This window comes from Streptomyces sp. NPDC104371 (genome assembly GCF_055583785.1).
Map to the genome: position 1 here is coordinate 27,653 of NZ_JBVJNF010000002.1, position 228,451 is coordinate 256,103.

General features: G+C 71.0%; 195 protein-coding genes, 5 tRNA genes, 3 pseudogenes and 2 riboswitches (1 of these 205 only partly in view). Of the genes and pseudogenes, 50 read left to right on the forward strand and 153 right to left on the reverse strand.

From position 1 onward, the window contains the following. Positions 1 to 140: 140 nt before the first annotated feature. The 5 genes from ACZ60T_RS05965 to ACZ60T_RS05985 all read right to left on the reverse strand — a co-directional run bounded on the left by ACZ60T_RS05965 (position 141) and on the right by ACZ60T_RS05985 (position 4,684). The gene (locus ACZ60T_RS05965; protein ID WP_469664814.1) at positions 141 to 1,841 is read right to left on the reverse strand and encodes a proline--tRNA ligase; all 1,701 of its coding nucleotides are present in this window, start codon (positions 1,839 to 1,841) and stop codon (positions 141 to 143) included. A 239-nt stretch (positions 1,842 to 2,080) separates the two neighbouring features. Next, a complete protein-coding gene (locus tag ACZ60T_RS05970) occupies positions 2,081 to 2,650 on the reverse strand; it encodes a GNAT family N-acetyltransferase (RefSeq protein WP_365622957.1) in 570 nt (189 codons plus the stop codon). Between the two features lie 51 nt (positions 2,651 to 2,701). After that, positions 2,702 to 3,550 (reverse strand): GNAT family N-acetyltransferase, encoded by an 849-nt coding sequence (locus ACZ60T_RS05975; protein WP_469664816.1) that lies wholly within the window; start codon positions 3,548 to 3,550, stop codon positions 2,702 to 2,704. Between the two features lie 91 nt (positions 3,551 to 3,641). Further along, on the reverse strand, positions 3,642 to 3,875 hold the full coding sequence (locus ACZ60T_RS05980) for a DUF397 domain-containing protein (RefSeq protein ID WP_469664818.1): 234 nt from the start codon (positions 3,873 to 3,875) through the stop codon (positions 3,642 to 3,644). Then, positions 3,872 to 4,684, reverse strand: coding sequence for a helix-turn-helix domain-containing protein (locus ACZ60T_RS05985; RefSeq protein WP_469664820.1), 813 nt, complete (start codon positions 4,682 to 4,684; stop codon positions 3,872 to 3,874). The genes ACZ60T_RS05980 and ACZ60T_RS05985 overlap by 4 nt, the downstream gene beginning before the upstream one ends. Before the next feature lie 201 nt (positions 4,685 to 4,885). Between ACZ60T_RS05985 and ACZ60T_RS05990 the strand changes: the two genes are divergently transcribed. Then, positions 4,886 to 5,290 (forward strand): ATP-binding protein, encoded by a 405-nt coding sequence (locus ACZ60T_RS05990; protein ID WP_469664822.1) that lies wholly within the window; start codon positions 4,886 to 4,888, stop codon positions 5,288 to 5,290. On the opposite strand, the gene ACZ60T_RS05995 is transcribed toward ACZ60T_RS05990, so the two are convergent. From ACZ60T_RS05995 to ACZ60T_RS06035, 9 genes are all read right to left on the reverse strand, one after another. Further along, the gene (locus ACZ60T_RS05995) at positions 5,276 to 6,508 is read right to left on the reverse strand and encodes an MFS transporter (protein ID WP_469664824.1); all 1,233 of its coding nucleotides are present in this window, start codon (positions 6,506 to 6,508) and stop codon (positions 5,276 to 5,278) included. The two genes, ACZ60T_RS05990 and ACZ60T_RS05995, sit on opposite strands and share 15 nt — an antisense overlap. A gap of 231 nt (positions 6,509 to 6,739) precedes the next feature. Next, positions 6,740 to 7,897, reverse strand: a complete 1,158-nt coding sequence (gene ispG, locus ACZ60T_RS06000; protein WP_469664825.1) for a flavodoxin-dependent (E)-4-hydroxy-3-methylbut-2-enyl-diphosphate synthase — start codon at positions 7,895 to 7,897, stop codon at positions 6,740 to 6,742. Between the two features lie 190 nt (positions 7,898 to 8,087). Beyond that, positions 8,088 to 9,380 (reverse strand): M50 family metallopeptidase, encoded by a 1,293-nt coding sequence (locus ACZ60T_RS06005; RefSeq protein WP_469665533.1) that lies wholly within the window; start codon positions 9,378 to 9,380, stop codon positions 8,088 to 8,090. Between the two features lie 8 nt (positions 9,381 to 9,388). After that, positions 9,389 to 10,642, reverse strand: coding sequence for a 1-deoxy-D-xylulose-5-phosphate reductoisomerase (gene dxr, locus ACZ60T_RS06010; protein ID WP_469664827.1), 1,254 nt, complete (start codon positions 10,640 to 10,642; stop codon positions 9,389 to 9,391). 186 nt (positions 10,643 to 10,828) lie between these two features. Beyond that, positions 10,829 to 12,769 (reverse strand): acyl-CoA dehydrogenase family protein, encoded by a 1,941-nt coding sequence (locus tag ACZ60T_RS06015; RefSeq protein WP_469664829.1) that lies wholly within the window; start codon positions 12,767 to 12,769, stop codon positions 10,829 to 10,831. Positions 12,770 to 13,048: 279 nt separating this feature from the next. Beyond that, the gene (locus ACZ60T_RS06020; RefSeq protein WP_469664831.1) at positions 13,049 to 13,573 is read right to left on the reverse strand and encodes a GNAT family N-acetyltransferase; all 525 of its coding nucleotides are present in this window, start codon (positions 13,571 to 13,573) and stop codon (positions 13,049 to 13,051) included. A 164-nt stretch (positions 13,574 to 13,737) separates the two neighbouring features. Next, on the reverse strand, positions 13,738 to 15,183 hold the full coding sequence (locus tag ACZ60T_RS06025) for an aldehyde dehydrogenase family protein (RefSeq protein ID WP_469664833.1): 1,446 nt from the start codon (positions 15,181 to 15,183) through the stop codon (positions 13,738 to 13,740). A gap of 153 nt (positions 15,184 to 15,336) precedes the next feature. Beyond that, positions 15,337 to 17,010, reverse strand: a complete 1,674-nt coding sequence (locus tag ACZ60T_RS06030) for a PucR family transcriptional regulator (RefSeq protein WP_469664835.1) — start codon at positions 17,008 to 17,010, stop codon at positions 15,337 to 15,339. Positions 17,011 to 17,203: 193 nt separating this feature from the next. Further along, positions 17,204 to 19,606, reverse strand: coding sequence for a type IV secretory system conjugative DNA transfer family protein (locus ACZ60T_RS06035; protein WP_469664837.1), 2,403 nt, complete (start codon positions 19,604 to 19,606; stop codon positions 17,204 to 17,206). A 336-nt stretch (positions 19,607 to 19,942) separates the two neighbouring features. Between ACZ60T_RS06035 and gabT the strand changes: the two genes are divergently transcribed. Together gabT and ACZ60T_RS06045 are read left to right on the forward strand one after the other, a co-directional pair. Next, positions 19,943 to 21,277, forward strand: coding sequence for a 4-aminobutyrate--2-oxoglutarate transaminase (gabT, locus tag ACZ60T_RS06040; protein WP_469664839.1), 1,335 nt, complete (start codon positions 19,943 to 19,945; stop codon positions 21,275 to 21,277). Between the two features lie 364 nt (positions 21,278 to 21,641). Further along, on the forward strand, positions 21,642 to 22,292 hold the full coding sequence (locus ACZ60T_RS06045) for a phosphatase PAP2 family protein (RefSeq protein ID WP_469664841.1): 651 nt from the start codon (positions 21,642 to 21,644) through the stop codon (positions 22,290 to 22,292). A gap of 54 nt (positions 22,293 to 22,346) precedes the next feature. Here ACZ60T_RS06045 and ACZ60T_RS06050 read toward each other — a convergent pair whose 3' ends face one another. The 6 genes from ACZ60T_RS06050 to ACZ60T_RS06075 are packed head-to-tail and all read right to left on the reverse strand — an operon-like array spanning position 22,347 to position 29,545. Then, positions 22,347 to 23,765 (reverse strand): NAD(P)/FAD-dependent oxidoreductase, encoded by a 1,419-nt coding sequence (locus ACZ60T_RS06050; RefSeq protein ID WP_469664843.1) that lies wholly within the window; start codon positions 23,763 to 23,765, stop codon positions 22,347 to 22,349. Positions 23,766 to 23,822: 57 nt separating this feature from the next. Beyond that, positions 23,823 to 24,623 carry an ABC transporter permease gene (locus tag ACZ60T_RS06055; protein ID WP_365622925.1) on the reverse strand — a complete coding sequence of 267 codons (801 nt, stop codon included), beginning with the start codon at positions 24,621 to 24,623 and terminating at the stop codon, positions 23,823 to 23,825. After that, a complete protein-coding gene (locus ACZ60T_RS06060; protein WP_365622923.1) occupies positions 24,624 to 25,550 on the reverse strand; it encodes an ABC transporter permease in 927 nt (308 codons plus the stop codon). Then, entirely contained in the window at positions 25,550 to 26,701 is a 1,152-nt protein-coding gene (locus ACZ60T_RS06065) for an ABC transporter ATP-binding protein (RefSeq protein ID WP_365622921.1), read from the reverse strand. The genes ACZ60T_RS06060 and ACZ60T_RS06065 overlap by 1 nt, the downstream gene beginning before the upstream one ends. A 5-nt stretch (positions 26,702 to 26,706) precedes the next feature. Continuing rightward, on the reverse strand, positions 26,707 to 27,942 hold the full coding sequence (locus tag ACZ60T_RS06070) for a polyamine ABC transporter substrate-binding protein (RefSeq protein ID WP_469664846.1): 1,236 nt from the start codon (positions 27,940 to 27,942) through the stop codon (positions 26,707 to 26,709). A 49-nt stretch (positions 27,943 to 27,991) separates the two neighbouring features. Beyond that, entirely contained in the window at positions 27,992 to 29,545 is a 1,554-nt protein-coding gene (locus ACZ60T_RS06075) for a gamma-aminobutyraldehyde dehydrogenase (protein WP_469664848.1), read from the reverse strand. Positions 29,546 to 29,755: 210 nt separating this feature from the next. On the opposite strand from ACZ60T_RS06075, the pseudogene ACZ60T_RS06080 reads away from it, so the two are divergent. Beyond that, positions 29,756 to 30,312 (forward strand): annotated as a pseudogene (locus tag ACZ60T_RS06080) (NADAR family protein). A 73-nt stretch (positions 30,313 to 30,385) separates the two neighbouring features. Here ACZ60T_RS06080 and ACZ60T_RS06085 read toward each other — a convergent pair. Both ACZ60T_RS06085 and ACZ60T_RS06090 read right to left on the reverse strand, forming a co-directional pair. Next, a complete protein-coding gene (locus ACZ60T_RS06085) occupies positions 30,386 to 30,904 on the reverse strand; it encodes a DUF4190 domain-containing protein (RefSeq protein ID WP_469664850.1) in 519 nt (172 codons plus the stop codon). A gap of 123 nt (positions 30,905 to 31,027) precedes the next feature. Then, the gene (locus tag ACZ60T_RS06090) at positions 31,028 to 31,630 is read right to left on the reverse strand and encodes a DUF4190 domain-containing protein (protein ID WP_469664852.1); all 603 of its coding nucleotides are present in this window, start codon (positions 31,628 to 31,630) and stop codon (positions 31,028 to 31,030) included. A gap of 202 nt (positions 31,631 to 31,832) precedes the next feature. Between ACZ60T_RS06090 and ACZ60T_RS06095 the strand changes: the two genes are divergently transcribed. The 3 genes from ACZ60T_RS06095 (at position 31,833) to ACZ60T_RS06105 (ending at position 34,898) form a co-directional block, all read left to right on the forward strand. Continuing rightward, on the forward strand, positions 31,833 to 32,891 hold the full coding sequence (locus tag ACZ60T_RS06095) for an adenosine deaminase (protein ID WP_469664854.1): 1,059 nt from the start codon (positions 31,833 to 31,835) through the stop codon (positions 32,889 to 32,891). Between the two features lie 44 nt (positions 32,892 to 32,935). Next, positions 32,936 to 33,619 carry a glycerophosphodiester phosphodiesterase gene (locus ACZ60T_RS06100; protein ID WP_469664856.1) on the forward strand — a complete coding sequence of 228 codons (684 nt, stop codon included), beginning with the start codon at positions 32,936 to 32,938 and terminating at the stop codon, positions 33,617 to 33,619. 121 nt (positions 33,620 to 33,740) lie between these two features. Next, the gene (locus tag ACZ60T_RS06105) at positions 33,741 to 34,898 is read left to right on the forward strand and encodes a serine hydrolase domain-containing protein (protein ID WP_469664858.1); all 1,158 of its coding nucleotides are present in this window, start codon (positions 33,741 to 33,743) and stop codon (positions 34,896 to 34,898) included. A 78-nt stretch (positions 34,899 to 34,976) separates the two neighbouring features. On the opposite strand, the gene ACZ60T_RS06110 is transcribed toward ACZ60T_RS06105, so the two are convergent. Together ACZ60T_RS06110 and ACZ60T_RS06115 are read right to left on the reverse strand one after the other, a co-directional pair. Further along, positions 34,977 to 36,182 (reverse strand): polyamine ABC transporter substrate-binding protein, encoded by a 1,206-nt coding sequence (locus tag ACZ60T_RS06110; protein WP_469664860.1) that lies wholly within the window; start codon positions 36,180 to 36,182, stop codon positions 34,977 to 34,979. Between the two features lie 173 nt (positions 36,183 to 36,355). Then, positions 36,356 to 37,795 (reverse strand): gamma-aminobutyraldehyde dehydrogenase, encoded by a 1,440-nt coding sequence (locus tag ACZ60T_RS06115; RefSeq protein WP_365622903.1) that lies wholly within the window; start codon positions 37,793 to 37,795, stop codon positions 36,356 to 36,358. 165 nt (positions 37,796 to 37,960) lie between these two features. Here ACZ60T_RS06115 and ACZ60T_RS06120 point away from each other — a divergent pair, with 165 nt between their 5' ends. The 5 genes from ACZ60T_RS06120 (at position 37,961) to ACZ60T_RS06140 (ending at position 42,545) form a co-directional block, all read left to right on the forward strand. Then, on the forward strand, positions 37,961 to 38,476 hold the full coding sequence (locus tag ACZ60T_RS06120; protein ID WP_252426087.1) for an Lrp/AsnC family transcriptional regulator: 516 nt from the start codon (positions 37,961 to 37,963) through the stop codon (positions 38,474 to 38,476). After that, positions 38,461 to 39,843, forward strand: a complete 1,383-nt coding sequence (locus ACZ60T_RS06125; protein ID WP_469664862.1) for an aspartate aminotransferase family protein — start codon at positions 38,461 to 38,463, stop codon at positions 39,841 to 39,843. The genes ACZ60T_RS06120 and ACZ60T_RS06125 overlap by 16 nt, the downstream gene beginning before the upstream one ends. Positions 39,844 to 40,074: 231 nt before the next feature. Continuing rightward, positions 40,075 to 40,812 (forward strand): ABC transporter ATP-binding protein, encoded by a 738-nt coding sequence (locus ACZ60T_RS06130; protein ID WP_365622899.1) that lies wholly within the window; start codon positions 40,075 to 40,077, stop codon positions 40,810 to 40,812. Further along, complete coding sequence (locus ACZ60T_RS06135) at positions 40,794 to 42,026, forward strand: hypothetical protein (RefSeq protein WP_469664864.1); 1,233 nt, start codon at positions 40,794 to 40,796, stop codon at positions 42,024 to 42,026. The genes ACZ60T_RS06130 and ACZ60T_RS06135 overlap by 19 nt, the downstream gene beginning before the upstream one ends. 111 nt (positions 42,027 to 42,137) lie before the next feature. Beyond that, positions 42,138 to 42,545 carry a VOC family protein gene (locus ACZ60T_RS06140; protein WP_365622895.1) on the forward strand — a complete coding sequence of 136 codons (408 nt, stop codon included), beginning with the start codon at positions 42,138 to 42,140 and terminating at the stop codon, positions 42,543 to 42,545. A gap of 80 nt (positions 42,546 to 42,625) precedes the next feature. Here the strand turns inward: ACZ60T_RS06140 and ACZ60T_RS06145 are convergent, their stop codons facing one another. The 9 genes from ACZ60T_RS06145 to rpsB all read right to left on the reverse strand — a co-directional run bounded on the left by ACZ60T_RS06145 (position 42,626) and on the right by rpsB (position 52,541). After that, positions 42,626 to 43,657: an ABC transporter ATP-binding protein gene (locus tag ACZ60T_RS06145; protein WP_469665534.1), complete on the reverse strand. Its 1,032-nt coding sequence runs from the start codon at positions 43,655 to 43,657 to the stop codon at positions 42,626 to 42,628. A gap of 2 nt (positions 43,658 to 43,659) precedes the next feature. Then, positions 43,660 to 45,324 carry an ABC transporter permease gene (locus ACZ60T_RS06150; protein ID WP_469664866.1) on the reverse strand — a complete coding sequence of 555 codons (1,665 nt, stop codon included), beginning with the start codon at positions 45,322 to 45,324 and terminating at the stop codon, positions 43,660 to 43,662. Then, entirely contained in the window at positions 45,300 to 46,355 is a 1,056-nt protein-coding gene (locus tag ACZ60T_RS06155; RefSeq protein ID WP_469665535.1) for a thiamine ABC transporter substrate-binding protein, read from the reverse strand. The genes ACZ60T_RS06150 and ACZ60T_RS06155 overlap by 25 nt, the downstream gene beginning before the upstream one ends. Before the next feature lie 238 nt (positions 46,356 to 46,593). Further along, the gene (gene rlmN / locus ACZ60T_RS06160; RefSeq protein WP_365622889.1) at positions 46,594 to 47,700 is read right to left on the reverse strand and encodes a dual-specificity RNA methyltransferase RlmN; all 1,107 of its coding nucleotides are present in this window, start codon (positions 47,698 to 47,700) and stop codon (positions 46,594 to 46,596) included. A gap of 132 nt (positions 47,701 to 47,832) precedes the next feature. Continuing rightward, positions 47,833 to 48,963, reverse strand: coding sequence for a phosphatidate cytidylyltransferase (locus tag ACZ60T_RS06165; protein ID WP_365622887.1), 1,131 nt, complete (start codon positions 48,961 to 48,963; stop codon positions 47,833 to 47,835). Further along, complete coding sequence (gene frr / locus ACZ60T_RS06170; RefSeq protein ID WP_252426096.1) at positions 48,963 to 49,520, reverse strand: ribosome recycling factor; 558 nt, start codon at positions 49,518 to 49,520, stop codon at positions 48,963 to 48,965. The genes ACZ60T_RS06165 and frr overlap by 1 nt, the downstream gene beginning before the upstream one ends. 171 nt (positions 49,521 to 49,691) lie before the next feature. Continuing rightward, entirely contained in the window at positions 49,692 to 50,450 is a 759-nt protein-coding gene (gene pyrH, locus ACZ60T_RS06175; protein ID WP_252426097.1) for a UMP kinase, read from the reverse strand. Positions 50,451 to 50,630: 180 nt separating this feature from the next. After that, positions 50,631 to 51,467 carry a translation elongation factor Ts gene (gene tsf / locus ACZ60T_RS06180; RefSeq protein WP_365622884.1) on the reverse strand — a complete coding sequence of 279 codons (837 nt, stop codon included), beginning with the start codon at positions 51,465 to 51,467 and terminating at the stop codon, positions 50,631 to 50,633. A 171-nt stretch (positions 51,468 to 51,638) separates the two neighbouring features. Next, positions 51,639 to 52,541, reverse strand: a complete 903-nt coding sequence (gene rpsB / locus ACZ60T_RS06185) for a 30S ribosomal protein S2 (RefSeq protein WP_469664869.1) — start codon at positions 52,539 to 52,541, stop codon at positions 51,639 to 51,641. A 270-nt stretch (positions 52,542 to 52,811) separates the two neighbouring features. On the opposite strand from rpsB, the gene ACZ60T_RS06190 reads away from it, so the two are divergent. Beyond that, entirely contained in the window at positions 52,812 to 53,402 is a 591-nt protein-coding gene (locus tag ACZ60T_RS06190) for a murein hydrolase activator EnvC family protein (protein WP_469664871.1), read from the forward strand. 211 nt (positions 53,403 to 53,613) lie between these two features. On the opposite strand, the gene ACZ60T_RS06195 is transcribed toward ACZ60T_RS06190, so the two are convergent. The 24 genes and pseudogenes from ACZ60T_RS06195 to nsdA all read right to left on the reverse strand — a co-directional run bounded on the left by ACZ60T_RS06195 (position 53,614) and on the right by nsdA (position 78,211). Further along, positions 53,614 to 54,171 (reverse strand): TetR/AcrR family transcriptional regulator, encoded by a 558-nt coding sequence (locus ACZ60T_RS06195; protein ID WP_365623092.1) that lies wholly within the window; start codon positions 54,169 to 54,171, stop codon positions 53,614 to 53,616. Between the two features lie 107 nt (positions 54,172 to 54,278). Next, positions 54,279 to 55,121: an RNA polymerase sigma factor WhiG gene (gene whiG, locus ACZ60T_RS06200; protein WP_365622878.1), complete on the reverse strand. Its 843-nt coding sequence runs from the start codon at positions 55,119 to 55,121 to the stop codon at positions 54,279 to 54,281. Between the two features lie 267 nt (positions 55,122 to 55,388). Continuing rightward, complete coding sequence (gene dprA / locus ACZ60T_RS06205) at positions 55,389 to 56,549, reverse strand: DNA-processing protein DprA (RefSeq protein WP_469664873.1); 1,161 nt, start codon at positions 56,547 to 56,549, stop codon at positions 55,389 to 55,391. Further along, positions 56,546 to 58,153 (reverse strand): YifB family Mg chelatase-like AAA ATPase, encoded by a 1,608-nt coding sequence (locus ACZ60T_RS06210; protein WP_469664875.1) that lies wholly within the window; start codon positions 58,151 to 58,153, stop codon positions 56,546 to 56,548. Before ACZ60T_RS06210 ends, dprA begins: the two co-directional genes overlap by 4 nt. After that, positions 58,153 to 58,554: a YraN family protein gene (locus ACZ60T_RS06215; RefSeq protein ID WP_469664877.1), complete on the reverse strand. Its 402-nt coding sequence runs from the start codon at positions 58,552 to 58,554 to the stop codon at positions 58,153 to 58,155. The genes ACZ60T_RS06210 and ACZ60T_RS06215 overlap by 1 nt, the downstream gene beginning before the upstream one ends. A gap of 135 nt (positions 58,555 to 58,689) precedes the next feature. Next, positions 58,690 to 58,998 carry a DUF2469 domain-containing protein gene (locus tag ACZ60T_RS06220; RefSeq protein WP_003993268.1) on the reverse strand — a complete coding sequence of 103 codons (309 nt, stop codon included), beginning with the start codon at positions 58,996 to 58,998 and terminating at the stop codon, positions 58,690 to 58,692. Between the two features lie 56 nt (positions 58,999 to 59,054). After that, on the reverse strand, positions 59,055 to 59,618 hold the full coding sequence (locus ACZ60T_RS06225; protein WP_469664879.1) for an NUDIX hydrolase: 564 nt from the start codon (positions 59,616 to 59,618) through the stop codon (positions 59,055 to 59,057). Continuing rightward, positions 59,608 to 60,357: a signal peptidase I gene (gene lepB / locus ACZ60T_RS06230; protein WP_469664881.1), complete on the reverse strand. Its 750-nt coding sequence runs from the start codon at positions 60,355 to 60,357 to the stop codon at positions 59,608 to 59,610. The genes ACZ60T_RS06225 and lepB (ACZ60T_RS06230) overlap by 11 nt, the downstream gene beginning before the upstream one ends. A 118-nt stretch (positions 60,358 to 60,475) precedes the next feature. Beyond that, complete coding sequence (gene lepB, locus ACZ60T_RS06235) at positions 60,476 to 61,456, reverse strand: signal peptidase I (protein ID WP_365622856.1); 981 nt, start codon at positions 61,454 to 61,456, stop codon at positions 60,476 to 60,478. Next, a pseudogene (lepB, locus tag ACZ60T_RS06240) lies at positions 61,350 to 62,387 on the reverse strand (signal peptidase I); the annotation flags it as partial. The pseudogene lepB (ACZ60T_RS06240) and the gene lepB (ACZ60T_RS06235), both read right to left, overlap by 107 nt. Further along, on the reverse strand, positions 62,380 to 63,096 hold the full coding sequence (gene lepB, locus ACZ60T_RS06245) for a signal peptidase I (protein ID WP_469664883.1): 717 nt from the start codon (positions 63,094 to 63,096) through the stop codon (positions 62,380 to 62,382). The pseudogene lepB (ACZ60T_RS06240) and the gene lepB (ACZ60T_RS06245), both read right to left, overlap by 8 nt. Before the next feature lie 66 nt (positions 63,097 to 63,162). Beyond that, positions 63,163 to 63,513: a 50S ribosomal protein L19 gene (rplS, locus tag ACZ60T_RS06250; RefSeq protein WP_365622852.1), complete on the reverse strand. Its 351-nt coding sequence runs from the start codon at positions 63,511 to 63,513 to the stop codon at positions 63,163 to 63,165. A gap of 134 nt (positions 63,514 to 63,647) precedes the next feature. Further along, complete coding sequence (gene trmD / locus ACZ60T_RS06255) at positions 63,648 to 64,481, reverse strand: tRNA (guanosine(37)-N1)-methyltransferase TrmD (protein ID WP_365622850.1); 834 nt, start codon at positions 64,479 to 64,481, stop codon at positions 63,648 to 63,650. Further along, positions 64,481 to 65,023 carry a ribosome maturation factor RimM gene (gene rimM, locus ACZ60T_RS06260; RefSeq protein WP_365622848.1) on the reverse strand — a complete coding sequence of 181 codons (543 nt, stop codon included), beginning with the start codon at positions 65,021 to 65,023 and terminating at the stop codon, positions 64,481 to 64,483. The genes trmD and rimM overlap by 1 nt, the downstream gene beginning before the upstream one ends. An 82-nt stretch (positions 65,024 to 65,105) precedes the next feature. Next, on the reverse strand, positions 65,106 to 65,345 hold the full coding sequence (locus ACZ60T_RS06265) for an RNA-binding protein (protein WP_252426112.1): 240 nt from the start codon (positions 65,343 to 65,345) through the stop codon (positions 65,106 to 65,108). Between the two features lie 2 nt (positions 65,346 to 65,347). Further along, on the reverse strand, positions 65,348 to 65,773 hold the full coding sequence (gene rpsP, locus ACZ60T_RS06270) for a 30S ribosomal protein S16 (protein ID WP_365622846.1): 426 nt from the start codon (positions 65,771 to 65,773) through the stop codon (positions 65,348 to 65,350). Between the two features lie 314 nt (positions 65,774 to 66,087). Further along, positions 66,088 to 66,684 carry a hypothetical protein gene (locus ACZ60T_RS06275; protein WP_252426114.1) on the reverse strand — a complete coding sequence of 199 codons (597 nt, stop codon included), beginning with the start codon at positions 66,682 to 66,684 and terminating at the stop codon, positions 66,088 to 66,090. 293 nt (positions 66,685 to 66,977) lie between these two features. Continuing rightward, positions 66,978 to 68,393: a proline--tRNA ligase gene (proS, locus tag ACZ60T_RS06280; RefSeq protein WP_469664887.1), complete on the reverse strand. Its 1,416-nt coding sequence runs from the start codon at positions 68,391 to 68,393 to the stop codon at positions 66,978 to 66,980. Between the two features lie 91 nt (positions 68,394 to 68,484). Then, on the reverse strand, positions 68,485 to 70,410 hold the full coding sequence (gene ftsH / locus ACZ60T_RS06285) for an ATP-dependent zinc metalloprotease FtsH (protein WP_469664889.1): 1,926 nt from the start codon (positions 70,408 to 70,410) through the stop codon (positions 68,485 to 68,487). Between the two features lie 123 nt (positions 70,411 to 70,533). Then, positions 70,534 to 72,084 carry a signal recognition particle protein gene (gene ffh, locus ACZ60T_RS06290; RefSeq protein ID WP_365622839.1) on the reverse strand — a complete coding sequence of 517 codons (1,551 nt, stop codon included), beginning with the start codon at positions 72,082 to 72,084 and terminating at the stop codon, positions 70,534 to 70,536. Between the two features lie 128 nt (positions 72,085 to 72,212). Continuing rightward, positions 72,213 to 74,696: a [protein-PII] uridylyltransferase gene (locus ACZ60T_RS06295; RefSeq protein ID WP_469664891.1), complete on the reverse strand. Its 2,484-nt coding sequence runs from the start codon at positions 74,694 to 74,696 to the stop codon at positions 72,213 to 72,215. 13 nt (positions 74,697 to 74,709) lie between these two features. Continuing rightward, positions 74,710 to 75,048, reverse strand: coding sequence for a P-II family nitrogen regulator (locus ACZ60T_RS06300; RefSeq protein ID WP_365622835.1), 339 nt, complete (start codon positions 75,046 to 75,048; stop codon positions 74,710 to 74,712). Next, positions 75,045 to 76,406 (reverse strand): ammonium transporter, encoded by a 1,362-nt coding sequence (locus tag ACZ60T_RS06305; RefSeq protein ID WP_469664893.1) that lies wholly within the window; start codon positions 76,404 to 76,406, stop codon positions 75,045 to 75,047. Before ACZ60T_RS06305 ends, ACZ60T_RS06300 begins: the two co-directional genes overlap by 4 nt. Before the next feature lie 329 nt (positions 76,407 to 76,735). Continuing rightward, on the reverse strand, positions 76,736 to 78,211 hold the full coding sequence (nsdA, locus tag ACZ60T_RS06310; protein ID WP_365622831.1) for a transcriptional repressor NsdA: 1,476 nt from the start codon (positions 78,209 to 78,211) through the stop codon (positions 76,736 to 76,738). Positions 78,212 to 78,659: 448 nt separating this feature from the next. Between nsdA and ACZ60T_RS06315 the strand changes: the two genes are divergently transcribed. After that, positions 78,660 to 79,322 carry a bifunctional DNA primase/polymerase gene (locus ACZ60T_RS06315; RefSeq protein WP_469664895.1) on the forward strand — a complete coding sequence of 221 codons (663 nt, stop codon included), beginning with the start codon at positions 78,660 to 78,662 and terminating at the stop codon, positions 79,320 to 79,322. A gap of 79 nt (positions 79,323 to 79,401) precedes the next feature. Here the strand turns inward: ACZ60T_RS06315 and ftsY are convergent, their stop codons facing one another. The 4 genes from ftsY to ACZ60T_RS06335 form a co-directional block, all read right to left on the reverse strand. Further along, positions 79,402 to 80,601 carry a signal recognition particle-docking protein FtsY gene (gene ftsY / locus ACZ60T_RS06320; protein WP_365622827.1) on the reverse strand — a complete coding sequence of 400 codons (1,200 nt, stop codon included), beginning with the start codon at positions 80,599 to 80,601 and terminating at the stop codon, positions 79,402 to 79,404. Positions 80,602 to 80,736: 135 nt separating this feature from the next. After that, positions 80,737 to 84,285, reverse strand: a complete 3,549-nt coding sequence (smc, locus tag ACZ60T_RS06325) for a chromosome segregation protein SMC (RefSeq protein WP_469664897.1) — start codon at positions 84,283 to 84,285, stop codon at positions 80,737 to 80,739. A gap of 220 nt (positions 84,286 to 84,505) precedes the next feature. Continuing rightward, positions 84,506 to 84,709, reverse strand: a complete 204-nt coding sequence (locus ACZ60T_RS06330; protein WP_043444185.1) for a hypothetical protein — start codon at positions 84,707 to 84,709, stop codon at positions 84,506 to 84,508. A gap of 368 nt (positions 84,710 to 85,077) precedes the next feature. After that, positions 85,078 to 85,359: an acylphosphatase gene (locus ACZ60T_RS06335; RefSeq protein ID WP_365622823.1), complete on the reverse strand. Its 282-nt coding sequence runs from the start codon at positions 85,357 to 85,359 to the stop codon at positions 85,078 to 85,080. 232 nt (positions 85,360 to 85,591) lie between these two features. On the opposite strand from ACZ60T_RS06335, the gene ACZ60T_RS06340 reads away from it, so the two are divergent. Beyond that, entirely contained in the window at positions 85,592 to 86,383 is a 792-nt protein-coding gene (locus tag ACZ60T_RS06340; RefSeq protein WP_469664899.1) for a CAP domain-containing protein, read from the forward strand. 40 nt (positions 86,384 to 86,423) lie between these two features. Here the strand turns inward: ACZ60T_RS06340 and mutM are convergent, their stop codons facing one another. The 9 genes from mutM to ACZ60T_RS06385 all read right to left on the reverse strand — a co-directional run bounded on the left by mutM (position 86,424) and on the right by ACZ60T_RS06385 (position 95,631). Beyond that, positions 86,424 to 87,284, reverse strand: a complete 861-nt coding sequence (mutM, locus tag ACZ60T_RS06345) for a bifunctional DNA-formamidopyrimidine glycosylase/DNA-(apurinic or apyrimidinic site) lyase (RefSeq protein WP_469664901.1) — start codon at positions 87,282 to 87,284, stop codon at positions 86,424 to 86,426. Positions 87,285 to 87,460: 176 nt separating this feature from the next. Then, positions 87,461 to 88,261, reverse strand: a complete 801-nt coding sequence (gene rnc, locus ACZ60T_RS06350; RefSeq protein ID WP_365622817.1) for a ribonuclease III — start codon at positions 88,259 to 88,261, stop codon at positions 87,461 to 87,463. A 19-nt stretch (positions 88,262 to 88,280) separates the two neighbouring features. Beyond that, positions 88,281 to 88,454 (reverse strand): 50S ribosomal protein L32, encoded by a 174-nt coding sequence (rpmF, locus tag ACZ60T_RS06355; protein ID WP_003951102.1) that lies wholly within the window; start codon positions 88,452 to 88,454, stop codon positions 88,281 to 88,283. Positions 88,455 to 88,456: 2 nt separating this feature from the next. Further along, positions 88,457 to 89,101, reverse strand: a complete 645-nt coding sequence (locus ACZ60T_RS06360; RefSeq protein WP_469664903.1) for a YceD family protein — start codon at positions 89,099 to 89,101, stop codon at positions 88,457 to 88,459. 165 nt (positions 89,102 to 89,266) lie between these two features. Further along, a complete protein-coding gene (locus tag ACZ60T_RS06365) occupies positions 89,267 to 90,349 on the reverse strand; it encodes an ATP synthase subunit B family protein (protein WP_469664905.1) in 1,083 nt (360 codons plus the stop codon). 122 nt (positions 90,350 to 90,471) lie between these two features. Continuing rightward, positions 90,472 to 90,981, reverse strand: a complete 510-nt coding sequence (gene coaD / locus ACZ60T_RS06370; RefSeq protein ID WP_365622811.1) for a pantetheine-phosphate adenylyltransferase — start codon at positions 90,979 to 90,981, stop codon at positions 90,472 to 90,474. Then, positions 90,978 to 91,565, reverse strand: a complete 588-nt coding sequence (rsmD, locus tag ACZ60T_RS06375) for a 16S rRNA (guanine(966)-N(2))-methyltransferase RsmD (protein WP_365622809.1) — start codon at positions 91,563 to 91,565, stop codon at positions 90,978 to 90,980. The genes coaD and rsmD overlap by 4 nt, the downstream gene beginning before the upstream one ends. 105 nt (positions 91,566 to 91,670) lie before the next feature. After that, positions 91,671 to 93,869, reverse strand: coding sequence for an ATP-dependent DNA helicase RecG (gene recG, locus ACZ60T_RS06380; protein WP_469664907.1), 2,199 nt, complete (start codon positions 93,867 to 93,869; stop codon positions 91,671 to 91,673). Between the two features lie 61 nt (positions 93,870 to 93,930). After that, positions 93,931 to 95,631 (reverse strand): DAK2 domain-containing protein, encoded by a 1,701-nt coding sequence (locus ACZ60T_RS06385; protein ID WP_469664909.1) that lies wholly within the window; start codon positions 95,629 to 95,631, stop codon positions 93,931 to 93,933. Between the two features lie 297 nt (positions 95,632 to 95,928). Between ACZ60T_RS06385 and rpmB the strand changes: the two genes are divergently transcribed. Further along, positions 95,929 to 96,114 carry a 50S ribosomal protein L28 gene (rpmB, locus tag ACZ60T_RS06390; RefSeq protein WP_004924906.1) on the forward strand — a complete coding sequence of 62 codons (186 nt, stop codon included), beginning with the start codon at positions 95,929 to 95,931 and terminating at the stop codon, positions 96,112 to 96,114. 142 nt (positions 96,115 to 96,256) lie between these two features. Here the strand turns inward: rpmB and ACZ60T_RS06395 are convergent, their stop codons facing one another. Then, the gene (locus ACZ60T_RS06395; RefSeq protein ID WP_252426133.1) at positions 96,257 to 97,222 is read right to left on the reverse strand and encodes a thiamine-phosphate kinase; all 966 of its coding nucleotides are present in this window, start codon (positions 97,220 to 97,222) and stop codon (positions 96,257 to 96,259) included. Positions 97,223 to 97,443: 221 nt separating this feature from the next. Here ACZ60T_RS06395 and ACZ60T_RS06400 point away from each other — a divergent pair, with 221 nt between their 5' ends. Then, positions 97,444 to 97,677 (forward strand): Lrp/AsnC family transcriptional regulator, encoded by a 234-nt coding sequence (locus tag ACZ60T_RS06400; protein WP_252426134.1) that lies wholly within the window; start codon positions 97,444 to 97,446, stop codon positions 97,675 to 97,677. Between the two features lie 20 nt (positions 97,678 to 97,697). Beyond that, positions 97,698 to 98,180 carry a DUF3515 domain-containing protein gene (locus ACZ60T_RS06405; RefSeq protein ID WP_365622801.1) on the forward strand — a complete coding sequence of 161 codons (483 nt, stop codon included), beginning with the start codon at positions 97,698 to 97,700 and terminating at the stop codon, positions 98,178 to 98,180. A gap of 27 nt (positions 98,181 to 98,207) precedes the next feature. Here the strand turns inward: ACZ60T_RS06405 and ACZ60T_RS06410 are convergent, their stop codons facing one another. The 3 genes from ACZ60T_RS06410 to ACZ60T_RS06420 form a co-directional block, all read right to left on the reverse strand. Further along, positions 98,208 to 99,365 (reverse strand): D-alanine--D-alanine ligase family protein, encoded by a 1,158-nt coding sequence (locus ACZ60T_RS06410; protein WP_469664912.1) that lies wholly within the window; start codon positions 99,363 to 99,365, stop codon positions 98,208 to 98,210. 130 nt (positions 99,366 to 99,495) lie between these two features. Then, positions 99,496 to 100,506 carry an NAD(P)H-dependent glycerol-3-phosphate dehydrogenase gene (locus tag ACZ60T_RS06415; protein ID WP_365622797.1) on the reverse strand — a complete coding sequence of 337 codons (1,011 nt, stop codon included), beginning with the start codon at positions 100,504 to 100,506 and terminating at the stop codon, positions 99,496 to 99,498. Further along, positions 100,503 to 101,273, reverse strand: coding sequence for a lysophospholipid acyltransferase family protein (locus ACZ60T_RS06420; RefSeq protein ID WP_365622795.1), 771 nt, complete (start codon positions 101,271 to 101,273; stop codon positions 100,503 to 100,505). Before ACZ60T_RS06420 ends, ACZ60T_RS06415 begins: the two co-directional genes overlap by 4 nt. 188 nt (positions 101,274 to 101,461) lie before the next feature. On the opposite strand from ACZ60T_RS06420, the gene cofC reads away from it, so the two are divergent. Continuing rightward, positions 101,462 to 102,109, forward strand: coding sequence for a 2-phospho-L-lactate guanylyltransferase (cofC, locus tag ACZ60T_RS06425; RefSeq protein WP_469664914.1), 648 nt, complete (start codon positions 101,462 to 101,464; stop codon positions 102,107 to 102,109). Between the two features lie 53 nt (positions 102,110 to 102,162). Continuing rightward, a complete protein-coding gene (locus ACZ60T_RS06430; RefSeq protein WP_469664915.1) occupies positions 102,163 to 102,366 on the forward strand; it encodes a hypothetical protein in 204 nt (67 codons plus the stop codon). Between the two features lie 112 nt (positions 102,367 to 102,478). On the opposite strand, the gene ACZ60T_RS06435 is transcribed toward ACZ60T_RS06430, so the two are convergent. From ACZ60T_RS06435 to leuC, 4 genes are all read right to left on the reverse strand, one after another. Beyond that, positions 102,479 to 103,096, reverse strand: coding sequence for an HU family DNA-binding protein (locus tag ACZ60T_RS06435; RefSeq protein WP_252426142.1), 618 nt, complete (start codon positions 103,094 to 103,096; stop codon positions 102,479 to 102,481). A 127-nt stretch (positions 103,097 to 103,223) separates the two neighbouring features. Further along, positions 103,224 to 103,454 carry an SCO5555 family protein gene (locus ACZ60T_RS06440; RefSeq protein WP_365622789.1) on the reverse strand — a complete coding sequence of 77 codons (231 nt, stop codon included), beginning with the start codon at positions 103,452 to 103,454 and terminating at the stop codon, positions 103,224 to 103,226. A 263-nt stretch (positions 103,455 to 103,717) separates the two neighbouring features. Continuing rightward, positions 103,718 to 104,311: a 3-isopropylmalate dehydratase small subunit gene (leuD, locus tag ACZ60T_RS06445; RefSeq protein WP_365622787.1), complete on the reverse strand. Its 594-nt coding sequence runs from the start codon at positions 104,309 to 104,311 to the stop codon at positions 103,718 to 103,720. Between the two features lie 14 nt (positions 104,312 to 104,325). Continuing rightward, positions 104,326 to 105,750 (reverse strand): 3-isopropylmalate dehydratase large subunit, encoded by a 1,425-nt coding sequence (gene leuC / locus ACZ60T_RS06450; RefSeq protein ID WP_469664917.1) that lies wholly within the window; start codon positions 105,748 to 105,750, stop codon positions 104,326 to 104,328. Positions 105,751 to 105,942: 192 nt separating this feature from the next. Between leuC and ndgR the strand changes: the two genes are divergently transcribed. Next, positions 105,943 to 106,659, forward strand: a complete 717-nt coding sequence (gene ndgR / locus ACZ60T_RS06455) for an IclR family transcriptional regulator NdgR (protein WP_252426147.1) — start codon at positions 105,943 to 105,945, stop codon at positions 106,657 to 106,659. Between the two features lie 37 nt (positions 106,660 to 106,696). Here ndgR and ACZ60T_RS06460 read toward each other — a convergent pair whose 3' ends face one another. After that, the gene (locus tag ACZ60T_RS06460) at positions 106,697 to 107,260 is read right to left on the reverse strand and encodes a DUF4188 domain-containing protein (RefSeq protein WP_469664919.1); all 564 of its coding nucleotides are present in this window, start codon (positions 107,258 to 107,260) and stop codon (positions 106,697 to 106,699) included. Positions 107,261 to 107,346: 86 nt separating this feature from the next. Here ACZ60T_RS06460 and ACZ60T_RS06465 point away from each other — a divergent pair, with 86 nt between their 5' ends. Then, on the forward strand, positions 107,347 to 107,991 hold the full coding sequence (locus ACZ60T_RS06465) for a MerR family transcriptional regulator (protein WP_365622780.1): 645 nt from the start codon (positions 107,347 to 107,349) through the stop codon (positions 107,989 to 107,991). A 65-nt stretch (positions 107,992 to 108,056) separates the two neighbouring features. Here ACZ60T_RS06465 and ACZ60T_RS06470 read toward each other — a convergent pair. The 9 genes from ACZ60T_RS06470 to ACZ60T_RS06510 form a co-directional block, all read right to left on the reverse strand. Beyond that, positions 108,057 to 108,129, reverse strand: a tRNA-Glu gene (locus ACZ60T_RS06470). Positions 108,130 to 108,157: 28 nt separating this feature from the next. Continuing rightward, positions 108,158 to 108,229: transfer RNA gene (locus ACZ60T_RS06475), tRNA-Gln, on the reverse strand. 19 nt (positions 108,230 to 108,248) lie between these two features. Further along, positions 108,249 to 108,321, reverse strand: a tRNA-Glu gene (locus ACZ60T_RS06480). A gap of 62 nt (positions 108,322 to 108,383) precedes the next feature. Then, positions 108,384 to 108,456: transfer RNA gene (locus ACZ60T_RS06485), tRNA-Glu, on the reverse strand. Between the two features lie 39 nt (positions 108,457 to 108,495). Continuing rightward, positions 108,496 to 108,567, reverse strand: a tRNA-Gln gene (locus tag ACZ60T_RS06490). Between the two features lie 90 nt (positions 108,568 to 108,657). Next, the gene (locus ACZ60T_RS06495; RefSeq protein WP_469664921.1) at positions 108,658 to 109,389 is read right to left on the reverse strand and encodes an HAD family hydrolase; all 732 of its coding nucleotides are present in this window, start codon (positions 109,387 to 109,389) and stop codon (positions 108,658 to 108,660) included. Between the two features lie 114 nt (positions 109,390 to 109,503). Further along, positions 109,504 to 110,979, reverse strand: a complete 1,476-nt coding sequence (gene gltX, locus ACZ60T_RS06500) for a glutamate--tRNA ligase (RefSeq protein ID WP_365622776.1) — start codon at positions 110,977 to 110,979, stop codon at positions 109,504 to 109,506. Further along, positions 110,972 to 111,748 carry a fumarylacetoacetate hydrolase family protein gene (locus ACZ60T_RS06505; RefSeq protein ID WP_365622774.1) on the reverse strand — a complete coding sequence of 259 codons (777 nt, stop codon included), beginning with the start codon at positions 111,746 to 111,748 and terminating at the stop codon, positions 110,972 to 110,974. The genes gltX and ACZ60T_RS06505 overlap by 8 nt, the downstream gene beginning before the upstream one ends. Before the next feature lie 99 nt (positions 111,749 to 111,847). After that, positions 111,848 to 112,036 carry a hypothetical protein gene (locus tag ACZ60T_RS06510; protein WP_469664924.1) on the reverse strand — a complete coding sequence of 63 codons (189 nt, stop codon included), beginning with the start codon at positions 112,034 to 112,036 and terminating at the stop codon, positions 111,848 to 111,850. 600 nt (positions 112,037 to 112,636) lie between these two features. On the opposite strand from ACZ60T_RS06510, the gene ACZ60T_RS06515 reads away from it, so the two are divergent. The 8 genes from ACZ60T_RS06515 (at position 112,637) to ACZ60T_RS06550 (ending at position 123,606) form a co-directional block, all read left to right on the forward strand. Continuing rightward, the gene (locus ACZ60T_RS06515; protein ID WP_469664926.1) at positions 112,637 to 116,965 is read left to right on the forward strand and encodes a sensor histidine kinase; all 4,329 of its coding nucleotides are present in this window, start codon (positions 112,637 to 112,639) and stop codon (positions 116,963 to 116,965) included. Positions 116,966 to 116,974: 9 nt separating this feature from the next. Then, positions 116,975 to 117,388, forward strand: coding sequence for a roadblock/LC7 domain-containing protein (locus tag ACZ60T_RS06520; RefSeq protein WP_252426177.1), 414 nt, complete (start codon positions 116,975 to 116,977; stop codon positions 117,386 to 117,388). Positions 117,389 to 117,503: 115 nt separating this feature from the next. Then, complete coding sequence (locus tag ACZ60T_RS06525) at positions 117,504 to 117,902, forward strand: DUF742 domain-containing protein (protein WP_365622768.1); 399 nt, start codon at positions 117,504 to 117,506, stop codon at positions 117,900 to 117,902. Next, the gene (locus ACZ60T_RS06530) at positions 117,883 to 118,458 is read left to right on the forward strand and encodes a GTP-binding protein (protein WP_365622766.1); all 576 of its coding nucleotides are present in this window, start codon (positions 117,883 to 117,885) and stop codon (positions 118,456 to 118,458) included. The genes ACZ60T_RS06525 and ACZ60T_RS06530 overlap by 20 nt, the downstream gene beginning before the upstream one ends. 368 nt (positions 118,459 to 118,826) lie before the next feature. Further along, positions 118,827 to 121,946 carry a sensor histidine kinase gene (locus ACZ60T_RS06535; protein WP_469664928.1) on the forward strand — a complete coding sequence of 1,040 codons (3,120 nt, stop codon included), beginning with the start codon at positions 118,827 to 118,829 and terminating at the stop codon, positions 121,944 to 121,946. A 10-nt stretch (positions 121,947 to 121,956) separates the two neighbouring features. Further along, on the forward strand, positions 121,957 to 122,370 hold the full coding sequence (locus ACZ60T_RS06540; protein WP_469664930.1) for a roadblock/LC7 domain-containing protein: 414 nt from the start codon (positions 121,957 to 121,959) through the stop codon (positions 122,368 to 122,370). A gap of 98 nt (positions 122,371 to 122,468) precedes the next feature. Further along, positions 122,469 to 123,044, forward strand: a complete 576-nt coding sequence (locus tag ACZ60T_RS06545; protein WP_365622762.1) for a DUF742 domain-containing protein — start codon at positions 122,469 to 122,471, stop codon at positions 123,042 to 123,044. Beyond that, positions 123,025 to 123,606, forward strand: a complete 582-nt coding sequence (locus ACZ60T_RS06550) for a GTP-binding protein (protein ID WP_190191055.1) — start codon at positions 123,025 to 123,027, stop codon at positions 123,604 to 123,606. The genes ACZ60T_RS06545 and ACZ60T_RS06550 overlap by 20 nt, the downstream gene beginning before the upstream one ends. Before the next feature lie 126 nt (positions 123,607 to 123,732). On the opposite strand, the gene ACZ60T_RS06555 is transcribed toward ACZ60T_RS06550, so the two are convergent. The 3 genes from ACZ60T_RS06555 to ACZ60T_RS06565 all read right to left on the reverse strand — a co-directional run bounded on the left by ACZ60T_RS06555 (position 123,733) and on the right by ACZ60T_RS06565 (position 128,026). Next, positions 123,733 to 123,930 carry an acyl-CoA carboxylase subunit epsilon gene (locus ACZ60T_RS06555; RefSeq protein WP_365622760.1) on the reverse strand — a complete coding sequence of 66 codons (198 nt, stop codon included), beginning with the start codon at positions 123,928 to 123,930 and terminating at the stop codon, positions 123,733 to 123,735. A gap of 30 nt (positions 123,931 to 123,960) precedes the next feature. Further along, positions 123,961 to 125,553: an acyl-CoA carboxylase subunit beta gene (locus ACZ60T_RS06560; protein WP_469664932.1), complete on the reverse strand. Its 1,593-nt coding sequence runs from the start codon at positions 125,551 to 125,553 to the stop codon at positions 123,961 to 123,963. 154 nt (positions 125,554 to 125,707) lie between these two features. After that, entirely contained in the window at positions 125,708 to 128,026 is a 2,319-nt protein-coding gene (locus ACZ60T_RS06565; RefSeq protein ID WP_469664934.1) for a polysaccharide lyase 8 family protein, read from the reverse strand. A gap of 179 nt (positions 128,027 to 128,205) precedes the next feature. On the opposite strand from ACZ60T_RS06565, the gene ACZ60T_RS06570 reads away from it, so the two are divergent. After that, positions 128,206 to 128,805: a YceI family protein gene (locus tag ACZ60T_RS06570; RefSeq protein WP_469664936.1), complete on the forward strand. Its 600-nt coding sequence runs from the start codon at positions 128,206 to 128,208 to the stop codon at positions 128,803 to 128,805. A 75-nt stretch (positions 128,806 to 128,880) separates the two neighbouring features. Here the strand turns inward: ACZ60T_RS06570 and ACZ60T_RS06575 are convergent, their stop codons facing one another. Next, positions 128,881 to 130,365, reverse strand: a complete 1,485-nt coding sequence (locus tag ACZ60T_RS06575) for an AAA family ATPase (RefSeq protein WP_365622752.1) — start codon at positions 130,363 to 130,365, stop codon at positions 128,881 to 128,883. Between the two features lie 266 nt (positions 130,366 to 130,631). Here ACZ60T_RS06575 and ACZ60T_RS06580 point away from each other — a divergent pair, with 266 nt between their 5' ends. The 3 genes from ACZ60T_RS06580 (at position 130,632) to ACZ60T_RS06590 (ending at position 134,807) form a co-directional block, all read left to right on the forward strand. After that, positions 130,632 to 130,922 carry a hypothetical protein gene (locus ACZ60T_RS06580; RefSeq protein WP_365622750.1) on the forward strand — a complete coding sequence of 97 codons (291 nt, stop codon included), beginning with the start codon at positions 130,632 to 130,634 and terminating at the stop codon, positions 130,920 to 130,922. A 148-nt stretch (positions 130,923 to 131,070) separates the two neighbouring features. Beyond that, complete coding sequence (locus ACZ60T_RS06585) at positions 131,071 to 131,922, forward strand: methyltransferase domain-containing protein (protein WP_469664938.1); 852 nt, start codon at positions 131,071 to 131,073, stop codon at positions 131,920 to 131,922. Between the two features lie 131 nt (positions 131,923 to 132,053). Continuing rightward, complete coding sequence (locus ACZ60T_RS06590; RefSeq protein WP_469664940.1) at positions 132,054 to 134,807, forward strand: AfsR/SARP family transcriptional regulator; 2,754 nt, start codon at positions 132,054 to 132,056, stop codon at positions 134,805 to 134,807. An 18-nt stretch (positions 134,808 to 134,825) separates the two neighbouring features. On the opposite strand, the gene ACZ60T_RS06595 is transcribed toward ACZ60T_RS06590, so the two are convergent. From ACZ60T_RS06595 to ACZ60T_RS06655, 13 genes are all read right to left on the reverse strand, one after another. Beyond that, positions 134,826 to 135,527: a DUF4232 domain-containing protein gene (locus ACZ60T_RS06595; protein ID WP_469664942.1), complete on the reverse strand. Its 702-nt coding sequence runs from the start codon at positions 135,525 to 135,527 to the stop codon at positions 134,826 to 134,828. Between the two features lie 81 nt (positions 135,528 to 135,608). Continuing rightward, positions 135,609 to 136,979 (reverse strand): hypothetical protein, encoded by a 1,371-nt coding sequence (locus tag ACZ60T_RS06600; RefSeq protein ID WP_469664944.1) that lies wholly within the window; start codon positions 136,977 to 136,979, stop codon positions 135,609 to 135,611. 93 nt (positions 136,980 to 137,072) lie between these two features. Further along, on the reverse strand, positions 137,073 to 138,686 hold the full coding sequence (gene cimA, locus ACZ60T_RS06605) for a citramalate synthase (RefSeq protein WP_469664946.1): 1,614 nt from the start codon (positions 138,684 to 138,686) through the stop codon (positions 137,073 to 137,075). Positions 138,687 to 138,989: 303 nt separating this feature from the next. Beyond that, complete coding sequence (locus ACZ60T_RS06610) at positions 138,990 to 140,309, reverse strand: MFS transporter (protein ID WP_469664948.1); 1,320 nt, start codon at positions 140,307 to 140,309, stop codon at positions 138,990 to 138,992. Positions 140,310 to 140,431: 122 nt separating this feature from the next. After that, complete coding sequence (locus ACZ60T_RS06615; protein WP_469664950.1) at positions 140,432 to 141,031, reverse strand: TetR/AcrR family transcriptional regulator; 600 nt, start codon at positions 141,029 to 141,031, stop codon at positions 140,432 to 140,434. Between the two features lie 9 nt (positions 141,032 to 141,040). After that, positions 141,041 to 142,078, reverse strand: coding sequence for an agmatine deiminase family protein (locus ACZ60T_RS06620; RefSeq protein WP_469664952.1), 1,038 nt, complete (start codon positions 142,076 to 142,078; stop codon positions 141,041 to 141,043). Between the two features lie 10 nt (positions 142,079 to 142,088). Further along, positions 142,089 to 143,771, reverse strand: coding sequence for an urease subunit alpha (locus ACZ60T_RS06625; protein ID WP_469664954.1), 1,683 nt, complete (start codon positions 143,769 to 143,771; stop codon positions 142,089 to 142,091). A 76-nt stretch (positions 143,772 to 143,847) separates the two neighbouring features. Continuing rightward, entirely contained in the window at positions 143,848 to 144,528 is a 681-nt protein-coding gene (gene ureA, locus ACZ60T_RS06630; RefSeq protein ID WP_365622730.1) for an urease subunit gamma, read from the reverse strand. A 212-nt stretch (positions 144,529 to 144,740) separates the two neighbouring features. Further along, positions 144,741 to 145,823, reverse strand: coding sequence for a branched-chain amino acid aminotransferase (locus ACZ60T_RS06635; RefSeq protein WP_469664956.1), 1,083 nt, complete (start codon positions 145,821 to 145,823; stop codon positions 144,741 to 144,743). Between the two features lie 290 nt (positions 145,824 to 146,113). Continuing rightward, positions 146,114 to 147,157 carry a 3-isopropylmalate dehydrogenase gene (locus ACZ60T_RS06640; RefSeq protein WP_469664958.1) on the reverse strand — a complete coding sequence of 348 codons (1,044 nt, stop codon included), beginning with the start codon at positions 147,155 to 147,157 and terminating at the stop codon, positions 146,114 to 146,116. A 163-nt stretch (positions 147,158 to 147,320) separates the two neighbouring features. Then, positions 147,321 to 147,452 carry a hypothetical protein gene (locus ACZ60T_RS06645; RefSeq protein WP_289734387.1) on the reverse strand — a complete coding sequence of 44 codons (132 nt, stop codon included), beginning with the start codon at positions 147,450 to 147,452 and terminating at the stop codon, positions 147,321 to 147,323. 323 nt (positions 147,453 to 147,775) lie between these two features. Next, positions 147,776 to 149,407 (reverse strand): L-glutamate gamma-semialdehyde dehydrogenase, encoded by a 1,632-nt coding sequence (gene pruA / locus ACZ60T_RS06650; RefSeq protein WP_469664960.1) that lies wholly within the window; start codon positions 149,405 to 149,407, stop codon positions 147,776 to 147,778. 38 nt (positions 149,408 to 149,445) lie between these two features. Beyond that, complete coding sequence (locus ACZ60T_RS06655; RefSeq protein ID WP_365622720.1) at positions 149,446 to 150,372, reverse strand: proline dehydrogenase family protein; 927 nt, start codon at positions 150,370 to 150,372, stop codon at positions 149,446 to 149,448. Between the two features lie 163 nt (positions 150,373 to 150,535). Here ACZ60T_RS06655 and ACZ60T_RS06660 point away from each other — a divergent pair, with 163 nt between their 5' ends. Continuing rightward, a complete protein-coding gene (locus ACZ60T_RS06660) occupies positions 150,536 to 151,735 on the forward strand; it encodes a PucR family transcriptional regulator (RefSeq protein ID WP_469664963.1) in 1,200 nt (399 codons plus the stop codon). Between the two features lie 4 nt (positions 151,736 to 151,739). On the opposite strand, the gene ACZ60T_RS06665 is transcribed toward ACZ60T_RS06660, so the two are convergent. Next, positions 151,740 to 152,351, reverse strand: a complete 612-nt coding sequence (locus ACZ60T_RS06665; protein WP_469664965.1) for a TetR/AcrR family transcriptional regulator — start codon at positions 152,349 to 152,351, stop codon at positions 151,740 to 151,742. Positions 152,352 to 152,460: 109 nt separating this feature from the next. Between ACZ60T_RS06665 and ACZ60T_RS06670 the strand changes: the two genes are divergently transcribed. Continuing rightward, the gene (locus tag ACZ60T_RS06670; protein WP_469664967.1) at positions 152,461 to 154,017 is read left to right on the forward strand and encodes an MFS transporter; all 1,557 of its coding nucleotides are present in this window, start codon (positions 152,461 to 152,463) and stop codon (positions 154,015 to 154,017) included. A gap of 78 nt (positions 154,018 to 154,095) precedes the next feature. Here the strand turns inward: ACZ60T_RS06670 and serA are convergent, their stop codons facing one another. The 6 genes from serA to ACZ60T_RS06700 form a co-directional block, all read right to left on the reverse strand. Continuing rightward, the gene (gene serA / locus ACZ60T_RS06675) at positions 154,096 to 155,697 is read right to left on the reverse strand and encodes a phosphoglycerate dehydrogenase (RefSeq protein WP_365622712.1); all 1,602 of its coding nucleotides are present in this window, start codon (positions 155,695 to 155,697) and stop codon (positions 154,096 to 154,098) included. 301 nt (positions 155,698 to 155,998) lie between these two features. After that, on the reverse strand, positions 155,999 to 156,997 hold the full coding sequence (gene ilvC / locus ACZ60T_RS06680) for a ketol-acid reductoisomerase (protein ID WP_365622710.1): 999 nt from the start codon (positions 156,995 to 156,997) through the stop codon (positions 155,999 to 156,001). A 125-nt stretch (positions 156,998 to 157,122) separates the two neighbouring features. Next, a complete protein-coding gene (ilvN, locus tag ACZ60T_RS06685) occupies positions 157,123 to 157,647 on the reverse strand; it encodes an acetolactate synthase small subunit (RefSeq protein ID WP_252422592.1) in 525 nt (174 codons plus the stop codon). Between the two features lie 21 nt (positions 157,648 to 157,668). Continuing rightward, a complete protein-coding gene (locus ACZ60T_RS06690) occupies positions 157,669 to 159,516 on the reverse strand; it encodes an acetolactate synthase large subunit (protein ID WP_469664970.1) in 1,848 nt (615 codons plus the stop codon). Positions 159,517 to 159,747: 231 nt separating this feature from the next. Then, complete coding sequence (locus tag ACZ60T_RS06695) at positions 159,748 to 162,828, reverse strand: EAL domain-containing protein (RefSeq protein WP_469664972.1); 3,081 nt, start codon at positions 162,826 to 162,828, stop codon at positions 159,748 to 159,750. 484 nt (positions 162,829 to 163,312) lie between these two features. Beyond that, positions 163,313 to 164,254 (reverse strand): 2-hydroxyacid dehydrogenase, encoded by a 942-nt coding sequence (locus tag ACZ60T_RS06700; RefSeq protein ID WP_469664974.1) that lies wholly within the window; start codon positions 164,252 to 164,254, stop codon positions 163,313 to 163,315. Positions 164,255 to 164,422: 168 nt separating this feature from the next. Between ACZ60T_RS06700 and ACZ60T_RS06705 the strand changes: the two genes are divergently transcribed. Together ACZ60T_RS06705 and ACZ60T_RS06710 are read left to right on the forward strand one after the other, a co-directional pair. Beyond that, complete coding sequence (locus tag ACZ60T_RS06705) at positions 164,423 to 165,421, forward strand: aldo/keto reductase (protein WP_365622701.1); 999 nt, start codon at positions 164,423 to 164,425, stop codon at positions 165,419 to 165,421. A 118-nt stretch (positions 165,422 to 165,539) separates the two neighbouring features. Further along, the gene (locus ACZ60T_RS06710) at positions 165,540 to 166,697 is read left to right on the forward strand and encodes a PQQ-dependent sugar dehydrogenase (RefSeq protein WP_469664976.1); all 1,158 of its coding nucleotides are present in this window, start codon (positions 165,540 to 165,542) and stop codon (positions 166,695 to 166,697) included. Between the two features lie 76 nt (positions 166,698 to 166,773). Here the strand turns inward: ACZ60T_RS06710 and ACZ60T_RS06715 are convergent, their stop codons facing one another. From ACZ60T_RS06715 to ACZ60T_RS06780, 14 genes are all read right to left on the reverse strand, one after another. Then, complete coding sequence (locus ACZ60T_RS06715) at positions 166,774 to 167,001, reverse strand: DUF6191 domain-containing protein (RefSeq protein ID WP_469664978.1); 228 nt, start codon at positions 166,999 to 167,001, stop codon at positions 166,774 to 166,776. A 64-nt stretch (positions 167,002 to 167,065) separates the two neighbouring features. After that, on the reverse strand, positions 167,066 to 170,092 hold the full coding sequence (locus ACZ60T_RS06720) for a helix-turn-helix transcriptional regulator (RefSeq protein ID WP_469664980.1): 3,027 nt from the start codon (positions 170,090 to 170,092) through the stop codon (positions 167,066 to 167,068). A 202-nt stretch (positions 170,093 to 170,294) separates the two neighbouring features. Further along, the gene (locus ACZ60T_RS06725; RefSeq protein ID WP_469664982.1) at positions 170,295 to 170,852 is read right to left on the reverse strand and encodes a hypothetical protein; all 558 of its coding nucleotides are present in this window, start codon (positions 170,850 to 170,852) and stop codon (positions 170,295 to 170,297) included. Positions 170,853 to 170,902: 50 nt separating this feature from the next. Continuing rightward, on the reverse strand, positions 170,903 to 171,472 hold the full coding sequence (locus tag ACZ60T_RS06730) for a GNAT family N-acetyltransferase (protein ID WP_469664984.1): 570 nt from the start codon (positions 171,470 to 171,472) through the stop codon (positions 170,903 to 170,905). Continuing rightward, on the reverse strand, positions 171,450 to 173,690 hold the full coding sequence (locus ACZ60T_RS06735; protein WP_469664986.1) for an MMPL family transporter: 2,241 nt from the start codon (positions 173,688 to 173,690) through the stop codon (positions 171,450 to 171,452). Before ACZ60T_RS06735 ends, ACZ60T_RS06730 begins: the two co-directional genes overlap by 23 nt. Positions 173,691 to 174,018: 328 nt before the next feature. After that, a complete protein-coding gene (gatB, locus tag ACZ60T_RS06740; protein WP_469664988.1) occupies positions 174,019 to 175,533 on the reverse strand; it encodes an Asp-tRNA(Asn)/Glu-tRNA(Gln) amidotransferase subunit GatB in 1,515 nt (504 codons plus the stop codon). A gap of 15 nt (positions 175,534 to 175,548) precedes the next feature. Next, positions 175,549 to 175,791: a hypothetical protein gene (locus ACZ60T_RS06745; RefSeq protein ID WP_252422571.1), complete on the reverse strand. Its 243-nt coding sequence runs from the start codon at positions 175,789 to 175,791 to the stop codon at positions 175,549 to 175,551. Beyond that, positions 175,788 to 177,290: an Asp-tRNA(Asn)/Glu-tRNA(Gln) amidotransferase subunit GatA gene (gene gatA, locus ACZ60T_RS06750; protein ID WP_365622685.1), complete on the reverse strand. Its 1,503-nt coding sequence runs from the start codon at positions 177,288 to 177,290 to the stop codon at positions 175,788 to 175,790. The genes ACZ60T_RS06745 and gatA overlap by 4 nt, the downstream gene beginning before the upstream one ends. Positions 177,291 to 177,296: 6 nt before the next feature. Next, a complete protein-coding gene (gene gatC, locus ACZ60T_RS06755) occupies positions 177,297 to 177,593 on the reverse strand; it encodes an Asp-tRNA(Asn)/Glu-tRNA(Gln) amidotransferase subunit GatC (RefSeq protein ID WP_070023066.1) in 297 nt (98 codons plus the stop codon). 134 nt (positions 177,594 to 177,727) lie between these two features. Continuing rightward, a complete protein-coding gene (locus ACZ60T_RS06760) occupies positions 177,728 to 180,001 on the reverse strand; it encodes a putative bifunctional diguanylate cyclase/phosphodiesterase (protein WP_469665536.1) in 2,274 nt (757 codons plus the stop codon). Between the two features lie 278 nt (positions 180,002 to 180,279). Then, positions 180,280 to 182,475, reverse strand: coding sequence for an NAD-dependent DNA ligase LigA (gene ligA / locus ACZ60T_RS06765; protein WP_469664990.1), 2,196 nt, complete (start codon positions 182,473 to 182,475; stop codon positions 180,280 to 180,282). 15 nt (positions 182,476 to 182,490) lie between these two features. Then, on the reverse strand, positions 182,491 to 183,498 hold the full coding sequence (locus tag ACZ60T_RS06770; protein ID WP_469664992.1) for a methionine synthase: 1,008 nt from the start codon (positions 183,496 to 183,498) through the stop codon (positions 182,491 to 182,493). Positions 183,499 to 183,567: 69 nt separating this feature from the next. Next, positions 183,568 to 184,266 (reverse strand): SDR family oxidoreductase, encoded by a 699-nt coding sequence (locus ACZ60T_RS06775; protein WP_469664994.1) that lies wholly within the window; start codon positions 184,264 to 184,266, stop codon positions 183,568 to 183,570. Between the two features lie 35 nt (positions 184,267 to 184,301). After that, complete coding sequence (locus ACZ60T_RS06780; protein ID WP_469664996.1) at positions 184,302 to 184,841, reverse strand: LOG family protein; 540 nt, start codon at positions 184,839 to 184,841, stop codon at positions 184,302 to 184,304. A gap of 52 nt (positions 184,842 to 184,893) precedes the next feature. Between ACZ60T_RS06780 and ACZ60T_RS06785 the strand changes: the two genes are divergently transcribed. Continuing rightward, the gene (locus tag ACZ60T_RS06785; RefSeq protein ID WP_365622674.1) at positions 184,894 to 185,229 is read left to right on the forward strand and encodes a DUF427 domain-containing protein; all 336 of its coding nucleotides are present in this window, start codon (positions 184,894 to 184,896) and stop codon (positions 185,227 to 185,229) included. 41 nt (positions 185,230 to 185,270) lie between these two features. Here ACZ60T_RS06785 and ACZ60T_RS06790 read toward each other — a convergent pair whose 3' ends face one another. The 5 genes from ACZ60T_RS06790 to ACZ60T_RS06810 form a co-directional block, all read right to left on the reverse strand. Beyond that, positions 185,271 to 186,668 (reverse strand): globin domain-containing protein, encoded by a 1,398-nt coding sequence (locus tag ACZ60T_RS06790; RefSeq protein WP_469664998.1) that lies wholly within the window; start codon positions 186,666 to 186,668, stop codon positions 185,271 to 185,273. An 818-nt stretch (positions 186,669 to 187,486) separates the two neighbouring features. After that, positions 187,487 to 188,614 (reverse strand): tRNA 2-thiouridine(34) synthase MnmA, encoded by a 1,128-nt coding sequence (mnmA, locus tag ACZ60T_RS06795; RefSeq protein ID WP_365622670.1) that lies wholly within the window; start codon positions 188,612 to 188,614, stop codon positions 187,487 to 187,489. A 63-nt stretch (positions 188,615 to 188,677) separates the two neighbouring features. Continuing rightward, a complete protein-coding gene (locus tag ACZ60T_RS06800) occupies positions 188,678 to 189,841 on the reverse strand; it encodes a cysteine desulfurase family protein (RefSeq protein WP_365622668.1) in 1,164 nt (387 codons plus the stop codon). Positions 189,842 to 189,901: 60 nt separating this feature from the next. Continuing rightward, on the reverse strand, positions 189,902 to 190,228 hold the full coding sequence (locus ACZ60T_RS06805) for a DUF4190 domain-containing protein (protein WP_469665537.1): 327 nt from the start codon (positions 190,226 to 190,228) through the stop codon (positions 189,902 to 189,904). A gap of 83 nt (positions 190,229 to 190,311) precedes the next feature. Continuing rightward, positions 190,312 to 190,479, reverse strand: coding sequence for a hypothetical protein (locus tag ACZ60T_RS06810; RefSeq protein ID WP_365622666.1), 168 nt, complete (start codon positions 190,477 to 190,479; stop codon positions 190,312 to 190,314). Between the two features lie 136 nt (positions 190,480 to 190,615). On the opposite strand from ACZ60T_RS06810, the gene ACZ60T_RS06815 reads away from it, so the two are divergent. After that, the gene (locus ACZ60T_RS06815) at positions 190,616 to 191,242 is read left to right on the forward strand and encodes a TetR family transcriptional regulator (protein WP_469665001.1); all 627 of its coding nucleotides are present in this window, start codon (positions 190,616 to 190,618) and stop codon (positions 191,240 to 191,242) included. A gap of 78 nt (positions 191,243 to 191,320) precedes the next feature. On the opposite strand, the gene ACZ60T_RS06820 is transcribed toward ACZ60T_RS06815, so the two are convergent. After that, a complete protein-coding gene (locus ACZ60T_RS06820) occupies positions 191,321 to 192,181 on the reverse strand; it encodes a thioesterase family protein (RefSeq protein ID WP_469665003.1) in 861 nt (286 codons plus the stop codon). A 539-nt stretch (positions 192,182 to 192,720) separates the two neighbouring features. Between ACZ60T_RS06820 and ACZ60T_RS06825 the strand changes: the two are divergent. Next, positions 192,721 to 193,173: pseudogene (locus ACZ60T_RS06825) on the forward strand (alpha/beta hydrolase); the annotation flags it as partial. Positions 193,174 to 193,480: 307 nt separating this feature from the next. Here ACZ60T_RS06825 and ACZ60T_RS06830 read toward each other — a convergent pair. From ACZ60T_RS06830 to ACZ60T_RS06870, 9 genes are all read right to left on the reverse strand, one after another. Beyond that, positions 193,481 to 194,167 carry a trimeric intracellular cation channel family protein gene (locus ACZ60T_RS06830; protein ID WP_365622660.1) on the reverse strand — a complete coding sequence of 229 codons (687 nt, stop codon included), beginning with the start codon at positions 194,165 to 194,167 and terminating at the stop codon, positions 193,481 to 193,483. Positions 194,168 to 194,345: 178 nt separating this feature from the next. Next, positions 194,346 to 195,692, reverse strand: coding sequence for an ABC transporter ATP-binding protein (locus ACZ60T_RS06835; RefSeq protein ID WP_469665005.1), 1,347 nt, complete (start codon positions 195,690 to 195,692; stop codon positions 194,346 to 194,348). Positions 195,693 to 195,703: 11 nt separating this feature from the next. Next, a complete protein-coding gene (locus ACZ60T_RS06840; protein ID WP_365622656.1) occupies positions 195,704 to 196,801 on the reverse strand; it encodes an ABC transporter ATP-binding protein in 1,098 nt (365 codons plus the stop codon). Continuing rightward, complete coding sequence (locus tag ACZ60T_RS06845; protein WP_469665007.1) at positions 196,798 to 197,796, reverse strand: ABC transporter permease; 999 nt, start codon at positions 197,794 to 197,796, stop codon at positions 196,798 to 196,800. The genes ACZ60T_RS06840 and ACZ60T_RS06845 overlap by 4 nt, the downstream gene beginning before the upstream one ends. Positions 197,797 to 197,906: 110 nt before the next feature. Continuing rightward, positions 197,907 to 199,697: an ABC transporter substrate-binding protein gene (locus tag ACZ60T_RS06850; protein ID WP_469665009.1), complete on the reverse strand. Its 1,791-nt coding sequence runs from the start codon at positions 199,695 to 199,697 to the stop codon at positions 197,907 to 197,909. Positions 199,698 to 199,767: 70 nt separating this feature from the next. Next, positions 199,768 to 200,775, reverse strand: coding sequence for an ABC transporter permease (locus ACZ60T_RS06855; protein ID WP_365622649.1), 1,008 nt, complete (start codon positions 200,773 to 200,775; stop codon positions 199,768 to 199,770). 358 nt (positions 200,776 to 201,133) lie between these two features. After that, complete coding sequence (locus tag ACZ60T_RS06860; RefSeq protein ID WP_469665011.1) at positions 201,134 to 201,934, reverse strand: enhanced serine sensitivity protein SseB C-terminal domain-containing protein; 801 nt, start codon at positions 201,932 to 201,934, stop codon at positions 201,134 to 201,136. A 263-nt stretch (positions 201,935 to 202,197) separates the two neighbouring features. Then, entirely contained in the window at positions 202,198 to 202,989 is a 792-nt protein-coding gene (locus ACZ60T_RS06865; protein ID WP_469665013.1) for an enhanced serine sensitivity protein SseB, read from the reverse strand. Between the two features lie 41 nt (positions 202,990 to 203,030). Next, positions 203,031 to 203,765, reverse strand: coding sequence for an AAA family ATPase (locus tag ACZ60T_RS06870; protein WP_469665538.1), 735 nt, complete (start codon positions 203,763 to 203,765; stop codon positions 203,031 to 203,033). Between the two features lie 166 nt (positions 203,766 to 203,931). Beyond that, positions 203,932 to 204,032: riboswitch (glycine riboswitch) on the forward strand. Continuing rightward, a riboswitch (glycine riboswitch) is annotated at positions 204,033 to 204,170 on the forward strand. Positions 204,171 to 204,239: 69 nt separating this feature from the next. Here ACZ60T_RS06870 and gcvT point away from each other — a divergent pair. From gcvT to ACZ60T_RS06890, 4 genes are all read left to right on the forward strand, one after another. Further along, positions 204,240 to 205,358: a glycine cleavage system aminomethyltransferase GcvT gene (gene gcvT / locus ACZ60T_RS06875; protein WP_365622643.1), complete on the forward strand. Its 1,119-nt coding sequence runs from the start codon at positions 204,240 to 204,242 to the stop codon at positions 205,356 to 205,358. A gap of 96 nt (positions 205,359 to 205,454) precedes the next feature. Then, positions 205,455 to 205,832: a glycine cleavage system protein GcvH gene (gene gcvH / locus ACZ60T_RS06880; protein ID WP_365622641.1), complete on the forward strand. Its 378-nt coding sequence runs from the start codon at positions 205,455 to 205,457 to the stop codon at positions 205,830 to 205,832. A 14-nt stretch (positions 205,833 to 205,846) separates the two neighbouring features. Further along, positions 205,847 to 207,109 (forward strand): serine hydroxymethyltransferase, encoded by a 1,263-nt coding sequence (glyA, locus tag ACZ60T_RS06885; protein ID WP_469665016.1) that lies wholly within the window; start codon positions 205,847 to 205,849, stop codon positions 207,107 to 207,109. Positions 207,110 to 207,219: 110 nt separating this feature from the next. Next, positions 207,220 to 208,587 carry an L-serine ammonia-lyase gene (locus ACZ60T_RS06890; protein ID WP_365622637.1) on the forward strand — a complete coding sequence of 456 codons (1,368 nt, stop codon included), beginning with the start codon at positions 207,220 to 207,222 and terminating at the stop codon, positions 208,585 to 208,587. Between the two features lie 35 nt (positions 208,588 to 208,622). Here ACZ60T_RS06890 and ACZ60T_RS06895 read toward each other — a convergent pair whose 3' ends face one another. After that, entirely contained in the window at positions 208,623 to 209,099 is a 477-nt protein-coding gene (locus tag ACZ60T_RS06895; RefSeq protein ID WP_469665018.1) for a hypothetical protein, read from the reverse strand. Between the two features lie 270 nt (positions 209,100 to 209,369). Between ACZ60T_RS06895 and ACZ60T_RS06900 the strand changes: the two genes are divergently transcribed. Continuing rightward, positions 209,370 to 211,004 carry a translation initiation factor 2 gene (locus tag ACZ60T_RS06900; RefSeq protein ID WP_469665539.1) on the forward strand — a complete coding sequence of 545 codons (1,635 nt, stop codon included), beginning with the start codon at positions 209,370 to 209,372 and terminating at the stop codon, positions 211,002 to 211,004. Positions 211,005 to 211,032: 28 nt separating this feature from the next. On the opposite strand, the gene ACZ60T_RS06905 is transcribed toward ACZ60T_RS06900, so the two are convergent. After that, positions 211,033 to 213,048 carry a tetratricopeptide repeat protein gene (locus tag ACZ60T_RS06905; protein ID WP_469665019.1) on the reverse strand — a complete coding sequence of 672 codons (2,016 nt, stop codon included), beginning with the start codon at positions 213,046 to 213,048 and terminating at the stop codon, positions 211,033 to 211,035. Between the two features lie 249 nt (positions 213,049 to 213,297). On the opposite strand from ACZ60T_RS06905, the gene ACZ60T_RS06910 reads away from it, so the two are divergent. Continuing rightward, the gene (locus ACZ60T_RS06910) at positions 213,298 to 215,064 is read left to right on the forward strand and encodes a hypothetical protein (RefSeq protein WP_469665021.1); all 1,767 of its coding nucleotides are present in this window, start codon (positions 213,298 to 213,300) and stop codon (positions 215,062 to 215,064) included. On the opposite strand, the gene ACZ60T_RS06915 is transcribed toward ACZ60T_RS06910, so the two are convergent. Continuing rightward, positions 215,041 to 217,560, reverse strand: coding sequence for a hypothetical protein (locus tag ACZ60T_RS06915; RefSeq protein ID WP_469665023.1), 2,520 nt, complete (start codon positions 217,558 to 217,560; stop codon positions 215,041 to 215,043). The genes ACZ60T_RS06910 and ACZ60T_RS06915 overlap by 24 nt on opposite strands. 302 nt (positions 217,561 to 217,862) lie before the next feature. Here ACZ60T_RS06915 and ACZ60T_RS06920 point away from each other — a divergent pair, with 302 nt between their 5' ends. Both ACZ60T_RS06920 and ACZ60T_RS06925 read left to right on the forward strand, forming a co-directional pair. Beyond that, positions 217,863 to 218,420, forward strand: coding sequence for a glycoside hydrolase family 25 protein (locus ACZ60T_RS06920; protein ID WP_469665025.1), 558 nt, complete (start codon positions 217,863 to 217,865; stop codon positions 218,418 to 218,420). A 66-nt stretch (positions 218,421 to 218,486) separates the two neighbouring features. After that, positions 218,487 to 219,029 (forward strand): MOSC domain-containing protein, encoded by a 543-nt coding sequence (locus ACZ60T_RS06925; protein ID WP_469665027.1) that lies wholly within the window; start codon positions 218,487 to 218,489, stop codon positions 219,027 to 219,029. 22 nt (positions 219,030 to 219,051) lie between these two features. Here ACZ60T_RS06925 and ACZ60T_RS06930 read toward each other — a convergent pair whose 3' ends face one another. Further along, the gene (locus ACZ60T_RS06930; RefSeq protein ID WP_469665029.1) at positions 219,052 to 219,957 is read right to left on the reverse strand and encodes a helix-turn-helix domain-containing protein; all 906 of its coding nucleotides are present in this window, start codon (positions 219,955 to 219,957) and stop codon (positions 219,052 to 219,054) included. A gap of 104 nt (positions 219,958 to 220,061) precedes the next feature. On the opposite strand from ACZ60T_RS06930, the gene ACZ60T_RS06935 reads away from it, so the two are divergent. Next, positions 220,062 to 220,697, forward strand: a complete 636-nt coding sequence (locus ACZ60T_RS06935; protein ID WP_469665031.1) for a GNAT family N-acetyltransferase — start codon at positions 220,062 to 220,064, stop codon at positions 220,695 to 220,697. 3 nt (positions 220,698 to 220,700) lie between these two features. Here the strand turns inward: ACZ60T_RS06935 and ACZ60T_RS06940 are convergent, their stop codons facing one another. From ACZ60T_RS06940 to ACZ60T_RS06975, 8 genes are all read right to left on the reverse strand, one after another. Next, on the reverse strand, positions 220,701 to 221,312 hold the full coding sequence (locus tag ACZ60T_RS06940; RefSeq protein ID WP_469665032.1) for an ADP-ribosyltransferase: 612 nt from the start codon (positions 221,310 to 221,312) through the stop codon (positions 220,701 to 220,703). Positions 221,313 to 221,390: 78 nt separating this feature from the next. Further along, the gene (locus ACZ60T_RS06945) at positions 221,391 to 222,563 is read right to left on the reverse strand and encodes a YncE family protein (RefSeq protein WP_469665034.1); all 1,173 of its coding nucleotides are present in this window, start codon (positions 222,561 to 222,563) and stop codon (positions 221,391 to 221,393) included. After that, a complete protein-coding gene (locus ACZ60T_RS06950; protein WP_469665540.1) occupies positions 222,563 to 223,345 on the reverse strand; it encodes a polysaccharide deacetylase family protein in 783 nt (260 codons plus the stop codon). The genes ACZ60T_RS06945 and ACZ60T_RS06950 overlap by 1 nt, the downstream gene beginning before the upstream one ends. Positions 223,346 to 223,544: 199 nt before the next feature. Further along, positions 223,545 to 224,153, reverse strand: coding sequence for an ATP-binding protein (locus tag ACZ60T_RS06955; protein WP_469665036.1), 609 nt, complete (start codon positions 224,151 to 224,153; stop codon positions 223,545 to 223,547). A 197-nt stretch (positions 224,154 to 224,350) separates the two neighbouring features. Next, the gene (locus ACZ60T_RS06960) at positions 224,351 to 225,118 is read right to left on the reverse strand and encodes an enoyl-CoA hydratase/isomerase family protein (protein WP_469665037.1); all 768 of its coding nucleotides are present in this window, start codon (positions 225,116 to 225,118) and stop codon (positions 224,351 to 224,353) included. 104 nt (positions 225,119 to 225,222) lie between these two features. Further along, positions 225,223 to 226,482 carry a L,D-transpeptidase gene (locus ACZ60T_RS06965; RefSeq protein WP_469665039.1) on the reverse strand — a complete coding sequence of 420 codons (1,260 nt, stop codon included), beginning with the start codon at positions 226,480 to 226,482 and terminating at the stop codon, positions 225,223 to 225,225. A gap of 231 nt (positions 226,483 to 226,713) precedes the next feature. After that, positions 226,714 to 227,391: a response regulator transcription factor gene (locus tag ACZ60T_RS06970; protein WP_365623082.1), complete on the reverse strand. Its 678-nt coding sequence runs from the start codon at positions 227,389 to 227,391 to the stop codon at positions 226,714 to 226,716. A 4-nt stretch (positions 227,392 to 227,395) separates the two neighbouring features. Continuing rightward, a protein-coding gene (locus ACZ60T_RS06975; RefSeq protein WP_469665041.1) for a sensor histidine kinase crosses the window boundary here: on the reverse strand, positions 227,396 to 228,451 show its 3' portion. It continues 195 nt past the right edge of the window; 1,056 of the gene's 1,251 nt are visible here — the last part of the coding sequence; its start codon lies beyond the right edge, outside the window; the stop codon is at positions 227,396 to 227,398.

A 228,451-nucleotide genomic window follows, 5' to 3' on the forward strand; every position in this document is an offset into this window, starting at 1 on the left:
CCGCGCCGCGGGGGGGCCGGGCGGGGGGCGCGCTACCGCCGTCTCGGCCCCCCCTGTAGCCGCGCGGGCGCGGCCCCCCCCCCCCGGGCGGGGGGGGGGGGGCCCCCCCCCCCCCCCCCCCGTCAGGGGGTTCTCGCGTGTCAGGCGGTGAGACGCGCGATCGCCTCGTCCACCGTCAGCTCCTCGCGCTCGCCGGTCCGGCGGTCCTTCAGCTCCAGGACGCCCTCGGCCGAGCGGCGGCCCGCCACCAGGATCTTCGGGACGCCGATCAGTTCGGCGTCCGTGAACTTCACGCCCGGCGAGACGCCCGCGCGGTCGTCCACCAGGACGCGGACGCCGGCCGCGGACAGCTTCTGGGAGACGTCGAGGGCCAGCTCGGTCTGGAGCGCCTTGCCCGCCGCCACGACGTGGACGTCCGCCGGGGCGACCTCCTTCGGCCAGCACAGGCCCTGCTCGTCGGCGTGCTGCTCGGCGAGCGCGGCCACGGCGCGCGAGACGCCGATGCCGTAGGAGCCCATGGTCACGCGGACCGGCTTGCCGTTCTGGCCGAGGACGTCCAGCTTGAGCGCGTCGGCGTACTTGCGGCCGAGCTGGAAGATGTGCCCGATCTCGATCGCGCGGTCCAGCTTCAGCCCGGCACCGCAGTTCGGGCACGGGTCGCCCTCCTGCACCACCACGACGTCCACGTACGCGTCCACCTCGAAGTCGCGCCCGGCGACCACGTTCTTCGCGTGCGTGTTCAGCTTGTTGGCGCCCGTGATCCACGCGGTGCCCGGAGCCACCCGCGGGTCCGCGAGGTACTGGACCTTCTCCAGCCCCTGCGGGCCGACATAGCCGCGGACCAGGTCCGGGCGCTCCGTGAAGTCCTCGGCGGTGACCAACTCGACGGCGGCCGGGGCGAAGTGGGCCTCGACCTTGTCCATGTCGACCTCGCGGTCACCGGGGACACCGATGGCGACGATCTCGCCGTCGACCTTGACGAGGAGGTTCTTCAGCGTGGCGGAGGCCGCGACGCCGAGCGAGGCCGCGAGGGTCTCGATGGTCGGGGTGTCGGGGGTCGGGATCTCCTCCAGCGCGGGCACGTCGGCCGCGTCGACCGGCTTCAGCTCGTACGAGATCGCCTCCGTGTTGGCCGCGAAGTCGCAGCTCGGGCAGTCCGCGAAGGTGTCCTCACCGGCACCGGCCGGAGCGAGGAACTCCTCGGACTTGGAGCCGCCCATCGCACCCGCGGTCGCCGCGCAGATCCGGTAGTCGAGGCCGAGGCGCTCGAAGATCCGCTGGTAGGCCTGGCGGTGCAGACCGTACGCCTCGCCCAGACCCTCGTCGGAGGTGTCGAAGGAGTACGAGTCCTTCATCAGGAACTCACGGCCGCGCAGGATGCCCGCGCGCGGACGGGCCTCGTCACGGAACTTGGTCTGGATCTGGTAGAGGATCACCGGCAGGTCCTTGTAGGACGACGCCTGGTCCTTCACGATCAGCGTGAAGATCTCCTCATGGGTCGGGCCGAGCAGGTAGTCGCCGCCCTTGCGGTCCTTCAGGCGGAACAGCTCCGGGCCGTACTCGTCCCAGCGGCCGGTCGCCTCGTAGGGCTCGCGCGGCAGCAGCGCGGGCAGCAGCACCTCCTGGCCGCCGATCGCGTCCATCTCCTCGCGGACGACCCGCTCCACGTTGGCGAGGACCTTCTTGCCGAGCGGCAGCCAGGTCCAGATCCCGGCGGCGGTACGACGCACATAGCCCGCGCGGACCAGGAGCTTGTGGCTGAGGACCTCGGCGTCCGCCGGGTCGTCACGCAGAGTCTTCGCCATCAACTGGGACATGCGCTGGACCGGTGCGTTGGCCATGGTTCTTGTACTCCTGCCGGGTAAGGGTGATGGCTAGTGCCGCGGCAGGCAACGTTTGCCCGTTAGGAGCGGCGTTCGGTGCGTGCTCTCGGCGTGCCGGACGGAAGCCCTCGTACTGGACGTACGTGGGCTTTCGTCCGGTGCGGCGAGAGTGCGTGCCGGGCGTTGCGACGGGGCGAACGTTGTCTGCCGCGGCACTAGGAGGTTAGCCCTGCGGCCAGTGCGGACGGTAATCGGTGTCAGCGCCTGCGCAGGGGCAGGGGCGCGCCCATCACGGCGTACGGCCTCGGGGCGCTCGGGAAGAACACCTGCCGCGCCAGGTCGATGTACCCCAGCGAGTGGTACAGGCCGCGGGCCGGGCTGTCGGTGTCGATCGCCGAGAGGATCGAGCGCGGCTCGGCGGCGCTGTCGGTGATCGTCGTGATCAGGGCGCGGCCGATGCCCCGGTTCTGGTGGCGCGGGTGGACGTGCAGTTCGGTGATCACGAAGGAGTCGTCGAGCCAGTCGTTGTTGCCCTGGGCGCGCAGATACGGTTCGACGACCGTCGACCACCAGTGGGACCGGTCGTTCGGCATGCCGTACACGAAGCCGACCAGCCGTCCGTCCGGGGTGGTGGCGCCGACGGCGCGGGCTCCGGGGTAGACCATGTGCCGCAGCACGATCTGGCGGCGTACGGCGATCTCCTCGGCGTCGAGCCCGAACGCGAGCGCCTGTACGGCGAGCGCCTCGTCCACCCGGGCGCACAGGTCGAGGGGGCCGATCACGACGTCGCCGGGGTCGCGGTGGCCACGACCGGGAAACCGAAGCATGGTGGCGAGCCTACCGGGGTGCGGGCGCGGGCCCCGCCGGGGCGGTCGTTCTCAGAACAGCACGCTCATGAACGCGCCGACCTCCTGGAAGCCGACCCTGCGGTACGTGCGCCGGGCGGCGGTGTTGAAGTCGTTCACGTAGAGGCTGACGACGGGGGCGAAGTCCGCGAGGGCGTAGCGCAGGACCGCCGCCATCCCGGGCGCCGCGAGGCCCTGGCCGCGGTACTCGGGGGCCACCCAGACGCCCTGGATCTGGCAGGCCTGCGGGGTCGCGGCGCCGATCTCCGCCTTGAAGACAACCTTGCCGTTCTGGTCCAGGCGGGCGAACGAGCGCCCCGCGCCCACGAGTTCGGCGACGCGGGCCTGGTAGATCAGTCCGCCGTCACCGGCGAGCGGGGAGATGCCGACCTCCTCGGTGAACATCGCCACGCACGCGGGCATGATCGTGTCCATCTCGTCCTTGCGGATGCGGCGGACGTACGGATCCGGGGCGATGTCGACGGGCATGCGGTCGGTGATCATGAGGGGCTGGTGGGACCGGACTTCACGCGCGGGGCCCCAGCTCGGCTCCAGCAGGCGCCACAGCAGGGCGGTGGCCTCGGCGGGGCCGACGATGGAGGAACAGCGGCGGCCCGTACGCCGGGCGCGGTCGGCGAAGGCGCGCACGGCGCGGGGGTTGGCGCACAGGGGGACGAGGTTGGCGCCCGCGTAGCACAGCGAGGTGAGCATGCCGTCCTCGTACCAGCCCCACATCTCGCCGCCGAGGCGCCACGGGTCGAGGCCGGCGACCTGGACCCGGGACGTCACGAAGGCGTTCGCGACCGGCTCGCGGTCGAGGACGGCGAGCGCGGCGTCCAGGTCACTCGGTTCGAGGACCCGGGTGGTGGTCTGCGTCAACAAGTGCGGGGGCCTCACCCTGGGGGTCGCTGGTCCCCGCACTGTACCTGTCGCACCTGAACCGCGCCGCCCGGTCGCGATGCGTGACCTGCGGTCACTGTACGGCGAACCCGAGGAACGCCTGCCAGGCGGTGGGAGGGAGGGCGAGGGTGGGCCCGTCGCCGGGGGTGTGCTTGGAGTCACGGATGTGGATGGCGGTGGGGCAAGGGGCGACCTCCACGCACTCGCCACCCTCGCCGTCGCTGTAGCTGGACTTGCGCCAGGCAAGGGCGACTTCGAGGCACTCGCCGCCGTCGCCCTGGCTGTAGCTGCTCTTGAACCAGTTCATGTCTCTCCTAGCAACTTCTCTACGAGGGCCAGTGATTCGCGTGGAGTCAGGGCTTGAGCACGCAGGAGGCCATAGCGCTCCTCCATCTCCCTGACTGTCTGGGTATCGGAGTAGAGGCGGCTACCCCTGTGCGCATCCACGTAGCCGATACTGCGCCCGTTTACCGTGTCGATCAAGCTGAATGTGCCGGAGAGCCCGGCATGCTCCTCACGGTCATTCGGCATGACCTGGATCTCTACGTTACGCCGCTGCCCGATGAGCAAGATCTGCTCCAACTGCCCCTGCATAACGGTCTGTCCACCCAATGGCCTGCGTAGGACTGTCTCCTCCATCACGAAGCTGATAGTGGGCATCGGCTTCCGCGTGAAGATCTTCTGCCGGGCCAGTCGCGCCGCCACACGCTGTTCGATCGTCTCCTCATCCAGAGTAGGCCGCCACATGTTGAACACCGCCCGCGCGTAGTCCTCCGTCTGCAACAGGCCGTTGATCACCAGCGCGTCGTACACACGCCGCCCAACTGCCTCCTTCTCGAACTTCGCCGCATCCCTGAAGAACGGCGGATACTGCGCCCTCTCCACCTCCTCCACCAGCTCCAGCAACACCCCGTGCGCGCCCAATACTTCGTCCGCCCGCGCGATGAACTCCCCCGGTGGAATCCGCCTCCCCTGCTCGAACGCCGCGATCGTCGACTCTGCGTACCCCGTACGGGCGCCGAGTTGGGCTCTAGTCATCCCCGCCGCCGTACGCAGCCTCTTCAACTGCCGCCCGAAGATGCCCAGTACCTCGCTTGCCTGCTCCTCGCTGCTCATACACCACTCACCGCTCTCACCCAGCCCTCAGTTACGGCTCCGCCCGTGTACAGATTGATCCCCAGCGCATACCACCCCAGCGGTCACGGCGAAGCTCCTGGTCAACGCTACGCACGGTGCGCGAGCGTAAGCGACATGAAGTCGACAACTCACCCGGACTGGCATATTCAGAAGTGCACTTCGCCCGCACACGAGTTCGCTATGCGCTTCACGTCCACACCCCGTGGCGCACGCCTCGCACGGCGACTCGTCTCGCATCGGCTCGACGAGTGGGGGCACCCCTACGACAGCCCCCTCAACGAGACCGTCACCCTCGTCGCCGCCGAACTGGTCGCCAACGCCGTACGGCATGGCCGCGTGCAGGGGCGGGACTTCCATCTCCGACTCGTCGGCGCGGCGGACGGCGTACGAGTCGAGGTCACCGACACCCGTACCGAGCGCCTGCCCGAGCCCCGGCCCCCGCAGGACCCGGCCGCCGACGAGTCCGGGCGCGGGCTGCTGCTCGTAGAAGCGCTGGCCGCCGACTGGGGCGTCGAGCCGCGCAACCCCGGCAAGTGCGTGTGGGCCGAGGTGCGACGGGACTCCGCCGCCTCAACTCCCGGCTGAGGCACGGCGGTTGATCCGGTAGACATCCGGCACGCAGAGGTTGAGCACGGTCGTGACCACGATCAGCCCGGCACACGCCATGAGCACGGTCCGGTTGTCCCAGGCGTCGGCCGCACACGCCGTGATGAGGTAGCCGAGAGGGATGGCGAGGCGTTCGCCGACACTGTTGAACGCGCTCATGCGTCCCATCTCGGCCTGGTCCACGTGCTGTTGGAACGCCGTGGTCCACGCGACGATCTCGATGTCGAGCCCGATCCCCGCGAGCACGGCGGCCAGCAGTACCCAGGGCAGCGGCAGACCGCATCCCAGGGCCGCCAGGGGCAGGGCGAGTCCCGAGCCGGTCGCGACCGCCACGGTCAGCAGACGGCGCGGCTTCCAGCGCAGGCACACCAACGTCCCGCCCAACAGCCCCGCCGCGAAGGCCGCTTGAGTCAGCCCCCAGTCGCGCGCGCCCCCGTACCGCTGGGCGGCGACGACCGGGCCGAGGAGCTGGAAGCCCGCCAGCCACGCGGCGACGAGGACGGTTCCGGCCGCCGTGTAGGTCCACAGCCAGGTGCGCGACCAGAACCCGGTCCACCCGGCCCGCAGGTCACTCAGGGCGCTGGTGACGGTGAGAGGTGCGTCGAGCCGGAGCCCGAGCAGCAGGAGCGCCGCGGCGGCGAAGGTGAGCGCGTCCCAGGCCAGGGCCCAGGCGGGGCCGCTGACCGCGACGACGAGTCCGCCGATCGCGGGGCCCAGCACCTTGACCGCGTTGCTCGGCAGCCGCAACAGCGCGTTGGCCCGTTGCAAGTGCTCGGCGGGGACGATCTGGCTCACGGCTCCCTGCGCGGCGGGCCCGGTGAGCGCCACCGCGGTTCCCGAAGCGAAGCCGCAGACGGCGATGGTGGTCGTCGTCGCGGCCCCGGTGGCGACGGTCACGGCCAGCGCACCCTGCGCGGCGGCGGCCAGCAGATTGCCGAGGAAGAGGATCCGGCTGCGCGAGAGGCGGTCCGCGAGCACCCCTCCCATGAGGAGGAAGGCGATGGTCGGGACGGTGTTCGTGGCGAGCACCAGGCCGAGGGATCCGACACCGCCGCCCTGGCCGATGACCGAGTAGGCCAGGGCGAGCGGGGCCATCGCCGACCCGGTGGCGGAGATCAGGTTGGCGAGCACGAACCGCCGGAAGGCCGCGCTGCGCAGCGGTGCCGTACGGATCGTCGGTGGGGCGGCGGTCTTCATGTTCTCCCTCGTGCAGGTGCGGCGAGCACCGTAGGGCCGCGCGCGCCCGAGGGGCATCACGTCCCGGCCGGAACGGCCGGTATCCGTCTGCCTTTGGCGGGTACCGGCCGTGGCGCCGGGTCTCTGACCAGGAAGAATGCGCCTGAAAGAGAGGAATCGCCTGTCCGTGCGTCACTTCGGACACGCCCGGACAGGCGATTCTCGTGTTCTGGAGGGCGTACCGCCCGAGGGTCAGCCCGCGACCGCGACCGACGGCTCGCCGGAGGCCACGCCGTCCTTCTCCATCTGCTCGGCGATCTTCATCGCCTCCTCGATGAGGGTCTCCACGATCTTGGACTCGGGGACGGTCTTGATGACCTCGCCCTTGACGAAGATCTGGCCCTTGCCGTTGCCGGAGGCGACGCCGAGGTCGGCCTCGCGGGCCTCGCCGGGGCCGTTGACGACGCAGCCCATGACCGCGACGCGCAGGGGCACCTCCATGCCCTCCAGGCCCGCCGTGACCTCCTCGGCCAGCTTGTAGACATCGACCTGGGCGCGCCCGCAGGACGGGCAGGAGACGATCTCCAGGCCGCGCTCGCGCAGACCGAGGGACTCCAGGATCTGGGAGCCGACCTTGACCTCCTCGACGGGAGGCGCGGACAGGGAGACGCGGATGGTGTCGCCGATGCCCTGGGAGAGCAGCGCGCCGAAGGCGACGGCCGACTTGATGGTGCCCTGGAAGGCGGGACCGGCCTCCGTGACGCCGAGGTGCAGCGGGTAGTCGCACTGCTCGGCGAGCTGGCGGTAGGCCTCGATCATCACGACCGGGTCGTTGTGCTTGACGGAGATCTTGATGTCCCGGAAGTCGTGCTCCTCGAAGAGGGACGCCTCCCAGAGGGCCGACTCGGCGAGCGCCTCGGGGGTCGCCTTGCCGTACTTCTGGAGCAGCCGCCGGTCCAGCGAGCCCGCGTTGACGCCGATCCGGATCGGGGTGCCGTGGTCCTTGGCGGCCTTGGCGATCTCCTTGACCTGGTCGTCGAACTTCTTGATGTTGCCCGGGTTGACGCGGACTGCGGCGCAGCCCGCCTCGATCGCCGCGAAGACGTACTTGGGCTGGAAGTGGATGTCCGCGATCACCGGGATCTGCGACTTCTTGGCGATGCTCGCGAGTGCGTCCGCGTCGTCCTGCGTCGGGCACGCGACCCGGACGATCTGGCAGCCGGAGGCCGTCAGCTCCGCGATCTGCTGGAGCGTCGCACCGACGTCAGACGTACGCGTCGTCGTCATCGACTGCACCGACACCGGGGCGTCCCCGCCCACCGGCACGGATCCGACCTGGATCTGCCGGCTCTTGCGGCGCTCGGCGAGCTTGATCGGAACGGACGGCATGCCGAGTGAAATCGCGGTCATCTGCAGTGCAACCCCAAGTCATGGATCGAGATTCCGGTCCGGGAAGCGGCGGCTCCCAGCGTCCGAGATTACGCCACACACGCCCACCCCAGCGCATCACCGTCCGTAAACCCACCCAATAGGCGGTGGCCGGGGAGAAGGTTCTCTCCCCGGCCACCGGCCGTTCCGTCTCCGGCGCTTCCGCGCGGGGCTACGAGATCTTGACCGGGTTCACCACGTCCGCGATCAGGACCAGCAACGTGAAGCAGATGAACACGCTGGCCACGACGTACGCGACCGGCATCAGCTTCGCCACGTCGAAGGGGCCCGGGTCGGGGCGGCGCAGCACCTTGGCGACGGCGCGGCGCAGCGACTCCCACAGGGCGCCCGCGATGTGCCCGCCGTCGAGCGGGAGCAGCGGGAGCATGTTGAACAGGAACAGGGAGAGGTTGAAGCCCGCGACGAGCAGCAGCATCATCGCGATCTGCTGGGAGGGCGGGATGTCGAGGGTGAAGACCTCGCCGCCGACGCGGGCCGCGCCGACCACGCCCATCGGGGAGTCCGCCTCGCGCGGGGCGTCGCCGAACGTCGCGTTCCACAGGGCGGGGATCTTGCCGGGCAGAGCGACGAGCGACTCGACGCCGTTGGCCATCATGTCGCCCATGCGCTGCACGGACTGGTCGAAGGACTGCTGGACGATGCCGGTGGCGGGCGTGAAGCCGAGGAAGCCCGCGTAGACGTACTTGCCCTCGACATAGCCGCCGTTGCCGTCCGTCTTGCTCACCTGGTTCTTGATCAGGTGGGCGTGCAGATCGACGGGCTTGCCGTCCCGCTCGACGGTGATCGTGACGTCCTTGCCGGGGTTGGCGCGGATCTCGTCCTGGAGGCCCGACCAGTCCTTCACGCGGGCGCCGTCGAACGCGACGATCTTGTCGCCCGGCTTGAGCCCGGCGGCCTGGGCGGGCGCGGCCGGGTCGCCCTTCGCGCACTTCGTGCGGTTCTCGCTGGCCTGGGTGACGCAGTCGGAGACCTTGGAGACGGTGGTCGTCTGGGTCTGGACGCCGAACGTCATCATCACGCCGAGGAAGATCGCGACGGCGAGGACGAGGTTCATGAAGGGGCCCGCGAACATGACGATGACCCTCTTCCACGGCTTGCGTGTGTAGAAGAGACGCTCGTCGTCACCGGGTTGCAGTTCCTCGAAGGACTGCGCTCTGGCGTCCTCGATCATGCCGCGCCACGGGGAGGTGGAGCGGGCCTCGATGCGGCCGTCGGGGCCGGGCGGGAACATGCCGATCATGCGGATGTAGCCGCCGAGGGGGACCGCCTTGATGCCGTACTCGGTGTCGCCCTTCTTGCGCGACCAGATGGTCGGGCCGAAGCCGACCATGTACTGCGGCACCCGGATGCCGAAGAGTTTGGCCGTCGACAGATGGCCCAGTTCGTGCCAGGCGATCGAGACCAGCAGGCCCACTACGAAGACGACTATGCCGAGGATCATCATCAGGGTCGTCATGCATGGGCCTCCGCGGTTGCCGTCTGCGTCAGTTCTCGGGCCCGAGCGCGTGCCCAGGTCTCCGCTTCGAGGACGTCCGCGACGGTCAGAGAAGTTCCCGCACGGGGTGTTCCGTGCTCCTCGACCACCCGGATGACGGTATCCATGATGCCGTTGAACGGCAGGGCGCCGTTCAGGAACGCGTCGACACACTCCTCATTGGCGGCATTGAACACCGCCGGGGCCGTGCCCGCGAGCTGCCCTACGTGCCGGGCGAGTCCGACGGACGGGAAGGCGTCGTTGTCGAGCGGGAAGAACTCCCAGGTCGAGGCCTTGGTCCAGTCGATGGCGGGGGCGGCGTCGGGGACGCGCTCGGGCCAGCCGAGGCCGATGGCGATCGGCCCCCGCATGTCGGGGGGCGTGGCCTGCGCGAGGGTCGAGCCGTCGGTGTACTCCACCATCGAGTGGACGTAGGACTGGGGGTGGACGACGACCTCGATGCGGTCGAAGGGGATGTCGTAGAGCAGATGCGCCTCGATCACCTCCAGGCCCTTGTTGACCAGGGTCGCGGAGTTGATCGTGATGACGGGGCCCATGGCCCAGGTGGGGTGGGCGAGGGCGTCCTTGGGGGTGACGCCCGCCAGCTCGGCCCGCGTCCGGCCGCGGAAGGGGCCGCCGGAGGCGGTGACGACGAGCTTGCGTACGTCGGCGCGGGTGCCGCAGGCGAGGGCCTGGAAGAGGGCGGCGTGCTCGGAGTCGACGGGGATGATCTGGCCGGGCTTGGCCAGCGCCTTCACCAGCGGGCCGCCGACGATGAGCGACTCCTTGTTGGCGAGCGCGAGCGTGCGGCCCGCCTCCAGGGCGGCGAGGGTGGGGGCGAGGCCGATGGAACCCGTGATGCCGTTGAGGACGGTGTGGCAGGCGGAGGCGGCGAGCTGGGTGGCCGCGTCGGGGCCGGTGAGGATCTCGGGGAGGGGCTCCCCCGGGCCGTACTGCGCCGCGAGGGCCTCGCGCAGCGCCGGTACGACGTCCTCACGGGCGACCGCGACGGTGTCCACGCGCAGCCGGTGGGCCTGCTCGGCGAGCAGTGCGACCCGGCCGCCGTTCGCGGAGAGTGCGGTGACGTTGAACCGGTCGGGGTTGCGCAGTACGAGATCGATGGCCTGCGTACCGATCGACCCGGTGGAGCCGAGGATCACGACGTCCCGCATCCCGTCGACATGGTCGAAGCGAAGATGGGGATCGGCAAGAGGGGCTGGACTGTCGCTCATCCCCCCATTGTGGCCGCTGCCGGGGGGCGGGCGGACAGGGTGTCCGTGGACGGGTGAGACGCCCCTCCGGTGAGAGTGGCCGAGGAGGGGCTACGCGGCCGACCCGGCGGGCGCGGGCGGAGTGTTTGCCGCCGCGACCGCCGAGCTGCCGGGCCTCACCGAGCGTGGCTGTCGCCACCGCGTCCGTCAGCGGATCGGGCGGTGGACGTTCTCTCGGGTGCTTGGGCCCGGGGTTGCGTCTGCGATCCAGGGGCCTTCGCCCGAGGGGTCCACCACTCCCTGTTCCAGCCACTCGTACGTGCCGGACAGGACGCCCTTGACCACCTTGCGGTCCAGGTCGTCCGTGTTGGTCCACAGGCGGCCGAAGAGTTCCTCCACGCGGATGCGGGACTGGCGGCAGAAGGCGTCCGCGAGTTGGTACGCCTCGCGGCCGTACTCGCCGCTCGCGCGCAGGTGTTCGGCGCGTACGCAGGCCGCGCTCATCGCGAAGAGTTCGGCGCCGATGTCCACGATCCGGCCCAGGAAGCCCTGTTTGGTCTCCATGCGGCCCTGCCAGCGGGACATCCCGTAGAACGTGGAGCGGGCCAGCTTGCGGGAGTTGCGTTCGACGTACCGCAGGTGTCCGGAGAGGTCGACCTCGCGGCGGAACTCCCCGTACGCGCGCGGGATCTGCCCCTGCCCGGCGACCAGCTTCGGCAGCCAACGGGCGTAGAACGCACCGGCGTTCGCGCCCGCCTTCGCCTTGTCCGTCAGGGACTTGTCGGGGTCGATGAGGTCACCGGCCACCGACAGGTGGGCGTCCACCGCCTCACGCGCGATCAGCAGATGCATGATCTCCGTGGAGCCCTCGAAGATGCGGTTGATGCGCAGATCGCGCAGCAGTTGCTCGGCCGGTACCGCGCGCTCCCCGCGCGCCTTGAGCGACTCCGCCGTCTCGAAGCCGCGGCCGCCGCGGATCTGGACCAGCTCGTCGGCCATCAGCCAGCCCATCTCCGAGCCGTACAGCTTGGCGAGGGCGGCCTCGATGCGGATGTCGTTGCGGTCCTCGTCGGCCATCTGCGACGACAGGTCGACCATCGCCTCCAGCGCGAACGTCGTCGCCGCGATGAAGGAGATCTTCGAGCCGACCGCCTCGTGCAGCGCGACCGGCTTGCCCCACTGCTCGCGGGCCCCCGACCACTCCCGGGCGATCTTCAGACACCACTTGCCGGACCCCACGCACATCGCGGGCAGCGACAGCCGCCCGGTGTTCAGCGTGGTGAGCGCGATCTTCAGGCCCGCACCCTCCGGGCCGATGCGGTTGGCGGCCGGGACCCGGACGCGGTGGAAGCGGGTCACGCCGTTCTCGATGCCGCGCAGGCCCATGAAGGCGTTGCGGTTCTCGACGGTGACACCCTCCGACGCCGCCTCCACGACGAACGCCGTGATGCCGCCCTTGTGGCCCTCGGACTTGGGCACGCGTGCCATGACGACCAGCAGATCGGCCACCACACCGTTGGTGGTCCACAGCTTGACGCCGTCGAGGACGTACTCGTCCCCGTCCGGTACGGCGGTCGTGGCCAGCCGCGCCGGGTCGGAGCCCACGTCCGGCTCGGTGAGCAGGAACGCGGAGATATCGGTGCGGGCGCAGCGCGGCAGGAACGTGTCCTTCTGCTCCTGCGTGCCGAACAGCTTCAGCGGCTGCGGTACGCCGATCGACTGGTGCGCGGACAGCAGCGCGCCGATCGCCGGGTTCGCCGAACCGGCCAGGGCGAGCGCCTTGTTGTAGTACACCTGGGTGAGACCGAGGCCGCCGTACTTGGTGTCGATCTTCATACCGAGGGCGCCGAGGTCCTTGAGACCGTTGATCGTCTCGTCGGGGATCCGGGCCTCGCGCTCGATACGGGCGCCGTCGACCTGGGTCTCGCAGAAGTCACGCAGCTTGGTGAGGAACTCCTCGCCGCGCTGCACGTCCTCGTCGGCGGGCAGCGGGTGCGGATGGATCAGGTCGAGCCGGAAGCGGCCGAGGAACAGCTCCTTGGCGAAGCTGGGCTTGCGCCAGTCCTGCTGGCGCGCGGCCTCGGCGACCTGGCGGGCCTCACGTTCGGTGACGGTGGGCTGGGGAGTGGGGGATGTTGGTGCGGGCATGAGGCTCACCTCGCCGCGAATCGGGATCCTGTGGGGCGTTCTCCGATCAAGCTGACGTACGCCCGCCAAGACCACCGTACGGCGATCTCGCGGACGTTCGTTACCGACCGGTGCTACCCGATCGTTCGTACCCCAATCGGGGCGAGGTCACCAGTCCTCGCGCAGCCCTCCGGCCGCGAAATGCCGTCCGCCGCGTGCGTCTTGGCCGTACGGGGCCGTACGGGACGGGCGGGGGCGGCGGTGTCGCGCCGGAGGGCCACCTGGGGGAACCGTCCGGTGTCACACGGGGCGGCGCATGACCAGCCGCGGCCAGCGGTCCAGGCCGTGCTCCGCCTCGCGCGCGCGGATGTCCTTGAGGCCGGGGCTGAGCGCGGCGTCGTCCACCGGCTGGAAGCCGCAGCGCGCGTAGTAGGGCGCGTTCCACGGGACGTCGACGAACGTGGTGAGGGTCAGGGCGGGGAGGCCCTCGGTGGCCGCGACGGCGGCGGCGTGGTCCAGGAGCGAGCGCCCGACACCGCGGCGCGCGCTGTCCGGGTGCACCGAGACCTGCTCGATGTGCAGGCCCCCGTCGACGTGCTCGGCGATGAGGTAGGCCACCGGGACGTCGGCGTCGTCGACCGCGACCCAGGCGAGCCCCTCCTGCCGGTAGCGGGCGAGTTCGTCGAGCGGGAGCGGCTCGTCGTCGGCTATTTCGGGCATGCCGACGTCGTGGAAACAGCGCCCGGCGGCTCGCTCGATGTCCTGGAGCAGGGGCAGCTCCTCGGTCCGGACGGCTCGGATACGCAGGGCCTCATGAGTACGCATGGGTCCATGGTGCCGTGCGGCCGGGAGAGAGAGTGATCGCCCCATGGGTTCCGGGGGTCCCCGGCGATCACTCCCCCCGCGTCAAGCGCCCGCTCGGGGCAGCGCACGCATGACAACGGCCGGAGCCCCCGCACAGTGGGCTCCGGCCGTTGGTCGTGGTCGGCTCAGAGAGCCAGGTCCGTCAGGACCAGGACGCGCTCGTAGGTGTAGTCGTCCATCGCGGAGCGCACGCCCTCGCGGCCGACGCCGGAGCGCTTGGTGCCGCCGTACGGCATCTGGTCCGCGCGGAAGGAGGGCGCGTCACCGATGACCACGCCGCCGACCTCGAGGGCGCGGTGCGCACGGAAGGCGACCTGGATGTCGTGCGTGAACACGCCCGCCTGGAGGCCGTACTTGGAGCTGTTGACCGTGGCGAACGCCTCGGCCTCGCCGTCCACCTTCTGCACGGTGAGGACCGGGCCGAAGACCTCCTCGGTGGCGAGGGTGACATCGCCCGGGACCTCGGTGAGCACGGTCGGCGCGTAGGTGGCGCCGTCGCGCTTGCCGCCGGTCAGGAGCGTGGCGCCCGCGGCCACGGCCTCGTCGACCCAGGACTCCACGCGCTTGGCGGCGTCCTCGCTGACGAGCGGGCCGACGTCCGTGGCGTCGTCGGAGGGGTCACCGGTGACCATGGCCTCGACGGCGGCCACGATGCGCGGCAGCAGCCGGTCGTACACGGCGGCGTCGGCGATCACCCGCTGCACGGAGATGCAGGACTGGCCGCCCTGGTAGTTGGAGAACAGGGCGATGCGCTTCGCGGCCCAGTCCAGGTCCTCGTCGCTCGCGTAGTCGGCGAGGACGACGGCCGCGCCGTTGCCGCCCAGTTCCAGCGTGCAGTGCTTGTGCGGCACCGACTCCATGATCGAGTAGCCGACCTTCTCGGAACCGGTGAAGGAGATGACCGGCAGACGCTCGTCCTGGACCAGGGCGGGCATCTTGTCGTTGGCGACCGGCAGCACCGACCAGGAACCGGCGGGCAGGTCGGTCTCGGCGAGCAGCTCGCCGATGATCAGGCCGGACAGCGGGGTGGCCGGGGCCGGCTTGAGGATGATCGGCACGCCCGCGGCGATGGCCGGGGCGATCTTGTGGGCGCACAGGTTCAGCGGGAAGTTGAACGGCGCGATACCGAGGACGACGCCCTTCGGGAAGCGGCGGACGAGCGCCAGACGGCCCGTGCCGCCGCCGTCAGTGTCCAGGCGCTGGGCCTCGCCGCCGTTGAAGCGGCGGGCCTCCTCGGCCGCGAAGCGGAACACGGAGACGGCACGGCCGACCTCGCCGCGGGCCCACTTCATGGGCTTGCCGTTCTCGGCGGAGATGAGCCGCGCGATCTCCTCGGTGCGCTCGACGAGCCGCTTCCCGACGTGGTCGAGGGCGGCGGCGCGCGCGTGGGCCGGGAGGGCGGCGAACTCGTCCCGTACGGCGTACGCGGCGGCGACGGCCTCGTCGACCTGGGCCTCGGTCGGGACGCTCACCTTGCCGACGAGCCGGCCGTCCCACGAGTTGGTGACGTCGAAGGTGGTCTCACCGGTGGCCTGGCGGCCGGCCAGCCAGAAGGCGTGGGTGGAGGTCATGATCGGGTCCCGACCCTTCCGAGGTTGGATGTTCCTTGGGGTTGCGTCGTCCACGGTAGGGCCGGGGTAGCGAACGGTCGTTTGTCCGGTGAGTAGCACTGTGGTGGGGGCGTAGTACGCGATGTACAGCCCCTACGCGCAGGTGGGGTGCCGTCAGTCCCCGGTCGCGCTCGTCGTCTTGAGCGCGAGCCACAGCTCCATCCGTACGTCCGGGTCGTCGAGCGAGCGGCCGAGGATCTCCTCGACGCGGCGCATGCGGTAGCGCAGGGTGTGGCGGTGGACGCCGAGGTCGGCCGCCGCCGCGTCCCACTGGCCGTGGCGGGAGAGCCAGGCCCGCAGGGAGGCCACCAGATCGCCCCGGCCCGTCGCGTCGTGCTCACGCAGGGCGCGCAGCAGGCCGTCCGCGAAGGCGCGTACCGCGTCGTCCGCGAGCAGCGGCAGCACGGACCCGGCCGCCAGCTCCTCGTGCTCGACGAGGGCGCGGCCCCGCCGCCGGGCCACCGACAGGGCCTGTTCCGCCTGCTTGTACGCGGCGGCCGTGGCGATCGGCCCGGCGGGCGCCGACATGCCGACGACCAGTTCGTTCTCGTCGGAGGCGGCGGTGTGCTGCTCGCGGGCCGCGGTCCGGGCGGCCTGCACCGCCAGCGCGTACTCCTGGCACGCGGTGACGGCGGCGCCGCCGTCCACGGCGAGGACGGCGAGCCGCTCGCCGTCGGGCACGACGAGCACGGCCTCGCCGGAGCGCGCGGCGGCGGACTCCACCGTCTCGGCGAGCCCGTCGAGCGGGTCGCCGTCCGTGTCGGCCCCCGTGAGTGCCGCGGCGGGCTGGGGCGCGGGCGCCACGCGCGCGTGCCCGTCGGCGTGCGCCCGCGCGGCCGACGCGGACGCCGCTTCGGCGAGGATCAGCCGGAACGGCGCGTCCAGCAGGGCGCCGTAGAGGTCCCCGGCCACCGCCCGCGCGTGGTCCGGCTGCCCGGCGAGCAGCAGCCGCAGTACGGCCGCCCCGATCCGCTGCTCGGCGGCGTGCAGGGACCGGGACCGTTCGGTGACGAGGGTCAGCAGCGCGATGGCGGAGTGCACCGCGTAGCGCTCGGCGGTGCCCAGCGGGGCCGCGGTGCCCACGGCGAGCGCGGCGCGCGGGCGGCGGCCGGTGCCCAGGGAGTGCAGTTCGACCCGGTCCTCGCCGCTCGGTCCGCCGACCACGGAGGACGCCGGGGCGGGCCGCTCCCGCAGCCGCTCCACGTCGGCGGTGAGCCGCGCGGCGCGGCGGCCCGCCCACTCGGGCGCGGCGGCCACGACGGCACCGGAGGCGTCGTACAGCGCGGCCCAGCCCGCGACCTGCGCGGCGAGCGCGGCGAGCAGCCCCTCGGGGCCCTCGCTCAGCGCCTGGCGGGTCAGCTCGCGCTGCGCGGCGAACCCGGCGGTCACGGCCCGGTACTGGTCGGCGGCGTTGGCCGCGGAGACGGCCTTGCTGATGGCGAGGAAGGGGGTGCGCCGGGGCACTTCGAGCAGCGGGAGCCCCTCCTCGCGCGCGGCGTCCACCAGGGCCTCGGGGATGGCGTCGTAGTTGACGCCGACGGCGAAGCCGAGCCCGACGACCCCCGCGCCCGCCAGCCGCCGCACATAGCGCCGCATGGCCTCCGGGTCCTCGGCGTCCAGCTTGAGCGCGGTGATCAGCAGCAGCTCGCCGCCCTCCATGTAGGGCACGGGGTCGGCGAGTTCACTGACGTGCGCCCAGCGGACCGGGACGTCCAGATGGTCCCCGCCCGCGCGCACGGTGAGCTTGAGCGCGGAGTGGTGGACGAGCGCGGCGAGGGTGAGGGGCATGAGGCCTTCAGGTCGGCACGGACGGGGACGGAACGGGGCTGGGACGGGGGCCGGGACGTGATCGTGGTGATCGATGATCGGCGAGATCGGTGATCTCTGTGATCAATTGGCCGTCGCGTATGAACGACCTCTGTCGATTCTGCCTCACCGTACGATCGACGCCGACCCCTGTGCCAGCCTCTGAGACCAGGCCCTAGCCGCGTAGGTCCACCAGCAGCGGCGGCGCGTGCTCGCCCTTCCGGTCCGTCAGGGACAGCACCGCGTGCCCCGGCGGCACCGCGTGCGCCAGCTCGGACGCGGACCACCGCTCGCGCTCGACCTGGCGGACGGTCACCGCGTCCGTGGTCACGGCCTTCCCGGTCACCAGCTTGCGCAGGGCGTGGATGGCCCGCGTCATGGGCTGCTGCGCGAAGACGGTGTGCTGGGCGACCTCCCGGGTCTCCACCCACTGCGTGCCCCAGGCCTGCGCGAACCGGCCGCCGTCCCAGGTGGTGACGCCGGAGAAGGCCATCCGGCAGCCGACCGCCCCGAACAGCGGCCCGTGCAGGGCCTCGGGGACGTCGCCGATCGTGCGCAGGGAGAGGAGAACGCCCGCGTTGCGCGAGCGCAGCCGCTGGATGCGGCGCACCGACTCGGCGGTCACCGTGCCGGTCGCGTCGTCGAGGACCAGGCAGGCGAAGTGGGGGCGCCCGCCGACCCCGGCGACGGCGTCGAACTGGGCGAGGATCAACCGGGTGAGCAGCCGCGACGCCTCCTCGTGTCCGCGCTCGGGCAGGTCGATACGGACGCGGAGGGGATGGTGGGCCACCGCGCGCAGCGAGAACGGCCGGACCGCGCCGCCCCCGAAGAACTCGGCGAAGGCGGGGCGGTCCAGCAGGGCGAGCCGGTCGGCGAGCGCCGGGCCCACGTCGGTGGTGGTGCCGGACTGCCGCAGCCGGGCGTCGAGTTCCCGGCGCATCGCGGCGTGCCGCTCCTCCGAGAGGGCCTCGCGCAGGGGTGACAGCGCCGAGGGCCCGCCCTCCAGGAGTTCCCGCAGCACGGGCAGCGACGGGAAGGCACCGTGCACCGCCCGGTAGGGGCCGAGGAGTTGGGCGAGCGCGGTCACGGCCCGCTGAGCGTCGACGGTGTCGAGGTCGCCGACCAGTCCCTCCGCGAGGAAGCCCGCCGCTTCGTCGGGGTCGTCGCAGTCCGCGTACGGGTCCAGGTCGTGGACGGACGCCGGGTCCCCGATCCGTACCACGACGTCGAACGCCGCGTCCGGGGCGAGCGGCGTACCGGCGGCGCACACCGCGACGACGGCGCACCCGCCGGTCAGGGCCTCCAGCGCGAGGTTCTCGACCACGGGGGCGACCAGGCGGCGGGTCTTGCCGGAGCCGGGCGGGCCGACGGCAAGGAGCGAGGTGGCGAGCGCGTCGGGGCCGAGGGCCGCACCCGCGCCCGCGTAGGCGAGGGGGGTGTGCTCCCCGGCGACCCACTGCCCGATGCGGACCTGGTCCACAAGCAGGTCGTGCAGCGCGGTGCGGCCTGGCAGGTCACGGGCCCCGGAGGGGTGGGTCCAGGCGGCGCCGCCCTGGCGCAGCACGGTCCCGGTGAAGGCGGCGAGGTGTCCTTCGCGCCGGGCCGCATTCCACGCGCGCCCGATACGGGCGCAGTCCACGTCGTTCACGCGGCCCGCGAGCACCTCGGCGCCGAGCGCGTCCGCCGCCTCACGCGCCCCGGCCTCGCGCAGCTCGGGCCAGCGGGACCGGGGCGTGTCGGGCCGTACCGCGTCGTCCTCGGCCGGGCGGCGCCGCGCGGCGAGCCAGGTGCGGGCCAGGGGCAACCAGTCGCCGACCCGGGCGAAGGGCCAGAGGATGAGCAGCGTGACGGCGGTGTAGACGCTGTAGACGAACGGCGCCGATGCGAGGATCTCGTAGCCGTCCGAGACCGCGACCGCGAAGTTGAAGATGGTGCTGAGGACCGGGTCGGGGTCCCAGAAGGCGCCGGGGACGGCGCTGGGGAACACCCACCCCCAAACGACGAGAGCGCCCACGGCGGCGACGGCGGCCCGCTTCGGCTGCGGCCAGCGTTCGAAGAAGAAGCGGCATCCTCTGCCCCAGCTCCCGAGTCGGCCCATGGCACAGGCGATCACGGCGAAGGCGACTCCGTTGTAGGCAGCGCGGGCCTGGGCTCCCCATCCGTTGCCCGCTTGGTAAACGTGCCCAGCGTTCCTGGGGGTCATGGAAGGCTCCCACCACCAGTCGCTCGGGGTGACCAGCCGCAGCGGAGCGAACTGATAGGGAACGGCACCCACACCCCAGAGGGCCCAGATGATCAGCCCGACCACCAGCGGGATCACCATGCCCGCGATGGTGGCCGGAGAGAGCCGCCGCTTGTGCGACGTCTTCGGCGGCTGGTAGTGCTGTCGCCAGATCCCCGGTTCCGCCTTCACCCGAGGCGCGTCCAGCCACTCGGCGACCGACGACCGGGGCGGTCGTGGCGGGGCCTCGGTGTGCGGCGCGCGGGTCGGCCGTGGCGGAGCCCCCGGCGGCATGGCCGGACGCGGCACGGAGTCCGCCCGTGTGCCGCGCGCGTCCTGCGTCCCGTCGCTGTCCATCGCCCTTGCCCCCTGACCAGCCGCTCCCTGCACCATCAGCGAGCCAATCTAACGCCCCGCAAGGGGAGTTCACCGCTTACACGGCGGCATCCGCGTCCGCGCCCCCGACCGCCCCCTGCCCGTACCGCGCCCACCGCTCCGTCCGCCGCTATGTCCACGACGGACAAGCGGATACCCCCAAAGTGCCCACATGGAGCATGCCCCGCCCCCGCTCGCGGTTCTAGCCTGCGAGAAAAGAAAGGCATGCGTCCGAACATCCCCCGCCCGGAGCCGGGACCACCGGAACCAGGTGCACCGGAATCTCCGCTTCGGTTCGCACGATCACAGGGAGCCCCCATGACTGCAGTTCCGCAGGAGCGCCGCGTCGTCACCGCCATTCCCGGCCCGAAGTCGCAGGAGCTCCAGGCCCGCCGTACCGCCGTGGTGGCGCAGGGCGTGGGCTCCACGCTGCCGGTCTTCACGCGGCGCGCGGGCGGCGGCATCATCGAGGACGTCGACGGCAACCGTCTGATCGACTTCGGCTCGGGCATCGCGGTGACCTCCGTGGGCGCCTCCGCCGAGGCCGTCGTGCGCCGTGCGTCGGCGCAGCTCCAGGACTTCACCCACACCTGCTTCATGGTCACGCCGTACGAGAGCTACGTGGCCGTCGCCGAGGCGCTCGCCGAGCTGACGCCGGGTGACCACGCGAAGAAGTCCGCGCTGTTCAACTCGGGCGCCGAGGCCGTCGAGAACGCCGTCAAGATCGCCCGTGCGTACACCAAGCGCCAGGCCGTCATCGTCTTCGACCACGGCTACCACGGCCGGACGAACCTCACCATGGCCCTGACGGCGAAGAACATGCCGTACAAGGACGGCTTCGGCCCGTTCGCGCCCGAGGTCTACCGAGTGCCGGTGGCGTACGGCTACCGCTGGCCGACCGGTGCGGAGAACGCCGGTGCCGAGGCCGCCGCGCAGGCCATCGAGCAGATCACCAAGCAGGTCGGCGCGCACAACGTCGCCGCGATGATCATCGAGCCGGTGCTCGGCGAGGGTGGCTTCATCGAGCCCGCGAAGGGCTTCCTGCCCGCGATCCGCCAGTTCGCCGCGGACAACGGCATCGTCTTCGTCGCCGACGAGATCCAGTCCGGCTTCTGCCGCACCGGCCAGTGGTTCGCGTGTGAGGACGAGGGCATCGTCCCGGACCTGATCACCACCGCCAAGGGCATCGCGGGCGGTCTGCCGCTGTCCGCCGTCACCGGCCGCGCCGAGATCATGGACGCCGCGCAGTCGGGTGGCCTGGGTGGCACCTACGGTGGCAACCCGGTCGCCTGCGCCGCCGCGCTCGGCGCCATCGAGACGATGAAGGAGCTCGACCTCAACGCTCGCGCGAAGGAGATCGAGGCGACGATGAAGGCTCGCCTGACGGCGATGGCCGAGAAGTTCGACATCATCGGCGACATCCGTGGCCGCGGTGCCATGATCGCGATCGAGCTGGTCAAGGACCGCACCACCAAGGAGCCGAACTCCGAGGCGGCCGGCGCGCTCGCCAAGGCCTGCCACCAGCAGGGCCTGCTGGTCCTGACCTGCGGCACCTACGGCAACGTGCTGCGCTTCCTGCCCCCGCTGGTCATCGGCCAGGACCTTCTGGGCGAGGGCCTCGACATCATCGAGCAGGGCTTCGCCGCTCTCTGAACTCCCGGTCAGAGGCTGTGAAGAAGCTGTGCGGGGTGGATGGCGGGTAGCGCCAGTGGCTGTCGGAGCCTGATCCGCTGCCGTAGGTTCTACCCAGATGAGAGATGGACCCGCCCGCAGGTGACTGTGGGCGGTATCGGGCCGGGGCCTCCCCAGCTTCGACCCGGTCGTGCCCTCGCGCACACAACCGGAGCCTTCCGGCTTCGGATCTCCTCACCGATCGGACGGCCGCACGCCCCAAACCCCCCGGGGCGGGCGGCACACCGATCGGACGGCCGCCTCGAGCGGTTCGCCGAAGGGCCAGCGCACTCCCCCCCTTGCGCTGGCCCTCCGGCGTTCTCCGGGCTCTGGCAAGCTGTGCGCCGTGTCCCCTCCCGCGAGTCCGTCGGCCCGGCGCCGCCCGATCACCCTTGCTCTCGTCGCTCTCCCCCTGATCGCCTTCCCGCTGATCACCTGGCAGGTCGCCGTCCGTGGTCCGCTCGCGCGGGCGGACGAGCGGGTGAGCGGGGCCGTGGTCGACCCGGACCGGATCTCCGGGCTCCTGGCGGACCTCGGGAACATCGCGGTCGCCGTACCCGTCCTCGCCGTCGTCCTGCTCCTCGCCGCCCGGCACGCCCGGCGCGCCCGCCGGGACCGGTGGTGGCTGCCCCCGGTCGCCGCGGCGGCCCTCATGGCGGCCGTACCGGCGGTGATCGTCCCGCTCAAGACGCTGATCGCGCGGCCGGGGCCGCCGGTCATGGGCCAGGAGACGGGCTTCTTCCCCTCGGGGCACACCGCCACCGCGGTCATCGCCTACGGCGCGGCGGCCCTGCTCCTGTGGCCCCTGTCGCGTACGCCGTTCGTCCGCCGCGCGGTCGTCGCGCTCTGTCTGCTGCTGAATCTCGCGGTCGCCTACGGGCTGGTCCGGCACGGCTACCACTGGCCGCTGGACGTGCTGGCCAGTTGGTGCCTGGGGGTGCCGGCGCTCGGCGCGCTGGGGCTCCTGCTCGGCCGCGGCGGCCGTCTCACGCACTGACGCCGCGGCCGGGACACACCCGTCAGGGCATGTCCCGGCAGCGGCGTCGGCTCCTCAGCTGTCGAAGCCCAGGCCCAGCTTGTCCATCGTCCGCAGCCACAGGTTGCGCCGCCCGCCGTGCGCGTCGGCGTGCGCCAGCGACCACTTGGTGAGCGCGATCCCCGTCCAGGCGAAGGGCTCGGGCGGGAACGGCAGCGGCTTCCTGCGGACCATCTCCAGCTCGGTGCGCTCGGTCCGCTCCCCCGCGAGCAGGTCGAGCATCACCTCCGCGCCGAAGCGGGTCGCGCCGACGCCGAGGCCCGTATAGCCCGCCGCGTACCCGACCTTGCCCTGGTGGGCGGTGCCGAAGAACGCCGAGAAGCGTGTGCAGGTGTCGATCGCGCCGCCCCACGCGTGGGTGAACCGCACCCCCTCCAACTGCGGGAAGCAGGTGAAGAAGTGCCCGGCGAGCTTGGCGTAGGTCTCCGGGCGGTCGTTGTACTCGGCGCGCACCCGGCCGCCGTACGGGTAGATCGCGTCGTAGCCGCCCCACAGGATCCGGTTGTCGGCCGAGAGCCGGAAGTAGTGGAACTGGTTGGCCGAGTCCCCGAGGCCCTGGCGGTTGCGCCAGCCGATCGAGGCCAGTTGGTCCGCGGTGAGCGGCTCGGTCATCAGCGCGTAGTCGTAGACCGGGACGGTGTAGGAGCGGACGCGCTTGACCAGGTTCGGGAAGATGTTGGTGCCGAGTGCCACCCGGCGGGCGCGGATACGGCCGTAGGGGGTGCGTACGGCCATCCCGGCGCCGTACGGCTTCAGGCCGAGCGCGGGCGTGTGTTCGTAGACGCGGACGCCCAGTTGGAGGCAGGCCCGCTTGAGGCCCCAGGCGAGCTTGGCCGGGTGGAGCATGGCCACGCCCCGGCGGTCGTACAGACCGGCCCGGAACGTCGGCGAGTCGACCTGTCCGCGCAGCGCGTCGGCGTCGAGGAAGTCGAGGCCCTCGGCGAGCCCCTCGTCCTGCAACTCCGTGTACCAGTCGCGCAGTTCGCAGGCCTGGTACGCCTCGGTCGCGACGTCGATCTCGCCGGTGCGCTCGAACTCGCAGTCAAGGGCGTAGCGTTGGACGGCCTTCTCGATCTCGTCGAGGTTGCGGGCGCCCAACTCCTCCAGCTTGTGGATCTCCTTGGGCCAGCGGGCGAGGCCGTTGGCCAGCCCATGGGTGAGGGAGGCGGCGCAGAAGCCGCCGTTGCGGCCCGAGGCGGCCCAGCCCACCTCGCGGCCCTCCACCAGCACCACGTCCCGGCCGGGGTCACGCTCCTTGGCGACGAGCGCGGTCCACAGTCCGCTGTAACCACCGCCGACGACCAGCAGATCGCAGGTCTCGGCGCCGGTGAGCGCGGGCTCGGGGTGGGGCTTACCAGGGTCGTCCAGCCAGTACGGCACCGGCTGGGCTTCGGAAAGAGATGTGGTCCAACGGGTCATGGCGCTTGGGGCCATGATTTCAACTCCCTACGGATGATGGCGCCGTACGGCGCGGAGCCTGTCGGACAGGCCCTATGCCTTCCGGCGGTTTCGGCGGGTGCCGATGGCCATGGAGACCAGGACCAGCAGCACGGCGAGGCAGAACATGGCCGTACCGATGACATTGATCTGCACGGGGGTGCCGCGCTGTGCCGAGCCCCAGACGAACATGGGGAACGTCACGGTCGAACCCGCGTTGAAATTGGTGATGATGAAATCGTCGAAGGAGAGCGCGAAGGCGAGCAGCGCGCCCGCGGCGATTCCGGGGGCCGCGAGGGGCAGGGTGACCCGTACGAACGTCTGCACCGGTCCGGCGTAGAGGTCCTGGGCCGCCTGCTCCAGACGCGGGTCCATCGACATCACTCGCGCCTTGACCGCGGTGACGACGAAGCTGAGGCAGAACATGATGTGCGCGATCAGGATCGTCCAGAACCCGAGCGGCGCACCCATGTTGAGGAAGAGGGTGAGCAGCGAGGCCGCCATGACGACCTCGGGCATCGCCATCGGCAGGAAGATGAGCGAGCTGACGGCGCCGCGGGCGCGGAAGCGGTAGCGGACCAGCGCGAAGGCGATCATCGTGCCGAGCAGGGTCGCGCCGAGCGTCGCCCACACGGCGATCTGGAGGCTGAGCGAGAGCGAGCCGCACATGTCGGCGACCCCGCACGGGTCCTTCCAGGCGTCCACGGAGAACCGCTGCCACTGGTAGTTGAAGCGCCCCTTCGGCTTGTTGAAGGAGAACACCGTGACGACGACGTTGGGCAGCAGGAGGTAGCCGAGCGTCAACAGCCCGGCGATGACGACGAGATGGCGCCGAAACCAGCGTACGAAGGCCATTTAGACCAGATCCTCCGTCCCGGATCTGCGGATGTAGAACGTGACCATGAAGAGGATCGCGGCCATGAGGATGAAGGAGAGGGCCGCGGCCGTCGGGTAGTCGAGCACCCGCAGGAACTGTGTCTGGATGACGTTGCCGACCATGCGGGTGTCGGTGGAGCCGAGCAGGTCGGCGTTGACGTAGTCGCCCGCGGCCGGGATGAAGGTCAGCAGCGTGCCGGAGACGACGCCCGGCGTCGACAGCGGGAAGGTGACCTTGCGGAAGGTGGTGAAGGGCCTGGCGTACAGGTCGCCCGCGGCCTCGTGGAGGCGTCCGTCGATGCGCTCCAGCGAGGTGTACAGCGGAAGGATCATGAACGGCAGGAAGTTGTACGTCAGTCCGCACACCACCGCGAGCGGGGTGGCGAGGACGCGGTCGCCGGAGGTCCAGCCGAGCCAGCTCGTGACGTCCAGGACGTGCAGCGCGTTCAGGGTGCCGACGACCGGGCCGCCGTCCGCGAGGATCGTCTTCCAGGCGAGCGTACGGATCAGGAAGCTGGTGAAGAACGGCGCGATCACCAGGATCATGATGAGGTTGCGCCAGCGGCCGGCGCGGAACGCGATGAGATACGCGAGCGGATAGCCGAGCAGCAGACACAGGACGGTCGCCGCGGCGGCGTAGAGCACCGAGCGCAGGAACTGCGGCCAGTACTCGGACAGCGCGTCCCAGTAGGTCGCGAAGTGCCAGGTGACCTTGTAGCCGTCCTCCAGGGAACCCGTCTGCACGGAGGTGGAGGCCTGGTAGATCATCGGCAGCGCGAAGAAGACGACCAGCCACAGGATGCCGGGCAGCAGCAGCCAGTACGGCGTCCAGCGGCCCCGTCTGCGCGGGGGCTTGTCGGGGCTGGTGGATGCGAGGGGCGGGGGCGCCTTTGTGACAACGGCCATCAGGCGGCCTCCTCCTCGACGGTCTCGATGCCCGCGTCGATGTCCTGCGCCGCGTCCAGGCCGAAGGTGTGGGCCGGGCTCCAGTGCAGCACCACGTCGGCGCCGGGCACCAGGCGCGGGTCGCGGTCGACGTTCTGGACGTAGACGGCGAGCGCGGGGCAGACGGCGCTGTCGACGACGTACTGCGTGGAGACACCGATGAAGCTGGCCTCGGCGATCGTGCCGCTGACGCGGTTGCGGCCCGCGGGTATCTCGCCCGCGTCGTCCGCGTGGGTGAGGGATATCTTCTCGGGGCGGATGCCGACGAGCACCGTGCCACCGGCCGTCGTCGGCGCGGAACATCGCGCCTTGGGCAGCGCGAGCTTGCCGTCACCGGCCTTCAGGACGATCTCGTCACCGCTTCCGGAGTCGACCTCAGCCTTGATCAGGTTGGAGGTGCCGAGGAAGTTGGCGACGAACGTGGTCTTCGGGTTCTCGTACAGGTCGGTGGGCGCGCCGAGTTGTTCGACGCGTCCGCCGTTCATCACGGCGACCGTGTCGGCCATGGTCATGGCCTCCTCCTGGTCGTGCGTGACATGGACGAAGGTGATGCCGACCTCGGTCTGGATGCGCTTGAGCTCCAACTGCATCTGGCGGCGCAGCTTCAGGTCGAGGGCGCCGAGCGGCTCGTCGAGCAGGAGCACCTTGGGGTGGTTGATCAGGGCGCGGGCCACGGCGACGCGCTGCTGCTGGCCGCCGGAGAGCTGATGCGGCTTCTTCCGTGCCTGCTCGCCGAGTTGCACCAGGTCGAGCATGTCCTCGACCTGCTTCTTCACCGACTTGACGCCGCGCCTGCGCAGACCGAAGGCGACGTTCTCGAAGATGTCGAGGTGCGGGAAGAGGGCGTAGGACTGGAAGACCGTGTTCACCGGCCGCTTGTACGGCGGCAGATGGGTCACGTCCTGCTCGCCGAGGTGGACGGTGCCGGTCGAGGGGTCCTCCAGACCCGCGATCATGCGCAGGGTGGTGGTCTTGCCACAGCCCGAGGCGCCGAGCAGGGCGAAGAAGGAGCCCTGCGGCACGGTCAGGTCGAGCGGGTGCACGGCGGTGAAGGAGCCGTAGGTCTTGCTGATTCCGGCGAGGCGGACGTCGCCGCTGTTGTCTGTCGTCATCTTCGTCACGCCCCTGTGAGCTTTGCGAACTTGCCTTCGTAGGCCGCCTCTTCCTTGTCGCTCAGCGACCGGAAGGAGTGGGACTTCGCGGCAACGGCCTTGGTGGGAACGATCAGCGGGTTGTCCGCCGCCGCCCGGTCGATCTTTGCCAGCTCCTCGCGTCCACCGTCGACGGGACAGACGAAGTTGATGTAGGCGGAGAGCTGGGCGGCCGGCTTCGGCTCGAAGTAGAAGTCGATGAGCCGCTCGGCGTTGGTCTTGTGGCGCGCCTTGTTGGGGATCAGCAGGTTGTCGGTGCTCGTGATGAGTCCGGCGTCCGGGATGATGTAGTCCACGTCCGGGTTGTCGGCCTTGAGCTGGACGACGTCGCCGCCCCAGGCGATACAGGCGGCCAGGTCGCCCTTGGTGAGGTCGGACGTGTAGTCGTTGCCGGTGAAGCGGCGGATCTGACCCTTGTCGACGGCCTTCTGGATACGGGCGAGCGCCGCGTCGTAGTCGTCGCCGGTGAACCTGGCGGGGTCCTTGCCCATGTCGAGCAGCGTCATGCCCATGCTGTCGCGCATCTCCTGGAGGAAGCCGACGCGCCCCTTGAGCCTGGGGTTGTCGAGCAGGTCGGAGACCGACTTCACCTCGATGCCGTCGAGCGCCTTCTTGTTGAAGGCGATGACGGTCGAAATGCCCTGCCAGGGGTAGGAGTAGGCGCGCCCGGGGTCCCAGTCCGGGTCGCGGAACTGGGCGGACAGATGGGCGAAGGCGTGCGGGAGGTTGGCCGGGTCCAGCTTCTGGACCCAGCCGAGGCGGATCAGCCGGGCCGCGAGCCAGTCGGTGACGTTGATGAGGTCGCGACCGGTGTCCTGGCCCGCGGCGAGCTGCGGCTTGACCTTGCCGAAGAACTCGTTGTTGTCGTTGATGTCCTCGGTGTACTTGACGTCGATACCGGTCCGTGCGGCGAACGCGTCGAGGGTGGGGTGCCTCTTCCCGCTCTTGTCGATGTCGATGTACTCCGGCCAGTTGGAGAAGTTGACGACCTTTTCATCGGCCGAGTGGTCCGAGGCGGAGACGCCTCCCTGTGACTTGCCCGCCGCGGGGATCCCGCAGGCGCTCAGCGCCCCGAGTCCCCCCAGCGCGAATGCGCCGCCCGTGGCGGCTCGCAGCAGCGAGCGGCGGCCGAGGGAGGCCCTGCCGCCGGACTGGCTGCGTTTCAGGGCCGGGAACAGGCGGTCGGCCTCGTACTGCTCCATGCGCGTGGTGCCCTTTCGGGAGGTCGGCCGCGGACGGCGGCCGACGTGGCTATCGGTCCCCGAAGATCGTGCGGTGCCAGTCCTTCCTGACCACCGCGGTGTTGTCGAACATTACGTGCTTGATCTGGGTGTATTCCTCGAACGAGTACGCGGACATGTCCTTGCCGAAGCCGGACGCCCGGTAGCCGCCGTGCGGCATCTCGCTGATGATCGGGATGTGGTCGTTGACCCATACACAGCCCGCCTGGATCTCGCGGGTGGCGCGGCCGGTGCGGTACACGTCCCGGCTCCAGGCGGAGGCGGCCAGGCCGTACGGGGTGTCGTTGGCGAGGCGGATGCCGTCGTCGTCGGAGTCGAAGGGGAGCACCACCAGGACCGGTCCGAACAGCTCGGACTGGACGATCTCGCTGTCCTGGGCGGCGTCGGCGACGAGGGTGGGCCGGTAGTAGGCGCCCTCGGCGAGGTCGCCTCCGGGTGCCTCGCCGCCGGTGACCACACGCGCGTAGGCGCGGGCCCGGTCGATGAATCCGGCGACGCGGTCGCGCTGGACGTGGGAGATCAGCGGGCCGAGGTCGGTGCCTTCGGCGAAGGGGTCGCCGAGCCGGACGGTCTCCATGAGGGCGGCGGTCCGGGCCACGAACTCGTCGTAGAGGGGGCGCTGTACGTACGCGCGGGTGGCGGCCGTGCAGTCCTGGCCGGTGTTGATGAGCGAGCCCGCGACGGCGCCGTTGACGGCGGCCTCCAGGTCGGCGTCGTCGAAGACGACGAAGGGGGCCTTGCCGCCGAGTTCCAGGTGGATCCGCTTGACGGTGGTCGTCGCGATCTCGGCGACGCGCTTGCCGACGGCGGTGGAGCCGGTGAAGGAGGTCATGGCCACGTCCGGGTGGCCCACGAGGTGCTCGCCCGCCTCCTTGCCGGTGCCGGTGACGATGTTGATCACGCCGTCCGGGATGCCCGCCTCGGTGGCGGCCTGGGCGAACAGGAGCGAGGTCAGCGGGGTGAGTTCGGCGGGCTTCAGCACGACCGTGTTGCCCGCGGCGATCGCCGGGAGGACCTTCCAGGCGGCCATCTGGAGGGGGTAGTTCCAGGGCGCGATGGAGCCGACCACACCGATGGGCTCGCGGCGCACGTACGAGGTGTGGTCGCCGGAGTACTCACCGGCGGACTGCCCCTGGAGATGACGGGCGGCACCGGCGAAGTACGCGGTGTTGTCGATGGTGCCCGGGACGTCGAACTCCCGGGTCAGCTTGAGCGGCTTGCCACACTGGAGGGACTCGATCCGGGCGAACTCCTCGGCGCGGTCGGCGAGGACGGCGGCGAAGCGGTGCAGCGCGTCCGAGCGCTCGCCCGGGGTGGCGGCGGACCAGGCCGGGAAGGCGGCGCGGGCGGCGGCCACGGCACGGTCGACGTCGTCGGTGCCGGCCAGCTCGTAGCGGTAGACCTCGGCTCCGGTCGAGGGGTCGATCACCGCGTGCGTACGGCCCGATGTGCCCTTGGTCAGCCTGCCCGCGATGTACTGGGCGCCGTCCGCGAAACGTTCCTGTACGTCGTGCTGCGTCTGGAAGCGGGTGTCGGCCTCGCCGTCATGTCCCGGGTTGTGCATGTCGCTCTCCTCCGCCGCCGGCCGCGGTCCACCGCGGGGCTGGCGTAGCTCCAGCTCGAATTGAGTGCCGATCCTGACAGAGCTGCAACAGCTCAACAAGTGATTCCGTTGTTGCCTTTTGATTACGCGACGGAATCTGTCGGACCAGGTGTCGAGTCCCGATCGGAAAGGGAGGACGGAGTGTCCGTGGTGCGTGCCAGACTGCCATGCATGATCGATTCCAGGGAATCCCTGGTCAGGGAGATACAGTCCGGTGCCGCCCTGAAGTACCTGCACTTCTGGGGCCATCGTCCGCACGCGGACGGCCGGATCGGGAAGAGCTGTCTGAGCCAGTGGTGGCCGTCGCCGTTCACCGTGGACGGCGTGGAGTACGCGACGGCGGAGCACTGGATGATGGCGTCGAAGGCGCGGCTCTTCGCCGACGCGGAGGCGGAGCGCGCGGCCGTCCGGGCGCCGAATCCGGCGCTCGCGAAAAGGCGGGGCGGCTCGTACGGGGCTTCGACGACGCCGTGTGGGAGCGCGAGCGGTTCGCGATCGTGGTCGAGGGCAGCGTCCACAAGTTCGCCGCGCATCCGGCGCTGCGGGAGTTCCTGCTGACCACCGGGGACCGGGTGCTCGTGGAGGCGAGCCCCGTGGACCGGGTGTGGGGCATCGGGCTCGCGGCGGACGACGAGCGGACGGCGGATCCGGAGCGCTGGCGGGGGCTGAATCTGCTCGGGTTCGCGCTGATGGCGGCGCGGGAGCGGCTGCGGTCGGGGGCCGAGTAGCAGCGCAGGGGCCGGCCTGCGGGCCGGCCCCTGTGACGGTGGCGCCGGCCCTCCTCGGCGGCGGGGCAGCCGCTCAGAACATGCTCAGGCCGCCGAGCAGGCTCGCGAAGAACAGGAATCCCAGCACCGGCAGGATCACGGTGGCGGTGATCCCGCAGACGAGACCGGCGGTCGCCGCACCCTTGTTGGTGGCTTCGCCGCGGTTGGCCTTGCCCCGGCCGATCGCGCCGAAGATGATCGCGAGGATGCCCAGGATGATCCCGATGATCACCAGGAATCCGGTCAGGGTGCACACCAGGCCGATGATGCCAAGCACCAGTCCCGTGGTACCCAGGCCGTTGCTCGGCTGCATGGCCATGACGTAGGCGGGCGCCTGCGGGTAGCCGATGGGTGCCTGCGGGTACCCGACCGGGGCCTGCTGGTAACCGGCGGGAGCCTGCGGGTAACCGGCGGGCGGCGCGGCCGGGTAGGGCGTCTGCGGGGCCGCCTGCTGCGGGTAGCCGTACATGGGTTCCGACTGCGGCGCGTATCCCGGGGGCGGCGGCTGGGACGGCGGCCCGAACCCACCGGGCCCGGGATTGGTGTCGGACATGAAACGATCTCCCCTCGTTGACAGTCAAGGCATCGTAATGGCCCAACTGCGCTGAGTGCACCGCTCTTTGGGATCGCCGGGAGCGACGAGGCCTCGACCGGGAGCGGCGAGGCCTTACGGACGTCAGCGGCGGAGCAGCATCGTGACCGAGGCACGGAGCGCGTCATCGACGTAGGGCGAGTCGGGGTCCGTGGGGAAGTAGGTGAACGCGAAGAGGAACCCGATGATCATCAGCGTGATCACGGCGACACCGAGGGCGAGCCCGATGATGCCGAGGACGAACCCCGCCTGGGCCTGCCCGTAGTTGTCGGCCTCCCCCTGGTCGGCACGCTTGCGCCCCTTGACCCCGAAGACCACCGCGAGGATCCCGAGAACCACCGAGACCACCCCGTACGCGCAGAACAGGCAGACCGAGAGGATGCCCAGCACGAGGGCCGCGATGCCGAACCCGTTGCGCGGCTGCATCGGCATGCCGGGCCAGCCGTAGCCCGCGTAGTAACCGGAGGCGTCGTACGGAACCGCTCCGGGCCCGGTGGGCGCGATCGGCGGCGGGGGGACGGGGAAGCCGCCGGGCGGCGGCACCGATTGACCGTGGTACGGCGGCGGCCCGGCCTGCGGCTTGTCCAAAGGCACCTTGTGCTCAGGCGGCGCCCACGGATCGTGCGCGCCCTCTCCCGAATGTGCTTCCTCACTCACGCCCAGCCCCCTTGATCTCCGACCCGCCATGCTACGACCGCCCACAACCACCACCTCGCCCACCCCGGCCGCGGGGCCGGGCGGGGTGGTCCGGTGGCCGGGCGTCACCGCACACCGCGCCGCAGCTCCCCACCCCATACGCCTAGGATCGTCCCCGCACCACCGATCAGCCGATCACCCGCGTCCCGTCGCCCTCGCGCGGCGTCTGGGCGCCGTTTCCGGGGAGGACCCCTTGACCGACCACCGTGACACCCCTGCCGTGCGTGAGCCGCACACCTTCATCGCGGGGCTGCCCAAGGCCGAGCTGCATGTGCATCACGTCGGATCCGCCTCCCCCCGTATCGTCTCGGAGCTGGCCGCCCGCCATCGCGACTCCCGGGTGCCCAGCGACCCCGAGGCGCTCGCCGAGTACTTCACGTTCACGGACTTCGCCCACTTCATCGACGTGTACCTGTCCGTGGTCGACCTCGTCCGCACCCCCGAGGACGTACGGCTGCTGACGTACGAGATCGCGCGCGACATGTCCCGGCAGCGGGTCCGCTACGCCGAGCTGACCCTCACCCCGTTCTCCTCCACCCGTCGCGGCATGGACGAGCGGGCGTTCATGGACGCGATCGAGGACGCGCGCAAGGCGGCGGAGGCCGACTTCGGGACCGTGCTGCGCTGGTGCTTCGACATCCCCGGCGAGGCGGGACTCGAATCCGCCGAGGAGACGGTACGGCTCGCCACCGACGACCGGCTGCGCCCCGAGGGGCTGGTCTCGTTCGGGCTCGGCGGCCCCGAGATCGGCGTCCCCCGGCCGCAGTTCAAGCCCCACTTCGACCGCGCCATAGCCGCCGGGCTGCGCTCCGTGCCCCACGCGGGCGAGACGACCGGGCCCGAGACGGTCTGGGCCGCCCTGACCGACCTGCGCGCCGAGCGCATCGGGCACGGGACCAGCGCCGCCCAGGACGCGAAGCTGCTCGCCCATCTCGCCGAGCACCGCATCCCGTTGGAGGTCTGCCCCACCTCCAACATCGCGACCCGCGCGGTCCGCACCCTGGACGAGCACCCCCTCAAGACGTTCGTCCAGGCGGGCGTCATGGTCACCATCAACTCCGACGACCCGCCGATGTTCGGCACCGACCTCAACAACGAATACGCGGTCGCCGCACGGCTGTTGGACCTCGACGAGCGAGGGCTGGCCGATCTCGCCAAGAACGCGGTCGAGGGCTCCTTCCTCGACCCGGCGGGCAAGGCACGGCTCACGGCCGAGATCGACTCCTACACCACGGCGTGGCTCGCGCCCTGAGTCCTCCGGGCCGTCCCGTCGCACCCCGGCGGCACAATGGGCGCATGCGTACCGTGACTGCCGTGGCCCATCGCGGCGACCCCTACCTCCACCGCGAGAACACCCTCGACTCCCTGCGTTCCGCGCTCGTACGCGGCGCGGACGCGGTGGAGATCGACGTACGGCTCACCCGGGACGGCGTTCCCGTACTGCTGCACGACGAGACGCTGAAGCGGCTGTGGGGCCACGACCGGCCGCTCACCTCGCTCAGCTCCGACGAGGTGCGGGGGCTGACGCGGGGCGGCGTGCCGACGCTGGCGGACGCGCTGGCAGCGACCGACGGCAGCCGGGTCATGATCGACCTGCCCGGCGGTCCGTCGGCCCGCGCCGTGCGCCGGATCGTGGACACCGTCCGGCAGTGCGGGGCCGCGGAGCGGGTGTACTACTGCGCGGACGCGCGGGCCATGGTGGCGGTCCGGGCCGCCGACGCCGCCGCGGAGATCGCGCTGACCTGGACGTCGCTCGCGCGCCCGCGCCCGGCCGTGCTGGAGGCCGTGCGCCCGCGCTGGCTCAACTACCGATTCGGCCTGGTCGACCGGGAGTTGGCGGAGCGGGTGCACCGGGACGGCTGTCTGCTGTCCGTCTGGACACCCGACACCCGCCGCTCCATGCGGCGCCTCCTCGACCTGGGCGTGGACTCGATCACGACGAACCGCATCGAGACGCTGCACGCGGCGCGCGAGAGCTGAGCCCCTAGGGGCGACCCCCGGACCGGTCCCTGGGGCTGTGCCCTCCTTGGCGACGATCCCCCGCTCCAGAGCCGCCGCACAGGATGAACACCACGCATCCCACCGGAATCTGGAGCAGCCGATGCAGCTACGTCCGTCCGCCGTGGCACTCGCCACCGCCCTCGCCGTAGGCCTGACCACCCTCCCCCTGGCGGGCGTCGCCGCCGCCCACTCCGCACCGCCGAAGTCCTGCTCCGCGCAGACGAGTTCACCGTCCAGTTCCTACGGCCCCGACGCCGAGGCCCTGTGCGCGGCGCTCGCCGGACTGCCCGACCAGGACGCCACGGCGGCGGTCATCCGCGTGGGCGGCAAGGGGAGTTGGCGCGGGGTGGCGGGGGTACGGGACATCAGGACGGGAGCACCGGCGCTGGAGAACGCCCGCTTCCGCGTGGGTTCCGTGACGAAGGTCGTCACCGCGTCCCTCGTCCTGCAACTCGCCGCGGAGGGGCGCGTCCGCCTCGACGGCACCGTGCAGCACTACCTTCCGGGGCTGCTGACCAAGGACTTCAAGCCCATCACCGTACGGCAGTTGCTGAACTACACCAGCGGCCTGGACTCCGGCGCCTCCCTCGGTGACTCGGTCGAGGACGGATACCCGCACCGCTTCGAGACCCTGACGCCCCGTCAGGTCGTCGCGGCCTCGGTCGCCAAGGGCCCGCGGTGGGACCCCGGCACCCAGCAGGAGTACGACAACATCCACTACACCGTCCTGGGCATGCTGATCGAGAAGGTCACCGGCGACTCGTACGCGCACCAGGCGTCCGTACGGATCTTCCAGCCCCTCGGCATGCGCGACACCTCGTTCCCGCAGGGCCCCGACCCGCTCGTCCACGGCCCGCACAACCGCGGATACGACCGGTTCGACGGCGAGTTGACCGATGTCACCGACTGGAACATGTCCGACCGCTGGGCGGCCGGCGACATGATCTCGACGACCGCCGACCTCGAACGGCTGCTGGTGGCGCTGTTCCGCGGCAAGGTCGTCCCCGAGCCGCAACTGAAGGAGATGTTCACCCTCCCGCACGTGCCCGACGCGCGGTACGCCGCGGGCCTGGAGAAGCTCGAACTGAACGGCAAGGTGATCTGGGGCAAGACGGGCTCACGCCCCGGTTACGCCACGGCGATCGCCGCCACCCCCGACCTGTCCCGCACCCTGGTCTACTCGGTGAACGCGACGGACGCGAAGGGCGACGGCCTCCCCATCGCCGAACGGTTCGGCTTCCCGGCGTTCAACCGCTGACGCCCACGAGCGGAGGAGCCGGTCCCCATCGGCTCCTCCAGCGACCCCATCACCGGCCAGCGGCACGGCAGTTGCGGCCTACAACCCGACGATGCCGTTCCAGCGCTTGGTGAACTCCGTCCGCTCCTTGGCTGTGATGTCCCGTGCGACCGCGAGACGCTTGCGCATCGTCGCGTCCGGGAAGATCAGCGGGTTCTCGGCCAGGGCCGCGCTCTCCTTGTCCTTGGACGCGGCGAGGACGTCCTGCGCCGCCGGGACCGGGCAGACGTAGTTCACCCAGGCCGCGAGTTCCGCGGCGACCTCGGGCCGGTAGTAGAAGTCGATCAACTGCTCCGCGTTGGCCTTGTGGCGCGCCCGGTCGGGGATCATCAGGGTGTCCGCCCACAGCTCCGCGCCCTCCTCGGGGACGACGAAGCGGATGTCGGGGTTGTCGGCCTGCAACTGGATGACATCGCCCGAGTACGCCTGGCACGCCACCACATCACCGCTGACCAGGTCCTTGGTGTAGTCGTTGCCGGTGAAGCGGCGGATCTGGCCGCTGCGGACATGCCGCTCGACCTGGTCGCAGATCCTGTCGAAGTCGGCCGCCTTCCACCGGGTGATGTCCACGCCGTTGCCCTGCATCAGCAGCGCGAACGCCTCGTCCAGACCGGACAGCAGGGTGACCCGGCCCTTGAGGTCGCGCGCCCACAGGTCCGAGACCGTACGGATCTCCCGGCCGGCCTTGCGGCGGTTGTAGGCGATGCCGGTGATGCCGGACTGCCACGGCACGCTGTACTTGCGTCCCGGGTCGAAGGCGGGCGAGCGCAGCAGCGGGTCGAGATAGCGCGCCACGTTCGGCTGGGCGGCCCGGTCCATCTCCTGCACCCAGCCGAGGCGTACATAGCGGGCGCACATCCAGTCGCTGTGGACGATGAGGTCCCGGCCCGGCTGCTGATGGTTCATCAGCGACGGGCTGATCTTGCCGAAGAACTCGTCGTTGTCGTTGATCTCCTCCACGTAGTCGACCGTGATGCCGGAGCGCTTCTCGAACGCCTCCAGGGTCGGCCGCCGGTTCGGGTTCTTGTCGTCCGTGTCGATGTACAGCGGCCAGTTGGCGAACATCAGCCGCTTGTCCCGGGCGGACAGGTCGGCGGCGGCCCGGTCACCGGGGGCCACATACGCCGCGGGCACACCGCAGCCGGCGAGCGCGCCGAGCGCCGCGCCGCCGCCGAGGGCGCGCAACAGGGAACGGCGGGAGGGGGCTGACGTCTTGGGGGTCGACGTCTTCGGAGTCAGGGACATCCCGGCAGCATGGCCGTCCCCCCGCGAGCGTTCAATGGACGCTGCGTCGAGCGGCCCCACCTGGACCCGACACCTTGTCGACCCGGTACGGGAACGCGAGCGGCCCCGGACGGGAACTCCCGTCCGGGGCCGCTCGGCCGGTCTACCGGTCGACTACCGGCCGCCTACCGTGCTCAGGCGTCCAGCGACGTCATCACGTGCTTGATGCGCGTGTAGTCCTCGAAGCCGTACGACGACAGGTCCTTGCCGTAGCCGGACTTCTTGAAGCCGCCGTGCGGCATCTCCGCGACCAGCGGGATGTGCGTGTTGATCCAGACGCAGCCGAAGTCGAGGATCTTGGACATGCGCATCGCGCGCGCGTGGTCCTTGGTCCACACCGAGGAGGCGAGGGCGTAGTCGACGCCGTTCGCGTACTCGACGGCCTGCTCCTCGTCCGTGAAGGACTGGACGGTGATGACCGGGCCGAAGACCTCGTTCTGGATGATCTCGTCGTCCTGCTTGAGGCCCGAGACGACGGTCGGCGCGTAGAAGTAACCCTTGTCGCCGACGCGCTGGCCACCGGCCTCGACCTTGGCGTGCGCGGGCAGCCGCTCGATGAAGCCCGAGACCTGCTTGAGCTGGTTCGGGTTGTTCAGCGGGCCGTAGAGCACGTCCTCGTCGTCCGGCTGACCGGTCTTCGTCTCGGCGGCGGCCTTCGCGAGCGCGGCCACGAACTCGTCGTGGATGGACTCCTGGACGAGGACGCGGGTGGCGGCCGTGCAGTCCTGACCGGCGTTGAAGAAGCCCGCCACCGAGATGTCCTCGACGGCCTTGGCGATGTCGGTGTCCTCGAAGACGACGACCGGGGCCTTGCCGCCCAGCTCCAGGTGGACCCGCTTGAGGTCCTTGGAGGCGGACTCGGCGACGGACATGCCCGCGCGCACGGAGCCGGTGATGGAGGCCATCGCCGGGGTCGGGTGCTCGACCATCAGGCGGCCGGTGTCGCGGTCGCCGCAGACGACGTTGAAGACGCCCTTGGGCAGGATCGAGCCGATGATGTCGGCCATCAGGGCCGTGGACGCCGGGGTGGTGTCCGACGGCTTGAGAACGACCGTGTTGCCCGCGGCGATCGCCGGGGCGAACTTCCACACGGCCATCATCATCGGGTAGTTCCACGGCGCGACCTGCGCGCAGACGCCGACCGGCTCACGGCGGATGATGGAGGTCATCCCCTCCATGTACTCGCCGGCCGAACGGCCGTCGAGCATGCGCGCGGCGCCCGCGAAGAAGCGGATCTGGTCGACCATCGGCGGGATCTCTTCCGACCGGGTCAGCCCGATCGGCTTGCCGGTGTTCTCGACCTCGGCCGCGATCAGGTCCTCGGCGCGCTCCTCGAACGCGTCCGCGATCTTCAGCAGAGCCTTCTGACGCTCCGCGGGCGTGGTGTCGCGCCAGCCGGGGAAGGCCGCGGCGGCGGCGGCCATCGCGGCGTCGACGTCCGCCTGCCCGGACAGCGGGGCGGTCGCATACGCCTCGCCCGTCGCGGGGTTGACCACCTCGGTGGTCCGCCCGTCGGCGGCGTCGCGGAATTCGCCGTCGATGTAGTTGCGCAGACGACGCAGCTCGGTGCTCACTGCCGGCCCCTCCAAGTTCGGGTGTCCATTCGCTGAGATTCCCACCCTAGTGGTGGCGCCACGTTTCCAACAGTCCCGATCACGCCATGGCTGCGAAATCCGCAGACTGAAAACACGTAAACAACGGATTTCATCGCTCGAACCTTGCAAAACTGTCGAGACGTCGTGCAGAGTGAGCTTGTGGCCAGTCGAAGCGCGCAACCGAGGGACTCCCGCGAGTCCAGGAACGGCACCCCCCAACTGGATGCCGTCTCCCTCGCGATCATCGAACAGCTCCAGGAGGACGGCCGCCGACCGTACGCCGCGATCGGCAAGGCCGTCGGCCTCTCCGAAGCGGCCGTGCGCCAGCGCGTCCAGAAGCTGCTCGACCAAGGCGTGATGCAGATCGTCGCCGTCACGGACCCGCTCACCGTGGGCTTCCGCCGACAGGCGATGGTCGGGATCAACGTCGAGGGCGATGTGGAGTCGGTCGCCGACGCACTGGCCGCCATGTCCGAATGCGAGTACGTGGTGATGACCGCCGGCTCGTTCGACCTGATGGTGGAGATCGTCTGCGAGGACGACGACCACCTGCTGAACGTCATCAGCAAACGCATCCGGGCCATCCCCGGAGTGCGCTCCACCGAGAGCTTCGTCTACCTCAAGCTCAAGAAGCAGACCTACATGTGGGGAACCCGATAGCCGTGAGTACCAAGGACCTCAGCAAGACCGCGTACGACCACCTGTGGATGCACTTCACCCGCATGTCCTCGTACGAGAACGCGCCCGTTCCCACGATCGTCCGGGGTGAGGGCACCTACATCTACGACGACAAGGGCAAGCGCTACCTCGACGGTCTCGCCGGCCTGTTCGTGGTCCAGGCGGGCCACGGCCGTACGGAGCTGGCCGAGACCGCGTTCAAGCAGGCCCAGGAGCTGGCCTTCTTCCCGGTGTGGTCGTACGCCCACCCGAAGGCCGTCGAGCTGGCCGAGCGCCTCGCGCACCACGCCCCGGGCGACCTGAACAAGGTCTTCTTCACCACGGGCGGCGGCGAGGCCGTCGAGACCGCCTGGAAGCTCGCCAAGCAGTACTTCAAGCTGGTCGGCAAGCCCACCAAGTACAAGGTCATCTCGCGTGCGGTCGCCTACCACGGCACCCCGCAGGGCGCCCTGTCCATCACCGGTCTGCCGGGTCTGAAGGCCCCCTTCGAGCCGCTGGTCCCCGGCGCGCACAAGGTGCCGAACACCAACATCTACCGCGCCCCGATCTTCGGTGACGACCCGGAGGCCTTCGGCCGCTGGGCCGCCGACCAGATCGAGCAGCAGATCCTCTTCGAGGGCCCGGACACCGTCGCCGCCGTCTTCCTGGAGCCGGTGCAGAACGCCGGTGGCTGCTTCCCGCCGCCGCCCGGGTACTTCCAGCGCGTGCGCGAGATCTGCGACCAGTACGACGTGCTGCTCGTGTCGGACGAGGTCATCTGCGCCTTCGGCCGCCTCGGCACGATGTTCGCCTGCGACAAGTTCGGCTTCGTCCCGGACATGATCACCTGCGCCAAGGGCATGACCTCGGGCTACTCCCCGATCGGCGCGTGCATCGTCTCCGACCGCCTGGCCGAGCCGTTCTACAAGGGCGACAACACCTTCCTGCACGGCTACACCTTCGGTGGCCACCCGGTCTCCGCCGCGGTCGGCCTCGCCAACCTCGACCTGTTCGAGCGCGAGGGCCTCAACCAGCACGTGCTCGACAACGAGGGCGCGTTCCTCTCGACGCTCCAGAAGCTGCACGACCTGCCGATCGTCGGTGACGTCCGCGGCAACGGCTTCTTCTACGGCATCGAGCTGGTCAAGGACAAGGCGACCAAGGAGTCCTTCAACGAGGAGGAGACCGAGCGCGTCCTGTACGGCTTCCTCTCCAAGGCGCTGTTCGACAACGGCCTGTACTGCCGCGCCGACGACCGTGGCGACCCGGTCATCCAGCTCGCCCCGCCGCTGATCTCCAACCAGGAGACCTTCGACGAGATCGAGCAGATCCTGCGCGCGACCCTGACGGAGGCCTGGACCAAGCTCTGATCCTTCCGAGCCACCGGTCTCCCTCCTGACGGTGACCCCGTCAACGGCCCCGCACCGCCCGTTCCAGTGAAAAACGGCGGTGCGGGGCCGTCTGCTGTGCCGCCTCCCGCCGCCCGCTGCCTAGCGTGCTCCGTGCACTGTGACCGATCGGCCCTGCCGCCATTCCCCCGAACGGGTCCCCCCGGAGGGGGGACCGACAGGGGACAACGGATCTGAACCGAGGTGTACGCGATGGTGGCCCCGCCGGACAACGACGTACTCTGGGCGCGCGCCCTGCACTTCCAGCACAACGGCTCGCCCGCGCTCAACGGTGTCTCGCTCGGTGTGCGCGAGGGCGAGATCCTGGCCGTCACCGGCCGACGCGGCAGTGGCAAAACGACTCTGCTCCAGTGCCTGGCCGGGCTGCTCCCGGCGCAGCGGGGCGAGGTCTGGTTCAACAGCACCCCGGTGCACACCATGGGGCCGCTCACCCGCGAACGGCTGCGCCGCGACCGCTTCGGCTGGATCGACCCGGCGCCCCTGCTCGTCCCGGAACTGAACGCCTGGGAGAACGCCGCCCTGTCGTTGCTGCTGCGCGGCACGAGCCGCCGTCGGGCCAAGGCCGCGGCCCTGGAGTGGCTGGAGCGCCTCGACATCGGCGGCTGCGCCCGCAAGCGCCCGTACGAACTGGTCCAGTCCGAGCGCCAACGGGTCGCCATCGCACGGGCGATCGCGGCGGCGCCGACCGTCCTGTTCGCCGACGAGCCCACCGCCCCGCTCTTCCGCGCCGACCGGGTCCAGGTGCTGCGCACCCTCGCCTCGGCGGCCCGCTCGCACGGCATCACGGTCGTCCTGGCCACCCAGGACCCGGACACCGCGGCCCTCGCCGACCGCACCGTCTCGCTGCTGGACGGCCGCCGCGTGCACACCCTCCAACTGCCCCCGCTCACCGAGACGGAGGGCCGCACGGCGTGCTCGCTCTCCGCCTAGCCCGCGCGGCCCACCCGCTGGTCCACCTCCGCCGACTGCTGGTCGCCGCGGCCTCGGCGGGCACGGGCTTCCTGCTGCTGTGCACGCTCGGGTACGCGATGGCGCACCCGCAGGCGTCGACCGGCTCGGCGCTGCGGCTGGCCTGGTGTCTCGCGCCGATGGCCGCCACCGTGTACTTCGCCGTCGCCGTCGCGCGGACCGACCCCGGCACCCGCCCCCGGTCCGGCCTGGCGGCGATCGGCCTCGGTCCGGGCCGCCTGATGGCGCTCTCGGCCCTGACCACCGCGCTGTCGACCGTGTTCGGCTCCCTCCTCGCGCTGCTGGCCTTCCTGCATGTACGGGGCGATCTGCCGGGCGGCGCGCTCGGCGGGCGGGCCGCGGACTTCCTCGCCACGGACCAGCCGCTGCCCCTGCCCGCGGCGCTCACCCTGCTCGCGGTGGTCCCGGTGACCGCGTCCCTGGCGAGCGCGCTGGTGCTGCGCCCACACGAGGAACGGCGGCGGCGCGCCGGACGGCGGAAGGCCGACGCCGAGGCCGACGCCGACACCGAGGTCTCCGCCGAAGTCCCCGGCACGGTCGTGGACCCGGACCGGCCCGCCGCTCCCCGGCCCGCGCCGGGCGGGCTCCCCTGGGGCGTGGCCGCGCTCGCCGCGGGCCTGGCCGTGGAGACGTACGCGGGCCGTACGAGCCCGGCTGCCGGACCCTGGCTGCCCGGCGATCCGGCGCGCGGGCCCCTGGCGGTACCGGTGGGCTGGGCGCTGACCGCGCTCGGCCTGCTGCTGGCCGGGCCCGCGCTCACATACCTGTGCGGCCGGTTGCTCCAGGCCGTGCGCCCCGGTGCCGTACGGCTGCTCGCCGGGCGCGGTCTCCAGGAGGAGGCGGGGCGGATCGGGCGACCGCTCGGGGTGGTGAGCGCGGTGGCGTCCGGGGCGTACGCGACGGCCGCGCTGTCCGCCGACGCCACGCGCTCGTTCGGGCCGCTCACCGCGCTGGGCGCGCTGCTGGTGACGGGCTGCACGCTCGCGACGCTGGCGGTGGCCGCGATCGAGGCGCGGCAGGCACGGGCCGCCACGGTCGCCGGACTGGTACGGCTGGGCGCGCCCGCCACGCTGCTGCGCAACGCGGTGCTGCTGCGCGCGGCCGTGCTGATCGTCGTGTTCGTACCGCTGACCTGGGCCGTCGCGGAACTGGCGGCGCTGCCGCTGCGGGGCTGAGGCGGGGGTCACCGACTGCGGGAAGGTTCTTCGCGGGCCGCCGATGAGTTTCGCGGCGGCCCCCGGTCTGTCCCTGCGTACACATCATCGAAGACCGGGAGATTGTGCTTCATGTACCAGCAGATGATCTTCGTGAACCTGCCCGTCGCCGACGTCGAGGCGTCGAAGAAGTTCTTCACGGAGCTGGGCTACTCGCTCAACCCGCAGTTCTCGACGGACGACTGCGCCTGTGTCGCCATCAGCGACACGATCGTCGCGATGCTACTGGGCAAGCAGCGCTACGCCGAGTTCACCACGAAGGAGATCGTCGACGCCACGAAGACCAGCGAGGTGCTGCTCTGCCTGAGCGCCGAGAGCCGGGCGAAGGTCGACGAGTTGGTGGACCGGGCGCTGGCCGCGGGGGCCACGGCCGCGCGGGAGCCCATGGACCACGGCCACATGTACGGCCGCGCGTTCGACGACCTGGACGGGCACACCTGGGAGGTCATGTGGATGGACCCGGCGGCGATCCAGGGCTGAGCCCCGGCCCGCACCACCACCCGGCCCGCCCCGTTTCGGGGGCGGGCCGCGTCCGTGTACGGACAGGGCCCGTACGGGTGTTACGCGGGGGAAGCACCGCCGAGCACCACGACGTCGGCGGCGTCGAAGACGACCCCGACCGTGTCCCCGGGCTCCGGCGCCTCGCGCAGTGCGCACGCCGCCTCCAGGGCGGGAGCCCCCTCGGGGTGCAGACGCACCGCGACATGGGTGCCGCGGAAGGTGCGTGCGGCCACGGTGCAGCGCAGGCCCTCGGCGGCGTCCACCAGTCGTACGCCCGCGGGCCGTACGAGCAGCGTGCCCGGCCCCTGCGGGGAGTCCTCCGGTACCGGGAGCTTGCCCCAGGGGGTGTCGGCGGACTGACCGGTGACGGTGGTCTCCACCACGTTGTCGAAGCCGAGGAAGCGCGCCACGAACTCGTTCGCGGGGCGCTGCCACACCTCAAGTGGCGTACCGGACTGGGCGATCCGCCCCTCGCGCATCACGACGACCCGGTCCGCGAGCGCGAAGGCCTCGCCCTGGTCATGGGTGACGGCGAGCACGGTCGTCCCCAACGTCCGGAAGACCTCGCGCAGTTCGACGACCAGGCGTTCGCGCAGCGAGCGGTCGAGCTGGCCGAGCGGCTCGTCCAGCATCAGCAGCCGCGGCCGGGGCGCCAGGGCACGGGCGAGCGCGACCCGCTGCTGCTCCCCGCCGGAGAGCGAGGCGACCGCCCTGCGCTCGGCGCCGGGCAGGCCGACGAGGTCGAGCAACTCCCGTACGCGGCGCTCCTGTTCCTGACGCGACGCGCCGTGCATCCGGAGCCCGAAGGCGACATTGCCGCCCACGTCCCGCTGCGGGAAGAGCTGATGGTCCTGGAACATCAGCCCGACGCCCCGACGGTGCGCGGGCACGCCGTTCAGGTCCCGGCCGTCGAGGAACACCCGGCCGGAGTCGAGCGGTTGCAGCCCGGCCACGGTGCGCAGCAGCGTCGACTTGCCACCGCCGCTGGGCCCGAGCACACAGACGATCTCGCGCTCGGCGACGTCCAGTTCGACGCCGTCGAGCGCCGCGTGTCCGGCGAAGCGCACGCTCGCCCCGTCCAGCCTGAGCATCGTCACACCTCCCCCGTCCGCTCCGTACGCAGTCGTTCGAGCACCAGCAGCGCCACCGCGCACACCACCATCAGGATCGTCGAAAGGGCCATCGCCTGGCCGTAGTTGAGATCGCCGGGCCGTCCGAGGAGCCGTGCCACCGCGACCGGCAGCGTCGGGTTGTCGGGCCGTGCGATGAACACCGTCGCGCCGAACTCGCCCAGCGACACGGCGAACGCGAACCCGGCCGCGATCAGCAGCGCCCGCCGGACGAGCGGCAGATCGACCTCACGCCACACCCGCCAGGGCGACGCCCCGAGCACGGCCGCGGCCTCGCGCAGCCGTTCGTCCACGGCCCGCAGCACGGGCAGCATGGTGCGCACCACGAACGGGGCGCCCACCAGGGCCTGCGCGAGCGGCACCAGGATCCAGGAAGCCCGCAGATCCAGCGGTGGCTTGTCGAGCGTGATCAGGAAGCCGAAGCCGACGGTCACCGCGGACACCCCGAGCGGCAGCATCAGCAGCGCGTCGAAGCCGCGTACGAGACGGCCCGCGCCCTTGCGGGCGAGGGCCGCGGCGGCGAGGGAGCCGATCAGTACGGCGATGAGCGTGGCGGCGACGGCGTAGCGCAGCGAGTTGCCGACCGCCTCGATCGGCGCCACGAGGAAGGTGCCGCCGTCGGTGCGCGTCAGCGCCGTGTAGTACCCGAACCCGGGCGCGTCGAACGAGCGCTGGACGAGGACGGCGAGCGGCAGGACGATCAGCACCGCGACCGTGGCGAGGACCGCGCCCAGCAGCGCCCGCTGCCCCGCCCCGCGCGGTCCGCGCGCCGTGCGCGCCGCGTCGACCAGGCGCAGCGTGCTCTCGCCGCGGCGGACGGTCCAGGCGTGCACCCCGAGGATCGCGCCCACCGCGGCGAACTGGACGAGCGTCAGCACGGCCGCGGTGGACAGGTCGAAGATCTGCGAGGTCTGCCGGTAGATCTCGACCTCGATCGTGGAGAACCCCGCGCCGCCCAGGATCTGCACCACACCGAAGGAGGTGAAGGTGAACAGGAACACCATCAGCGCGGCGGCGGCCACGGCCGGGCCGAGGGCGGGCAGCGTCACCGTGCGCCAGGCCCTCAGGCGGGAGGCGCCGAGCATCCGGGCCGCTTCCTCCTGGCGCGGGTCGAGCTGGGCCCACAGACCGCCGACCGTGCGGACGACGACGGCGTAGTTGAAGAAGACATGGGCGAGCAGCACGGCCCACACGGTCCCGTCGAGCCGCACACCCCACAGGTCGTCGAGGAGCCCGCCGCGGCCGACGAGCGCCAGGAAGGCCGTACCGACGACGACCGTCGGCAGCACGAACGGCACGGTGACCACCGCCCGCAGCACCCGCTTGCCGGGGAAGTCCAGGCGCGCGAACACATAGGCGCCCGGCAGCGCGACGAGCAGCGTGAGCGCGGTCGAGGCGAGCGCCTGCCAGGTCGTGAACCACAGCACCTGCCCGATGCCGGGCTCCGCGAGCACCTCCGTGATCCGCCCGAGGTGCCAGGCACCGTCGATGCGGAGACCGCGCGCGACGATCGCGGCGACCGGGTAGGCGAAGAAGACCCCGAAGAACGCGACGGGCAGGGCCATGAGCCCGAGCCGCGCCGCGTTCCCTCTCGGCCGCGGGGCTACTTCAGTACGAGCGATGTCCACGACTTGACCCACTGGTCACGGTTGGCGGCGATCTTGGCGGGGGCCATGGTCTCGGGGTTCTTCGCCTGCGGGCCCCACTTGACGAACTCCGTCGGCAACTGGGCGGTCTCACGCACCGGGTAGACGAACATGTTCAGCGGCATGTCCTGCTGGAACTTCTCACTGATCAAGAAGTCGAGCAGCGCCTTGCCGCCCTTGCTGTTCTTGGCGTTGCTGAGCAGCCCGGCGTACTCGACCTGCTGGAAGCAGGTGCCCTGGGCCACCCCGGTCGGCGCGGTCTTCGGCCGCGGCTCGGCGTAGACGACCTCGACGGGCGGCGAGGAGGCGTACGACACGACGAGCGGTCGGTCGCCCCCGGCCTTCTTGCCTCCGGCGGAACCCGAGAACTCCTCGTTGTACGCCTGCTCCCAGCCCTCGGCCACCTTCACACCGTTGGCCTTCAGCTTCTTCCAGTACCCCTGCCAGCCGTCGTCCCCGTACTTCGCGGCGGTCCCGAGCAGGAAGCCGAGGCCCGGCGAGGACGTGGACGCGTCCTCGGTGACCAGGAGGTTCTTGTACGCGGGCTTGACGAGGTCGTCGAGCGTGGCGGGCGGGGCCAGCTTGTGGTCGGCGAAGTACTTCTTGTCGTAGTTGACGCAGATGTCGCCGGAGTCGATCGGGGTGACCCGGTGCTTGGCCTCGTCGGCGCGATACCGCTGCACGACCTTGTCGTAGCCCTTCGGCTCGTACGACTGGAACAGGCCGTTGTCGAGCGCCCGCGAGAGCAGGGTGTTGTCGACGCCGAAGAAGACATCGCCCTGCGGGTTGTCCTTGGTCAGGATCGCCTTGTTGACGGCCTGGCCCGCGTCACCGTCCTTGAGGACCTTGACCTTGTACCCGGACTCCTTCTCGAACGCCGCTATGACGCTCTTCGAGGCGGCCCAGGAGTCATGGCTCACGAGGGTCACGGTCTTGGAGTCGCCGCCGCTTCCGTCCGTGGAGGTGGACGACCCGCACGCGGACAGCGTGACCATGCCGAGCCCGACGGCCATGGCCGCGAGCGTCCTGCCGGTGATGTGCACTGAATTCCTCCTGGAGTGACCAGGAAGAGACGCGGCCCTGCCCCGGTGACCCGCACGGGTCCGGGCAGGGCGCAGCAGCTTGAGTGAAGACCGAACTTCCTACCCAGAATGACCTGGGCGAGGTTCAGAGGGTCTGCGGTCGATACCGCACTCTCAGCGCTGTGGCGCTCCCCTGTCGGAATATGAAGATGTACGTACGGAGTTCAGACTACCGCTCGCTCGCCGCCAGTTGTCCACAGGCTCCGTCGATCTCCTGGCCGCGGGTGTCCCGGACGGTCACCGGCACCCCATGGGCCGCGATCGCCTCGACGAACGCCTTCTCGTCCTCGGGCCGGGACGCGGTCCATTTGGAGCCGGGCGTGGGGTTCAGCGGGATCAGATTGACGTGCACGGGCTTGCCCTTGAGGAGCCGGCCGAGCCGATCGCCGCGCCACGCCTGGTCGTTGATGTCCCGGATCAGCGCGTACTCGATGGACAGCCGCCGTCCGGACTTGGCGGCGTACTCGAAACCGGCGTCCAGTACCTCGCCGACCTTCCACCGGGTGTTGACGGGGACGAGGGTGTCGCGCAGTTCGTCGTCCGGTGCGTGCAGGGAGATGGCGAGGCGGCACTTGAAGCCCTCGTCCGCGAAGCGGTGGATGGCGGGCACCAGTCCGACGGTCGAGACGGTGATGCCGCGCTGCGAGAGGCCGAGGCCGTCCGGCGTGGGATCGGTGAGCGCCCGGATGGCGCCGATCACGCGCTTGTAGTTGGCGAGGGGCTCGCCCATGCCCATGAAGACGATGTTGGACAGGCGCGCGGGACCACCGGGGATCTCACCGTCGCGCAGCGCCCTCATGCCGTCCACGATCTGGTGCACGATCTCGCCGGTGGAGAGGTTGCGGTCGAGTCCGGCCTGCCCGGTCGCGCAGAACGGGCAGTTCATGCCGCAGCCCGCCTGGGAGCTGATGCACATGGTGACCCGGTCCGGGTAGCGCATGAGTACGGACTCGACGAGCGTGCCGTCGAACAGCCGCCACAGCGTCTTGCGTGTCGTGTCCTGATCGGTCGACAGATGCCGAACGACCGTCATCAGCTCCGGCAGCAGCGCCTCCTGGAGCCCGGCGCGGGAACCGGCCGGGATGTCGGTCCACTGCTCGGGGTCCTGCGTGTACCGCGCGAAGTAGTGCTGCGAGAGCTGCTTGGCGCGGAACGGCTTCTCGCCGATGGCCGCGACCGCCTCCTTGCGCTCGGCGGGCGTGAGATCGGCAAGATGCCGCGGCGGCTGCTTGGCTCCGCGCGGCGCGACGAAAGTGAGTTCTCCGGGCTTGGGCATGGTCCTACCAGTGTCGCAGACCCTCGTACGGGTTCTTCCCGGTGCGGGACTGTCGCCCTTGCCACTCTTCGCGCCGCGACAGGAAGAGGCCCGTCACACCATGGCGTGACGGGCCTCTCGGGCGGAGCGTGCTCAGCCCGCGCCGACGAAGACGACCAGCAGCAGCCAGACGATCGGGGCCGTCGGCAGCAGCGAGTCCAGGCGGTCCATGATGCCGCCGTGGCCCGGCAGCAGGGTGCCCATGTCCTTGATGCCGAGGTCCCGCTTGATCATCGACTCGCCGAGGTCGCCGAGCGTGGCGCTGACCGCTGCCGCGAGACCCAGCAGGAGCCCCTGCCACCACGCGCCGCCGTCGACCAGGAAGTGCATGCACAGCGCGCCCGCCGCCATCGCGAAGGCGACCGCGCCCACCAGGCCCTCACGGGTCTTGCCGGGGCTGATGCGCGGCGCGAGCTTGTTCTTGCCGAAGCGCCAGCCGACCGCGTACGCGCCCGTGTCGCTGACGACCGTCAGCAGCAGGAACGTCAGCACGCGCTGCGGACCGTCCGACGCGGTCAGCATCATCGAGACGAACGTGGCGAGGAACGGCACGTAGAAGGCCGCGAAGAGGCCCGCCGTGACGTCCCTCAGATAGCCGTCCGGCGGCTCGGTCATCCGCCAGACCAGGACCGCGAGCGCGGTGAGCGCCATCGCCACCCAGGCGCCCTCGGCCCCGCGTACGTACCCGGCGACGACCATCGCCGCGCCGCCGACGGCCAGCGGGACGAGGGGCGCCTTGATGCCCTTGCGCTCCTCCAGCCGGTTCGTCAGCTCCCACAGGCCCACCACGACGGCGACCGCTATCACGCCGACGAACACGGCCTTGACGACGAACAACGACGCGATGATCACGACGCCCAGCCCGACGCCGACTCCTATGGCCGCGCCCAGGTCGCGGCCCGCGCTCTTCTTCTGCCGTGCGGGCGCCGGCTGCGGGGCGTCGGGCATGGGCTCCGGATTCTGCGGCGCCGCCCCATAGGGCGTGGCCGACGGCGTGTCGTCGCGGAACAAGGGACCACCCGGCCGGGCGGCCCCGTGGTCGTCACCCTGGTCTCCGCCGAAGGCGGGTACGTCGGGCACGACGGGCATGGGGCGCGTCCGCTGCCGGGCGTCCCGCGCATCGTACGCGGGCCCCGCCGGGCCGGGGGCCTGGCCGGGCCCGCGCTCGGCGGGCCCCCGGTACCCCGCGGCCTGTGGCGGCGCTCCCCAGGGAGAGTCGTTCATCAGACCTCGAGCAGCTCGGCTTCCTTGTGCTTGAGCAGCTCGTCCACCTGCGCGACGTACTTCGCCGTGGTGTCGTCGAGCTCCTTCTCCGCACGACGGCCCTCGTCCTCGCCGACCTCGCCGTCCTTGACCAGCTTGTCGATCGCGTCCTTGGCCTTGCGGCGCACGGAACGGATCGAGACCTTGGCGTCCTCGGCCTTGCCCTTGGCGACCTTGATGTAGTCGCGGCGGCGCTCCTCGGTCAGCTCGGGGAACACCACGCGGATGATGTTGCCGTCGTTGCTCGGGTTGACGCCCAGGTCGGAGTCGCGGATCGCCTGCTCGATGTTGCGCAGCGCGCTCTTGTCGAACGGGGTCACCACGGCCATGCGCGGCTCCGGCACCGAGAACGAGGCCAACTGGTTGATCGGCGTCGCTGCGCCGTAGTAGTCGGCGACGATCTTGTTGAACATCGCCGGGTGCGCACGGCCGGTGCGGATCGCGGCGAAGTCCTCCTTGGCGACTACGACGGCCTTCTCCATCTTCTCCTCGGCCTCGAGGAGGGTCTCTTCGATCACCACTTGCTCCTGCGTGTCTTGAGTAGGCCCGGCGGCTGGCACTCGTCGGTCTGCGGCCGGCTGCGTCGCGTCTTCTTGCTGCACGGTTCCCGACCGGTGGGACATTGTCCATCCCTCCGCTCGGAACCCGTCACCCGAACGGGGTTCGCGCCCCGACGAGTGGGTCTCCGGTCAGTCCCGGCTACCCTGGTCACCCACGAGTGTGCCGATCTTCTCACCCTTGACCGCCCGTGCGATATTGCCCTCGGCCAGGAGCTCGAAGACCAGGATGGGCAGGCTGTTGTCCCGGCACAGCGTGATGGCGGTCATGTCGGCGACCTTGAGGTCGCGGGTGATGACCTCGCCGTAGCCGAGCGAGTCGAACTTGACTGCCTCGGGGTTGGTCTTCGGGTCGGAGTCGTAGACCCCGTCCACGCCGTTCTTGCCCATGAGCAGGGCCTCGGCGTCGATCTCCAGGGCACGCTGGGCGGCGGTCGTGTCGGTGGAGAAGTACGGCATGCCCATACCGGCGCCGAAGATGACCACGCGGCCCTTCTCCAGGTGGCGCACGGCGCGCAGCGGGATGTACGGCTCGGCGACCTGGCCCATGGTGATGGCCGTCTGGACGCGCGAGTCGATGCCCTCCTTCTCCAGGAAGTCCTGGAGGGCCAGGCAGTTCATGACCGTGCCGAGCATGCCCATGTAGTCGGAGCGGGCCCGGTCCATGCCGCGCTGCTGGAGTTCGGCGCCGCGGAAGAAGTTGCCGCCGCCGATGACGACCGCGATCTCGGAGCCGTCGCGAACCACGGCCGCGATCTCACGGGCGATGGCGTGCACCACGTCCGGGTCGACACCGAGTCCGGTTCCGCCGGAGAACGCCTCTCCGGACAGCTTCAGCAGAAACCGGCCGCGTACTTTGCCGTCGTCGCTCTTCTCGGCCTTGGTGGTCATGGAGTTCTCCTCGTGGTGCACATACGAAGAAGGCCATTGCCGGTGGGTGATTGACATCCCATGCGCGGCAATGGCCTCCTCGTCAAATCTGCTGTCGTCCGCCTCGCACGGATGCGGGACGGCGTACCTGGACGACTGCTGACGACCCTACCGGGGTCGCACGTCGAGCGCGGTACGGACTCAGATGCCGACCTTGATACGCGTGAAGCGCTTCAGGGTGACACCCGCCTCGTCCAGAACCTTCTGGACGGACTTCTTGTTGTCGAGCGCGTACGGCTGACCGAGCAGCGTCGCGTCCTTGAAGAAGCCGTTGAGACGACCCTCGACGATCTTCGGGAGGGCGGCCTCGGGCTTGCCCTCGGCGCGGGTGGTCTCCTCGGCGATGCGGCGCTCGGACTCGACGACCTCGGCCGGGACGTCCTCCTTGGAGAGGTACTTCGGCGCGAAGGCGGCGATGTGCTGGGCGACACCACGGGCGACGTCGTTGTTCGGCTTGTCGAACTCGACCAGGACACCGATCTGCGGCGGCAGGTCGGGCATGGTGCGGTGCATGTAGGCCGTCACGAAACCGTCGGCGTACTGCGCGAAGCGGTCCAGGACGATCTTCTCGCCCAGGTTGGCGTTGGCCTCGTCGACGAACGCCTGGACGGTCTTGCCGGGCTCGATCTCGGAGGCGAGCAGCGCCTCGATGTCGGCCGGGGCGGACTTGACGACGTGCTCGGCGATGGCCTTGGCCACGGCCTGGAACTTCTCGCCCTTGGCGACGAAGTCCGTCTCGCACTTCAGCTCGACGAGGACACCGGAGGAGTTGTCGTCGGCGAGGATGGAGACCACGGCGCCGTTCTCGGCGGAGCGGCCCTCGCGCTTGGCGACGCCCTTCTGGCCCTTGATCCGGAGCGCCTCGACGGCCTTCTCGACGTTGCCCTCGGCCTCGTCCAGCGCCTTCTTGCAGTCCATCATGCCGGCGCCCGTGAGCTCACGGAGCTTCTTGACGTCGGCGGCGGTGTAGTTCGCCATGATCTGTGAATCTCTTCTCGGAGTTCGAAGTCTCGAAGTCGGCGACCGCCGCCGCGTTGCGCGGACGGCCGCCAGAGATCTACGGGCTACGAAGATCTCAGGGCTGCGGGTGAACGGCGGGCGGCGCGGTCGGCGCCACCCGCCCTCACATCAGCCGAACGGCCCTGAAGATCAGGCCTGCTCGCCCTCGGCGGCCGGAGCCTCGGTGGCGGGGGCCTCGGCGGCGGCCTCGGCGGCAGGGGCCTCGGCAGCAGGGGCCTCGGCGGCCGGAGCCTCGGCGGGCTTCTCGGCGTCAGCCTTCTTCTCGCCCTCGAGCAGGTCGCGCTCCCACTCGGCGAGCGGCTCGCCCGCGGCCTTCTCGCCCTTGCCCTCGGTGGCGACACCGGAACGGGCGATGAGGCCCTCGGCGACGGCGTCGGCGATCACACGGGTGAGCAGGGTGACGGAGCGGATGGCGTCGTCGTTACCCGGGATCTTGTAGTCGACCTCGTCGGGGTCGCAGTTGGTGTCGAGGATGGCGACGACCGGGATGTTGAGCTTGCGGGCCTCGCCGACCGCGATGTGCTCCTTCTTGGTGTCCACGATCCAGACGGCGCTCGGCACCTTCTGCATCTCGCGGATACCACCGAGGGTCTTCTCCAGCTTGGCCTTCTCGCGGGAGAGGACCAGCAGCTCCTTCTTGGTCAGACCCGAGGCCGCGACGTCCTCGAAGTCGATCTGCTCGAGCTCCTTGAGGCGCTGCAGACGCTTGTAGACGGTCGAGAAGTTGGTGAGCATGCCGCCCAGCCAGCGCTGGTTGACGAAGGGCATGCCGACGCGGGTGGCCTGCTCGGCGATGGCCTCCTGCGCCTGCTTCTTCGTACCGACGAACATCACGGTGCCGCCGTGGGCGACGGTCTCCTTGACGAACTCGTAGGCGCGGTCGATGTACGACAGCGACTGGAGCAGGTCGATGATGTAGATGCCGTTGCGCTCGGTGAAGATGAAGCGCTTCATCTTCGGGTTCCAGCGACGGGTCTGGTGACCGAAGTGGACGCCGCTCTCCAGCAGCTCCCGCATCGTGACGACGGCCATGGCCGTTCTCCTTGAGTTCTCGGTTGTGCCGCGGGTGCCGGATGGCACTCGCGCCTGACGCCCGCGTTGCGCCGTGCCACGAAGGACCGAGGGGCGCTGACACCAACCTGGTGACGGCCTGGTGTCGGGGCGTGCGAAGTCGACCCGGTGACCCGGATCGCACAAGAAGTGTACGGGACCGACGGGGCGGCGGGTGACGCCACTGTCCACAAGCCGCTGGTTGTCCACAGCCCGGGGCCGTGATCGGCCGGTGTGCGGCACGGTTCTCGCATGCGAGCGAAACGAATTGCCGTGGTGCTGCTTTTGGTGGTCAGCGCGCTGTCCACGGTGGCCTGGGCGGGCACGCGGGCCGCCCCGGAGCCGGACGTGCGGTCCGCGCCGGGGCCCGATGTGCCGACGCTGGCCCGGAACTGGCCGGTGGGCACCCGCCCCGCGGTCTTACGGGGCTGGGAGCCTCCGTCGCGCGCGTACGGGCCGGGCCACCGCGGCGTGGACCTGGCGGCGGCCCCGGGCGATCCGGTCCGCACGGTCGCCGCCGGTCGGGTGGCCTTCGCGGGCAGGGTGGCGGGCCGGGGCGTGATCACCGTGGACCTGGCGGGCACGGGCGACCCACCCCTGCGCACGACCTACGAGCCCGTCCACACGACCCTGCCCCAGGGCACCGAGGTAACCGCGGGCGACCCCCTGGGCACCCTGGAACCCCCGACCCCCCACTGCACGTCCTCATGCCTCCACTGGGGCCTACGCAGAGCAGAGACCTACCTGAACCCGCTGTCCCTGCTACCACCGTGGCTACGACACGGGACACGGTCGCGCTTGCTCCCGGTGGAGGGGGTACCTACGCCGACACCGGGGATATGACGCACTGCGGGCGCGCCCCCGGCTTGGTCGGCCCGGTACTCAGTGCTGGGGCACGACTCGAAGGCTCACTCGCGCCCCAGCCCCACACGCGCTGACCGGGTCTCCGCAGCACCCCGCGCCGGAGCGGATTCCGAAGCCGGTGAGGCATACGCGGCCGTACACCCGCCCCGTACGGGCTCGGCGTGGGGTCAGCTCGGACTTCGTTCGGGGCTCAGCCCCACACTCCCCGTAGGGCCATCGCGACCGCCGCGTCCGTGATGGTCGTCGGGTCCTCCGCGGCGCCCAGTTCGATGCGTCGTACCGCCGCGTCGACCACGCCCTGGAGCAGCATCGCCGCCAGGCGGGGCTCCTGGTGCCCCATCGCGTCGAGGGCCTCGACGATCATCGCGACGAGCCCGCCGTGCGCCGCGCGGATCTTCTCGCGGGCCCCGGCGTCCAGCTCGCTCGCGGAGATGGCGACCACGGCCCGGTGCCGCCGGTCCCCCACGAGCGCGAGCTGGCGGCGCACATACGCCTCGACCTTCGCCTCGGGACCCTCCGCCGCGGCCATCGCCGCCTCGACCTCGGCCGCCCAGACAGGGAAGTCGACCGCGCACAGCTCCTCGACAACGGCCGCGCGGGAGCGGAAGTACTCGTAGACGGAGGAGCGCGCGAGACCCGTCCGCTCGGCGAGGGCGGGGAACGTCAGCGCCTCCGTACCACCCTCGGACAGGAGGGACCGGGCCGCGTCCAGCAGGGCGGCTCGCTGCATCGACCGGTGCTCGGCCACAGAGGCCGCTCGAATCCTAGGCACCCCACCACTTTACGGACCGACCCGCGCGGACGGGAGTCACCCGCGCCCGCCCCGCGCTCCGGGGCGCCGCCCCGCGCCCCGGGTCAGCGCCCGAACCCGGCCAGCTTCGCCCGCAGTTGCAGGACGGACTTGGTGTGGATCTGACTGACCCGGCTCTCGGTCACGCCGAGCACATTGCCGATCTCGGCGAGGGTGAGGCCCTCGTAGTAGTACAGCGTGACGACGGTCTTCTCCCGCTCGGGCAGGGTGTTGATCGCCCGCGCCAGGAAGCGCCGCAGCTCCCGGTCCTCGGCGACCTCGACCGGATCGTCCGCGGCGGTGTCCTCCAGGGTGTCCATGAGGCTCAGCCGGTTGCCGCCCTCGCCCCCCACGTGCAGCAGTTCCTCCAGCGCGACGACGTTCGCGAGCGAGAGCTGGCTGAAGACGGCATGGAGGTCCTCCACACCGATCCCCATCTCCGTCGCCACCTCGCCCTCCGACGGTGTCCGCCGCAGCCGCGCCTCCAGCGTCGCGTACGCCCGCTCCACGCTGCGCGCCTTCTGCCGCACCGACCGCGGGATCCAGTCCAGCGCCCGCAGTTCGTCGATCATCGCGCCGCGGATCCGGGTGATCGCGTACGTCTCGAACTTGATCTCCCGGTCGATGTCGAACTTCTCGATCGCGTCGATCAGCCCGAACACCCCCGAGGACACGAAGTCCGCCTGCTCCACATTGGCCGGCAGCCCCACGCTCACCCGCCCCGCCACGTACTTCACCAGTGGCGAGTAGTGCAGGATCAGTTGCTCCCGCAACCGCTCGTCCCCCGTCGCCTTGTACGACCGCCACAGCTCGTCGAGCGACGAGGGAGCGGGCGGGCGCACGCTGCCGCCGTCACGGGCGGCTGGGGGAAGCGCCGCCCGGTCTGACCCGGAGGTGTGCTGGGGCATTCGTCGCCTTGTGCCGTTCTGCTGTGAACTGGGATACCTGGTGAGCTGTCGGTCCGACGGGGATGTGCCTGCCTGAACAGGAACCTCGTGAGCGTAGCGTGACTGCGGTGTCGCAGTGTGCGAAGGACAAGGGATCACCCGTGCGCGAAGGGGCGCGCCGGGGCTTCCGCCGGGCTCGCGGACATCGCCGTGCGTGATGGTCCGGGCGGTCAACTACGGGAACTGCCAAGGCTGTCGGGGGTCGCCCGGACGGCCGATCACGCTCGGTCAGCACGAGCCGCGATCCCGCCGGACCGAGATCATCGCCTGGCGTGTCAACTTCCAGCCGTCGCCGTGTCGTTCGACGAATCCAAGTGATCGGAGTTCGTACAGTCTCCCGACCGCGTCGTCGGCCGTCGTGCCCGCCCCTCGGGCGATCGCGTCCGCCGCGGCCGTGCCACCGGCCGGAAGCGCCGCGAGCACCTGCGCGGCGACGGGGTCGAGGAGGTCGCGCGGCAGGACGGGCCCACGCCGGTCCGGGGCCAGCTCGCCTATCTCTCCGACCAGTTCGACCACGTCCGCGGCGTCGGAGACCAGCACGGCGTCGCCGCGCAGCAGTTCGTGCACCCCGGCCGAGAGCGCGCTGGTGACCGGTCCGGGCACGCCCATCGTGTGCCGGCCGAGCCGCTGCGCCGCGCGTGCCGTGACCAGCGCGCCGCTGCGGTAGGCCGCCTCCACGACCACGGTGCCGCGGGTGAGCGCCGCGATCACGCGGTTCCTGAGGATGAACCGGCTCGGCGTCGGGTGATCGCCGGGCGGTAACTCCCCGACGACCAGCCCCTGATGCGCGATCCTGCCGATCAACTGGGTGTGTCCGCGCGGATAGGGCCGGTCGACCCCGCAGGCCAGTACGGCGACGGTGGCGCCCCCGGCCGCGAGGGTGCCCCGGTGGGCGGCACCGTCCACGCCGTAGGCGCCGCCGGAGATCACCACCCAGCCGCGCTCCGCGAGCCCCGCGCCGAGGTCGGCCGCCACATGCGCCCCGTACTGGCTGCACGCCCGCGCGCCCACGACCGCGACGGACCGCAGCGCCCACATCCGCAGGCTGGGCCGCCCGCGCACCCAGAGCCCGACGGGCCGGGCATCCCCGAGGTCGTCGAGCTGTGTCGGCCACTCGGGCATACCGGGGCACACGAAGCGCACCCCCGCCTCCTCGGCCACGGCCCGGTCCCGTTCCGGCTCGGCCTGCCCGGCGCGCGCCCGCAGCCCGGCCCACCGCTTGTCCGTCACCCCGGGCAGCCGCCTCCCGCCGTCCCGCAGCCGCCGGGCCACGTCCTCGGCGCCGTGTTCGCGCAGCCAGCGGCCCGCCACCTCGTCCCCCGGCTCGACGACCCGTGTGAGGAACATCCGGGCCCGGCAGTCGCCGTCCGGGACGGCCCGCACGCTCATGTCGCCGCCCCGACGACCATCGGCAGGCCCCTCGGCACCCCCGTACGCAGTTGCAGCGCCAGCGCGACGTCCGAGGCCTGCGGCCGGTCATGGCCCGCGAGGTCCGCCACGGTCCAGGCCACGCGCAGGACCCGGTCCAGTCCCCGGGCCGTCAGCACACCCCGCTCCAGACTGCGCTCGGCCTCGTCCATGGCGCCGCTCACGGCGAACCAGTGGCTGCGCAGTTCCCGTCCCGGCACCTCGCTGTTGGTCCGCCACGGGGTGCCCACCAGCCGGGCCGCCGTCCGCTGTCTGGCCTCGCGCACGCGGTCGGCGACCGTCGCGGTGGACTCGCCCCGAGCGCCGCGCCCGGTGAGGGCGGCACGGTCGACGCGGTCGACCTCGACGCGCAGATCCACCCGGTCCAGGAGCGGGCCGGAGAGCCGGGCCTGATAGCGGCGGATGACCGAGGGCGGACACTCACACATGCTGTCGCCCTGCGAGAAGCGGCCACAGGGGCAGGGGTTGGCCGCGAGCACCATCAGGAACCGCGCGGGGAACCGCACGACCCCGGCGCTGCGCGCGATCACGACATGCCCCGACTCCAGGGGCTGGCGCAGCGCGTCGAGCGCCTGGCTGCGGAACTCGGCGGCTTCGTCGAGGAAGAGAATTCCGCGGTGAGAGAGCGAGACGGCGCCGGGCCGGGCGATACCGGGGCCGCCGCCGACGAGCGCCTGCATCGTGGCCGAGTGGTGCGGCGCCCAGTACGGGGCCACGTCGATCAGGGGCTTGCCCGGGGGCAGCAGGCCCGCCACCGAGTGCACCGCGGTGACCTCCAGCGACTCCTCCCGGCTGAGCCGCGGCAGGAGGGCGGGCAGCCGCTCCGCGAGCATCGTCTTCCCGGCTCCTGGCGGTCCTTCGAGGAAGAGGTGGTGTCCGCCCGCCGCGGCCACCTCCACCGCCGTACGCGCCGAGGTCTGGCCCACGACGTCGGCCAGGTCATGCCCCTGGTCGTGGTGGGACAGGCCCACACTGTCCGCGCCGGGCACGCGCAGCCCGGCGAGGAGCGGATTGGGGCGGCCCTGGTCGTCGGGCTCCTCGTCGGGCACGGGCTCGTCCGCGAGGACGGCGATCAACTGGCGCAGACTGCGCACGCCGAGCACGGACACGCCGGGCACCAGCGATGCCTCGGCGGCGGCGCACTCCGGCACGACCACCTGCTCATAGCCCGCGCCCGCCGCGGCCAGTACCGCCGGCAGGATGCCGCGGACGGGGCGCACCCGTCCGTCCAGGCCCAGCTCGCCGATCATCACGAGGTCCGAGAGCACCCGCGGATCGATCCGCTCCGCGGCGCCGAGCACGGCACAGGCGACGGCGAGATCGAATCCGCTGCCTGCCTTGGGCACGGAGGCGGGGCTCAGCCCGACCGTGAGCTTCTTCTGGGGCCACTCGCCACCCGAGTTCACCACCGCCGCGCGCACCCGGTCGCGGCTCTCCGTCAGGCTCTTGTCGGGCAGCCCGACCAGCGTGAAGGCGGCCACGCCCGGTTCGAGGTCGGCCTGGACCTCGACCACGACGCCCTCGACGCCGAGCAGCGCCACGGAGCACGTACGCGCGAAGCCCATCACGCCACCCCCCGCGCATGCTCGACCACCGGGGCGCCCCGCTCGGGCAGGACGACGCCGACCACGTCGACACGGACGCCGCCCGGCGGCGCCCCGCCGTGCGCCTGGATCCAGCGCTCGGCGAGCGCGCGCAGCCGCTCGGCCTTCACGGGGGTCACGGCGGCCATCGGATGCTCGAACCGGCCGCGGCTGCGGGTCTTCACCTCGCAGACCACCAGGACGTCGCCGTCCCTGGCCACGATGTCGATCTCGCCGCTCCTGCCGCAGCGCCAGTTACGCTCCAGGACCGTCATCCCGGACCCGGTCAGCCGCCGGGCGGCCAGTTCCTCGCCGTACCTGCCGAGCGCGCTGCGTGCCCGCTGTGTGTTCATGTCGGCACCACCTCCGGCGCCAACAGTCACGCATCCGGCTCCATGAAGTGGATCTTGGTGGACGACGCGGCGATTGTGGACAACCCCGCAACCCACACGAGTGAAGCCCCCAGAGACGACCCGCCGTTCACCCGCTCAAGCCGCCCGGAGACGACCCGCCGCCGCTCACCCGCTCGGCAGCTCCAGATCGCTCTTGTTCAGCTCCTCGATGTTCACGTCCTTGAAGGTCAGTACCCGTACCTGCTTCACGAAGCGGGCGGGCCGGTACATGTCCCAGACCCAGGCGTCCGCCATGGACACCTCGAAGAACACCTCGCCCTGGACGGAGTGCACCTGCATCTCGTAGTCGTTGGTGAGGTAGAAGCGCCGCTCGGTCTCGATCACGTATTTGAACAGACCGACGACATCGCGGTACTCCCGGTAGAGCTTCAGCTCCATCTCGGTCTCGTACTTCTCGAGGTCCTCGGCGCTCATGGCATGTTCCCCTTCAGCCGTGCGATCCCACCATTGTGCGCCAGTCCCGCGCGCCCCTAGACGATTTCCGTGTCAAGGACCTCTGGCCTGACCGGGGGACCTTCGTCGAGCAGCCTCCGCAGCAGCCCGGCGAGTCTCGTCGGATACACCGTCTCATGCGCCTCGGCCAGTTCCCGGCACGTCCACCACCGTGCTCCGACGACGCTGCGCCGTTCCAGCTCCGTCAGGCTCCGCGCGCCCGTGGCCGTCCGCGTCGTACGGGCCAGGTAGTACCACTCGTCCTGGTCCCAGCGGCGGCCCGCGAACGGGAAGGAACATCTGCGCCGCCACAGCACCGGGCCCAGGTCGACGTCCGTGATGCCGGTCTCCTCAGCCAGCTCGCGCAGCGCGGCCTGCTCATGCGTCTCGGCGCCCTCCAGGCCGCCTCCGGGGGTGAACCACCAGTCGTCCGCCGGGTCGTCCGGCTCATGGCCGTGCAGCAGCAGGATGCGGTCGCGCGGGTCGAGCAGCACCACCCGCGCGACCCTGCGCAGGCCGCCCTGGTACGCGTCCTCCTGCGCAGCTCGCGCGGGCGGGTCGGCCGCGTACACGCGCGCGTCGTCCGCGGGCTCAGCCGGCATCGGCGGGCTCCGTCCGGGTACGGGCGCGGGCGCGGCCCATCAGCTTGGCGAGGGGCCCGTACGCCCCGCCGCCGAGGACGAGGACGGCGCCGACGACGATCAGGATGCCGATCGTGCGCAGCGGACCGGGCTGGGAGAGGGCGCCGAGGGTCTCGAAGCCGGTGGGGCGCTTCAGCATGCCGTCGGCGGGCCAGACGACGGCGTCCACCCGCGCGCTCACCGCGTCGCGCGCGACGGTGCCCTTGGCCGCGTCCGTGAGATGGGCGGTGGAGTCCAGCGAGCCATGGCGTTCGTCGCCCAGGAGGAAGAGCCGTCCCTCGGGGACCTTGACCGTGGGGATGTTCCTGCTCTCGGCCGGGTCACCCTCGGGCAGGTACGGTTCGTCGATCTGCTGGCCGTTGACCGTCAGCTTGCCGTTCGTGCAGCAGGCCACCGTGTCACCGCCGACCGCGACCACGCGCTTGACCACGTTCGCGTTGGTGACCCAGCTCTTGTCGCGGAAGACGACGACATCGCCACGGCGGATGTCACCGCCGTCGACGCGCTGTGCCAGCACCCGGTCGCCCGCGTCGATCGTCGGGGCCATCGAGTTGGTGGGCACGGTGTACGGCCGGTAGGCCACCGCTCCCCATACGAAGCCTCCGAGGAACAGCACGAGACCCAGCGCGACGGCCAGCCCCGACAGCCTTCCGCCCAGGTCGCCGCCCGAGTTCCCCTTGCCACGCCCAGCAGTTCCCACGTCCCCTCCCGATCCCGCGGTTCGCGCAGGGCACCCTATCGCGCCCGAAAACGAAGGGGCGGTCTCCCCGGGATTCTCGATCCCCGGGAGACCGCCCCAGCGGGCCTCGCGTGTCCGGTCAGGACGTGCCGCGGGAGTCGGTGGCCGCCTCGGCCTCCGACGTACCGGCGAGCTTGCGGCGGCGCCAGATCACCACCGGTACGACGCTTGCGAAAGCAATCGTCTGCGGCGCGTAGGGCAGGACCGCGGCGGCGGACGTCTGGTCGTCGAGCCCGTCCTGGTCGAAGGTGTCCGGGACCGGCAGGGTGCCCCAGCGGTTGATCGGCCAGGCCTTCACGATGGCGCGCCCGACGACGTTGTCGACGGGAACCATGCCGTGGTACATGTCGGTCTGGTTGTACCGCGAGTCGCGCGAGTTCTGGCGGTGGTCACCCATGACCCAGATGTAGCCCTCGGGCACCTTGACCTTGAACTGGCCGCCCTGGTCGTCGTTGCTGCACGGCGTGTTGCCCGGGTACACATACGGCTCGTCCAGCGCCTTGCCGTTGACCCGCAGCGGGCCGGTGCCCTTGCACTCGACCGTGTCACCGCCGACCCCGATCACGCGCTTGATCAGGTCCTTCTCCTCCGCCGACGGCATCAGGCCGATCCAGCTCAGGACCTTGCGCATGGCGTTCGGTTCGGGCGTCGGCTCGCCGATCAGCCACGTACCGGGGTCATGGAAGACCACCACCTCGCCGCGCTCGGGCTTGGAGCCGAACCACGGGGTGAGCTTGTCCACCAGGACACGGTCACCCCGCTGGAGGGTGTTCTGCATCGAGTCGGACGGGATGGAGAACGCCTGCACCAGGAACGTCTTGATCAGCAGCGCCAGCACCAGCGCGATACCGACCAGGATGGGCAGCTCCTTCCAGAAGGAGCGCGGCTTCTGCGGCCCGTCGTCCTCGGCCCGCTGTCCGCCCGCGGACATACGGCCCGCGCCGGGCCTGTCCCCGGGGCTCACAGCGCTGTCCGCGGCGGGGGCACTGGCTTCCGCAGGGCGCTCGTGGTCCTCCTCGCCGTCGTTTCCGGACTGTACGCCAACCGCCACATCCCCCACGCCAACTCCTCACTCCGTGCCACCGCCTGCCGCATACTCGGCGCAGGCCCACCACTCCCATAACGAGCGGGAGTTCCGCAGGGCTCGGGAGGGGGATCAATCCGTATCGATCCGCGGAGGCCACCCTATGCGACGGTCCGAGCGCGGCGGTCGACCCGCTCGGTACCGACGCATACGTGTCCGGCTCGGCCAGACGCGACCAGTGGCCGACGGGCCAGGCGATGACCATGGCGCGGCCGACCACCGAGTCTTCCGAGACGGTACCGCCGAACGCCTCGGTGCGGTGATAGCGAGAGTCGGCCGAATCGTCGCGGTGGTCACCCATGACCCACAGCCGGCCGGGCGGCACCTTCACCGAGAACCGGATCCCGGAAGGTTTGTTCCCGGGGTGAAGATAGGGCTCGTCCAGGGGCACACCGTTGACGGTGACGCGGCCCTGTGCGTCACAGCACGCGACCTTGTCACCGCCGACCCCCACGACCCGCTTGATGAGATCCCGGTCGTCGGCGGAGGGCAGCAGGCCGATCCAGGTGAGCCCCTCCTTGAGCTGCTTGACGACGACGGGATCGTCCTTCGCGGAGGTCTGTTCGTCCTCGAGCCAGTGGCCGGGGTCCTTGAAGACGACGACGTCACCGCGCTCGGGCTTGGAGCCGAACCAGGGGCTCAGCTTGTCGACCAGGACACGGTCGCCGACCTGGATCGTGTTCTCCATGGAGCCCGACGGGATCACGAAGGCCTGCACCAGGAAGGTCTTCAGGACCAGGGCTATGAGGACGGCGACACCGGCCAGAAGCGGTATCTCCTTGGCTGCGGACCGCCTTCTCTTCCGCTTGACCTTGCGCTGGAGCTTGCGCCGCTCGACCCGGCCGCGCCCGGTGCGAGCACCGCTCGTGGCCAGCCGCTCCCCGCGCGGCTTGCCGCGGTTACCCATGGGCGCCGTCCGCGGCGGGCACGCGCGCGTAGGCATCCGGGCGGGTGAGGTGCTTGCCGTGCGCGAGGGGCCAGGCGATCCAGTCGGCCCGGCCGATCACGGCGTCGACGGGGACCATGCCGCCGCCCGGCGAGCCCAGATGGTCACGTGAGTCGCTGGAGCGACGGCGGTGGTCACCGAGGACGAAGAGGGTGCCGTCGGGCACGACCACGTCGAAGGGGACGTCGGAGGGGCTGTCCCCGGGATACAGGATCGACGACTCGTCGACCGGTCGGCCGTTCACCTCGAGCCTCCCCTTCGCGTCGCAGCAGACCACATGGTCTCCGCCCACACCGACCACGCGCTTGATGTAGTCGCCGTCCCCGAAATACCCGGTGCCGTCGAAGACGACGACGTCGCCCCGCTGCGGCTTCGACCCGAAACGGTACGCCACCTTGTTGACGAGGACCCGGTCCCCGACCCGCAGCCGGCGCTCCATCGAGCCGCTGGGGATGCCGAAGGGCTGCATCACGAACGTGCCGAGCAGCAGGACGAACAGCAGCCCGACCAGCGCGGTCAGGGTGATCCGTCCGCCGGGAAGCCGTGCGACGAGGCGGGACAGCAACGCGAAACGCGACCGTTCCTCCGACCCTGTCGACTCCGAGGGATCCTCGGGGTCGTCGGGTGTGGAGGAGCGGTCGCGCTCCGTGTGCTCTGCTGCGGTGTCCATCGGGGCCAGATGTTATCCGGCCCCGCGAGGCGCACCGTGCGCCGGGCGGTCCGCCCGGACGAGAACTCAGTTCTCGCGCTTCTCCTTGATCTTCGCGGCCTTGCCGCGCAGCTCGCGCAGGTAGTACAGCTTGGCGCGGCGCACGTCACCCTTGGTGACCAGCTCGATCTTCTCGACGATCGGGGTGTGCACCGGGAAGGTGCGCTCGACGCCGACGGAGAAGGAGACCTTGCGGACCGTGAAGGTCTCGCGCACGCCGGAGCCCTGGCGACGGATCACCACGCCCTTGAACTGCTGGACACGGGAGCGGTTGCCCTCGATGACGCGGACGTGCACGTTGACGGTGTCGCCCGGACGGAAGGACGGGATGTCGCTGCGCAGCGACGCGGCGTCGACGGAGTCGAGCAGGTGAGACATTTCGTCTGCTTTCTTCGCCGATGCCACAGGTCATCGACGGGAGATAGTTCTCGGTAGGAGGAGTCGGCCGCGTCGGTGCGGGCGTCGTGTCCCCCCGTGGCAGGGGCGCACGCCGGACGGCGGACAACAGCTCGCTATTCTTCCATGCCCTCTGGCCTGCGCCAAAATCGGCCGTACGGCTCGCCGTCGGGATCCGGTGCCCAGCCGAGGATGGAGAGCATCTCCCGGTCCTTCTTGTCGAAGGCGGAGGGCTCGCAGCGTTCGATGAGGTCCGGCCGGTTGGCCGTCGTACGCCGCAGCGCCTCGTCCCGGCGCCAGCGGGCGATCCTGCCGTGGTGGCCGCTGAGCAGCACCTCGGGGATCTCCCGGTCACGCCACGCGGGCGGCTTGGTGTAAACGGGCCCCTCGAGGAGGTTCGCCATCGCGCCGGGCGCGAAGGAGTCGTCCTGATGGGACTCGGCGTTGCCGAGGACGCCCGGCAGCAGCCGGGCCACGGCCTCCGTGACGACGAGGACGGCGGCCTCGCCCCCGGCCAGGACGTAGTCGCCGATGGACACCTCGTACACGGGCATCCGGGTCGCGTACTCGTCGATGACCCGGCGGTCGATGCCCTCGTAGCGGGCCGGGGTGAAGATCAGCCACGGGCGCTCGGAGAGTTCGACGGCGAGCTGCTGGGTGAAGGGGCGTCCGCTGGGGGTGGGGACGATCAGGGCGGGCGCGCCGGCACCGTTCTCGTACCCGTCGGCCAGCAGGTCGTCCAGGGCCTCGCCCCAGGGCTCGGTCTTCATGACCATGCCGGGGCCGCCGCCGTACGGGGTGTCGTCCACGGTGTGGTGGCGGTCGTGCGTCCAGGACCGCAGATCATGGACGTGGACGTCGAGCTGTCCGCGCGCGCGTGCCTTGCCGACCAGCGAGACGTTCAGCGGTTCCAGGTATTCGGGGAAGATCGTGACGACGTCGAGGCGCATTACGCCTCGTCCCGGGAGGAGGCGACCTCAGCCCGGTCGTCGATCAGCCCCGGCGGCGGGTCGATGACCGCCCGCTGCTCCTCCAGGTCGATCTCGGTGACGATCTCCTCGACGAACGGGATCATGACCTCGGTCCCGTCCGGGCGCTCCACCACGAACAGGTCCTGGGAGGGCAGGTGCGAGATCTCGGTGATCCGGCCGACCTCCGTGCCGTCCTGGGTCACGACGTCGAGGTCCATCAACTGATGGTCGTAGTACTCGTCCTCGCCCTCGGGGAGTTCCTCCGGGTCGATCTCGGCGATCAGGAGGGTGTTGCGCAGGGCTTCGGCGGCGGTGCGGTCCCGCACGCCTTCGAAGCGCAGGAGCAGACGCCCGCTGTGCACCCGGCCGGTCTCGATGGTGAGCGGACCGGTGGCTGCGGGATCGGTGGTCAGTACGGCGCCGGGGGCGAGTCTGAGTTCCGGCTCGTCGGTCCGTACCTCGACGGTGACCTCGCCCTTGATGCCATGGGCACGGCCGATCCGTGCGACTACAAGCTGCACTTGTGAAGATCTCCTGTCGTACGACTACGGGCCGGGGACGGCCCAGTGGCCCTCCCCGGCCCGCGCCGGTGCTGCGATGCGTTCAGCGGATGTGGTCGACGTCGACGAGGTCGACACGGACACCACGGCCGCCGATGGCGCCCACGACGGTGCGCAGAGCGCGTGCGGTGCGGCCGTTGCGGCCGATCACCTTGCCGAGGTCGTCGGGGTGGACCCGGACCTCCAGTACACGCCCGCGGCGCAGGTCGCGCGAGGCCACCTGCACATCGTCGGGGTTGTCGACGATGCCCTTCACGAGGTGCTCGAGCGCCTCCTCGAGCATGATCAGGCCTCGGTCGACTCAGCGGCGGACTCGGCGGCGGCCTCGTCCTTCTTCTCCGCCTTCTTCTTCTGGGTGATCGCCTCGCCCTTGCCCTCGTCCTCACCGGCGAGCGCCTCGAAGGACGGACGCGCGGCCTTGGGCGCGGCCACCAGCAGCGGCGCCGGGGCGGGCTCGCCCTTGAACTTCTGCCAGTCGCCGGTCTTCTTCAGGATGGCGAGCACGGGCTCGGTCGGCTGGGCGCCGACGGAGAGCCAGTACGCCACACGGTCGGCGTTGACCTCGATGACCGACGGGTTGTACGTCGGGTGGTACTTGCCGATCTCCTCGATCGCACGGCCGTCACGGCGGGTGCGGGAGTCGGCGACGACGATGCGGTAGTGAGGCGAACGGATCTTGCCCAGACGCTTCAGCTTGATCTTGACTGCCACGGGAGTGGGTTCTCCTGGATCTGACGTGATGGGCACGACGGGGTCGGCCGCGTGGGGTTGCGGTACCCGAGTGCCCGATGGACGCGTCAGCCGGAGGAGAGAGGGGTCCTGTGCGGCTGTCGAGTACAGCTAGCCATTGTGCCATACGCGGCCTGGGCCAAAGACCGGCAGGGGTACGTCCGGGCACGCCTGAGCGGCGCCCGGCGCCGGGCACTCCCGAAGCGGGATCACCTCACCCGGCACACACAGGGCGCCGTCTCGGCGACGACGGGGAGACGACGAGAAGAGGTACGGCTGCCACGAACAGCCGTCTCTCAGCTCGCCGCCGCACCCACCGCCTCCGGGATACGGAACGGCTTGCCGCAGCCGCCGCACATGATCGGGGCCTGGGCCAGCACCGACGGGACCACGCGGACGTTGCGTCCGCAGTCGCAGACGGCCTTGACGCGGACACCGCCACCGGAGGAGCCGTGGCGCGCGGCCGGGCCCCGGAAGCTGCGGGCCGTGTCCTCGGCCGTGGCCACGGAGTGGGCCTTCAGGGCGCGCTGGAGCCGCTCGATCGTCGGGCGGTAGCGCCGCTTCGCCTCGGGGTTGAGCGTGACCAGGGAGAACCCGCTGCTGGGATGCGGTTCCTCGGGGTGATCCAGGCCCAACTCCTCGGCGATCGCGAGGAATCTGCGGTTGTGATAGCGGCCGGCGCGGGAGGTGTCGCGGACCCCCCGGGCGGCGGCGATGCCATGGACTGCCTCATGAAGCAGTCGCTCGAAGGAGAGTTCGTGCCCACAGGCGGACGAGGACTCTCCGATCAGGGACTCGGGCGCGGCTAGATCCGGCAGCTCGGAGTGGTGCCGTTGAATGTCGGCCCACGCCTGCGCCAGCTCTGCGGCGAGAACAGGTGGTGTCGTGCTCACGTAATGACAACGAGCCGGAGTGCCCCGGTGTTCCTATTCCGGGGCATCCCAAATAATTTTGCACGTACCCGTCAGTTGCCGCTGATGCGTCCTGACGAGGGCGGGTGCGCTGATCTGCGGAGAAGCCTCGCATCCCCTACCAATGTGGTGCGTACGTATGCGTACGCTCACCTGTCTCGGGCCTGCTCCGTCAACGGAAGGCTCTCAGATCAGCACACCGGGACCTCAGCCGTCCACCGATGCGCAAGAGGCGTTTCGGCCGCCTTGCCCATGGCGTCCACGGGCCGCGGCCGTCAGTAGGCGCGCGCGACCACAGCGACCGTACCGGGTGCGTCGTCGGTGTCGGGAACCGACCCGTCCTCGGCGAGCAGACACCGTACGGTCATCGCGTGCTGGGCCAGCCTGGCCTCGCCGTCCGTGCCGAGCACGGCCCACGGGATGCGCGCCCAGCCGCCCGCGGACGTCGCCTCGACAGCCTCCTCGATCGTCGACACGTCCGTCGTACGGGAGACGCGGCGCTCGCGCGACTGCTTCAGCAGGAGCGCCTGGTCCTCCTCGAGGATCCCGGGGAGCACCTGGACGAGCGAGTCGATCGCCACCGGCTCCTTGCCGCCCGGGATCCGGCGGGCCAGCATCGCCGTGCCGCCCGCCAGGTCACGGGGGCCGATCTCGATGCGTACCGGCACGCCCTTCAGCTCCCAGTCGACGGCGCGGCGGCCGAAAGGGGTGTCGGTGCGGTCGTCGACCTGGACCCGGAGACCGGCCGCCTTGAGCTGATCGCCGAGTTCGCGGACCTTGGCCAGAACCGCCTCGTCGTCCTTGACCGCGAGCACGACGACCTGGATGTGCGCCAGCCGCGGCGGGACGCGCAGGCCGTTGTCGTCGCCGTGCATCATCACCAGGGCGCCGATCATGCGGGTGGTGGAGCCCCAGGAGGTCTGCCAGACATGCTCCTGGACGCCGTCCTTCGACAGATACCGGGTGTCGAAGACCTTGGCGAAGTTCTGGCCCAGTTCATGGCTGGTGACCATCTGGAGGGCCTTGCCGTCGCCCATCATGCTCTCGAGCGTGAGGGTGTTGATGGCACCCGCGAAGCGTTCCTTGACCGTCTTGCGGCCGGAGACGAAGTCCACCGCGAGGACGTTCTCCAGGAAGTCCCCGTAGACATGGCGCTGGATGTGGGCGGCGAAGTCGCGGGCCTCCTCGTACGTGGCGTGCGCGGTGTGGCCCTCCTGCCACAGGAACTCGGAGGTGCGCAGGAAGAGCCGCGGCCGGAGTTCCCAACGGACCACGTTGGCCCACTGGTTGATCAGCAGGGGCAGGTCGCGGTAGCTCTGCACCCACTTCGAGAAGTACTCGTTGATGATGGTCTCGGAGGTGGGGCGGACGACCGCGACCTCCTCCAACTCCTTGCCGCCGCCGTGGGTGACCACGGCCAGCTCCGGTGCGAAGCCCTCGACGTGGTCGGCCTCCCGCGTGAGGTACGACTGGGGGATCAGCAGCGGGAAGTACGCGTTCTGGGTGCCCGTCTCCTTGATGCGGGCGTCCATCTCCGCCTGCATCCGCTCCCACAGCCCGTACCCGTACGGTCGGATGACCATAGTGCCGCGCACCGGCCCGTTGTCGGCCAGTTCGGCCTTGTTGATCAGGTCCTGGTACCAGCGCGGGAAGTCTTCCGCACGGGGGGTGAGAACGGGTGCCTTTGCCATGGCGCGATCGTACGGGGACACGTCCGTGCGCCGCGCCTCATTTGCCACTCCGGGTGCGTCGGGGCACACGGTCCGTACGCGCCCCGTCTGTTCAGTCGTCCTTGCGTATGCGCAGCACCCCGGCGATCCGGTACGCCTCCGCCTCCTCCAGCGTCTCGTTGACCAGGAGCGCCTCCGCGAGGGCGTCCAACTGGTCTCTGTGTTCGCGGAGTTTGCGGCAGGCCTCCTCGTAGCAGTCGTCCACGATGCGGCGCATCTCGTCCTCGATCACGTCGAGGGTCTGCGGGGCCGCCGCCAGACCGTAGGTCTGCTGGGTGTCGTTCGGCAGGGCCGACAGCCGGCCCACGCGTTCGCTCATGCCCCAGCGGGCGACCATGCCGCGGGCGAGGTTGGTGACCTGTTCGAGGTCGCTCTCCGAGCCCGTGGTGATGACGTCGTAGACCACGTGTTCCGCGGCCATGCCGCCGAGGGCACCGATGATGCGACCGCGCAAGTACTCCTCCGTGTAGGCGTACCGGTCGGCCTCGGGGGTGGACAGGGTCACGCCGAGCGCCCGGCCGCGCGGCACGATCGTGACCTTGCGGACCGGGTCGGCGCCCGGTTGCAGCATGCCGAGCAGCGCGTGACCGCTCTCGTGGTACGCGGTGCGCCGACGCTCCTCCTCCGGCATCACCAGCGGACGCTCGGCGCCCAACTGCGCCTTCTCCAGCGCCTCGGACAGATCGGTCCGGGTCACGCGGTCCTGTCGGCGCCGGACCGCGAGCAGCGCCGCCTCGTTGGCGAGGTTGGCGAGATCCGCGCCGGTCATGCCCGGTGTCGTACGGGCCACCTGGGCCAGGTCCACGTCCGGGGCGAGCGGGATCTCCCGCGTGTGGATCCGCAGGATCGCCTCGCGGCCGTCGCGGTCGGGCGGCGCGACCTGGACGACCCGGTCGAAGCGGCCAGGCCGGGTCAGCGCGGGGTCCAGGATGTCGGCGCGGTTCGTCGCCGCGATGACGACCACGCCCTCCGCGCCGGAGAAGCCGTCCATCTCGGTGAGGATCTGGTTCAGGGTCTGCTCGCGCTCGTCGTGGCCGCCCATGGAGGCACCGCCGCCGCGGGCCCGCCCGATCGTGTCGATCTCGTCGATGAAGATGATCGACGGGGCCACCTTGCGGGCCTCGGCGAACAGCTCGCGCACGCGCGAGGCGCCCACACCGACGATCATCTCGATGAACTCGGAGGCGGAGGCGGAGAAGAACGGCACGCCCGCCTCGCCCGCGACCGCCCGCGCGAGCAGCGTCTTGCCCGTCCCCGGCGGGCCGCTGAGCAGCACACCGCGGGGCATCTTCGCGCCCATCCTGCGGTACGCGTCCGGATGCTTCAGGAAGTCGACGACGTCGTCCAGTTCGCCCTTGACCTCGTCGATCCCGGCCACGTCCTGGAAGGTGGTGCGCCGGGTGCCCGGCTGCAGTTCGACCGGCCTCGGCGGCGCCTTGCGGCCGAGCATGCCCCCGCCGTGCAGCCCGGAGCTCACCCGCCGCGCGATGAAGAGCCACAGTCCGACCAGGACCAGCATGGGCAGCAGCGAGAGCAGCAGGTTGGAGAGCAGACTGCGCTCCTCCACCACCGGCTTCGCCGTCACCGTGACGTGGTGTCTGCTCAGGTTCTGCCAGAGCTGGTCGTCGGCGAAGGACGGGCGCTGCGTCTGGAACTTGGTGTACGTCCCGCCGCCCGGCTTGGGCTGCGCCTTGCGGAGCTGCCCCTGGATCGCGTCACCCTTGGAGTAGATCTTGCTGACGTTGCCGTCGTTGACCTGACGGCTGAACTCCGTGTACGAGATCGTCGGCTCGTTGCCCTCGGTGAAGTGGGACAGAGCGAGGTTGGCGAGGAGGAAGACGAGCACGGCGGCGGCGATCAGGGCCCACCAGCTACGCCGCATCTTCCGGCCGCCGGGCCGCCGTGCCCCGTCGTCGGGGGTGCCCTCGGTGCGCCACGGCTGCTCGGGGTTCTGGCGCGACGGAGCGGGGTTGCTCATACGTGGACGGTACGGCACCCGGCAGGGCCCGGCACGCGCTGGGGGCGCCCTTGTGGACAAGGGCGCCCCCAGCGTCGTACGGGACGAAACGCTCGCGTGTGCCGAGCGTTCGCCCATGAGGCCTCAGCCCATGAACTTCTTGAACTCGTCCGGCAGCTCGAAGTCCTGACCGCCCTGCTGCGGCAGGTTGAAGGCGCCGGAGCCCTGGGCCGCCGCCTCGCGGCGCTGCGCCTCCTCCAGCTCCTGCTGCTTGCGCTTCATCGGGTTGCCGGAGCGCTGCTTGCCCTTGGCCTTCTTCGGCTGCTTCTTCGTCCGGCCGGGGCCGCCGCCCATGCCCGGGATACCCGGCATGCCCGGCATCCCGCCGCCCTGGGCCATGCGGGACATCATCTTGCGGGCCTCGAAGAACCGCTCGACCAGGTTCTTCACCGCGCTGACCTCGACACCGGAACCCTTGGCGACACGGGCGCGGCGCGAGCCGTTGATGATCGCCGGGTCCTGGCGCTCGGCCGGGGTCATCGACTTGATGATCGCGGCCATGCGGTCGACGTCCCGCTCGTCGAAGTTGTTGAGCTGCTCCTTCATCTGGCCCATGCCCGGGAGCATGCCGAGCAGCTTGCTGATGCTGCCCATCTTCCTGACCTGCTCCATCTGGGACAGGAAGTCATCGAGCGTGAAGTCCTGGCCCTTCTTGGACGCCAGCTTGGAGGCCATCTTCTCGGCCTCGGCCTGGCTGAAGGTCTTCTCCGCCTGCTCGATCAGGGTGAGCAGGTCACCCATGTCGAGGATGCGGGAGGCCATCCGGTCCGGGTGGAAGGCGTCGAAGTCGTCCAGCTTCTCGCCGTTCGACGCGAACATGATCGGCTTGCCGGTCATCGAGGCGATGGACAGCGCCGCACCACCGCGGGCGTCACCGTCGAGCTTGGAGAGCACCACGCCGTCGAAGCCGACACCGTCGCGGAAGGCCTCCGCGGTGTTGACGGCGTCCTGACCGATCATCGCGTCGACGACGAACAGGATCTCGTCGGGGCTGACCGCGTCCCGGATGTCCGCGGCCTGCTGCATCATCTCCTGGTCGATGCCGAGGCGGCCGGCGGTGTCCACGATCACGATGTCGTGGACCTTGGTCCGCGCGTGCTCGATGGAGTCCTTGGCGACCTTGACCGGGTCGCCCACGCCGTTGCCCGGCTCCGGCGCGTAGACGGCCACGCCCGCGCGGTCGGCGACGACGCTGAGCTGGTTGACCGCGTTCGGGCGCTGGAGGTCGGCGGCGACCAGCAGCGGCGAGTGGCCCTGCTCCTTGAGCCACTTGGCGAGCTTGCCCGCGAGGGTGGTCTTACCGGCACCCTGGAGACCGGCCAGCATGATCACGGTCGGCGGCTGCTTGGCGAAGCGCAGACGGCGGGTCTCGCCGCCGAGGATCGTGACCAGTTCCTCGTTGACGATCTTGAGGACCTGCTGGGCGGGGTTCAGCGCCTTGGAGACCTCGGCGCCGAGGGCGCGCTCCTTGACGCTCTTGATGAACGTACGGACGACAGGGAGGGCGACGTCGGCTTCGAGCAGCGCGATGCGGATCTCACGCGCCGTGGCGTCGATGTCCGCTTCGCTCAGCCGGCCTTTCCCGCGGAGGTTTTTGAAAGTCGCGCTGAGGCGGTCGGAGAGGGTGTCGAACACGGCGGCGTCGGTCCTCGGAGTCGGGGTCGGTTTGGGTTGCCTCCAAGGGTATCCGGCCGCGCAAGCGATTCGTCCCCGCCTGCTCGGTCCGGGCGGGCAGGGCCGCCGCGCGGGGCAGGAGGACGGTGTCACAGGGCCTGTTCCAGCGCCCACGTCAGCGACGCCGCCTCCCGCGCGGGCAGCGGCGCGCCCCCGTCCGTCGTCACGTAGAAGGCATCCACCGCGTTCGCGCCCAGCGTGCTGACATGCGCGCTGCGCACCCGTACGCCCGCCCGCTCCAGCGCCCGCCCGATGCGGAAGAGCAGCCCCGGTGCGTCCTGCGCGCGTACCTCGATCACGGTGGCGTGCCGGGAGGCCGCCGGGGCGACCGTCACACGCGGCGGGGGTGCCGCCCCGCCCCGGCGGCGCGGGCAGGCCGCGTCCCGTTCCGCGAGGCGCGCCGCGATGTCGAGGGAACCGTCCAGGGCGCGTACGAGGTCGGCGCGCAGCCGCGTGGCGTCCGGCAGGGAGCCGTACTCCGCCGCGATCCGCCAGGCGAGCAGCAGGACCGGGGTGTCGTGGAGGGCGTCCGGGAGGTCCAGGGTCCGTAGCTCCGCGGTGCGGACGGTGAGGCGGTGCAGGGCCAGGACGCCCGCCGTCGCGGGGAGGACGCCGGGCCGGTCCGGCAGGGCGACGGTCAGTTCGGCGCCGAGGGGTGCGCCGGACGGCTCCTCGGCCGGTGGCTCGGTCCGGGCCCGCAGGGCGACGACGGGGCCGCCCGTACGGAAGGCCTCGACGGCGAGCCGCTCCTGCTCGGCGGTGGGTACGGGGGCGCGGGGCGCGGCGGGTTCGTCGCCCGCGAGCAGCGCCGACACCCGCTCGACCAGGTCGCCCACCAGCGCACCCCGCCAGGCGGACCAGGCGGCGGGCCCGGTGGCCAGCGCGTCCGCCTCGGTCAGCGCGTGCAGCAGTTCCAGCGTGCTCTGCGCGCCGACCGTCCCGGCGACCGCGCGCACGGTGGCCGGGTCCGCCAGGTCGCGCCGGGTCGCCGTGTCGACGAGCAGCAGATGGTGGCGTACGAGGGTGGCGAGGACGGTGGTGTCGGCACGGTCGAAGCCGATGCGGCCGGCCATGTCCCGGGCGATGCGCTCGCCCGCGACGCCGTGGTCGCCGGGCTCGCCCTTGCCGATGTCGTGCAGGAGCGCGGCGACCAGGAGGAGGTCGGGGCGGTCGACCCGGCGGGTCATCCCGGCGGCGCGTACGGCCGTCTCGATCAGATGGCGGTCGACGGTCCAGCGGTGGACGGCGGTGCGCTGCGGGCGGCAGCGCACGCGTTCCCAGTCGGGCAGCAGGCGCGTGATCAGCCCCTCGGCGTCGAGCGCCTCCCAGACCTGGACGCTCGGGCGACCGGCGCCCAGCAGGCTCACGAGCCGATCGCGCGCCTCGGCGGGCCAGGGCGTGGGCAGGGGGCGTACGGACGCGGCCAGGCGCCGGGCCGCGTGCGGGGACAGCGGGAGACCGGCCTGGGCGGCAGCGGCGGCGGCGCGCAGCACCAGCACGGGGTCGCGTTCGGGGCGCGCGGTGCGGGAGAGCCCCACCTCGCCGTCCTGCTCCACCACCCCTTCCGCCAGCGGGGACCGCTCGGTGACCGGCGCGCCCGCCGTCGTCCTGCGGAACGCGCCCCGCGCCAGGGCGCGCAGCCGAGGCCGCGCCGCGCGCGATCGCAGCACGCGCCCCACTTCGCGCCAGGTCACGTCGCCCGCGTACGAGATCACGCGTGCCGCGTCGTAGACCTGGCGCAGCAGGGCGTCGGCGTCCGGCAGGCCGAGATCGGCGGCCACCTGGTCCTGCTCCTGAAGGGTCAGCCGGTCACCGGCGCGCCCGGTGGCCAGATGCAGCGCGTCGCGTACGTCCAGGAGCGTGCGCCGGGCATCCGCCAGTCCCGCGCGCGGGGCGTCGGCGAGCCAGGAGGCGGCGACCGCGCGCAGGGCCGTGACGTCGCGCAGACCGCCGCGGGCCTCCTTGAGGTCCGGCTCCAGCAGGTACCGCAGCTCGCCGTGGCGCTCGGCCCGCGCGGCGCACAGTTCCTGGAGTTCCGGCAGACGCGCGGGGGCCTGCTCGCGCCAGTCGGCGAGGACGACCGCCCGCAGGGCGGAGGTCAGCCCGGGATCACCGCCGAGGTGCCGGGCGTGCAGCAGGCCGAGCTGCGCCTTGAGGTCCTCCCCGGCGGTCTTACGGGCCTGCGCGGGCGTACGGACGGAGTGGTCGAGGGCGAGGCCGAGGTCCCAGACCGGGTACCAGAGGCGGTCGGCGAGGGCGGCGACCGCCGTGCTGTCGTGGCCGTCGTGGAGCAGGAGCAGGTCGAGGTCGCTGTGCGGGGACAGTTCGCCGCCGCCGTAGCCGCCGACCGCGACGAGGCTGACGCCGTGCACTCCCCCGGCGTCGGTGGTGCCCGCGGTGCCCGTGGCGCCCTCGGTGAACAGCTCGGCCAGCCACTGGTCCGTCAGTTCGGCGAGGGCCGCGCGGCGCGGCGGCCCCGGCCGCGCGCCCTGGGTGAGGAGCCGCGACCGGGCCGCCGCGTAGCCGCCGGTTCCCGGCGTGCCGTCCGCTGTACGCGCGTCCGTGCTCGTCACCCGGCGGCCCTCCTCACAGCGCGTCGGGGCCGCGCTCGCCGGTGCGGACCCGTACGGCCGTCTCGACCGGGAGGGACCAGACCTTGCCGTCTCCGATCTTGCCGGTGCGGGCCGCCTTCACGATGACGTCGATGAGCTGTTCCGCGTCGTCGTCCTCGGTCAGCACCTCGATACGGATCTTGGGTACGAGGTCGACCGTGTACTCGGCGCCGCGGTAGACCTCGGTGTGGCCCCGCTGTCGCCCGTAGCCGCTCGCCTCGGTGACCGTCAGACCGTGCACCCCGAAGGACTGGAGTGCCTCCTTGATCTCGTCGAGCCGGTGCGGCTTCACGACCGCGGTGATGAGCTTCATGCGTCCACCTTCTTGTGCTGCCGCGCCGTGTTCTCGTGCTGCCGCGCCGGGGCGGGGGCCGACGCGGTGGTCGTGACGACGCCGCCGCCCGTGCCGCTGAAGTCGTACGCGGTCTCGGCGTGTTCCGCCCGGTCGATGCCGGAGATCTCCTCGTCCTCGGCGACCCGCAGACCGACCGTCCTGTCGAGGAGGAGGGCGAGGAGGGCGGAGACGACGAAAGAGTAGGCGAGGACCCCGAGGACACCGGCGCACTGCTTCCAGAACTGGTCGAGGCCGCCGCCGTAGAAGAGGCCCCGGACGTCGGACTGGCCGGTGCCGCTGGCGAACAGGCCGACGAGCAGGGATCCGACGACTCCGCCGACCATATGGACGCCGACGACGTCGAGGGAGTCGTCGTAACCGAGGCGGTACTTCAGGCCGACCGCCATGGCGCACAGCACCCCGGCGATGGCGCCGACGGCGAGCGCGCCGAGCGGGGAGACCGCGCCGCCCGACGGGGTGATGGCGACCAGTCCGGCGACGGCGCCCGAGGCGGCGCCGAGCGTGGTGAACGCGCCGTGGCGGATCTTCTCGTAGGCGAGCCAGGCCAGCATGGCGGCGGCGGCGGCGACCTGTGTGTTGACGAACATCAGCGGGCCCACGCCGTCGTCGTTGCCGAGCCAGGATCCGGCGTTGAAGCCGAACCAGCCGAACCACAGCAGCCCGGCGCCGAGCATGACCAGCGGCAGGCTGTGCGGACGCATCGGGTCCCGCCGGAAGCCGACGCGCTTGCCGATGACGAGGATCACGCCGAGGGCCGCGGCGCCCGCGTTGATATGGACCGCCGTGCCACCGGCGAAGTCGATCACGCCCAGGTCGTAGGCCCAGCCGCCGGTGCCCCAGACCCAGTGGGCGACCGGGAAGTACACGATCGTGGCCCACAGCACGATGAAGAGCGACCAGGCGCCGAACTTCACACGGTCCGCCAGGGCGCCGCTGATCAGGGCCGGTGTGATGATCGCGAACATCAACTGGAAGACGGCGAAGACGAGGACCGGGACGGTGTAGCCGGGCCACAGGTCCGTCTTGCCGATGCCCTGGAAGCCGACGAAGTCCGTGCTCCAGCCGATGAGTGAGCCCTTGTCGCCGCCGAAGGCCAGGGAGAAGCCGTACAGCACCCACAGCAGCGTGACGATCCCGAGGCTGATGAAGCTCATCATCAGCATGTTCAGGGTGCTCTTGACCCGGACCATGCCTCCGTAGAAGAAGGCCAGGCCCGGGGTCATGAGCATCACCAGAGCGGAGCAGATGAGCAGGAAGCCCGTGTTGGCGGACGACAGCTTGGCGGTGTCCGCCGCGAGCGTGACGGCTGGTGCCATCGGCGTCTCCTCGTCGATGGGGGGTCCGGCCGTGCTGCGGGCCGGTAATGTGCCACGAGAGTGACGCGGCCCGGTTTCGGTGGACGCCCCTCGGTGTTTCGCCGGGGTGACGAAGACGCCGGACGTGTTACGCGGGGGTGAATTGCCGGGTGTATCCGCTGTATCCGCCGGACTGATGGGTCCGCTGTATCCGCCGGACAGACGGGACCGCCAGATGGTCCGGCCGCGGCGGCCATCCGATGACCTGGCGTGGGGGAGCCGAGTCGGACAGTTCGGGATGGCAGCCGCGGCCGGGGTTCAGGGGGCCGGGATTCCGGGGCCCGCGCGGGTCAGACCGCCTCGGCGGTCTCGGGGAGATGCGTGGCGAGATGGTCGGTCAGTTCGGCGACCTCGGCGAGATCACCGAAATCGCGCACCGCCGTGTCGACGGTCTTCCGAATCCGGGTGTTCACCCGTTCGGACCGCACCTTCTTGGCGATCTCCATGGCCTTCTTGGCGGGCCCCACGCTCTGTTCCGGCTCGCGTTGCAGCAGATGCACGGTGGACAGGCCGATGAGGTTGAGCGCGTACGACCGCTGGTGCACCCCGTCCTTCGCGAAGAGGTCGACGGCCCTGCGCATCAGGGGCTCGGCGAGCGAGGCGTAGGTGGGGCTGCGGCCCGCGACATAGGCGAGGTCGCGGAAGGAGTGGGAGTTCTCCGCGTACAGCTCGGCCTCGGAGTAGAAGCGGATCCAGTCGGGCTCGGGCTCGTCGAACTCGACGGCGTCGGCGAAGGTGTCCTCGGCCATGCGTACGGCGCGCTTGCACCGGCTGGGCTGGCCCATGTTCGCGTACGCGCGTGCCTCCAGCGAGTACAGCATCGACTGGGTGCGCGGGCTCGCGCAGTCCCGGCTGCCGTACTGGGCGAGATGGATGAGTTCCAGGGCGTCGTCGGGGCGGCCGAGGTGGATCATCTGGCGGCTCATGCTGGAGAGGATGTACGAGCCGAGGGGCTTGTCGCCCGCCTCCTTGGCGGCGTGGAGGGCGAGGACGAAGTACTTCTGCGCGGTGGGCTGCAGTCCGACGTCGTAGCTCATCCACCCGGCCAGCGCGGCCAGTTCGGCGGCGACCTTGAACAGACGCCTGGTGGTGTCCTCGGGCTGGGGCTCCTGGAGCAGGTCGGTCACCTCATGGAGCTGGCCGACGACCGCCTTGCGGCGCAGACCGCCGCCGCACTGCGCGTCCCACTGCCGGAACATCACGATGGTGGTCTCCAGGAGATCCATCTCGGGCTTGGAGAGCCGGCCGGGGCGGCGCGAGGCGGACGAGGGCTCGGCCTCCTTGCGCGGCGCGGTGGGTCCGGGCACGAGCCAGCGCTGCATGGGCTCGATGAGGGACGGGCCCGCGGACAGGGCCAGTGAGGCCCCGAGGAAGCCGCGGCGCGCCAGCATCAGATCGCTGCGGGAGTACTCACTGAGCAGCGCGACCGTCTGGGGGCCCGTCCAGGGAAGGTCGACCCCGGACACGGAGGGTGACTGATGGGCCGTGCGCAGGCCGAGGTCCTCGATGGCGACCACACAGCCGAAGCGCTCCGAGAACAGCTCCGAGAGGATCCTCGGGATCGGCTCGCGCGGGCTCTCGCCGTCCAGCCAGCGACGCACCCGCGAGGTGTCCGTGGAGATATGACTGGCGCCTAACTGCCGCGCCCTGCGGTTCACTTGGCGCGCCAACTCGCCCTTGGACCAGCCGCTGCGCACGAACCACGAGCCAAGCAGCTCATTGGGGCGCTTGTCAGCGTTCGTCCCGCTTCCGCCATTGCCGCTCACTGGAACGCCCCCATCCCTGAAACCGCTTGTGCGCCGTGTGCGCCAAGCCCTACCAGCATGCCGGTGAGTACGGCCCCGATCCGGCCCTTCTCACCCGTCGAACGGGACCCCGACATGCCTCCGGCATACCCACGAATGCACGCGTCCCCAGGACTCGTGCACTCACCGTAATCCTAAGATCACGCGCTGAGCCATGGGGATTCCAGAAACGCCACCATTCGCCACCCCTTCGAATGAACCCACAGTGACCTCAGCACGATTCACTTGACACACGACAACCGGAGTGGATGGGGCGGTGCATTCAGCAGCGCGCGTCACCGCACGCACCACCCGGAATCGCCACAGGCGCCCGCGCGAACAGCGCGGCGGCCTTCACGGGACGGAACCACAGGGCCACGTCGCGCTTTCCGTTACGTAACCCGCGCGCGGCGGGCCCGTTGGAGGGGGCATGGGTTTCACCATCGGCGGCACACGGGGGATCCGCGAGATCCGGCAGGGTACGCGGCGCCGGGGCCGCGCGGCGGAGGGCATCGCCGTGGCCGAGTACAGCGGCCTGTGGGGCTGGGACGTGGTCCCCGGCGCGAGGGCGTACGCGGGCGCGTGCTCATGCGGCGCGACGAACTGCGCGGCGCCCGGAGCGCATCCGCTGGACTCCACGCCCGTCGTGCACGCGGGCGCCACGCTCGAGGAGGCGACCGGGGCCTGGGCCAAGGTCCCGGGTGCGGCGGTGATGCTGCCGGTCGGCCGCGCGTTCGACGTGATCGAGGTCGCCGAGGAGGCCGGGCGGCACGCCCTGGTCCGGCTGGAGCGCCTGGGGCTGCCCCTCGGTCCGGTGACGGTCACCCCGCAGGGACGCGCGCAGTTCTTCGTCGCCCCGGGCTCCGCCGCCGAGCTGCCGGACCTGCTGTACCGGATGGCGTGGGACGACACCCGCCTCGATCTGCACGCCCTCGGGCCGGGCAGCTATCTCACGGCCCCGCCGTCCGACCGCGCGGGCCGGGGCCCGGTCCGCTGGCTGCGCGCCCCCGCCCCCGACTCGGCGGCGAGACCTCCGGCGGCACGCCTGCTGATCGGCACGCTGGCGTACGTCGCCCACCGCTCACGCGCGTAACCGCGCCCCACAAGCGAAGGGCCCCTGCACCGTGCGGTGCGGGGCCCTTCGTCGCGTACGCCGTACGCCAGGGGTGTGATCAGTCGCCGATAAGCGCATCCACGAACGCTTCCGGTTCGAAGGGGGCCAGGTCGTCGGCGCCCTCGCCGAGGCCGACCAGCTTCACCGGCACGCCCAGCTCGCGCTGGACCGCGATCACGATGCCGCCCTTGGCCGTGCCGTCGAGCTTGGTGAGGACGATGCCGGTGATGTCGACGACCTCGGCGAAGACACGGGCCTGGATGAGGCCGTTCTGCCCGGTCGTGGCGTCGAGGACGAGCAGCACCTCGTCCAGCGGGGCGTGCTTCTCGACGACGCGCTTGACCTTGCCCAGCTCGTCCATGAGCCCGGTCTTGGTGTGCAGACGGCCCGCCGTGTCGATGAGTACGACGTCGGCGCCGATCTCCTTGCCCTCCTTGACCGCGTCGAACGCGACGGAGGCGGGGTCGCCGGCCTCGGGCCCGCGCACGGTGTACGCGCCGACCCGCTCGCCCCAGGTCTGGAGCTGATCGGCGGCGGCGGCGCGGAAGGTGTCGGCGGCGCCCAGGACGACGCTGCGGCCGTCGGCCACGAGCACGCGCGCGAGCTTGCCGGTGGTGGTGGTCTTGCCGGTGCCGTTGACGCCGACGACCATCACGATGCCCGGCTTGCTGGTCTCGGGCTCGGTGTGGACGGTGCGGTCCATGTCGGTGCCGATGAGCTGGAGCAGTTCGTCGCGCAGCAGGGCGCGCAGCTCGTCGGGGGTGCGGGTGCCGAGCACCTTGACGCGCTCGCGCAGCCGCTCGACCAGTTCCTGGGTGGGCCGCACACCGACGTCGGCGGTGAGCAGCGTGTCCTCGATCTCCTCCCAGGTGTCCTCGTCGAGGTGCTCCCGCGACAGGAGCGTGAGCAGCCCCTTGCCGAGAGCGTTCTGCGAGCGGGAGAGGCGGGCGCGCAGCCGGACGAGGCGACCGGCCGTGGGCTCGGGGATCTCGATCGGCGGCGCTTCGACGCCGGGCGGCTCCTCGACGACCACGGTGGAGCCGTCGGGGAGGTCCACCTCCTCGATCGTCCGGCGTTCCTCGTCGCGCGGGGTCTCGGCCTCGTCGCCGACATGCGGTTCGGCCGGAGGGGCGGTGATGTCGGGCGGTGCGGGCGGGGCCGGAGGCAACTGCCGCCTGCGGCGGGTGCCGACGATGAGCCCGCTGACCGCGCCGATCACCACCACGGCGATGACTACAGCAAGGATGACAATTTCCATAACGCCTCAAGTATGGCGTGAGGCGCCGCTCGGCCGTTCGTTGTACGCGCGGCTCCGTCCGTCGCGCGTGGCCCGCTCGGCGCATCGTCGTACTGGTGGGTCGGCCCGCTCGGCGGATCGTCGTACGTCGTCCGCTCAGCGAAGTCGCTGGCTGATGACCTTCGACACGCCGTCGCCCTGCATGGAGACGCCGTAGAGCGCGTCGGCGACCTCCATCGTGCGCTTCTGGTGCGTGATCACGATGAGCTGCGAGGCCTCCTGGAGTTCCTGCATGATCCGGATCAGCCGCTGGAGGTTGGTGTCGTCCAGCGCCGCCTCGACCTCGTCCATGACGTAGAACGGGCTGGGGCGCGCCTTGAAGATCGACACGAGCAGGGCGACGGCGGTCAGCGACCGCTCCCCGCCGGAGAGCAGGGAGAGCCGCTTGACCTTCTTGCCCGGCGGACGTGCCTCGACGTCCACGCCCGTGGTGAGCATGTCGTCGGGGTCGGTCAGCACGAGCCGTCCCTCGCCGCCGGGGAACAGCCGGCCGAAGACGCCCTCGAACTCGCGCGCCGTGTCCCGGTAGGCCTCGGTGAAGACCTGCTCGACGCGCTCGTCGACCTCCTTGACCACCTGGAGCAGGTCGGTGCGCGTCTTCTTCAGGTCCTCGAGCTGCTCGCTGAGGAACTTGTGGCGTTCCTCCAGCGCCGCGAACTCCTCCAGGGCGAGCGGGTTGACCTTGCCGAGCTTCTGGTGGGCCCGCTCGGCCGCCGCGAGCCGCTTCTCCTGCTCGGCGCGGTCGAAGGGCCGGGGCTGGTTGCGCGGGTGCGCGGGGTCCTCGGGCAGCTCCTCGCCCTCGGCGGGCGGCGAGGGCGGCACCGGCTGGTCCGGGCCGTACTCGGCGACCAGTCCCGCCGGTTCGACCCCCAGCTCCTCCAGCGCCTTGGCCTCCAGTTGCTCGATGCGCAGCCGCTTCTCGGCGCCGAGCACCTCGCCGCGGTGGACCGAGTCCGTGAGCTTGTCCAGCTCGGCCTTGACCTCGCGGCCCTCGGCGCGGGCGGCGGCGAGTTCCTGTTCGCGCAGCGCCTTGGCGGCCTCGGCCGCACTGCGCTCCTCGTCCGCGCGGCGCAGGGACACCTCGACATGGGCGAGGAGCTGCCGGGCGCCGGAGGCGACCGCGGCGGCGACGGCGGCCTCGTGCCGCAGCCGGGCCCGCCGCTGCTCGGCACGCGCGCGTGCGTCGCGTTCGGCGCGGGCGGCCCGGTCCAGCGCGTCCGCGCGTCCGGCCAGCCCCTTGACCCGTTCCTCATGGGTACGGACCTGGAGCCGGGCCTCCATCTCGGTCTGGCGCGCGTTCGCCCCGTCGGCGGCGAGCCGGTCGCGGCCGGAGGTGTCGGGCTCCTCCTCGACCGGCATCTCCTCGGCGACGGCGAGTCGCTCGGCCAGCTCCTCGACGTCCGCGAGCGCCTGGTCCAGGGCCTCCTGGGCGCGGGCCGCGGCGGCGGTGGAGCGCTCGGCCTCCCCGGCGGCGCCGCGCGCCTGCCCCGCGAGCCGCCCGAGCTGCTGGGCGACCGCGGACTTCTCGCGCTCGGCCGCCCGCCGCCGCTCCCCCAGCTCCTCGACGCGCGCGCCGCACTCCGTACGACGCTCCCCCGCGAGCCGCTGGGCGTCCGCCAGTTCCTCGCAGCGCACGGCGAGCTGCCGCAGCTCGGCGGCGGCCTCGTCGACGGAGGCCTGTACTTCGAGCAGGCTCGGCGCCCCGGCGGACCCGCCGTGCGCGAAGTGCGCCCCGAGGAGATCGCCCTCGGCGGTGACGGCGGTCAACTCGGGTCGCGCGGCCACGAGTTCCTCGGCGTCCTCGAGGGTGGCGACCACGACGACGCCGCGCAGCAGCCGCCGGACGGCGGGCATCAGCTCCTCGGGACCGCGGACGAGGTCGGACGCGTACGGATGCGCCATGTCCGCCATGGGGTCCGCGTCCGGCGACCCCGCCAGCAGCAGGGCCGCGCGCCCCGCGTCCTGTTTGCGCAGCAACCGGATCGCGTCGGCCGCCGCGGACGGGCCGGTCACGGCGACGGCGTCCGCGGCGGCGCCGAAGGCCGCTGCCAGCGCGACCTCGTGGCCGGGGGCCAACGAGAGCAGTTCGGCCGCCGGGCCGAGGAGTCCGGAGAGCGCGTCCGTCGCGCCCAGCAGCACGCCCGTGCCGTCCTTGCGGCGCAGCCCCAGCGCGAGGGTCTCGTGCCGGGCGGCGACCGCCGCGCGTCGGCGCTCGGCCGTGGTGGCCGCCTCGCGGGCCGCCGACAGGGCCGCCTCGGCCTCGGCCAGGGCCCGCTTCGCCGCCTCATGCTGTTCGGTGAGGTCCGCGTCGCCCGCGTCCAGCCCGTCGACCTCGGCCTTGAGCGCCTCGTACTCCTCCTGCGCGGCGACGGCGCGTTCCCGCGCCTCGTCCCGGGCGGCGGCAAGCCGGTCGATCTCGGCCTGGGCCGCGGCGGCGCGGGAGCGGGCGGCGCCCACCTGCCCGGTCAGCCGGGCCAGGCCCTCGCGGCGGTCGGCGATGGCGCGGGCCGCGTCCTTCAACCGCCGCTCCTCGTGGGCCAGTTCGCGCTCCAGCTCCGCCCGGTGCGCGACGGTGTCCTCCAACGCGCGCTCGGCCGCTTCCAGCGCGGCCTTCAGTTCGGCCTCCTGCTCGCGGACGCGGGCGGCCTCGCGCTCCAGGTCCTCCGGGTCGCGTCCGCGTCGTTCCTCCGGGGGCGCGGAGGTGGCGCTCTGCACGCGCGCGTCGGCCAGCGAGACCGTGCCGCGCACCCGCTCGGCGAGCCGCGACAGCTCGTACCAGGTCTGCTGGGCCCGCTGGAGACGCGGCGTCAGGTGCCGTACCTCGTCCTCCAGGAGCGTCTCGCGCCGCAGCGCCTTCCTCAGCTCGTTCTCTGCGGCCTCCTTGCGCTCCTTGAGCGCGGCCTCGTCCGCGATCTCGGCCCGCAGCGCCTCCCTCAGCCGGACCAGGTCGTCGGCGAGCAGGCGCAGCCGGGCGTCGCGGAGGTCGGCCTGAATGACCGCCGCCCGGCGCGCGACCGCCGCCTGCCGTCCCAGCGGCTTGAGCTGGCGGCGCAGTTCGTCGGTCAGGTCCTGGACGCGGGCGAGGTTGGCCCGCATGGCGTCGAGCTTGCGCAGCGCCTTCTCTTTGCGCTTGCGGTGTTTCAGTACGCCCGCGGCCTCTTCGATGAAGGCGCGGCGGCCCATGGGGTCGGCGTGCAGGACGGAGTCGAGCTGCCCCTGGCCGACGATCACATGCATCTCGCGGCCGATGCCGGAGTCGGAGAGGAGTTCCTGGAAGTCGAGGAGGCGGCAGGTGTCGCCGTTGATCTGGTACTCGCTGCCGCCGTTGCGGAACATGATCCGCGTGAGGGTGACCTCGGCGTACTCGATGGGCAGCGCGCCGTCGCTGTTGTCGATGGTCAGGGACACCTCGGCGCGGCCGAGCGGCGGGCGCCCGGTGGTGCCGGCGAAGATGACGTCCTCCATCTTGCCGCCGCGCAGCGACTTGGCCCCCTGCTCGCCCATGACCCAGCTCAGCGCGTCCACGACATTGGACTTGCCCGAGCCGTTCGGCCCCACGACGCAGGTGATCCCAGGCTCGAACCGGAGGGTGGTCGCGGAGGCGAACGACTTGAAGCCGCGGAGGGTCAGGGCCTTGAGGTGCACGCCGCTGGACTCTACCGGCCGCCGCTGTCTCACACTGCGAACCCCGGCTGCCCCGCGGTTTCACCCGTGAACGCGCAGGGCACACCCTTCGGTGACGGGGAGGGGGCGCGGGGGGAAAGGAAAAGGGACGCCGGGGCGTCCCTTGCAACTCTGACAACTGAGCGGTCGATACGGGCAACCCGACCACTGCGTGTGCTGTTGTCGTGGAGCGATGCAGTGATCAGGTGAGCGCAGGCTCCGCCTGGTGTGCGTCGATGCTCTCCATGATCCTGTCGTGAGAAGCGGCAGCCGTCAGCGCGTCGTTCTCCGCCTGGATCCGTACGAGTTCGGATTCGAGTTCCTGGACGCGCTGCTGCAGCCGTCGCATCTCGGCGAGGAGTCGCGGGTCGGAGCCGCCGACGTAACCGAGAAGCGCCTTTGCCATGATGGATGGTCCTCCACACTGAGTGACCGACCGAAGCGGTGTGGGTCGTGAGGGATTCGCACCCGCGGTGCTTGGCACTCTTGGGGTTCTTGCCGTTCTCACATGCCAAACAGCTAAGGTGCGCGGGGCTTTCAGCGTCTCACCAAAAAGTTTGACGGTCAACACGATCACACGCTGTACCGACGTACGGCCCGGGGGTGCGCGGCCTGTGACGGGCGGCGCTCCGACTCCTGCGGGCCCTTGCGGGCGTGGAGATCAATCGTTCCTGCGGAGCCTCCCACGACCCGTCGTCCTTGGCAACCACCAGGGCGTTTTCCCTCCCGGCGGGCACCGCTCCGGGCACCGCGGCGCGATCTCGCGGCCCCGGCTCAGCGGACCGCGAACCCGTCGTAGCCACCGCGAGGCGTGTCCCAAATCTCAGTGACGCCGTCCACCCGCCCGGGTGTGTCGTCGCCCTGGAGCCACTCCAGCAGCCCCTCGCACCCCTTCCGGGGACCCTCGGCGACCACCTGGACACGCCCGTCGTCCAAGTTGAGAGCGAAACCACACAGGCCGCCGATCTCCAGCGCCTTGGCCCGTGTGAACCAGCGAAATCCCACGCCTTGAACACGTCCGCGTACCCACGCGACGAGCCGTGCATCGTCGTTCATGGGTGCACGCTAACCGGCCGTTGCGACTGCGAGCACATCACCCCCTGTCGTCATGCGGTACCGTCCCGACCCGTACATCTCATAGGGGGAATCACTCGATCGAGTGATTGGCGCTGACCGCGAGACCAGGCAGGAAGGCCAGCAGATGGGAAGTCACCGACGTTCCGCCGGTGCAATGGAGGACGAGCCGCGCACGGATCGCTCGCACCGTAGAAGGAAGGTCCCCGTATCGATGCGCACGGGCCTGCTGGGTGTCTCAGCGGCCGTCGCACTCGGAACGGTGGCCGTCGCCACGGGGGTGCTGCCCGGCGGCGGGCATGTCACGGTGAGCGGCGATTCCGGCAGTGACGCACAGGCCGAGGGCGAGACCGGCCCGAGCGCACAGGGCGGCACGAGCGACACCGCGAGCGAGCGAGCGTCCACGACCGCCAGCCGCCACTCCGACCGTAAGGACACACCGACCGCGACCCCGTCGGCCTCGGCATCGGCGTCGGCTCCGGCCTCCGCCTCGGCCGCGCCGAAGAAGCCGACGCACAAGCCCTCGCCCACCCCGTCCCGGGTGGCCTCGAAGGCACCGGCCACCACCGTGGCCGCGCGGCCCGCCGCGACGAAGCCGACGAGCGTCCCGCGCCAGCGGACAGCGGCCTCCTCCTCGGTCGAGGCCCAGGTGATCGCGCTGGTCAATCAGGAGCGGGCCAAGGTGGGCTGCAGTCCGGTGACCGCGAACAGCGCCCTGAGCGGGCTCGCGCAGGCGTTCAGCGAGGACATGGCCGCGCGGAACTTCTTCGACCACACCGACCCCAGCGGCAACGACCCCTGGGACCGTGCGAAGGCCCGCGGCATCACCGGCCTCGGCGGCGAGAACATAGCCCGCGGCCAGGCGAACGCCCAGGCCGTGATGGACGCGTGGATGCACAGCCCCGGCCACCGGGCGAACATCCTCAACTGCGACTTCAAGACGCTGGGCGTCGGCGTGCACCACGGCAGCGGTGGCCCCTGGTGGACACAGGACTTCGGTTACTGACGTACACGCACTGACGGACGGCGGCGGGCGCCGCGGGCACTTACGACGTGACCCGTGGCGCCCGCTGGCACTTCGGGCAGAAGTAGCTGGACCGGTTCATCCACGAGCGGCGGCGCACCGGCGTGCCACAGCGGCGGCAGGGCAGTCCCTCGCGGCCGTACGCGTCCAGCGACCGGTCGAAGTAGCCCGATTCGCCGTTCACGTTGACGTAGAGGCTGTCGAAGCTGGTGCCGCCGACGGCGAGCGCGGCCTGCATCACCTCCCGTACGTGGCCGAGGAGTTCGGCCGTACGCGGGCGGGTGAACTGCGCGGTCGGGCGCTCGTAGTGGACGCGGGCGCGCCACAGGGCCTCGTCCGCGTAGATGTTGCCGACGCCGCTGATCAACGACTGGTCGAGCAGGGCCCGTTTGACGGTCGTGCGCTTGCGGCGCAGTGCCTGGTGGAAGGCGTCGTCGTCGAAGGACGGGTCGAGCGGGTCGCGGGCGATGTGCGCGATGGCGTCGGGCAGTCCTTCGGGGTCGGTGTCGTGCAGCGAGAGACCGCCGAAGGTGCGCTGGTCGACGAAGCGGAGTTCGGTGCCCTGGGCGTCGTCGAAGCGGACGCGGACGCGCAGATGCTTCTCGTCGGGGGCGTCGTGCGGCTGGACGAGGAGTTGGCCGCTCATGCCGAGGTGGGCCAGGATCGCCGTACCGGTGGTGTCGACCGGGATCCAGAGGTACTTGCCGCGTCGGCTCGGGGTGCCGAGGCGTTCGGCCTTCAGCCGGTGCGCGAAGTCGTCGGCGCCCGCGGTGTGCCGGCGGACGGCGCGCGGGTGGAGCACCTCGACATCGGCGACGGTGCGGTGGGTGACCCAGCGTTCCAGGCCGCGTCGTACGACCTCGACCTCGGGCAACTCGGGCACGGAATCCTCCGGAAGGGTGAACGGGGCCGACGAGCGCAGAGTACCTCTCCGACGGCGGCCCCGGTCCGCTCATCTCATGCGCCCCATGCGCCCCATGCACCCCATGAGCCTCATGCGCCTCATACGACGGACCCCGCACCGGCGTGATCGCCGGGGCGGGGTCCGAAGTGAAGGATTCAGGCCGTGGCCGGGTCGCTCGTCGAGGTCGAGGACTCCGCCTCGGCCTGCTTCGCGCGCTCGTCCGCGGCGGCGTGGATGGAGCGCCAGGCCGACTCCGCGGCCTGCTGCTCCGCCTCCTTCTTGCTGCGGCCGGTACCGGTGCCGTACGAGACGCCTCCGACGCGGGCGGCAGCAGTAAAGGTCTTCTCGTGGTCCGGTCCGGTCTCCGTGACCAGGTACTCGGGCACGCCGAGTCCTTCGGTCGCGGTCAGCTCCTGGAGACTGGTCTTCCAGTCCAGGCCGGCCCCGAGATTCGAGGACTTCTCGATCAACGGGTCGAAGAGACGGTGCACCAACTCGCCCGCCGCGTCGAGACCTTGATCGAGGTAGACAGCACCGATCACCGCTTCAAGGGTGTCGGCGAGGATGGAGGCCTTGTCCCGGCCGCCCGTGCCCTCTTCGCCCCGGCCGAGCCGGATGAAGGAGCCGAGGTCGAGCCCACGGCTCACCCCGGCCAGCGCACGCGAGTTGACCACCGCGGCCCGCAACTTGGCCAGTTGGCCTTCGGGCAGGTCGGGGTGGGTGCGATACAGCGTGTCCGTGACGACGAGGCCGAGCACGGAGTCCCCGAGGAACTCCAGCCGCTCGTTCGTCGGCAGACCGCCGTTCTCGTATGCGTAAGAGCGATGGGTCAGCGCACGCACCAGAAGGGCGGACTCGACCTTGTAGCCGAGCCGCCCTTCCAGAAGCGTGTGGGACGAGGCCGTGTTGTCCGCCGCACCCCCGTTGCGACGGGGACTGCTTTTGGCGTCAGACATCAGACCTGTCACCAGCCGCTCAGACCTCGAGGACCTGACGCTTGTTGTAGGTGCCGCACGAGGGGCACGCAATGTGCTGCTGCTTGGGCTCGTGGCAGCGCTCGCACGCAACCAGGGTGGGGACCGCAGCCTTCCACTGCGACCGGCGGTGGCGCGTGTTGCTGCGCGACATCTTCCGCTTCGGAACAGCCACGGCTACTTCTCCTGCTTCTCGTCGACGCCCGCTTCGGCGCCGCTCTTCTCGTCCTTCTCGCCGGGTTCGAGTGAACCTGCGAGTCCCTGCAGTGCCGCCCAACGGATGTCGACGGCGTCATGGTGGTGGTCCGGGTCGTCTGCGAGTCGTACCCCGCACTCGGGGCACAGACCCGGGCAGTCCTCCCGGCACACCGGCTGCATCGGCAGTGCGAGCACCACCGCATCGCGCAGCAGAGGTTCGAGGTCGAACAGGCCGTCCTCGAGGAAGAATCTGTCCTCGTCGTCCTCGTCGTCGTCGCCGGGTTCCGTCACAGGACGGCCCCGGTCGTCGGCGTCAGGGTACGAGAACATCTCCTGGAAGTCCGCGTCGAGCTCCAGCTCCAGCGGCTCCAGACACCTTACGCACTCCCCCTCGGCCGATGCACGGGCGGTACCCGTGACGAGTACCCCCTCCATGACCGACTCGAGTCGGAGTTCGAGCTCCACCGGGGCGCCCTCGGGCACCCCGACGACTCCTTGGACACCGAAGTCCTTCGGGGCGTCGACCGTGCGGTTCAGGCGCTGTAGCGCACCAGGACGCCGACCCAGCTCGTGCGTGTCGAACACGAAGGGGTTGCGGTGGTCGAGGTGGGCGTTCAGGGCCATTCCTGCTTTCGGTCTTCGAAGCTCGGGGAGAGACGCCGTCCCGTGGTGTTCCGGGCAGCGCTGATCGCTATGGGTACGTGCGACCGAAGAGCCAGGATACTGGACCTTTCGCTCTCGGCCCAATCCGGTCCGTCCAGGGGCCGGGACCTCGCGCGTCCGGAACGCTCAGTGACCGCCGCGTCCCTGTTCGTACTCCCGCAACTGCTCGGCACTGATCATGCTGGTGTCGAAGAGGCTGGTCTCGTCCAGGACGTTGTCCTTGCCGTACCCCTGCTGGGTCTGGCCGGTCTGGCCCTGCCCCTGGACCTGTCCCTGGCCGTACGAGGTCTGCTGGTCGTACGGCTGCGTCTGCGGATAGGCGGCGTAGGGATCGGCCTGCTGGTAGCCGTACGCGTCCTGCTGGGCGTACGACTGCTGGTACCCGTAGGGGTCGCTCTGCTGGTAGCCGTACGGGTCCTGGGCCTGCGCGTAGGCTGGCTCGGCGGGCCTGCTCGGCTGGGCCGGGGCGGTCTGGGGCTGGGCCGGGGTGTCGGAGAGGGCCGCGAGGTCGGCGAGGTAGTCGGCGTCGCTGGAGTGCTGGACGGTCGTCAGGTCGTCGGCGAGGGCGCCGAGGTCGTCGGTGGCGATACGGCCATGGAGCTTCTGGCGGCCCTTGCCGACGGCCTCCAGGGTCTTGGCGAGCACGGCCTCGAAGGCGCCGAGCTTGGCGTCCACATACGTGTCGGCGTCACGGCGCAGGGTCTCGGGGTCATGGCTGCGCTCGGGGGCGTCCGCGTCCTCCTGGCCCTGCTCGTCGAGGCCGGGACCGGTGCCGAGGAGCTTCTCGCGGCCACGGCCGACCGAGCCGAGCGTCTTGGTGAGGACGACCTCGAAGTTGGCGAGCTTGGAGTCGACGTACTCGTCCGCCTCCGCGCGGACCTCCTCGGCCTCCTGGCGGGCCTCGGTCAGGATGCGGTCGGCCTCGCCCTGGGAGCGGCGGGCGACCTCCGTGTCGGAGATCAGGGAGCCGCGCTCGGCGTGGGCGCCCTCGATGATCCGCTCGGCCTCCTGGCGGGCCCGCTCGACCATCTGCTCACGGTCGCCGATCAACTCCCGGGCCTGGGCCAGGGAGTCGGGCAGCGCCGCGCGCACCTCCTCGAGCTTCGAGAGCAGTTCGGCGCGGTTGATCACGCACGAGGCCGACATGGGCATGGCTCGGGCGCTGGAAACCATCGCGACGATCTCGTCGAGCTTCTTCTGCACGTCCACCGTGTGCTCGCCACTCTCTACAGCCGGGTTGGAGACGGTCGGGTCGACTGTACGACCACTCCCGCCCCGCCCGACACCGGGTGACGGTCCGTCAGCTCCGAGGGGGCCGGGCGCGGGCCCCATCAGCCTTTCGCGAAGCGCCTGTTGAGGGCGTCCAGGACCACCGGCGGCACCAGGTGGGAAACATCGCCGCCCCAGGCCGCGACCTCCTTCACCAGTGAGGAGGACAGGAAGCTGTAGGTGGGGTTGGTGGGGACGAAGAGGGTCTCCACCCCGGAGAGGCCGTTGTTCATCTGCGCCATCTGCAACTCGTAGTCGAAGTCGCTGACGGCGCGCAGGCCCTTGACGATGGCGGGGACGTCACGCTGCTTGCAGTAGTCGACCAGCAGGCCGTGGTAGGCCTCCACCTCGACGTTCCCGAACTCGGCGGTGACCTGGCGGATCAGGTCGATCCGCTCGTCGACCTCGAACAGGCCCTTCTTGGACTTGTTGATCATCACCGCGACGAACACCTCGTCGTACAGCTTCGAAGCGCGGGCGATGATGTCGAGATGTCCGTTGGTGATCGGGTCGTACGACCCGGGACAGACGGCGCGGCGCACTTGAGATCCCTCGCTCTCCGGTCCGGTCATCGTGCGTCTTCGCACGTAGAGGCGGCGCGACCGTACCAAAACGTCCCCTCACCGTAGCGACGGGCCCGGAGGGCTTCGAAGCCGTCGGGCCACTGGAACTCCCCGCCTCTGGTGCTGCGCTCCACGGTGACGAGGGCTTCGGCCGCAAGCCAGCCCCCGGTGCGGAGTGTGAGCAGAATCTCGCGGAGATCGCCGTCGGAGACCGCGTACGGCGGGTCCAGGAAGACGATGTCGTACGGCTGCGCCGGGGCCGGCGTCTGGACGATCTGCTCCGCTCTGCCCGCTCTGACCTCGGCGCCGGGCAGGCCGATCGCCTTGACGTTCTCGCGGACCGTACGGGCGGCGCGGGCGTCGGCCTCGACCAGGAGGGTGTGCCCCGCGCCGCGGGACAGCGCCTCCAGGCCGACGGCGCCCGAGCCCGCGTACAGGTCGAGGACCCGCTCACCGTCGAGCGGGCCGCCGAGGAGGGACTGCCAGGTGGAGAAGAGGCCCTCGCGCGCGCGGTCGGAGGTGGGACGGGTGCCGTTCCCGGGCGGGACGGCCAGACGGCGTCCGCCGGCCCGGCCGGCGATCACGCGGGTCATCTCTTCGGTCCTTGTCGGTGTGCGGGTGCGGTGACGCCTCCAGTCTCTCAGCCGAACGCACCGGGGAGCGCACCTGCCCTCGTGACGGTCCGCGGGGGCCGCCGCTCACCCCTTGTCCAGGTACTGCTCCCGTTCCTCGTCCAGAAGGGCTTCGAGGGCCGTGCGCAGGCCGGGGAGACGGTCCAGGTCCGGGTCGGCGGCGACCACCGCGGTGGCCTCCTCCCGGGCCTCGGCGATGATCTCCTCGTCCTCGATGACCGCGAGCATGCGCAGCGAGGAGCGGGCGCCGGACTGGGCCTGGCCGAGGACGTCGCCCTCACGGCGCTGCTCCAGGTCGATCCGGGACAGCTCGAAGCCGTCGAGCGTGGACGCCACGGCGCCCAGGCGCTGGCGGGCCGCGCTCGCCTCGGGCATCTCCGTGACCAGGAGGCAGAGTCCGGGCGCCGAGCCACGGCCGACCCGGCCGCGCAACTGGTGGAGTTGCGAGACCCCGAAGCGGTCGGCGTCCATGATCACCATCGCCGTGGCGTTGGGGACGTTGACGCCGACCTCGATGACCGTCGTCGCGACCAGGACGTCCGTCTCACCGGCGGCGAAGCGGCGCATCACCGCGTCCTTGTCGTCCGGCTGCATCCGCCCGTGCAGTACCTCGACCCCGAGCCCTAGCAGGGGGCCCTTGGCGAGCCGGTCGGCCACGTCGAGCACGGCGAGCGGCGGACGCTTCTCGGCCTCGTCCTCGGGGGACTTCTTCTTCGCCCCCTCCTCCTCGTCCCCGATGCGCGGACAGACGACGTACGCCTGGTGGCCGTTCGCCACTTCCTCGCGCACCCGCTCCCAGGCGCGGGTCAGGAAGTGCGGCTTGTCCGCGGCGGGCACCACATGGCTGGCGATCGGCGACCGCCCGGCCGGGAGCTGGTCGAGGACGGAGGTCTCCAGGTCGCCGAAGACGGTCATGGCGACCGTGCGCGGAATGGGGGTGGCCGTCATGACGAGCAGATGGGGCGGCTGCTTGCCCTTGCCGCGCAGCGCGTCCCGCTGCTCCACCCCGAAGCGGTGCTGCTCGTCCACCACGACCAGCCCGAGGTCATGGAACTGGACCTTGTCCTCGATCAGCGCGTGTGTGCCGATGACGATGCCCGCCTCCGCGGTGACGAGGTCGAGCAGCGCCTGCCGTCGCGCCGCCGCGCCCATGGAGCCGGTGAGCAGCACGACCTTGGTGCCGTGCTCGGCACCGCCGAGCATCCCTCCTTCGGCCAGCTCGCCCATCATCTCCACGATCGACCGGTGGTGCTGCTGGGCGAGCACCTCGGTGGGGGCGAGCATGGCGGCCTGCCCGCCCGCGTCCACCACCGCGAGCATGGCCCGCAGGGCGACCATCGTCTTGCCGGAACCGACCTCGCCCTGCAACAGCCGATGCATCGGATGCTCGGTGGCCAGGTCGTCGAAGATCTCCCGGGAGACCTTCCGCTGGCCCTCGGTGAGGGTGAAGGGGAGGCGGGCGTCGAAGGCCGTCAACAGGCCGTCGGGGCGGGGGACTCGGGGCACCGCCGGGAGTCCGGCGTCGGCATGGCGGCGGCGGGCGAGGGCGACCTGGAGGACGAACGCCTCGTCCCACTTGAGCCGGGAGCGGGCTTCGGTGATGTCCGCCTTGGTGTGCGGGCGGTGGATCTTCAGGAGGGCTTCGGGCAGGGAGAGCAGGCCCCTGCCCTCACGGAGGGAGTCCGGCAGCGGGTCGATCGCCTCCTGGGCGCTCGGCAGCACGGTCTGCACCGCCTTGGCGATCTTCCAGGACTCCAGCTTGGCCGTGGCCGGGTAGAGCGGGATCAGGGCGCCCGCCCAACTGTCCACCGTCTCCGTCACATCGTCGCCGCGCAGCAACTCATAGGCGGGGTGGGCGAGTTGGAGTCTGCGGTTGAAGACGGAGACCTTGCCCGCGAAGAGCGCGCGGGTGCCCGGCAGCAGCTCCTTGTGCGGCTTGTGCACGCCGTTGCCGAAGAAGACGAGCTGGAGACGGCCGCTGCCGTCGGTGATGGTGACCTCCAGCCGCTGGCCCTTGCCGCGCGGGGCCTTGGCGGAGGCGAAGGTGTGCAGGCGGGCGTCGGCGACCTGGGCCACCACCGTGACGTGCTCGTCCATGGGCAGATCGGCGAGGTGCGTGAGCTGCCCGCGCTCCTCGTATCTGCGGGGGTAGTGGTGGAGCAGGTCCCCGACGGTGTGCAGGCCGAGGTGCTCGGCCATCACCTTCGCGGTGGCGGGGCCGAGCACCTTCTTCAGTGGTTCTTCCAGTGCGGGCACGAGATCCATTGCACACCACGGCACCGACAATGCCGTAGACGCCCCGCGAACCCGCAGGTCAAAGGCGTTGTCACTCCACGCCGATGAGCAGCGGCGGCCCCTGTCGGCCGCCGTCGTAGACCACGGTGTCGACCGCCAGGTACGTCTCGCGCACCCGGGCCTCCAGATGCGCCGCCACGGACGCGGGCGCCTCGTCGCCGAGCACCAGGGTGACCATCTCGCCGCCCGCCGCGAGCATGCGGTCGAGCACGGTCTCGGCCGTCGCCGTGATGTCCGAGCCGATGACCGCGACATCGCCGTCGACCAGGCCGAGGACGTCACCGGCCTGACAGATGCCGGCCATGGTCCAGGCCTGCCGTTCGGCGATCGTGACCTCGGCGTACCGCGTCGCGCCCGCCGCCGACGTCATGGCCACCACGTCCTCGTCGAAGCGCCGTTCCGGTTCGTGCACGGCCAGCGCCGCGATGCCCTGCACCGCGGACCGGGTCGGGATCAGTGCCACGCGGACGCCCTCCGCGCGCGCCTGCTCAGCCGCGGCCGCCGCGGTGTGGCGCAGGTCCGCGTCGTTCGGCAGCAGCACCACCTCGCGCGCGTGCGCGCGCCGCAGCGCCGCCACCAACTCCCCGCTGGCGGGCGGCTCCCCGGCCCGCGCGAGCACGGTGGTCGCCCCGGCCTCCTCGTACAGCGCGGCCAGCCCCTCCCCCGGCACCACCGCGACCACGGCGCGCTGAGCGCGCTCGCGCGGCGGGCGTCCGGCGCCCCCGGTGTGCACGTCCCCGGCGGCGAAGTGGGTGATCCGGATCCGGTACGGCCGCCCGGCCTCGACGCCCGCCTCCACGGCGGCACCCGCGTCGTCGACGTGCACATGGACGTTCCACAGGCCGTCCCCGCCGACCACGACGAGCGAGTCCCCGAGCGCGTCGAGCCGCTCGCGCAGCCGGGCCACCGCCGCGTCGTCGGCCTCCAGGAGGTAGATCACCTCGTACGCGGGGCCGCTCTCGTCCGCGCAGAGGTCCTCACAGGTGTCCGTGCGGGCGTCCGCGCGCTCGAGGGAGGCGGTCGGCGGGGCGCTCTCCACGCGCGCGTGGGTGCCCTGCGGCGGCCTCGGCGCCTCCCCCGTGAGCGTCTCCACCAGTGCCGCGAGGACCTCCACCAGCCCCCGGCCCCCGGCGTCGACCACACCGGCCCGCTTCAGGGCCGCGAGCTGACCGGGGGTCGCCATCAGGGCCGCCCGTGCCCCCTCGTACGCCGCTCGCGCCACGTCGCCGCAGTCGCCCTCGGCGCCGGTGAGCGCGTCGGCGGCGGCCGAGGCGACGCTGAGGACGGTGCCCTCCACGGGGTGCGCGACGGCCTGTCGCGCGGAGTCGGCCGCCTGCCGCAGGGCGAGCCGCAGCATCCGCGCGTCATCGCGCGCGCTCCCGTCGTCGGCGGCGAGCACCTCGGCCATGCCGCGCAGCAACTGGGCGAGGATCGTTCCGGAGTTCCCGCGCGCCCCGATGAGCGCGCCGTGCGCCATGGCCTGGATCGTGTCGGCGAGCGTCGGGCGCGGCGCGTCGGCCGCGGCGCCCGTCTCGTACCCGGCGAAGACCGCCTCGACGGCCGCGGCGGCCGACTCCAGGGTCAGATAGAGGTTGGTGCCGGTGTCGCCGTCCGCCACGGGGTAGACGTTGATCGCGTCGATCTCCTCGCGAGCCCGCCCCAGCGCCTGGAGCGCGAGTGTGCACCAGGTGCGCACCGCGAGAGCATCCAATGGCTGCGGCACCTGCGCCACCTGCGCCTCCTCGAACTGCTGGACGTGTCAGGCAGCGTAGACCCAGCACCGGCCCGCGCCGGAAGAGGGCCGAGCGCGCAACCCCGCGAAAGGCCTGGTGGCAGCGGCGTCAGGGGCGGGAGCGAGGCCCGGCGCGACCATGGTAGTTTCGTTCTACGGACGCAGCCTTGTATGCTGCTCCAGTTGCCCGATCTCCTGACCGGGCCTTCCCCCTGGCAACGCCACTCAGATCCTGTGATCTTGATCCCGGCATGCCGGGATCAACCGTAAGTGCATCTGAAGTCTTTGGAGTGACCCGTGGCTGCCAACTGCGACGTCTGCGGCAAGGGGCCGGGCTTCGGCAACAACATCTCGCACTCGCACCGCCGTACGCCTCGTCGCTGGAACCCGAACATCCAGCGTGTGCGTACCGTGGTGGGCGGGACGCCGAAGCGCGTGAACGCTTGCACCTCGTGCATCAAGGCCGGCAAGGTCTCGCGCTGACGTTCAGCGCGCGGCCACCGCTGGTTCCGCTGCACAGAGCCGGTCCACGACACCGTGGGCCGGCTTTTTGCTGTCCCCGCCCACAAGCCTCAGACCCGGGGACGCCGCCACCCACGGCGCCCCCGCCCACACCAGGGACGTCCTACGACTCGATGTCCCCGAAGTGATCCCAGCCCCCCTTGCTGGTCCACGGCGCCCCGTCGACCGTCACCTGGGGCAGCGCCGACGGGTTGAGCACCTCGCCGATCACCTTCCAGCGCGCCGGCAGCTTCACATCCGGCGGGAAGGTCGCCACGATCGCGTGGTCCTCCCCGCCCGTGAGCACCCACTGCACCGGGTCGACGCCCACGGCCTGCCCGATGTCGTTCATCTGGGACGGGATGTCGATGGCGCCGGAGCGGATGTCGATCCGTACCTTGCTCGCCTCCGCGATGTGCCCGAGGTCCGCGATGAGCCCGTCACTGACGTCGCACATCGCGGTCGCGCCGAGCCCTGCGGCGGCCGGCCCCGCGTGGTACGGCGGCTCGGGACGCCGATGCGCCTCGACGAACGCGCGCGGCGAGCGGAAGCCGCGGGAGAGCACCGCGTGCCCGGCCGCGGACCAGCCGAGCCAGCCGGTGACGGCGACCACATCGCCGGGCTGGGCGCCGCCCCGGGTGACGGGCTCGTGGTTGCGCAGATCACCGAGCGCGGTGATCGAGACCATGATCGTGTCACCGCCCACGACATCTCCCCCGACCACGGCCGCCCCCGCGACCTGGCACTCGTCGCGCAGGCCGTCCATCAGCTCCGTGGCCCAGGCGGCGGGCAGTTCGGCCGGGACGACGAGACCGAGCAGCAGCGCGGTCGGCACGGCTCCCATCGCGGCGATGTCCGCGAGGTTCTGCGCGGCTGCCTTGCGCCCGACGTCGTACGCCGTGGACCAGTCCCGGCGGAAGTGCCGGCCCTCCACGAGGATGTCGGTGCTCGCCACCACCCTGCGGTCGGGCGCGGCCACCACCGCGGCGTCGTCGCCGGGGCCGAGCCGGACCGCCGGGGTGGTGGTGAGTCGCGAGGTCAGCTCCCTGATGAGCCCGAACTCGCCCAGCTCGCCCACGGTGCCCTTCATCGTCCTACGTCCCCTTCTCTTGCCTGTCGCGCCCGGTCGCGAGCCGGCGTCGTCGTTCCCGGTCCGACCCTCACTGCGGGCGGGTCGACCGTCCCCTTGTGCCGCCGGTGCTGCCCGGCGCTTGCGCCACAGTTCCCCCGGGTCTCCCCGCGGGGAGCGGCGACGCGATACCGTGGCGTCCCTTCTCCCCCCATGATCCCCGTGGCCGCCCTGGAGGTTCCGTGGTACAGGCGTACATCCTGATCCAGACGGAGGTCGGCAAGGCGTCGGCCGTCGCCGAGACGATCAGCTCGATCCCCGGGGTCGTCCAGGCCGAGGACGTGACGGGTCCCTACGACGTCATCGTGCGCGCTCAGGCCGACACCGTCGATGAACTGGGTCGCATGGTGGTCGCCAGAGTCCAGCAAGTGGACGGCATCACCCGCACCCTGACCTGCCCGGTCGTGCACCTGTAGCCCCCGTCTACGCTTGGCCGGTGAACTCCATCCGCCACCGGTCGCTCGGTCTGCCCGTTCTCGCCCTGCTGATCGCCGTGACGGGCTGTTCCTCCAGTGACGGCAGCCCCTCGGCCGCGGTTCCCAGCCCGGACGCGAAGGTCACGGAGCTGTGCCAGAACCTGGACAAGGTGCTGCCGCGGAAGGTGAACGGCCTCGACCGGAACGATCCCGAGCCCCGCTCCGCGCTCACGGCGGGCTGGGGAAGCCCGGCGATCATACTGCGCTGCGGCGTGACGCGGCCTGCGGAGATGAACGATCCGGAGGCGGACGGCGTCGAAGTGAACGGTGTCGGCTGGCTCATGCAGAAGCGCGACGACGACTCGGTCCGCTTCACCACGACGCTGCGCGAGGCCTATGTCGAGGTGACCGTGCCCAAGGCCCGTACGGACGAAGGCATGGCGCCCCTCGTCGATCTGGCCCCCGCCGTGAAGAAGGCGATCCCCGAGGGGATCGCCTCCTGAAGCCGTGACCGTCGTGCGACGGAGCCGCTAGCGCAGCCCCGTCGACCGCCGCAGCGCCGACTGGATCAGGCGGTCCACCAGCTCGCCGTAGCCGATCCCGGTCGCCTCCCACATCTTCGGGTACATCGAGATCGGCGTGAAGCCGGGCATCGTGTTGATCTCGTTGATCACGAACTCCCCTTCCTCGTCCAGGAAGAAGTCCGCGCGCACCAGACCCTCGCAGGACGCGGCGTCGAACGCCGCCACCGCGAGCCGACGCACCTCGGCGGTCTGCTCGTCGGTCAGCGGCGCGGGCACGATGCCGGGCGTGGAGTCGATGTACTTGGCCTCGAAGTCGTAGTACGCGTGCGTGTCCGGCGGCGGGATCTCGGCGGGCAGCGAAGCGCGCGGCCCCTCCTCGAACTCCAGGACGCCGCACTCGATCTCGCGACCGCGCACCGCGGCCTCCACGAGGAACTTCGGGTCGTGCCGCCGCGCCTCCTCGATCGCCTCGTCGAGGCCCGCGAGGTCGTCGACCTTCGTGATGCCGATCGACGAACCCGCGCGCGCGGGCTTCACGAACAGCGGCCAGCCGTGCTCGCCCGCGAAGTCGACGATCCTCTTGCGCGCTGCGGACTCGTCGCGCTCCCACTCGCGCGGCCGGATCACCACGTACGGGCCGACCTTGAGCCCGAAGGAGGTGAACACCCGCTTCATGTACTCCTTGTCCTGGCCGACGGCCGAGGCGAGCACACCCGAGCCCACGTACGGGACACCGGACAGCTCCAGGAGACCTTGCAGCGTGCCGTCCTCGCCGTACGGGCCGTGCAGCACCGGGAAGACCACGTCGACCTCGCCCAGCGCCTTGGGCACCGATCCGGGCTCGCTGTAGACGACTTCGCGGTTCGAGGGGTCGACGGGGAGGACCACGCCGCCCTCGTGCGACTCCGCGAGGCTCTCGACGGTGGGCGTACGGCGGTCGGTGATCGCCATGCGCTCCGGGTCGTCGGCGGTGAGCGCCCAACGGCCCTCCTGGGTGATGCCGATCGGCAGGACGTCGTACGTGGTCCGGTCGATGGCACGCAGCACGGCGCCGGCGGTGACCGTGGAGATCCCGTGCTCGGAGCTGCGACCGCCGAAGACGACGGCGACGCGCGGCTTGCGAGGCGGCTGCTCGGGGTTCTGGGGGAGGTTCTCGGTGCTCATATCGCGTTGAGCGTACCCGGTGGTAGAAGCGCGAGACAGCGACGGCGGGCACGCGGGTGAGCGGTGGGTACGGGCCGCTGCCGAGAGGCGGTCGGTCGCCTCCCGGCAGCGTGCCCGCGCGGGCGGACGGTCAGCGCCGTTCCGGCTTCGCGCTGCGCGACATCAGCTCCTTGAGCGCGTCCACCGGCGACTTGCCCTCGTGGACGATGCCGACGACCGTCTCCGTGATGGGCATGTCGACACCGTGCCGACGGGCCAGATCCAGCACGGACTCGCAGGACTTGACGCCCTCCGCGGTCTGCTTGGTGACCGCGATGGTCTCCTGGAGGGTCATGCCCTTGCCGAGGTTGGTGCCGAAGGTGTGGTTGCGCGACAGCGGCGAGGAGCAGGTGGCCACCAGGTCGCCGAGGCCCGCGAGTCCGGAGAAGGTCAGCGGGTCGGCTCCCATGGCGAGTCCGAGCCGGGTGGTCTCGGCGAGTCCGCGCGTGATGAGCGAGCCCTTGGCGTTGTCGCCGAGCCCCATGCCGTCCGCGATGCCGACCGCGAGGCCGATGACGTTCTTGACCGCGCCGCCGAGTTCGCAGCCGACGACATCGGTGTTGGTGTACGGGCGGAAGTACGGTGTGTGGCAAGCGGCCTGGAGCCGCCGCGCGACGGATTCGTCGGTGCAGGCGACCACGGCGGCGGCCGGCATCCGGGTCGCGACCTCACGCGCCAGGTTGGGCCCGGTGACGACGGCGACGCGCTCCGGGCCGACCTTGGCGACGTCCTCGATGACCTCGCTCATCCGCATGGCGGAGCCGAGTTCGACGCCCTTCATCAAAGAGACGAGGATCGTCTCGGGCGCCAACAGCGGCGCCCACTCCGCGAGGTTCTCGCGCAAGGTCTGCGAGGGGATCGCGAGTATCGCGAAGTCGGCGTCGCGCGCGGCCTCGGCGGGATCCGTGGTGGCCCGCAGATTCCTGGGGAGTTCGACGCCCGGCAGGTAGTCCGGGTTCGTACGGGTGGAGTTGACCGCTTCGACGAGCCCGGGGCGGCGGGCCCACAAGGTGACCTCGCATCCGGCGTCGGCGAGGACCATGCCGAAGGCCGTCCCCCACGATCCCGTGCCGAACACGGCCGCCTTGACCGGCTTGTTCACTGCCCCTGCTCCTCTTTCTGCCGTGCCTTGTCCAGTTCGGCGCTGCGCCGACGCTGCTCGATGCGCACCGCGCGCGGGTCGTACCGCTTCGCGGGCGCCTTCTCGCCGCGGATCTCCTCCAGGTGGCGGGTGATCGCCGCCATGATGACCTCCGTCGCCTCCTTCAGCACTTCGGGGGTCATCTCCCGGTCGTAGAAGCGCGTGAGGTCGACGGGCGGGCCCGCGAGCACGTGATGCGTCTTGCGCGGAAGCAGGTGAGGCTTCTTGGAGTACGGCGGCAGCAGTTCGTTGGCGCCCCACTGGGCGACCGGGATCACCGGGCACTTGGTCCGCAGGGCGACGCGGGCGGCGCCCGTCTTGCCCGTCATCGGCCAGCCCTCCGGGTCGCGCGTGAGCGTGCCCTCGGGGTAGAAGGCGACGCACTCGCCGCGCCCCACGGCCTCGATGGCGGCCCGGAAGGCACTGAGCGCGTCCGTGCTCTCGCGGTAGACGGGGATCTGACCGGTGCCGCGCATGGCGGCGCCGATGAATCCCTTCTTGAATAGACCGCTCTTCGCGAGGAATCGCGGAACGCGCCCGGTGTTGTACTGATAGTGCGCGTAGGCGAAGGGATCCACATGGGAATTGTGGTTCACCACGGTGATAAATCCGCCGTCAGCCGGAATGTTCTCCATTCCGCGCCAGTCCCGCTTGAGCAGAACCACCAGCGGCGGTTTGCAGAGGACCGCTGCGAAGCGGTACCAGAAGCCGATTCTGCGGCGGGGCACGCGGACACCTTCCTCTAGGGACCCGGCACGGGCCCGGCACGGGGCTGGGGGCGCACAAGTGTGGCCCCACGCCGCCTGTCTGTCGAGAACACCGTACGCCCCGGCGCAAGGCCCGCCGGGTGGGTCACGGGGATCGCGTACGGGGGCTCGGGTGACAATGGACGCGACAAGACTGGGACGGAGCGCACGTGCAGTGGACTGTGGTCGTACCCCTGAAGGCCTTGGGGAAGGCCAAGAGCAGGCTCTCGGACACCGCGGCGGACGGCGTGCGACCGAGCCTGGCCCTGGCCTTCGCGCAGGACACCGTGGCGGCCGTGCTCGCCTGCGCGGCCGTGCGTGATGTGGCGGTCGTCACGGGCGACCCGCTCGCCGGACGGGAGCTCGCGGCCCTGGGTGCCCGGATCGTCCCGGACGAGCCGGCAGGGGGCCTGAACGCCGCTCTCGCGCATGCGGCGACGACCGTACGGCAATCGCGCCCGGAAGGCGCCGTGGCGGCTCTCAACGCCGATCTCCCGGCGCTGCGCCCCGAGGAGTTGGCGCGCGTCCTCGACGCCGCCGCCGAATTCCCCCGCGCATTTCTGCCCGACGCCGCCGGAATCGGTACGACTCTGCTCGCCGCGGCCCCGGGCCGGGAATTGCTACCCGCTTTCGGCACGGATTCCCGTACGCGGCACCGCGCTTCCGGAGCCCGGGAACTCGCCCTGGACGCCGTGGACTCCGTACGCCAGGACGTGGACACCGGCGACGATCTGCGCGCGGCGCTGGCCCTGGGCGTCGGCCCCCGCACGGCGGCGATGGCCGCGCGACTGCTCATCCCCGGGCAGTCCGGCGGCTGATACGGCGCGAGCGGGAGCGAGGGGACCGGCGGGCCGGTCGATAGGCTTTCGCCATGCAGGCGACCGCGTACACCTACGACCCCGAGACCCGCACCGGTCAGGTGCTGCTCGACGACGGCACCCCGCTGCCCTTCGACGCGCCCGCGTTCGACGCGGGCGGGCTGAGGCTGCTGCGCCCGGGGCAACGGGTGCGGATCGAGGTCGAAGGCGAGGGCACGGCCCGGCACATCACGCTCGTGACCCTGCACACCTTCTGAGCCCGCCCCTTCGAGCCCCGCGCCCCTCCGGCCGGTCCGCGCTTCGACAGACCGCGGGCCGGGCTCCTGCGGGGAGAGCCCGGCCCGGCGCGTGAGTGCCCCTGCGCCCCGCTCAGCGGCGGGCGGTGGCCTTCTTGGCGGTGGTCTTGCGCGCCGTGGACTTCTTGGCGGGGGCCTTCTTCGCCGGAGCCTTCTTCGCCGCCGCCTTCTTGGTGGTGGCCTTCTTGGCGGTGGTCTTCTTGGCCGCCGCCTTCTTCGCGGTGGTCTTCTTCGCCGCGGCCTTCTTGGCGGTCGTCTTCTTGGCCGCCGCCTTCTTCGCGGTGGTCTTCTTCGCCGCGGCCTTCTTGGCGGTCGTCTTCTTGGCCGCCGCCTTCTTGACCGTGGCCGCGGCACCGCCGGTGAGGCTGCCCTTGGGGGCCTTCTTGACGGCGACCTCGCCGCCCCGCGGAAGCTTCTTCGAGCCGCTCACCAGGTCCTTGAATCCCTGGCCCGCGCGGAAGCGCGGCACCGAGGTCTTCTTGACCCGCACCCGCTCACCTGTCTGGGGGTTACGGGCGTAACGGGCCGGCCGGTCGACCTTCTCGAACGAACCGAAGCCCGTGACCGAAACCCGGTCGCCTCCGACGACCGCGCGGACGATGGCGTCCAGGACCGCGTCGACAGCATCGGCGGCCGGCTGACGGCCGCCCATCTTGTCGGCAATCGCTTCTACAAGCTGCGCCTTGTTCACGTCTTCCCCTTCGGAGACATCACCAGAACGAAAGTGTTCAAGCTTTTTCGCACGTTAGGCAGATATATACCGCAAATCAAACACGAAACGGGCTAATCACCCTTGTGCCGCAACGGACTCGGCCGCCTCAGAGTTCCTCTTCGGGGATTCGCTCCTCGTCGAGGGCGGTCGTGAACCGCTCGAGACGCCGGGCCGCTTCGGCAAGATCGCGCTTGGCCGCGGCCGTAATGACCAGCAGCTTCCGGTTCAGCGCCATCCGTACGCCCTCCGGGACTTGCAGTGCGCGCACTCTTGCGTGCGCTTCCTTGAGTTGGGCCGCGACCGCCGTATAGAGCTCGAGTTGGCCGTCGTTGTCCATGCACAGATTGTGCCATCTGGGGCGAGTTGTCGCCTGCGCTGGGGGCAACTGCCGCCGCGCCGGGGCCTCTGGCACACCCGTGCGCACTGTCCCGCGTACGGCGCCGCTACCCCTCAATGACCTTGGTAAACAAGGGAGTTGGGGCTTCGGGGACGGCCTGCTCGACCCGTCGGGAAGCGGATATGGCTGTACCCCCAACCGTCCACGATTGGGGGTACAGAAGAGATGTTGCGATGGCTGAAACCCGCTCTTGCGGACCGGGGTCAGACCTGCTCGGTGCTCGGCTTGTAGGAGGGGCGCTCCGCCTCGTACGCGGCGATGTCGTCCTCGTCGCGGAGGGTGAGGGAGATGTCGTCGAGGCCGTTCAGCAGCCGCCAGCGGGAGTTCTCGTCCAACTCGAAGGCGGCGGTGATGCCCTCGGCGCGCACCTCGCGCTCCACGAGGTCGACCGTGATCTCGGCCGCGGGGTCCCGCTCGACCAGTTCCCACAGGGCGTCCACGGTCTGCTGCTCCAGGACGACCGTGAGCAGTCCGTTCTTCAGCGAGTTACCGCGGAAGATGTCGGCGAAGCGGGCGGAGATCACCGTCTTGAAGCCGTAGTTCTGCAGCGCCCAGACGGCGTGCTCCCGGGAGGAGCCGGTGCCGAAGTCGGGGCCCGCGACCAGGACCGTGGCGCCCTGCCGCTCGGGGCGGTTGAAGACGAACTCCGGGTCCTTGCGCCAGGCCTCGAACAGACCGTCCTCGAAGCCGTCCCTGGTCACCTTCTTGAGCCAGTGGGCCGGGATGATCTGGTCGGTGTCGACGTTGCCGCGGCGCAGCGGGACGGCCCGGCCGGTGTGCGTGGTGAATGCTTCCATGACTCTCTGCGCTCTCAGACTGCGGCGGGCGTACGGGCGTCGGACAGGTCGGCCGGGGAGGCCAGATGGCCGAGGACGGCGGTGGCGGCGGCGACCTGCGGCGACACCAGGTGCGTCCGGCCGCCCTTGCCCTGCCGGCCCTCGAAGTTGCGGTTGGAGGTGGACGCGGAGCGCTCACCGGGGGCCAACTGGTCGGGGTTCATGCCGAGGCACATCGAGCAGCCCGCGTAGCGCCACTCGGCGCCGGCCTCCTTGAAGACGACGTCCAGGCCCTCGGCTGCGGCTTGGAGGCCGACGCGCGCGGAGCCCGGGACGACCAGCATCCGTACGCCGTCGGCGACTTTGCGGTCCTTGAGGATCTCGGCGACGGCGCGCAGGTCCTCGATGCGGCCGTTGGTGCAGGACCCTACGAAGACGGTGTCCACACCGATGGAGTTGAGCGGCTGCCCGGCCGCCAACCCCATGTACTCCAGAGCCTTTTCCGCGGCCAGTCGCTCCGAGGCGTCCGCGTACGAGGCGGGGTCGGGCACGGTGCTCGAAAGCGGCGCGCCCTGGCCGGGGTTGGTGCCCCAGGTGACGAACGGCGCGAGCGCGGCGGCGTCGACGCGGACCTCGGCGTCGAACTCCGCGTCGTCGTCGGTGCGCAGGGTCTTCCAGTACGCCACCGCGGCGTCCCAGTCGGTGCCCTGGGGGGCGTGCGGACGGTCCTTGAGATACGCGAACGTGGTGTCGTCCGGGGCGATCATGCCCGCGCGGGCGCCGGCCTCGATCGACATGTTGCAGATGGTCATCCGGGCCTCCATCGAGAGCTTCTCGATGGCGGAGCCGCGGTACTCCAGGATGTAGCCCTGGCCGCCGCCGGTGCCGATCTTCGCGATGATCGCCAGGATCAGGTCCTTGGCCGTGACGCCCTCGGGCAGTTCGCCGTCGACCGTGACGGCCATGGTCTTCGGGCGGACCATCGGCAGCGTCTGGGTGGCCAGGACATGCTCGACCTGGGAGGTGCCGATGCCGAACGCCAGCGCGCCGAAGGCGCCGTGCGTGGAGGTGTGGGAGTCGCCGCAGACGACCGTGGTGCCCGGCTGGGTCAGGCCGAGCTGCGGGCCGACCACGTGCACGACGCCCTGCTCGACATCGCCCAGCGGGTGCAGCCGCACACCGAACTCCGCGCAGTTCTTGCGCAGCGTCTCCAGTTGGGCGCGGGAGACCGGGTCCGCGATGGGCTTGTCGATGTCGAGGGTGGGGGTGTTGTGGTCCTCGGTCGCGATGGTGAGGTCGAGGCGGCGCACCTGGCGACCGCTCTTGCGCAGCCCGTCGAAGGCCTGCGGGCTGGTCACCTCGTGCAGCAGATGCAGATCGATGTAGAGGAGGTCGGGCTCGCCCTCGGCGCGCCGGACGACATGGTCGTCCCAGACCTTCTCCGCGAGTGTCCTACCCATCGCTTTCCCTCCGGCCGGACGCGAACGAGGGCGCCGACCACAACTAGAGATCTTGAGGAAGCGGCTCCCTCACCCCGTTCCGGGCGTCCGCCGCCGGGCCCGCTCGTGCACGGGCCGCTGTGCCTTCCAGAGTGGCGGGTTCCACGGAAAATTGAACTTGCGTTTCACAGAGTGAGACGGGAGTATCGTTGCATGGACAACAGTAGCGGCGTCGGCGTTCTGGACAAGGCAGCCCTTGTCCTGAGCGCTCTGGAGTCCGGTCCGGCCACCCTCGCGGGTCTGGTCGGGGCCACCGGACTGGCACGACCCACGGCTCACCGTCTCGCCGTGGCACTGGAACACCACCGCTTGGTGGCGCGCGACATGCAGGGCCGTTTCATCCTCGGTCCCCGGCTGGCCGAGCTGGCCGCGGCGGCGGGCGAGGACCGTCTGCTGGCCACGGCGGGCCCGGTGCTGACCCACCTCCGCGATGTCACGGGCGAGAGCGCGCAGCTCTATCGGCGCCAGGGGGACATGCGCATCTGCGTCGCCGCCGCGGAGCGCCTCTCGGGCCTGCGGGACACGGTCCCGGTGGGCTCCACTCTCACGATGAAGGCGGGCTCCTCGGCGCAGATCCTGCTGGCCTGGGAGGAGCCCGAGCGGCTGCACCGCGGCCTCCAGGGCGCCCGCTTCACGGCGACGGCCCTGTCGGGCGTACGGCGCCGCGGCTGGGCCCAGTCCATCGGGGAGCGCGAGCCGGGCGTCGCCTCCGTCTCCGCCCCCGTACGCGGCCCCTCGAACCGCGTGGTGGCCGCGGTGTCCGTCTCGGGCCCGATCGAGCGCCTGACGCGCCACCCGGGCCGGATGCACGCCCAGGCGGTCATCGACGCCGCCGTCCGCCTCTCCGAGGCCCTGCGCCGCTCCGGCTGACCCGCGCACCGTCACCCGTCACCGGGGAGGACCCGCCTCAACGCCGCGGCGCGCCCTCCCCGCTCTCCCCCGACTCCCCCTGTCCGTCGGCCTTACCTCGCACGCCGGACGAGCGGTGCGCGAACCGGTCCGCCGCCCGGCGGCCCCGGCTCTCCACGGGCAGCGTGCCCGTGGCCGCCGCGAGGCCGGCGGGCGGCATGTCGAAGTAGATCGATTCGTACGAGCCCTCGGGCACCACATAGGCCTCGTGCCACAGCCCCACATGCTGATGGAGCCTGCCCGCCCGCTCCTTGCGGTTGACGATCCCCCACACCCGGTGGTGGAGGGCGTCCGCGGCGGCGGCGTAGGCGTAGAGCTTCTCCTTGGACTCCCAGTACTGGACCACGTGGTACGAGCGGGGCGAGGCGGTGAGCAGGACGTGCCCCAGCAGCCCCCGGCCGCTGTCGCGGGCAAGCTCCCCCAGCATGCGGAACATCGACAGCATGACCGGGAGCCACTGGTGCACCGCCCAGAAGTGGTTGATGCGCATCCCGATCAGCAGGACCACCACATCGCCTTCGGCGGCCGCGGTGGTGCGGCCCGGTACCGGCTTCGCGGACATCACGGCCCCCCGATCAATCGGATAGCGGCACTATCCCGTCTGGGCGATGCTTGGATAGTCCCGCTTCCCCAGGAAGGGCGCAAGAGATGCGGCTGGCCGAGTTGAGCGAGCGCAGCGGGGTGTCCACCGCGACGATCAAGTACTACCTGCGCGAAGGGCTGTTGGCGCCCGGCCGCCAGCTCAACGCGACGACCGCCGAGTACGACGAGGAGCATCTGCGGCGGCTGCGGCTGGTGCGGGCGATGATCCAGGTCGGCAGGGTGCCGGTGGCCGCGGTCAGGGAGGTGCTCCGGCACGCCGACGACGACTCCCTCGGCCGGACGATCCGGATGGGGGCGGCCCTGTGGGCGCTGCCGCAGGTGCCCGAGCCGGACGCGGAGGACGCGTACGTACAGACCGCGCACCGCGAGGTGAACGACCTGTTGGAGACGTTGGGCTGGTCGAACGCGCAGGCCGTGGTGACGCTCTCCCCCGCCTACCGTTCGCTGGTCGTGGCGGTGGCCGCGTTCCGCCGGCTCGGCTACGACTGGGACAGCGAACTCCTCGTGTCCTACGCGCAGTTGATGCACCAGGCGGCCGTCCTCGATCTGGACGCGGTGGAGACGTACCCGTCGGAGACGGAGAAGGTCGAGGCGGCGGTGCTCGGTGCGGTCCTTGTGGAGCCGATGCTCCAGGCGCTGCACCGGCTGGCGCAGGAGGAGGAGTCGGCGCGGCGGTACGGCTTCGGGTAGGGCGGCGGCAGGTGCCCGGAAACGCCGTAGGGCCCCCACCGAAGTGGAGGCCCTACGGGCTGATGTACCCCCGACCGGATTCGAACCGGCGCTACCGCCTTGAGAGGGCGGCGTGCTAGGCCGCTACACAACGGGGGCGTGGATCTTGCGTTTCCGCAGATCCGAGCTGGTCTACCTGGACTCGAACCAAGACTAACTGAACCAGAATCAGTCGTGCTGCCAATTACACCATAGACCAATGTGGTTTAGACCAACCGTACCCCCGACCGGATTCGAACCGGCGCTACCGCCTTGAGAGGGCGGCGTGCTAGGCCGCTACACAACGGGGGCCCTAGCGATCCTGCATCGAGGACAGTGGGAGCTACCCGAGCTGTCCTCGCGGGAAGGATCTGTACCCCCGACCGGATTCGAACCGGCGCTACTGCCTTGAGAGGGCAGCGTGCTAGGCCGCTACACAACGGGGGCTTTGCGGATGACATCCGCGGTGCAGATAAGCTCTGCGAGCTGGCCTACCTGGACTCGAACCAAGACTAACTGAACCAGAATCAGTCGTGCTGCCAATTACACCATAGGCCACTGGAACGCAAGCCCCTGGGGGGATTTTGTTCTAGTTTGCGCTTCCGGTTTCCGGCCTTTCGGCCCGCTCCCCTCGGCGCAGGAAGAACATTACCCGATGGTGGACGACGCTCCAAAACGAGTATCGGCCGCGAGCACGGCGGGGAGTTCGGCGAGGGAGCGGATCCGGCGCGGTCCGCCCGGCGTGTCGGCGCGCGCGGGGAGACCGTCGCGGTCGATCCACACGGAGAGCAGCCCGGCCTCGGCGGCGCCGCGCCCGTCGATCTCCGGGTGGTCGCCGACGTAGGCGACCTGGTGCGGGGCGAGTTCCAGGGCCTCGCAGACGGCGTGGAAGGCCTGGGGCTCCGGCTTGGAGACGCCCAGCTCCGCGGCGCACACCACGGCCTCGAAGCGGTCGAGGATGCCGAGCGTCCGCAGCTTGTACTCCTGGACGTGGATGCTGGAGTTGGAGAGCACCGCGTGCCGGTGGCTGGCGGCGAGGGTGTCCAGGGCGGGCAGGACGTCGGGGAAGAGGGCCCAGGCGGCCTCGTAGTGGGCCATGTAGCGCTGGTACCAGTCGTCGGCCCCGGCGTCGGTCAGCTCCTCGCCCAGGAAGACCCGTACGCGGTCGCGGCGCTGCGTCTCGAAGTCGGCCTCACCGGCCGCGAACCGCGCCCACTGCTGCTCGGTGATCTCCCGCCACAGGGCCAGCGCCCGCTCCACGCTCCCGTACCGGTCGAGCCGGCCCTCGACGACGAGATGGCGGCGCATGCCCGCGCGGTCCGCGGCGGTGTAGTCGAAGAGAGTGTCATCCACGTCCCAGACCACGGCGCTGATGCTCATGATCCGACGGTAACGCGCGGGCGGTGGGCGCGTCTGCCGATCGCGGGGATACGGCGGTACGACGCGAGGGGCGGCACCCGGTGGTCCGGATGCCGCCCCTCGCGTACGGACGGGTCAGGCGGCCAGCTTCGCCAGCGCCGCGTCGATCCGGGCCAGCGTCTTCTCCTGGCCGAGGACCTGGAGGGACTCGAAGAGCGGCAGGCCGACCGTGCGGCCGGTCACGGCGACGCGGACCGGGGCCTGCGCCTTGCCGAGCTTGAGGCCGTGCGCCTCACCGGCGGCCAGGACGGCCTCCTTCAGGGACTCCGGGGACGTCCAGTCGGCCGCCTGGAGCTTCTCCCTGGCCGTGCGGAGCAGCGCGTCGCTGCCCTCCTTCATGGCCTTGGTCCAGGACGCCTCGTCGGACACCGGCTCCGGCAGGAACAGGAAGTCGACGTTGTCGGTGATCTCGGAGAGGACCTTGACGCGGGTCTGCGCGTGCGGGGCGATCGCCTCCCACTTCGCCTCGTCGAAGTCCTCGGGCGCCCAGGTCGCGTGCGGGGCGGTCAGCCACGGCCGGCAGCGCTCGGTGAAGTCCTTCACGTCGAGCAGACGGATGTGGTCGGCGTTGATCGCCTCGGCCTTCTTCAGGTCGAAGCGGGCCGGGTTGGGGTTCACGTCCGCGATGTCGAAGGCGGCGACCATCTCCTCGACGCTGAAGATGTCGCGGTCCGCCGCGAGCGACCAGCCCAGCAGGGAGAGGTAGTTGAGCAGACCCTCGGGCAGGAAGCCGCGCTCGCGGTAGAGGTTGAGCGCCGACTGCGGGTCGCGCTTGGAGAGCTTCTTGTTGCCCTCGCCCATCACGTAGGGCAGGTGGCCGAACCGCGGGACGGACTTCGCGACGCCCAGCTCGATCAGCGCCTTGTAGAGGGCGATCTGGCGGGGGGTGGAGGAGAGCAGGTCCTCGCCGCGCAGGACGTGGGTGATCTCCATCAGCGCGTCGTCGACCGGGTTCACGAGCGTGTACAGGGGCGCGCCGTTGGCGCGCACGATCCCGTAGTCCGGCACGTTCTCCGGGGTGAACGTCAGCTCGCCGCGGACCAGGTCCGTGAAGGTGATCGTCTCGTCGGGCATCCGGAAGCGGACGATGGACGTACGGCCCTCGGCCTCGTAGGCCGCGACCTGCTCGGCGCTCAGCTCGCGGCAGTGGCCGTCGTAGCCGGAGGGCTTGCCCGCGGCGCGGGCGGCGTCGCGGCGGGCGTCCAGCTCTTCCGTCGTGCAGTAGCAGTGGTAGGCGTAGCCGCCGTCCAGGAGCTTGCGGGCGACGTCCTGGTAGATGTCCATCCGCTGAGACTGGCGGTAGGGCATGTGGGGGCCGCCGACCTCGGGGCCCTCGTCCCAGTCGAAGCCCAGCCAGCGCAGCGAGTCCAGGAGCTGGAGGTAGGACTCCTCCGAGTCGCGGGCCACGTCCGTGTCCTCGATACGGAAGACGTACGTGCCGCCGGTGTGGCGGGCGAACGCCCAGTTGAACAGGGCGGTACGGACCAGGCCCACATGGGGGTTGCCGGTCGGGGACGGACAGAAACGGACGCGGACGTTCGCGTTAGCCACGCTTGATCACCTTGTTGGTGAGAGTGCCGATGCCTTCGATGGTGACGGCGACGGTGTCGCCGACGTTGAGGGGGCCGACCCCCGCGGGGGTGCCGGTGAGGATCACGTCGCCGGGGAGCAGCGTCATGGCCTCGGAGATGTTCACGATCAGGTCCTCGACCGGGTGGATCATCTCGCTGGTGCGCCCGAGCTGGCGCTGCTCGCCGTTGACGGTGAGCTGGATGGTGAGGTCGCTCGGGTCGAGGTCGGTCTCCACCCAGGGGCCGAGCGGGCAGGAGGTGTCGAAGCCCTTGGCCCGCGCCCACTGCTTCTCGCGCCGCTGGACGTCGCGCGCGGTCACGTCGTTGGCGCAGGTGTAGCCGAGGATGACGTCCTTGACGCGCTCGCGCGGGACCTCGCGGCACATCCGGCCGATCACCACGGCCAGTTCGGCCTCGTGGTGCAGTTCCTGGGAGAAGGAGGGGTAGGCGATCTCGTCGCCGGAGCCGATCACGGAGGTGGACGGCTTGAAGAAGGCGAACGGGGCCTCGGGCACGTCGTTGCCCATTTCCCGGGCGTGCTCCGCGTAGTTGCGGCCGAAGGCCACGACCTTGTTGGGGAGCACCGGCGGCAGCAGCCGGACCTTGCTCAACGGCACCTTCGTACCGGAGAGTTCGAAGTCCGCGAACGGGATGCCCTTGATGATGTCGAGGACGAGTTCGTCCGGCTTGTCGCCCTCGACCGCGCCGAAGGCGACGTTCCCGTCGATGGAGAATCTGGCGATGCGCACGGGATCGCGGCCCCTCACTGAGCTGGCTGGAGTCTGACGCTCCAGGCTAACGCGGCGGGGGGCCGCCGCCCCGCGCACGAGCGGCGGACGCCGGGGGCGTCACTCCGCGGCGGCGCGCTGGGCGGGGATCTCCATGAGGATCGTGCGCTTGGGGTTGGCCGTCTGGGTGGGAAGGTCGACGGAGTGTTCCGGGACCACCCGCGTCTCCAGCTCGGCGGCGTCGGCGAGATGCGCCAGCGTCGTCCGCCGCGGGTTGGCTATCTTGCGGAGCGTCATCGTGGTCTTCACTGTTGTCGTCGACCCTTGTCGTCACGGGCGCCGGGCGACCTCAGGGCCGTCGCCGGGGCGCGGGGTTTGTCGGATTCGCCATCCCTGTAAAGCGCCAGGCTAAACATGCAATTCCCGTCGAAGTCATGATGGCGCCATGATCTTCGTGTGAGTTTGCTCACGAGGCATTGGGCAAATAGGTCAATTCAGACGGTCGATCGATCTTGACGAATCGGACATTCCTTAACCGAAGCCCGCATTCCGCTGCCGATCATGGCGACTGGGACACCCGCCGAGCCCCAACAGATCGTGGGCATACGTCCGTTATATACAAGATCACTTTGCACCCCTCGTGATCCGCTCCTCACGTGGCGTCACGGTCTCCATCAGCATGCCGGTTGGCCTTGTTGGAGATCCGCCACTGTGCTGGAATTCGCGGGACCGCCGCGGGGACCGCACCGGCGAAGCATGAGGCGCGACGCAGCGCCGGGCAGCGGCGGGAGGGGGACCCAGCGCCGGTCACTCACGACCACCCGGGGGGCGCATTCAGGGCGCCCCCTACGACGCCGACACCGTCCCGCCGCTCGCGGAGGGGCGCCTGGTCCAGAGGTTGCGACGCTAGTGCAGGGACGTTTCAAGAGGGATGGCAGTGCTTCGGGGGAGCCGGAGCCGCACGGGGGGACCGACCGTGGTTCCTCGCCCCAGCACGGCCAGAGCCCGGGCCCCGCATCGGCCGGCGCGAACGCCGAGCGCCCCGATGTGAAGGCGGAGGACGCCCCCGCGTCGACGCCCTCTCCGCAGCTCGGCTCCACGGGCTCACGCATGGCCCTGCGCAACTGGCGCATCTCCACGCGTCTGGTCTCCCTGCTCGCCCTCCCCGTGGTCGCGGCGACCACGCTCGGCGGGATGCGCATCAGCGAGAACATGGACCAGATCCAGCAGCTCGAGAGCATGAAGCTGCTGACGGACATGACCCGCCAGGCGACACAGCTCGCCGCGGCGCTCCAGGAGGAGCGCGACCAGACCGCGGGCCCGCTCGCCCACGGCGCCACCTCGAACGACTACACGGTCAAGGGCGCCCGCGAGAAGACCGACCGCGCGCGCTCCGTCTTCATCCAGGGCACCGGCGAGATCGGTGACGCCGCCGAGGCGGGTCAGCTCTCCGGTGTCCGCGACAGCGTCGTCGGCATCGCGGGTGAGCTGAACAACCTCAGCACCATCCGCGCCAACGCCTACAAGGACCCGAAGAACTCCGCGCAGACGGTCGAGGCGTACCACCGGCTGATCACGCAGTTGCTCAGCCTGTCCCAGGACATGGCGCAGGCGACCAGCAACCCCGAGATGATCCAGCGCACCCGTTCCCTGGCGGCCTTCTCCACCGCCAAGGAGTACGCGTCGATGCAGCGCGCGATCATCGCGGCGGCGCTGCCCGCGAACAACAGCACGGAGGGCAAGCTCTCCGAGAACGACCGGCAGTACGCCGTCTCCGCCCTGGAGAGCCAGAGCTCCAGCCTCGACAGCTTCGCCAGCATCTACGGCGAGCAGGCGGCCGAGCTGACCAAGCCGATCGACCAGGGCAGCCCGACCATCGAGGCCGCCGACAAGTACGCCGACCGCGTCCTCAAGACGTCGAACGGCTTCGCGGGCCAGAACAAGCGCTCGTACAAGGACTGGGTCGACGACGACTCGGCCAAGATCCTCCAGATGAAGAGCATCGAGGGCACGCTCCTGGAGGAGATGGAGCAGAAGGCCCGTGAGCTGAAGAACGCCTCCCAGCAGGAAGCGATCATCTCCGGTGCGCTGATCCTGCTCGTCCTCGGTGTCTCGCTCGTCGGCGCCTTCGTCGTGGCCCGCTCCATGATCCGCTCGCTGCGCCGGCTCCAGGACACCGCCACCAAGGTCGCCCAGGACCGCCTGCCCCAGCTCGTCAAGGAGCTGTCCGAGTCCGACCCGCAGGACGTCGACACGTCCGTGGAGTCGGTCGGTGTGCACTCCCGGGACGAGATCGGCCAGGTGGCCGCGGCCTTCGACGACGTGCACCGCGAGGCGGTCCGCCTCGCCGCCGAGCAGGCCCTGCTGCGAGGCAACGTCAACGCGATGTTCACCAACCTCTCGCGCCGCTCCCAGGGCCTGATCCAGCGTCAGCTCTCGCTCATCTCCGAACTGGAGTCCCGCGAGGCCGACCCCGACCAGCTCTCCTCGCTGTTCAAGCTCGACCACCTCGCGACGCGTATGCGCCGTAACGGTGAGAACCTCCTCGTGCTCGCCGGTGAGGAGCCGGGCCGTCGCTGGACCCGCCCGGTCCCGCTGGTCGACGTGCTGCGTGCCGCCGCGTCCGAGGTGGAGCAGTACGAGCGCATCGAACTGGCCGCGGTTCCGGCCACCGAGGTCGCGGGCCGCGTCGTCAACGACCTCGTGCACCTGCTCGCCGAGCTGCTGGAGAACGCGACCTCGTTCTCCTCGCCGCAGACCAAGGTCAAGGTCACCGGTCACGCGCTGCCCGACGGGCGCGTGCTGATCGAGATCCACGACACCGGTATCGGTCTGTCCCCCGAGGACCTCGCGCAGATCAACGAGCGGCTCGCCGCGCCGCCCACGGTGGACGTCTCCGTCTCCCGCCGCATGGGCCTCTTCGTGGTCGGTCGACTCTCGCAGCGCCACGGCATCCGTATCCAGCTCCGCCCGTCCGACTCCGGTGGGACGACCGCGCTGGTCATGCTCCCCGTCGATGTCGCCCAGGGCGGCAAGAAGCCCGCGGGCAAGCAGGGCCAGGGCGGCCCGCAGAGCGGCGGTTCGGCCGCCGGTGCCGCCGCCGCGGGTGCCGCCGCCGCGCGTCGCCAGGTGCAGCAGGGCGGCGGGGCCGGTGGCCCGGGACTCGGGGCCGCTCCGCAGCGCGGGCAGGTGGGCGCCGGACAGGGCCCGCGCGCCGCGCTGCCCGGCAGCGGCCGGGACGGCCGTCCCGGCGGCCCCGGTGGGCCCCGCGGTCAGCAGGGTCCCGGCGGTCAGCAGGGTGCGGGGCTCTTCGAGCAGGGCGGACGCCCGTCCCCGCAGCAGAGTCGGCAGAACCCGGCCGCCGGTGACAACGCCTTCGGGCAGCAGCAGGCCGCGCCCGGCGCCCCGCAGGGGCTCCAGGCGGCGCAGGCCTTCCCGAACAACGGCGCGCCCGTACCGCCGCAGCAGCAGGACCGCCAGGGGCGCAAGGAACGGCAGGAGCCGCAGCGCAAGGAGGGGCGTGGCGGCAGGCGTCGTCCGCAGCTTCCCGGCCGGGGCGGCCCGCGCGCCGAACTGCCCGGCGGCAACCAGCAGCAGCGCACGCCGAGTTGGAGCGACGAGAACGCGCAGCCCCCGGTGGAGCGCGCCGCGCTGGACGGCCCGCGCGGTCACGAGGAGCCGGACGCGCTGTCCGCGACCTCGCAGATGCCCCGCATCGACGACCACCAGGGCCCCGGTGCCACCGCGGAGATCCCCCGGATCGAGGACGACCGTCAAGGTCCCGGATCCACCTCCGAGTTCGCGCGGCCCGACTTCAACGCCCCACGTCCTGGGGCCGGTGGGCAGTTCCCCCGCCAGGACGGCTTCGGCGGCCCGCAGCAGCAGGGCAACCAGGCGGGCGGGTTCCCCGGCGCCCAGCAGGGCCAGGACACGGGCCGGTTCCCGGTGTCCGGGCACCAGGAGACCGGGCAGTTCCCGGCTCTCGGACGCGGGCAGGACACCGGGCAGTTCGCGAACCCCGGCCACGGACAGGACACCGGGCAGTTCCCCGCCCAGCGGCACGACGGCTCCGGTACGGGGCAGTTCGCCGCTCCCGGCCAGGGGCAGGACACGGGTCAGTACCAGGCTCCCGGACGGGGCCAGGGCCCGAACCAGTTCCAGGGTCCCGGTCAGGACAACGGCCAGTTCCCGAACACCGGCCACGCACAGGACACCGGACAGTTCCAGGCTCCCCAGCGGGGCCAGGACACCGGGCAGTTCCAGACCCCCCAACGGGGCCAGGACACCGGGCAGTTCCAGGCCCCCCAGCGAGGCCAGGGCCCGAACCAGTTCCAGGGCCCCGGTCAGGACACCGGACAGTTCCAGACCCCCCAGCGGGGCCAGGACACGGGCCAGTTCCAGACCCCCGGCCACGGACAGCACACCGGTCAGTTCCAGGTTCCCGAGCACGGGCAGGACACGGGTCAGTTCCAGGCTCCCGGACAAGGGCAGAACACCGGGCAGTTCGCGAACCCCGGCCACGGACAGGACACCGGGCAGTTCCCCGCCCAGCGGCACGACGGCTCCGGTACGGGGCAGTTCGCCGCTCCCGGGTACGGCGACCCGTCCGCCACAGGGCAGTTCGCCGCGCAGGGGCATGACGCCTCCGGTACCGGCCAGTTCGCCGCGCAGGGCTACGGGAACCAGCAGGACCCCTCCGCCACCGGGCAGTTCGCACAGGCCCAGCAGCAGACCCCGCAGCAGTCGCAGCAGCCCGAGGCGCTGCCGCCCGCGCAGAGCGCCGGTGACGGACGTACCCCGCTGTTCGACCGGCTGGAGACCAACTGGTTCCACGGCGAGCGGGGCCAGCAGAACGACAACTCCGCGGCCCAGGCGCCGCAGCAGCAGCCCGCGGCTCCTGAGCCGTCGGCCCCCGAGCCGTCCGCACCCGAGCGTCCGGGCCCCGCGGCCTGGCGCACCTCGCCGAACGACGAGATCGGCCGCGCTGCCGAGCGCGTACGGCAGCCGTCCGCGGGCGGCGTCACCACCTCCGGCCTGCCGCGCCGGGTCCCGCGCGCGAACCTCGTGCCGGGCACGGCCCAGCAGCAACAGCACCACACCGGTCCGCAGGTCTCGCGTGCGCCTGACGACGTACGCGGCCGGCTGACCAACCTCCGACGGGGCATCGCCCAGGGTCGCCAGGCCGGTACCGGCCAGACCGGCAGCTTCCCCAGCCCCACTCACCAGCAGGAGCATTAGTTGAGTCAGATGAGCCAGGCGGCACAGAACCTCAACTGGTTGATCACGAACTTCGTGGACAACACGCCGGGGGTGTCTCACACCGTCGTCGTGTCCGCGGACGGACTCCTTCTGGCGATGTCCGAGGGGTTCCCGCGTGATCGCGCCGATCAACTCGCGGCCGTGGCCTCCGGGCTGACCTCGCTGACCGCGGGCGCGTCCCGCATCTTCGAGGGCGGCCGGGTGGCACAGACGGTGGTCGAGATGGAGCGCGGCTTCCTCTTCCTCATGTCCATCTCGGACGGCTCGTCCCTCGCGGTGCTCGCCCACCCCGAGTGCGACATCGGGCTCGTGGGCTACGAGATGGCCCTCCTGGTCGACCGCGCGGGCGCGGTGCTCACGCCCGACCTGCGCGCCGAGCTACAGGGCAGTCTGCTTCGTTGAACGGCTTCCCGCCGCCACCCCCCACCACACGCACACACCGTCCGGCCGCCACAGCCCCCCACCGGCCTCGTCAGACGGCACGACTGACCAACTTGCTGTCCCGCCCGGAGGATTCATGACCCCGCCCCCTGCCGCTCACGATCCGTACACAGAACCGTACGGAGACGAGGGCGACCAGCCGCTGGTCCGCCCGTACGCGATGACCGGTGGCCGGACCCGGCCCCGCTACCAGCTCGCGATAGAGGCGCTGATCAGCACGACGGCCGATCCGGCCCAGCTCATGGGCATGCTGCCCGAGCACCAGCGGATCTGCCATCTGTGCCGTGAGGTGAAGTCGGTGGCGGAGGTCTCGGCGCTGCTGTCCATGCCGCTCGGTGTGGCCCGGATCCTCGTCGCCGACCTCGCGGAAGCCGGCCTCGTGGCGATCCACCAGCCTGGTGGCGACGAGAACAACGGCGGCGCGCCGGACGTGACACTGCTCGAAAGGGTGCTCAGTGGACTTCGCAAGCTCTGACGGAGGGCGCTCCACCACCTCCGCCAAGATCGTCGTGGCGGGTGGCTTCGGTGTCGGCAAGACCACGTTCGTGGGTGCCGTCTCGGAGATCAACCCGCTGCGCACGGAGGCCGTCATGACGTCTGCTTCGGCAGGCATCGACGACCTCACCCACACCGGGGACAAGACCACCACCACGGTGGCCATGGACTTCGGCCGCATCACCCTGGACCAGGACCTGATCCTCTACCTCTTCGGGACCCCCGGCCAGGACCGCTTCTGGTTCATGTGGGACGACCTGGTCCGCGGCGCCATCGGCGCCATCGTCCTCGTCGACACCCGCCGCCTGTCCGACTGCTTCCCCGCCGTCGACTACTTCGAGAACAGCGGCCTCCCCTTCGTCATCGCCCTCAACGGCTTCGACGGGAACCAGCCTTACACCCCCGACGAGGTCCGCGAAGCACTCCAGATCGGGCCCGACACCCCCATCATCACCACCGACGCCCGCCACCGCGCGGACGCCAAATCCGCCCTCATCACCCTCGTCGAACACGCCCTCATGGCACGCCTGCGCTAAGCAAGTAGCCGGTGCCATACGGCAGTTGTCGTAGATCCCGGGGAGCCGACTGTGGTGTTTGACACGGTCGGCCCCGGGGTTCATAACGTTTCGACAGAGAAATCAGGTGGTACCACCACGCGTCGCGGTCGTTCGGTGCCGCTGTGCGCACAAAAGCCCCGCCATTTGGCGGGGCTCGCTCTTTATGACCGTTTTATCTCGCGCATCTCACCAACGGAATCCTTGATTCCGAGTGTTTGGAATCGCGCAGGCTGACGTGCTGGAATGCCTGAACTGCCCATGGAGTCGACGACGTAACCGGTCGCCGACGGGGCTCAGGAGACACCGCGGCACGACGTAGGTGCCGTCGCCGAGAGGTTGTTGGTCGAGTGAGGCGAAGCAAGAACGGTCCCGAACCGTCTGCCCGGGGTAACTTCACCCCGCCGCCGCGCGAAGTGGCACCCGCAGACGAGTCCGGGCCGGAGTCGACGCCCCTGCCCCGGGGCCGCAGCCGCTTCTCCTTGCACAACTGGCGCATGCCGGCCAAGCTGAACGCGATCCTGCTCATCCCCGTCCTCGTGGGCCTCGTCATGGGCGGCTTCCAGGTACGGAGTTCGATCGACACCTGGCAGCAGGCGCGGGACGCGGAGAAGGTCGCGAAGATCGTGGCCGCCGCCGGTGTCTACGCCGAAGCCCTCCTCAACGAGCGTGACCTCTCCGCGGAGCCGCTGCTGAAGGGCGACCGCAACAGCGCGGTTGTCAAGCAGGCCCGCGAACTCACCGACGAGAAGGCCGACGCCTTCCATCAGGAGATCATCGGCCGCCCCGCCAAGCAGGGCCTGGAACGCCGGCTGAGCCTGCTGTCCAAGGCCGAGCCGAAGCTGGCGCAGATCCGCCGCACGGCCTTCACCCGGGCCATGGACCCGGTCAAGACCGAAGAGGGCTACGTCGAGGTCGAGCACCTCCTGATGGAGTTCTCCAACGAACTGGGCCTCGGCACGGGCAACATCACGGCGTACGGCCGCTCGGTGTACGCCCTCGCGCTCGCCAAGGGCGCCGAGTCGCTGCAGCGCTCCATCGGTATGCATCTGCTGGTCAAGCCCAGCACCGACGCCGCGATCCACGCGCGGCAGATCACGGCCTTCACCTCGTACAAGTACCTGGAGGGCGTCGCCCAGCGCGAGTACGTCTCCGGTGCCACCGAGGCGGACGCGGCGCACCTCACCGCGGTCATGAAGGAGAAGGCCGCGGAGGGCACGAAGCAGGCCGCCAAGGACACGCCCGCCGGGCAGACGCCGCTCTCCATGGACCAGATGGTCCAGGCGATCAGCAGCGGCCTGTCGCCCGACGAGCTGAAGCAGCAGGGCATCACGCCCAAGACGTGGACGGCCGCCTCCACCCTCACGTTCGAGGCGTACAGCCAGGTCGAGAACGAGCTGATCAAGCGGGCCGTCGACGACGCGGGCTCGATCGCCACCAACGCCCAGCGCGACGCCTACATCAACGGCGCGGTCGTCCTTCTCGCCCTGCTCGCCGCCGTCGCCCTCGCCGGTGTGATGGCCCGTCAGATGACGCGCTCGATGCGCGAGCTGCGCAGCGCCGCCTTCGATGTCGCCGAGCAGCGGCTGCCGATGCTGGTCGACCAGCTCTCGCGCACCGACCCCGGCCGGGTCGACACCAAGATCGTGCCCATCCCGATCTCCTCCACGGACGAGATCGGCGAGGTCGCCCGCGCCTTCGACCAGGTCCACCGCGAGGCCGTCCGGCTCGCCTCCGAACAGGCCCTGCTGCGGGGCAACATCAACGCGATCTTCACCAACCTCTCGCGCCGCAACCAGTCGCTGATCGAGGGCCAGCTCACGCTGATCACCGACCTGGAGAACAACGAGGCCGACCCGGACCAGTTGGAGAACCTCTTCAAGCTGGACCACCTCGCGACCCGTATGCGCCGCAACGGCGAGAACCTCCTCGTCCTCGCGGGCCAGGAGCCCGGCCGCCGCTGGGACCAGCCGGTCCCGCTGGTCGACGTGTTGCGCGCCGCCTCCTCCGAGGTGGAGCAGTACGAGCGCATCGAGCTGTCCGGTGTCCCGGAGGCCGAGATCCACGGCCGCGCCGTGACCGACCTCGTGCACCTGCTCGCCGAGCTGCTGGAGAACGCCACGACGTTCTCCTCCCCGCAGACCAAGGTCCGGGTGACGGCCACGCGCCTGCCCGACGGCCGGATCATGATCGAGATCCACGACAAGGGCATCGGACTGACGCCCGAGGACTTCGCGGACATCAACCACAAGCTGGCCAACCCGCCGACCGTGGACGCCGCGATCTCGCAGCGCATGGGTCTGTTCGTGGTCGGCCGGCTGTCCGACCGGCACGACATCCGCGTCCAGCTCCGCCCCTCCGGTGAACAGGCCGGTACCACCTCGCTGGTCATGCTCCCGGACGCCATCACCCACGGCGGTGGCGGCGAACATCCGCTGCAGACCAACGAGTTCACCGTCTCGCAGATCATCCCGGAGAAGCAGCCCTTCGCGGTCGAGAACGCCGAGGGACAAGCGGCGCTGACCGCCGCGGAGCTGGGCTTCGACGACAGCCGCTACAGCGACCCGGTCGGCCGCTCGCTGATGCGCGAGGAGCGCCGCGCGGCCCTGGAGGCCCAGACGCACGGCACGGACCGCGCGCACGAGGCCCACCCGAACTCCGCGCCGTACCCGAACCAGTTCGAGGCGCCGCAGCAGCCCGCGTACGACAACGGGCAGGACGCGTACCAGGAACAGCGGCAGGCGTACGACCCGCAGCAGACGTACGAGCAGCCGCAGCAGCCCGCGTACGGGGAGCAGTACTACCCGGCCGGTGACGGGCAGGCGCAGGGCGAGAACTTCACGCCCCCCGGCGGCTACCCCGAGTCCGGCTATGCGGAACAGCCGCAGCACAACGGCGCCGTGGCCCCGGCCACCTCCTCGGAGACGTACTCCGCCCTCGACGGGCCGTCCTACCAGGACGACTGGCCGCAGCAGAACGCCTACCAGAACGGCTACGGCTCCGCGTACACCGCGGAACCGGAATCCGCTCAGGCCGCTGACGCGAGCACGCAGGACCGCGTAGGCTTCGATCACCCGGAACCGGCTTCCACCGCCGACCACGGACTGACCGACGCCGGACTGCCCCGCCGCGGCGGCACCGCGAACGGCACCGCGTCGGCACCCTCGGAGGCGAACGGCGACCAGCACTCGGCGAACGGCGAGGGCTGGCAGCAGGCGTCGCAGCCGAAGAAGCCGAAGGCGGCGGGGGTCACCTCCTCCGGTCTGCCTCGGCGGGTACCCAAGGCGAACCTGATCGAGGGCGCCCCCGAATCGACCCCGCAGGGAGGCCCACAGGTCTCCCGCTCCCCCGAGGACGTGCGGGGCAGACTGAGCAACCTGCGTCGAGGCGTCCAACGCGGACGCAGCGCAGGCAGTGATACGAACGGCCAGGGCTTCGGTCCTGACAGCACCTACAACCAGGAGCGTTAGTGTGAGCCCGATGAGCCAGGCGGCACAGAACCTGAACTGGTTGATCACCAACTTCGTGGAGAACACCCCCGGGGTGTCCCACACCGTGGTGGTCTCCGCCGATGGACTTCTTCTGGCGATGTCCGAAGGCTTCCCCCGTGACCGCGCGGACCAGTTGGCGGCCGTCGCCTCCGGTCTGACGTCGCTGACCGCGGGCGCCTCCCGCATCTTCGAGGGCGGCAGCGTCAACCAGACGGTGGTCGAGATGGAGCGGGGCTTCCTCTTCATCATGTCCGTCTCGGATGGTTCGTCCCTCGCGGTCCTCGCGCACCCGGAGGCGGACATCGGCCTCATCGGGTACGAGATGGCGCTTCTCGTCGACCGTGCCGGTACCGTCCTGACCCCGGATCTCCGTGCGGAGCTCCAGGGCAGCCTTCTCAACTAGTAGAAGGACGGTGCATATCGGCGTCCTGGGGCCGTAAGGTTTCGGGACGCGCCTTCCACAGCGACGGGTGGCACGGCACAGTCGGAGGAGGAGAGATCGTGACTACGCTCCCAGGTGATTCGTCCGCGGGGAACTGGCCCTATGGCCAGGGCCCCGGACAGGGTGACCAGAACGGGTATGACTTCTCCGCACCGAACCCGCGGCGTCAGCCGTACCTGCCACAGGGACCGCAGGGTCCCGGACCGTCACCGTACGACCCGCAGGCGGCACCGCGCATCCAGCCCGTGCAGCCGCAGCGCCACTCCCCCGAGCCGGCGCCCGCAGGGTCGGCCCACAACCCCCTGGTGCGCCCGTACGCCATGACGGGCGGTCGTACCAGGCCCCGCTACCAGCTCGCCATCGAGGCGCTGGTGCACACCACCGCGCAGCCGCATCAGATGCAGGGTCAACTGCCCGAGCATCAGCGGATCTGCAACCTCTGCCGGGAGATCAAGTCGGTGGCCGAGATCTCGGCGCTCCTGACGATTCCTCTCGGCGTGGCCAGGATCCTCGTCGCCGACTTGGCGGAGGCGGGCCTGGTCGCCATTCATCAGCCGGGCGGCGACGAGAACGCCGGCGGCCAGCCAGACGTGACACTGCTCGAAAGGGTGCTCAGTGGACTTCGCAAGCTCTAGCGGCGGTCCTTCCCGCTCCACCACCTCCGCGAAGATCGTGGTGGCGGGCGGCTTCGGCGTGGGCAAAACCACGTTCGTCGGCGCCGTCTCGGAGATCAACCCGCTGCGCACGGAGGCCGTCATGACGTCTGCTTCGGCAGGCATCGACGACCTCACCCACACCGGGGACAAGACCACCACCACGGTGGCCATGGACTTCGGCCGCATCACCCTGGACCAGGACCTGATCCTCTACCTCTTCGGGACCCCCGGCCAGGACCGCTTCTGGTTCATGTGGGACGACCTGGTCCGCGGCGCCATCGGCGCCATCGTCCTCGTCGACACCCGCCGCCTCGCCGACTGCTTCCCCGCCGTCGACTACTTCGAGAACAGCGGCCTCCCCTTCGTCATCGCCCTCAACGGCTTCGACGGAAACCAGCCCTACACCCCCGACGAAGTCCGCGAAGCACTCCAGATCGGGCCCGACACCCCCATCATCACCACCGACGCCCGCCACCGCGCCGACGCCAAATCCGCCCTCATCACCCTCGTCGAACACGCCCTCATGGCACGCCTGCGCTGAGCGAGGGGTACGCCCGGGGCCTCTCCGTACGGAGGGGCCCCTCTTGGCGTGCGTACGAAGTTGCGTCTACGCGGAAGGGCCCCTCCAAGTGGAGGGGCCCTTCCGTTCGTTGCCGTGCGGGTGCGGCTACGCGTGCCAACTGTGCGGCGCGCGGAAGCCGGGCTCGCGGTCCAGGCGGCGCCAGCCCGCCTTGGCGCGGCCTCGGTGGGCCGGGGTCGTGGAGGACGGCTGGGCGGCGGCGCGGGCCAGCAGGACGGCCGTGATGGCGGCCACTTCCTCGGGCTCGGCGTGGCCCTTCTCGACGCGGATGTCAGCGTTGCTCATGGGTGTGGGTCTCCGTAAGAGAGGGGTCCGCTACTGCGGCGGGTTACCGTGCTTGCGGGACGGCAGGTCGGCGTGCTTGGCGTGCAGCATCGCGAGCGACCTGATCAGGACCTCACGCGTCTCGGCGGGGTCGATGACGTCGTCCACGAGGCCTCGTTCGGCTGCGTAGTACGGGTGCATCAGCTCGGACTTGTATTCCTTGACCATCCGTGCGCGCATGGCCTCGGGGTCCTCGGCCGCGGCGATCTGGCGGCGGAAGATGACGTTGGCGGCGCCCTCCGCACCCATCACGGCGATCTCGTTGGTGGGCCAGGCGAAGGTGAGGTCGGCCCCGATGGACTGGCTGTCCATCACGATGTAGGCACCGCCGTACGCCTTGCGCAGGATCAGCGAGATCCTCGGCACGGTCGCGTTGCAGTAGGCGTAGAGCAGCTTCGCGCCGTGCCGGATGATTCCGCCGTGCTCCTGGTCGACACCCGGAAGGAACCCGGGAACGTCCAGGAACGTCACCAACGGGATATTGAAAGCGTCACACATCTGCACAAATCGCGCAGCTTTTTCCGACGCCTCGATGTCCAGCACACCCGCGAGCGTCTGCGGCTGGTTGGCGATGATGCCCACCACCTGGCCGTCGAGACGGGCCAGCGCGCAGATGACGTTGCGCGCCCAGCGCTCGTGGACCTCCAGGTACTCGCCGTCGTCGACGATCTCCTCGATGACCTTCGTCATGTCGTAGGGCCGGTTGCCGTCGGCGGGCACCAGGTCGAGCAGGGCGTCACCACGGCGGTCCGCCGGGTCCGCGGTCGCGACCCGCGGCGGGTTCTCCCGGTTGTTCTGCGGGAGGAGCGAGAGGAGGAAGCGCACCTCGGCGATGCACGTCTCCTCGTCGTCGTAGGCGAAGTGGCACACACCGGAGGTCTCGGCGTGCACATCGGCGCCGCCCAGCCCGTTCTGGCTGATCTCCTCGCCGGTCACGGCCTTGACCACGTCCGGGCCCGTGATGAACATCTGCGAGGTCTCGCGGACCATGAACACGAAGTCCGTCAGCGCCGGGGAGTAGGCGGCGCCGCCCGCGCACGGGCCGAGCATGACCGAGATCTGCGGGATGACCCCGGAGGCCTTGGTGTTGCGCTGGAAGATGCCGCCGTAACCGGCGAGCGCGCTGACGCCCTCCTGGATACGGGCGCCCGCGCCGTCGTTGAGCGAGACCAGCGGCGCACCCGCCGCGATGGCCATGTCCATGATCTTGTGGATCTTCGTGGCGTGGGCCTCGCCCAGCGCACCGCCGAAGATGCGGAAGTCATGGGCGTAGACGAAGACCGTACGGCCCTCCACCGTGCCCCAGCCGGTGATCACACCGTCCGTGTACGGCTTCTTGGCCTCCAGGCCGAACCCGGTCGCCCGGTGCCGGCGCAACTGCTCGACCTCTTGGAACGAGCCCGCGTCCAGCAGCAGCTCGATACGCTCGCGCGCCGTCAGCTTGCCCTTGGCGTGCTGCGCCTCGGTCGCCTTCTCGCTGGGGCCTGCCAGGGCCCGCGCACGCATCTCGTGCAGCTCGGCGACGCGTCCGCGCGCGTCTGTGGGCCCACTCCCGGTGTCTACAGCCTCGTCCAAAACGGTCATGTAGTGACCTTACGAAGGAGACCAAGGATTCCGGGCCGTCGACTCCGCACAGTCTCCGGCCCGTTTTCCTGGTACCACCGAACAGAACCCCACCCTTATGCAGCCGATCTGACTGCCCCGGAGGGCCTTGCGTTGTAGGGCCCACACAACCCGATCAGTCGAAGGCGACCTCGCATCGACGGGTCTCACATGCCATCCCCGGAGTGACACGGAGCCTCAAACGGCCCCCTGAGACCTCCGCTTCGACCCCCGGGTCGGCGCGGACGACCGCGCGGACCGGACGGTCCCAGCCGATCTCCACCGGCCGCCCGGTGCGGGGCGGCTCGCTCACGCAGAGGGTCGCCGTCCGGCCCCGGCTGCGTACGAGCACGCTCGCGCCCGCGGAGGCGGTCAGTCCGTCCACCGTAGCCGCCTGCCAGAAGTTCGCCGCCGTCAGGCCCAGAGACGGTACGGCGACGGCCTGGCAGGCCGCGTCGTTCCTGAGGACGGTGAGCCAGTGGTGGTCGGCGGCGCGGGCCGCGACCTGGCCGCGGGTCGCGCCCGGCAGCAGGACGTAGACGTACGAGGCGTCGCGCGGGTCGGTGCCGTGGTCGAGCCAGAGTGTCTGCCAGGACCGGGTCCGCCGTTCGGGTGAACTGCTCGTATTGATGTCGGCCCAGGCGCCGGTGCGTTCCTCGCGCAGGGTGCGCAGGTCGCCCCCGTCCGGGAGGACCCAGCCGCCGTGGCCGTCCAGGTGGGCCCAGCCGGGCCCGCGTACGAGGGCGGGGGCGCCGCCCTCGCCCAGGTCGCGGTTGTCGACGACGGTCTCGACGGGGACGCCGTCCGCGCAGGTGATCCCGGCGCCCAGGCAGATCACGGCGTCATCGGCGCAGAACCACGACTTGCGGGCCTCCAGCGTGGACTCCAGGCCCTTCAGATGCTGGCCGATTGCCGCGTACGTGCCGTCGGTCGTGCCGCCCACCCAGCGCACGTCCGGCTTCGGCTCGCCCCACTCGCCGCCCGCGCGGTCGGGCAGCCGCTTCGTGGAGACGGTGGTGCCGGGCAGGCGGTACCAGTCGACAGTGGGCCAGTACCAGTCCGTGTACTGCCCCGAGTCCCGCCCCCACCACTGCACCATGCCCGAGCCGGTGTACCAGCCGCGCGGGTTCTCGCCGTTGCCGCACTCGTAGTACGCGATGCGCCGGGAGGACATCGCGATGCTCAGGGTGAAGCGGGCGCCGCGGTGGACGGCGCGGTCCATGGCGGGGAAGAGGCGGTGGCCGACGGGTTCGGGCGCGGCGGGCACGTCGGAGTCCGCGACGGCGTGCAGCCGGGCCAGGTCCGCGACGTCGAACTGGGGTGAGGTGAGGATCGGGACCACGGTGTCCCGGGCGATCCATCCCTTGATCATCCCGTGCCAGCGGGCGCGTTCGGGCTCGCTCGCCGCGCCCGCGAGGACGGCGATCGCGGCGATCAGCGCCTGCCCGTGGAAGTGGTCGCTGCGCATGACGTGCAGATCGTCGCTGGTGAGGTAACCCCGGCTGATGGCACGGCCGTTGACGCCGTCCATGACGAGTCCGTCGTGGATGAGGGGCGCGTAGGCGTGCTCGACGCTGTCGTGGATGATCTGCCGCGCGGGGTCGGTGACCTCCCAGGAGGATCCGGCGAGCAGGGTGAACAGCCGGCCGAGGCCGTCGAGCATGACCTGGCCGTAGGTGCCGGAGTACGGGACCTGGGTGTGCTGCACGAACGAGCCGTCGGCGTAGAGCCCGTCGCCCTCGGTGACGTACGGGAAGACCGGCGAGAGGGCGTCGCGGGCGAGGGCGATCCGGTCGGGCGCGCGGCCCGCGATGCCGCGCAGGGCGACGCTGCGGCAGAGGTCGACGCGGTTGGCGCCGGTGGAGGTGCCGGAGTAGTCGTGCAGCGCCGAGTCCGGGATGAAGTGGTCGACGGCGGCGAGGGCGGCGGCGCGCAGGGCGTCGTCCAGGTGATCGTGCAGCGCCGTCACGATGTCCATGAGCGGGCGGGGGCTGCCGATCTGCCAGTGCCACCAGTTGCCGTAGGGGGTGGTCGAGGGGTTGAAGACGGCGGTGAGGACGTGACCGAGGCCACGCAGGACGTCGGCGAGGAGGTCGGCGTCGCCGGTCGAACCCGTCCCCGCCTGGAGGTAGGCCTGGGTCATCGTCCACAGCCGGTCGAAGCTCTGGGTGATGCCGTCGGGCGGGTCGAAGGGGTACTGCGGCCACAGGGAGTCGGCGGCCGGTGACATGGCGGTACGGAAGCCCCGGGCGAGGTCGCCGGTACGGGCGAGGCAGGAGGCGTAGGGCTCGGCGGCGGGGTCGTAGCCGGTGCCCAGGGAGAGGGCGAGCCAGCGGCCTCGCAGGGTCTCGAACTCGTCGTCGGACGGCGGGACTTCGGCAGCCGCCGCGGTGGCGGGGAAGGCGACGGTGGCCGCCAGGGCCGTGGTCAGGAACGTACGGCGGTCGGACGTCATGACGCGGCATGCTTCCACACCACCCGTCCCCCCGGCGACACCTTTACCCGCCTTCCCGGCCACACCTCTCCGAAGATGTTGAAACGTTCAAGGAATAGGTCTACGGTCGACCCCGTTGCAGTTTGTTGAACCTTGAACATCTTCGGTTCAGGGGCCCGACCACAGCCAAGGAGCACGCCATGGGCATCTTCGACCGCAGGACCAGCACCGCCCCCGCCGCCGCCGCGGTGAACCCCGACCTCGCCGCGCTGACCGGCGACTACACCCTGGACTCCGCACACAGCACCATCGGCTTCGTGGCCCGCCACGCCATGGTCACCAACGTCAAGGGCGGCTTCCAGGAGTTCACCGGCACGCTGCACCTGGACGGCACGGACCCGTCGCGGTCCACGGCCTCGATCGATGTCCAGATGGACAGCATCAGCACCGGTTCCGCGGACCGCGACGGCCACCTGAAGAGCGCCGACTTCTTCAGGACCGACGAACACCCGACGATGACCTTCCGCTCCACGAAGGCGGAGGCGCTCGGCGGCGACGGCTACCGGATCACCGGCGACCTGACGATCCTCGGCACCACCAAGCCACTCGTCATCGACCTGGAGTTCAACGGCGCGGCGAAGGACCCGTTCGGCAACGAGCGCGTCGGCTTCGAGGGCACGGCCCAGATCCTGCGCTCGGACTGGGGCCTGAAGTGGAACGCGGCACTGGAGACGGGCGGCGTACTGATCTCGGACAAGATCAAGCTGGTATTCGACATCTCGGCGATCAGGAAGGCCTGAGCCGGACCGCCGGGTCACGCCGCGCCCCCGCCCTCCCGGTACGAGGGCGGGCGCGGGACGCGCGGGCGCCCCGGGTCACTCGCCTTCGTACAACCGCCGCAGGTCGACCAGGATCACCTCACCCTTGGCCTGAGCCGCCTTGAGGTCGTCGCTGAACCCCGCACCGCTGTAGCACGCGAGCCGTACGGCGGACGTGTCGACGCCACGGGCGGTGAGCAGCGACCGGACCCGGCGCAGACGTTCCAGATGCCCCTTCCCCATGACCTGCTCCCACTTGGCCTCGCCCAGGGAGAGCAGCACCCCGTTGTCCTGCCCGACCGCGCCGCGCACCACCACGTCGATCTCGTGGCTGGTGCGCGCCTCCGGGTCCGCGACGGTCCCGTACGACACTTCGATCGGCATGCCGCCCAGCGTCTCCGGCGACGCGAAGTGCGCCACCCACTCCCGGCAGACCTGCTCGAAGTGCGGTCCCACGACGGCGGAGAGGAAGCGGGCGCGGGAAGTCTCCCAGACCTGTTCCGCCATGCCGCGGTCCAGCAGGGCACGCCTGGGCCGGGCGATGGCGTGGTCGAAGGCGATCAGTGGCTCGTCCACCCGGTACACGCTTCGGTTCGTCCGGAAGGCGTCCGCTTCCCTGCGGACGAGTCGGCAGTCCTGGAGCACGGTCAGCGGATGCGTGATGTCGCTGGTGGGGCGTTCCAGGAAGCTCGCGATGCCCCCCGCCGTGGCGTTGCCGGAGGCGAGCGCGGCGAGGACGGAGTGGTACAGGGCGCGGTCCCGCAGATCGGCCTCGTCCGCCAGGAGGTAGCGGGCCTCGCGGTACAGCGGGGAGCGCGGGGAGAGAGCGGTGCGACAGACCCAGGCGTCGAAGTCACCCGGACCGTCGGGCACATCGTCGCGTACGAACTCCTTCCGGTACGCCGGTGTACCGCCCACCACGCTGTGGACGAGCAGCGCGAGCCGGGGGTCGCCGATACCCCAGAAGGACGCGGCCTGACGGAAGTCCAGCGGCTGGACGACGAGTTCGAGTCCCGCGCGCCCCCGCAGAGGCGAGGCACCACTGAGCAGCTTGCCCATGAACGAGAGCGAACTGCCGCAGAGCAACAGCCGGGTACGGGACTCCAGCCGCTCGGGACGGCGCGGCCCGTAGGCGACCTGCACGATGGACGGAAGCGACGGCGTCGCCCTGGCGAGATAGGGGAACTCGTCGATGACGACCGGCAGGGGCCGCTCCTTCCCGAGCATCAGGAGCGCGTCGAAGGCGTCCTCCCAGCGGTCGAACCGCATGGGGGCGACACTGCCGGTGTACTGCCCCAACTCCTCGCCGAAACGGCGCAGCGACTCGGCCTCGGTCGCCTCGTACGCACAGAAGTAGAACCCGTCGGCGGCGCGGGCGAGGGAGTCGAGAAGGAAGGACTTGCCCTGCCGCCGCCGACCGGAGACCACGGCCATCGTGGCCTCCGGCCCGTCGTCGGCCGCGAAGGCGGTCAGTTCGCTCCACTCCCAGTCGCGGTCGAACATGTCGGAGGGCCGGGGAAGGCTGGACCGGGGACGGGGCATGGGCTCTCCAAGTGGACGGGGAAGTACGTTTCCCGGAAGTACGTTTCCCCTAACGACCGCTTCCACGATCGGTCACGGCGACTTTGAGCGCCCACCGAACCCGCACCGAGATGTCTGCGACCATCTCGCCTATGTACGAGGTTCATTACACCTGGACTCCTTTCCAATTCGGCTCGTGGACGAAGCGACTTGTCGCGTTTCGCGTCGACGCGCAAGGGGTGCTGTTGGGAGGTGCGCCCGCACGGTACGAGCGGCAGACCGCCTTCGTGCCATGGGCTGACATCGAAGCGGTGGTCCTGTGGCAGCACTTCACCGCCGCGCTGAAGCCCATGCGCTACGTCGGTCTGCGTCGGCGGCCCGGTGCGCCCGCGCTGCCGGGGGCGAACGCCTCTCTCAGCTGGGAACAGGCCAGCAGCCTCGCCCCTCACGTCGATCACGATCTCTTCCTGTCAAGCAGGTGCATCAATCTGTGGAGACTCGACCGTGAGCGGCTTGTGCACACGGTGCGGGCCATCGCGCCCCACGTCCCGGTGGAGGAGATCCCTGACCCCTCGTAGACTCACGGCGTGGCATTCATGAGCACCCCGCACTACTGCTTCCTGTGATGGGAGAGCGCTGAGAGCGACGTCGAGTGGCGTCGCTCTCCTTGGCGTGCTCGCTCGTGCGGGCACGGTCTCTTCCCTTCGCCGTTGCCAGGAGTGCCTCGTGCCCGTGTCGCTTTCCCCTGCCCTCGTACGTTCTCTCGATCTGCTGCGCTGCCCGGCCTGTCGGACGCGTCAACTGGGTGCCGACGGGCGCGTGTTGCGCTGTTCGGTCGGTCACACCTTTGACGTCGCCCGCCACGGGTACGCCGGTCTGCTGACCGGTGCCCGTGCCACCAGTGGTGACGACACGGCCATGGTCCGGGCTCGCGCCCGGTTCCTGGCCTCCGGTGCCTACGCGCCCCTGCGCGACGCCGTCTCCCGGCTGGCGGCCGACTCCGCGTCCGAGCGGGCCACCGTGGTGGACGTCGGGTGCGGTACGGGCTACTACCTGGCCGGTGTTCTCGACCAGTTGCCCGGTGCCCGTGGGCTCGGGCTCGACACCTCGGTGGGTGCGCTGCGCTCAACAGCCCGTGCGCACCCGCGAGTTGCCGCGGCGGCCTGGGACGTCTTCCGGCCCTTCCCGTTGGCCGACGGTGTGGCCGATGTCGTGCTGGACGTGTTCGCACCGCGCAACCCGGCCGAGTTCCACCGGGTGTTGCGGACGGACGGCCGGTTGATCGTGGCCCGTCCCACCGGGCGGCATCTGGCCGAACTGCGCGGCCGGTTGCCCGCGATGGTCACGGTCGACCCGGCCAAGGAGCAGCGTCTGCACCGGGCGCTGGACCCCTGCTTCGAGGCCGCCGTCACCGAACAGGTGGAGTACGCAACGCCGTTGGACGGGGCGCAGGCCCTGGACCTGGTGGCGATGACGCCGAGCGCACATCATGTGCGCCGTGCGGACCTGGACGCCGGGGGCTTCCCGCCCGGCCAGGTCACCGTCTCCGTACGGGTCACCGCCTACCGGCCCCGGTGAGCCGGAGCGCACATCGGCTCAACGGGCCGGAATCCGGCCGTCCGGCCCGTTGAGCCGCCGTGACATGCCCCTGCCCGTCGCCGATAGGGTCGGCTGCCTGCGAGTCAGGCATGCCAGGAGGACGCACGTACATGGAGTTCCAGCTCCTCGGTCCCGTTTCGATCAACGGGAGCGACGGCCCGCTGCCGATCGGTCCCGCCAAGCGCCGCAGTCTTCTCGCGATGCTGCTGCTGCGGGCGGGCAGAGCGGTCTCCGTGGACACCCTCACCGAGGTGCTGTGGGACGAGGAACCGCCGCAGCACGCCCGGACCGTGATCCAGGGGCATGTCTGGCGGCTGCGGGGGCTGTTGGCGCAGGCCGACGCGGAGTCGTACGGGGTCCGGCTGACCACGCTCGGCGGCGCGTACCACCTCGACCTGCCGGAGACCCTGCTGGACGCGCACCGGTTCGAGGAACTCGTGGCGCTCGGCAGACGCGCCGACGACCCCGGCGACCGGGCCGCGCTGCTCGCCGAGGCGCTGGCCCTGTGGCAGGGGCCCGCGCTCGCGAGCGCCTACCCGTCACCGCTGCTGCGGTCCGCCGCGCACACCTTGGAGGAGGCCCGGCTCGAAGCCGTCGAACTGCTCGCCGACGCCTACGCCGACGCGGGTCAGTACGAGCGGGCGGCGCGGCTGCTGCGGCCCGAGACGGGTGCGCACCCGTTGCGCGAGTCCCTGGCCGCCGGGCTCGTACGCGTCCTGCACCGGGCCGACCGCTCGCCGGAAGCGCTGGAGGTCTACCACGCCACCCGCCGGGTGCTCGCCGACGAACTGGGCGTCGAACCGGGGGCCGACCTCAGCGCGGCGTACGCGTCCGCGCTGGGCCCGGGGACGACGCCCCGGCCCCCGGCCCCCGCCGGTCCCCCTCGCTCCGCCGGCACCGTCCGGGGGGAACTGCCCAAGTACGCCCCCTGTCTGCTCCCCCGTGTCCCACGCGCCTTCCACGGCCGCGGCGCCGAGAGCGCCGCGCTGAGCGAGGCGTGCGCGGGGTCCGACGGGCCGGTCGTCGTGGTCACCGGGCCCGCCGGTGTGGGCAAGACCGCGCTCACCCTGCACTGGGCCGCGGCCCACCGCACCGCCTTCCCCGACGGCACGCTCCACGCCGACCTGCGGGGGTTCAGCGACGCCCCGGACGCCGAACCGGCCGAGCTGCTGCGGGAGTTCCTGTCGGCGCTCGGCGTACCGCCGCGCCGCGTGCCGGAGTCCGCCGCCGCGGTCGGCGCCCTCTTCCGCGAGCTGACGGCGCGGCGGCGCCTGCTCGTCGTCCTCGACAACGCCCGCACCTCCGCCCAGGTCCGCCCGCTGCTCCCGGCGGGACCCGGCTGCGTCACCGTCGTCACCAGCCGTACCGGGCTCACCGGGCTCGTCGCCTCGGACGCCGCCCGGGTCGTGCCCGTCGACGTCCTCGGCGCCGAGGACTCCGTCGCGCTGCTCGCCCGCGTGCTCGGCGCGGCCCGTACCGACGCCGAACCGGACGCGGCGCGGCGCGTCGCCGAGCTGTGCGGCGGGCTGCCGCTCGCGCTGCGCGTGGCCGCGGCCCGGCTCGCCGCGCGCCCCGACTGGTCCCTGGCCACGCTGGCCGACCGGCTCGCCGACGCGTACCAGCGCCTCGCGCTGCTCGCCGCCGAGGACATCGGCGTCGCCTCGGCGCTGCGCCTGACCACCGCGCATCTGCCCGCCGGCGCCGCCCGCCACTTCACCGCGCTCGGCCACCATCCGGGCCTGCACGTCGACCGGTTCAGCGCCGCCGCGCTCGCGGGCAGCACCCCGCTCGAGGCTGCCGTGGCCCTGGACCGGCTCGTCGCCGCGCACCTGCTCACCGAGACCGGGCCCGACCGCTACGAACTCCACGATCTCGTACGCCTCTACGCCCGCGGCCTCGACCACGACCCCGCGGCCCGCGACCTGGCGCGGCTGCGTCTGTACGACCACTGCGTCGCCACCGCCCTGGCCGCGGTGGAGGTGGCGGAACCGGGCGGGGAGCCCGCGTTCGTCCTGCCGGACGACCACCGACAGCCGGTCGCCGTACGGGACTTCACCAGCCGCGAGGAGGCGCTCGGCTGGTTCGCGGCCGAACGCGACGACCTCGCCCTGATCGCCGCGGCGGCCCGCGCCGCCGGCCGGCCCGAGCGGGCCTGGCGCATCGCCGTCACCCAGTGGCCGTTCGTCGTGTGGCGGGTGCGGTCCGACTGGGCACCCACCCTGGAGGCGGCCCTCGCGGACACCCGGGCCTGTGCCGACCCGTACGCCGAGTCGCGGGTGCTGACCCTGCTGGGCTGGGTGCTCACCGAGGAAGGGCGTACCGAGGAGGCCCTGGCCCGACTGCGGGCGGCACCCGGCCTCGCGGCCCGAGCCGGTGACGTCCTCGGCGAGGCCACCGCCCTCGTCAACCTCGCCGTCGCTCTCCTCGACGGCGCCGGTGACGGGGAACGTCTCTCCGCCGCCCGGGACGCCTGCACCCGCGCGCTGCGGCTGGCCACCGCCGCGGACGACGCGCACACCCGGATGCTCGCCCTCCAGCATCTGGCCCGTATCCACCTCACCGCCGGGCGGCACCAGGAGGCTTTCGACGCCGCGCAGGAGGCGCTCGGCCTCGGCCCCGAGCACGAGGCCGTGAGCCGTCGCGTGCTGCTGCGCACCTGGCAGGGCGAGGCGCTGCTCGGCCTCGGCGCGACCGAGGCGGGCGCGCGGCGCCTCATCGAGGCGGCCCGGGAGGCCGAGGAGACCGGCTACGACGAGGGCGCGGTCACCGCGCTCGACGCCCTGCTGCGCATGGCCGCCCCCACGGACTCCCCCGATCTGCGCCGTCGGCACGCGGCGGCGCGGGCCCGGATCCGGGCCCGCTAGTGAGCGTGAGCGCCCCTGTCAGCCCTCGCCGTCGGTCATGGCCTTGGCGCTGGTGTCCCACCAGTAGGTGACCGAGGACTTGTCACCGAGCAGGAGACCGACGCCGGGGGTGTCCAGGGTGACGTGCCCGTCCTGTCCGATCTGGGCGATGAAGAGCTGCTTCTCCCGGTGCGAGGCGGCGTTGTTCTCCGTGTCCAGAGCGATGGCGGAGTACGCGCTCGCGCCGGGGGCGAGCCGGATCGGGTACTGCGGACCCTTGCCCTCCGTCGGGAGGGCGGCCGGGGCCTCGGGGTACGTGATGGTCGGGGCGGCGGTCAGGGTGCACTCGGCGGAACCGGTGTTGGTCGCCTGCAGCATCTCCGTGTAGCTGCTCCCGGCCTCGCTGAGGCTCAGGCGCATCGAGGCCACGGCGCACTCGGCGTCCGACGTGATGCCACCGTGGCCGGTGCCCTCGCCGGATCCGGAGCCGGAGCCGTTGCCGGAGCCCTCCTTGGCGCCGGAGCCGGAGTCGGCGGCGGCGCTGCTGCCGGCCGAGCCGGACCCGGCGGTGGGCGAGGTGCTCTGGTCGGAGCCGCCGGAGACCGCGGAGGTGGCGGTCGCGGCTCCGGCGGAGGCCGAGGAGGACGCGTCGTCGTCGCCGTTGCACGCGGTCAGCGAGAGGGCGAGCGCGGCGACGGCCGCGACGGCGAGAGCGGAGTTCTTGGGCAGGCTGGTACGCATGATCGTGGTTCCCCGTGGATGGTTCCGTTCGGTTACGTCTGCGAACCTGCCGCCCACCACTAACGTTCCGCTAACAGCGGTTCAGAAGCCGCCGCCGAAGTCCCCTCCGCCGCCTCCCCCGAAGTCCCCTCCGCCGCCGAAGCCGCCGCCGTCGCCGAAGCCTCCGCCGAAGTCGCCGGGGTCGAAGTCCGACCCCGAGACGTCCCCGCCGCCCCAGCCTCCGCCGCCGAAGTCGCCGTAGCCGGTGCCGTAGTCGGCCGCGTACGACGGGGTGGCCATCATGCTGCCGAGCAGGGTGCCCATCAGCAGGCCGGGCAGCATGCCGCCGCCGAAGTAGCCGCCCGCCCAGGGGCCGTAGGCCGGACCGGCCTCCCAGTAGGGGCGGCGGCCGTACTCCGTGTCCACTTCACGGGCCAGGGGTTCGCGGCCGTCGGCCAGCCGGGCCTGGTCGGCGGCGCAGACGGGGACCTCGCGCGGACTGCCGCCCGGGGGCGTCCAGGTCGCGTCGGCGACGGACGGGCCATGGCGCGGGTCGAAGAAGCAGGGCGGACGGCGCTCCGGCAGCGGTCGGCCCGCGCGCCGTGCGGTGAGCACCGCCAGGGAGAAGCGGCCGTCCTCCAGGGCCTGGGTCACCGGCTTGACGTCCTCGGGGCGCTGGGCCCCCGCCATCAGTGTCTTCGCCTCGTCGTACGAGTCCAGCGCCCGTGCGTAGTCCGCGCGCATCGCGTCGTCGGCGCCCGGCTCCCCCGGCTGGAAGTCGAGCCGCTCCAACTCCTCGCCGAAGGCGGTGATGTCCTCGTCGACCACGACCCGCAGCTTCTCCAGCGCGGCCCGCTGCTCCTCCTCCCGTCGGCGCCTGTTCACCCGTACCAGTGAATACGCGCCCGCGCCGCCCGCGACGATCACCGCGCCCGCGGTGATCAGAGCGACGTACGAGGGCCCACCGGTCCTGCCGGAGGTGCCCCAGACCCGCGGGGCGTGGCCGCGCACGTTCAGCAGGGCGCGGTCGGTGAAGTCGTTGAGCTGGGCCGTGGCGCCCTCGCCCTGGACACTGGCGACCAGGTTCTGCACGGCGGTGCGCGACATGACCGAGGAGTCCGCCCGCGCGTCGAAGCGGTCGCCGAGCCGGATCGCGTAGAGGCCGGTGATGCCGGTGGCGGTGCGCAGGTTGGTGAAGAGGTTCCGGGTCGGGTAGTCCGCGGGCAGGACCGTCACGAAGACGGGCTTGTCGGCGTGCTTGATCTTCTGCGCGAGGGCGTTCGCCTCCTGGGGGGACATCTGACCGGAGGCCGCCGGGTCGACGTACACCGGGCTCTTGCGCAGGGCCGCGGCGATGACCGAGACGTCCGTGGCCGTCTGCGCGCGGGCCGCCTCGGCGGGCAGCACCGTCAGCAGGGCGACGAGCAGGGCGACCAAGGGTGCGGCGACTGTGCGAACCGGCCTGTCATTCATAGGACAGAAGCTACCGAATCATCCCGAACGGCGCCGTCCCGCTCTCGGGCCGTCCCGCCGACGAGAGGCGGGACGGCACCGCGATCACCCGTCCTACTCCGCCGGTTCCACGCCCGCGCGCAGCAGCCCGTACGCGTACGCGTCCTCCAGCGCCTGCCACGACGCGGCGATCACGTTGTCCGCCACGCCCACCGTGGACCACTCGCCTTTGCCGTCCGAGGTGGAGATGAGGACACGCGTCGTGGACTGCGTACCGTGCCTGCCCTCCAGGATGCGGACCTTGTAGTCGACCAGGCCGAGCGCGGCCAGCTCGGGGTAGATCCGCTCCAGGGCGACCCGCAGCGCGCGGTCCAGGGCGTTGACCGGGCCGTTGCCCTCCGCCGTCGCCACGATGCGCTCGCCCTTGGCCCACAGCTTGACCGTGGCCTCGTTGGCGTGGGTGCCGTCGGGGCGGTCCTCGGTGATCGCCCGCCAGGACTCCGTACGGAAGTAGCGCAGCGGCTTGCCCGCCACCTCCTCGCGCAGCAGCAGCTCAAAGCTCGCGTCCGCCGCCTCGTAGGTGTAGCCCCGCAGCTCGCGCTCCTTCACGCGCTCCACGACGCGGCCGACCAGCTCCCGGTCGCCGCCGAGGTCGACGCCCAGTTCCTTGCCCTTGAGCTCCACGGACGCGCGGCCCGCCATGTCGGACACCAGCATCCGCATGGTGTTGCCGACCAGCTCGGGGTCGATGTGCTGGTAGAGGTCCGGGTCGACCTTGATCGCGGACGCGTGCAGGCCCGCCTTGTGGGCGAAGGCGGAGACGCCGACGTAGGGCTGATGCGTGGAGGGGGTGAGGTTCACGACCTCCGCGATCGCGTGCGAGATCCGCGTCATGTCGCGGAGCCTGCCCTCGGGCAGCACCTTGCGGCCGTACTTCAGCTCCAGGGCCGCGACCACCGGGAACAGGTTGGCGTTGCCCACCCGCTCGCCGTAGCCGTTCGCCGTGCACTGCACATGGCTCGCGCCCGCGTCCACCGCGGCCAGGGTGTTCGCGACCGCGCAGCCCGTGTCGTCCTGGGCGTGGATGCCGAGGCGGGCGCCCGTGTCCGTGCGGACCGTCGAGACCACCGCGTGCACCTGGGCGGGCAGCATGCCGCCGTTCGTGTCACAGAGGATGACGACGTCCGCGCCCGCCTCCGCCGCCGTGCGCACCACCGAGGTGGCGTACTGCGCGTTGGCCCGGTAGCCGTCGAAGAAGTGCTCGCAGTCCACGAAGACCCGGCGGCCCGCGGCGCGCAGCTGGGAGACCGTGTCGCGGATCATCTCCAGGTTCTCGTCGAGCGTCGTGCGCAGCGCCAGCTCGACATGACGGTCATGCGACTTCGCGACCAGTGTGATCACCGGCGCGCCCGACTCCAGCAGCGCCCTGACCTGGGGGTCCTCGGCCGCCTTGCCACCGGGCCTGCGCGTCGCGCCGAAGGCGACGAGTTGCGCGTGCCGGAACTCGATCTCCTGCTGGGCGCGGGCGAAGAACTCGGTGTCGCGGGGGTTGGCGCCGGGCCAGCCGCCCTCGATGAAGCCGACGCCGAAGTCGTCCAGGTGCCGTGCGATGGCCAGCTTGTCCGCGACGGTCAGATTGATGCCCTCGCGCTGCGCGCCGTCGCGCAGCGTCGTGTCGAAGACGTGGAACGAGTCGTCCAGCTCGCTGGATTCCCTGGTTTCCGTCATGGTGTCAAGGCTCCTGTATTGGGTCTCGGTCTACCGGAATGACCGGTTCCACCGTCCCCCCATGGTCCCTCGCGCTCCTCTCCCGGCTGAAGGTGGGCCGGGAAAACGAAAAAACCTCTCGCGGATGCGAGAGGTCTGCGCGCGGGTCGAGGGCGATAGTGCCCACCCGTACCTGGTCGTACATGGTGGTCACTGCGGACCGGCGCGCCTGCTGCCAATAATCATGGCGAACGTGAGCACGGGGGCAGTTTGGCACAATCCACCCCCGCGCTCATCACCGTCTCAGGATGCGAGCGGTCGGATTCAGGATGTGGGCGTGCTTCGGGATGTGGGCGTCACTGAGGACGGCTCGGCGCCCTTCATCCGGGTGAGGTCCAGGTCGCGGGTCTCCCGCATGGACAGGTACACCACCAGGGACACGGCCGCGCAGCCCGCGACGTACCAGGAGAAGCCGGACTCGGCGCCCGCGTTCTTGAACCACAGGGCGACGTACTCCGCCGTGCCGCCGAAGAGGGCGTTGGCGAGGGCGTAGGGCAGGGCGACGCCCAGGGCGCGCACCCCGGTCGGGAACAGCTCCGCCTTCACGCACGCGTTGATCGAGGTGTAGCCGGTGACGACGACCAGCGCCAGCAGGGACAGCCCGAGCGCGGGCCAGTAGCTGTCGGCGTGCTTCAGGAGCGTCATGATCGGCACGGTCAGGAACGTGGAGCCGACCGCGAAGCCGATCAGCAGCGGGCGGCGGCCGATCCGGTCGGAGAGCCGCCCGGCCAGCGGCTGGAGGCAGGCGAAGACGATCAGCGCGGTGAAGGAGACGAGGGTCGCGGTCTGCTTGGACAGGCCCGCCGAGTTCGACAGGTACTTGGTCAGATAGGTGGTGTACGTGTAGTAGGCGACCGTGCCGCCCATGGTCAGCGCCATCACCAGGAACGCCTCGCGCTTGTGCCGCCACAGCGCGCGCAGCGTGCCGCGCTCCTCGCCGCCGCTGTCGTCGGCCGCGTAGACCTCTGTCTCCAGCATGCTGCGCCGCAGATAGAAGATCACCGCCGCGCCGAGCGCGCCCAGCACGAACGGGATGCGCCAGCCGTAGCTGTGCAGGGCGCTGTCGGACATCGTGTGCTGGAGCAGGATCAGCAGGCCCAGGCCGACGATCTGGCCCGCGGTCATCGAGACGTACTGGAAGCTGGAGGCGAAGCCGCGCCGCTTCGGGTCGGACGCCTCGGTGAGGTAGGTCGCGCTGGCCGCGTACTCACCGCCCACCGAGAGCCCTTGCAGCAGCCGGGCGAGCAGCAGGACGAGCGCGCCGCCGTAGCCCGCGACGGCGTACGTCGGCGCGACGGCGATGAGGACCGCGGAGGCGGACATCAGGGTGACCGTGAGGGTCAGCGCGGCCTTGCGGCCCTTGCGGTCACCGACCCGGCCGAGCAGCCAGCCGCCGACCGGGCGCATGAAGAACCCGACCGCGAAGATGCCCGCGGTGTTCATGAGTTGGGCCGTGGGGTTCCCGTCCGGGAAGAACGCCCCGGCGAAGTACGTGGCGAAGCTGGCGTAGACGAACCAGTCGTACCACTCCACCATGTTGCCGGCCGAGCCGATCCAGATCCGCTTCCATTGCTCTCGTCCCATGGCCGGTAACGTGCCGGTCGTTCGCGGACGCGACAAGAGCGCCTCGGGTTTCGTTCATTGCGTTCTCGGCGCGGGTGCGGATCATCCACGCGAGAGCGGATCATTCGGCCGGGAGCGGTCGCTCACGCGTGCGAGAGTACGGCGTCGTCCACGAACTCCCGTACGTGCCGCAGCACTTGTTCCCGGTCCGTGCCGCGCAGGCCGATCGCCACATGGATGGAGAACCCGTCGAGGAGGGCGCGCAGCCGGGTGGCGAGGCGGTCCGGGTCGAGCCGCCGGAACTCCCCGCGCGAGACACCTTCGGCGAGCAGCGCCGCGAGGTCGCGGTGCCAGGCGCCCTCGATGGCGGCCTGCCGCTCGCGGGCATCGTCGGCGGCGGTCTGCGAGCGGTTCCAGACCTCCAGCCAGAGCGTCCAGTGCGGGTCGCGCGGGCCGTCGGGCACATACAGGTCGACGTACGCGTCCAGCCGTTCCCGGGCCGAAGCCGTGCGGCTGAGCAACCGGCCGCGTTCGGCGCCGAGGCGGCCCTCGCTCCACTCCAGGGTCTGGAGCAGCAGTTCGTCCTTGGAGCGGAAGTAGTAGAGCAGATGCCCGCTGCTCATCCCGACCTCACGGCCGAGCGCCGCCATGGTGAGCTTCTCCAGACCGCGCTCGGCGATCATGCCCATGGCGGCGGCGAGGACGTCCTCACGTGGCGGCGCGTTCCTGCGGGCACCGGCCATCTGCGGCTCCTAGATCTTCGGCTGCTGTTGCGTGACGCAGTGGATGCCTCCCCCGCCGGAGAAGATCGTACGGGCGTCGACCAGCGTCACCGTCCGCTCGGGGAACAGCCGGCCGAAGATACGGGCGGCCGTCTCGTCGCGGGGGTCGTCGAAGCCGCACAGGACGACGCCGCCGTTGCAGAGGTAGTGGTTGATGTAGGAGTAGTCGGCCCAGCGGCCGTCGGCCTCCAGCACGGTCGGCGCGGGCACCTCGACCACCTCCAGGCGTCGGCCGCGCGCGTCGGTGGCGGAGCGCAGGATGCCGAGGATCTCCCGGGTCACCTCGTGGTCCGGGTGCGCCGGGTCCGGCTGGTGGTGGGCGACGACGACGCCGGGGCGGGCGAAGGCGGCGACGATGTCGACATGGCCGAGGGTGCCGTAGCCGTGGGGCGGATAGTCGCCGGTCAGACCGCGGGGCAGCCAGATCGCCTTGCGGGTGCCGAGGTGGGCGTGGATCTCCGCCTCGACCTGCTCCCTGGTCCAGCCCGGGTTGCGCTCGGGGCCGAGTTGCACGGTCTCGGTGAGCAGGACCGTGCCCTCGCCGTCGACATGGATCGCGCCGCCCTCGTTGACGAGCGTCGAGGCGTACGTCCACGCGCCCGCGAGGTCCGCGACGTGCGCGGCGATCTTCGCGTCGTGCTCCCAGCGGGCCCAGGGCTGGGCCCCCCAGCCGTTGAACGTCCAGTCCACGGCGGCCAGTTGACGCCCGTCGGTGAGGAACGTGGGGCCGATGTCGCGCATCCAGGCGTCGTCCAGGTCGCGTTCGACCGTCTCGACGCCCTCGCCCAGCAGGGCGCGCGCCGCCGCGGACTGGCCGGGGCCGCAGACCACGGTCACCGGTTCGAAGCGGCGTACGGCGCGGGCGACCGACGCCCAGGCCGCGCGGGAGGCGGCCAGGTCGTCCGGGTCCTCGAAGGTCGGGTTGGGGCCCGGCCACGCCATCCAGGTGCGCTCGTGCGGGGCCCACTCGGCGGGCATGTGGAAGCCGTCGGCGGCGGGAGTGTTCACAAGGGGGTCCTCAGAGGAAGTACAGGCGGTTGAGCGAGACCGAGTCGGCGGGCTCGGAGCGGAGCGGGTCGCCGTCGAGGGTGACCAGGCCGGTGCGCTGGTCCACCTCGACCGCTCCCGTACGGGAGTTGAGGCGCAGATCGGCGGGGCCGATACCGCGGGTGCCGCGGACGGCGACCCTGCGGCGCCGGGTCGGGATCCGGTCGTGGCCCTGGTCGAGGGCGGCTTGCGCGACGAAGGCGACGGAGAGATCCGCGGCGGTGGCGCCGTGCGCGCCGAACTGCGGTCCGAGCACCAGGGGTTCACAGGTGTCCGTGGCCGCGTTCGGGTCGCCGACCACGCCGTACGCGGGGAAGCCGGACTTCAGCACGAGCTGCGGCTTGGCGCCGAAGTACTCAGGGCGCCACAGCACGATGTCGGCGAGCTTGCCGACCTCCAGGGAGCCCACCTCGTGCGCGAGGCCGTGCGCGAGGGCCGGGTTGATGGTCAGCTTCGCCATGTACCGCAGGACGCGGGCGTTGTCGTCGTCCGGACCGTCGCCGTCCAGCGGGCCCAGCTCGGCCTTCATCTTCCCGGCCATCGCGAACGTACGGCGTACGGTCTCCCCGGCGCGGCCCATGCCCTGCGCGTCGGAGGAGGTGATGCCGATCGCGCCCAGGTCGTGCAGCACGTCCTCGGCGCCCATGGTCCCGGCGCGGATGCGGTCACGGGCCAGGGCGGCGTCGCCGGGCAGGTCGGTCTTCAGGTCGTGGACGGAGACGATCATGCCGTAGTGCTCGGCGACGGCGTCCCGGCCGAAGGGCAGGGTGGGGTTGGTGGAGGAGCCGATGACGTTCGGAACACCCGCCATCTTCAGGACGTTGGGCACATGCCCGCCGCCGCAGCCCTCGATGTGGAAGGCGTGGATGGTCCGTCCCTCCAGCACACCGAGGGTGTCCTCGACCGACAGGCACTCGTTCAACCCGTCGCTGTGCAGGGCGACTTGGACGTCATGCTCCTCGGCCACGCGCAACGCGGTGTCCAGGGCGCGGGTGTGGGCACCCATGTCCTCGTGCACCTTGAAGCCCGAGGCGCCGCCCTCGGCCAGCGCCTCGACCAGGGGCGCGGGGTCCGAGGACGAACCCCGGCCCAGGAAGCCGATGTTGACCGGCCAGGCGTCGAACGCGTTGAAGGCGTGGCGCAGCGCCCAGGGCGAGTTGACGCCGACGCCCCACACCGGGCCGAACTCCTGGCCGATGACCGTGGTCACACCGGAGGCCAGCGAGGCCTCCATGATGCGCGGCGAGAGCAGATGGACATGGGTGTCGACGGCACCCGCGGTGGCGATCAGCCCCTCCCCGGACACGATCGAGGTGCCCGTGCCGACGACGACGTCGACTCCGTCGAGCGTGTCGGGGTTCCCGGCCCGCCCGATGGCGTGGATCCGGCCCTCCCGGATGCCGAGGGAGACCTTCCGGATGCCGAGGGCCGCGTCGATCACGAGGACGTTGCTGATGACAACGTCACAGGTGGCGCGGACGGCCGCGGCCTTGAGGTGCAACCCGTCGCGGGCGGTCTTGCCGAAGCCGACGAGGAACTCGTCACCGTACTTCTGCGCGTCGGACTCGACCCGGACGACCAGGCCGGAGTCACCGAGCCGGACACGGTCGCCCGCGCGGGGGCCGTGGGTGGCGGCGTAGGCGTACGGGTTCATGGGGTGGCTCCCTGCGGGTGTCCGTACGGGGTCTTCGGGCGGCACCCCGAGGGGGTTCGGGGGGTTCGTACGGGGTTCATCGGTCCGCCCCCAGGTATCCGCAGGCGGCGGCCCTGCGCAGGGCCTCCTCCTTCGCGCCCGGCGCGTCCAGCGGCCCGTCGACCAGGCCCGCGAAACCGATGGCGATCCGGTCGCCGCCGATCGGCACGAGCCCCACCTCCGCGGTCTCCCCCGGCCCGAAGCGGACCGAGGACCCGGCGGGGACGGCGGGCCGCATGCCGTAGGCGCGCTCCCGGGCGAAGTCGAGTCGCGGGTTGGCCTCGAAGAAGTGGAAGTGGGAGGTGACGGACACCGGGACCGTGGCGGTGTTGGTCACGGATATCCGTACGACCGCCTCGGGTTCCGTGTGGGCGGGGCCGGGCAGCAGCGCGCCCGGCGCACGGTCGCCCGAGCCGCCGCCGAGGGGATCGGTGACCACCGCGAGCCGGGACCCGTCGTCGAAGACGGCCTCGACATGCACCTCGGTGACGACGTCCGCGACGCCCGGCAGCACGTCGTCCGGGCCGAGCGCGGAGCGGGCCGCCTCGACGGCCTCGGCCAGCCGTCTGCCGTCGCGGGCGGCCTCGCAGACGGTGTCCGCGATCAGCGCGGTGGCCTCCGGCACGTTCAGCCTCAGGCCCCGGGCGCGGCGGGCGCGGGCCAGCTCGGCGGCGCCGAAGAGCAGCAGCCGGTCACGCTCGGTGGGGGTGAGTCTCACGTCGCGATGCCTCCTTGCCGTACATGCGCGTGCGTGGCGCACATTTAGAACGGCACTCTAATCACGCAACACCCAATACGGAAGGCTTCGAGTGATCACATACGACAAGGTGTTGAGCGTCACTCAAACCCCCGGAGCTGTCCGTACACAACAGGGCCGCCCCGGACGCGATGTCCGGGGCGGCCCTGAGGGTGAGATGCGGCGGTTCAGATTCAGCCGAGGCGGTGCATCCAGCCGTGGGTGTCCTCGCGGGTGCCGCGCTGGAGGTCCAGCAGGGCCTCGCGGAGCTTGAGGGTGACCTCGCCCGGCGTCCCGTCCGACTGCTTCCACTCGGCGCCCTCGCGCTTGACCGTGCCGACCGGCGTGATGACGGCCGCGGTGCCGCAGGCGAAGACCTCCGTGAGGGTGCCGTTCTCGGTGTCGGCCTGCCACTGGTCGACGGAGACGCGGCCCTCCTCGGCCTCGTAGCCCAGCTCGCGGGCGACGGCGAGCAGGGAGTCACGGGTGACGCCCTCGAGGATCGAGCCGGTCAGCGACGGGGTGATGATCTTGTTCCCGTACACGAAGCACACGTTCATGCCGCCGAGCTCCTCGACCCACTTGTGCTCCACCGCGTCGAGGTAGCAGACCTGGTCGCAGCCCTTGGCCGAGGCCTCGGCCTGGGCGAGCAGCGAAGCGGCGTAGTTGCCACCGGTCTTGGCGTCACCCATGCCGCCGGGGACGGCACGGACGCGGTCCTCCGAGACCCAGATGGAGACCGGCTTCACGCCACCCTTGAAGTAGGCGCCCGCCGGGCAGGCGATGACGACGAAGAGGTACTCGTTGGCAGGCTTCACCCCGAGACCGACCTCGGTGGCGATCATGAACGGGCGCAGATAGAGGGAGGACTCGCCGCCGTGCGCCGGCACCCAGGCCTGGTCCTGCTGGACGAGGGCGTCGCACGCCTCGATGAACGTCTCGACCGGCAGCTCGGGCATGCCGAGGCGGTGGGCGGAGTGCTGGAAGCGCCGGGCGTTCTTGTCCGGGCGGAAGGTGGCGACCGTGCCGTCGGGCTGGCGGTACGCCTTGAGGCCCTCGAAGATCTCCTGCGCGTAGTGCAGCACATTGGTGGCCGGGTCGAGGGGGATCGGCGCGTACGGGACGAGCTGGCCGTCGTGCCAGCCCCTCCCCTCGGTCCACTTGATCGTCACCATGTGGTCGGTGAAGTGGCGGCCGAACCCGGGGTTGGCCAGAATCGACTCCCGCTCCGCGGCGGAGGTCGGGTGGGAGGAGGGCTTCAGCTCGATCGTCGTCATATGTGATGTGTCCTTCACCGGTTGTGTGTGACGGGCCGCGCTCGCGCCCGGACCGCGCAGGGGGCGAATGCGAGGACGTCCGAGCATTCCCTCATTCCGCGGCTCCGCGTCCGATTATCGCAATCGCGGTACCGGGACGGGAATGGCGTGAACGCGATCCCTGGAGATGTGCGTACTTGTGGGTACTTGTGTCCGGGGGTGGGTCGATGGTGGCACCCGGTGAAGGCATGAGGAAGCCGCCGGGCGCGATCACGACCCGGCGGCTTCCTGGAAGAGTGTGAGCGGTCGGGTCAGCTCGCTACGCGTACCGCGAGCGCGTCGCCGATCTCCTCGGTGCTGCGGGCGGGCTTGCCCACGCGCTCGGCGAGGTCGACGGAGACGGCGTCCTCGATCCGGGCGGCCTCGGCCTCGTGGCCGAGGTGGCGCAGCAGGAGGGCGACGGACAGGACGGTGGCCGAGGGGTCGGCCTTGCCCTGGCCTGCGATGTCCGGCGCCGAGCCGTGCACGGGCTCGAACATCGACGGGAAGTCCCCGGACGGGTTGATGTTGCCGGAGGCCGCGACGCCGATACCGCCGGAGATGGCGGCGGCCAGGTCGGTGATGATGTCGCCGAAGAGGTTGTCGGTGACGATCACGTCGAAGCGCTCGGGCTGCGTGACGAGGTAGATCGTCGCCGCGTCCACGTGCATGTACTCGGTGGTGACCTCGGGGAACTCCTGGCCCACCCGGTGGAAGATGTCCGTCCACAGATGACCGGCGTGCACCAGCACGTTGTTCTTGTGGACGAGGGCCAGCTTCTTGCGGGGGCGGGCCTGCGCGCGGGCGTACGCGTCACGTACGACGCGCTCGATGCCGAACGCGGTGTTCAGCGAGACCTCGGTGGCGACCGCGTGCGGGGTGCCGGGGCGGATCGTGCCGCCGTTGCCCGTGTAGGGGCCCTCGGTGCCTTCGCGGACGACGACGAAGTCGATCTCCGGCTGGCCCGCGAGCGGGGTCTCGACGCCCGGGAGCAGCTTGGAGGGGCGCAGGTTGACGTGGTGGTCGAAGGCGAAGCGGAGCTTGAGCAGGAAGCCGCGCTCCAGGACGCCGGAGGGGACCGAGGGGTCGCCGATCGCGCCGAGCAGGATCGCGTCGTGCCGCCCCAGCTGCTCCAGGTCGGCGTCGGTGAGCGTCTCACCGGTGGCGTGGTAGCGCCGGGCGCCGAAGTCGTACTCCTTGGTCTCCAGCTTCACATCCTGCGGAAGGACGGCGGAAAGGACCTTGAGCCCCTGGGCCACGACCTCCTGGCCGATGCCGTCACCGGGGATCACTGCGAGATTGATGCTGCGAGACATGACGGCACCGTACTCCTTGTCCCATGGAATGACATGCGCCGTCCGGGATGCGGACAGATACGTCCTGCTGGGTGCGTTCAGCGGTACGGGGTCCACCGGTGAAGTCGGCGGACCCCGTACCCCACCGGCACAAGGTGGGGGAAGCCGCGAGTGTCACCGCGGCTCAGTGGCCGGTTTCGCCGCCGTTGTCCCTGCGGTCGAGGGCGCGCTGGAGCGCGGCGGCGGCGTTCTTGCGGTCGGCCTCGGTCGTACGGGACACGTGGCGGACTCGGCGTCGGGCGGTCGTCTCGGCCATGGGGAATCGACTCCTTCAAGGCTCCGGGAGTACGGATGAGGGGAGACGCCGGAGGGGCGGGGAGCGGTGCCGCAGGGGTGGCCTGCGCGGGGCCCGGTCACGACCGCCATTCGCTTGATCGAGCGAGACGTTCGGCTTCCACCAAGCTAAGCGAGGACGGAGGATCTGTCTCCACCATTACTCGGACTTCCTACTATCTGAGACGGCGCCACTCGCCCCAGGTGGCCGACGCCACCTCGCCCGCAGAACCGGAGCCGGGAATTGGAGCCGCCCCCGTCCGCGGCCTGTGCCGTGAACGGGGGCGGAGTCGAGGCCCGAGGGCGTCAGCCCATGTGCGGGTACGCGTAGTCCGTCGGCGGGACCAGCGTCTCCTTGATGGCGCGGGTCGAGGTCCAACGCAGCAGGTTCAGGGGAGCGCCCGCCTTGTCGTTGGTGCCGGAGGAACGGCCGCCGCCGAAGGGCTGCTGGCCGACCACGGCGCCGGTCGACTTGTCGTTGATGTAGAAGTTGCCCGCCGCGAAGCGGAGCTTCTCCATCGTGTACGCCGCGGCGGCACGGTCGTTGGCGATGACCGAACCCGTCAGGGCGTAGTCGGACACGGACTCCATCTGGGTCAGCATCTCGTCGTACTTGTCGTCCTCGTAGACATGCACGGCGAGCACCGGGCCGAAGTACTCGGTCGTGAAGACCTCGTTCTCCGGGTCGGAGCACTCGATGACGGTCGGGCGCACGAAGTAGCCCACCGAGTCGTCGTACGAGCCGCCCGCGACGATCGTGCAGGCCGCGTCCTCGGCCGCGCGGTCGATGGCGGCCTTGTTCTTGGCGAAGGCACGCTCGTCGATGACGGCGCCCATGAAGTTCGACAGGTCGGTGACGTCACCCATGGTCAGACCGTCGACCTCGGCCGCGAACTCCTCCTTGAAACCGGAGTTCCAGATGGAGGCCGGGACGTACGCCCGGGAGGAGGCCGAGCACTTCTGGCCCTGGAACTCGAAGGAGCCACGGGTCAGAGCGGTCTTCAGCACCGCGCGGTCGGCCGACGGGTGGGCCACCACGAAGTCCTTGCCGCCGGTCTCGCCGACCAGACGCGGGTAGGAGCGGTACTTCTCGATGTTGGTGCCGACCGTCTTCCACAGGTACTGGAAGGTCCGGGTCGAACCGGTGAAGTGGATGCCCGCGAGGTCGCGGTGGTTCAGGGCGACGTTGGAGACCTCGACACCGTCACCGGTGACCAGGTTGATGACGCCCTTGGGCAGGCCCGCTTCCTCCAGGAGCTGCATCAGCAGCACGGCGGCGTGGGTCTGGGTCTGCGACGGCTTCCAGACCACCACGTTGCCCATGAGGGCCGGGGCGGTGGGCAGGTTGCCCGCGATCGCCGTGAAGTTGAACGGGGTGATCGCGTAGACGAAGCCCTCCAGCGGACGGTGGTCCATGCGGTTCCACACGCCCGGGGAGTTGGCCGGGGGCTGCTCGGCCAGGATCTGGCGGGCGTAGTGGACGTTGAAGCGCCAGAAGTCGACCAGCTCGCAGGGGGTGTCGATCTCCGCCTGCTGGGCGGTCTTCGACTGGCCGAGCATGGTGGAGGCGGCCATGGTCTCGCGCCACGGGCCGGCCAGCAGCTCGGCGGCGCGCAGGATGATCGCCGCGCGGTCGTCGAAGGACATCGCGCGCCAGGCCGGCGCGGCGGCCAGGGCCGCGTCGATGGCGTCCTGCGCGTCCTGCTCGGTGGCGTTGTGGAACGTACCGATGACGGACTTGTGGTTGTGCGGCTGCACGACCTGGTGCGCCTCACCGCCGCCCATGCGCTTCTCGCCACCGATGGTGCACGGCAGGTCGATCGGGTTCTCGGCCAGCTCCTTGAGCTTGGCCTCGAGACGCGCGCGCTCGGGCGAGCCGGGGGCGTAGCCGTGCACCGGCTCGTTGACAGGGGTGGGGACCTGGGTCACAGCGTCCATAGGTTCCGAGACTCCTTACTGAGCGGGGTGGGGCGGGTTCAGCCCTTGCTGACCATCGAACGGAGGAAGAAGCGCAGGTTCGCCGGCTTCTCCGCCAGGCGGCGCATGAAGTAGCCGTACCAGTCGGTGCCGTACGCCGTGTAGACACGCATCCGGTGTCCCTCGGCGGCCAGCCGCAGGTGTTCGTCGCTCCGGATGCCGTACAGCATCTGGAACTCGTACTCGTCGAGCTTGCGCCCGGCGCGCCGACCGAGGTCCTGCGCGATGGAGATCAGCCGCGGGTCGTGGGAACCGACCATCGGGTATCCCTGGCCCTCCATGAGGATCTTCAGGATACGGACGTACGCCTTGTCGATCTCGGCCTTGTCCTGGTACGCGACCGACGCGGGCTCCTTGTACGCACCCTTCACGATACGCACTCGGCTGCCGGCCGCGGCGAGGCGGCGGGCGTCGTCCTCGGTACGGAAGAGGTAGGCCTGGATCACACAGCCGGTCTGCGGGAAGTCCTTCCGCAGCTCCTCGTGGATGGCGAACATCGAGTCGAGGGTGGTGTGGTCCTCGGCGTCCAGCGTCACGGTGGTGCCGATGGCGGCGGCGGCCTCGACCACCGGGCGGACATTGGCGAGGGCCAGCTCGTGGCCGCCCTCCAGCGCCTGGCCGAACATGGACAGCTTGACGGACATCTCGGCCTTGGTGCCGAGGTCCAGCTTCGCGAGGTGCTCGATCAGCATCAGGTACGCGTCGCGCGCGGCGGCGGCCTGCTCCGGCGTGGTGATGTCCTCGCCGACGACGTCCATCGTCAGCTCAAGACCCTTGCCGGTGAGGTCCTTGACGATCGGAACGATCTCGTCGACGCTCTCGCCGGGGATGAAGCGGTCCACGACCTGCTTGGTCACCGGCACCGCGGAGATCAGGCGGCGCATCCGGTCGCTACGCGACGCGGCGAGAATCACGGGACCCAGCACGGGGCACCTCCACACATTCATCAGGAGGCCGATCCCGAGCATTCGGTCGGGTACGGCACGAAGAACCACTGTGAAAGCTACGGATCGCCGCGATCGTGGACCATCGACACCTGTCACGCATCCGTGCCCTGGATCTCATACATCCGTATGAAGGCAAAGGAAAATGCGGGAGAATGCCCGTGTGGCGGATGTTTTCAAGTCAGGCCGGGGTGACTACCAGGAGCTCGTCGACGAGATCTCGGCGCTGCTCGGCGCCCCCGCGACCTTGGAGAACCGGGACTTCGAGCTGATCGCCTTCGCCGCGTACGACAGCGAGGGCGACTTCGACGAGGCGTCCCTCGACCCGGTCCGCACCCGCTCGATCCTCACGCGCCGCTCCCCGGCGGCGGTGCGCAGATGGTTCGAGGGGTTCGGCATCGCGCGGGCCACGGGCCCGGTACGCATCCCGCCCACGCCGGAGGCGGGCGTGTACCGGGGACGGATCTGTCTGCCGGTACGCCATCGGGGTGTCGTCCTCGGCTATGTGTGGCTGCTCACCGACGAGCCGGGCCCGTCCGAGACCCTGCTGTCCACGGCGATGGAGGTCACCACCCGGATCGGGGCGCTGCTCGCGGACGAGGCGAAGGCGGGCGCGGACCTGACGCGCGAGCTGCGCGCGGTCCTCACCGCCGAGCGCGGCTGGCAGCAGGACATGGCGGTGGCCGAGCTGCGTACGGCGCTGGGGGTACGGGGCGACGGTCTGCACACGGTGGTGTGTGTGGCCCCCTGGCTCTCGGCCGACCCGGACGATGCCCCTTCGGCCCGTACGATCCCGGCGGCGACCGCGCGGTGCACGGTGCCCTGGGGCGCGGCGGGCCAGAGCCTGGCCCTGCTGGTGCGGCTGCGCTCGGCGGACGTACTGACCCCGGCGCTGACGGCGGCCTCGCGCCTGCTGCGGGAGACCGGCGGCGGTCAGGCCGCGGCCGGGGTCGCGGGCGCCCGCCACGGTCTCGCGGAGCTGGGCGCCGCCTGGCGGGAGGCCTCGGCGGCGGCCCGCGCGGCCCTGGCGGAGCCCCGGTTCAGCCCGGTCGCCCAGTGGTCGGCCATCGGCCCGTACCGCCTGCTGACCGCCCTCCCCGCGGACTCGCCCCACGACCCCGCCGTCCAGGCTCTGTTGGCCCCGACCCATCGCGAACTCGCCCGTACCGCCGAGGTGTTCCTGGACTGCGCGGGCCAGGCGGGCCGCACGGCCTCGGAACTGGGTATCCACCGCCAGACCTTGTACTACCGCCTCTCGCGCGTCGAACAGCTCACGGGGCTCGACCTGGACGACGGCGAGGACCGGCTGCTGCTGCACATGGCGTTGAAGAGGGCGCGACTGTAGCGGGTCAACTCCCCTGGTGGCTCCGCCCTGTTGAGTCTGCCGCCGCCATCACCCGGCGCAGTCCCTCGGTGAGTTGAGCGGCGTCGGTGGCCGTGTCGGGGTCGAAGAGCCACTGCACCATGAGGCCCTGGAGCACGGTCTGGTAGAGACGGCCCTCGGTGTCCACCGTCTCCTTGTCGACCTCCGCCTCCGGGATGTCGGTGAACAGCGGGACGATCCCCGAACGGCCCTCCTCCTGCGCCGCGGCCAGCAACTTGCGTACCTCCGGCACCCGTTCGCCCTGGAGGATCAGCTCGAAGCTCAGCAGCCAGATCGCGCGTGACTCGGGCACCGAGCGAATGATGTTCGTCCACACCTCCTGGAAGCGCTCCAGCGACCCGGCCGCCGTCCGCGAGGTGTCGCTCGCTCCCCAGCCCGGCCCGTAACCGCCGCTCATCCCCTCGATGAGGGAGACGTACGCCTGCACCAGCAACGCGTCCTTCGACCCGTAGTGGTAGCCGATCGAGGCCAGGTTGGTCCCCGACTCCTTGACGATGTCGCGCGCGGTCGTGCGCACGAACCCCTTCTCCAGCAGGCAGCGCTTGGCGCCCTCGAGCAGATCCTCACGGTGTCCCATGCCGTTCAGCCTACCGGGATCCATACGACCGTCCCATACGCACGTCTCAAACGCCCGTCTCATACGCTCGTTCTAGACAAGCGTCTAAGACATGCGTACAGTCCCTGCCATGACGAACCCGACGAGCACCACCCCGACCGCTCCCACCCGTGCCGGTCGTCGCGAATGGACCGCCCTCGGCGTGCTGATGCTGCCGCTGCTGCTGGTCTCGATGGACGTCTCCGTCCTGTACTTCGCCATCCCGAAGATCAGCGCGGACCTGGAGCCGAGCGGCACGCAGCAGCTCTGGATCTTCGACATCTACGCGTTCGTCCTGGCCGGGCTGCTGATGACGATGGGCGCGCTCGGTGACCGCATCGGCCGCCGGAAGTTACTGCTCTTCGGCGCCGCCGCCTTCGGTGCCGCCTCGCTGATCGCCGCGTACGCGAACAGTGCCGAGACCCTCATCGCGGCCCGCGCGGTCCTCGGGATCGGCGGCGCGACTCTGATGCCCTCGACCATGGCGCTGGTCCGCACGATGTTCACCGACCCCGGTCAGCGGGCGAAGGCGATCGGGCTGTGGTCCGGGGTGATGACCGGCGGTATCGCGCTCGGCTCGGTGCTCAGTGGTGTCCTGGTGCAGTACTTCTGGTGGGGCTCGGTCTTCCTGGTCAATCTGCCCGCGATGGCACTGCTGCTGGTGCTGGGCCCGATCCTGCTGCCCGAGTCGAAGAACCCGGCGCCCGGCCGCTTCGACCTGATCAGCGTGCCGCTGTCGATGGCGGCGGTACTTCCCGTGATCTACGGCCTGAAGAAGATCCCCTCGGAGGGCGTGCACCCGCTGTACGTCGCCTCGATCGTCGTCGGCCTGGTCTTCGCCGCGCTCTTCGTCCACCGTCAGCGCACCGCGGCCTCCCCGATGATCGCGCCCGCCCTGTTCCGCGGCCGTGGCTTCGCCCCCGCCGTCGTCCTCAACCTCGTGTCCGCCTTCGCCATGATGGGCTCGGCGTTCTTCACCACGCAGTACCTGCAATCGGTGCTCGGCAAGAGCGCGTTGGAGGCGGCGCTGTGGTCACTGCTGCCGTCCGTGCCGATCGGGGCGGCGGCTCCCGTGGCGGCCGTGCTCGTGCAGAAGGGCGTCAACCGGGCCCATGTCGTCATGGCGGGCTTCGTGATCGGCGCGGCGGGCTACGGGATGCTGGCCCTGGCCGGGACGGACTCGCTGTGGCTGGTGCTGGCCGCGTGCGGGGTGCTGGCCTCGGGGATCGTGATGGTCATGTCCCAGATGAACGATCTGGCCCTGGGCGCGGCCCCGGTGGAGCGGGCGGGCGCGGCCTCGTCGCTGCTGGAGACGGGCTCGGAGTTCGGCGGCGCGCTGGGCATGGCCGTCCTCGGCTCCATCGGCACGGCGATCTACCGCCAGGGGATCCCGTCCTCCGCGCCGGCCCCGGCCCATGAGACCCTCGGCGGCGCGCTCCAGGTCGCGGGGCATCTGCCGGGACGTACGGGCGAGGCCCTGGTGACGGCGGCGCGGGCGGCCTTCACCGACGGGATGCACGGCGCGGCGCTCGCGGGTGCGGCGGTGCTGCTCCTCGCGGCGCTCGCGGCGCTGCCGCTGCGCCGGATCCACGTCCGGCAGACCGAGACGGTCCCCCAGGACGAGGCGGCGGCGAAGGCCACCGTCTGAGCGTCACCTCGTACGCAGAACGCCGGACGGGCTGTCGTCGCAGCCCGTCCGGCGTTCACGTGTGGAGCGGTCGGTGTCTCAGACCAGGTTCACCGAGCGGGCGAACGTCGCGCCGATCTCCGCGGCGACCTCGGCCATCACACCGGCCGGCACCGTGTCGTCCACGGTCAGGACCGCCAGCGCCTCGCCGCCGACGTCCGCGCGGGCGACCTGCATACCGGCGATGTTGATACCGGCCTCGCCGACGATGCGGCCGACCGTGCCGACGACACCGGGACGGTCTTCGTAGCGCAGGACGACCATGTGGTCGGCGAGCGTCAGATCGACGTCGTACTCACCGACGGCGACGATCTTCTGGAGGTGCTTGGGGCCGGTCAGCGTGCCGGAGACGGACACCTCCGCGCCGTCGGCGAGCGTGCCGCGCACCGTGACGACGTTGCGGTGGTCGGTGGCCTCCGAGCTGGTGGTCAGCCGGACCTCGACGCCGCGCTCCTGGGCGAACAGCGGGGCGTTGACGTACGAGACCGTCTCGTCCACGACGTCCTCGAAGACGCCCTTGAGCGCGGACAGTTCGAGCACCTTCACATCGTGCTGGGTGATCTCGCCGTAGACCTCGACGTCGAGACGGGAGGCGACCTCGCCCGCGAGGGCGGTGAAGATACGGCCGAGCCGCTCGGCGAGCGGCAGGCCCGGCTTGACGTCCTCGGCGATCACACCGCCCTGGACGTTCACCGCGTCCGGGACCAGCTCACCGGCGAGCGCGAGACGCACCGACTTGGCGACCGCGATACCGGCCTTCTCCTGCGCCTCGTCCGTCGACGCGCCGAGGTGCGGCGTGGAGACGACCTGGTCCAGCTCGAAGAGCGGCGAGTCCGTGCACGGTTCCTTCGTGTACACGTCCAGGCCCGCGCCCGCGACGCGGCCCTCCTTGAGCGCCGAGTACAGCGCCGCCTCGTCGACGATGCCGCCGCGCGCGGCGTTGACGATCCGGACGCTCGGCTTGACCTTGTGCAGCGCGTCGTCGCCGATCAGGCCGATGGTCTCGGGGGTCTTCGGCAGGTGGACGGTGATGAAGTCGGCGCACTCCAGCAGCTCGTCCAGGGTCAGCACCTTGACGCCCATCTGCGCGGCCCGCGCGGGCTGCACATACGGGTCGTAGGCGACGACCTTCATGCCGAACGCGGACATGCGCTGCGCGACCAGCGCGCCGATGCGGCCGAGGCCGACCACGCCGAGGGTCTTCTCGGCCAGCTCGACGCCCGTGTACTTGCTGCGCTTCCACTCGCCGTTGCGCAGCGCCGCGTTGGCCTGCGGGATGTTGCGGGCGGTGGAGAGGATGAGACCGCAGGCCAGCTCGGCGGCGGTCACGATGTTCGAGGTCGGGGCGTTGACGACCATCACGCCGGCCTTGGTGGCGGCGGAGACGTCCACGTTGTCCAGGCCGACACCGGCGCGGGCGACGACCTTGAGCTTGCGCGCGGCGGCGATGGCCTCGGCGTCGACCTTGGTCGCGGAGCGGATCAGGATGGCATCGACGTCGGCGATCGCGGGGAGCAGCTCGGCGCGGTCCGCGCCGTTGCAGCGCCGGATCTCGAAGTCGGGGCCGAGGGCGTCGACGGTCGCGGGCGACAGCTCTTCGGCGATCAGTACCGTGGCTTTGCGACGGGGGTTCGAGCTCACGTGAGTCCTCACATGTCCATTGCGGACGGCCGTCCCGACGGCCGCATGCGGTGGAGGGGTGTCAGGGCCTGCCCGGAGCTGCGCGCCCGACAGGTCCTAGCCGCGTGGAAGACGCACGACACTGTGGGCCTGACGCGTTGTTGTCCAGCAGTCTAGTGGCGCCGCGTGCGTCGTCTTACGCCGCTGCGGAAGGATCACCCGTCCGTGGCTGGACGGGCTGGACAACGCCGGGTTCCGGGCATTGCCCGCGGTGTGCCGAAGGGGCCGGAGCGGACCGGCTCCGGCCCCCTGGCCGTGAGGCTTACGCCTCCTCGTTCACCCAGCTCATGAGCTTGCGCAGCTCCTTGCCGGTGGTCTCCAGCAGGTGCTCGGCGTCCTGCTGCTTGTACTCGTTGTACTTCTTCAGACCGCCGTGGTACTCGTCCATCCAGGTGCGGGCGAAGGAACCGTCCTGGATCTCGGCGAGGACCTTCTTCATCTCGGCCTTGGTGGTGTCCGTGATGATGCGCGGGCCGGTGACGTAGTCGCCCCACTCGGCGGTCTCGGAGATCGACCAGCGCATCTTCTCCAGGCCGCCCTCGTACATGAGGTCGACGATCAGCTTCAGCTCGTGCAGGCACTCGAAGTAGGCGATCTCCGGCTGGTAGCCCGCCTCGACCAGGGTCTCGAAGCCCGCCTTGACCAGCGCCGCGGTGCCACCGCACAGCACGGCCTGCTCACCGAACAGGTCGGTCTCGGTCTCCTCGGTGAAGGTCGTCTTGATGACGCCCGCGCGGGTGCCGCCGATGGCCTTGGCGTAGGCGAGGGCCAGCGCGAAGGCGTTGCCGGAGGCGTCCTGCTCGACGGCGACGATGCACGGGACGCCGCGGCCCTCCTCGTACTGGCGGCGGACCAGGTGACCCGGGCCCTTCGGGGCGACCATGCACACGTCCACACCGGCCGGGGGCTTGATGAAGCCGAAGCGGATGTTGAAGCCGTGGCCGAAGAACAGCGCGTCGCCGTCCTTCAGGTGGGGGGCGATGGACTCCTCGTAGACCTGGGCCTGGATCGGGTCCGGGACGAGGATCATGATGACGTCGGCCTCGGCGGCGGCCTCGGCGGGGGTCACCACGCGCAGGCCCTGCTCCTCGGCCTTGGCCTTGGACTTGGAGCCCTCGTGCAGACCGACGCGGACGTCGACGCCCGAGTCGCGCAGCGACAGCGCGTGGGCGTGGCCCTGGCTGCCGTAGCCGATGACCGCGACCTTGCGGCCCTGGATGTTGGACAGGTCGGCATCAGCGTCGTAGAACAGCTCGGCCACTTCGGTTCTCTCCTTGGGTACGAATGGTGCGTCCCACCGTATGACGGCGGGGGAAGGGACGTTACGGGGACAGGGGAACTGCCGGGTGTGTTCCGGGGCGGAACGGGATGGAACGGGCGCGATGGTTACGCGGAACGGTCGAGCGCGCGCAGTGAGCGGTCGGTGATCGAGCGGGCGCCGCGGCCGATCGCGATCGTGCCGGACTGGACCAGCTCCTTGATGCCGAACGGCTCCAGCATCTTCAGCATGGCCTCCAGCTTGTCGCTGGAGCCGGTGGCCTCGATGGTGACGGCCTCCGGGGAGACGTCGACGGTCTTGGCGCGGAAGAGCTGGACGATCTCGACGACTTGGGAGCGGGTGTCGTTGTCGGCGCGCACCTTCACCAGCACGAGTTCACGGTGCACGGCGGACGCCGGTTCCAGTTCGACGATCTTCAGGACGTTGACGAGCTTGTTGAGCTGCTTGGTGACCTGTTCGAGCGGGAATTCCTCGACGCTCACGACGATGGTGATGCGGGAGATGTCGGGGTGCTCGGTGGTGCCGACGGCGAGCGAGTCGATGTTGAAGCCGCGGCGGGAGAACAGTCCGGCGATCCGGGTGAGGGTGCCGGGCGTGTTCTCGACGAGGACGGAGAGGGTGTGCTTGGACATGGTTCTCAACTCGGCTCTCTGTCAGTCGTCTTCGTTGTCGCCGAAGTCGGGACGCAGGTCCCGGGCGGCCATGATCTCGTCATTGGAGGTGCCGGCGGCGACCATCGGCCAGACCATGGCGTCCTGGTGGACGATGAAGTCGATGACGACCGGCCGGTCGTTGATGGAGTTCGCCTCTTCGATGACCTTGTCGAGGTCGTCCGGGGACTCGCAGCGGATCGCGTAACAGCCCATGGCCTCCGACAGCTTCACGAAGTCGGGGACGCGGGTGCCGCGCGCCTGCGGGTTGACGTCGTCCGGGCCCGAATGCAGGACCGTGTTGGAGTAGCGCTGGTTGTAGAAGAGGGTCTGCCACTGGCGGACCATGCCGAGGGCGCCGTTGTTGATGATGGCGACCTTGATCGGGATGTTGTTCAGGGCGCAGGTGGTCAGTTCCTGATTGGTCATCTGGAAGCAGCCGTCGCCGTCGATGGCCCAGACGGTCCGGTCGGGACGTCCGGCCTTGGCGCCCATGGCGGCGGGGACCGAGTAGCCCATGGTTCCGGCGCCGCCGGAGTTCAGCCAGGTGGCGGGCCTGTCGTACTGGATGAAGTGCGCGGCCCACATCTGGTGCTGGCCGACGCCCGCGGCGAAGATCGTGCCCTCGGGCGCGAGCTGCCCGAGGCGCTCGATGACCTGCTGCGGGGCGAGCGTGCCGTCCTCGGGCTGGTCGTAGCCGAGCGGGTAGGTCTCGCGCCAGCGGTTCAGGTCGCGCCACCAGGCGGTGTAGTCGCCCCGGTGGCCCTCGCCGTACTCCTTCTGGACGGCCTGCACGAGGTCGGCGATGACCTCGCGTGCGTCACCGACGATGGGCACGTCGGCGGCGCGGTTCTTGCCGATCTCGGCGGGGTCGATATCGGCGTGGACGATCTTGGCGTACGGGGCGAAGCTGTCGAGCTTGCCCGTGACGCGGTCGTCGAAGCGGGCTCCGAGGGCGACGATCAGGTCGGCCTTCTGCAGCGCGGTGACGGCGGTGACCGCACCGTGCATGCCCGGCATTCCCACGTGCAGCGGGTGGCTGTCGGGGAACGCGCCGAGCGCCATCAGGGTGGTGGTGACGGGCGCTCCGGTGAGTTCGGCGAGGACCTTCAGCTCGGCGGTGGCCTGTGCCTTCAGGACGCCGCCGCCGACGTAGAAGACGGGGCGCCGGGCGGCGGTGATCAGCTTGGCGGCCTCGCGGATCTGCTTGGCGTGCGGCTTGGTCACCGGGCGGTAGCCGGGCAGGTCCGTGGCCGGCGGCCAACTGAAGGTGGTGCGGGCCTGGAGGGCGTCCTTGGCGATGTCGACCAGGACCGGTCCGGGGCGGCCGGTGGAGGCGATGTGGAAGGCCTCCGCGATCGTCCGCGGGATGTCCTCGGCGCGGGTCACCAGGAAGTTGTGCTTGGTCACCGGCATGGTGATGCCGACGATGTCCGCCTCCTGGAAGGCGTCGGTGCCGATCGCCCGGGAGGCGACCTGGCCGGTGATGGCGACCAGCGGCACCGAGTCCATGTGGGCGTCGGCGATCGGGGTCACCAGGTTGGTGGCGCCGGGGCCCGAGGTCGCCATGCAGACGCCGACCTTGCCCGTGGCCTGCGCGTATCCGGTGGCCGCGTGGCCCGCGCCCTGCTCGTGCCGCACCAGCACATGGCGCACCCGGGTCGAGTCCATCAGCGGGTCGTACGCGGGCAGGATCGCACCGCCCGGAATGCCGAATACGGTGTCGGCGCCGACCTCCTCGAGCGAGCGGATGAGGGACTGCGCGCCCGTGACGTGCTCGGGCGCGGACTGGTGTCCTCCGTTACGGGGCCGGGGCTGCGGGTGAGGGGCCCCGGTGGCCTGCTCGGTCATCGGCATTCTCTTCTCGATGCTGAGGGTTTTTGCGAGGTTTGTACGTGGTTCGACTGGTGCTTGTGCAACAAAAAACCCCTCGTGCCGGGAGGCAAGCGAGGGGAGCGCGTCGGGTGTGGTCGCTGGGATTCCGGTTGCATTCCGGTGCCGTCCAGCTCAGCCGACGCGCTGTCCAAGTACGAGAATTCGGGTGCGCATGGCACTGACCCTCTCGCCGCCGCACCGTCACTGTCAAGTAGGTGGGACGGACGTCTCATTATGTGAGCGCAAGGCCGTTCCACCTCCGAAAACAGCGGGCACGCTTCCGGTGTACACCTCCACTCCCCCGCCTGCGAGGACCGGCTCCGCCGGGCCGTGCGGCACCGGATAGCGGCCGGAGGCCAGCTCCCGGCGCAGCAGGTGCTCGTCCAGCGGCCCGGAGAAGGCCATGCCCTGGCCGTGCGTACAGCCCATCGCGCGCAGCACGGCGACCTGCTCGGGCAGGTCCACTCCGTCGGCGACCGACTCGAGCCCCAGGTCCGCGGCGATCCGCAGCAGGCCACTGGTGATCTTGTGCAGCCGGGCGGACTCGACGACGCCCTCGACCAGCTCGCGGTCGATCTTCAGGACGTCGACCGGGAGGCTGCGCAGCGCCGTGATGGCCGCGTAGCCGCTGCCGAAGCCGTCGAGCGCGATCCGGACGCCGAGTCTGCGCAGGGCGCCGAGCCTGCGCTCCAGGTCGTCCAGGCAGACGCGCGGGTCGATGCCGGACAGCTCGATCGTCAGCGTCCCCGAGGCCAGGCCGTGCCGGGCGAGCAGGGCCTCGACGGAGCCGAGGGGCAGGGAGCGGTCGAGCAGCCGCCGGGCGCTCATGCTCACGGCGACGGGCACGGCGAGCCCGGCGGCGGTGCGCCGGGCGGCCTGCTCGACGGCCTCCTCCAGCGTCCAGCGGCCCAGCTCGGCGGCCTTGTCGCTGTCCTCGGAGACGCGCAGGAACTCGGCGGGCGTGAAGAGCACCCCCTGGGAGGAGCGCCAGCGCGCCTGGGCGCCGACCGAGGCGATCCGGCCGTCGTCCAGCGACACCACGGGCTGATGCACCAGCACGAACTCGCCGTCCCGCAGCGCCGCGCGCAGCCGCGTGCCCGGCTCGGTCCTGCGCGCCACGTCCTGCTGCATCTGGGGCGCGTACAGCTCGACGCGGTTCTTGCCGCCTGCCTTGGCGCGGTACATGGCGAGGTCGGCGTTGCGCAGCAGTTCACCGGCGCCCTGACCCGGCTCGGAGAAGGCCACCCCGATGGACGCGGCCACCCGGACGTCGTTGCCGTCGATGTCGTACGGCTGGGAGAGCGTGACGCGGAGCCGGTCGGCGAGTTCGAGGATGTGGCGTTCGCGCGCGGCGCGGTCGTGCGTGCCGTCGCCGACGATCAGGGCCGCGAACTCGTCGCCGCCCAGCCGGGCGGCCGTGTCGCCCTGCCGCAGCGCGTCCTGCAGTCTGCGGGCGGCCTGGACGAGCAGTTCGTCGCCCGCGTGGTGCCCGATGGTGTCGTTGACGGCCTTGAAGCCGTCGAGGTCGAGGAAGAGCACCGCGGTGTTGCGCAGGGCGGCGCCGCGGTCGGAGGAGCGGCGGCCGGAGAGGGCCTGCTGGACCCGCTTGGTGAACAGGGCGCGGTTGGGCAGGTCCGTGAGCGGGTCGTGCTCGGCGCTGTGCTGGAGCTGCGCCTGGAGGCGCACTCTCTCGGTCACGTCCCGGCTGTTGAGGATCAGCCCGCCGTGGTGACGGTTGACCGTGGACTCGACGTTGAGCCAGCCGCCGCGGCCCGACCTGAAGCGGCACTCGATGCGCGTGGTGGGTTCCTCGGCGTGGCTGGCGGCGAGGAAGCGGCGTACTTCGTGCACCACGCAGCCCAGGTCCTCCGGGTGGATGAGCGCGGCGAGTTCGGTGCCGACCAGCTCCTCGGCGGAGCGTCCGTAGACGCCGGCGGCGGCCGGGGAGACGTAGTTGAGGGTGCCGTCGGGCGCGGCGATCATGATGACGTCGCTGGAGCCCTGCACCAGGGAGCGGAAGTGGTTCTCCTTCTGCGCCAGTTCCCGGGTGAGGGTGATGTTGTCGAGCAGCATGATGCCCTGGCGGACGACGAGCGCGAGCACCACGGCGCCCGCGGTGATGAGCACCACGCGGTCGATGCTCTGGCCGTTGAGGACGTTGTAGAGGATCCCCAGGGTGCAGACGGCGGCGGCCAGGTAGGGCGTGAGCGCGGCCAGTGAGCAACCGGCGATCGGGCGCGCGCCCGTGGCCGCGTACCACTCGCGGCCGAGGTCCTGCGGGGGCCCCGCCCCCTTCGGCGGCGCGTGGCCCGGCTCGCGCGCGGGGCCGGGGTCCGGCTGCCGGTCGGAGCCGTGGCCCCGGTCTCGGGTGAGCGGGTGCGGGTGGGCGTGCGGGTGCCCGTCCTGGCGGCCCGGCCGCCCGTCGGCCGTCTGCCGCTGGCCCGGCACCTGGCCGTGGGGCGGGCGGGTGTGGCCGTCGGGGCTCGGCAGCCGGTACCGGGAGCCGAGCCAGGGGGCGTAGGCGAGGAGCAGCGAGCCGGAGAACCAGCCCGCGTCCAGCAACTGGCCCGAGCGGTAACTGCTGTGCAGCAGCGGTGAGGTGAACAGGGCGTCGCACATCACGGTCAGGGCGAGCGCGCCGATGGCGGTGTTGACCGCCGAGCGGTGGACCGCCGAGCCCCGGAAGTGCAGGGCGAGAACCATGCTGATCAGGGCGATGTCCAGGAGCGGGTAGGCGAGCGAGAGCGCGGTGTGCGCGACGCTCGGTCCGTCGAACTTGGCCGCCTGGGCGAGCGCGAGGCTCCACGACAGCGTGAGCAGCGAGCCGCCGATCAGCCATGCGTCGAGCCCGAGGCAGACCCAACCCGCCTTGCTGACAGGCCTTTTGGCGAGCACGAGCAGTCCTACGATGGCCGGTGGAGCGAAGCAGAGGAAGAAGAGGTCGGCATAGCTGGGCGAGGGGACGGGGTCCTGGAGGACGACCTCGTACCAGCCCCACACCGCGTTGCCCAGCGTCGCCATGGCGGAGGAGAGCGCGAACAGCAGCCAGGCGGGGCGGTAGCGGCTGCGCGTGCTACGGGCGTAGATGAAACACGAGACCGCCGCGATACCCGCCGCGACGCTCAGCCCGAAGTCACCCATGAACAGCGCGAGTCGCCGGGAGCCCCAGCCGAGCGCGGAACCCACGGCGTAGGTCGCGCACACCAGGACCAGGGCGAGTTGCGGAACCAGGCGCGTGGGGCCGCCCGGGACCGGGCGGCGGGCCGGCAGTGCTCCGAGGGAGCTCACCGGATCCTCCCGAGCCGAGATGCCACCGGGTGCCACCGGTCCCGGCGGGGTGGGTTGTGATCGCCGTGACCGTCCGCGCGGACCACCGCTTGCCAGGGTCGCCGCTCGCGGTCACGCCGCTTCGGATCGTTCGTCGATAGGCCGTACATCGCCCGTCGCCCCCCTCACATGTCTCAAAGTTCCGTCCCCGGCGCCGAACCTGCGCGGCGCATCCCCTGTCGGGACGATACACCAGCCTCGTCACTCAGGGACATAGTCCCTCTACGCTCCGTAACGATCAGCAAGGGTGCGGGTACTTACCGCGTACGGGGGACTGCGGAGTGTGCCCGAAGCGTTCCGGGAGCGAAACCGTAGACGATGCGCACCCCGGTGGTACGGGCCTCGGGGACCGCGTGCGCCCGAGGGCGCGACGGCTGAAATCGTGCGCCGGAACGGCCCGTTCACCCCCTCCCGGCGCTCCGTCCGCCGCCTCCCCCGCTACCGGTCACGCGCCGCTGGTCACTATCACGTTCTCCATCGGTTCCCCCAGTACGAAACGGTTCACCTGGGCGGCCAGAAGGCGCTTGGCGCGGGGCTCGAACGCCGATGTGGCACCGCCGACATGCGGGCTGACGAGCACACCCGGCGCATGCCACAGGGGATGCCCCGCGGGCAGCGGTTCGGGGTCGGTGACATCGAGTGCCGCCGTGAGACGCCCGGCCTTCACCTCCGCAAGCAGCGCCCGGGTGTCGACGACGGCACCGCGCGCGACGTTGACGAGCAGCGCGCCGTCCTTCATCCGGGCCAGGAAGTCCGCGTTGACCAGGCCTTTCGTCGTGTCGGTGAGGGGGGTGGCGAGGACCACGACATCGGCGTCGGGCAGAAGTTCCGACAATCGGGAGATGGGATGCACAAGACCGCGCGCCGTATCGCGCTCGCGGCGCGCCACGCGCGCCACCCGCGCGAGCTCGAACGGCACGAGCCGGTCTTCGATGGCGGCGCCCACGGACCCGTAGCCGACGATGAGGACGGACCGGTCGGCGAGCGCCGGGCGGAACCCCTCGCGCCACTCCTCGCGGTCCTGGCCCCGTACGAAGTCGGGGATGCCGCGCAGGGAGGACAGGATCAGCGTCAGCGCGAGTTCGGCGGTGCTGGCGTCGTGCACCCCGCGTGCGTTGCAGAGCCGCACGCCGTCGGGCAGCAGCGGAAGGCTCGGCAGGACGTGGTCGACACCGGCGGTGAGGGTCTGCACGACGCGCAGGGATCTCATCGCGGGCAGGGGGCGCACCTCGATCTCGGCGCCCTTCATGTACGGCACGACGTACAGCGCGCAGTCGGCCGGGTCGGCGGGGTACTCCTCGGCGCCGTCCCAGTAGCGGTAGGCGGGGCCCTCGGGGAGGCCCTCGATCTCGTCGGTGCGGAACGGAAGCCAGATGTCTGCGGTCATGCCTGGAGGCTAAGGCGTGCGCGGGATGTCCCGCGTGGGGCCTTCGGCCCCGGTGACATGCCTGCTCACGGCCCCCTCGCGCGGTGTGACGGGCGTGCAGGGGCGCCGGGCGCCGTCCACTACCGCATTGGTTAGTTTGGGGTGCCAGGAAAGGGAGGGCACGGCCAGGTGGAGCGCAGGACGATCGGCGCGGCAACGCTCGAAGTGGGGGCCGTCGGACTCGGATGCATGCCGATGAACTGGGCGTACTCCGGTTCCCGGCAACGGGGCGAGGAGTCGCTGCGGACGGTGCACAGAGCGCTCGATCTGGGGGCGACGCTGCTCGACACGGCCGACATGTACGGGCCGTTCACCAACGAGCTGCTGGTGGGCCGGGTGTTGAGGCAGCGGCGGGCCGAGGCGTTCGTGTCGACCAAGGTCGGGCTGCTGGTCGGTGACCAGCACATCGTGGCCAACGGCCGCCCCGGCTATGTGAGACGGGCCTGCGACGCCTCGCTGCGGCGCTTGCAGACGGACGTCATCGATCTCTACCAGTTGCACCGCCCGGACCCGGAGGTCCCGGTCGAGGAGACCTGGGGCGCGATGGCGGAGCTGGTGCGGGCGGGCAAGGTACGGGCGCTGGGGCTGTGCGCGGTGGGCGTACGGGGCGGGCGGCGGACCGGAGCCCGGCTGTACGACGGCACGCTGCGGCAACTCCAGCGGGTGCAGCAGGTGTTCCCGGTCAGCGCGGTGGAGGCCGAGCTGTCGCTGTGGTCGGCGGAGGCGCTGGGCGCGCTGCTGCCGTGGTGCGCGGCGCGCGGGGTCGGCTTCCTGGCGGCGATGCCGCTCGGCAACGGGTTCCTGACCGGCACGCTGACCCCGGGCGGCGGCTTCGAGCGGGACGATCTGCGCGCCCGGCATCCCCGCTTCACGGCCGAGATGATGGCGGCGAACCAGCCGATCGTGGCCGGTCTGCGCCGGGTGGCCCGCCGCCACGGCGAGGACGTCACCCCGGCCCAGGTGGCGCTGGCCTGGGTGCTCGCCCAGGGGCCGCAGGTGGTCCCGATACCGGGCGCGAAGCGGGAACGCTGGGTGACGGAGAACGCGGGCGCGGCCGGGCTGCGGCTGACCCCGCGGGATCTGACGGAACTGGCGCGGCTCCCGGCGGCGCAGGGCTCCTGGGACTGAGGAGTCCGCCCCGGCCGCACGAGGCTCAAGTACCGCGTCCCCGCTGCCCGATCGGGGATGCTGGGGGCTCGGTCGGTGGACGCAGGGGAAGTAGCCCCGTGGCGAAGGGACGTGGAGCGTGCGACAACGAGCTGGGGCGGGCGTGGTGGGCGCCGCCGTACTGCTGCTGGCGATCGGCTGCTCGGGCGGCGAGGGCGGGCCGGGCGGCGGCGCGAGCGTCACGCCGGGTGGTACGGCACCGGGGTCGCCCTCCGCCTCGGCGGCCGAGGAGACGCCGCCCGCCAAGGGGTCGGTCCGGGTGGTGCGTACGGTCGCCGAGCATCTCACCACGCCGTGGGGCCTCGCGCCGCTGCCCGGCGGCGGGTTGCTGGTCTCCTCGCGGGACGCCGGGACGATCACGCGGATCGACGAGAAGTCCGGGAAGAAGACGGAGCTGGGCGAGGTGCCCGGGGTCGCCGCCGCGGGCGAGGGCGGTCTGCTCGGCCTCGCCCTCTCCCCCGACTACGGCTCGGACCATCTGATCTACGCCTACATGACGACGGACTCCGACAACCGCATCGTGAGCATGCTGTACGACCCGAAGCGGGACCCGGGCGACCAACTCGGCGCTCCCAACACGGTGTTCAGGGGCATCCCCAAGGGCGCCATCCACAACGGCGGCCGGATCGCGTTCGGCCCGGACGGGATGCTGTACGCGGGTACGGGCGAAACCGGCAACCGCGATCTGGCCCAGGACAAGAACTCGCTCGGCGGCAAGATCCTGCGCATGACCCCGCAGGGCGAACCGGCCCCCGGCAACCCCTTCCCCGACTCGACCGTCCTCTCCTACGGCCACCGCGATGTGCAGGGGCTGGCCTGGGACGACAGACAGCGGCTGTTCGCCTCGGAGTTCGGCGAGGACACCTGGGACGAGCTGAACGCGATCAAGCCGGGGGACAACTACGGCTGGCCGAAGGCCGAGGGGAAGTCGTCGGATCCCAAGTACCACAACCCGATCGCCGAGTGGCACCCCGCCGAAGCCTCCCCCAGCGGCATCGCCTACGCCGAGGGCTCGATCTGGATGGCGACCCTGCGCGGTGAACGACTGTGGCGCATCCCCCTGAAGGGCACCGAGACCTCCGCGCCGCCTCAGCCGTTCCTGAAGGGCGAGTACGGCCGCCTGCGCACGGTGGTCCCGGCAGGCACCGACAAGCTGTGGCTGACGACGAGCAACACGGACGGCAGGGGCCATCCGACGAAGACGGACGACCGGATCCTGGAGGTGGAGGTGTCGTAGAGGGGCCACCGAGACCACCACCCTCTCGCCGCCCCCGCACTCGCGGCACCGCCGACGCCCCTGGCGAGCGGCCGACTCAGTCCGGGCTTACGTCCGGGGCGACGTCGGCCTGATCAGGCCGGTCCACCTGATCCCGCTGGTCCGGTTTCGGTGGGCGGACGAGTACCTTGCCTGAGGCCAGGTCGATCGGGCCGCGGCCGGGGTCGCCGTCTGTCACGTCCACTCGGGACAGTTCCAGGCGTCTCTTCTCGTCGTGGGTGTGTTTGCGGCCCGGTGCGAAGAGTTCCTCGAACAGGTTGAACACGGTGCCTCCCTCGGCCCGGATCCTGACAGCCTAGACCTCACCCCTTCGCCGGGACAGTGAGTAACTACGCCTCGGTGGCGAAGAGTTGGAGCCGGTGGGCCAGTGCCGCCGCCTCTCCTCGGCCCGAGACGCCCAGCTTGGCCAGGATGTTCGAGACGTGGACGCTGGCCGTCTTCGGTGAGATGAACAGCTCCCCGGCTATCTGTCTGTTGCTGTGACCCGCCGCGACCAGGCGGAGCACGTCCCGTTCGCGGCTGGTGAGCCCCAGGGACTCGGCCGGGTCCCGGCGCGCGGTGGGCGACAGCGGCAGGCGGGCCCGGCGCGCGAGCAGGGCGACCGAGTCGGCGAGCGGCCGGGCGCCGAGGTGTCCGGCCACCGCACCGGCCAGCCGCAGCAGCTCGGTGGCCCGTTCGCGCCCGCCCTCCTCGCCGCCCGCCGCCAGCAGGGACGCGGCGAGGCGGTGGCGGACGCGGGCCAGGTCGTACGGGCGCTCCAAGACCTCGAAGGCGGCCACGACCTCGGACCAGTCGAGCGGCTCGTCACGGCCCTCGGCGCGCAGCAGTTCCGCGCGGACCCAGTGCTCGTACACGTGCCACACCGGTGCGTGGGTGGTGAGGGTCCTGGCGGCCTTACGGATCCGCGCGAGCGTCTCGGCGCGGCCCGGCTCGGCTGCGGGCAGCCCGCAGGCGTCGGCCTCGGTGGTGGCGGCGGCGAGCAGCAGTGGCCAGGCGTGGGCTCGGCTGCCCGGCGGGAATCCCTCGTCGGGTACGTCGAGTTCGGCGAGTACGTCGTGGAGGGCGGCGCGGGCGTCGGCGAGGCGGCCCTCCTCGACCGCGATCCCCAGGGCGAGGTGCGCCAGCGGCAGCCGGTGCCGCGCCGAGGTGGCCCGCGTGCCGAACGACGCGCGCGCGGCGATGAGTTGCCGTGCAGCCTCGGTCACATCGCCTCGCGCGAGGGCGAGTCGGGCGTGCCCCGTCGCTGCCGGGCCCTGCCGCCCGACGCGCTCGAAGGCAGCGGCGGCCTCGTCCCAGCGGCCCAGGGAGAAGAGAGAGACGCCGAGGTGCGCCCGCACCTGGGCCTCGATGTCCATCAGGCCCAGCCCACGGGCGACTTCGAGGCCTCGGCGGAGTACCTCGACGGCTTCCCTGGAGCGGCCGATGTCCTCCAGGCGGGACGGCAGCTCCACCTGGAGGCGGCCCGTCACCTGTGCATGGCCGAGGGCCTCCGCCCGCTCCTGGACCGCGTACATCTCCGCGAGCCCGGTACCGATGTCGCCCGCCTCCACGAGCAGCCCGCCCAGGGTCAGGCGCGCGTTCAGCTCGATGTCGCGGGCGCCCACCACGCGCGCGTACTCCACGGCGCGCTCGGCGGCCGAGAAGGCCTCGGGGCCGGGGACCCGCCGCGTGGACCAGGTGGCGACGAGGGCGAGGACCTCGGCGTGCACCGTCGAGGGCGGCAGTCCGCGTACCAGCCGCTGTGCGGTGGCGAGTTCCGCCCAGCCGTCGCCGCGGGCGGTGTGCCGTATCAGCCGCGCGCGCTGCGCCCAGAACCAGGCGGCCCGCAGCGGGGTGTCCTCGCTGTCGGAGCCCGTGTCCAGGAGCCGCAGGGCGCGCCCGGTGATCTTCAGCGCGTGCTCGGCCTCCCCGCACAGCCGTCCCGCGACGGCGGCTTCCGCCAGCAGATCGACGTAGCGCGGGCTCCCGCTCGCCGGGTCGTGGGCGGCGCTCGGACACGCCTCGCGCGCGTGTCCGTACGGGCGCGGGGTGGCCCGTACGGACACGGGCGCGAGGTCCCACAGCTCCATCGCGCGCTCCAGCAGCCGCAACCGCTCGCTGTGCGCGTGCCGGTGGCGGGCCGCCGCGGCGGCGTCGAGGACGGCGGGCAGGGCCTTGGCGGCATCACGCGCCTGGTACCAGTACCCGGCCAGCCGGGGGGCGTACTGGCCGGCCGCCACCAGGGTGGGGTCGGCCGCCAGGGCCGTCGCGTACCGCCGGTTGAGGCGCGTGCGTTCGCCGGGAAGCAGGTCGCCGCCGACCGCCTCGCGGACGAGGGAGTGGCGGAAGCGGTAGCCGTCGCCGTCGGGGGTGGCGCGCAGGATGTGGGCGTCGGCGGCGGTGCGCAGGGCCTCGATGAGGTCGTCCTCGGCGAGCCCGGCGACGGCCGCGAGGAGGCGGTGCTCGACGGTGGAGCCGCCCTCGGCGACGGTCCGGACGACGCGCCGCGCGGTCTCCGGCAGCCGGTCGACGCGGACGAGGAGGAGGTCGCGCAGGGAGTCGGGCAGGCCCGCGCGGCGGTCCTCGCGGGAGGCGACCGCCAGCTCTTCCACGAAGAAGGCGTTGCCGTCGGAGCGTTCGAAGATCTCCTCGACGCGGGCGGGGTCGGGTTCGGTGGCGAGGATGCCGGTGAGCTGGCGGGCGACCTCGGTGCGGTCGAAGCGGACGAGGGCGATACGACGGACCGCGCGCAGGCGGTCGAGTTCGGCGAGGAGGGGGCGCAGGGGGTGGCGGCGGTGGAGATCGTCGGTGCGGTACGAGGCGACCAGGAGCAGGCGGCCGGTGCGCAGCGTACGGACGAGGTGGGCGAGGAGATGGCGGGTGGAGGCGTCGGCCCAGTGGAGGTCCTCCAGGACGAGGACGACGCTGCGGCGGGCGGCGACGCGTTCCAGCAGGCGGGCGGTCAGCTCGACGAGGCGGGCCGGGGCCGCCTCGTCGTCCCACGGAGCGTGGCGCGGTTCGCCCGACTCCGGGAGCAGCCGGGCCAGTTCCGCCTCCTGGCCGGTGACTGCCTCGGCCACCTCTGCGGGCAGTTCGCGGCGCAGGGCGCGCAGGGCGGCGGAGAACGGGGCGAAGGGCAGGCCCTCGGCGCCGGTCTCGGCGCAGCCGCCGACCGCGACGACCGCGTCCGCCTGGCCGGCCGTGGCGGTGAACTCCTCGATCAGCCGGGTCTTGCCGACCCCGGCCTCACCCCCGACGAGCACGGTCTGCGGCGTACCCGCTCCGGCACGCGCGAGCGCGTCGCGTAACACCCCCGCTTCCTCGGCTCGACCGACGAAGACGGGACAGACCTGGCCCACGGAGGTACGGATCGCCACGTCCCGAGGATCGCACGAGGGTCTGACACGGGGCGTCCTCCCTGAAGGGGCCGGATGCGGGCACCGCCTGGCGGAGGGTCGCGCGGGGCCTCGGACACGCGCGAGGGGCCTCAGGGCTTCCGTCAGTCGTACGAAAGCCCTGAGGCCCCTCAGGCTCGCAGGGTCCCTCGGGCTCTCAGGGGCCCTCGGGCTCGGCTTCAGGTCAGGCGGACGGGAGTCCGAGCAGGATGTCCGTGTACTTCAGGACCGCCAGCAGCAGCCCGATGACGCCCAGGGAGACGCCGCCCCAGGCGACCGACTTGATCCAGGGGGCCTGTGCCTTCCCGGGGGCGCCGAAGGCCGGGCGGGCCAGGACCGCGACGCCCACGATCAGCGCGGCCAGCGCGAACGCGCCGCCCCACAGCGCGGTGGCGTGCCAGGCCTCGCCGTACACCGCCTTGATCTGCTGGCCGACGCTCGCCGACGTCGAAGTCTTCAGCTGGCCCAGCAGCGTCTCGCGCGCGGAGGCCACGGTGGAGACCCAGCTCCCGGTGAGGGAGACCACGGCGAGCCCGGCGGAGACGACCGCCCCGGCTCCCTGACCGACCCCGGTCGGCCCCTCGCCGGGCGTCTCCTCAGCGACCTTCGCCGCGGTGTCCTCGGTCTCGGTCACCTTCGCCGCAGTGTCCTCGGTCTCGGTCACCTCGGCCGTCTTCTCGTCGTTCGTCGTCGCCTCGGCGCCGGTCGCGGCGTCGGCCTCGTCAACTGTCTTCGTTCCCATGCCTCGCACCGTATGGACGCTGTCTGAGAGGTCTCTTAACGACCTGCCGGTCAAATCCGGGCCGCACGCGCGCGTGCCTCGCGCCACTCGGGGGCGAGCACCGACCAGACCTCCATGTCGTGGCGTACGCCACGATGCGGGAAGCTCTCGCGGAGCACACCCTCGCGTGTCATGCCCAGCCGCCGCGCCACGTTGACACTCGGTTCGTTCGCGGGCGACGCCTGCCACTCCACACGGTGCATGCCGCGCTCGTCAAACGCCCAGTCGATGAGCGCCCGCGCGCCGCGCGTGACCAGGCCCCGCCCGGCCGCCGCGGGCTCCAGCCAGACGCCCATCTCACATGTGCCGTGCTGGGCGTCGAAGAGGGGGAAGAGCACGCCGCCGACCAGCTTGTCGTCCAGCCACAGCCCGTGCAGACAGCCGGTGTCCGCGGCGCGCCGGTCGGCGAACGACTGGAGGAGGGCGCGCGCGCCGGCCACGTCCGTGGCCTTGGACCCGAACGGGACGTACTGGTTGATGAACTCGCGCCCGCGGTCGAGATGGGCGAGGAACTCCTCCGCGTGCCAGGGCTCCAGGGGACGCAGTTCGGCTCCGTCGTCACCCAGGGATATCGCGTACATCCTGCTGTTGCTCCTTCACCAGTGCGTCCATGAGCGCGTCCTCGTGCGCTGTCTTCCGGGGCATGGTCGCACGGTGTTCGGGCGGTTCGATGCTGATGTGCGGGAGCCTGCGCTCCAGCCAGGACGGCAGCCACCAGTTGGCACCGCCGAGCAGATGCATCAGCGCGGGGACGAGGAGGGTACGCAGGATGAAGGCGTCCAGGGCGACGGCCGCGGCGAGCGCGATGCCGAACATGGCGATCACCCGGTCGCCGCTGAGCACGAAGGCCAGGAAGACGGAGATCATGATGACCGCCGCGGAGTTGATGACCCGCCCGGTCTCGGCCAGGCCGACGCGTACGGCGCGCCGGTTGTCGCCGGTCTCCCGCCACTCCTCGTACATGCGGCTGACCAGGAACACCTGGTAGTCCATGGAGAGCCCGAAGAGCACCGAGACCATGATCACGGGGAGGAACGGCTCGATGGGCCCGGCCCGGCCGAGGCCCAACAGCTCGCTTCCCCAGCCCCACTGGAAGATCGCGACGACCACGCCGAAGGCGGAGGCGACGGCCGCGACGTTCATCACGGCGGCCTTCAGCGGGATGCCGATCGAGCGGAAGGCGAACAGGAGCAGCACACAGCCGAGGCTGATCACCACCCCGACGAACAGCGGCAGCTTGCCGACGATCACGCTCGCGAAGTCGTCGTAGGCCGCGGTCCGGCCGCCCACCGCGAGGTCGAGCGTGGTGCCCTGCTCGGCGCGCGGCAGCACCTCGGTGCGCAGCCGGTCCACGAGGTCGCTGGTGTCCCGGGACTGCGGGGCGGAGTCGGGGACGACGGTGAGGAGCGCCGTGTCGCCGCCGCTGTTGTAGGTCACCGGGCTCACGCTCGCGACACCCCGCGTGGCCGCGAGCGTGCTGTCGAGGTGGTCGAGCGCGAGCCTGTCCTCGGTACTGCCGACACGGGTGACGAGGGTCAGCGGGCCGTTGACGCCGGGCCCGAACCCGTCGGCGATGAGGTCGTACGCCTGCCGGGTCGTCGCCGACTTCGGGCCGTTGCCCTGGTCGGCGGTGCCCAGGTGGAGGGAGAGCGTGGGCAGGGCGAGGACGGCCATGACGACCATGGCGAGGACGCCGAGCTTCTTGGGGTGGCGTTCGACGAACGCGGACCAGCGGGCGGCGAACCCTCCCGGCAGCTCCGGTTCGGGCCCGTTCTCGGCCAGCCTGCGCCGCTCGCGCCTGCTGAGGGCGCGGGGTCCGATGAAGGACAACAGGGCGGGCAGCAGGGTCACGGAGGCGGCGACGGTGAGCAGGACGGTGAGACAGGCGGCGATCGCGACGCCGTTGAGGAAGCCGAGCCGGAGGATCAGCATGCCGAGCAGCGCGATGCACACCGTGGCGCCCGCGAAGACGACGGCCCGGCCGGTGGTGGCGACGGCGCCCGCGGCGGCCTCCGTCACCGGCACGCCCCGCTTCAGGCTGCGGCGGTGCCGGGTCACGATGAACAGGGCGTAGTCGATGCCGACACCGAGCCCGATCAGCAGGCCCAGCATGGGCGCGAAGTCGGCGACGGTCATGGCGTGCCCGAGCAGGGCGATACCGGCGTACGCGGTGCCGACGCCGATCAGCGCGGTCGCGATGGGCAGCAGGGAGGCGGCGAGCGAGCCGAAGGCGAGGAAGAGGACGACGGCCGCGACGAGCACGCCGACGGCCTCGGCGAGATGCCCGCTGCGCGCCTCGGTGAGGGCGATCGCGCTGCCGCCCAGTTCGACCCGCAGCTCGTCGCTCGCGGCGCCCTGGGCGGTGTCGACGACGGCCTGGGCCTCGCCCTTGGTGATGTTCTCGCTCTGCTCGTCGAAGGTGATCGTGGCGTACGCGGTGCGGCCGTCGCGGCTGATCTGGGCGCCGTGGTCGCCGCCGTAGGGGTTGGTGACGGAGGCGATGCCGGGCAGTTCCTCGATCCTGTCCAGGGTGCGGGTCATCGTCTGCTCGACGCCGGACGCGCGCACGCTGCCGGTTTCGGTATGCCAGACGAGGGTGTCGCTGTCGCCGCCGTGTCCGGGGAAGCCCTTCTGGAGCAGCTCGGCGGCGCGGCCCGTCTCGGTGCCGGGGACGTCGTAGTGGTTGGTGTACGCCGTCCCCGTGGCCGCCGCGCCGACGGCGACCCCGCCGAAGGCGAGCAGCCAGAGCAGGACCACCGCGAGGCGGTGGCGGATACACCAGCGTGCGAGGGCTGCCACGGGACGCGCTCCCTGGGAACGGTTGGACGATCTTTGCCCGGGAACAGACGCTGAGGGAACTGAACGGCTCGCAAAGAACGAATGAACGTCTGTGTCCACTGTTGCAGCCAGAAGTGATCGTTTGTCGCATTCGTGGTCTTCCTCACAGGACTGCGACCCACTTCACAGCCGCCAGGGGCAACTCCCCCGCCGCATAAGGTTCTTGTCAACGCGCGTACATGGTTCTCGTCAACGCGCGTACGTGGTTGCCGTCAACGCGCCGGGGGCGGTGCACCGGCATTCGGTGCACCGCCCCCGGACGGCCGTTCAGCGGCGTCCGCCGCTTGTCTCAGCCCTCGCTGACGCCCAGCTTCTCGAGGATCAGCTCCTTGACGCGGGCGGCGTCGGCCTGGCCGCGGGTGGCCTTCATGACCGCGCCGACCAGGGCGCCGGCCGCGGCCACCTTGCCGCCGCGGATCTTGTCCGCGACGGCCGGGTTGCCGGCGATCGCCTCGTCGACGGCGGCGGTCAGGGCGCCCTCGTCGGAGACGACCTTCAGACCGCGCTTGTCGACGACCTCGTCCGGGGTGCCCTCGCCCGCGAGAACGCCCTCGATGACCTGGCGGGCCAGCTTGTCGTTGAGGTCGCCGTCGGCCACGAGCCGGGTGACCCGGGCCACCTGCTGCGCGGTGATGGGCAGCTCGTCCAGGGCCTTGCCGGTCTCGTTGGCCTGGCGGGCCAGCTCGCCCATCCACCACTTGCGCGCGGCGGCGGCGTCGGCGCCCGCCTCGATCGTCGCGACGATCAGGTCCAGCGCACCGGCGTTGAGGATCGCCTGCATGTCGGTCGCGGAGACATCCCACTCCTCGCGCAGCCGGTTACGGCGCACCAGGGGCAGCTCCGGCAGCGAGGCGCGCAGCTCCTCGACCCACGCGCGCGCGGGTGCGACCGGGACCAGGTCCGGCTCGGGGAAGTAGCGGTAGTCCTCGGCCTCTTCCTTGACGCGGCCCGAGGTCGTCGAGCCCGTGTCCTCGTGGAAGTGCCGGGTCTCCTGGATCACCGTGCCGCCGCTGTTCAGCACGGCGGCGTGGCGCTGGATCTCGAAGCGGCAGGCACGCTCGACGGAGCGCAGCGAGTTGACGTTCTTCGTCTCGCTGCGCGTGCCGAACTTCTCGGCGCCCTTGGGCATCAGCGAGAGGTTCACGTCGCAGCGCATCTGGCCCATCTCCATACGGGCCTCGGAGACGCCGAGCGCGCGGATCAGCTCGCGCAGCTCGCGCACATACGCCTTCGCCACCTCGGGCGCGCGCTCGCCGGCACCGACGATCGGCTTGGTGACGATCTCGATGAGCGGGATGCCGGCGCGGTTGTAGTCCAGCAGGGAGTGGGACGCGCCGTGGATACGGCCGGTGGCGCCGCCGACGTGCGTCGACTTGCCGGTGTCCTCCTCCATGTGGGCGCGCTCGATCTCCACACGGAAGGTCTCGCCGTCCTCCAACTGCACGTCGAGGTAGCCGTTGAAGGCGATCGGCTCGTCGTACTGGGAGGTCTGGAAGTTCTTCGGCATGTCCGGATAGAAGTAGTTCTTCCGGGCGAAGCGGCACCACTCGGCGATCTCGCAGTTGAGCGCGAGACCGATGCGGATCGCGGACTCGACGCCGATCGCGTTGACGACCGGGAGCGAGCCGGGCATGCCGAGGCAGGTGGGGCAGGTCTGCGCGTTCGGCTCGGCGCCGAGCGCCGTCGAACAGCCGCAGAACATCTTGGTCTTGGTGCCGAGTTCGACATGGACCTCGAGGCCCATGACGGGGTCGTACGACGCCAACGCGTCCTCGTACGACTCCAGGTCGGTCAGGGTGGTCACGGTGAAACTTCCCTCTCAGCCCAGCAGGACGTCGTCGTCGCCCAGGCGCTTCAGCTCACGGACGAGCAGGGCGAGACCGGTGACGATGGCGGCGGCGGACACGGCGGCGTCGATCAGGCGCAGCGTGTCGTGCTCGCTGCGGGCCTTCTTGACCTGCTTGGCGACGCCGAAGGCGCCGTACGCGGTGGTGGCCATGGACAGGTACGTACCGGACTTGGACTGCTTGAAGCCCTTGGCCTTGGACAGTGCCTTGCTCATAGCGACGGAGCCTCCTCGAGAAGCGGGTGTCCCCACTGTTCCACGAAGGCGGCCTCGACGGCGGCGCCGACCTTGTACAGCCGGTCGTCCTGCATCGCCGGGGCGATGATCTGGAGACCCACCGGGAGGTTGTCCTCCGGGGCCAGACCGCAGGGCAGGGACATGGCGGCGTTGCCCGCCATGTTGACCGGGATGGTGCACAGGTCCGCGAGGTACATCGCCATCGGGTCGTCGGCGCGCTCGCCGATCGGGAAGGCGGTGGTGGGCGTCGTGGGCGACACGATCACGTCCACCTGCTCGAACGACTTCTCGAAGTCGCGGGTGATGAGCGTACGGACCTTCTGCGCGGAGCCGTAGTACGCGTCGTAGTAGCCGGAGCTGAGGGCGTACGTGCCGAGCATGATGCGGCGCTTGACCTCGGGGCCGAAGCCCGCCTCACGGGTGAGGGAGGTGACCTCCTCCGCCGAGTGCGAACCGTCGTCGGCGACCCGCAGGCCGTAGCGCAGACCGTCGAACCGGGCGAGGTTGCTGGAGCACTCGCTCGGCGCGATCAGGTAGTACGCGGCCAGCGCCAGGTCGAACGACGGGCAGTCCAGCTCGACGATCTCGGCGCCGAGCTTCTTGAGCAGCTCGACGGACTCGTCGAAGCGCTGCACGACACCGGCCTGGTAGCCCTCGCCGCGGAACTGCTTGACGACACCGATGCGCATGCCCTGGACGGAGCCGTTGCGCGCGGCCTCGACGACCGGCGGGACCGGGGCGTCGATGGAGGTGGAGTCGAGCGGGTCGTGCCCGGCGATGACCTCGTGCAGGAGGGCGGCGTCCAGGACCGTACGGGCGCAGGGGCCGCCCTGGTCGAGGCTGCTGCTGAAGGCGACCATGCCGTAGCGGGAGACGGCGCCGTACGTCGGCTTGACGCCGACCGTGCCGGTGACGGAGGCGGGCTGCCGGATGGAGCCGCCGGTGTCGGTGCCGATCGCGAGGGGGGCCTGGAAGGAGGCGAGCGCGGCGCTCGACCCACCGCCGGAGCCACCGGGGATCCGGGTGAGGTCCCAGGGGTTGCCGGTCGGTCCGTAGGCGCTGTTCTCGGTGGAGGACCCCATGGCGAACTCGTCCATGTTGGTCTTGCCGAGGATGACGACGTCGGCGGCCTTCAGACGCTTGGTGAGCGTGGCGTCGTACGGCGGGATCCAGCCCTCGAGGATCTTCGAGCCGACCGTGGTCGGGATGCCCTCGGTGGTGAAGATGTCCTTGAGCGCCAGCGGCACACCGGCCAGCGGGCCGAGCTTCTCGCCGCGCTCGCGCTTGGCGTCGACGGCACGGGCCTGCGCCAGGGCGCCCTCGCGGTCGACGTGCAGGAAGGCGTGCACCTTCTCGTCGACGGCCTCGATACGGGCGAGGTGGGCCTCGGTGACCTCGACGGCGGTGAGCTCGCCGGAGGCGACCTTCTCGGCGGTCTCGGCGGCCGTGAGCCGGATGATGCTGTTCTTGTCCGTCATGACGGGCTACTCCTCCCCCAGGATCTGCGGCACCTTGAAACGCTGCTGCTCCTGGGCCGGGGCGCCGGACAGCGCCTGCTCGGGGGTGAGCGAGGGACGGACCTCGTCCGCGCGCATGACGTTCGTCAGCGGCAGCGGGTGAGAGGTCGGCGGGACGTCTTGGTCGGCGACCTCGCTGACGCGGGCGACCGCGCCGATGATGTCGTCGAGCTGGCCTGCGAAGTGCTCTAGCTCTTCGGGCTTCAGCTCCAGACGCGCCAGCCGGGCGAGGTGGGCGACCTCCTCGCGCGTGATGCCAGGCATGCAGCGATCCTCTGGGGTGAGAGTGTGTGGTTTGGGCTCAATCCTATGGCGCGGGGCCCTGTGCCCGTGAAACGGATTCCCCCGGGAGGGCCGTGCCCGGCGCCAGAAGGTAGGAACGTTCCTAGGTCGAGGCCCTAACCGATCCGCCTCTGGTCGTCCGCGGCAGCCGCCGGGAGCGCGGCCTTCGGGCGCTGCCAGCCCCTCGATCCCCGGGCCCGCAGCCAGGCCGTGGTCTCCTCCGGTGGCATCGCGGCGGCGACCAGCCAGCCCTGGACCGCGTCGCAGCCGAGGTCCCGCAGCCGCTCCCAGGTCTCGTCGTCCTCGACGCCCTCCGCGACGACGAGCAGCCCCAGCGAATGGGCCAGGTCCACCGTGCAGCGCACGATCTCCGCGTCCTGGGCGTCCACGGCCAGCCGGGCCACGAACGAACGGTCGATCTTCAGTTCGCTCACCGGCAGCCGCCGCAGATGCACCAGCGAGGAGTACCCCGTGCCGAAGTCGTCCAGCGACATCTTCACGCCGTGCCCGGCCAGCCCGGCCAGGGTGTCCGCGGCCCGCTGCGGGTCCTCCAGGAGCACATGCTCGGTGATCTCCAGTTGCAGCGCTCCCGCCGGGACGCCGTGCCGGGCCAGGCGCGCGGCCACCGCGCCCGCGAAGCCCGGCGTGTGGACGTCGCGCGGGGAGACGTTCACGGCCACCGGGACCCGCAGGCCCTGCGCCCGCCACCGGGCCACCTGTCCGAGCGCGGTCTCCAGGACGTACTCCGTCAGATGCGGCATCAGCCCGGAGGACTCGGCGATCGCGATGAACTCGTCCGGCGGCACCTTCCCGCGCTCGGGGTGCACCCAGCGCACGAGCGCCTCGAGACCGGCGACCTGTCCGTCGAAGCGGACCTTCGGCTGGTAGTGCAGCTCCACCTCGTGCGCGTCCAGCGCGCGCCGCAGATCGCCCAGCAGCCCGAGCCGGTCCGGGGTGTTGGAGTCCCGCTTGGACTCGTACACCTCCACCCCCGTACGGTCCCGCTTCGCCTGGTACATGGCGACGTCGGCCCGCCGCAGCAACCCCTCCGCGTCCAGCGCGTGGTCGGGGAAGACGGCGACACCCGCGCTGGCCTCCAGGACGAGCGTGAGCCCGTCCAGGTCGAGCGGTGAGCCGAGCGCGGCGACCAGATTGCGGGCCGCCCGGGACGCGGACGTCGTGGAGTCCGCGACGGGCAGTAACACGGCGAACTCGTCACCGCCGAGCCGCGCGGCCTCCGCCCCGCGGGGCAGCGCCAGCCGCAGCCGCTCCGCTATCTGGAGCAGCAGCCGGTCACCGGCGAGATGCCCGAGCGTGTCGTTCACCGACCGGAAGCGGTCGAGGTCGATCAGCATCAGGGCGGAGCGCGCCCCGATGCGTTCGGCGTCGTCCAGCGCCGCCCACGTGCGCTCCAGCAGCCACTGCCGGTTGGGCAGCCCGGTCAGCGGGTCGCGGAGCTGCTCCTCGGCGCGGGCGCGGGCGATCCACAGGGTGGAGTCCAGGGCGATGAGCGGGATGGCGAACAGCGGCAGCAGCACGGGCAGCGTCCTCGCGACCACGCAGACCAGCGGCGCTATGCCGAGCAGCGCTACGGCGACGAGTCCCTGCCGGACCAGGACGGTACGGGCGATGGTGGGCAGTCCGCCCGTCCGGGGCGCGGTGAGACACCACACCAGCAGCCGCGTCACCGCGAGGTAGGCGAGGGCGGCGAGGACGATCGCGGGCACCGCGGCGATCGTCCAACTCCGCGGCTCCCAGGGGGACTCGACGGTCGGGACGGTCCCGAAGGCGGCCAGCACGAGCGTCGAGCCGCCGACGCCGAGGATGTCGACCGCGCCGTGCAGCAGGCCCTGCCGCCAGCAGCCCGGCCGGACGAGGCCGACCAGGACGACGACCGTGAGGCTCACCATCGCGGCGGGCACCCAGCCGTACAGCAGCAGGACGGCGAGGGTCAGGGCGGCGCCCGAGCCCGTACCACCCCACCAGCGGGCGCGGCCGAGGGCGACCAGATGGCCGACGATGACGCCGGTCAGCAGGGCCAGGGACCAGCCGACCGTGCCGGGCGGGAAGAGCGCGTGGTGTCCGCCGAAGGCGCGGAGGAAGGCGGCGCCGAGGGCGAGCCCGGCCGCCGCGAGGACCGCCCAGAGCAGTACGGGCCGGGGCGGGCGCCCACCGCCGTCGGGGCCGGACTGCCCGGCGGGACCGGCGGCGAGTGCGCCAGCGGGACCAGTGGCGAGTGCGCCGACGGGACCGGCCGCGACAGGCCGCGGCGCCCCGTCCGCCGCGAGAGACTCGCCAGGAACGCGCCCCGGCAAGGCACTTCGGCCGTCCGCGCCCCGGTATCCCGACAGCCACGCCGTCCAGCGCCCCGCGCGCCAGGCGTCCGCCATCCGGCGCAGGCGCAGCCATGAGTCCGGGGCGGCGCTCTCGGTCCGATCCATTCCCGTCCCTCTCACAGCCGGCGGTGCCGACGTCATACGGCCCGATGCCTGACGAACCGTCAGCGGCATCGCGCCCGACCACCCGCCACGCGTCCGGGCATGGCAGGCGTACACCTCAACAGTAGGCCGCAGCAAGCGTTCCGGAGCATCGGTCGTCGGCGGTTGCCCCAATGCGCCCCGCCCACCCGGATACATCGCGTATCTGATGAACCGGGAGCCTTCGTCCGCTACTCCCCTGTCGGAAGCGCCACTTCGGCAGCCGCTTCCGGTCCTCGCTCCAACAGGACGGTGAAACCGTCCTCGTTGAGCACCGGAACCTTCGCCTGCATGGCCTTGTCGTACTTCGAACCAGGATTCTCGCCCACGACGACGAAGGATGTCTTCTTCGAAACAGAACCGGTCACTTTCGCGCCACGGCTCTGGAGCGCCTCCTTCGCCCCGTCACGGGTGAAGTGTTCGAGCGTGCCGGTGACCACGACCGTCAGACCCTCCAGCGGACGCGGGCCCTCCTCCTCACCGGAGCCCTCGTCCTCCAGCCGGACCCCGGCCGTCTTCCACTTGCGGACGATCTCGCGGTGCCACTCCTCGGTGAACCACTGCTTGAGGGAGGCGGCGATGATCGGGCCGACCCCGTCCGTACTCGCCAACTCCTCCTCCGTGGCCTGCTCGATCCGGTCGATGGAGCGGAACTCACGGGCGAGGGCCTGCGCCGCCACCGGCCCGACATGCCGGATCGACAGGCCGTTGAGGAAGCGCGCGAGGGGACGGGACTTGGCCTCCTCGATGTTCTTGAGCAGGGCCAGCGTGTTCTTCTTCGGTTCGCCCTTCTGGTTGGCGAAGACCGTGGCGATCTTCGCCTCGCCCGTCTTGGGGTCGTGCTTGGGCAGACCGCTGTCCGGGTCGAGGACATAGGCCTTGATGGGCAGCAGCTTCTCCACGGTGAGGTCGAACAGGTCGCCCTCGTCCACCAGTGGCGGTTCGGCCGGTTCCAGGGGGCGGGTGAGGGCGGCTGCCGCGACCCCGCCGAAGTGCTCGATGTCCAGGCACTCCCGGCCCGCGAGATAGGAGACCCGCTCCCTCAACTGGGCAGGGCAGGAACGGCCGTTGGGACAGCGCAGGTCGATGTCGCCTTCCTTCATCGCCCGCAGCGGTGTCCCGCACTCCGGGCACTCGGCCGGCATCACGAACGCGCGCTCACTGCCGTCCCGCAGGTCCACGACCGGTCCGAGGATCTCCGGGATCACATCACCGGCCTTGCGGAGCACCACCGTGTCCCCGATGAGCACCCCTTTGGCCTTGACCACGTCCTGGTTGTGCAGCGTGGCGAACTCGACCTCGGAACCGGCCACCGTGACCGGCTCGACCTGCGCGTACGGGGTGACGCGGCCCGTGCGCCCGACGCCCACCTTGATGTCGAGCAGCTTGGTGTTGACCTCTTCGGGCGCGTACTTGTAGGCGATGGCCCAGCGGGGCGCGCGCGCCGTGGAGCCGAGACGGCCCTGGAGGCGGATCTCGTCCACCTTGACCACGACGCCGTCGATCTCGTGCTCCACGGAGTGGCGGTTCTCGCCGAAGTAGGCGATGAACCGCCGTACGCCGTCGAGGTCGCCGACCGCCTTGTTGTGCCGGGCGGTGGGCAGGCCCCAGGAGTGCAGCAGGTCGTACGCCTCGGACAGGCGCGTGAGGCCGTCCTCGAAGCCCTCCAGGGCGCCGATGCCGTGCACCACCATGTAGAGCGGGCGGGTGGCCGTGATGCGCGGGTCCTTCTGGCGCAGCGAACCCGCGGCGGCGTTGCGGGGGTTGGCGAAGGGCTTGTCGCCGCCCTTCACCAGACGTTCGTTCAGCGCCGTGAACTTCTCCATCGGGAAGTAGACCTCGCCGCGGATCTCCACGAGGTCGGGGACGTGCTCACCCTTGAGTCGGTCCGGAATGCCCGCGATCGTACGGACGTTGGGGGTGATGTCCTCTCCCGTGCGCCCGTCGCCGCGGGTCGCGGCGCGCGTGAGACGGCCGTGCTCGTACGTCAGGTTGACCGCGAGGCCGTCGACCTTCAGCTCGCACAGGAAGTCGTACGCGGACGTGCCGACCTCCTTGGCGACGCGGTCGGCCCAGGCGGCCAGTTCCGCGTCGTCGAAGGCGTTGTCGAGGGAGAGCATGCGCGCGCGGTGCTCGACGGCCGTGAACTCCGTCTCGTAGGCCCCCGCGACCTTCTGGGTCGGCGAGTCCGGCGTACGCAGTTCGGAATACCGCTCCTCCAGCTCCTCCAGGGAGCGCAGCAGTCGGTCGAACTCCGCGTCGCTGACGACGGGAGCGTCCTTCACGTAGTACCGGAAGCGGTGCTCCTCGATCTGCTCAGCGAGTTGCGCGTGCTGCTCCCGTGCCTCGGCGGGCACCGTCGTCTCCGCTTGCTTGTCGCCGGCCACCGTGTGGTCCTCCCGTTACTCAGGGTTGTCCGCGAGGGATCTCGCCGCCCGGACGCAGTGGGCGAGCGCCCGGCGTGCGTAGTCCGGGGAAGCGCCCGCGAGCCCGCAGGTCGGCGTGAGTGTGACCGCGTCCGCGAGAGCCCCCGGACGCAGCCCCAGCCTGCGCCACAGCGTCCTGACACCCATGACGCTACCGGCAGGGTCTGACAACGGGCCGTCCGTGCTCGCCACGACGCCCGCGAGGAGCCGGGTGCCGCTCTCCACGGCCTCGCCGATCGCGTCGTCGTCACGTTCGGTGAGGAGCGAGAAGTCGAAGGAGACCCCGGCGGCCCCCGCCCTGCGCAGCAGGGCGAACGGCACGTCAGGAGCGCAGGAATGGACCACGACCGGGCCGTCGGCGTGCACGCCGACGACGTCCCGGAGCGTGGCCTCGACGATCTGCCGGTCGACGGCCCGGTGGGTGCGGTAGCCGCTCGCGGTCCGCACCTGCCCGCGCAGGACGGGGGTGAGCGACGGCTCGTCGAGTTGCAGGACGAGACGGGCGCCGGGCACGCGCCGCCGCATCTCGTCCAGGTGCAGACGCAGCCCCTCGATCAGCGATCCGGCGAGGTCGCGGCAGGCGCCGGGGTCGGAGAGGGCCGACTCGCCGTTCTTCATCTCCAGCGCGGCGGCCAGCGTCCAGGGCCCGACGGCCTGGACCTTCAGCGGGCCTTCGTAGCCCTGGGTGAACTCCTCCAGCGCGTCGAGGTCCTCACCGAGCCAGGAGCGGGCCCGCTTGGTGTCCCGCCCCGGCCGGTCCCCGAACCGCCAGCCGCTGGGCTCCACGCGCGCGTACAGATCGACCAGCATCCCGGCGGTCCGGCCGATCATGTCCGCGCCGGGCCCACGGGCCGGCAACTCGGCGAGGAAGGGGAAGTCCTCGAAGCTTCCGGTGACGGTCTTGGCCGCCTCGCGCGCGTCCCCGCCGGGCATGGACCCGACGCCGGTGGCCGCACCGAACCTGATCTGGCTGTCTTCACTCACCCCGGCAGCCTACGGAATCCTTCGCCGCGCGGGGTGTTCGAGGTGCCGCCCGCGGCGGCCCCGAGACCGTCAGGCGCCCGGTCGTACCGTCAGATCGTTGACCTCCGCGTCCCTCGGCAGGTCCAGGCACATCACGATCGTCGTCGCCACCGACTCGGGGTCGATCCACTGCGCGGGGTCGTAGGGCTTGCCCTCCTGCTGGTGCACCTTGACCTGCATCGGGCTCGCCGTACGGCCCGGATAGACCGAGGTGACCCGCACGCCGTTGCCGCGCTCCTCGGCGCGCAGGGAGTCCGCGAGGGCCTTCAGCCCGTGCTTGGAGGCGGCGTACGCCGACCAGGACGCGTGGGCGTTCAGCCCGGCGCCGGAGTTGACGAACAGGACCTGGCCGCGTGCGGTGCGGAGCTGGGGCAGGAAGTGGCGGGTCAGCTCGGCGGGGGCGATCAGGTTGACGTCGAGCTGGTGGCGCCAGGCCTTCGGGGTCAGCTCGCCGACCTGGCCGAGGTCCACCACGCCCGCGATGTGCAGGAGCGAGTCCACCCGGTCCGGCAGGCTCTGGTGCGAGAACGCCCAGGACAGCCGGTCCGGCTCCGCGAGGTCGCCGACCAGGGTCCGCGCGCCGGGGAACTCGGCCGCCAGTTCCTTGGCCCGCCCCGCGTCACGCGCGTGCAGGACGAGCTCGTCCCCACGCGCGTGCAGACGGCGGGCCACAGCCGCGCCGATGCCGGAGCCCGCTCCGGTGATCACATGTGTAGCCATGCCCGCCATGCTCGCACCCTGGGCCGGGTCCTGTCGGACAGGGCCTACCGCGCTCCGAGCGACTCCTCCAGATACGCGAGCGCCCCCGCCGGTTCCTTGGCGAAGTGCGCCAGCTCGGACAGCGGACGCGTCAGGAAGCCCTCCTCCTCCATCCGCCGGAACTGCTCCTTCAGGCCGTCGTAGAAGCCCGCGGTGTTCAGCAGGACCACCGGCTTGTCGGTGTGCCCGTGCTTCTTCAGCTCCAGGATCTCGGTCGCCTCGTCGAGCGTCCCGGTCCCGCCGACCATGACCACCACCGCGTCCGCCTTCGCCAGGAGCAGCCGCTTGCGCTCGGCAAGGTCCTTCGTGATCACCATCTCGTCGGCGCCCTTGCGGGCCTTGGCGGCCAGGAACTCGACGGAGACGCCCAGCAGCCTGCCGCCCGCCTCCTGCACTCCGTCGGCGACCACCTTCATCAGACCGGTGTCGGATCCGCCCCACACGAGAGCGTGCCCGCCCTTGCCGAGCAGTTCGGCGAATTCACGGGCGGGGCGGGTGTAGCGGTCGGCGAGGTCGGCGGCGGAGAGAAAGACACAGATATTCACGAGGGACACCGTACGCGGGAAGAAGGCGGGGCCCGCGTGCGCTTGCACCGGTATGACCGAAGGACACACCATCACCGTCGAGCAAGGCGACCAGCACGTGCGCGTGGTGCACGGCGGGCAGGTCCTCGCGGAGACCGACCGGCCCGTCGTCCTGCGCGAGACCGGGTGCCCCGCGCGGTACTACATCCCGGCCGAGGACGTACGCCTCGATCTGCTGACCCCGTCCGACACACACACCGTGTGCCCCTTCAAGGGCACCGCGTCGTACTGGTCCCTGCCGGACGCGGCCGACCTCGTCTGGGCGTACCCGTCCCCGAAGCCCGAGGTCGCCCCGATCAAGGACCACTTCTGCTTCTACGAGGCGGAGGTGTCGTCAGCGGACGGGTGACCGGTCGGCCCGGCCTGCCACCGCGGGCCGGGCCGGACAGGTCAGACCTGGGCGCCCTCGGCCAGGTGACCCACCGCCGGTCCCGTCGGCCGGGTGCGCTGGGCGTGCGAGGGCAGCGGGACCATACCGGCGACCGGGTCGTGCCGGATGCGGTCGGCGGGCAGGCCGAGACCGGCCAGTCGCCACACGGCCGCGGTGACCATCGCGGGCGGGCCGCTGACGTAGGCGATGTGCTGGGAGAAGTCCCCGTGCCGGGCGATCGCCTCGGCCACCGAGCCGTCCGCGGACGCCCCCGGGCCGTCGCTGATCACCGGGACGACCCGCAGCCAGGGGCAGCGGTTCTCCAGCCGGGACAGGGCCTGTGCGTCGTACAGGTCCTCGGCGGTGCGGACGCCGAGGAAGAGGTGGGCCCTGCGGCCCGGCGCGCGCCGCTGGGACAGGTCCTCGAGCAGCGCCCGGCCGGTGGCCCAGCCGGTGCCGCCCGCCACGATGAGCACGTCCCGGCCCTGCTCGTCGTCCAGGGTCGCCGTGCCCTGCGGCGGGCCGAGGCGCAGGGTGTCACCGACGCGCGTGTGCAGGGTCATGGCGTCGCTCACGCCGCCCGGACCGGTACGGCGGATGTGGAACTCCAGCTCGCCGTCCGGCGCGGGGACGGTGGCGAACGTGTACGGGCGCCAGGTGTGCGGCAGCAGCGGGGACTCGAGGGTCGCGTACTGGCCGGGCCTGTACGGGTAGGGCTCGGCGGTGCGGACGCGGATCACCGCGAGGTCGGGGCGGCGGAGCTGATGCGACGTCACCGTGCCGTGCCAGGCCGGGGGTTCGGCGAGCGCGCGCTTCGAGCCCTCGACCATGCCCGCGGCGGCGAACCGCACCATGCGCAGCCAGGCCTGCTCCACGTCCTGGCCGACACGGCCGCCGGACAAGCGGTACAGCCCCTCGCTGAGCGAGGCCTCGAACACCTGGAAGTGCACGGGCTGGACGCCGAGTTTGCGGTGGTCGCGGCCCAACTGCGAGCAGAACGCGGTGATTTCCTCGGGCTTGTGCAGGTGCTCGATCAGGAACCAGAACGCCCGCTCCAGGTGCGCCTTCTGGAACTCCATCGACTCCGGGAACAACTGCCGCAGATACGGGTGCCGTTCGAACATGGCGTCGTAGAGGTGGGCGATGAGTTCGTCGAACGGGGTGACCGCCGCCAGGTTCTGGACGATGAGTTCCTGGTCGGCGGCGCCGTCGTAGGCGTCGTAGGTAGGGGACTTCGTCTTCTCCGCGGCGCGGGACGGGGCGAGCATCTGGTCACGCAGGCGCATCGCGTCCCGACGCGCGAGCAGGGCGTGGTACTCGTCGCCCTTCCTGCTGTCCCTCGTCCTGGAGTTGCCGTTGTCCATGATCGTGCTCTCCTCACGGCCGCACCGCCCCGGGATCTCGTCCGCGGCAGTCATCAGCGGTTCTTCCTCGCGGACACGCCGCGCACGTCGCCGTCCCGGAAGGCCGTGGCCGTGGCGCGGACGGCGTGGGCGGGAGAGGCGGGGCGGGGCATGACGCGACTTTCCTATCTGCGGGTATAGGCACCGCCCGCGCCCACGCCGAACCGCCGCTGGTGGGCGGCGACGACGGTGAGTGGTGGGCAGAGGCGGCGGCATCCCCCGGCGGGCAGCCGAGGGGCGCGTTGCTATTACATCGCCGAGATGGACCTTGAGGACCCGGCCGAAGAGCCCTTTCACCAGGCAAAAGGTCCCGTTGATCAAGGACTTTCGGCCCTGGCGCCAGATGATCTTCTGGGCTCGCCAGGGCTACGTCGACTCGACGGCGCGCGCTCGTCACTGAGGGAAGCGCCCTTCGCAAGGGCCACCGGAGGTGTCCCGGGCCGCTCCGCCCCGCGCCTGAACGCCCGAAGATGGCACAGTTCCCGACCCAGGGCAAGACCCAAGCGGGACCGGCGAGTTGCCGGGAGGTGAACATTCGGATCGCGCCGGGACGACGGAGGCGGGCACGTCGACGTCGTGGCTGGTGACGGACGCGATCGGCGCGCGACAGCACCGCGGACTCCTGCGGAGCCGGTGGGGACCGGAGGAGGACCGGTACGGACCGGTGAGGCGCCGGAGAAGGCCGGTACGGGCCGGTGTCGAAGCGGAGGGGACCAGACGGACCGGTGGAGGCCAGGCGGACTGGTGGAGACCGGTAAGGACCGGAGACGAGCGGTGGGCGCCCAGGGACGCGCCCCGCGGGCCGGGCGAGCGGATGCGGGGCGCGTCCGGGGTCAGGCCGAAGTGGTGTCCTTCGTGCGGGACGTGGTCGCGATCGTCGCCGAGCCGACCACGCGGGTGTCGTCGTACAGGACGATCGCCTGGCCGGGGGCCACGCCGCGGACCGGTGCGGTGAAGCGGACGTGGAGTTCGCCGTCGACCGGCTCCGCGGTCACCTCCGTCTCGCCGCCGTGGGCGCGGAGTTGGGCCGTGTAGGTGCCGGGGCCCGTCGGGGCCGTGCCGCACCAGCGGGGCTTGATCGCGGTCAGGGCGCTGACGTCCAGGGAGGACGCCGGGCCGACCGTCACCGTGTTGTCGACCGGGGAGATGTCGAGGACGTAGCGCGGCTTGCCGTCGGGCGCGGGCGTGCCGATCCGCAGGCCCTTGCGCTGGCCGATCGTGTAGCCGTACGCCCCCTCGTGCGTGCCGAGGCGGGCGCCGGACTCGTCGACGATGTCGCCCTCCGCCTTGCCGAGCCGCTGGGCGAGGAAGCCCTGGGTGTCGCCGTCGGCGATGAAGCAGATGTCGTGCGAGTCGGGCTTCTTGGCGACCGCGAGGCCCCGGCGCTCGGCCTCCGCGCGGATCTCGTCCTTGGTGGTGAGCGTGTCGCCGAGCGGGAACAGCGCGTGCGCGAGCTGCTTCTCGTCCAGCACGCCGAGGACGTACGACTGGTCCTTGGCCATGTCGGAGGCGCGGTGCAGCTCGCGGGTGCCGTCGGCGAGCGTGACGATCTTGGCGTAGTGGCCGGTGCAGACCGCGTCGAAGCCGAGGGCGAGGGCCTTGTCGAGCAGCGCCGCGAACTTGATCTTCTCGTTGCAGCGCAGGCAGGGGTTCGGGGTGCGCCCGGCCTCGTACTCGGCGATGAAGTCCTCCACCACGTCCTCGCGGAACCGCTCGGCGAGGTCCCACACGTAGAAGGGGATGCCGATGACGTCCGCGGCGCGGCGGGCGTCGCGCGAGTCCTCGATGGTGCAACAGCCGCGCGCGCCCGTACGGAAGGACTGCGGGTTCGCGGAGAGCGCGAGATGGACTCCGGTGACGTCGTGACCGGCTTCGGCGGCGCGGGCGGCGGCGACGGCGGAGTCGACCCCGCCGGACATGGCGGCGAGGACGCGAAGGGGGCGCTGCGGGGTGTCAGTCATAGCCCTTCCAGGGTACGGGGAGCCGCCGCGGGCCCGGTCACGGAAGGCGGGCCGGGCTCGCGGTCAGGTCAGTCCCGCGCTCCGCGCCCGTTCCACGGCGGGGCCGATGGCCTTGGCGACCGCCTCGACATCGGCCCGGGTGGAGGTGTGGCCGAGGGAGAAGCGGAGGGTGCCGCGGGCGAGGTCGGGGGCGGCGCCGGTGGCGAGGAGGACATGGCTCGGCTGGGCCACCCCGGCGGTGCAGGCGGAGCCCGTGGAGCACTCGATGCCCTGCGCGTCCAGCAGCAGGAGCAGGGAGTCGCCCTCGCAGCCGGGGAAGGTGAAGTGCGCGTTGGCCGGAAGCCGGTCCACGGGGTCACCGCCGAGGATCACGTCCGGTACGGCGGTACGGACCGCGTCGATCAGTTCGTCGCGCAGGGCGCCGATCTCGCGGGCGAACCACGCGCGCTGCTCGGTGGCGAGCCGTCCGGCGACCGCGAAGGAGGCGATGGCCGGAACGTCGAGGGTGCCGGAGCGCACATGCCGTTCCTGGCCGCCGCCGTGCAGCACCGGGACAGGGCTGTACGCGCGGCCGAGCAGCAGCGCGCCGATGCCGTACGGGCCGCCGATCTTGTGACCGGAGACCGTCATCGCGGCGAGCCCCGAGTCCTCGAAGGCGACCGGGACCTGGCCGACGGCCTGTACCGCGTCGGCATGCAGCGGGATGCCGAACTCGGCGGCGACATCGGCCAGTTCATGGATCGGCAGGACCGTGCCGATCTCGTTGTTGGCCCACATCACCGTGGCGAGGGCGACGTCGTCGGGGTTGCGGGCGATGGCCTCGCGCAGCGCCTCGGGGCGGACCCGGCCGTACGCGTCGACGGGCAGGTACTCGACCGTGGCGCCCTCGTGTTCGCCGAGCCAGTCGACGGCGTCGAGGACCGCGTGGTGTTCGACGGGGCTGGCGAGGACGCGGGTACGGGCGGGGTCGGCGTCGCGGCGGGACCAGTACAGGCCCTTCACGGCGAGGTTGTCCGCCTCGGTGCCGCCGGAGGTGAAGACGACCTCGCTGGGCCGCGCGCCGAGCGCCTCGGCGAGAGCCTCGCGGGCCTCCTCGACCGTACGTCTGGCACGGCGGCCCGACGCGTGCAGCGAGGAGGCGTTGCCGGTGACGCCGAGTTGCGCGGTGAGCACCTGCGCCGCCTCGGGAAGCATCGGGGTGGTCGCTGCGTGGTCGAGGTATGCCATGGTGCGGCCGATTCTACGGGCCCTGTCCCGGCGGCCTCAGCCCGACCGGGGGACGGTGGCCTAGAAGCTCCAGGACACCGTGTGGTTGATCTCCATGAGGGTCACCAGGACGACCAGGTCCGCGACGCCCAGGCCCAGCCCCAGCAGGGCACGGCCCCGGCGCGCGGTGCCGCGCCACAGGGCGAGGGCGGCCAGGACGATGGCGAAGGGCCCCAGGAAGAGGTTCATGACGAGCAGCCCGAGCAGCCCCAGCACGAACGACGCGACGGCCATGCCATCGGCATCGGTCGCCTTCGTCCGGCGGATCGCCGCGGAGGCGTTCGTGGCGGCGGAGGAGATCCTGGCGGCGGAGGTGTTCTTGACAGGTGGTGCGACGGTGAGATGCATGACGCGGTCAACTCCCGACGATGCGTGGGCGTACGACGGATCGGTGGTCACGGATCAGAGCGGATCGGTGGTCACGCCGGTGGTCACGGATCAGAGCGAACGGTCCGGCGTCCATGGCGCTCGCGGACCGCGAAGGCCACGAGCCATACGCCGATGACCGCCGCTACGGCGAGGGAGACGGTGGGTGGCGCCTGGGCCACGGTGCCGAGCACGGTGCCCAGGAGCAGGAGTGCGGCGACAAGGAACAGCATGGACGAAGTCCCCCTCCGAGATGCCCGTCATGACGGTTCGGTGAACGCCTGTGGTTACAGTTGTTCACTGACTCCCGAGTCTAACGCCGGATGCCGTCGCTTTCCAATTCCGGAGAACAGTTGTTAACTGCATGGCATGAGTCACCCCCTCGGCGTCCGGCAGGCCCAGAAGCAGAAGACCCGGCAGGCGTTCCTGGACGCCGCCTTGGTCCTGCTGGAGGAGCAGAGCCTGAGCAGCCTGGGTCTGCGGGAGGTCACCCGCGCGGTCGGCGTCGCCCCGACCGCCTTCTACCGGCACTTCCCCTCGATCGCCGACCTCGGCGTCGAACTGGTCAAGGAGGCCCTCGACAGCCTCCACCCGCTGATCGGCTCCACGGCCGCCGCGGAGGGCGACCGGGCCGAACGCTGTGCGCGCGCCGTCGACTTGATCGCCGGCCATGTGGAGGCGTACCCGGCGCACATACGGTTCATCGCGCGTGAGTGGCACGGCGGCGTCCAGCCCGTACGGGAGGCGATCCGGCGCCAACTGGCCCGGTTCGCCGAGGAGGTGAAGGTCGCACTGGCCCAGCACCCCGAGTCCGAGGGGTGGAGCGACGAGGATCTGCTGATGCTGGCCGGTCTCTATGTCGACCAGATGCTGATGACGGCCTCCCAGTTCCTGGTGGCCCTGGAGTCCTCCTCCGAGGAGCGGGACCGGGTGATCCGGGTGGCGACCCAGCGGCTCCTGCTGATCGACATCGGCCGCGACCACTGGAACGACTGACGGACGCCGCCCTCAACACCCGTGGGCGGCACGCTCGTTCACCGAGCGCACCGCCCACAGATCATCCGTACGTGACGGTCAGGCCAGCCTGGCCCGCGCCAACTGGCGGGACTGGGCGACCAGGCGGTCCGCGCTGTCCCAGACCTCGGCGTCCTCCTCCAGGAAGCCATGGGCGAGGTTGCGCGTGGTGATCGACACCCGCAGCGGGCCCGGCGCCGGGCGGCAGCGCACATGCACGGTCAGCTCGACCGTCGGCACCCAGCCGGACAGCCCGAGTTCGAAGGCGGTGGGCGGCAGGGCGTCCACCGCGAGCAGCAGCGAGAGCGGGTCCGCGTCACGGCCGTCGGCGAGCCCGAACCAGGCCCTCATCTCGCCCTTGCCCGACGGCTTCCCGAGCACCCAGCCCAGCGTGGCGGGGTCGAGCTTGAGCATCAGCCGGTCGGTGATGGCCGAGCTGCCGGGAAGCGGCGTCGGCGCGTCCCCGGGGCCGAAGCACTGCTCGATCGGCGGGAAGGCGGGCGGCTTCACGCTCGTCCGGACGTCGTCGGGCAGGGAGTCCAGCTCGCCGTACGAGGCGAGGACGCGGATCCGCTCGACCTCGCGGCCCTCCTCGTCGTACTGGAAGAGGGACGCCTGGCCGGTGGAGAGCGTGCGGCCGGTGCGTACGACGTCCGTACGGATCACCGCGGGGCCCGGCTGGGACGCGGTGAGGTAGTGCGCGGAGATCGTGAACGGGTCGGAGTGCGGCAGGGCCTCCCCGAGCGCGCGGCCCAGCACGGCCAGCAGATAGCCGCCGTTCACCGCGTTGATGATCGTCCACCCGGCCGAGAGATCGATGCCGTAGACGCCGGGTTCGCGGAGGGTGACCGCGGTGTCGCGGTCGAACTCGCTGTCGCCGATCGCGGCGCGCGCGGCCGGTGCGGTCTCTGCTTCGAACATGCCCGAACAGTACAACAGGAAATTACCAAGCAGTAGCTTTGGCCGAATCGCTCCGCTTCCGACCCGCCTCGCGTCGCGCTCGGGTTCGCGTTCGGCAATGTCTCGGTAAGTGTCCGGTACGCGCCGTGACCTGGAGCCCCGGGATCACCTCTCAGCAGATGACCGTTCGATCCGTCCGTGCACAGGAAGCGCTCACGCCGATGGGCCTCACCGGGACACCCTTCCTCTTCGCCTCGATCGCCCTCGCGGCCGTCGCCCTGGTCCTGCCGCTGTTGCTGTGGTCCCGGGTGCGCGGCCCGGTGCTCGTACGCCATGCCGTCCGCGTCCTGATGCTGCTGTTCGCCCAGCTCACCGCGGTCACCCTGGTCTTCGTGCTGGTGAACGACGCCAACGACCTCTACGACAACTGGGCCGATCTGCTGGGCACGGGCAACCATGTGCAGCAGGCGGCCGACCTCGGCAAGGACGGCACCGGCGGGATCCCCACCGAGGCCCTGCCGAAGGTGCGCCAGACCTTCACCCGCGCCGACGGGCCGAGCATGCACGCGGCGGGCGGGGTGCGCGTCACCCAGCTCAAGGGCCGGATCTCGGGCGTCGACGCGGAGGTCTACGTCTGGCTGCCACCGCAGTACGACGACCCCGCCTACCGGGCCGCCAAGTTCCCGGTCGTGGAGCTGCTGTCGGGCTATCCGGGCTCGGCGAAGGCGTGGTTCGGCTCGCTCAAGGTGCATGAGCAACTGCAGCCGCTGATGCGCAGCGGACAGGTGGCGCCGTTCATCCTGGTGGCGCCGCGCACCAACCTCATCGCCAAGGTCGACACGGGCTGCGCGAACATCCCGGGCACCGTGAACGCCGACAGTTGGCTCAGCATCGATGTGCCGAGGATGGTGACGGACAACTTCCGCGCCCGGTCCGCGCCGGACGGCTGGGCCGTCGCGGGCTACTCGGCGGGGGCGCACTGCGCGGCGAAGCTCGTGATCGCCCACCCCGACCGCTACCGGGCCGCGATCAGCCTGTCCGGCTACAACGACCCGATCGGCGAACCCGGTTCGCTCGCCGCACGCGACCTCCGGCTGCGGCGGCAGAACAACCCCTACGTCCTGCTGAAGGGCTACCGCACACCGCCCCGGATCTCGCTCTACGCCTCCGGCGCGTACGACGACGGCTACCGGGCGGGCGCGGCGCTGGAGCGGATCGCCAAGCCGCCGACGGTGGTGCGCGCGGTGCTGATCCCGCGCAGCGCGGGCGGGCACACCATGGCCGTGTGGCGACCGCAGATCCCCACGGCCTTCGGTTGGCTCACCCGGCAGATGACGGGTCGGGCGACAGAAGGTCCTCCTCCGCCACCCGGGAACGACGGTTCCAGGCACGCGGCGCTCGCCAGTGGTAGCGCATCGCGAGCAGGCGCAGTACGAAGGCCGTGACGGCCGCGAGCCCGGAGGTGAGCGGGGTCAGCACCTCGTAGCGGATGCACAGCGCGACCATCGCGGCGCCGACGATCGCGGGCACCGCGTACAGGTCGCGGTCCCAGCGCAGCAGCGAGGGCACCTCGTTGGCGAGTATGTCGCGCAGCACACCGCCGCCGACGGCGGTCGCCATGCCGAGGACGGCGGACGAGGTGAGGCCGAGCCCGTAGTCGTACGCCTTGGTCGTGCCGGTGACACAGAAAAGACCGAGCCCGGCCGCGTCGAAGGCGTTGACGGCGCCCTGGGTGCGCTCCACCTCGGGGTGGAGGAAGAAGACCAGGACGGTGGCGAGCAGGGGGGCCAGGAAGTAGCCGAGGTCCGTGAAGGCGGCCGGGGTGGCACCGATGATCAGATCGCGGAACAGTCCGCCGCCCAGCGCGGTGACTTCGGCGAGCACGGCGATGCCGAAGACGTCGAAGTTCTTGCGGACGCCCAGCAGCGCGCCGGATATCGCGAAGACGAAGATTCCGACGATGTCGAGCGTGTGCTGGACGGAGGGACTGAACAATTGCTGGAGCACCCTTACATTCTCACCTACCGCATGGTGTGCACCTTGCAAAGCAAGGCACGGTGATCGAATGCCCGGGATTACACAGTGGGGGTTCCAGCGAGGGGTCCCGTGGGGATCCCCGTGGGGAGGCAAACGAAGGAGGCCGCCGCGGGCAGCGACGGCCTCCTTCGGGAGTCAGAACCCCGGTTCAGGACTCGGAAGAGTCGGACGAGCCGGAAGACTCGGAGTCCTCGGAGGACTCAGCGGCCTCGGATGACGCGGCCGGCTTCTTCTCGGACTTCGCAGGCTTCCCCGACTTCTCGGATGCGGCAGGCTTCTCCTCGGCCGCGGCAGGCTTCTCGGCCGTGGCGTCCGCCTCGGCCGACGCCTCCGCCTCCGCCTCGACCTCGGCCGCAACCGCCGCCGACGTCTCCGCCGACTGCGCCAGGACCTCGTCCGCCACCAGTTCCGCGGCTTCCTTCGCGGCCGACAGCAGCACCGTGTCCTGCGGCGCCTGGTCCTCGAAGTTCTCCGGGTGGTGACAGGCGACCCGCTGGCCGGGCCTCAACTCCTTGAGCTGCGGCTCGGTCGTCTTGCAGATCTCCGTGGCCTTCCAGCACCGGGTGTGGAAGCGGCAGCCGCTCGGCGGGGCGATCGGCGAGGGGACGTCGCCCTTGAGCAGGATGCGCTCGCTCTTGGCGTTCTTCCGCTTCGGGTCCGGGATCGGCACCGCCGACATCAACGCCTTGGTGTACGGGTGCATCGGCGTCTTGTACAGCGCGTCGCGGTCGGCCAGCTCCATGATCTTGCCGAGGTACATCACCGCGATCCGGTCCGAGACGTGCCGGACGACCGAGAGGTCGTGCGCGATGATCACGTACGTCAGGCCCAGCTCGGTCTGGAGGTCGTCCAGCAGGTTGACGACCTGCGCCTGGATCGACACGTCCAGCGCGGAGACCGGCTCGTCGGCCACGACCAGCTTCGGCTTGAGCGCGAGCGCGCGGGCGATGCCGATGCGCTGACGCTGGCCGCCGGAGAACTCGTGCGGATAGCGGTTGTAGTGCTCGGGGTTGAGGCCCACGACCGACAGCAGCCGCTGGACCTCCTTCTTGATCCCGCCCTCGGGCGTGACGCCCTGGAGCTTGAAGGGGGCGCCGATGATCGTGCCGATGGTGTGGCGCGGGTTCAGCGACGAGTACGGGTCCTGGAAGATCATCTGCACATCGCGGCGCAGCGGACGCATGCCGCCGACACCGAGGTGCGTGATGTCCTTGCCCTCGAACTCCACCGTGCCGGCGGTCGGTTCGAGCAGCCGGGTGATCAGCCGGCCCATGGTCGACTTGCCGCAGCCGGACTCGCCGACGACGCCGAGGGTCTCACCGGCCCTGACCTCGAAGTCGATGCCGTCGACCGCGCGTACCGCGCCGACCTGCCGTTGCAGCATCCCCTTCTTGATCGGGAAGTGCTTCTGGAGGCCGGTCACCTTCAGCAGGACCTCGCCCGGGGCGGTGTCCCCGGTGCCGGTGGCACCGTCGCTCTGCGCGGGAATGGTCACGTTGTCCTCGCTCACAGCTTCGGCGCAATCTCTTCGGCCCAGATCCGCTGCCGCTCCTCCTGCGACATGTGGCAGGCGGCCCAGTGCCGGCCGCCGACCTCGGTCAGCTCGGGGCGGACCGTCCGGGTGATGTTGTCCTTGGGGATGTCGGCGTACGGGCAGCGCGGGTTGAAGGCGCAGCCGGACGGGATGTTGATCAGCGAGGGCGGCGAACCCTTGACCGGGATCAGCCGCTCCTGCTGGTCGCGGTCGAGCCGCGGCATCGAGCCGAGCAGACCCCAGGTGTAGGGGTGGCGGGGCTCGTAGAACACCTTGTCGGCCGGGCCGCGCTCCACACAGCGTCCGCCGTACATCACCAGGATGTCGTCGGCCAGTTCGGCGACGACGCCCAGGTCGTGGGTGATGACGATGACCGCGGAGCCGAACTCCTTCTGCAGATCCCGGATCAGGTCGAGGATCTGCGCCTGGACGGTGACGTCCAGGGCGGTGGTCGGCTCGTCCGCGATCAGCAGTTCGGGGTTGTTGACGAGCGACATCGCGATCATCGCGCGCTGACGCATACCGCCGGAGAACTCGTGCGGGTAGCTGTCCACCCGCTTGTCCGGCTGCGGGATGCCCACGCGGTCGAGCATCTCGACCGCCCGCTTGCGCGCGGTCTTCTTGTCGACGTCGTGGTGGATGCGGTACGCCTCCACGATCTGGGCGCCGATCGTGTAGTACGGGTGCAGCGCGGACAGCGGATCCTGGAAGATCATCGCCATCTCGCGGCCACGCATCTTGCGGACGTGCTCGGGGTCGGCGGAGAGCAACTCCGTGCCCTTGAGCCAGATCTCGCCCGAGATCCGCGCCTTGCGCTTGCCGTACTGGCCCGCGGTGTGCAGGCCCATGATGCCGAGCGAGGTGACCGACTTGCCGGAGCCCGACTCGCCCACGATGCCGAGGGTCTTGCCCTTCTCGAGCTGGAAGCTCAGCCCGTCGACGGACTTGACCAGGCCGTCGTCGGTCGGGAAGTGCACCTTGAGGTCGCGTACTTCGAGGAAGCTGGTGGAAGCGGGCGAGGCGGCGGCGGGTTCGCCCACGGCGGCCTCGCTCTTGCTGAGTTCGGTCATGCGAGCCTCACTCGGGGGTCGATCACGGCGTACAGAATGTCCACCACGAGGTTGGCGATGAGCACGGCGAGGGACGTGATCAGGGTGACGCCCAGGATGAAGGGAAGGTCCTGGTTCTTGATGGCGTCGAGCACCTTCTGGCCCAGGCCGGGCAGGTTGAAGGTGGTCTCGGTCAGGATCGCGCCACCGATCAGCGCGCCGAGGTCCATGCCGAGCATCGTGAGGATGGGCGTCATCGTGGAGCGCATGGCGTGCTTGCGGATGACGACCTGCTCGCGCAGACCCTTGGCACGGGCGGTGCGGATGTAGTCCTCGCCGAGGATCTCCATCATGGTGGCGCGGGTGATCCGCGCGTACATCGCCGCGTAGAGGAAGGCCAGGGTGATCCAGGGCAGGATCATGCCGCCGAGCCAGCCGGTGAAGCTGTGGCTGATCGGCACGAACTGGGCGTCGAGCAAGTTCAGTTTGAAGCTGACGACGGTCAGCGCCAGCATGCCGGTGAAGTAGATGGGGAGCGAGACGCCGCTGAGGGCGACGAGCATCGCACCGCGGTCCCACAGGCTGCCCCGCTTGAGGGCGGAGAGCACACCCGCCGCGACACCGAAGACCAGCCACAGGACGGCCGCGCCGAGCGCGAGACCCAGCGTCACCGGGAAGCGGTCGGTCAGCACCGGCCAGACGGCCTGCTCGCTGCGGAAGGAGTAGCCGAAGCACGGCGCGGCGCAGTGCGTGACATCGCCACCGCCCGAGTAGGTGCGGCCGACGAAGATGCCCTTGAAGAACTCCCAGGCCTGGGAGTAGACCGGGTCGGCCAGGCCGAGCTTCTGTCGCACCGCCTCGACGGAGGCCGGGTCGGCCTGCTTGCCCACAAAGCTCGTGGCGATGTCGACGCCCGCCCACTTGGGGATGAGGAAGAAGATGCCGAAGACCACCAGGATGATGACCACGAGCATCACTGCGGCGGCGAACAGCCGCCTGATGAGATAAGCGAGCACAGCTTACGGCCCGCTGCGGACCGCGGACCGCCGGAGATCTTCCGGCGGTCCACGGTCACGCCGCGCCGGCCTTCACCTGCCTTTCGTGCCGTACGGCGGGTGTGCCGGGGTTACTTCTTCAGACCCAGGTTGACGAAGTCGTACATAGCGTTGTACGCGTTGCTCGTGTACACGTTCGCCAGCCGGCTCGAACGCCACTGAACGAAGCGCTCGAAGACGAACGGCAGGTAGTAACCGCCGTCCATGACCTTGTGGTTGATCTGCTGGGCGATCTCGGCCTGCTGCGACTCGCCGGTGGCCTTGGTGTAGTCGACGAACAGCTTGTCGATCGCCTTGTCCTTGATCATGGCGTAGTTGTTGTTACCGCTGTCAAGGATGTACTTGCTGTTCCACAGCGGCAGACCGTAGCCCTGGACGGACGGGAAGTCCGGGCCCCAGCCCATGATGATGATGCCGTAGCCCTTCTTCTTCACGTTCGAGGGGCTACCGATGGTGCCGGGGGTCTGCGAGCCGTCGTACTGGTCGATCTGGGCCTTGATGCCGACCTTCTTCAGCGACGCCTGGAGCGACTGAGCGGTGGCCACCTCGACCGGCTTGTTGTTACGGACCGCGATGGTGGTCTCGAACCCGTCCGGCTTGCCGCAGGCCTTCAGCTCTTCCTTGGCCTTGGCCTCGTTGCCGTTCTTGTTCTCGGTGGCGAGCTTGTACGGGTCGTACTTCTGACCCTCGGAGCCCGGCACGGACGGCGGCAGCATGTTGGTGCCGATGTCACCACCGGCGATCGGGCCACCGCGCGCGGTCTGGAGGGACACGTGGTCCGCGCCGTAGATGGCGGCGTTGCGGCAGTGGATGTTGTCGAACGGCTTCACGGTCTGCGGGAAGACCGCGTAGCGGATGTAGCCGGAGACCGGGTTGTCCAGGTTGGTCTTGTGCTGCTTGAGGGCCACGTTGCGGCCCTGCGGCGACAGACCGGTCTGGTTGAGGTCCAGGTCGTAGTCGCCCGCGATCAGGCGCTGGTCCATGTCGTTGGCGTTGGTGAAGTACTTGATGCTGATCTTGTCCGGGTACGCCTTGCGGACCGGGTCCGAGGACGCCTTCCAGTTGTTGTTCCGGACCAGGAGCATGGACTTGCCGGGCTCGTAGGACTGGAACTTGTACGGACCCGAGGAGAACGGGTGCAGGCCGTACTTCGACTTGGTGTCCATGTCCTGGCGGACCGGGGACGCCGAGGGCAGCGCGATCATCTGCAGGAAGTCCGAGTTGGCCTCGGGCAGGTGGAAGACGATCGTCTTGTCGTTGGGCGTCTCGATCGCGCTGAGGCCCAGGTGCTCCTTGTCGGAGTCCTTGTACGGGCCCTTGTACTTGCCCTTGGGGTCGAGCACGTCACGGAGGTAGACCGGACCGCCGGAGAGGACGTCCTGCGCCCACTGGCGCTCGATGCCGTACTTGACGTCCTTGGAGGTGATCGGCTTGCCGTCCTCCCAGGTGATGTCGTCACGCAGGGTGAAGGTGTACGTCTTCTTGTCGGCCGAGACCTTGCCCATGTCCGTGGCGAGGTCCGGCTGCACCGTGGCGCCCGCCGCGCCCGGCTCGGTCTTGTAGGTGACCAGCTGACGGCTGTAGTAGCGCATGAAGTTCCACGCCATGCCGTAGTAACCACGCGTGGTGTCCCACGAGTCGGCGTCCTGCGCCGTCGCGAACTTCAGCTCGCCGCCCTTCTTGGCCTGCGAGGCCTGGGCGACCTTGTTGTTGGCCGCGTCGAAGCCGGCCGCGCCGCTCTTCGAACCGCCACCGTCGCTGTCGTCGCCTCCGCCGCACGCCGCGGTGGTCAGCAGCGCGGCGACCACTGCGGCAGCGGCCGCAGCCTGCTTACGCCGCCCTGAGGTGCGTTGGGTAGTCACGATCTCGGATCCTCCGGATTGATGAGAGACCCCGTGCGGTTGTGCCACGGGTCGCTGGAAATACAGCAGTTCAGCGGGAGCCCTTGGGGTCCAGCGCGTCGCGCACGCCATCACCGAAGAGGTTGAAGGCAAGCACGGTGATGAAGATGGCTACACCCGGGACCACCATGTACATGGGGTCCGCCTCGTAGTAATCCATCGCGGTCGAGAGCATCTGTCCCCAGGAAGCCGTCGGCGGCTTGACGCCCACGCCCAGGAAGCTGAGCGCGGCCTCGGTGAGGATGTTGGTGGGGATCATCATCGTCGTGTACACGATGATGGGCGCCACGAGGTTGGGCAGCAGTTCCTTGAAGAGGATGTAGAACCGCCCGGCGCCGAGCGAACGGGCGGCCTCGACGTACTCGCGTTCACGCAGCGAGAGCGTCTGGCCGCGCACCACGCGCCCGATGTAGGGCCAGCCGAAGAAGCCGATGACCAGGATCATCACGAAGACGCGTACGCCCGTGCCCTGGAGGCCGAGAAGTTCGTTCGGCATGACGGTGACCAGCGCGATGATGAACAGGAGCTGCGGGAAGGCGAGCAGGCCGTCCATGACACGGCTGATGACCGCGTCCACCCAGCCGCCGAAGAAGCCCGCGAGGATGCCGAGGATCGTGCCCAGGATGATGGCGACCACGGCGGACAGGAAGCCCACGAGCAGGGAGATCTGCGCGCCGTAGACGATGCGGGCGAAGATGTCGCGGCCGTTGACCGGCTCGACGCCCAGCAGGTGCTCACCGCTGATGCCGCCCATCGAGCCCTTGGGCGTACCGAACAGCGGGTCGATCAGGTTCTCGTGGTAGGCGTCCGGGTCCTGCCCGACCAGGCTCGTGATCACCGGCGCGAGCAGCGCGACCAGGATGAGGACGAGCACGATGACGCCACCGGTGAGGGCGAGCTTGTCCCGCTTGAGGCGCTCCCAGGCGATCCGTCCCAGGGAACGCCCCTGGACGGCCTTCGCCCCGGTACCGGCTTCGGCCGCTTCCTCGGCAGCACTAGGGGCCGCTTCCGCAGCCGGTTCGTGCAATGGTGCCGTCATCTGGCAGGGCCCCTCTCAACCGGCGGTGACCGGCACGCACTTGCCGCTCGTAGCGGCATGATTCGATCCGTCGTACACAGGGGACGAGCCCCTATGAAGGGGGAGTCTTCAACGGGGTGGCGACGGACGGCCAGGCTTGACCGTGAATGGATGCCTAAACGTGATGCAGGTTGAGGGGTTCCGTTATCCGGACACGGGGTAACGCGGGTCGGACACACGCCAATTGGGACACACACGGCGAGTCGTGGACCATTGGGCGCTATCTACGCGCGAAGAAGGCGTGAGGGTGATCCGCCTTCGCAGAAGGGAAGTTGGCGCCACGTCGGTGGGCGGCGGTCGGTGCGCGGCGGTCGGCGGGTCAGTACGCGCCGCGTACCGGCGGGTAGCCGTAGCCGCCCGCCGCCGGGGCCGGTGCCGGTGCGGCGTGGGCCTCGCGGTCGTAGAAGGGGCGGGCGTGGGCGCGCAGCCACATCGCGATCGGGTCGTACGCGTCGGACATGACCACCGTCGAGACGGGCAGCCCCTCGGGGGCGGCGCCGATGGACTGCTGCATCATCGCGCGCACCGAGTCGACGGCGGGCGGCGACGCGTCGTACACGTCCAGGCCGATGGCGAGATACGGGGTGCCGAGCGTGGGCTGCACCCAGGCGCGGCGCAGCGAGCGCACGGCGTGCGTCCGGTGCGCGTTCTGCGTGAGGAGGGCGTAGAACTGCGGGATCTCGATGGCCGGTTCGGTGAGCCGCAGGGGTCCGGCGGGCTGGCGTTCCAGGCCCGTGGCGATACGGCGCAGATCCAGCCAGGGGATGCCGACGCCGCCGCCCGGCGCATGCGGGTTCAGCCACAGGCCGTAGTGGTCGGGGTAGAGCGTGCGCGCCACGTCGAGGCCGTCGACGACCTCGTACGAGCGGTTCCAGCCGCTGGCGGAGAGTTCCTGGGCGGAGGTGACACAGGGCGCGTACGCGTGCCCGCCGACCTCCATCGTGCCGTACTGCGCGTCGGGCGAGCCCGCCTGGCCGTGCCAGAGCAGCATCCAGATCTGGCCGGACGCCGGGGTCGCGAGCGCGCGCAGGAGCGCCTCATAGGCGTCGTAGCGCCCGGGTGTCACCTGGCGCAGCATGTGCTCGACCTGACCGGCCGCGGCCGTGCCCGACGCGCTCACCTGCTACCACCTCTTCATGACGAACCTGACAACCCCGGCACATCTCCCCGGCGCGAGGCGCACGACTGTGGCCGCACCGCCCCGACCGGGCCATTCTCCCTTGCCGGGAGGCAATGCGCCCCATCGCGGTGCCGCCGTGGGCCGAAGCCTCGTCGGGGACGTACGTCTCCCCCGGCCCATGTAACCAGGTTACGGCCGTTGTCTGACAGCGACTTGACACGCGTCAACCCCGCGCCCCGGCTCGCGCCGGGCGCGGGCGGACGTCAGTAGCCGTGCTGGTAGAACGGCCGCACCCGCTCGCGCAGCCACTCCCCCACCGGGTCCTGGGCCACGTCGAGGAAGACCACGTTCACGGCCATCGGTACGGGCACCTTGCCCAGCGCGCGGCCGAGCGCGTCCAGCGGGAGGCTGTGCATCTCGGCCTCGGGGGAGGTGAGTTCGACGCCGATGAACATCACGGGGTCGTCGGTCTCGATCGCGGCCAGGCAGCGGCGGGCGGTGCGCACCACGCCGGTCGCGGCGAACTCGGCCGAGGCGGCGGCGAGGAAGTCCACCGGGTCGTCCTGCCAGTCGGGTTCGAAGAGGCGGACCCGGCCGCCGGTCACGGGCCCGTCCAGCGGGCCCTGCCCGGAGCGGCACAACTCGGCCACCGCCTCGGGCGGCAGCGGCACCCCGATCACGCCGTCGGGGTTGAGCACGATCCCCACCTGCGGGGGCAGTCCGCGGGCGAACTCGACGGCGGGCGCGACGGTGAACGAGATGTGGCCGCCGACGACTTGGCGGAACTGCTCCTCGGAGCTGAAGACGGGGACGTAGGCCTGGCCCTCGATCTCCAGCGTGGGCAGGTCGAGGGGGCCGCTGTCGGGTCCGCCGCCGTTCGGCAGGGGTACCCAGACGAAGCCGCGGCCGAGGACCTCCACGATCCGGCCACCGGCCGAGGGGACGCCGAGCGAGGCGGAGAGCACCTCCTCCACCTCGTTGCCCGGCCATCCGCCGTGCGGATGGGGGTGCGCCTGTGCCGGGAAGTCCGCGGGAAGGTCCGCCGGGAAGTCCATTGCTACCGCCTGCCGTAAACCACTGTTTCCGGTGCAAGAGGCTAACCGCTGCGGCCCGGCGCCCCACCGTCCTCGGGCGCATCGGGAACATGAGCGGCGAAGTCGATGCGGTGCAGGGCGTCCGCCGCCGCCCGGTCGAGCAGGACCGCCGAACCGCAGTCGCGCGGGAGGTCGCCGCGCTCGACGACGCGCAGCAGACGGCGGTTGGCGCGGCGGTGGCGCAGGAACGCGTACCGGGAGACGCCGCGCCCGCGCGCGTGCTGGCCCGCCAGGGCCGTGTCCGGGGTGACGTCGAGCAGGAGCAGCCGGAGCGTGCCGCCCCGGCGGCGGGCCTCGCGGGCCAGCCAGCCGCGCACCCAGGCCTGGGTCCCGCAGTCGTGCACCACGACCGCGGCGCCGCCGCGTAACGCGCGGCGCAGCCCGGCGTAGTGGGAGAGGCGGACCAGTGGGCGGTAGAGCGTGTACGGCAGGAAGCGGGCCAGACGCGCGTCCCAACGGTCGCGGGTGTCCTGGGAGTCGACGCGCGCGTCCGGCCGTACGGCGCGCCGCATGAGCGTGGACTTGCCGCTGCCGGGCAGTCCGGTGACCACGACGACATCGCGGGCGGCGAAGGTCAGCCCGCGCGGACTGCGGCCCGCCCGCGCGCGCAGGTCCCGGACCGGGGCCGCCCGCAGCGGCTCGCGGGCGTCGCGGGCGTCGCGGGCCGTGGCTCCTCGCGGCGCGGGCGCCATGACACACGTGGTCGTCGCGTACGACATGACGGTCTTCACCGTGATCGTCCTCCCCTGGGGTCAGGAGCCTCCCCGCTGAGCGTAAAGAGAAGGTAATGCACGATGCCTCGTGATTTCGTGCACGTACGGCCACGGCCCGGTTACAGATGCGGCCCTGCCATGATCGTGCGGCGCGTGCGATGATGTGCGCGCCAACTGCATACCGGCCGCTTGAATCCGCGCGGGAGAGTTCCGGGTACGCATCCGCGTCCGGACGCCGAAGGAGCAAGTCCCTCCCTTGAATCTCTCAGGCCCCGATACCGCGCGGGCGAGGCACATCTGAAAAGCGAGCCGCCGGCCAGGGGCTCCACCCAAGGTGCAAGCCATGACGTACGCGACGTCCTTCGGGACGTCCCGTGACGCACGACCGTCAGGGCGAACCTCTCAGGTCCCGATGACAGATGGGGAGGAACGACCTCGCCCTCCCCCCACGCACGGCATGCGCTCGCGCGGGGGCCCACATCCCTGGGAGCAGCACCCATGAGCAGTAGCCCGCTGCGCCTCACCGCGCTCGATGCCCTGCATCGTTCGCTCGGCGCGACCATGACCGACTTCGCAGGCTGGGACATGCCGCTGCGGTACGGCTCCGAGCGCGACGAGCACGTCGCCGTCCGTACCAAGGCGGGCCTCTTCGACCTCTCCCACATGGGCGAGATCGCCGTGACCGGCCCCGAGGCGGCGCGCCTTCTCAACTACGCCCTGGTCGGCGACCTCGCCTCGGTGGGGATCGGCCGGGCCCGCTACACGATGATCTGCCGGGAGGACGGCGGCATCCTCGACGACCTGATCGTGTACCGGCTGCGGGAGCAGGAGTACATGGTCGTCGCCAACGCCTCCAACGCCCAGGTCGTGCTGGACGCGCTGGTGGAGCGGGCCGCCGGGTTCGACGCCGAGGTGCGCGACGACCGGGACGCGTACGCGCTGCTGGCGATCCAGGGCCCCGAGTCCTCCGGCATCCTGAAGTCCCTGACGGACGCCGACCTGGACGGTCTGAAGTACTACGCGGGTCTGCCGGGCACGGTCGCGGGCGTCCCCGCGCTCATCGCGCGCACCGGGTACACCGGCGAGGACGGCTTCGAGCTGTTCGTGGCGCCGTCCGACGCCGAGAAGCTGTGGCAGGCGCTGACGGAGGCGGGCGCGGCCGTGGGCCTCGTTCCCTGCGGCCTGTCCTGCCGGGACACGCTGCGCCTGGAGGCGGGCATGCCGCTGTACGGGCATGAGCTGACCACGTCGCTGACGCCGTTCGACGCCGGGCTCGGCCGGGTCGTGAAGTTCGCCAAGGAGGGCGACTTCGTGGGCCGGGAGGCGCTGCGCGAGGCGGCGTCCCGCGCGGAGCAGAACCCGCCGCGCGTCCTGGTCGGGCTGGTCGCGCAGGGCCGGCGCGTGCCGCGGGCCGGGTACGCGGTCGTCGCGGGCGGCGAGACGGTCGGCGAGGTCACCTCCGGCGCCCCCTCCCCCACGCTGGGCAAGCCGATCGCGATGGCCTACGTCGACGCCGCGCACGCGGCGCCGGGCACGTCCGGGGTCGGCGTGGACATCCGCGGCAACGACGAGCCGTACGAGGTCGTGGCGCTGCCGTTCTACCGGCGTCAGAAGTAGGCGCGGGGCGGGCGGGGCGAGGCCCTGTCCGCTCACCCGGCGCCACCTGTGGTCCCCGTTCACCAGCACTCCCCCGCGTACAGGAGAATTCAGGCTATGAGCAACCCCCAGCAGCTTCGTTACAGCAAGGAGCACGAGTGGCTGTCGGCCGCCGTGGACGGCGTCTCGACGGTCGGCATCACGGAGCACGCGGCCAACGCGCTCGGCGATGTCGTCTACGTGCAGCTCCCGGAGGTCGGTGACACGGTCACCGCGGGCGAGACCTGCGGCGAACTGGAGTCGACCAAGTCGGTCAGCGACCTGTACTGCCCGGTCACCGGCGAGGTCACCGAGATCAACCAGGACGTGGTGGACGACCCGGCCCTGGTCAACTCCGCCCCGTTCGAGGGCGGTTGGCTGTTCAAGGTCCGCGTCGCCGAGGAGCCGGCCGATCTGCTCTCCGCCGACGAGTACGACGCCCAGATCAACGGCTGAGGAGGCGTAGGACCATGTCGTCTCTGAACACGCCCCTGCACGAGCTCGACCCGGACGTCGCCGCCGCCATCGACGCCGAGCTGAACCGCCAGCAGTCCACCCTCGAGATGATCGCCTCGGAGAACTTCGCTCCGGTCGCGGTCATGGAGGCCCAGGGCTCGGTCCTCACCAACAAGTACGCCGAGGGCTACCCGGGCCGCCGCTACTACGGTGGCTGTGAGCACGTCGACGTCACCGAGCAGATCGCGATCGACCGGGTCAAGGAGCTGTTCGGCGCCGAGTACGCCAATGTGCAGCCCCACTCGGGCGCCTCCGCCAACCAGGCCGCGCTGTTCGCCCTGGCCCAGCCCGGCGACACCATCCTCGGCCTGGACCTGGCGCACGGCGGCCATCTGACGCACGGGATGCGGCTCAACTTCTCCGGCAAGCAGTTCAACGTGGTCGCCTACCACGTGGACGAGGCCGGTCTGGTCGACATGGCCGAGGTCGAGCGGCTGGCCAAGGAGCACCGCCCGAAGGTGATCATCGCGGGCTGGTCGGCGTACCCGCGCCAGTTGGACTTCGCCGCGTTCCGCCGGATCGCGGACGAGGTCGAGGCCGCCCTGTGGGTCGACATGGCGCACTTCGCGGGCCTGGTCGCGGCCGGGCTCCACCCGAACCCGGTGCCGTACGCGGACGTGGTGACCTCCACCACCCACAAGACGCTGGGCGGTCCGCGCGGTGGCATCATCCTGGCGCGCAAGGACTTCGCGAAGAAGCTGAACTCGGCCGTCTTCCCGGGCTTCCAGGGCGGCCCCCTGGAGCATGTGATCGCGGCCAAGGCGGTGTCCTTCAAGGTCGCCGCCTCGGAGGAGTTCAAGGAGCGCCAGCGGCGTACCCTCGAAGGAGCGAAGATCCTCGCCGAGCGGCTGACGGCGCCGGACGCCCGCGAGGCCGGGGTGAACGTCCTCTCCGGCGGCACGGACGTGCATCTCGTCCTGGTCGACCTGCGCGACTCCGAGCTGGACGGACAGCAGGCCGAGGACCGTCTCCACGAGGTCGGCATCACCGTCAACCGCAACGCGGTCCCGAACGACCCGCGTCCGCCGATGGTGACGTCGGGTCTGCGGATCGGTACGCCCGCCCTCGCGACCCGCGGCTTCACGGCCGAGGACTTCACCGAGGTCGCGGACGTCATCGCCGAGGCGCTGAAGCCGTCGTACGACGCCGAGGCGCTGAAGGCCCGGGTCAAGGCCCTGGCCGACAAGCACCCGCTGTACCCGGGCGCGACCAAGTAGTTCCCCGGGGCGCCGCGCGTACGTAAGGCCCGTCCGTACGTACGCGCGGTGCCCCCGCACCACCTTCGTAGTGAGCGGTGCCCCCGCACACCCCGTCCTGAGGAGTCACCGTGGCCGTCTCGGTCTTCGACCTGTTCTCGATCGGCATCGGCCCGTCCAGCTCCCACACGGTCGGCCCGATGCGCGCCGCCCGGATGTTCGCGCGTCGGCTGCGCAACGAGGAGCTGCTGGACTCCGTCGCCTCCCTGCGCGTCGAGCTGTACGGCTCGCTGGGCGCGACCGGGCACGGCCACGGCACGCCGAAGGCGGTGCTGCTCGGCCTGGAGGGCGCCTCGCCGCGGACGGTGGACGTGGAGCGGGCGGACAGCCAGGTCGAGGCGATCAAGGAGACGGGCCTGCTCCGGCTGCTCGGCACGCACGAGATCGCGTTCGACTTCGACGCGGACCTGGTCCTGCACCGCCGCAAGGCGCTCCCGTACCACGCCAACGGCATGACGCTGTGGGCCTACGCGGCGGACGGCGCCGAGGTCCTGTCGAAGACGTACTACTCGGTGGGCGGCGGCTTCGTCGTCGACGAGGAGGCCGTGGGCGCGGACCGCATCAAGCTGGACGACACGGTCCTGAAGTACCCCTTCCGCACGGGCGACGAGCTGCTGCGCCGGACGAAGGAGACGGGTCTGTCGATCTCCTCGCTGATGCTGGAGAACGAGCTGGCCTGGCGTACGGAGGACGAGATCCGGGCCGGGCTGCTGGAGATCTGGCAGGTCATGCGGGCCTGTGTGACGCGGGGCATGTCCCGGGAGGGCATCCTGCCCGGCGGCCTGAAGGTACGCCGCCGCGCGGCCGTCACCGCGCGGCAGTTGCGCGCCGAGGGCGATCCGGCGGCCCGTGCGATGGAGTGGATCACGCTCTACGCGATGGCCGTGAACGAGGAGAACGCGGCGGGCGGGCGCGTGGTCACGGCCCCGACCAACGGCGCCGCGGGCATCATCCCGGCGGTCCTGCACTACTACATCAACTTCGTGCCCGGCGCGGACGAGGACGGCGTGGTCCGCTTCCTGCTCGCCGCGGGCGCGATCGGCATGCTCTTCAAGGAGAACGCGTCCATCTCCGGCGCGGAGGTCGGCTGCCAGGGCGAGGTGGGCTCGGCCTGCTCGATGGCGGCGGGCGCCCTCGCGGAGGTCCTGGGCGGCACCCCCGAGCAGGTGGAGAACGCGGCCGAGATCGGCATGGAACACAACCTCGGCCTGACCTGCGACCCGGTCGGCGGCCTGGTCCAGATCCCGTGCATCGAACGCAACGGCATGGCCGCGGTGAAGGCGGTCACGGCGGCCCGCATGGCGATGCGCGGCGACGGCTCGCACATGGTGTCCCTCGACAAGGTCATCAAGACGATGAAGGAGACCGGCGCGGACATGTCGGTGAAGTACAAGGAGACGGCTCGGGGCGGGTTGGCGGTCAACATCATCGAGTGCTGAGGGGGCAGGCCCTGTGTTGTCAGGGCCTGGCCTGCTCACGTGGCGGACGTTCCCTGCGGCGGTGGGTTCACCGCCTGCTGAGCCGCTGCGATGAACTCCAGCTTCGCGCGGTGCACGGCATCCGCCGGCTGGTGGCGTCGCAGGGCCTCCACAACGCGGCTCGCGGTGGCGGTCACCTCGGTCGGCCCCTCGAGAACGACCGCGCTGTGCGCCCGCCGCAGTACGAGTTCCTCCTCGCCGGTTCCCCGATTCGCCCGCTCGACCAGGACCTTGGCCTCCACCGCGGCGAGGAACTCCGCGTAGATCTGACGTCGAAGCGCGAGAGCGCGTTGCTGCTCCTCGCCCCGGAGAGTCATCCGGACGGATTCCAGCAGCGCCTCCGCCTGCCGGTCACCGGCGCGGCGTGCGGCCTCGGCCTGCCGGAGACCGGCGCTCCGGCCGAACCAGCCTGTGACCACACTGCCCGCGACCGCCGCCCCCGCGGCGATCAGCGCGACACCCCACTCACTCATACGTCCGTCCCTCCCGTTCCCGCGACCCCATGGCCCCGATCGTGCCCACCTGGTCCTCCCCCATCACTCGCGGCCGGACGCATCGTGAACGGTACGATCGGATCATGTCGCCGGACGACGCCACCACCCCAGCTCTGACCTGTGAAAACAGCACTTCCCCGCGCCCAAACCCTGGTAAAATGGGGAAACTTGGGGCGACGGGCGACGGGCGACGGGCGACGGGCGACGGGCGACGGGCGACGGGCGACGGGCGACGGGCGACGGGCGACGGTGCTTCTGGCCGCGCGGTCGGCGGTGGCTCTGTACCGGCTGCTGGACGCGGCTCCGGCTCTCTCCGGTGACGACCGGATCACCCGGCTGTTCACCCTGGTCCCCGGCTCCGATTTCGGCATCGACGTCCTGTCCGCCATCGAGACCGTCGGCGGCAGGCTGGTGCCGTGGAGCGAAGCGTGCTCCCGCTCGTACGACCTGGTTCTCGCGGCGAGCCCGAAGGGCGACCTGCGTCTGCTGCGCGGCAGACACGTGCTGCTGCCGCACGGCGCCGGATACAACAAGTCGATCCCGGGGGAGGGTTCGCAGCCCGCGTCCGGGCTCGATCCCACGTTCCTGATCCGTGACGACGACACCGCCCCACTGGCGCTTCACGCGGTCGCACACCCTGAGCACATCACCCGGATCGCCGCGGCGGACCAGCGAGCGGCCGACCGGGCCAAGGTCGTCGGAGACCCCACGCTGGAGCGCCTCCTCGCCTCGCGCTCCTTGCGCGATCGCTACCGCGCCGCCCTCGGCACCGGCCCGCGGAAGCTCCTCGCCCTGGTGTCGACGTGGGGGCCCGAGTCCCTTCTTCGGCAAAGCCCCGATCTTCCCGCCCGGTTGGCCGCCCGGCTCTCGCACGATGACTACCAACTGGCCTTGATCGTTCACCCTAATGAGCAAAGCCTCCTCGGTACCTACGAGTTGACGGAGAGACTCGCGCCTGCGCTCGACGCGGGCATGCTCCTCGCAAGCCCCCATGAGGAGTGGGCATCCCTTCTGATCGCGGCCGACGCTCTGGTGACCGACCACGGATCCGCCGCTCTGTACTACTGCGCCGCCGAGGACCGTCCCGTGGTCAGCGCCTACCAAGGCGGGGTCGAGCTGATCCCGGGCAGCCCGATGGACGGACTCTTGCGCCGGATACCCCGGTTGAGCTCCGCCGACCTGGTGGAAGAGGCGCTCGACGCCTACCGCCCGGGAACCGGACGCGAAGTGGCCCGGACGGCCTTCGCCCAGCAGGGGAGGGCCCTGAACCTGCTGCGCTCCGAGCTGTACGCCCTCCTCGGCCTCACCCCTCCGGCGCTCGGCAGCCCGCCGCGCCTGCTGCCCACGCCCCGTCCCGCAGGCCGCGTCCCCACGGCATTCGACGTGGACACCGACGTGGCCGAGCACCAGGTCCGCATCGCCCGGCGTCCCTCGGGCATCGGTACGCCAGGACATCATCTGGCGGTGGAACACGGCTCCGCGAGCGAGCGACTCGCCCGCTCGGCGGGGCTCTTGTACCGGCGCCCGCTCCCGGCACCCGCCGGTGGGCCTGCCCTGTCGTGGACCGCGGAGGCATGGCTCCGGCATGCGCTGTCGGAGTACCCGGGGTGCCGTTCCGCGGCAGCGATCCTGTCCTCGGACCTGTTCCTGTTCAGGACCCGCGGGTGCGCGCGCACCTACGCCGTCCGGGTCGAGCCCCGAAGGGAGGGCGGCCGGATCGTACGCACAGACCCGGCAGCCGTTGCCTCGGCCGTCCACACCTGGCTGCTGGCCTGCTCCGCGGCACCGGCCGCGCCGACCCGGCTGAGCTGTGTCATCGGCCGACGCACGTTCGACGTCGCACTCCGCCCGGCCACGCTCGAAGAAGCCGCGGAGCCCTTCTGACCGGTCCCGGGGCCTGCTGCGAGCATCCCTAGTGGTCCAGGCCGTTTCGTCGGCGGATGTCACGGGCGGCCGTGCGGTGTTCCGCGGCTTCGGCGCTCCGCTCCTCGGATTGAGCCAACTCGGCCATCGCGTCGAGGACACGAGCCTCGTCGAAGCCGGACCGCCGTCGGCGGGCGGCGCTCAGCGACTGCTCGTACAAGGGTCGGGCCTCCGTCGTACGGCCGAGGCGGCACAGCACTGACGCGAGAGCGAAGCCCGTACGACGCGTCATCCTCTCGCGGTGCAGGGTCACGGCCTCGTCGTGTGCCCCGGCGAGCAGCTCGTAGGCCGTCTCCAGGTCACCGAGTTTCGCCCGTGCCTCGCCCAATCGGTAGGTCAGGAGCATGACGCCATACGGGTTGGGAAGCGCACGGTGCATCTCGCGCGAGCGCGTGAACTCGACTGCGGCTGCCCCCCATTCACCACGGGCGCCGTCGAGCATGCCGTAGAACTCGACCAGCGAGGCGGCGAGCTTCCTGTCCCGTGCGCTGTCCCCCAGCAGCGCCAGCGCGCCCCTGGCTTCGTCCAACTGCTGCCGTGCCTCGTCGACTTGACCCGTCTCCCAGAGTTGCCGCGCGAGTTGGCAGCGCGTGCGCACCAGCCACTCGGGACGGGCGCCATGACGGACCGCGGAGTCGACGGTGAGAGTCAACGTGCCGATCACATCGGACTGATGGGGGTGGTCCAGCGCATAGGTCCACACCGGCTCCGACAGAGCCACCGCTTCGGCGTCCATCTTCCGCTCATGGGCCAGCCGTACGGACGCGAAGAGCACATGACGGTGTTCGTACAGCCAACGGGACGCGCGGTCGCAGCGTTCGGCCTTCGTCGCCTCGTCCGTCGCCTTCTCGGGGTCCTCCAGGGGAACATCCGGTGCGTCGTCGACACTGCCGAACACATCGGCGACGAGCAGCCGGGAACCGGCGGCGAACCTGTCCGCCCGCTGGAACTGCCTGACCAGCCAGCGCAACAGCCTGGTCAGGCTCTCCTCCACCACGCTTCCCTGCGTGTCCTGGCGTGACCGGCGCACGGCATGCGCGCGCAGGGGGCCGGGCAGCCGCATCCGGCCGTCTCCCGAGCCAAGCATCTCGCGGAGATCCAGTAACCCAGCTCTGTCCAGCTCCTCAAGAGCGTCTTCGCACGGCTCGGGCCCGAGCCCCAACAGGGCGGTCGCGGATTCCGTGGTGAACGTCGCACCAGGGTGGTGGGGCAGCAGACGGTAGAGCAGGGCCGCGGTCGGGGACAGGCCGTCGTACACCGTGTCCAAGAACCCCTCCACGCCGGCGATCCCGTTCTCCTCCCAGTCGTCCCGCAGTTGCCGGACGAGGCGGGACAGCGGACGCAGCCGGTGTGTGCGTACCCAACCGCCCGCGACGTGGAGGGCCGCCGGGATGCCTTCGCACAGCCGCACCAACGCGCGCACGGAGTCGGGATCAGCCGCCAGCCGAGGGTCCCGGACGATCAGCTCCAGAAGCTCTGTGGCCGCCCACTCCTCCAGCGGAGGCAGGCCGACGTCCACGGCGGCTCCGTCCTCGAACTCCCGTAGGGGCGCATGGCTGGTGATGATCACCAGGCTCTCGCCCGACGCCGGAAGCAGCGGGATGACCTCCGAGGCGTAGTGCGCGTTGTCCACGACCAGGATCATTCGCGCATGGGCGGTCTTGCTCCAGTACTGCGTGCACTGCGCCTTGAACGACGAGGCGACGAAGTCCGGTTCCACGCCGAGGGATTCGAGTAGCTGGGCCAGGACGTCACCTGGGTCCATCCCGCCGCCCAGCCGGAAGTCATCGAGGTCCACGCTCAGGACCCCGTCGGTGAAACGGTCGCACAAAACGCGGGCGAGCAAGCGAGCCAGTTCCGTCTTCCCCATGCCTTGCGGCCCGCTCAAGGTCACGATCAGGGGCCTGGAGCGCCCCGTTCGCTCCCCCACGGCCCGCAGCACACGGTCCCGCTGCTCATGACGATCCACGAAGTACGCCGGTTCCGGCGGAAGTTCCACCCTCATGTATCCCGGTTCAGCCTTTCCCGTCACAGTTCCAGCAGTCCGACCGGCAGGAGCGGGCGAGGCCTCCCGAGCCTCGCTGAGCTCATGGATCACACAACGGTCCACTATAGGTGTGCAGTTGGCTCTCGACACCTGAATCCGTCCGCTTCCGCCCGGACTCCGGCGGGCGACATACCCACGCTCGTCGGCACGGGCGACATGCGCGTTATCGTCAGGCGAGGTAACGGCAGGTAGAGCGAGGAGCGAGGCGTGCGCGGTGAAGGGCGGCTGCCGTTGCCGATGGCGGCGGACAGCGAGCGCTGGGTGAGCGTGGCGGCGGAGCGGACCGTTCTCGGAGTGGTCCACAACATCACCTCCGCGACCCGACTGCTCGACCTGCTCGCGGTGTTCGAGGGCGACCGGCGCGTCCAGACCGTCTTCACGTGTACGGAGTCCTCGGCACTGGACGGGGGAACGCTCGAGTTCTTCACTTCCCGGGGGATGTTGCACATACCTTGGCGAGAAGCGACGGCACGCACATTCGACTTGGCGATAGCCACCAACCGCGGTGGCGATCTTCACGATCTGCAAGCACCATTGATCGGTGCGCCGCATGGCGCGGGATATAATAAACACTTGAGCCGGAAGCCGGAAGCCGGAAGCCGGAAGCCGGAAGCCGGAAGCCGGAAGCCGGAAGCCGGAAGCCGGAAGCCGGAAGCCTTTGGCTTGACTTCTGAGTGGTTGATGCATGAGGGGCGGATCGTTCCCTCCGCGATCATTCTCTCTCATGACGAGCAGCGCGAACGGCTGGCCGTCAGTTGTCCGGAAGCGCTCCCGATGAGCGTCGTGGCAGGAGATCCCTGCTTCGATCAACTACGGATGAGCGCTCCGTTCCGCGAGGAATACCGGCGCGCTCTCGGTGTCCGACCCGACCAGAAGCTCCTTGTGGTCTCGTCCACTTGGGGGCGCGGATCGATCATCTCCTCGAACGAGAGCGATACGGACGCTCTTCGGCGCGCCCTCGCGGAATTGCCGGTCGACGAATACCGAGTCCTGGCGGCGATTCACCCGAATTCCTGGTACGGACACGGCGCCTGGCAACTGCAGAACTGGTTGGCACCGCTCACGGAACACGGGCTGCTCCTCCCGGTACCGGACACGGAGATGTGGAAATCCGCGCTTCTGGCAGCGGACCATGTCCTGGGTGACCATGGCTCTTTGACCATGTACGGAGTCGCGTTGGGAATTCCCACGGTTCTGGGGTCCTTCCTCGACGCGAAGGTCGCCCCTCGGTCCCCCATGGCCCGACTGGGCACGCTGCTCCCCCGCCTGTCCCCGCGCCGCCCTCTCCTGCCGCAACTCGAAGCGGCTTCCGTAACTCAGCAACACAGCACCGAACTTCACGCCCTGCGGGCGACCGTGACGTCACGGCCCGGGGAATCGGCGACGCTGCTGCGGCGCCTGTTCTACGAGTGGCTCGAACTGCCGGAGCCCATGGCCCCCGCCCGCCCACGGCTGGTCCCGGTGCCCTCCTCCGTGCCGATCGGGTGCGCGTCCCCCGTCCAGCGGCCGGTGTATGTGTCAGCCCTCTCGGACGAGGGCCGGATCACCGTGCGGCGCTACCCGGCACCCGTGCAGCGCCGCACCGTGGAGGGACATCTGGCCGGCACCCATCTGGTGGCCGACCTCGACGACCCGGACACCCGATGGCCCCGCTCGGCGGACGTCCTCCTGATGCCACTCGGCCGGCACAGGGAGTCGTCGGCGAACTGGGACGACATCGCCGCCCGCTACCCGGGCTGCGGCCTGCTCGCCAGGGAAGAGCCGGAGGACGGCTGCCTGGCGCTGCTGCGGGGCGGCGTACGCCTGCGCGCTCACTGGCACGGCGAGCGCCCCTCGTGGGCGTCGGCCGCCATCGCGGCATCGGTGGTCCACGACCACGCGCCGCCCACGGCCGACACCCCCGGACCCGTACGACTTCAGGTGACGATCGGACCGGACGCCGGGACCGGCCTACTCGACATCGCCCCCTGCTGACTCACTGCCCACGAGCCGCTGATCCGCCTCCTGCGCACGAAGGCTGTTCGCCTCGAGGAACAGATCGCGCGCCGCGGTCCAGTCCCGCCGCGCCGCATGACGGTCGCCCGACTCACCCAGCAGATCGCCCCGGAGCAGATGGATCGAGGCGCGCTGATAGGGAGGACCGCTCTCGGTCATGATCTCGATCGCGTCATCGAGCGCCCGCACCGCCGCATCCGGCAGCCCCGCGGCCCGGCGATCCTCGGCGTAACGGGTCGAGGCGCGGGCCTGGTTGTAGGGATCGGGCACGGGCAGGGCCGCGAACTGGTCGCGGGCGGAGAGCAGTTCACGCTTCGCCTCGTCATGGCGCCGCAGGTCCGTACAGGCCGTCCCCCGGTGAAGCGCGAACAGGGCCCGTCCGCGCGGGTGGTCGATGCCCTCCAGGGCGGCCAGCCCCAGAGCGTAATGCCGCAAGGCTCCGGCCGGGTCCCCCGCCTTGCGTTCCGCCAGACCGAGGGCCTCCAGCACGCTGGACTCCGTACGCCGCTGCGCCTCGGTCGCGTCGCCGTCTTCCGGCCGTACGAGTTCCAGCGCGCGCTCGAAGTACCCGCGGGCCGCCTCCGGGTCTCCCTGGAGAGTGCTCCACCGGTCCAGGTGAGCGAAGCCCAGCTCGAAGTACATCCGGGCGAGGGCCATCCGGTCGCGGCACTCCTCGGCCGACCTGACCGCCAGTTCGTGCGTCGTGATCCACGGGCTGTGCAGGCCGCACTTGAGGTAGAAGGTGTGCAGCCCCTGGGCCAACCGCCAGGTCTGCTGATGCCTGCCGGTCTCATGGGCCAGGCGCACCACGTTCTCCAGGCTCTCCCGGCGCCGCTCCAGACTCGCGATCAGCGCCGGTGCGTCAACGGTGCCCGTCGGTGCGTAGGCCGCGTACACCCCCGCGGGATCGTGCCGGTGGCGGGAGGAGAGGGCCGCCTCCGTGCGTTCGGCGAACTCCAGGCGATACCCGATGATCCGGTCCTGGATCGCCTCTTGGACCGGGACCGGTTCATCGGCGCGGGCACAGGCGAGGGCGTGATCGTGGATCAGCCGGTGGCGCACCCGGTAGCCGCCCTCACCGTCTCCGATGGGTTCGATCAGGTTCGCGGTGGTGAGCTGCCGCAGAGCCCTGCTCCGCGCCGCGGCGTCCAGATCGGGGAGCATGGCCCGTACGAGGTCCACCTCGAACTCCTCGGCGGGATGGAGTCCGATGCAGCGATACAGGGCGGCGGCATCAGGGGCGAGAGCGCGGTAGCCGGGGTCCAGGGCCGAGGACAGTTCTTCTTCCATGTCGAGCGCTCCCAACCTGGTTGTGCGATCGGACAGTTCCACCGCCAGCTCCCGCACCCGGCCGGCGGGGCCGACCGCGAGCTGAGCCCCGGCGATGCACAGCGCGAGGGGAAGTCCCCCGCACGCGTCGGTGATCAGGTCCAGTTCCTCCTCGTATCGGGCCTCGTCGGCGCCGATCCTGCCGACCTCGACCAGCAGCCTGCGGCTGTGCACCAGCCCCAGGGGGCCCATCTCGAAGGGTTCGGCGTTCAGGGTGCGTACGAGGCTGGGCAGGCGGGAGGTACTGGTGATGAGGACCACGCTGTCCGGAGTGTTCGGGAGCAGCGGTTCGATCTGGGAGGCGAGGACGACGTCCTCCAGCAGCAGGACGACGGGGGTACGTGCGACCAGCCGCCGGAAGTACGCCGACCGGGCCCCTGGGTCGGCGGGCACGTCCTCCACCGGAACTCCCAGCTCGCCGAACCAGCGTTCCAGGACGGCCGCGGGTTCCGGCACGTTGCCCCAGGCGTCCCTGCCGAGCGAGGCGGTGAGATGAGGGCGGCCCGTCAGCTCCTCCCGGCGTCTGTGCAGCCACTCGCGCGCTGTGGCGGACGTTCCCATGCCGGGCAGACCGTGGAGATACATCCGGGTGGGCACCTGGGCGGCGCGGCAGCTCTCCCAGGCGGCGTTCATCCGCAGCAACAACGCCTCGTTGTTCTGGTAGTGGAGGACCGGCCCCAGGGCGAGGTACGGAAGCGGCACCGGCAGCGCGGAGGTCAGCACCGGCTGCCGCGGGACCGCCGGTTCCTCGCCGTGGTAGTGATGGTGGACGTTCGACACATGCACCTGGCCGCCCACCGCCATGGTGCCGTGGATGACGGTGTCGCCCGTCCCGGTGAGCAGATCCCGTACATCGTCGGCCAACGACGGCTGTTCGGCCAGCAGTCGGCGCACCCGGTCCCGTACGAGCTCCTCGGCGCGGTCCGCGAGGGCCGCCGCTCGCGCGTCGTCGCCCCGGGCACGGGCCAGGCTCATGTCGCCGTCGAGTTCGTCGAGTTCGCGAAGGACGGAGTCCTCGCGTCCCTGCCCGCCCCGCCCGAACAGAGCACCCAACCGGTTCTTGAGCGCGGTATAGGTGTCGGTCGCGAACGCTCCCACCACAGTCGTCGCCACGGACGCGGCCAGTCCCATCAACTCCGCTTCCACGCAACCCCCTTGAACTTCGGCGCTTCCGGCTCACCCCACCGTATCGGCCGTCCGGGCGAGGTGACCGACAGCGCTGATTCCGCCGTGTACTCCCCCAACTCGTCGCTCCCCGACGCGTATCGGCGCGAGCGGAACGGCGGGGTGGAACAGCCGGGCGGCGTGAAGTCGTCCTCGGTTCTCAGTTCGACGGCCGAGGGAGGCTGCCGTTCGCCCGTGCGGGGTATCACTCGGAGAAGGCGTTCACGCGTCGACCCCCACCTCCGATCTCCTGTCCCCCCACGAGTACTTCAGGGAGCACCGCCATGCTGCGAGGCATCGACGTCAGCGCGTACCAGTCGTCGGCCTACGACACGGACGGCCTCTCCTTCGTCTTCGTCAAGGCGACGGAGGGGAGTTCGTATGTGAACCCCAAACTCACCGCCCAGGTGAAGACCGCCCGGGACGCCGGCTGTGTGGTCGGCTTCTATCACTTCCTGTGGCCCGGCAACCTGGCCGCCCAGGCCCAGCACTTCGTCTCCAAGGCCCCGGAGAAGGCAGGGGACTTGCTGGCGGTGGACTGGGAGACCACGGGCGACGGCACGCACGCGAGCAACGCGGAGAAGGACAGCTTCATCCGCGCGGTGAAGAAGCTCCGGCCGAGCTACCGGGTGATCCTCTACACCAACCGCAACTACTGGCTCACCGTCGACACCACCTCGTACGCCGGTGACGGTCTGTGGATCGCCGACTACGTCACCGCGGGCAAGCCCCGTATCCAGGCGAAGTGGAAGTTCCACCAGTACACCTCCGATCCGCTGGACAAGGACGTCGCGAACTTCTCCACCAAGGCCGCGCTACGGGAGTGGGCCTCGGGTGGCTGACAGGGCTCCGGTTACGCTCGGCCCTGTCACCGAAGGGCAGTCGTACCGGAGAGGGGCTTCACCACCATGAGCGGGACGGTCGGAGCGGTCAGCAGCAACGGGGTGTACAGCTTCACCAAGCCGAACCGGGAGAGCATCCGGCTGCTCGCCGGGCTCGGCGTGGAGGGGGATGTGCACGCCGGGGTGACGGTCAAGCACCGGTCCCGGGTCCGGCAGGACCCCACGCAGCCGAATCTGCGCCAAGTGCACCTCATCCACGAGGAGTTGTTCGACGAGGTGCGGATGGCCGGGTTCGAGGTGGCCGCCGGGCAGCTCGGGGAGAACGTCACCACGCGCGGGATCGATCTGCTCGGCCTGCCCCGGGGGACCCGGCTGCGCCTCGGGGACGAGGCCGTCGTGGAGGTCACCGGGCTGCGCAACCCTTGCGCCCAGATCGACGGCTTCGCCAAGGGACTGCTCAAGCAGGTCATCGAGCGGGACGAGGACGGACGGCCCCGCTTCAAGGCCGGGATCATGGGCATCGTGGTGACGGGCGGTGTGGTGCGGCCCGGCGACCCGGTGGGGACAGAGCTGCCCGCCGGGCCGCACGTGCCGCTGGAGAGGGTGTGAACCACGCGCTGGCTGGCGTTCGTTACACCCGTGTCCGCAGTGCCGCGAGCACCCACGCGAAGTCCGCCGTGTACACGGGCGCGGGCTGGCCCTTCACGGCGGACAGCAACTCGCGGTAGCGGGCGAGCCGTTCGTCGAAGGCCGTCTCCATGCGTTCCAGTACGGCGGCGGGGTCGGCGTCGCCGAGCAGTTCGCGCAGCACCGGCTCCGCCTCGGGGGACTCAGGCGCGATGCCTTGCTCCCGCGCCCGGCTCGCCACATCCACCAGGTGCTTGACGAACCACAGGGTCTCCTTGGCGGGCGCGCCCTGTTCCCCGGCCGCCGCGTTGAACTCCGCCGCCTTGCGCATCTGGGCCCGGAACTCGGGGTCCTGGAGCAGCTCGGCCAACTCCACCCAGGCGTCGACCTGTTCGGGTGTCGGGTCCTCGGGCAGCTCGCCCGCCGTGCTGCGCATCCGGTCCCGGATCTCCGGGTCGATCAGGTCGAGACCGTGGAGCATCTCCTCCACGAAGTCCTCCACGATCCGCTGCCGTTCGGCCGCCGACAGCCGTGCCAACTTGTTCATCAGGGTCATCTCCTCCGCGTTCGAACCACGTCGGGCTACGGTCGACAGCACCGCCCTGGTCGCCTTCAGTGACCTGATCTGTATGTCCAGGGCCACCACATGCGTGGCCGCCACCTCCGCGACCGAGGTCTCGCCCGCCAGCACCGCGCGCACGTCGTTCAGGCCGAGGCCCAGTTCGCGCAGGGTGCGGATCAGTTCCAGGCGGGCGACGGACGCGACGTCGTACAGTCGGTAGCCGCCCGCGGAGCGGGCCACCGGGGGCAGGACGTCCTCGTCCGACCAGTAGCGGATGGTGCGCACCGTCAGCCCGGTGGCGCGGGCCAGGTCGCCGATCGTGAACAGGTCGGTGCCGTCGTCGCTCATGTCTGGGAGTCTGGGGCTTCCAGCGGGTGGAGACTCAAGCGGAGACGCACACGGAGACCCACGCGGGGACACACACGGGGACACGAGTGAAGGACGGACGTCTCATGCCCGACAGTCTGCGGGAGATCCTGGACGCGGCGGCCCGCGGGGTCTTCCCTCCCGCCGACGGCGGCCTCACGGTCGTACGGCAGCACGCGCACCGCGACGCCGGTGTGCTCGCCCTCACCGCGCACACCGTCGTCTTCACGGACGAGGATCCCCGATGGGTGCGCAAGTCGCTCGACTCGCTCGACTGCGACGCGCTCGCGGCCTCGATGAACCCGCTGTTCCTGGCCGCGTTCATGGAGCGCACGGGCCGGGCGCACGACACCACCGACATGCTCACCGTCGCCACCCCGCTGCCCGGCGAACCGCCGCTCACGCTGAGGGAGTTCGACGACCCCGGGCATCCCCGGGTCGTCCGGGCCCGCACCCGCCGGGACGACGTACGGGTGTGGGCGGCGGACGGCGGCGTACTCGTCCTCGGGCGCGGGGTCGCCGGGCGGCTGGAGGCCGCGGTGGAGGTCGCGGAGGGCGCCCGGCACCGGGGGCTGGGGCGGGCGCTCGCCTCGGCGGCCCGGCAGTTGGCCACCGAGCCCGTGTGGGCCCAGATCGCCCCGGGGAACGCCCGCAGCCTGCGGGCGTTCCAGGCCGCCGGTTACCGGCCGGTGGGGGCGGAGGCCCTGCTCATGCCGCGCTGAACCTCAGTGCCAAGGCACGTAGTTCGGGTTGCTCTGGCACTCGCTCATCTTCTCCGTCTTGGTGGCCTTGTCGACCGGACAGACCCCGATGACGTACTGGCGCGCGATACCACCGGGGAAGGCGACCTCGACCTGGTCGGCCCACTTGTGGGTGTCGCCGATGGTCTTGTTGACGTCGACACCGGCGGGAGCGTCGATGTAGTAGTTGTAGCCCGACTTGTACCAGGTCTTGTACAGGTCGTGGTCGTAGGAGGTCGAGACATAGGGCGAGGGCTGGTTGACCAGGACGTACTTCTCCACGTCGTACTGGCCGTTCACGACGTCCTTGGGCTGGAAGCCCTCGGCGAAGATGGTCGACGGCGGGCGGCTGTCGCTGCGGTAGAGCGTGCCGCAGGTGGTGCGCCAGACCGGCCGCGGGGTGATGCGGTCGACGTCCACCCGGTGGTCGGCGGCCGCCGTGAGCGGGTCGGCGAACCAGGGGCAGCCGATCTCGGCCTTCGCGGGGGCCGAGCCCTTCGCGGGGGCGGCGGGAGCGGTGGCGGCGGTGGTCGCGAAGAGCGCCGCCAGGGACGCGGCGAGTACGACAGCCCGTCGGCGCAGGCGAGTTGTGGTCATGGCAGCACCCTCGCGGCTGCGCGCCGACGGACCGCGGATCATCACTCGTTCGGCGGCGTGTTGGTCGTTCCCTTTACGTCAGCGGAAGATGCCCGTGTGCCCCAGGGAGTAGCGGCCGGGCTGCGGGTAGACCGCGAGGCCGTGCGGGCCGCTGCCCACCTTGATCCGGGCGAGCTGCTTGCCGCTGCTCGTGTCGATCGCGTACACCTCGGAGTTGTAGCGGCCCGACAGCCACAGCACCTTGCCGTCCGAGGAGACGCCGCCCATGTCGGGGCTGCCGCCGTCCGGCAGACGCCACTTCTTGACCAGCCGGTTCTTCGGGAAGTCGAAGACGGAGATGGTGCCCTCGCCGCGGTTGGAGATGTACATCTCGCGTGAGTCGCGGCTGACGTAGAGGCCGTGCGCGCCCTTGCCGGTGGGCAGGAAGGTGGGCTTGCCGAAGCTGTCGCCGTCCACGATCCACAGGCCGTGGGCCATCATGTCGGCGATGTAGAACCTTTTGCCGTCCGGGGCGACCTTCACGTCCTGCGGCATGGCGCCGTGGAACGGGAGCTTCTGCTTGCCGATCACCTTCATCTTCTCGGTGTCGACCTTGAGCAGTTCGCCGCTGAACTCGCAGGAGACGATGAAGTAGCGGCCGTCGAGCGAGAAGTCGGCGTGGTTGACGCCGTAGCAGGTCGCGGGTTCGGACTTGGCGACCTTCATGGTGTGCGCGTCACGGAAGACCAGTTGGCGGTCGAGCGAGGCCATGACGATCGCGTACTTGCCGTTCGGCGTGAAGTACAGGTTGTACGGGTCGTGCACGTCGACGGCCTTGCCCGCCTTGCCGGTCTTCGGGTCGATGGGGGTGAGGCTGTTGCCCTTGTCGTTGTTGACCCACAGCGTCTTCAGGTCCCAGGAGGGGACGACGTGTTGAGGCTGGACGCCGACCGGGATCGTCCGGACCACCTTGTACGTCTTCGGGTCGATGACCGACACGGTGTTGGAGTTGGTGTTGGGGACGTAGACGAGGGACGGGAAGTCCTTGACCACCGGGGAGAGTTGATTCGGCCGGTCGGCCGCGTAGACGTCCTTGACGTCGAGTACCGGGGGCATGCCCTCAAGGCCCTGGACGGTCTTCTGCTGCGAAGTGGCCGGGTCGCTCGGGGACTTGGAGGCGTGGTCCTTGGTGGGGCTGCCGCCGCTGCACGCGGCGAGCGCGGTGAGGGCGGCGCCGGCGATCAGTACGCGGGCGAGGGTGGTGGGGGGCATCAGCTCAGCAGCTCCGTGGTGGTCACCGCGGTGAAGCCGCGGCGGTCGAGTTCGTGCAGGAGGGTGGGGAAGGCGGCGACCGTGTCCGCGTACCCGAAGTGCAGGCTCACGACGGATCCGCCGCGGATCTCGCCGAGGACCTTGCGGGTGATCGCGGGGGCGCCCGGCGAGGTGTAGTCGAGCGAGTCGACGTCGTACGACAGGACGTGCGGGTAGCCGACGCGGCGGGCCAGGCGTTCGACGCGCGGGGTGGCGCGCGGGGCGCGGGAGGGGCGGAACCAGGTGCCGATGGAACCGGTCAGCCTGTCCAGCCTGTCGGCGCAGCCCTGGATCTCGGCGAGGGCTTCCTTGTCGGGCAGGGTGTTGACGCCGATGTGGTGCTGGGTGTGGTTGCCGAGGTCATGGCCGCCGTCGAGGACGCGGCGGGCGAGGTCGGGGTGTGCGTCGAGCCAGGTGCCGACCGCGAGCACGGTGAGCTTCGCGCCCTTCTTCTCGGCCGCGGCGAGGATCGACCGGGCGTAGGAGGGATCGCCCTGCCCGTGGAAGGTGAGGGCCACGCGGGGGCGGTCGCGGGGGCCGTGGGTGATCTGCGTGGGCTGCCGCGGGAAGGCGCGGGGCGCGGGGGCGGCGACCTGGGTGGACGGGGCGGCGGCGGAGTGCGCGGGGCCGCTGGCGCGGGCGGCGGACTGGGCGTCGGAGTCACCGGAGGAGCAGGCGGTGACGAGCGCACCGGCGACGGCGAGCCCGGCGCCCGCGCGCAGCGCCGAGCGACGGTCGGGCATCGCGTGCGGGCCCGGGTCGGCCGCGGGGCCTTGTTCGGGGGGAGGGACGGGGGTGGTCACTCTCACCATTTAAGGACGCGCCGGGGTGAAATCCGGCGATTTGACCGTTAGTGGAGGGTAAGGGTCGCGGGCGGTACGGGCGCCGGGACCTCGGGAGCCGTGGCCGACAGGCGCCTCGGAGGGCTGCCGCGCGGCCGGTTCAGCGGTCGGCGACCCTCATCTCGAACCACGTCGTCTTGCCGCGGGGCCACAGGTCGACGCCCCAGCGGTCGGCGAGCGTGTCGACGAGGAAGAGACCGCGCCCGCCCAGGTCCATCTCCTGGACCGGCATCAGACAGGGCAGCCCGCGGGAGGGGTCGCGCACCTCGATACGGATCCAGCCCCGGCGGCGGCGCATCCGCAGCCCGAACACACGGGCGCCCGTGTGCCGTACGGCGTTGCCGACGAGTTCGGAGACGAGCAGGACGACGTCCTCGGCCATCTTCGGGGAGAGGCCCCACTGGCGCAGGATCACGACCTGGGCGAGTCGGCGCGCGGTGCCCGCGGACTCCGGGCGGGACGGCAGGCGCACCTCCGCGTCGGCGGGGCTGCCGCGCGACTCCAGTGCTCTGAGCGCCCGTTCATCCTCCACCGCAGGTGACCAGCGTGCCGCGGTCGCACCCTTGTGCCGCCGCGGTTGTTCCACACCCTCCAGCCCCGCCATGCCCCCATGATGACCGGCTGGGGTGGCGCGTGGAGGCGTTACGGAAGAAAACTGCCCCTGGGGTGGCGTATTGCGTGGCGTCCGGTTGACATATGCCGCTGGCAACCCTGTCGCGTCGGCGCCCCAACTGACCTGCGGAAACAGGTCAGTTGGCGACGCTCTTCACACTGCGGCGACGTGCCGGGAGCACGGGTGGCGCGACGCTCCCGCGAACCGCTCCTTCGGGGGACAGCGGGTGAGACATCGCGTCAACTGCAAGAGGATCAAGGGGACTTCGCGCACCGGTTCGCGCGTCCGCCGGCTCAGACGAACTTCGCCTTGCCGGGGCCCTCCTCCACGAAGCTGCGCATGCCGCGCTCGCGGTCCTCGGTGGCGAACAGGCCCGCGAACCAGTTCCGTTCGATCGTGAGGCCGGTGTCGATGTCCGTCGCCAGCCCCGCGTCGATCGCCTCCTTGGCGGCGCGCAGCGCGATCGCCGGGCCCTGGGCGAGCTTCGCGGCCCAGGCGTGGGCCTCGGCGTACGTCTGCTCGGCCGGGACCACCCGGTCGACCAGCCCCAGCGCCAGCGCCTCGTCCGCCTTCACCATCCGGCCCGTGAAGATCAGGTCCTTGGCCTTGGAGGGGCCGATCAGCCGCGCCAGCCGCTGGGTGCCTCCCGCGCCCGGGATCAGGCCGAGCAGGATCTCCGGCTGCCCCAGCTTCGCGTTCTCGGCGGCGATACGGTAGTCGGCGCACAGCGCCAACTCGCAGCCCCCGCCGAGGGCGTAGCCGGTGACGGCGGCGACGACCGGCTTGGGGATCCGGGCGACGGCGGTGAAGGAGTCCTGCAAGGCGCGGGAGCGCACGACCATCGCGGCGTGGTCCATGCCCTGCATCTCCTTGATGTCCGCGCCCGCCGCGAACACCTTCTCCCCGCCGTGGATGACCACGGCGCGCACGTCCTCGCGGCGCGTGACCTCCTCGGCGAGTTCCTTGAGGCGGTCCTGCGTGGCGACGTCCAGCGCGTTCATCGGCGGGCGGTCCAGCCGGATCACACCCACGCCTTCGGCGACTTCGAGATGCACAGTCATGCCAGGAAGGTTAACGGGGACTAACGGGATCGGGCCCGGTGTGCTCGCTCACAGCAAGGTGAGCGGGCACACCGGGCCCGAGGAGGTGAAGCGTTGCCGGTTCCCTACTTGGTCCACTCCTCCCAGGACATGTTCCAGCCGTTCAGCCCGTTGCCGGGCGCGACCGTCTTGTCCTGGGAGTTCTTCACGATGACGACGTCACCGGTGATCGAGTGGTTGAAGAACCAGGCGGCCGGGACGGACGAGCTGTAGCCGCCCTTCACGTCGCTCAGGCCGATGCAGCCATGGCTCGAGTTGACGTTGCCGAAGGTGCCGCCGCCCCAGTAGTTGCCGTGGATGAAGGTGCCGGACTCGGTCAGGCGCATGGCGTGCGGCACGTCCTTGATGTCGTACTCACCGCCGTAGCCCACGGTCTCGCCGTTCATCCGGGTCACGGTGAGCCGCTCGCTGATGACCATCTGGCCGTTCCAGGTGTCGTAGCCCGGCTTGCCGGTGGTGATCGGGATGGTCTTGACGACCTTGCCGTCCTGCCGCACGACCATCTTGTGGGTCTTGGCGTCGACGGTGGAGACCTGGTTGCGGCCGATGGTGAAGCGCACCGTCTTGGTCTGCTTGCCGTAGACGTCGGGGCGGCCCTCGACGCCGTCGAGGTCGAGCTTCACGGTGACCTTGGTGCCGGGCTTCCAGTAGTCCTTCGGGCGCAGGTCCAGGCGGTCGTTGCCGAACCAGTGGCCGCGGACCTCCACGGCCGGTTCGGTCTTGACGGTGATGGCCTTCTCGACGGCCTCGGGGTGGGTGATGCCCCGGTCGAAGCGGATCGAGACCGGCATGCCGACCCCCACCGTGGCGCCGTCCTCGGGGGTGTAGTGGCCGACGAAGGTGTTCTTCGGGGTGAGCGTGGTGAAGGAGGACTCCGCGGTGGAGCTGAGCCCCGCGGTGTCCTTGGCCACGGCGTGGACCTTGTAGGTGGTGGCCGCGGCCAGATGGGTCGAGGGGGTCCAGGTGGCGCCCCCGCCGGTGATGGCCCCGGCTATCTCGCGCCCCTTGGCGTCCTTGACCTGGACCTCGGTCAACTTGCCCTTGGCAGCGGTGACTTCGAGTGCGCCGCTGGTGTTCACGGCGTCCGCGCCGTTCTTCGGGGCTATGGTGACGACGGCCTGCGACTGCTTGGACTCGGCCTTGCCGGAGCCCTTGTCCTCGCCGCCGGAGCCCGAACCCCCGCTTCCGCCACACGCGGTGGCGGTGACCAGCACCGCGCCGAGTATCAGCGCCGACAGTCCGGTACGGCCGCGTCGGCCGCCGTGCCCCGTAGCCGCTCTCCCCCGCGCGTCAACCGACGCCCCCGATATCGGTCGCCCGTTCACGATTCTGTCTCCCCTCGCACGGCCTGATCAGGCCCGCACACCTGCGCGACTCCCGCGCGCATGAGGACAAATCAATCACACGCCCCGCCTTCAAGGATCCCCGTGATTGTCACAACTCAGTCCCGACTTGGGCCTCGTGGAGGGGTGCGCGGTGCCGCGCCGGTGTGCGCCCCCGCGCATCCCGGACGTACGGCCGCCGGGAACACCCGGTCGTACGGCCGCCGGGAACCCTCAGCCGAGGATGCCCCGGTCGTAGGCGACCGCGACCGCCGCCGCGCGGTCCTTGGCGCCGAGCTTGGCGTAGAGGTGGGTGAGATGGGTCTTCACGGTGGCCTCGCTGATGAACAGTTCGCGCGCGATCTCCCGGTTGGAGGTGCCCTTGGCGACGAGGGCCAGGACCTCGCGCTCGCGCGCCGAGAGCGGTTCGTTGCCGCGGGCGGGCGCGCGGACCGCGGAGACCAGCCGGGAGGCCACGGCCGGGGAGAGGACCGTACGGCCCTCGGCGGCGGCGCGCACGGCGGTGAACAGCTCCGCGCGCGGGGCGTCCTTGAGGAGATAGCCGGTCGCACCGGCCTCGATCGCGGGCAGCGTGTCGGAGTCGGTGTCATACGTCGTCAGGACGAGCACCTTGGCGCGGGCGCCGCGCCGGGACAGTTCCCGGATGGCGTCCACCCCGGAGCCGCCCGGCATTCGCAGGTCCATCAGGACCACGTCCGGGTCCAGTACGGCGGCCTTGGCGACCGCCTCTACACCGCCCGCCGCCTCGCCGAGCACGGTGAATCCGGGCGCGGACTCGAACATGCCGCGCAGACCGTCCCGGACGACGGGGTGGTCGTCGACGATCAGCAGGGAGATCGCGGTCGTGGCGTCACCGGTCACGGCGTGATCGGTCGTAGCGTCACCGCTCATGGCTTCATCGGTCATGGCGCACCAACGGTACGCGAGCCGAGATCGCCGTGCCGTGCCCCGGTTCGGACTCCGTGGTGAAGGACCCCGCGATGCGTTCGGCGCGGACGCGCATCCCGTCCAGGCCGAAGCCGCCCGCGCGGCTGCGGGCCGGTACGGCGAGGGGGTCGAAGCCGCGGCCGTCGTCGCGGATGTCGAGGGTGACCTCGTCGCCCATGAAGGACAGGGTGACGCCGACGCGGGTGGCGCGGGCGTGGCGGGCGGCGTTGGACAGGGCCTCCTGGACGATCCGCAGCAGCGTCGCCGAGACCTCGTCGTGCAGATGCTCGGCGGCGCCCGTGACGGTGAAGTCGGCCCGCACCCCGGTGCGTTCGCCCCATTCGGCCACCGTCTTCTGCAACGCCTCGGGCAGACCGTCGGCGTCGAGGGCGACCGGCGCGAGGTTGTGCACGGAGCGGCGGGCCTCGCCGAGGCTGTGCCGGGCCAGCGTGGCGGCACGCTCCAGGTGGACGCGGGCGGTGGCCAGGTCGGAGGCGTTCGCGACGACTTGGAGCTGGGTGATGATCCCGGTCAGGCCCTGGGCGAGGGTGTCGTGGATCTCGGCGGCCAGCCGTCGGCGCTCGTCGGCGACGCCCGCTTCCCGTGCCTGGACGAGGAGTTGGGCGTGCAGCGCGGCGTTCTCGTCGAGGGCCTGCTGCAACGCCGTGTTGGTGCGCTCCAGTTCGACGATGGTCTCGGCCTGGGCGGCGACGCGGATCTGCTCCTGCTCGGCGAACCGGGTGAAGAGGCTGACGATGGCGATGTTGACGCCGAACACCACGGCGAAGCCGCACCACAGGACCAGTCCATGAGGCGGCATGCCGCCGATCTCGCTTCCGGCCATGGTGACGGCCGTCAGGCACAGACCGGGCAGCACCAGGCGGCGGGGCAACTGATAGGAGGCCGTGTAGTAGCCGGTGACGGCGTAGAAGGCGAAGAACGGGTTGAGCCAGGTGAGGACGAACGCGAGCGCCCAACGCCCGAAGTAGAAGAAGGTGTTCGCACCTCCGCGCCGCGGTTGACT

What these genes read in the sequence shown, in the direction of transcription:
- ACZ60T_RS05965 (WP_469664814.1), bottom strand. Translation starts at nt 1,841, where the DNA reads ATGGCCAACGCACCGGTCCAGCGCATGTCCCAGTTGATGGCGAAGACT.
- ACZ60T_RS05970 (WP_365622957.1), bottom strand. Translation starts at nt 2,650, where the DNA reads ATGCTTCGGTTTCCCGGTCGTGGCCACCGCGACCCCGGCGACGTCGTG.
- ACZ60T_RS05980 (WP_469664818.1), bottom strand. Translation starts at nt 3,875, where the DNA reads ATGAACTGGTTCAAGAGCAGCTACAGCCAGGGCGACGGCGGCGAGTGC.
- ACZ60T_RS05985 (WP_469664820.1), bottom strand. Translation starts at nt 4,684, where the DNA reads ATGAGCAGCGAGGAGCAGGCAAGCGAGGTACTGGGCATCTTCGGGCGG.
- ACZ60T_RS05990 (WP_469664822.1), top strand. Translation starts at nt 4,886, where the DNA reads ATGCGCTTCACGTCCACACCCCGTGGCGCACGCCTCGCACGGCGACTC.
- ACZ60T_RS05995 (WP_469664824.1), bottom strand. Translation starts at nt 6,508, where the DNA reads ATGAAGACCGCCGCCCCACCGACGATCCGTACGGCACCGCTGCGCAGC.
- ispG (WP_469664825.1), bottom strand. Translation starts at nt 7,897, where the DNA reads ATGACCGCGATTTCACTCGGCATGCCGTCCGTTCCGATCAAGCTCGCC.
- ACZ60T_RS06005 (WP_469665533.1), bottom strand. Translation starts at nt 9,380, where the DNA reads ATGATGATCCTCGGCATAGTCGTCTTCGTAGTGGGCCTGCTGGTCTCG.
- dxr (WP_469664827.1), bottom strand. Translation starts at nt 10,642, where the DNA reads ATGAGCGACAGTCCAGCCCCTCTTGCCGATCCCCATCTTCGCTTCGAC.
- ACZ60T_RS06015 (WP_469664829.1), bottom strand. Translation starts at nt 12,769, where the DNA reads ATGCCCGCACCAACATCCCCCACTCCCCAGCCCACCGTCACCGAACGT.
- ACZ60T_RS06020 (WP_469664831.1), bottom strand. Translation starts at nt 13,573, where the DNA reads ATGCGTACTCATGAGGCCCTGCGTATCCGAGCCGTCCGGACCGAGGAG.
- ACZ60T_RS06025 (WP_469664833.1), bottom strand. Translation starts at nt 15,183, where the DNA reads ATGACCTCCACCCACGCCTTCTGGCTGGCCGGCCGCCAGGCCACCGGT.
- ACZ60T_RS06030 (WP_469664835.1), bottom strand. Translation starts at nt 17,010, where the DNA reads ATGCCCCTCACCCTCGCCGCGCTCGTCCACCACTCCGCGCTCAAGCTC.
- ACZ60T_RS06035 (WP_469664837.1), bottom strand. Translation starts at nt 19,606, where the DNA reads ATGGACAGCGACGGGACGCAGGACGCGCGCGGCACACGGGCGGACTCC.
- gabT (WP_469664839.1), top strand. Translation starts at nt 19,943, where the DNA reads ATGACTGCAGTTCCGCAGGAGCGCCGCGTCGTCACCGCCATTCCCGGC.
- ACZ60T_RS06050 (WP_469664843.1), bottom strand. Translation starts at nt 23,765, where the DNA reads ATGGCCCCAAGCGCCATGACCCGTTGGACCACATCTCTTTCCGAAGCC.
- ACZ60T_RS06055 (WP_365622925.1), bottom strand. Translation starts at nt 24,623, where the DNA reads ATGGCCTTCGTACGCTGGTTTCGGCGCCATCTCGTCGTCATCGCCGGG.
- ACZ60T_RS06060 (WP_365622923.1), bottom strand. Translation starts at nt 25,550, where the DNA reads ATGGCCGTTGTCACAAAGGCGCCCCCGCCCCTCGCATCCACCAGCCCC.
- ACZ60T_RS06065 (WP_365622921.1), bottom strand. Translation starts at nt 26,701, where the DNA reads ATGACGACAGACAACAGCGGCGACGTCCGCCTCGCCGGAATCAGCAAG.
- ACZ60T_RS06070 (WP_469664846.1), bottom strand. Translation starts at nt 27,942, where the DNA reads ATGGAGCAGTACGAGGCCGACCGCCTGTTCCCGGCCCTGAAACGCAGC.
- ACZ60T_RS06075 (WP_469664848.1), bottom strand. Translation starts at nt 29,545, where the DNA reads ATGCACAACCCGGGACATGACGGCGAGGCCGACACCCGCTTCCAGACG.
- ACZ60T_RS06085 (WP_469664850.1), bottom strand. Translation starts at nt 30,904, where the DNA reads ATGTCCGACACCAATCCCGGGCCCGGTGGGTTCGGGCCGCCGTCCCAG.
- ACZ60T_RS06090 (WP_469664852.1), bottom strand. Translation starts at nt 31,630, where the DNA reads ATGGCGGGTCGGAGATCAAGGGGGCTGGGCGTGAGTGAGGAAGCACAT.
- ACZ60T_RS06100 (WP_469664856.1), top strand. Translation starts at nt 32,936, where the DNA reads ATGCGTACCGTGACTGCCGTGGCCCATCGCGGCGACCCCTACCTCCAC.
- ACZ60T_RS06105 (WP_469664858.1), top strand. Translation starts at nt 33,741, where the DNA reads ATGCAGCTACGTCCGTCCGCCGTGGCACTCGCCACCGCCCTCGCCGTA.
- ACZ60T_RS06110 (WP_469664860.1), bottom strand. Translation starts at nt 36,182, where the DNA reads ATGTCCCTGACTCCGAAGACGTCGACCCCCAAGACGTCAGCCCCCTCC.
- ACZ60T_RS06130 (WP_365622899.1), top strand. Translation starts at nt 40,075, where the DNA reads ATGGTGGCCCCGCCGGACAACGACGTACTCTGGGCGCGCGCCCTGCAC.
- ACZ60T_RS06140 (WP_365622895.1), top strand. Translation starts at nt 42,138, where the DNA reads ATGTACCAGCAGATGATCTTCGTGAACCTGCCCGTCGCCGACGTCGAG.
- ACZ60T_RS06145 (WP_469665534.1), bottom strand. Translation starts at nt 43,657, where the DNA reads ATGCTCAGGCTGGACGGGGCGAGCGTGCGCTTCGCCGGACACGCGGCG.
- ACZ60T_RS06155 (WP_469665535.1), bottom strand. Translation starts at nt 46,355, where the DNA reads ATGGCCGTCGGGCTCGGCATGGTCACGCTGTCCGCGTGCGGGTCGTCC.
- rlmN (WP_365622889.1), bottom strand. Translation starts at nt 47,700, where the DNA reads ATGCCCAAGCCCGGAGAACTCACTTTCGTCGCGCCGCGCGGAGCCAAG.
- ACZ60T_RS06165 (WP_365622887.1), bottom strand. Translation starts at nt 48,963, where the DNA reads ATGAACGACTCTCCCTGGGGAGCGCCGCCACAGGCCGCGGGGTACCGG.
- pyrH (WP_252426097.1), bottom strand. Translation starts at nt 50,450, where the DNA reads ATGACCACCAAGGCCGAGAAGAGCGACGACGGCAAAGTACGCGGCCGG.
- tsf (WP_365622884.1), bottom strand. Translation starts at nt 51,467, where the DNA reads ATGGCGAACTACACCGCCGCCGACGTCAAGAAGCTCCGTGAGCTCACG.
- rpsB (WP_469664869.1), bottom strand. Translation starts at nt 52,541, where the DNA reads ATGGCCGTCGTCACGATGCGGGAGCTGCTGGAGAGCGGCGTCCACTTC.
- ACZ60T_RS06190 (WP_469664871.1), top strand. Translation starts at nt 52,812, where the DNA reads ATGCGAGCGAAACGAATTGCCGTGGTGCTGCTTTTGGTGGTCAGCGCG.
- whiG (WP_365622878.1), bottom strand. Translation starts at nt 55,121, where the DNA reads ATGCCCCAGCACACCTCCGGGTCAGACCGGGCGGCGCTTCCCCCAGCC.
- dprA (WP_469664873.1), bottom strand. Translation starts at nt 56,549, where the DNA reads ATGAGCGTGCGGGCCGTCCCGGACGGCGACTGCCGGGCCCGGATGTTC.
- ACZ60T_RS06210 (WP_469664875.1), bottom strand. Translation starts at nt 58,153, where the DNA reads ATGGGCTTCGCGCGTACGTGCTCCGTGGCGCTGCTCGGCGTCGAGGGC.
- ACZ60T_RS06220 (WP_003993268.1), bottom strand. Translation starts at nt 58,998, where the DNA reads ATGAGCGCCGAGGACCTCGAGAAGTACGAGACCGAGATGGAGCTGAAG.
- ACZ60T_RS06225 (WP_469664879.1), bottom strand. Translation starts at nt 59,618, where the DNA reads ATGCCGGCTGAGCCCGCGGACGACGCGCGCGTGTACGCGGCCGACCCG.
- lepB (WP_469664883.1), bottom strand. Translation starts at nt 63,096, where the DNA reads ATGGACACCGCAGCAGAGCACACGGAGCGCGACCGCTCCTCCACACCC.
- rplS (WP_365622852.1), bottom strand. Translation starts at nt 63,513, where the DNA reads ATGTCTCACCTGCTCGACTCCGTCGACGCCGCGTCGCTGCGCAGCGAC.
- trmD (WP_365622850.1), bottom strand. Translation starts at nt 64,481, where the DNA reads ATGCGCCTCGACGTCGTCACGATCTTCCCCGAATACCTGGAACCGCTG.
- ACZ60T_RS06265 (WP_252426112.1), bottom strand. Translation starts at nt 65,345, where the DNA reads ATGCTCGAGGAGGCGCTCGAGCACCTCGTGAAGGGCATCGTCGACAAC.
- proS (WP_469664887.1), bottom strand. Translation starts at nt 68,393, where the DNA reads ATGGCAAAGGCACCCGTTCTCACCCCCCGTGCGGAAGACTTCCCGCGC.
- ftsH (WP_469664889.1), bottom strand. Translation starts at nt 70,410, where the DNA reads ATGAGCAACCCCGCTCCGTCGCGCCAGAACCCCGAGCAGCCGTGGCGC.
- ACZ60T_RS06300 (WP_365622835.1), bottom strand. Translation starts at nt 75,048, where the DNA reads ATGAAGCTCATCACCGCGGTCGTGAAGCCGCACCGGCTCGACGAGATC.
- ACZ60T_RS06305 (WP_469664893.1), bottom strand. Translation starts at nt 76,406, where the DNA reads ATGGCACCAGCCGTCACGCTCGCGGCGGACACCGCCAAGCTGTCGTCC.
- ACZ60T_RS06315 (WP_469664895.1), top strand. Translation starts at nt 78,660, where the DNA reads ATGGGTTTCACCATCGGCGGCACACGGGGGATCCGCGAGATCCGGCAG.
- ftsY (WP_365622827.1), bottom strand. Translation starts at nt 80,601, where the DNA reads ATGGAAATTGTCATCCTTGCTGTAGTCATCGCCGTGGTGGTGATCGGC.
- ACZ60T_RS06330 (WP_043444185.1), bottom strand. Translation starts at nt 84,709, where the DNA reads ATGGCAAAGGCGCTTCTCGGTTACGTCGGCGGCTCCGACCCGCGACTC.
- ACZ60T_RS06335 (WP_365622823.1), bottom strand. Translation starts at nt 85,359, where the DNA reads ATGAACGACGATGCACGGCTCGTCGCGTGGGTACGCGGACGTGTTCAA.
- ACZ60T_RS06340 (WP_469664899.1), top strand. Translation starts at nt 85,592, where the DNA reads ATGCGCACGGGCCTGCTGGGTGTCTCAGCGGCCGTCGCACTCGGAACG.
- rnc (WP_365622817.1), bottom strand. Translation starts at nt 88,261, where the DNA reads ATGTCTGACGCCAAAAGCAGTCCCCGTCGCAACGGGGGTGCGGCGGAC.
- ACZ60T_RS06360 (WP_469664903.1), bottom strand. Translation starts at nt 89,101, where the DNA reads ATGGCCCTGAACGCCCACCTCGACCACCGCAACCCCTTCGTGTTCGAC.
- coaD (WP_365622811.1), bottom strand. Translation starts at nt 90,981, where the DNA reads ATGACCGGACCGGAGAGCGAGGGATCTCAAGTGCGCCGCGCCGTCTGT.
- rsmD (WP_365622809.1), bottom strand. Translation starts at nt 91,565, where the DNA reads ATGACCCGCGTGATCGCCGGCCGGGCCGGCGGACGCCGTCTGGCCGTC.
- recG (WP_469664907.1), bottom strand. Translation starts at nt 93,869, where the DNA reads ATGGATCTCGTGCCCGCACTGGAAGAACCACTGAAGAAGGTGCTCGGC.
- ACZ60T_RS06395 (WP_252426133.1), bottom strand. Translation starts at nt 97,222, where the DNA reads ATGAAGGGCACCGTGGGCGAGCTGGGCGAGTTCGGGCTCATCAGGGAG.
- ACZ60T_RS06410 (WP_469664912.1), bottom strand. Translation starts at nt 99,365, where the DNA reads ATGAGCACCGAGAACCTCCCCCAGAACCCCGAGCAGCCGCCTCGCAAG.
- ACZ60T_RS06430 (WP_469664915.1), top strand. Translation starts at nt 102,163, where the DNA reads ATGCAGGCGACCGCGTACACCTACGACCCCGAGACCCGCACCGGTCAG.
- ACZ60T_RS06440 (WP_365622789.1), bottom strand. Translation starts at nt 103,454, where the DNA reads ATGGACAACGACGGCCAACTCGAGCTCTATACGGCGGTCGCGGCCCAA.
- leuD (WP_365622787.1), bottom strand. Translation starts at nt 104,311, where the DNA reads ATGGAAGCATTCACCACGCACACCGGCCGGGCCGTCCCGCTGCGCCGC.
- leuC (WP_469664917.1), bottom strand. Translation starts at nt 105,750, where the DNA reads ATGGGTAGGACACTCGCGGAGAAGGTCTGGGACGACCATGTCGTCCGG.
- ndgR (WP_252426147.1), top strand. Translation starts at nt 105,943, where the DNA reads ATGGACAACAGTAGCGGCGTCGGCGTTCTGGACAAGGCAGCCCTTGTC.
- ACZ60T_RS06460 (WP_469664919.1), bottom strand. Translation starts at nt 107,260, where the DNA reads ATGTCCGCGAAGCCGGTACCGGGCCGCACCACCGCGGCCGCCGAAGGC.
- ACZ60T_RS06465 (WP_365622780.1), top strand. Translation starts at nt 107,347, where the DNA reads ATGCGGCTGGCCGAGTTGAGCGAGCGCAGCGGGGTGTCCACCGCGACG.
- ACZ60T_RS06495 (WP_469664921.1), bottom strand. Translation starts at nt 109,389, where the DNA reads ATGAGCATCAGCGCCGTGGTCTGGGACGTGGATGACACTCTCTTCGAC.
- ACZ60T_RS06520 (WP_252426177.1), top strand. Translation starts at nt 116,975, where the DNA reads ATGAGCCAGGCGGCACAGAACCTCAACTGGTTGATCACGAACTTCGTG.
- ACZ60T_RS06525 (WP_365622768.1), top strand. Translation starts at nt 117,504, where the DNA reads ATGACCCCGCCCCCTGCCGCTCACGATCCGTACACAGAACCGTACGGA.
- ACZ60T_RS06540 (WP_469664930.1), top strand. Translation starts at nt 121,957, where the DNA reads ATGAGCCAGGCGGCACAGAACCTGAACTGGTTGATCACCAACTTCGTG.
- ACZ60T_RS06555 (WP_365622760.1), bottom strand. Translation starts at nt 123,930, where the DNA reads ATGAGCAACGCTGACATCCGCGTCGAGAAGGGCCACGCCGAGCCCGAG.
- ACZ60T_RS06560 (WP_469664932.1), bottom strand. Translation starts at nt 125,553, where the DNA reads ATGACCGTTTTGGACGAGGCTGTAGACACCGGGAGTGGGCCCACAGAC.
- ACZ60T_RS06565 (WP_469664934.1), bottom strand. Translation starts at nt 128,026, where the DNA reads ATGACGTCCGACCGCCGTACGTTCCTGACCACGGCCCTGGCGGCCACC.
- ACZ60T_RS06570 (WP_469664936.1), top strand. Translation starts at nt 128,206, where the DNA reads ATGGGCATCTTCGACCGCAGGACCAGCACCGCCCCCGCCGCCGCCGCG.
- ACZ60T_RS06575 (WP_365622752.1), bottom strand. Translation starts at nt 130,365, where the DNA reads ATGCCCCGTCCCCGGTCCAGCCTTCCCCGGCCCTCCGACATGTTCGAC.
- ACZ60T_RS06590 (WP_469664940.1), top strand. Translation starts at nt 132,054, where the DNA reads ATGGAGTTCCAGCTCCTCGGTCCCGTTTCGATCAACGGGAGCGACGGC.
- ACZ60T_RS06595 (WP_469664942.1), bottom strand. Translation starts at nt 135,527, where the DNA reads ATGCGTACCAGCCTGCCCAAGAACTCCGCTCTCGCCGTCGCGGCCGTC.
- ACZ60T_RS06600 (WP_469664944.1), bottom strand. Translation starts at nt 136,979, where the DNA reads ATGAATGACAGGCCGGTTCGCACAGTCGCCGCACCCTTGGTCGCCCTG.
- cimA (WP_469664946.1), bottom strand. Translation starts at nt 138,686, where the DNA reads ATGACGGAAACCAGGGAATCCAGCGAGCTGGACGACTCGTTCCACGTC.
- ACZ60T_RS06610 (WP_469664948.1), bottom strand. Translation starts at nt 140,309, where the DNA reads ATGGGACGAGAGCAATGGAAGCGGATCTGGATCGGCTCGGCCGGCAAC.
- ACZ60T_RS06615 (WP_469664950.1), bottom strand. Translation starts at nt 141,031, where the DNA reads ATGGCCGGTGCCCGCAGGAACGCGCCGCCACGTGAGGACGTCCTCGCC.
- ACZ60T_RS06625 (WP_469664954.1), bottom strand. Translation starts at nt 143,771, where the DNA reads ATGAACCCGTACGCCTACGCCGCCACCCACGGCCCCCGCGCGGGCGAC.
- ACZ60T_RS06635 (WP_469664956.1), bottom strand. Translation starts at nt 145,823, where the DNA reads ATGACGACGATCGAGCTGAAGCCCTCCTCCCACCCGACCTCCGCCGCG.
- ACZ60T_RS06640 (WP_469664958.1), bottom strand. Translation starts at nt 147,157, where the DNA reads ATGTCTCGCAGCATCAATCTCGCAGTGATCCCCGGTGACGGCATCGGC.
- ACZ60T_RS06645 (WP_289734387.1), bottom strand. Translation starts at nt 147,452, where the DNA reads ATGGCCGAGACGACCGCCCGACGCCGAGTCCGCCACGTGTCCCGTACG.
- pruA (WP_469664960.1), bottom strand. Translation starts at nt 149,407, where the DNA reads ATGGACGCTGTGACCCAGGTCCCCACCCCTGTCAACGAGCCGGTGCAC.
- ACZ60T_RS06660 (WP_469664963.1), top strand. Translation starts at nt 150,536, where the DNA reads ATGCGGGAGAATGCCCGTGTGGCGGATGTTTTCAAGTCAGGCCGGGGT.
- ACZ60T_RS06665 (WP_469664965.1), bottom strand. Translation starts at nt 152,351, where the DNA reads ATGGGACACCGTGAGGATCTGCTCGAGGGCGCCAAGCGCTGCCTGCTG.
- ACZ60T_RS06670 (WP_469664967.1), top strand. Translation starts at nt 152,461, where the DNA reads ATGACGAACCCGACGAGCACCACCCCGACCGCTCCCACCCGTGCCGGT.
- ilvN (WP_252422592.1), bottom strand. Translation starts at nt 157,647, where the DNA reads ATGTCCAAGCACACCCTCTCCGTCCTCGTCGAGAACACGCCCGGCACC.
- ACZ60T_RS06690 (WP_469664970.1), bottom strand. Translation starts at nt 159,516, where the DNA reads ATGACCGAGCAGGCCACCGGGGCCCCTCACCCGCAGCCCCGGCCCCGT.
- ACZ60T_RS06700 (WP_469664974.1), bottom strand. Translation starts at nt 164,254, where the DNA reads ATGACCGCAGACATCTGGCTTCCGTTCCGCACCGACGAGATCGAGGGC.
- ACZ60T_RS06725 (WP_469664982.1), bottom strand. Translation starts at nt 170,852, where the DNA reads ATGGGAACGAAGACAGTTGACGAGGCCGACGCCGCGACCGGCGCCGAG.
- ACZ60T_RS06730 (WP_469664984.1), bottom strand. Translation starts at nt 171,472, where the DNA reads ATGTACGCGATATCCCTGGGTGACGACGGAGCCGAACTGCGTCCCCTG.
- ACZ60T_RS06745 (WP_252422571.1), bottom strand. Translation starts at nt 175,791, where the DNA reads ATGAGCAAGGCACTGTCCAAGGCCAAGGGCTTCAAGCAGTCCAAGTCC.
- gatA (WP_365622685.1), bottom strand. Translation starts at nt 177,290, where the DNA reads ATGACGGACAAGAACAGCATCATCCGGCTCACGGCCGCCGAGACCGCC.
- gatC (WP_070023066.1), bottom strand. Translation starts at nt 177,593, where the DNA reads ATGCCTGGCATCACGCGCGAGGAGGTCGCCCACCTCGCCCGGCTGGCG.
- ACZ60T_RS06760 (WP_469665536.1), bottom strand. Translation starts at nt 180,001, where the DNA reads ATGGCGGACGCCTGGCGCGCGGGGCGCTGGACGGCGTGGCTGTCGGGA.
- ACZ60T_RS06775 (WP_469664994.1), bottom strand. Translation starts at nt 184,266, where the DNA reads ATGGCGGGCATGGCTACACATGTGATCACCGGAGCGGGCTCCGGCATC.
- ACZ60T_RS06785 (WP_365622674.1), top strand. Translation starts at nt 184,894, where the DNA reads ATGACCGAAGGACACACCATCACCGTCGAGCAAGGCGACCAGCACGTG.
- ACZ60T_RS06790 (WP_469664998.1), bottom strand. Translation starts at nt 186,668, where the DNA reads ATGACTGCCGCGGACGAGATCCCGGGGCGGTGCGGCCGTGAGGAGAGC.
- mnmA (WP_365622670.1), bottom strand. Translation starts at nt 188,614, where the DNA reads ATGACTGACACCCCGCAGCGCCCCCTTCGCGTCCTCGCCGCCATGTCC.
- ACZ60T_RS06800 (WP_365622668.1), bottom strand. Translation starts at nt 189,841, where the DNA reads ATGGCATACCTCGACCACGCAGCGACCACCCCGATGCTTCCCGAGGCG.
- ACZ60T_RS06805 (WP_469665537.1), bottom strand. Translation starts at nt 190,228, where the DNA reads ATGCATCTCACCGTCGCACCACCTGTCAAGAACACCTCCGCCGCCAGG.
- ACZ60T_RS06810 (WP_365622666.1), bottom strand. Translation starts at nt 190,479, where the DNA reads ATGCTGTTCCTTGTCGCCGCACTCCTGCTCCTGGGCACCGTGCTCGGC.
- ACZ60T_RS06815 (WP_469665001.1), top strand. Translation starts at nt 190,616, where the DNA reads ATGAGTCACCCCCTCGGCGTCCGGCAGGCCCAGAAGCAGAAGACCCGG.
- ACZ60T_RS06820 (WP_469665003.1), bottom strand. Translation starts at nt 192,181, where the DNA reads ATGTTCGAAGCAGAGACCGCACCGGCCGCGCGCGCCGCGATCGGCGAC.
- ACZ60T_RS06840 (WP_365622656.1), bottom strand. Translation starts at nt 196,801, where the DNA reads ATGACCGAACTCAGCAAGAGCGAGGCCGCCGTGGGCGAACCCGCCGCC.
- ACZ60T_RS06855 (WP_365622649.1), bottom strand. Translation starts at nt 200,775, where the DNA reads ATGACGGCACCATTGCACGAACCGGCTGCGGAAGCGGCCCCTAGTGCT.
- ACZ60T_RS06865 (WP_469665013.1), bottom strand. Translation starts at nt 202,989, where the DNA reads ATGGACTTCCCGGCGGACCTTCCCGCGGACTTCCCGGCACAGGCGCAC.
- gcvT (WP_365622643.1), top strand. Translation starts at nt 204,240, where the DNA reads ATGAGCAGTAGCCCGCTGCGCCTCACCGCGCTCGATGCCCTGCATCGT.
- gcvH (WP_365622641.1), top strand. Translation starts at nt 205,455, where the DNA reads ATGAGCAACCCCCAGCAGCTTCGTTACAGCAAGGAGCACGAGTGGCTG.
- glyA (WP_469665016.1), top strand. Translation starts at nt 205,847, where the DNA reads ATGTCGTCTCTGAACACGCCCCTGCACGAGCTCGACCCGGACGTCGCC.
- ACZ60T_RS06895 (WP_469665018.1), bottom strand. Translation starts at nt 209,099, where the DNA reads ATGAGTGAGTGGGGTGTCGCGCTGATCGCCGCGGGGGCGGCGGTCGCG.
- ACZ60T_RS06905 (WP_469665019.1), bottom strand. Translation starts at nt 213,048, where the DNA reads ATGAGGGTGGAACTTCCGCCGGAACCGGCGTACTTCGTGGATCGTCAT.
- ACZ60T_RS06920 (WP_469665025.1), top strand. Translation starts at nt 217,863, where the DNA reads ATGCTGCGAGGCATCGACGTCAGCGCGTACCAGTCGTCGGCCTACGAC.
- ACZ60T_RS06925 (WP_469665027.1), top strand. Translation starts at nt 218,487, where the DNA reads ATGAGCGGGACGGTCGGAGCGGTCAGCAGCAACGGGGTGTACAGCTTC.
- ACZ60T_RS06930 (WP_469665029.1), bottom strand. Translation starts at nt 219,957, where the DNA reads ATGAGCGACGACGGCACCGACCTGTTCACGATCGGCGACCTGGCCCGC.
- ACZ60T_RS06935 (WP_469665031.1), top strand. Translation starts at nt 220,062, where the DNA reads ATGCCCGACAGTCTGCGGGAGATCCTGGACGCGGCGGCCCGCGGGGTC.
- ACZ60T_RS06940 (WP_469665032.1), bottom strand. Translation starts at nt 221,312, where the DNA reads ATGACCACAACTCGCCTGCGCCGACGGGCTGTCGTACTCGCCGCGTCC.
- ACZ60T_RS06945 (WP_469665034.1), bottom strand. Translation starts at nt 222,563, where the DNA reads ATGCCCCCCACCACCCTCGCCCGCGTACTGATCGCCGGCGCCGCCCTC.
- ACZ60T_RS06950 (WP_469665540.1), bottom strand. Translation starts at nt 223,345, where the DNA reads ATGCCCGACCGTCGCTCGGCGCTGCGCGCGGGCGCCGGGCTCGCCGTC.
- ACZ60T_RS06960 (WP_469665037.1), bottom strand. Translation starts at nt 225,118, where the DNA reads ATGACTGTGCATCTCGAAGTCGCCGAAGGCGTGGGTGTGATCCGGCTG.
- ACZ60T_RS06970 (WP_365623082.1), bottom strand. Translation starts at nt 227,391, where the DNA reads ATGAGCGGTGACGCTACGACCGATCACGCCGTGACCGGTGACGCCACG.